This window comes from uncultured Marinobacter sp. (genome assembly GCF_947259545.1).
Taxonomy (GTDB): domain Bacteria; phylum Pseudomonadota; class Gammaproteobacteria; order Pseudomonadales; family Oleiphilaceae; genus Marinobacter.
On sequence record NZ_CAMYMK010000007.1, the window covers coordinates 285,644 to 516,329 of the forward strand.

Annotated in this window: 207 protein-coding genes, 5 tRNA genes and 4 pseudogenes (1 of these 216 only partly in view); 103 read left to right on the plus strand and 113 right to left on the minus strand. The window is 55.8% G+C overall.

Annotated elements, in window-relative coordinates:
* Positions 1–140 precede the first annotated feature (140 nt).
* The 16 genes and pseudogenes from Q0Y21_RS09090 to cobA form a co-directional block, all read left to right on the plus strand.
* A complete protein-coding gene (locus Q0Y21_RS09090; protein ID WP_297794072.1) occupies positions 141–3,290 on the plus strand; it encodes a FimV/HubP family polar landmark protein in 3,150 nt (1,049 codons plus the stop codon).
* A 104-nt stretch (positions 3,291–3,394) separates the two neighbouring features.
* A complete protein-coding gene (truA, locus tag Q0Y21_RS09095; RefSeq protein ID WP_297794074.1) occupies positions 3,395–4,288 on the plus strand; it encodes a tRNA pseudouridine(38-40) synthase TruA in 894 nt (297 codons plus the stop codon).
* A 10-nt stretch (positions 4,289–4,298) separates the two neighbouring features.
* Entirely contained in the window at positions 4,299–4,928 is a 630-nt protein-coding gene (locus Q0Y21_RS09100) for a phosphoribosylanthranilate isomerase (RefSeq protein ID WP_297794077.1), read from the plus strand.
* Positions 4,915–6,129, plus strand: coding sequence for a tryptophan synthase subunit beta (trpB, locus tag Q0Y21_RS09105; protein WP_297794079.1), 1,215 nt, complete (start codon positions 4,915–4,917; stop codon positions 6,127–6,129). Before Q0Y21_RS09100 ends, trpB begins: the two co-directional genes overlap by 14 nt.
* Positions 6,130–6,170: 41 nt before the next feature.
* Positions 6,171–6,983: a tryptophan synthase subunit alpha gene (trpA, locus tag Q0Y21_RS09110; RefSeq protein ID WP_297794082.1), complete on the plus strand. Its 813-nt coding sequence runs from the start codon at positions 6,171–6,173 to the stop codon at positions 6,981–6,983.
* 46 nt (positions 6,984–7,029) lie between these two features.
* Positions 7,030–7,956, plus strand: coding sequence for an acetyl-CoA carboxylase, carboxyltransferase subunit beta (gene accD, locus Q0Y21_RS09115; protein WP_297794085.1), 927 nt, complete (start codon positions 7,030–7,032; stop codon positions 7,954–7,956).
* Positions 7,940–9,241 carry a bifunctional tetrahydrofolate synthase/dihydrofolate synthase gene (gene folC / locus Q0Y21_RS09120; protein WP_297794088.1) on the plus strand — a complete coding sequence of 434 codons (1,302 nt, stop codon included), beginning with the start codon at positions 7,940–7,942 and terminating at the stop codon, positions 9,239–9,241. The genes accD and folC overlap by 17 nt, the downstream gene beginning before the upstream one ends.
* A gap of 137 nt (positions 9,242–9,378) precedes the next feature.
* Positions 9,379–10,041, plus strand: coding sequence for an SPOR domain-containing protein (locus Q0Y21_RS09125; RefSeq protein WP_297794091.1), 663 nt, complete (start codon positions 9,379–9,381; stop codon positions 10,039–10,041).
* Between the two features lie 94 nt (positions 10,042–10,135).
* Entirely contained in the window at positions 10,136–10,705 is a 570-nt protein-coding gene (locus Q0Y21_RS09130) for a CvpA family protein (RefSeq protein WP_297794093.1), read from the plus strand.
* Between the two features lie 35 nt (positions 10,706–10,740).
* A complete protein-coding gene (purF, locus tag Q0Y21_RS09135) occupies positions 10,741–12,264 on the plus strand; it encodes an amidophosphoribosyltransferase (protein ID WP_297794096.1) in 1,524 nt (507 codons plus the stop codon).
* A gap of 30 nt (positions 12,265–12,294) precedes the next feature.
* Positions 12,295–13,518 (plus strand): O-succinylhomoserine sulfhydrylase, encoded by a 1,224-nt coding sequence (locus Q0Y21_RS09140; RefSeq protein ID WP_297794099.1) that lies wholly within the window; start codon positions 12,295–12,297, stop codon positions 13,516–13,518.
* Between the two features lie 25 nt (positions 13,519–13,543).
* Entirely contained in the window at positions 13,544–16,144 is a 2,601-nt protein-coding gene (locus Q0Y21_RS09145; protein WP_297794101.1) for a DNA translocase FtsK, read from the plus strand.
* 64 nt (positions 16,145–16,208) lie between these two features.
* Positions 16,209–16,811: an outer membrane lipoprotein chaperone LolA gene (gene lolA, locus Q0Y21_RS09150; protein ID WP_297795367.1), complete on the plus strand. Its 603-nt coding sequence runs from the start codon at positions 16,209–16,211 to the stop codon at positions 16,809–16,811.
* The gene (locus tag Q0Y21_RS09155) at positions 16,811–18,148 is read left to right on the plus strand and encodes a replication-associated recombination protein A (protein ID WP_297794104.1); all 1,338 of its coding nucleotides are present in this window, start codon (positions 16,811–16,813) and stop codon (positions 18,146–18,148) included. Before lolA ends, Q0Y21_RS09155 begins: the two co-directional genes overlap by 1 nt.
* An 80-nt stretch (positions 18,149–18,228) precedes the next feature.
* Positions 18,229–19,503 carry a serine--tRNA ligase gene (serS, locus tag Q0Y21_RS09160; protein WP_297794107.1) on the plus strand — a complete coding sequence of 425 codons (1,275 nt, stop codon included), beginning with the start codon at positions 18,229–18,231 and terminating at the stop codon, positions 19,501–19,503.
* A pseudogene (cobA, locus tag Q0Y21_RS09165) lies at positions 19,491–20,351 on the plus strand (uroporphyrinogen-III C-methyltransferase); the annotation flags it as partial. The gene serS and the pseudogene cobA, both read left to right, overlap by 13 nt.
* Before the next feature lie 46 nt (positions 20,352–20,397).
* Here cobA and Q0Y21_RS09170 read toward each other — a convergent pair.
* On the minus strand, positions 20,398–21,471 hold the full coding sequence (locus Q0Y21_RS09170) for a 3-deoxy-7-phosphoheptulonate synthase (RefSeq protein ID WP_297794112.1): 1,074 nt from the start codon (positions 21,469–21,471) through the stop codon (positions 20,398–20,400).
* A gap of 175 nt (positions 21,472–21,646) precedes the next feature.
* On the opposite strand from Q0Y21_RS09170, the gene Q0Y21_RS09175 reads away from it, so the two are divergent.
* Positions 21,647–23,470 (plus strand): DUF1631 family protein, encoded by a 1,824-nt coding sequence (locus Q0Y21_RS09175; RefSeq protein WP_297794116.1) that lies wholly within the window; start codon positions 21,647–21,649, stop codon positions 23,468–23,470.
* A 54-nt stretch (positions 23,471–23,524) separates the two neighbouring features.
* Here the strand turns inward: Q0Y21_RS09175 and Q0Y21_RS09180 are convergent, their stop codons facing one another.
* The 7 genes from Q0Y21_RS09180 to gloB all read right to left on the minus strand — a co-directional run bounded on the left by Q0Y21_RS09180 (position 23,525) and on the right by gloB (position 32,732).
* Positions 23,525–24,310 carry an enoyl-ACP reductase gene (locus Q0Y21_RS09180; RefSeq protein WP_297794119.1) on the minus strand — a complete coding sequence of 262 codons (786 nt, stop codon included), beginning with the start codon at positions 24,308–24,310 and terminating at the stop codon, positions 23,525–23,527.
* A 65-nt stretch (positions 24,311–24,375) separates the two neighbouring features.
* Positions 24,376–25,977, minus strand: coding sequence for an ABC transporter ATP-binding protein (locus Q0Y21_RS09185; protein WP_297794122.1), 1,602 nt, complete (start codon positions 25,975–25,977; stop codon positions 24,376–24,378).
* Position 25,978: 1 nt separating this feature from the next.
* Positions 25,979–27,001: an ABC transporter permease gene (locus Q0Y21_RS09190; protein WP_297794125.1), complete on the minus strand. Its 1,023-nt coding sequence runs from the start codon at positions 26,999–27,001 to the stop codon at positions 25,979–25,981.
* 3 nt (positions 27,002–27,004) lie between these two features.
* Complete coding sequence (locus Q0Y21_RS09195) at positions 27,005–28,090, minus strand: microcin C ABC transporter permease YejB (protein ID WP_297794127.1); 1,086 nt, start codon at positions 28,088–28,090, stop codon at positions 27,005–27,007.
* Positions 28,091–28,125: 35 nt separating this feature from the next.
* Entirely contained in the window at positions 28,126–29,958 is a 1,833-nt protein-coding gene (locus Q0Y21_RS09200; protein WP_297794130.1) for an extracellular solute-binding protein, read from the minus strand.
* 78 nt (positions 29,959–30,036) lie between these two features.
* The gene (locus Q0Y21_RS09205; protein ID WP_297794133.1) at positions 30,037–31,782 is read right to left on the minus strand and encodes a LysM peptidoglycan-binding domain-containing protein; all 1,746 of its coding nucleotides are present in this window, start codon (positions 31,780–31,782) and stop codon (positions 30,037–30,039) included.
* 155 nt (positions 31,783–31,937) lie between these two features.
* The gene (gene gloB / locus Q0Y21_RS09210; protein ID WP_297794136.1) at positions 31,938–32,732 is read right to left on the minus strand and encodes a hydroxyacylglutathione hydrolase; all 795 of its coding nucleotides are present in this window, start codon (positions 32,730–32,732) and stop codon (positions 31,938–31,940) included.
* Between the two features lie 96 nt (positions 32,733–32,828).
* Here gloB and Q0Y21_RS09215 point away from each other — a divergent pair, with 96 nt between their 5' ends.
* The 4 genes from Q0Y21_RS09215 (at position 32,829) to Q0Y21_RS09230 (ending at position 36,762) form a co-directional block, all read left to right on the plus strand.
* The gene (locus Q0Y21_RS09215) at positions 32,829–33,641 is read left to right on the plus strand and encodes a class I SAM-dependent methyltransferase (protein WP_297794138.1); all 813 of its coding nucleotides are present in this window, start codon (positions 32,829–32,831) and stop codon (positions 33,639–33,641) included.
* Positions 33,631–34,074 (plus strand): ribonuclease HI, encoded by a 444-nt coding sequence (gene rnhA, locus Q0Y21_RS09220; RefSeq protein ID WP_297794141.1) that lies wholly within the window; start codon positions 33,631–33,633, stop codon positions 34,072–34,074. Before Q0Y21_RS09215 ends, rnhA begins: the two co-directional genes overlap by 11 nt.
* A 17-nt stretch (positions 34,075–34,091) precedes the next feature.
* On the plus strand, positions 34,092–34,805 hold the full coding sequence (gene dnaQ / locus Q0Y21_RS09225) for a DNA polymerase III subunit epsilon (protein WP_297794144.1): 714 nt from the start codon (positions 34,092–34,094) through the stop codon (positions 34,803–34,805).
* 250 nt (positions 34,806–35,055) lie between these two features.
* Positions 35,056–36,762, plus strand: a complete 1,707-nt coding sequence (locus Q0Y21_RS09230; RefSeq protein WP_297794146.1) for a chemotaxis protein — start codon at positions 35,056–35,058, stop codon at positions 36,760–36,762.
* Between the two features lie 63 nt (positions 36,763–36,825).
* On the opposite strand, the gene Q0Y21_RS09235 is transcribed toward Q0Y21_RS09230, so the two are convergent.
* Positions 36,826–37,140, minus strand: coding sequence for an SCP2 sterol-binding domain-containing protein (locus Q0Y21_RS09235; RefSeq protein ID WP_297794148.1), 315 nt, complete (start codon positions 37,138–37,140; stop codon positions 36,826–36,828).
* Positions 37,141–37,371: 231 nt separating this feature from the next.
* On the opposite strand from Q0Y21_RS09235, the gene sohB reads away from it, so the two are divergent.
* Together sohB and Q0Y21_RS09245 are read left to right on the plus strand one after the other, a co-directional pair.
* Entirely contained in the window at positions 37,372–38,433 is a 1,062-nt protein-coding gene (gene sohB / locus Q0Y21_RS09240) for a protease SohB (RefSeq protein ID WP_297794149.1), read from the plus strand.
* A gap of 26 nt (positions 38,434–38,459) precedes the next feature.
* Positions 38,460–39,455, plus strand: a complete 996-nt coding sequence (locus Q0Y21_RS09245) for a YhdH/YhfP family quinone oxidoreductase (protein WP_297794151.1) — start codon at positions 38,460–38,462, stop codon at positions 39,453–39,455.
* A 187-nt stretch (positions 39,456–39,642) separates the two neighbouring features.
* Here the strand turns inward: Q0Y21_RS09245 and Q0Y21_RS09250 are convergent, their stop codons facing one another.
* The 4 genes from Q0Y21_RS09250 to metH form a co-directional block, all read right to left on the minus strand.
* Positions 39,643–40,143: a DUF934 domain-containing protein gene (locus Q0Y21_RS09250; RefSeq protein WP_297794154.1), complete on the minus strand. Its 501-nt coding sequence runs from the start codon at positions 40,141–40,143 to the stop codon at positions 39,643–39,645.
* Complete coding sequence (locus Q0Y21_RS09255; RefSeq protein ID WP_297794157.1) at positions 40,136–41,788, minus strand: nitrite/sulfite reductase; 1,653 nt, start codon at positions 41,786–41,788, stop codon at positions 40,136–40,138. Before Q0Y21_RS09255 ends, Q0Y21_RS09250 begins: the two co-directional genes overlap by 8 nt.
* A gap of 314 nt (positions 41,789–42,102) precedes the next feature.
* Positions 42,103–42,342: a DUF2970 domain-containing protein gene (locus Q0Y21_RS09260; protein ID WP_297794160.1), complete on the minus strand. Its 240-nt coding sequence runs from the start codon at positions 42,340–42,342 to the stop codon at positions 42,103–42,105.
* A gap of 23 nt (positions 42,343–42,365) precedes the next feature.
* Positions 42,366–46,064 carry a methionine synthase gene (gene metH / locus Q0Y21_RS09265; RefSeq protein WP_297794163.1) on the minus strand — a complete coding sequence of 1,233 codons (3,699 nt, stop codon included), beginning with the start codon at positions 46,062–46,064 and terminating at the stop codon, positions 42,366–42,368.
* Positions 46,065–46,285: 221 nt separating this feature from the next.
* Here metH and nfuA point away from each other — a divergent pair, with 221 nt between their 5' ends.
* The 3 genes from nfuA (at position 46,286) to Q0Y21_RS09280 (ending at position 48,690) form a co-directional block, all read left to right on the plus strand.
* Positions 46,286–46,873: a Fe-S biogenesis protein NfuA gene (nfuA, locus tag Q0Y21_RS09270; protein ID WP_297794166.1), complete on the plus strand. Its 588-nt coding sequence runs from the start codon at positions 46,286–46,288 to the stop codon at positions 46,871–46,873.
* Between the two features lie 236 nt (positions 46,874–47,109).
* Complete coding sequence (locus Q0Y21_RS09275) at positions 47,110–48,309, plus strand: hypothetical protein (protein WP_297794168.1); 1,200 nt, start codon at positions 47,110–47,112, stop codon at positions 48,307–48,309.
* Positions 48,310–48,342: 33 nt separating this feature from the next.
* Positions 48,343–48,690 carry a hypothetical protein gene (locus Q0Y21_RS09280; RefSeq protein ID WP_297794170.1) on the plus strand — a complete coding sequence of 116 codons (348 nt, stop codon included), beginning with the start codon at positions 48,343–48,345 and terminating at the stop codon, positions 48,688–48,690.
* Here the strand turns inward: Q0Y21_RS09280 and Q0Y21_RS09285 are convergent.
* The 5 genes from Q0Y21_RS09285 to Q0Y21_RS09305 form a co-directional block, all read right to left on the minus strand.
* Positions 48,687–49,004: a TusE/DsrC/DsvC family sulfur relay protein gene (locus tag Q0Y21_RS09285; RefSeq protein ID WP_297794173.1), complete on the minus strand. Its 318-nt coding sequence runs from the start codon at positions 49,002–49,004 to the stop codon at positions 48,687–48,689. The genes Q0Y21_RS09280 and Q0Y21_RS09285 overlap by 4 nt on opposite strands.
* Positions 49,005–49,007: 3 nt before the next feature.
* Complete coding sequence (tusB, locus tag Q0Y21_RS09290; RefSeq protein ID WP_297794176.1) at positions 49,008–49,280, minus strand: sulfurtransferase complex subunit TusB; 273 nt, start codon at positions 49,278–49,280, stop codon at positions 49,008–49,010.
* Between the two features lie 32 nt (positions 49,281–49,312).
* Positions 49,313–49,663: a DsrE family protein gene (locus tag Q0Y21_RS09295; RefSeq protein WP_297794179.1), complete on the minus strand. Its 351-nt coding sequence runs from the start codon at positions 49,661–49,663 to the stop codon at positions 49,313–49,315.
* 3 nt (positions 49,664–49,666) lie between these two features.
* Positions 49,667–50,080, minus strand: a complete 414-nt coding sequence (gene tusD, locus Q0Y21_RS09300) for a sulfurtransferase complex subunit TusD (protein WP_297794181.1) — start codon at positions 50,078–50,080, stop codon at positions 49,667–49,669.
* A gap of 102 nt (positions 50,081–50,182) precedes the next feature.
* Positions 50,183–50,881 carry a Bax inhibitor-1/YccA family protein gene (locus Q0Y21_RS09305; protein WP_297794184.1) on the minus strand — a complete coding sequence of 233 codons (699 nt, stop codon included), beginning with the start codon at positions 50,879–50,881 and terminating at the stop codon, positions 50,183–50,185.
* 210 nt (positions 50,882–51,091) lie between these two features.
* On the opposite strand from Q0Y21_RS09305, the gene Q0Y21_RS09310 reads away from it, so the two are divergent.
* Positions 51,092–51,182 (plus strand) — tRNA-Ser (locus Q0Y21_RS09310).
* 323 nt (positions 51,183–51,505) lie between these two features.
* Here Q0Y21_RS09310 and Q0Y21_RS09315 read toward each other — a convergent pair.
* From Q0Y21_RS09315 to Q0Y21_RS09345, 7 genes are all read right to left on the minus strand, one after another.
* Positions 51,506–52,459 carry a biotin-dependent carboxyltransferase family protein gene (locus Q0Y21_RS09315; protein WP_297794187.1) on the minus strand — a complete coding sequence of 318 codons (954 nt, stop codon included), beginning with the start codon at positions 52,457–52,459 and terminating at the stop codon, positions 51,506–51,508.
* Entirely contained in the window at positions 52,456–53,148 is a 693-nt protein-coding gene (pxpB, locus tag Q0Y21_RS09320; protein ID WP_297794190.1) for a 5-oxoprolinase subunit PxpB, read from the minus strand. The genes Q0Y21_RS09315 and pxpB overlap by 4 nt, the downstream gene beginning before the upstream one ends.
* Positions 53,145–53,882, minus strand: coding sequence for a 5-oxoprolinase subunit PxpA (locus Q0Y21_RS09325; RefSeq protein WP_297794193.1), 738 nt, complete (start codon positions 53,880–53,882; stop codon positions 53,145–53,147). Before Q0Y21_RS09325 ends, pxpB begins: the two co-directional genes overlap by 4 nt.
* A gap of 13 nt (positions 53,883–53,895) precedes the next feature.
* On the minus strand, positions 53,896–55,005 hold the full coding sequence (gene hemH, locus Q0Y21_RS09330) for a ferrochelatase (RefSeq protein ID WP_297794196.1): 1,110 nt from the start codon (positions 55,003–55,005) through the stop codon (positions 53,896–53,898).
* A 51-nt stretch (positions 55,006–55,056) separates the two neighbouring features.
* On the minus strand, positions 55,057–55,488 hold the full coding sequence (locus Q0Y21_RS09335; protein WP_297794199.1) for a TIGR01244 family sulfur transferase: 432 nt from the start codon (positions 55,486–55,488) through the stop codon (positions 55,057–55,059).
* A gap of 102 nt (positions 55,489–55,590) precedes the next feature.
* Positions 55,591–56,019 carry a DUF6691 family protein gene (locus Q0Y21_RS09340; RefSeq protein ID WP_297794202.1) on the minus strand — a complete coding sequence of 143 codons (429 nt, stop codon included), beginning with the start codon at positions 56,017–56,019 and terminating at the stop codon, positions 55,591–55,593.
* Between the two features lie 4 nt (positions 56,020–56,023).
* Positions 56,024–56,461, minus strand: a complete 438-nt coding sequence (locus Q0Y21_RS09345; protein ID WP_297794205.1) for a YeeE/YedE family protein — start codon at positions 56,459–56,461, stop codon at positions 56,024–56,026.
* Positions 56,462–56,831: 370 nt separating this feature from the next.
* Here Q0Y21_RS09345 and Q0Y21_RS09350 point away from each other — a divergent pair, with 370 nt between their 5' ends.
* Positions 56,832–57,251 (plus strand): phasin family protein, encoded by a 420-nt coding sequence (locus Q0Y21_RS09350; protein ID WP_297794208.1) that lies wholly within the window; start codon positions 56,832–56,834, stop codon positions 57,249–57,251.
* A gap of 16 nt (positions 57,252–57,267) precedes the next feature.
* Here Q0Y21_RS09350 and Q0Y21_RS09355 read toward each other — a convergent pair whose 3' ends face one another.
* From Q0Y21_RS09355 to Q0Y21_RS09400, 10 genes are all read right to left on the minus strand, one after another.
* Positions 57,268–57,897 (minus strand): TetR/AcrR family transcriptional regulator, encoded by a 630-nt coding sequence (locus tag Q0Y21_RS09355; protein WP_297794211.1) that lies wholly within the window; start codon positions 57,895–57,897, stop codon positions 57,268–57,270.
* Positions 57,898–57,917: 20 nt separating this feature from the next.
* Positions 57,918–58,730 carry an exodeoxyribonuclease III gene (gene xthA, locus Q0Y21_RS09360; RefSeq protein WP_297794214.1) on the minus strand — a complete coding sequence of 271 codons (813 nt, stop codon included), beginning with the start codon at positions 58,728–58,730 and terminating at the stop codon, positions 57,918–57,920.
* 98 nt (positions 58,731–58,828) lie between these two features.
* Complete coding sequence (locus Q0Y21_RS09365) at positions 58,829–59,572, minus strand: hypothetical protein (RefSeq protein WP_297794216.1); 744 nt, start codon at positions 59,570–59,572, stop codon at positions 58,829–58,831.
* Positions 59,569–60,090: a DUF2878 domain-containing protein gene (locus Q0Y21_RS09370; protein ID WP_297794219.1), complete on the minus strand. Its 522-nt coding sequence runs from the start codon at positions 60,088–60,090 to the stop codon at positions 59,569–59,571. The genes Q0Y21_RS09365 and Q0Y21_RS09370 overlap by 4 nt, the downstream gene beginning before the upstream one ends.
* A complete protein-coding gene (locus Q0Y21_RS09375; protein ID WP_297794222.1) occupies positions 60,087–61,358 on the minus strand; it encodes a cyclopropane-fatty-acyl-phospholipid synthase family protein in 1,272 nt (423 codons plus the stop codon). Before Q0Y21_RS09375 ends, Q0Y21_RS09370 begins: the two co-directional genes overlap by 4 nt.
* Positions 61,346–62,230 (minus strand): DUF1365 domain-containing protein, encoded by an 885-nt coding sequence (locus tag Q0Y21_RS09380; RefSeq protein ID WP_297795370.1) that lies wholly within the window; start codon positions 62,228–62,230, stop codon positions 61,346–61,348. The genes Q0Y21_RS09375 and Q0Y21_RS09380 overlap by 13 nt, the downstream gene beginning before the upstream one ends.
* Positions 62,231–62,268: 38 nt before the next feature.
* Positions 62,269–63,534, minus strand: coding sequence for an FAD-dependent oxidoreductase (locus Q0Y21_RS09385; protein ID WP_297794225.1), 1,266 nt, complete (start codon positions 63,532–63,534; stop codon positions 62,269–62,271).
* A 14-nt stretch (positions 63,535–63,548) separates the two neighbouring features.
* Positions 63,549–64,328 (minus strand): SDR family NAD(P)-dependent oxidoreductase, encoded by a 780-nt coding sequence (locus Q0Y21_RS09390; protein WP_297794228.1) that lies wholly within the window; start codon positions 64,326–64,328, stop codon positions 63,549–63,551.
* Positions 64,325–64,792, minus strand: a complete 468-nt coding sequence (locus Q0Y21_RS09395) for a nuclear transport factor 2 family protein (RefSeq protein ID WP_297794231.1) — start codon at positions 64,790–64,792, stop codon at positions 64,325–64,327. Before Q0Y21_RS09395 ends, Q0Y21_RS09390 begins: the two co-directional genes overlap by 4 nt.
* Positions 64,789–65,745: an acyl-CoA desaturase gene (locus Q0Y21_RS09400; protein ID WP_366517667.1), complete on the minus strand. Its 957-nt coding sequence runs from the start codon at positions 65,743–65,745 to the stop codon at positions 64,789–64,791. Before Q0Y21_RS09400 ends, Q0Y21_RS09395 begins: the two co-directional genes overlap by 4 nt.
* A gap of 114 nt (positions 65,746–65,859) precedes the next feature.
* On the opposite strand from Q0Y21_RS09400, the gene Q0Y21_RS09405 reads away from it, so the two are divergent.
* Positions 65,860–66,876: an FAD-dependent oxidoreductase gene (locus Q0Y21_RS09405; protein ID WP_297794234.1), complete on the plus strand. Its 1,017-nt coding sequence runs from the start codon at positions 65,860–65,862 to the stop codon at positions 66,874–66,876.
* A gap of 30 nt (positions 66,877–66,906) precedes the next feature.
* On the opposite strand, the gene Q0Y21_RS09410 is transcribed toward Q0Y21_RS09405, so the two are convergent.
* Positions 66,907–68,367: a phosphohydrolase gene (locus Q0Y21_RS09410; protein WP_297794236.1), complete on the minus strand. Its 1,461-nt coding sequence runs from the start codon at positions 68,365–68,367 to the stop codon at positions 66,907–66,909.
* Positions 68,368–68,481: 114 nt separating this feature from the next.
* Here Q0Y21_RS09410 and Q0Y21_RS09415 point away from each other — a divergent pair, with 114 nt between their 5' ends.
* From Q0Y21_RS09415 to Q0Y21_RS09445, 7 genes are all read left to right on the plus strand, one after another.
* On the plus strand, positions 68,482–69,690 hold the full coding sequence (locus Q0Y21_RS09415; protein ID WP_297794238.1) for a fused response regulator/phosphatase: 1,209 nt from the start codon (positions 68,482–68,484) through the stop codon (positions 69,688–69,690).
* A 13-nt stretch (positions 69,691–69,703) separates the two neighbouring features.
* Positions 69,704–70,195 (plus strand): STAS domain-containing protein, encoded by a 492-nt coding sequence (locus tag Q0Y21_RS09420; RefSeq protein WP_297794242.1) that lies wholly within the window; start codon positions 69,704–69,706, stop codon positions 70,193–70,195.
* A gap of 69 nt (positions 70,196–70,264) precedes the next feature.
* Entirely contained in the window at positions 70,265–71,332 is a 1,068-nt protein-coding gene (locus Q0Y21_RS09425) for an NAD(P)H-dependent glycerol-3-phosphate dehydrogenase (protein ID WP_297794244.1), read from the plus strand.
* Between the two features lie 24 nt (positions 71,333–71,356).
* Positions 71,357–71,806 carry a histidine phosphatase family protein gene (locus Q0Y21_RS09430; RefSeq protein ID WP_297794246.1) on the plus strand — a complete coding sequence of 150 codons (450 nt, stop codon included), beginning with the start codon at positions 71,357–71,359 and terminating at the stop codon, positions 71,804–71,806.
* A 40-nt stretch (positions 71,807–71,846) separates the two neighbouring features.
* On the plus strand, positions 71,847–72,743 hold the full coding sequence (locus Q0Y21_RS09435; protein ID WP_297794248.1) for a radical SAM protein: 897 nt from the start codon (positions 71,847–71,849) through the stop codon (positions 72,741–72,743).
* 3 nt (positions 72,744–72,746) lie between these two features.
* Positions 72,747–73,319, plus strand: coding sequence for a DUF1285 domain-containing protein (locus tag Q0Y21_RS09440; RefSeq protein WP_297794251.1), 573 nt, complete (start codon positions 72,747–72,749; stop codon positions 73,317–73,319).
* Positions 73,320–73,521: 202 nt separating this feature from the next.
* Complete coding sequence (locus Q0Y21_RS09445; protein WP_297794253.1) at positions 73,522–73,983, plus strand: peptidylprolyl isomerase; 462 nt, start codon at positions 73,522–73,524, stop codon at positions 73,981–73,983.
* A 101-nt stretch (positions 73,984–74,084) separates the two neighbouring features.
* Here Q0Y21_RS09445 and Q0Y21_RS09450 read toward each other — a convergent pair whose 3' ends face one another.
* A complete protein-coding gene (locus Q0Y21_RS09450; RefSeq protein WP_297794256.1) occupies positions 74,085–75,737 on the minus strand; it encodes an electron transfer flavoprotein-ubiquinone oxidoreductase in 1,653 nt (550 codons plus the stop codon).
* Between the two features lie 544 nt (positions 75,738–76,281).
* On the opposite strand from Q0Y21_RS09450, the gene Q0Y21_RS09455 reads away from it, so the two are divergent.
* Both Q0Y21_RS09455 and Q0Y21_RS09460 read left to right on the plus strand, forming a co-directional pair.
* Positions 76,282–77,031, plus strand: a complete 750-nt coding sequence (locus tag Q0Y21_RS09455; RefSeq protein WP_297794259.1) for an electron transfer flavoprotein subunit beta/FixA family protein — start codon at positions 76,282–76,284, stop codon at positions 77,029–77,031.
* A complete protein-coding gene (locus tag Q0Y21_RS09460; RefSeq protein WP_297794262.1) occupies positions 77,032–77,973 on the plus strand; it encodes an FAD-binding protein in 942 nt (313 codons plus the stop codon).
* Between the two features lie 27 nt (positions 77,974–78,000).
* On the opposite strand, the gene Q0Y21_RS09465 is transcribed toward Q0Y21_RS09460, so the two are convergent.
* Positions 78,001–78,462, minus strand: a complete 462-nt coding sequence (locus tag Q0Y21_RS09465; RefSeq protein ID WP_297794264.1) for a hypothetical protein — start codon at positions 78,460–78,462, stop codon at positions 78,001–78,003.
* A gap of 12 nt (positions 78,463–78,474) precedes the next feature.
* Positions 78,475–78,801, minus strand: a complete 327-nt coding sequence (locus Q0Y21_RS09470; RefSeq protein ID WP_297795375.1) for a hypothetical protein — start codon at positions 78,799–78,801, stop codon at positions 78,475–78,477.
* Positions 78,802–78,911: 110 nt separating this feature from the next.
* Here Q0Y21_RS09470 and Q0Y21_RS09475 point away from each other — a divergent pair, with 110 nt between their 5' ends.
* Both Q0Y21_RS09475 and Q0Y21_RS09480 read left to right on the plus strand, forming a co-directional pair.
* The gene (locus Q0Y21_RS09475) at positions 78,912–79,316 is read left to right on the plus strand and encodes a hypothetical protein (protein ID WP_297794266.1); all 405 of its coding nucleotides are present in this window, start codon (positions 78,912–78,914) and stop codon (positions 79,314–79,316) included.
* Positions 79,317–79,319: 3 nt separating this feature from the next.
* Positions 79,320–80,561 carry a saccharopine dehydrogenase NADP-binding domain-containing protein gene (locus Q0Y21_RS09480; protein WP_297794269.1) on the plus strand — a complete coding sequence of 414 codons (1,242 nt, stop codon included), beginning with the start codon at positions 79,320–79,322 and terminating at the stop codon, positions 80,559–80,561.
* On the opposite strand, the gene cydC is transcribed toward Q0Y21_RS09480, so the two are convergent.
* The 4 genes from cydC to Q0Y21_RS09500 are packed head-to-tail and all read right to left on the minus strand — an operon-like array spanning position 80,558 to position 86,302.
* On the minus strand, positions 80,558–82,174 hold the full coding sequence (cydC, locus tag Q0Y21_RS09485; protein WP_297794271.1) for a thiol reductant ABC exporter subunit CydC: 1,617 nt from the start codon (positions 82,172–82,174) through the stop codon (positions 80,558–80,560). The two genes, Q0Y21_RS09480 and cydC, sit on opposite strands and share 4 nt — an antisense overlap.
* Positions 82,167–83,867 (minus strand): thiol reductant ABC exporter subunit CydD, encoded by a 1,701-nt coding sequence (gene cydD, locus Q0Y21_RS09490; protein WP_297794274.1) that lies wholly within the window; start codon positions 83,865–83,867, stop codon positions 82,167–82,169. The genes cydC and cydD overlap by 8 nt, the downstream gene beginning before the upstream one ends.
* Positions 83,868–84,869 (minus strand): cytochrome d ubiquinol oxidase subunit II, encoded by a 1,002-nt coding sequence (gene cydB / locus Q0Y21_RS09495; RefSeq protein WP_297794277.1) that lies wholly within the window; start codon positions 84,867–84,869, stop codon positions 83,868–83,870.
* A 2-nt stretch (positions 84,870–84,871) separates the two neighbouring features.
* Positions 84,872–86,302, minus strand: coding sequence for a cytochrome ubiquinol oxidase subunit I (locus Q0Y21_RS09500; protein ID WP_297794280.1), 1,431 nt, complete (start codon positions 86,300–86,302; stop codon positions 84,872–84,874).
* 182 nt (positions 86,303–86,484) lie between these two features.
* Between Q0Y21_RS09500 and Q0Y21_RS09505 the strand changes: the two genes are divergently transcribed.
* Together Q0Y21_RS09505 and Q0Y21_RS09510 are read left to right on the plus strand one after the other, a co-directional pair.
* Positions 86,485–87,114, plus strand: a complete 630-nt coding sequence (locus Q0Y21_RS09505; protein ID WP_297795377.1) for a class I SAM-dependent methyltransferase — start codon at positions 86,485–86,487, stop codon at positions 87,112–87,114.
* A gap of 89 nt (positions 87,115–87,203) precedes the next feature.
* Positions 87,204–87,290, plus strand: a tRNA-Leu gene (locus Q0Y21_RS09510).
* Here the strand turns inward: Q0Y21_RS09510 and Q0Y21_RS09515 are convergent.
* The 4 genes from Q0Y21_RS09515 to Q0Y21_RS09530 all read right to left on the minus strand — a co-directional run bounded on the left by Q0Y21_RS09515 (position 87,291) and on the right by Q0Y21_RS09530 (position 91,898).
* On the minus strand, positions 87,291–88,094 hold the full coding sequence (locus Q0Y21_RS09515; protein ID WP_297794283.1) for an enoyl-CoA hydratase-related protein: 804 nt from the start codon (positions 88,092–88,094) through the stop codon (positions 87,291–87,293).
* Positions 88,095–88,151: 57 nt separating this feature from the next.
* Positions 88,152–89,030 carry a DMT family transporter gene (locus Q0Y21_RS09520; RefSeq protein ID WP_297794286.1) on the minus strand — a complete coding sequence of 293 codons (879 nt, stop codon included), beginning with the start codon at positions 89,028–89,030 and terminating at the stop codon, positions 88,152–88,154.
* Between the two features lie 20 nt (positions 89,031–89,050).
* Positions 89,051–89,194: a hypothetical protein gene (locus tag Q0Y21_RS09525; RefSeq protein ID WP_297794289.1), complete on the minus strand. Its 144-nt coding sequence runs from the start codon at positions 89,192–89,194 to the stop codon at positions 89,051–89,053.
* A 106-nt stretch (positions 89,195–89,300) separates the two neighbouring features.
* Positions 89,301–91,898 carry a DUF6351 family protein gene (locus tag Q0Y21_RS09530; RefSeq protein WP_297794292.1) on the minus strand — a complete coding sequence of 866 codons (2,598 nt, stop codon included), beginning with the start codon at positions 91,896–91,898 and terminating at the stop codon, positions 89,301–89,303.
* A gap of 231 nt (positions 91,899–92,129) precedes the next feature.
* On the opposite strand from Q0Y21_RS09530, the gene Q0Y21_RS09535 reads away from it, so the two are divergent.
* Positions 92,130–92,915 carry an enoyl-CoA hydratase gene (locus Q0Y21_RS09535; RefSeq protein ID WP_297794295.1) on the plus strand — a complete coding sequence of 262 codons (786 nt, stop codon included), beginning with the start codon at positions 92,130–92,132 and terminating at the stop codon, positions 92,913–92,915.
* 190 nt (positions 92,916–93,105) lie between these two features.
* Positions 93,106–94,236, plus strand: a complete 1,131-nt coding sequence (locus Q0Y21_RS09540; RefSeq protein ID WP_297794298.1) for a choice-of-anchor P family protein — start codon at positions 93,106–93,108, stop codon at positions 94,234–94,236.
* Between the two features lie 52 nt (positions 94,237–94,288).
* On the opposite strand, the gene Q0Y21_RS09545 is transcribed toward Q0Y21_RS09540, so the two are convergent.
* The 3 genes from Q0Y21_RS09545 to Q0Y21_RS09555 are packed head-to-tail and all read right to left on the minus strand — an operon-like array spanning position 94,289 to position 96,481.
* Complete coding sequence (locus Q0Y21_RS09545) at positions 94,289–94,777, minus strand: DUF192 domain-containing protein (RefSeq protein WP_297794301.1); 489 nt, start codon at positions 94,775–94,777, stop codon at positions 94,289–94,291.
* On the minus strand, positions 94,774–95,535 hold the full coding sequence (locus Q0Y21_RS09550) for an ABC transporter permease (protein WP_297794303.1): 762 nt from the start codon (positions 95,533–95,535) through the stop codon (positions 94,774–94,776). The genes Q0Y21_RS09545 and Q0Y21_RS09550 overlap by 4 nt, the downstream gene beginning before the upstream one ends.
* 25 nt (positions 95,536–95,560) lie before the next feature.
* On the minus strand, positions 95,561–96,481 hold the full coding sequence (locus tag Q0Y21_RS09555) for an ABC transporter ATP-binding protein (protein ID WP_297794306.1): 921 nt from the start codon (positions 96,479–96,481) through the stop codon (positions 95,561–95,563).
* Between the two features lie 287 nt (positions 96,482–96,768).
* On the opposite strand from Q0Y21_RS09555, the gene Q0Y21_RS09560 reads away from it, so the two are divergent.
* Positions 96,769–97,080, plus strand: coding sequence for a hypothetical protein (locus Q0Y21_RS09560; RefSeq protein ID WP_297794310.1), 312 nt, complete (start codon positions 96,769–96,771; stop codon positions 97,078–97,080).
* Between the two features lie 30 nt (positions 97,081–97,110).
* Positions 97,111–97,449, plus strand: a complete 339-nt coding sequence (locus tag Q0Y21_RS09565) for a hypothetical protein (protein WP_366517670.1) — start codon at positions 97,111–97,113, stop codon at positions 97,447–97,449.
* A 13-nt stretch (positions 97,450–97,462) separates the two neighbouring features.
* Here the strand turns inward: Q0Y21_RS09565 and Q0Y21_RS09570 are convergent, their stop codons facing one another.
* The 3 genes from Q0Y21_RS09570 to Q0Y21_RS09580 are packed head-to-tail and all read right to left on the minus strand — an operon-like array spanning position 97,463 to position 100,457.
* On the minus strand, positions 97,463–98,929 hold the full coding sequence (locus Q0Y21_RS09570; protein WP_297794313.1) for an ABC transporter permease: 1,467 nt from the start codon (positions 98,927–98,929) through the stop codon (positions 97,463–97,465).
* A gap of 17 nt (positions 98,930–98,946) precedes the next feature.
* Positions 98,947–99,597 (minus strand): ATP-binding cassette domain-containing protein, encoded by a 651-nt coding sequence (locus Q0Y21_RS09575; protein ID WP_297794315.1) that lies wholly within the window; start codon positions 99,595–99,597, stop codon positions 98,947–98,949.
* Positions 99,597–100,457 carry a putative selenate ABC transporter substrate-binding protein gene (locus Q0Y21_RS09580; protein WP_297794318.1) on the minus strand — a complete coding sequence of 287 codons (861 nt, stop codon included), beginning with the start codon at positions 100,455–100,457 and terminating at the stop codon, positions 99,597–99,599. The genes Q0Y21_RS09575 and Q0Y21_RS09580 overlap by 1 nt, the downstream gene beginning before the upstream one ends.
* A 173-nt stretch (positions 100,458–100,630) precedes the next feature.
* Here Q0Y21_RS09580 and senB point away from each other — a divergent pair, with 173 nt between their 5' ends.
* On the plus strand, positions 100,631–101,608 hold the full coding sequence (senB, locus tag Q0Y21_RS09585; protein ID WP_297794321.1) for a selenoneine biosynthesis selenosugar synthase SenB: 978 nt from the start codon (positions 100,631–100,633) through the stop codon (positions 101,606–101,608).
* Here senB and selD read toward each other — a convergent pair.
* The 4 genes from selD to Q0Y21_RS09605 form a co-directional block, all read right to left on the minus strand.
* Positions 101,598–103,874 (minus strand): selenide, water dikinase SelD, encoded by a 2,277-nt coding sequence (gene selD, locus Q0Y21_RS09590; RefSeq protein ID WP_297794324.1) that lies wholly within the window; start codon positions 103,872–103,874, stop codon positions 101,598–101,600. The genes senB and selD overlap by 11 nt on opposite strands.
* Entirely contained in the window at positions 103,874–104,545 is a 672-nt protein-coding gene (locus tag Q0Y21_RS09595) for a helix-hairpin-helix domain-containing protein (protein WP_297794326.1), read from the minus strand. Before Q0Y21_RS09595 ends, selD begins: the two co-directional genes overlap by 1 nt.
* Before the next feature lie 46 nt (positions 104,546–104,591).
* Positions 104,592–104,990, minus strand: coding sequence for a hypothetical protein (locus Q0Y21_RS09600; RefSeq protein ID WP_297794328.1), 399 nt, complete (start codon positions 104,988–104,990; stop codon positions 104,592–104,594).
* 167 nt (positions 104,991–105,157) lie between these two features.
* On the minus strand, positions 105,158–106,678 hold the full coding sequence (locus tag Q0Y21_RS09605; protein WP_297794331.1) for a bifunctional GNAT family N-acetyltransferase/carbon-nitrogen hydrolase family protein: 1,521 nt from the start codon (positions 106,676–106,678) through the stop codon (positions 105,158–105,160).
* 149 nt (positions 106,679–106,827) lie between these two features.
* Between Q0Y21_RS09605 and Q0Y21_RS09610 the strand changes: the two genes are divergently transcribed.
* On the plus strand, positions 106,828–108,714 hold the full coding sequence (locus Q0Y21_RS09610) for a methyl-accepting chemotaxis protein (RefSeq protein ID WP_297794334.1): 1,887 nt from the start codon (positions 106,828–106,830) through the stop codon (positions 108,712–108,714).
* A 17-nt stretch (positions 108,715–108,731) separates the two neighbouring features.
* On the opposite strand, the gene Q0Y21_RS09615 is transcribed toward Q0Y21_RS09610, so the two are convergent.
* A complete protein-coding gene (locus Q0Y21_RS09615) occupies positions 108,732–109,685 on the minus strand; it encodes a hypothetical protein (protein WP_297794336.1) in 954 nt (317 codons plus the stop codon).
* Between the two features lie 217 nt (positions 109,686–109,902).
* Here Q0Y21_RS09615 and Q0Y21_RS09620 point away from each other — a divergent pair, with 217 nt between their 5' ends.
* Complete coding sequence (locus tag Q0Y21_RS09620; protein WP_297794339.1) at positions 109,903–110,454, plus strand: DUF4442 domain-containing protein; 552 nt, start codon at positions 109,903–109,905, stop codon at positions 110,452–110,454.
* On the opposite strand, the gene recQ is transcribed toward Q0Y21_RS09620, so the two are convergent.
* The gene (gene recQ, locus Q0Y21_RS09625; RefSeq protein WP_297794342.1) at positions 110,441–112,297 is read right to left on the minus strand and encodes a DNA helicase RecQ; all 1,857 of its coding nucleotides are present in this window, start codon (positions 112,295–112,297) and stop codon (positions 110,441–110,443) included. The genes Q0Y21_RS09620 and recQ overlap by 14 nt on opposite strands.
* 180 nt (positions 112,298–112,477) lie before the next feature.
* Between recQ and Q0Y21_RS09630 the strand changes: the two genes are divergently transcribed.
* Complete coding sequence (locus tag Q0Y21_RS09630) at positions 112,478–113,683, plus strand: 1-acyl-sn-glycerol-3-phosphate acyltransferase (protein ID WP_297794344.1); 1,206 nt, start codon at positions 112,478–112,480, stop codon at positions 113,681–113,683.
* Positions 113,684–113,691: 8 nt separating this feature from the next.
* Positions 113,692–114,351, plus strand: a complete 660-nt coding sequence (locus Q0Y21_RS09635) for an alpha/beta fold hydrolase (protein ID WP_297794346.1) — start codon at positions 113,692–113,694, stop codon at positions 114,349–114,351.
* A gap of 16 nt (positions 114,352–114,367) precedes the next feature.
* Here Q0Y21_RS09635 and glgP (Q0Y21_RS09640) read toward each other — a convergent pair whose 3' ends face one another.
* The 3 genes from glgP (Q0Y21_RS09640) to glgB are packed head-to-tail and all read right to left on the minus strand — an operon-like array spanning position 114,368 to position 120,312.
* Positions 114,368–116,932 (minus strand): alpha-glucan family phosphorylase, encoded by a 2,565-nt coding sequence (gene glgP / locus Q0Y21_RS09640; protein ID WP_297794348.1) that lies wholly within the window; start codon positions 116,930–116,932, stop codon positions 114,368–114,370.
* Between the two features lie 30 nt (positions 116,933–116,962).
* Positions 116,963–118,429 carry a glycogen synthase GlgA gene (gene glgA / locus Q0Y21_RS09645; RefSeq protein ID WP_297794351.1) on the minus strand — a complete coding sequence of 489 codons (1,467 nt, stop codon included), beginning with the start codon at positions 118,427–118,429 and terminating at the stop codon, positions 116,963–116,965.
* Positions 118,426–120,312: a 1,4-alpha-glucan branching protein GlgB gene (gene glgB, locus Q0Y21_RS09650; protein WP_297794354.1), complete on the minus strand. Its 1,887-nt coding sequence runs from the start codon at positions 120,310–120,312 to the stop codon at positions 118,426–118,428. Before glgB ends, glgA begins: the two co-directional genes overlap by 4 nt.
* Before the next feature lie 201 nt (positions 120,313–120,513).
* Between glgB and glgC the strand changes: the two genes are divergently transcribed.
* The 5 genes from glgC to glgP (Q0Y21_RS09675) all read left to right on the plus strand — a co-directional run bounded on the left by glgC (position 120,514) and on the right by glgP (Q0Y21_RS09675) (position 128,077).
* Positions 120,514–121,779 carry a glucose-1-phosphate adenylyltransferase gene (gene glgC, locus Q0Y21_RS09655; protein ID WP_297794359.1) on the plus strand — a complete coding sequence of 422 codons (1,266 nt, stop codon included), beginning with the start codon at positions 120,514–120,516 and terminating at the stop codon, positions 121,777–121,779.
* Positions 121,769–123,496, plus strand: coding sequence for a glycoside hydrolase family 57 protein (locus Q0Y21_RS09660; protein ID WP_297794362.1), 1,728 nt, complete (start codon positions 121,769–121,771; stop codon positions 123,494–123,496). Before glgC ends, Q0Y21_RS09660 begins: the two co-directional genes overlap by 11 nt.
* Positions 123,493–124,986 carry a 4-alpha-glucanotransferase gene (malQ, locus tag Q0Y21_RS09665; protein WP_297794365.1) on the plus strand — a complete coding sequence of 498 codons (1,494 nt, stop codon included), beginning with the start codon at positions 123,493–123,495 and terminating at the stop codon, positions 124,984–124,986. The genes Q0Y21_RS09660 and malQ overlap by 4 nt, the downstream gene beginning before the upstream one ends.
* Positions 124,987–125,181: 195 nt before the next feature.
* Positions 125,182–125,484, plus strand: a complete 303-nt coding sequence (locus Q0Y21_RS09670) for a PilZ domain-containing protein (RefSeq protein WP_297794368.1) — start codon at positions 125,182–125,184, stop codon at positions 125,482–125,484.
* Between the two features lie 82 nt (positions 125,485–125,566).
* A complete protein-coding gene (glgP, locus tag Q0Y21_RS09675; RefSeq protein WP_297794370.1) occupies positions 125,567–128,077 on the plus strand; it encodes an alpha-glucan family phosphorylase in 2,511 nt (836 codons plus the stop codon).
* Positions 128,078–128,085: 8 nt separating this feature from the next.
* Here glgP (Q0Y21_RS09675) and Q0Y21_RS09680 read toward each other — a convergent pair whose 3' ends face one another.
* Positions 128,086–129,501: a TrkH family potassium uptake protein gene (locus tag Q0Y21_RS09680; RefSeq protein WP_297795384.1), complete on the minus strand. Its 1,416-nt coding sequence runs from the start codon at positions 129,499–129,501 to the stop codon at positions 128,086–128,088.
* Between the two features lie 252 nt (positions 129,502–129,753).
* On the opposite strand from Q0Y21_RS09680, the gene Q0Y21_RS09685 reads away from it, so the two are divergent.
* From Q0Y21_RS09685 to Q0Y21_RS09695, 3 genes are read left to right on the plus strand one after another with little or no spacing between them, the layout of a single operon-like run.
* On the plus strand, positions 129,754–130,302 hold the full coding sequence (locus Q0Y21_RS09685; RefSeq protein ID WP_297794373.1) for a porin family protein: 549 nt from the start codon (positions 129,754–129,756) through the stop codon (positions 130,300–130,302).
* 59 nt (positions 130,303–130,361) lie between these two features.
* Positions 130,362–130,937: an ACP phosphodiesterase gene (locus Q0Y21_RS09690; protein ID WP_297794374.1), complete on the plus strand. Its 576-nt coding sequence runs from the start codon at positions 130,362–130,364 to the stop codon at positions 130,935–130,937.
* Positions 130,934–131,533 carry a RimK/LysX family protein gene (locus Q0Y21_RS09695; protein ID WP_297794377.1) on the plus strand — a complete coding sequence of 200 codons (600 nt, stop codon included), beginning with the start codon at positions 130,934–130,936 and terminating at the stop codon, positions 131,531–131,533. The genes Q0Y21_RS09690 and Q0Y21_RS09695 overlap by 4 nt, the downstream gene beginning before the upstream one ends.
* Before the next feature lie 51 nt (positions 131,534–131,584).
* Here Q0Y21_RS09695 and ycaC read toward each other — a convergent pair whose 3' ends face one another.
* The gene (ycaC, locus tag Q0Y21_RS09700) at positions 131,585–132,205 is read right to left on the minus strand and encodes an isochorismate family cysteine hydrolase YcaC (RefSeq protein ID WP_297794380.1); all 621 of its coding nucleotides are present in this window, start codon (positions 132,203–132,205) and stop codon (positions 131,585–131,587) included.
* Between the two features lie 91 nt (positions 132,206–132,296).
* Positions 132,297–133,166, minus strand: a complete 870-nt coding sequence (locus Q0Y21_RS09705) for a pirin family protein (protein WP_297794382.1) — start codon at positions 133,164–133,166, stop codon at positions 132,297–132,299.
* Between the two features lie 119 nt (positions 133,167–133,285).
* Here Q0Y21_RS09705 and Q0Y21_RS09710 point away from each other — a divergent pair, with 119 nt between their 5' ends.
* Positions 133,286–134,221 (plus strand): LysR substrate-binding domain-containing protein, encoded by a 936-nt coding sequence (locus Q0Y21_RS09710; RefSeq protein WP_297794385.1) that lies wholly within the window; start codon positions 133,286–133,288, stop codon positions 134,219–134,221.
* Here Q0Y21_RS09710 and Q0Y21_RS09715 read toward each other — a convergent pair.
* Positions 134,218–135,210 carry a patatin-like phospholipase family protein gene (locus Q0Y21_RS09715; protein ID WP_297794387.1) on the minus strand — a complete coding sequence of 331 codons (993 nt, stop codon included), beginning with the start codon at positions 135,208–135,210 and terminating at the stop codon, positions 134,218–134,220. The two genes, Q0Y21_RS09710 and Q0Y21_RS09715, sit on opposite strands and share 4 nt — an antisense overlap.
* A 2-nt stretch (positions 135,211–135,212) precedes the next feature.
* Positions 135,213–136,718: an NAD(P)/FAD-dependent oxidoreductase gene (locus Q0Y21_RS09720; RefSeq protein WP_297794390.1), complete on the minus strand. Its 1,506-nt coding sequence runs from the start codon at positions 136,716–136,718 to the stop codon at positions 135,213–135,215.
* A gap of 119 nt (positions 136,719–136,837) precedes the next feature.
* Here Q0Y21_RS09720 and Q0Y21_RS09725 point away from each other — a divergent pair, with 119 nt between their 5' ends.
* Positions 136,838–137,446: a TetR/AcrR family transcriptional regulator gene (locus Q0Y21_RS09725; protein WP_297794393.1), complete on the plus strand. Its 609-nt coding sequence runs from the start codon at positions 136,838–136,840 to the stop codon at positions 137,444–137,446.
* A gap of 18 nt (positions 137,447–137,464) precedes the next feature.
* Here Q0Y21_RS09725 and Q0Y21_RS18475 read toward each other — a convergent pair.
* A pseudogene (locus Q0Y21_RS18475) lies at positions 137,465–137,770 on the minus strand (carboxylate--amine ligase); the annotation flags it as partial.
* A 250-nt stretch (positions 137,771–138,020) separates the two neighbouring features.
* Here Q0Y21_RS18475 and Q0Y21_RS09735 point away from each other — a divergent pair.
* Positions 138,021–139,991, plus strand: coding sequence for a hypothetical protein (locus Q0Y21_RS09735; protein ID WP_297794399.1), 1,971 nt, complete (start codon positions 138,021–138,023; stop codon positions 139,989–139,991).
* Between the two features lie 193 nt (positions 139,992–140,184).
* Here the strand turns inward: Q0Y21_RS09735 and Q0Y21_RS09740 are convergent.
* Positions 140,185–140,289, minus strand: a pseudogene (locus tag Q0Y21_RS09740) (transposase); the annotation flags it as partial.
* A gap of 293 nt (positions 140,290–140,582) precedes the next feature.
* Between Q0Y21_RS09740 and Q0Y21_RS09745 the strand changes: the two are divergent.
* Together Q0Y21_RS09745 and Q0Y21_RS09750 are read left to right on the plus strand one after the other, a co-directional pair.
* Entirely contained in the window at positions 140,583–141,767 is a 1,185-nt protein-coding gene (locus tag Q0Y21_RS09745; protein WP_297794403.1) for a hypothetical protein, read from the plus strand.
* Positions 141,768–141,786: 19 nt separating this feature from the next.
* Complete coding sequence (locus Q0Y21_RS09750; RefSeq protein WP_297794405.1) at positions 141,787–143,205, plus strand: hypothetical protein; 1,419 nt, start codon at positions 141,787–141,789, stop codon at positions 143,203–143,205.
* 119 nt (positions 143,206–143,324) lie between these two features.
* Here the strand turns inward: Q0Y21_RS09750 and Q0Y21_RS09755 are convergent, their stop codons facing one another.
* Both Q0Y21_RS09755 and Q0Y21_RS09760 read right to left on the minus strand, forming a co-directional pair.
* Positions 143,325–145,040: a protein adenylyltransferase SelO family protein gene (locus Q0Y21_RS09755; RefSeq protein ID WP_297794409.1), complete on the minus strand. Its 1,716-nt coding sequence runs from the start codon at positions 145,038–145,040 to the stop codon at positions 143,325–143,327.
* Positions 145,041–145,164: 124 nt separating this feature from the next.
* The gene (locus Q0Y21_RS09760; protein ID WP_297794412.1) at positions 145,165–147,105 is read right to left on the minus strand and encodes a hypothetical protein; all 1,941 of its coding nucleotides are present in this window, start codon (positions 147,103–147,105) and stop codon (positions 145,165–145,167) included.
* 313 nt (positions 147,106–147,418) lie between these two features.
* Here Q0Y21_RS09760 and Q0Y21_RS09765 point away from each other — a divergent pair, with 313 nt between their 5' ends.
* Both Q0Y21_RS09765 and Q0Y21_RS09770 read left to right on the plus strand, forming a co-directional pair.
* Positions 147,419–147,904 (plus strand): hypothetical protein, encoded by a 486-nt coding sequence (locus Q0Y21_RS09765; protein WP_297794415.1) that lies wholly within the window; start codon positions 147,419–147,421, stop codon positions 147,902–147,904.
* A gap of 62 nt (positions 147,905–147,966) precedes the next feature.
* The gene (locus Q0Y21_RS09770; protein ID WP_297794418.1) at positions 147,967–149,148 is read left to right on the plus strand and encodes a peptidoglycan-binding protein; all 1,182 of its coding nucleotides are present in this window, start codon (positions 147,967–147,969) and stop codon (positions 149,146–149,148) included.
* Positions 149,149–149,309: 161 nt separating this feature from the next.
* Here the strand turns inward: Q0Y21_RS09770 and Q0Y21_RS09775 are convergent, their stop codons facing one another.
* From Q0Y21_RS09775 to Q0Y21_RS09785, 3 genes are all read right to left on the minus strand, one after another.
* The gene (locus Q0Y21_RS09775; protein WP_297794420.1) at positions 149,310–149,720 is read right to left on the minus strand and encodes an ACT domain-containing protein; all 411 of its coding nucleotides are present in this window, start codon (positions 149,718–149,720) and stop codon (positions 149,310–149,312) included.
* Positions 149,721–149,813: 93 nt separating this feature from the next.
* Positions 149,814–158,396, minus strand: coding sequence for a glucoamylase family protein (locus tag Q0Y21_RS09780; RefSeq protein ID WP_297794423.1), 8,583 nt, complete (start codon positions 158,394–158,396; stop codon positions 149,814–149,816).
* A 306-nt stretch (positions 158,397–158,702) separates the two neighbouring features.
* On the minus strand, positions 158,703–160,163 hold the full coding sequence (locus Q0Y21_RS09785) for a malate:quinone oxidoreductase (RefSeq protein WP_297794426.1): 1,461 nt from the start codon (positions 160,161–160,163) through the stop codon (positions 158,703–158,705).
* Between the two features lie 281 nt (positions 160,164–160,444).
* Between Q0Y21_RS09785 and Q0Y21_RS09790 the strand changes: the two genes are divergently transcribed.
* The 3 genes from Q0Y21_RS09790 to Q0Y21_RS09800 are packed head-to-tail and all read left to right on the plus strand — an operon-like array spanning position 160,445 to position 166,431.
* A complete protein-coding gene (locus Q0Y21_RS09790; protein WP_297794429.1) occupies positions 160,445–161,701 on the plus strand; it encodes a transporter substrate-binding protein in 1,257 nt (418 codons plus the stop codon).
* A gap of 1 nt (position 161,702) precedes the next feature.
* Positions 161,703–165,461: a PAS domain S-box protein gene (locus tag Q0Y21_RS09795; RefSeq protein WP_297794431.1), complete on the plus strand. Its 3,759-nt coding sequence runs from the start codon at positions 161,703–161,705 to the stop codon at positions 165,459–165,461.
* Positions 165,439–166,431 carry an HD domain-containing phosphohydrolase gene (locus tag Q0Y21_RS09800; protein ID WP_297794433.1) on the plus strand — a complete coding sequence of 331 codons (993 nt, stop codon included), beginning with the start codon at positions 165,439–165,441 and terminating at the stop codon, positions 166,429–166,431. The genes Q0Y21_RS09795 and Q0Y21_RS09800 overlap by 23 nt, the downstream gene beginning before the upstream one ends.
* Before the next feature lie 69 nt (positions 166,432–166,500).
* Here the strand turns inward: Q0Y21_RS09800 and Q0Y21_RS09805 are convergent, their stop codons facing one another.
* Complete coding sequence (locus Q0Y21_RS09805) at positions 166,501–166,887, minus strand: LysR substrate-binding domain-containing protein (RefSeq protein ID WP_297794438.1); 387 nt, start codon at positions 166,885–166,887, stop codon at positions 166,501–166,503.
* Positions 166,888–166,907: 20 nt separating this feature from the next.
* Here Q0Y21_RS09805 and Q0Y21_RS09810 point away from each other — a divergent pair.
* Together Q0Y21_RS09810 and Q0Y21_RS09815 are read left to right on the plus strand one after the other, a co-directional pair.
* Positions 166,908–167,270, plus strand: a pseudogene (locus tag Q0Y21_RS09810) (SDR family oxidoreductase); the annotation flags it as partial.
* Positions 167,271–167,337: 67 nt separating this feature from the next.
* On the plus strand, positions 167,338–167,589 hold the full coding sequence (locus tag Q0Y21_RS09815; protein WP_297794443.1) for a hypothetical protein: 252 nt from the start codon (positions 167,338–167,340) through the stop codon (positions 167,587–167,589).
* 69 nt (positions 167,590–167,658) lie between these two features.
* Here the strand turns inward: Q0Y21_RS09815 and Q0Y21_RS09820 are convergent, their stop codons facing one another.
* Positions 167,659–167,991 (minus strand): hypothetical protein, encoded by a 333-nt coding sequence (locus Q0Y21_RS09820; protein ID WP_297794445.1) that lies wholly within the window; start codon positions 167,989–167,991, stop codon positions 167,659–167,661.
* A 319-nt stretch (positions 167,992–168,310) separates the two neighbouring features.
* Here Q0Y21_RS09820 and Q0Y21_RS09825 point away from each other — a divergent pair, with 319 nt between their 5' ends.
* Positions 168,311–169,693 carry an L-serine ammonia-lyase gene (locus Q0Y21_RS09825; RefSeq protein ID WP_297794448.1) on the plus strand — a complete coding sequence of 461 codons (1,383 nt, stop codon included), beginning with the start codon at positions 168,311–168,313 and terminating at the stop codon, positions 169,691–169,693.
* 93 nt (positions 169,694–169,786) lie between these two features.
* On the opposite strand, the gene Q0Y21_RS09830 is transcribed toward Q0Y21_RS09825, so the two are convergent.
* Together Q0Y21_RS09830 and Q0Y21_RS09835 are read right to left on the minus strand one after the other, a co-directional pair.
* On the minus strand, positions 169,787–170,851 hold the full coding sequence (locus Q0Y21_RS09830; protein WP_297794451.1) for a class I SAM-dependent methyltransferase: 1,065 nt from the start codon (positions 170,849–170,851) through the stop codon (positions 169,787–169,789).
* A gap of 130 nt (positions 170,852–170,981) precedes the next feature.
* A complete protein-coding gene (locus Q0Y21_RS09835; RefSeq protein ID WP_297794453.1) occupies positions 170,982–172,016 on the minus strand; it encodes an AraC family transcriptional regulator in 1,035 nt (344 codons plus the stop codon).
* A gap of 208 nt (positions 172,017–172,224) precedes the next feature.
* Here Q0Y21_RS09835 and Q0Y21_RS09840 point away from each other — a divergent pair, with 208 nt between their 5' ends.
* Positions 172,225–172,467 carry a hypothetical protein gene (locus tag Q0Y21_RS09840; RefSeq protein WP_297794456.1) on the plus strand — a complete coding sequence of 81 codons (243 nt, stop codon included), beginning with the start codon at positions 172,225–172,227 and terminating at the stop codon, positions 172,465–172,467.
* 182 nt (positions 172,468–172,649) lie between these two features.
* On the opposite strand, the gene Q0Y21_RS09845 is transcribed toward Q0Y21_RS09840, so the two are convergent.
* From Q0Y21_RS09845 to Q0Y21_RS09855, 3 genes are read right to left on the minus strand one after another with little or no spacing between them, the layout of a single operon-like run.
* Entirely contained in the window at positions 172,650–173,657 is a 1,008-nt protein-coding gene (locus Q0Y21_RS09845) for a putative solute-binding protein (RefSeq protein ID WP_297794459.1), read from the minus strand.
* Between the two features lie 27 nt (positions 173,658–173,684).
* Positions 173,685–174,854, minus strand: a complete 1,170-nt coding sequence (locus Q0Y21_RS09850) for an alkane 1-monooxygenase (protein WP_297794462.1) — start codon at positions 174,852–174,854, stop codon at positions 173,685–173,687.
* A gap of 30 nt (positions 174,855–174,884) precedes the next feature.
* The gene (locus Q0Y21_RS09855; RefSeq protein ID WP_297794464.1) at positions 174,885–175,943 is read right to left on the minus strand and encodes a 2Fe-2S iron-sulfur cluster binding domain-containing protein; all 1,059 of its coding nucleotides are present in this window, start codon (positions 175,941–175,943) and stop codon (positions 174,885–174,887) included.
* A gap of 102 nt (positions 175,944–176,045) precedes the next feature.
* Between Q0Y21_RS09855 and Q0Y21_RS09860 the strand changes: the two genes are divergently transcribed.
* The gene (locus tag Q0Y21_RS09860) at positions 176,046–177,053 is read left to right on the plus strand and encodes an AraC family transcriptional regulator (RefSeq protein WP_297794467.1); all 1,008 of its coding nucleotides are present in this window, start codon (positions 176,046–176,048) and stop codon (positions 177,051–177,053) included.
* Between the two features lie 182 nt (positions 177,054–177,235).
* On the plus strand, positions 177,236–178,819 hold the full coding sequence (locus Q0Y21_RS09865; RefSeq protein WP_297794470.1) for an aldehyde dehydrogenase family protein: 1,584 nt from the start codon (positions 177,236–177,238) through the stop codon (positions 178,817–178,819).
* A 60-nt stretch (positions 178,820–178,879) separates the two neighbouring features.
* Here the strand turns inward: Q0Y21_RS09865 and Q0Y21_RS09870 are convergent, their stop codons facing one another.
* Together Q0Y21_RS09870 and Q0Y21_RS09875 are read right to left on the minus strand one after the other, a co-directional pair.
* On the minus strand, positions 178,880–179,806 hold the full coding sequence (locus Q0Y21_RS09870) for an XdhC family protein (protein ID WP_297794473.1): 927 nt from the start codon (positions 179,804–179,806) through the stop codon (positions 178,880–178,882).
* 241 nt (positions 179,807–180,047) lie between these two features.
* The gene (locus tag Q0Y21_RS09875; protein WP_297794475.1) at positions 180,048–180,302 is read right to left on the minus strand and encodes a hypothetical protein; all 255 of its coding nucleotides are present in this window, start codon (positions 180,300–180,302) and stop codon (positions 180,048–180,050) included.
* 163 nt (positions 180,303–180,465) lie between these two features.
* Between Q0Y21_RS09875 and Q0Y21_RS09880 the strand changes: the two genes are divergently transcribed.
* Both Q0Y21_RS09880 and Q0Y21_RS09885 read left to right on the plus strand, forming a co-directional pair.
* Positions 180,466–181,098: an NAD(P)H-dependent oxidoreductase gene (locus tag Q0Y21_RS09880; RefSeq protein WP_297794478.1), complete on the plus strand. Its 633-nt coding sequence runs from the start codon at positions 180,466–180,468 to the stop codon at positions 181,096–181,098.
* Positions 181,099–181,152: 54 nt separating this feature from the next.
* A complete protein-coding gene (locus tag Q0Y21_RS09885; protein ID WP_297794480.1) occupies positions 181,153–182,046 on the plus strand; it encodes a LysR family transcriptional regulator in 894 nt (297 codons plus the stop codon).
* A gap of 321 nt (positions 182,047–182,367) precedes the next feature.
* On the opposite strand, the gene Q0Y21_RS09890 is transcribed toward Q0Y21_RS09885, so the two are convergent.
* Complete coding sequence (locus Q0Y21_RS09890; RefSeq protein ID WP_297794483.1) at positions 182,368–182,622, minus strand: DUF465 domain-containing protein; 255 nt, start codon at positions 182,620–182,622, stop codon at positions 182,368–182,370.
* Positions 182,623–182,715: 93 nt separating this feature from the next.
* Positions 182,716–183,498, minus strand: coding sequence for a hypothetical protein (locus tag Q0Y21_RS09895; RefSeq protein ID WP_297794486.1), 783 nt, complete (start codon positions 183,496–183,498; stop codon positions 182,716–182,718).
* A 187-nt stretch (positions 183,499–183,685) separates the two neighbouring features.
* Here Q0Y21_RS09895 and Q0Y21_RS09900 point away from each other — a divergent pair, with 187 nt between their 5' ends.
* From Q0Y21_RS09900 to Q0Y21_RS09915, 4 genes are all read left to right on the plus strand, one after another.
* Positions 183,686–184,654 carry a beta-ketoacyl-ACP synthase III gene (locus tag Q0Y21_RS09900; protein WP_297794489.1) on the plus strand — a complete coding sequence of 323 codons (969 nt, stop codon included), beginning with the start codon at positions 183,686–183,688 and terminating at the stop codon, positions 184,652–184,654.
* Positions 184,655–184,761: 107 nt separating this feature from the next.
* Entirely contained in the window at positions 184,762–186,249 is a 1,488-nt protein-coding gene (locus tag Q0Y21_RS09905) for an NAD(P)/FAD-dependent oxidoreductase (RefSeq protein WP_297794492.1), read from the plus strand.
* 102 nt (positions 186,250–186,351) lie between these two features.
* On the plus strand, positions 186,352–187,029 hold the full coding sequence (locus tag Q0Y21_RS09910; protein WP_297794495.1) for a FadR/GntR family transcriptional regulator: 678 nt from the start codon (positions 186,352–186,354) through the stop codon (positions 187,027–187,029).
* Entirely contained in the window at positions 187,029–188,033 is a 1,005-nt protein-coding gene (locus tag Q0Y21_RS09915; RefSeq protein ID WP_297794498.1) for a bile acid:sodium symporter family protein, read from the plus strand. Before Q0Y21_RS09910 ends, Q0Y21_RS09915 begins: the two co-directional genes overlap by 1 nt.
* Here Q0Y21_RS09915 and Q0Y21_RS09920 read toward each other — a convergent pair.
* A complete protein-coding gene (locus tag Q0Y21_RS09920) occupies positions 188,004–188,672 on the minus strand; it encodes a J domain-containing protein (RefSeq protein ID WP_297794501.1) in 669 nt (222 codons plus the stop codon). The two genes, Q0Y21_RS09915 and Q0Y21_RS09920, sit on opposite strands and share 30 nt — an antisense overlap.
* A gap of 230 nt (positions 188,673–188,902) precedes the next feature.
* Here Q0Y21_RS09920 and Q0Y21_RS09925 point away from each other — a divergent pair, with 230 nt between their 5' ends.
* The 3 genes from Q0Y21_RS09925 to Q0Y21_RS09935 all read left to right on the plus strand — a co-directional run bounded on the left by Q0Y21_RS09925 (position 188,903) and on the right by Q0Y21_RS09935 (position 193,947).
* Positions 188,903–190,990, plus strand: coding sequence for a TonB-dependent receptor (locus Q0Y21_RS09925; RefSeq protein WP_297794503.1), 2,088 nt, complete (start codon positions 188,903–188,905; stop codon positions 190,988–190,990).
* A gap of 214 nt (positions 190,991–191,204) precedes the next feature.
* Positions 191,205–192,005: an ABC transporter substrate-binding protein gene (locus tag Q0Y21_RS09930; protein ID WP_297794505.1), complete on the plus strand. Its 801-nt coding sequence runs from the start codon at positions 191,205–191,207 to the stop codon at positions 192,003–192,005.
* On the plus strand, positions 191,998–193,947 hold the full coding sequence (locus Q0Y21_RS09935; RefSeq protein WP_297794508.1) for an ATP-binding protein: 1,950 nt from the start codon (positions 191,998–192,000) through the stop codon (positions 193,945–193,947). The genes Q0Y21_RS09930 and Q0Y21_RS09935 overlap by 8 nt, the downstream gene beginning before the upstream one ends.
* A gap of 27 nt (positions 193,948–193,974) precedes the next feature.
* On the opposite strand, the gene gorA is transcribed toward Q0Y21_RS09935, so the two are convergent.
* The 11 genes from gorA to gspE form a co-directional block, all read right to left on the minus strand.
* Positions 193,975–195,336: a glutathione-disulfide reductase gene (gorA, locus tag Q0Y21_RS09940; protein WP_297794511.1), complete on the minus strand. Its 1,362-nt coding sequence runs from the start codon at positions 195,334–195,336 to the stop codon at positions 193,975–193,977.
* Positions 195,337–195,369: 33 nt separating this feature from the next.
* The gene (locus Q0Y21_RS09945; RefSeq protein ID WP_297794514.1) at positions 195,370–196,035 is read right to left on the minus strand and encodes a GNAT family N-acetyltransferase; all 666 of its coding nucleotides are present in this window, start codon (positions 196,033–196,035) and stop codon (positions 195,370–195,372) included.
* Positions 196,036–196,090: 55 nt separating this feature from the next.
* Positions 196,091–196,618 carry a type II secretion system protein M gene (locus tag Q0Y21_RS09950; RefSeq protein WP_297794517.1) on the minus strand — a complete coding sequence of 176 codons (528 nt, stop codon included), beginning with the start codon at positions 196,616–196,618 and terminating at the stop codon, positions 196,091–196,093.
* 4 nt (positions 196,619–196,622) lie between these two features.
* Complete coding sequence (gspL, locus tag Q0Y21_RS09955; protein WP_297794522.1) at positions 196,623–197,927, minus strand: type II secretion system protein GspL; 1,305 nt, start codon at positions 197,925–197,927, stop codon at positions 196,623–196,625.
* A 2-nt stretch (positions 197,928–197,929) separates the two neighbouring features.
* Positions 197,930–198,940, minus strand: a complete 1,011-nt coding sequence (gspK, locus tag Q0Y21_RS09960) for a type II secretion system minor pseudopilin GspK (RefSeq protein ID WP_297794525.1) — start codon at positions 198,938–198,940, stop codon at positions 197,930–197,932.
* On the minus strand, positions 198,937–199,689 hold the full coding sequence (gene gspJ / locus Q0Y21_RS09965; RefSeq protein WP_297794528.1) for a type II secretion system minor pseudopilin GspJ: 753 nt from the start codon (positions 199,687–199,689) through the stop codon (positions 198,937–198,939). The genes gspK and gspJ overlap by 4 nt, the downstream gene beginning before the upstream one ends.
* On the minus strand, positions 199,689–200,063 hold the full coding sequence (gene gspI, locus Q0Y21_RS09970) for a type II secretion system minor pseudopilin GspI (RefSeq protein WP_297795387.1): 375 nt from the start codon (positions 200,061–200,063) through the stop codon (positions 199,689–199,691). Before gspI ends, gspJ begins: the two co-directional genes overlap by 1 nt.
* Entirely contained in the window at positions 200,060–200,590 is a 531-nt protein-coding gene (gspH, locus tag Q0Y21_RS09975; RefSeq protein WP_297794531.1) for a type II secretion system minor pseudopilin GspH, read from the minus strand. Before gspH ends, gspI begins: the two co-directional genes overlap by 4 nt.
* A gap of 6 nt (positions 200,591–200,596) precedes the next feature.
* The gene (gene gspG / locus Q0Y21_RS09980; RefSeq protein WP_297795390.1) at positions 200,597–201,061 is read right to left on the minus strand and encodes a type II secretion system major pseudopilin GspG; all 465 of its coding nucleotides are present in this window, start codon (positions 201,059–201,061) and stop codon (positions 200,597–200,599) included.
* Positions 201,062–201,124: 63 nt separating this feature from the next.
* Positions 201,125–202,339, minus strand: coding sequence for a type II secretion system inner membrane protein GspF (gene gspF, locus Q0Y21_RS09985; RefSeq protein ID WP_297794533.1), 1,215 nt, complete (start codon positions 202,337–202,339; stop codon positions 201,125–201,127).
* Between the two features lie 4 nt (positions 202,340–202,343).
* Complete coding sequence (gspE, locus tag Q0Y21_RS09990; RefSeq protein ID WP_366517679.1) at positions 202,344–203,888, minus strand: type II secretion system ATPase GspE; 1,545 nt, start codon at positions 203,886–203,888, stop codon at positions 202,344–202,346.
* A gap of 154 nt (positions 203,889–204,042) precedes the next feature.
* Here gspE and Q0Y21_RS09995 point away from each other — a divergent pair, with 154 nt between their 5' ends.
* The 5 genes from Q0Y21_RS09995 (at position 204,043) to Q0Y21_RS10015 (ending at position 207,577) form a co-directional block, all read left to right on the plus strand.
* Positions 204,043–204,696: a type II secretion system protein N gene (locus Q0Y21_RS09995; protein ID WP_297794536.1), complete on the plus strand. Its 654-nt coding sequence runs from the start codon at positions 204,043–204,045 to the stop codon at positions 204,694–204,696.
* An 8-nt stretch (positions 204,697–204,704) separates the two neighbouring features.
* Positions 204,705–205,361 (plus strand): transglutaminase-like cysteine peptidase, encoded by a 657-nt coding sequence (locus Q0Y21_RS10000; protein ID WP_297794538.1) that lies wholly within the window; start codon positions 204,705–204,707, stop codon positions 205,359–205,361.
* Positions 205,362–205,429: 68 nt separating this feature from the next.
* Positions 205,430–205,795 (plus strand): MbcA/ParS/Xre antitoxin family protein, encoded by a 366-nt coding sequence (locus Q0Y21_RS10005; protein WP_297794540.1) that lies wholly within the window; start codon positions 205,430–205,432, stop codon positions 205,793–205,795.
* Complete coding sequence (locus Q0Y21_RS10010) at positions 205,792–206,586, plus strand: RES family NAD+ phosphorylase (protein WP_297794543.1); 795 nt, start codon at positions 205,792–205,794, stop codon at positions 206,584–206,586. Before Q0Y21_RS10005 ends, Q0Y21_RS10010 begins: the two co-directional genes overlap by 4 nt.
* Before the next feature lie 136 nt (positions 206,587–206,722).
* A complete protein-coding gene (locus Q0Y21_RS10015; protein ID WP_297794545.1) occupies positions 206,723–207,577 on the plus strand; it encodes a PA4780 family RIO1-like protein kinase in 855 nt (284 codons plus the stop codon).
* A 94-nt stretch (positions 207,578–207,671) separates the two neighbouring features.
* Here Q0Y21_RS10015 and Q0Y21_RS10020 read toward each other — a convergent pair.
* A tRNA-Cys gene (locus tag Q0Y21_RS10020) sits at positions 207,672–207,745 on the minus strand.
* A gap of 93 nt (positions 207,746–207,838) precedes the next feature.
* Positions 207,839–207,914, minus strand: a tRNA-Gly gene (locus Q0Y21_RS10025).
* A 113-nt stretch (positions 207,915–208,027) separates the two neighbouring features.
* On the opposite strand from Q0Y21_RS10025, the gene Q0Y21_RS10030 reads away from it, so the two are divergent.
* The 4 genes from Q0Y21_RS10030 to Q0Y21_RS10045 are packed head-to-tail and all read left to right on the plus strand — an operon-like array spanning position 208,028 to position 211,540.
* Positions 208,028–209,197, plus strand: a complete 1,170-nt coding sequence (locus tag Q0Y21_RS10030; protein ID WP_297794548.1) for an ABC transporter permease — start codon at positions 208,028–208,030, stop codon at positions 209,195–209,197.
* Positions 209,198–209,199: 2 nt separating this feature from the next.
* Positions 209,200–209,991 carry an ATP-binding cassette domain-containing protein gene (locus Q0Y21_RS10035; protein WP_297795393.1) on the plus strand — a complete coding sequence of 264 codons (792 nt, stop codon included), beginning with the start codon at positions 209,200–209,202 and terminating at the stop codon, positions 209,989–209,991.
* A gap of 2 nt (positions 209,992–209,993) precedes the next feature.
* On the plus strand, positions 209,994–210,932 hold the full coding sequence (locus Q0Y21_RS10040; RefSeq protein WP_297794550.1) for an MlaD family protein: 939 nt from the start codon (positions 209,994–209,996) through the stop codon (positions 210,930–210,932).
* Entirely contained in the window at positions 210,929–211,540 is a 612-nt protein-coding gene (locus tag Q0Y21_RS10045; protein WP_297794552.1) for an ABC-type transport auxiliary lipoprotein family protein, read from the plus strand. The genes Q0Y21_RS10040 and Q0Y21_RS10045 overlap by 4 nt, the downstream gene beginning before the upstream one ends.
* On the opposite strand, the gene pgsA is transcribed toward Q0Y21_RS10045, so the two are convergent.
* From pgsA to Q0Y21_RS10070, 5 genes are all read right to left on the minus strand, one after another.
* Positions 211,537–212,091, minus strand: coding sequence for a CDP-diacylglycerol--glycerol-3-phosphate 3-phosphatidyltransferase (pgsA, locus tag Q0Y21_RS10050; RefSeq protein ID WP_297794555.1), 555 nt, complete (start codon positions 212,089–212,091; stop codon positions 211,537–211,539). The two genes, Q0Y21_RS10045 and pgsA, sit on opposite strands and share 4 nt — an antisense overlap.
* A gap of 7 nt (positions 212,092–212,098) precedes the next feature.
* Entirely contained in the window at positions 212,099–213,937 is a 1,839-nt protein-coding gene (uvrC, locus tag Q0Y21_RS10055) for an excinuclease ABC subunit UvrC (protein WP_297794558.1), read from the minus strand.
* Positions 213,921–214,583, minus strand: coding sequence for a UvrY/SirA/GacA family response regulator transcription factor (gene uvrY / locus Q0Y21_RS10060; RefSeq protein ID WP_012137352.1), 663 nt, complete (start codon positions 214,581–214,583; stop codon positions 213,921–213,923). Before uvrY ends, uvrC begins: the two co-directional genes overlap by 17 nt.
* 103 nt (positions 214,584–214,686) lie before the next feature.
* Positions 214,687–214,938, minus strand: a complete 252-nt coding sequence (locus Q0Y21_RS10065) for a hypothetical protein (protein ID WP_297794563.1) — start codon at positions 214,936–214,938, stop codon at positions 214,687–214,689.
* A 56-nt stretch (positions 214,939–214,994) separates the two neighbouring features.
* Entirely contained in the window at positions 214,995–215,402 is a 408-nt protein-coding gene (locus tag Q0Y21_RS10070; RefSeq protein WP_297794566.1) for a DUF1330 domain-containing protein, read from the minus strand.
* Between the two features lie 200 nt (positions 215,403–215,602).
* On the opposite strand from Q0Y21_RS10070, the gene Q0Y21_RS10075 reads away from it, so the two are divergent.
* Both Q0Y21_RS10075 and Q0Y21_RS10080 read left to right on the plus strand, forming a co-directional pair.
* Entirely contained in the window at positions 215,603–216,550 is a 948-nt protein-coding gene (locus tag Q0Y21_RS10075) for an AEC family transporter (RefSeq protein WP_297794569.1), read from the plus strand.
* A 30-nt stretch (positions 216,551–216,580) separates the two neighbouring features.
* Entirely contained in the window at positions 216,581–217,180 is a 600-nt protein-coding gene (locus tag Q0Y21_RS10080; RefSeq protein WP_297794572.1) for a DUF938 domain-containing protein, read from the plus strand.
* Here the strand turns inward: Q0Y21_RS10080 and Q0Y21_RS10085 are convergent, their stop codons facing one another.
* A complete protein-coding gene (locus Q0Y21_RS10085; RefSeq protein WP_297794575.1) occupies positions 217,181–217,942 on the minus strand; it encodes a fructosamine kinase family protein in 762 nt (253 codons plus the stop codon). It abuts the gene before it with no gap.
* Positions 217,943–218,029: 87 nt separating this feature from the next.
* On the opposite strand from Q0Y21_RS10085, the gene Q0Y21_RS10090 reads away from it, so the two are divergent.
* Positions 218,030–218,305, plus strand: a complete 276-nt coding sequence (locus tag Q0Y21_RS10090) for an acylphosphatase (RefSeq protein WP_297795396.1) — start codon at positions 218,030–218,032, stop codon at positions 218,303–218,305.
* A 41-nt stretch (positions 218,306–218,346) separates the two neighbouring features.
* Here Q0Y21_RS10090 and Q0Y21_RS10095 read toward each other — a convergent pair whose 3' ends face one another.
* The 4 genes from Q0Y21_RS10095 to Q0Y21_RS10110 form a co-directional block, all read right to left on the minus strand.
* Positions 218,347–219,381, minus strand: coding sequence for a helix-turn-helix domain-containing protein (locus tag Q0Y21_RS10095; RefSeq protein WP_297794578.1), 1,035 nt, complete (start codon positions 219,379–219,381; stop codon positions 218,347–218,349).
* Between the two features lie 92 nt (positions 219,382–219,473).
* Positions 219,474–220,151 carry a C39 family peptidase gene (locus Q0Y21_RS10100; protein ID WP_297794581.1) on the minus strand — a complete coding sequence of 226 codons (678 nt, stop codon included), beginning with the start codon at positions 220,149–220,151 and terminating at the stop codon, positions 219,474–219,476.
* A 106-nt stretch (positions 220,152–220,257) separates the two neighbouring features.
* Positions 220,258–220,557 (minus strand): hypothetical protein, encoded by a 300-nt coding sequence (locus tag Q0Y21_RS10105; RefSeq protein WP_297794583.1) that lies wholly within the window; start codon positions 220,555–220,557, stop codon positions 220,258–220,260.
* A gap of 366 nt (positions 220,558–220,923) precedes the next feature.
* Positions 220,924–221,014, minus strand: a tRNA-Ser gene (locus tag Q0Y21_RS10110).
* Positions 221,015–221,236: 222 nt separating this feature from the next.
* Between Q0Y21_RS10110 and Q0Y21_RS10115 the strand changes: the two genes are divergently transcribed.
* A complete protein-coding gene (locus tag Q0Y21_RS10115) occupies positions 221,237–221,767 on the plus strand; it encodes an isochorismatase family protein (RefSeq protein ID WP_297794586.1) in 531 nt (176 codons plus the stop codon).
* Here the strand turns inward: Q0Y21_RS10115 and Q0Y21_RS10120 are convergent.
* The 3 genes from Q0Y21_RS10120 to Q0Y21_RS10130 are packed head-to-tail and all read right to left on the minus strand — an operon-like array spanning position 221,760 to position 224,770.
* Positions 221,760–222,965 carry an MFS transporter gene (locus Q0Y21_RS10120; protein WP_297794588.1) on the minus strand — a complete coding sequence of 402 codons (1,206 nt, stop codon included), beginning with the start codon at positions 222,963–222,965 and terminating at the stop codon, positions 221,760–221,762. The two genes, Q0Y21_RS10115 and Q0Y21_RS10120, sit on opposite strands and share 8 nt — an antisense overlap.
* Positions 222,966–222,972: 7 nt before the next feature.
* A complete protein-coding gene (locus Q0Y21_RS10125; RefSeq protein WP_297794591.1) occupies positions 222,973–223,800 on the minus strand; it encodes a protein-glutamate O-methyltransferase CheR in 828 nt (275 codons plus the stop codon).
* Between the two features lie 40 nt (positions 223,801–223,840).
* On the minus strand, positions 223,841–224,770 hold the full coding sequence (locus Q0Y21_RS10130; RefSeq protein WP_297794594.1) for a chemotaxis protein CheV: 930 nt from the start codon (positions 224,768–224,770) through the stop codon (positions 223,841–223,843).
* Between the two features lie 187 nt (positions 224,771–224,957).
* On the opposite strand from Q0Y21_RS10130, the gene flgA reads away from it, so the two are divergent.
* The 3 genes from flgA to Q0Y21_RS10145 all read left to right on the plus strand — a co-directional run bounded on the left by flgA (position 224,958) and on the right by Q0Y21_RS10145 (position 226,651).
* Entirely contained in the window at positions 224,958–225,659 is a 702-nt protein-coding gene (gene flgA, locus Q0Y21_RS10135) for a flagellar basal body P-ring formation chaperone FlgA (RefSeq protein ID WP_297794596.1), read from the plus strand.
* 193 nt (positions 225,660–225,852) lie between these two features.
* Positions 225,853–226,173, plus strand: coding sequence for a flagellar biosynthesis anti-sigma factor FlgM (flgM, locus tag Q0Y21_RS10140; protein ID WP_297794598.1), 321 nt, complete (start codon positions 225,853–225,855; stop codon positions 226,171–226,173).
* 7 nt (positions 226,174–226,180) lie between these two features.
* Positions 226,181–226,651 carry a flagella synthesis protein FlgN gene (locus tag Q0Y21_RS10145; protein WP_297794601.1) on the plus strand — a complete coding sequence of 157 codons (471 nt, stop codon included), beginning with the start codon at positions 226,181–226,183 and terminating at the stop codon, positions 226,649–226,651.
* A 30-nt stretch (positions 226,652–226,681) separates the two neighbouring features.
* On the opposite strand, the gene Q0Y21_RS10150 is transcribed toward Q0Y21_RS10145, so the two are convergent.
* Positions 226,682–227,422, minus strand: a complete 741-nt coding sequence (locus Q0Y21_RS10150) for a pilus assembly protein PilB (protein WP_297794603.1) — start codon at positions 227,420–227,422, stop codon at positions 226,682–226,684.
* A 271-nt stretch (positions 227,423–227,693) separates the two neighbouring features.
* Between Q0Y21_RS10150 and Q0Y21_RS10155 the strand changes: the two genes are divergently transcribed.
* The 3 genes from Q0Y21_RS10155 to Q0Y21_RS10165 all read left to right on the plus strand — a co-directional run.
* Positions 227,694–228,242 (plus strand): peptidylprolyl isomerase, encoded by a 549-nt coding sequence (locus tag Q0Y21_RS10155; RefSeq protein ID WP_297795399.1) that lies wholly within the window; start codon positions 227,694–227,696, stop codon positions 228,240–228,242.
* The gene (gene mnmC, locus Q0Y21_RS10160) at positions 228,242–230,149 is read left to right on the plus strand and encodes a bifunctional tRNA (5-methylaminomethyl-2-thiouridine)(34)-methyltransferase MnmD/FAD-dependent 5-carboxymethylaminomethyl-2-thiouridine(34) oxidoreductase MnmC (protein ID WP_297794606.1); all 1,908 of its coding nucleotides are present in this window, start codon (positions 228,242–228,244) and stop codon (positions 230,147–230,149) included. Before Q0Y21_RS10155 ends, mnmC begins: the two co-directional genes overlap by 1 nt.
* A gap of 65 nt (positions 230,150–230,214) precedes the next feature.
* Positions 230,215–230,686, plus strand: the 5' portion of a protein-coding gene (locus Q0Y21_RS10165) for a CBS domain-containing protein (RefSeq protein ID WP_297794608.1). It continues 164 nt past the right edge of the window; 472 of the gene's 636 nt are visible here — the first part of the coding sequence; the start codon lies at positions 230,215–230,217; its stop codon lies off the right edge, out of view.

Consider the following 230,686-nt stretch of genomic DNA (forward strand, 5'->3'; position numbering starts at 1 on the left):
GCTTTATCAACAATACTTGGCCCACTGAAAATTAATAAAATTACACAACAACTATAGAAAACCAGACGGAAGTCATCCAACCTCGTCCGATTCTGTTTGAGAAAGCAGTAACGAATAACGGAGACTGGTAAGGAAAAAGCATGAAGGTACGCAAGCTTGCGGTTGCCCTGGCTCTGGCGGGAGGGCTCGGTTCCGGTGTCGCTCAGGCCCTGGGGCTGGGTGAAATTGAACTGCAGTCCTATCTCAATGAGCCGCTTGAGGCAGATATTAATCTGCGAAAAAGCCAGGGAATTGATCCTGACGATGTATTCGTCAATATCGCCTCTGAGAACGATTATCAGAGAGTGGGTATTGATCGAAACTACTTCCTTACCAAGCTCCAGTTTGAGATTACGACCAGCAGCGACGGTAGTTTGATCGTCAATGTGTCCTCAAGAGAACCCCTTCGGGAACCGTATCTTAATTTTCTGCTGGAAGTGACCTGGCCAAGCGGTCGCTTGATGCGCGAATACTCAGTGTTGGTGGACCCTCCCGTTTACGCCGAAGAGTCGGGAATCCAGGAGCAGGTCACCGCGCCGTCCACCGGTCAGATATCTGCACCTGAATCCAGTACCAGGACTGCCCCGCGTACCGATGGCCCTGCCGCTCCGCAAACGACTGGCAGCCCCCGCACATTTGGCCCTACCGGTTCGTCCGATACGCTTTGGAAAATCGCGCAGAGCGTCCGCCCGAATGACAGCGTATCCATGCAGCAGGTGATGCTCGCCATTCAGGATCTCAATCCGAATGCGTTTATGGGCGACAACATTAACCGGCTCAAACGCGGTGAGGTGCTCCGGATTCCGGATCTGGAGCAGATTCAGCGTCGCAGTCGGTCTGAGGCTAATCGTCAGGTGGCGGTCCAGAACGACGAGTTCTCCAGCCCGACCAGAACCGTTGACGCTACGGACGCGGCAACGCCCGCGCCAGCGCCAGAAACCGGGGTGGCAGGTTCCGACAGTGCCGGCGGTGATGAGCTCAGGCTGATTACAGCGGATGAAGCCGGTGGTCGCGATAGCGAGGAAGGCGGCTCAGCCGGCGGCGATGGTCAAACGGCGGGCGGCGTTGATGCCGGATCCGCAGTCGCTATGGAGGAGCTGGAAAGCGCCCGTCGAGAGAACGAGGAGCTGAATACCCGGGTCGAAGATCTGCAGGATCAGGTGGAAACCCTGCAGCGATTGCTCGAACTGAAGAACAGTCAGCTTGCTGATATGCAGCAGATGACTGGTGAGGATGACGCTCCAGTCGCGGATCAGGAAGCTGACCAGGAAGCGGGCGAAGGTGCCATGGATGAAGAATCCATGGCAGCGGGTGACCTGACAGCCGGTCAGGACGGCGCGGAACAGCCAGACGGCGACGGTCCGGAAGGGGCAGGTGAGCCCGACGGCGTTGAGCCCGATGCGGAGATGGTTGAGTCCGCTGCTGATGAGGCGGTAGCCGAAGATAGCGAGGCGGGTGCCGATGAGGAGATGGTTGCCGGTGATGAATCTGGCATGGCTGCTCAGGATCCGTCTTCAGCGGTAGAGGACGGTGGGGAGCCGGAGGCTGAAACTCCGCCGTCGGTTGCTCCGTCAGACACAGACACTGCCGGACAACCGGCTGCGCCGGCGCAACAGCCGGCCAAGGGTTTTCCCGCGAACATTATTGATGCGATCACGAATAACACGCTGTACCAGATCGCCCTGGGTGGTGGTCTGATCCTGCTGTTGTTGTTACTGCTGCTCCTCGCTCGCCGAAGTGCCAACCGCGAGAAAGAATTCTATGACGAGTTGAACGGCGAGGAAGGTGAGTCGGATTCCTTTGATCTGAGTCTTGATGACGAAGGTAAGGGCGAGGTTGCCGCAGATGATCCCATGGCGGAGGCGGAAACCTACATCGCCTACGGTCAGGAAGACAAAGCTGTACAGACACTGGAGACAGCGATTTCCCACGAGCCCAGTCGTACTGACCTGAGGCTGATGTTGCTGGGCGTTTATGCTGATGCTCAGAACCGGGACTCTTTTGAGAAGCAGTTCCGGGAGATTGAAGCGCTGGAGGATGACAGTGCAATCAGGGAAGCCGGTGCGCTGCGTGAAAAACTCGAAGATGCGGAGGCTACGCCCAGCATTGATGATCTGGAATCCCAGTTGCGTTCCGATTCCTTCGAGCAGAACGTTGAGTCTCGCAATGATCAGGCCGAATCCAGCCAGCCGGAGCAACCTGCGGATGAGCTAGAGGATTTGGACGTTGATTTCTCTGACCTCGAAATAACCGATTCGTTGGACCAGGATTCCGCAGTCGAAGAGGATAAGGCTGAGGCTGAGGCCGAATCCGACAGTGGTATGGTTGAGTACGACCTGTCTGGCCTGGAAGAATCCACTGATGACTCTGCCTCTGATTTCGAGACCCGTGAGGAGGACGAGGCGTTGGACTTCGATCTTGAGAAGTCTGATGACGATACCGCTGATGACCTGGCTGACGAACTGTCGCTTGAGGACTTCGAAAGTCTTGAGACCGATTTCACCACGGATGACTCTTCAGAGCAGGCAAAGGAGTCGGCGTCGTTTGAGGAATCCTCCGAGGAGAAAGAGCCGGAAGATGAAGGGCTTGGAGATCTTGATGAGTCGTTCCTGGATGAGCTGGACGCAGAGCTGGATAAGGTTGCCGGTGAATCCGAGGACGACGAATCCCTGACCAGCGAAGAGTCCGGACTCGACGATCTGGAGTTGGACGTCTCCGATGAAGACTTGGCGCTGATGGAAGAGTTTGCGGATTCCGAGGACACTGATACGACCGAAACCCCGGAGCCCCCCCCAGAGCTTGATGAGGAGCTTGACCTGGAGGATTCGCTGATGGACAAGGACAGTGAGACGCCGGAGGAGCTGGCATCTGCTGAAGAGAGCCTGGAGGCCGCTGAAGGGCGGGAAGAGGAGTTGCCGGACCTTGGCGATTCCGATGAAACCGCTGAAACTGCTGCCCCGGAGGAATCGCCCGCTGAGAGTGACATGGAGCCACCTGTGGCTTCTGACTCGCTGGATTCCAGTGCCAGAAAATCTGCCGCTGATGACATTAATGAGTCCGATCTTGGCGACGATGATGATTTTGATTTCCTCGCAGGCACTGACGAGGCGGCCACCAAGCTTGACCTTGCCAGAGCCTATATTGAGATGGGGGATATGGACGGCGCTCGTGATATCCTCGAAGAAGTAGCGCTGGAAGGAGATGATGAGCAGAAGGCCGAGGCACAGGATCTCCTTAAAAATCTGTCCTGATTCGTTATAATCAGGTTTATCGAACCCAGAACGCCGACTCTCGGGACAGTGTCCCGGTCACAGTCGGCGTTTTGTTTTGTTATACCGGTTAGTCGGATTATCACTTGTTCCTGAACCCTCAAGCACTTACCACTGAAAACGCCATTGGCAATGGTCGCGTCGTACTGGCTTTTGAATACGACGGGCGCTCCTTCCACGGCTGGCAGTTGCAGAAATCCGGTGTACGATCAGTCGAGGCTGAGTTGGCCAGGGCGGTTTCAAAAGTCGCCGATCACGAGGTCGACCTGGTATGTGCGGGACGGACCGATGCTGGTGTCCATGCCAGCTATCAGATCGCGCATTTCGACACCTCGTCGGTACGCAACCTGCGGTCGTGGGTGATGGGCATCAATACGGCGCTGCCTGACGATATAGCCGTACACTGGGCGGGCAATGGTGTTGGCGATTTTCATGCCCGTTTTTCAGCCACCTATCGCCGCTACCGTTACGTAATCTATAACCATCCGGTCAGGCCAGGCATTCAACGAGGGCAAGTCAGCTGGACGTTCCGCCCGCTGGATGCGGAGAGGATGAATGAGGCGGCGCAGTTTCTGCGGGGTGAGCACGACTTCTCATCGTTTCGGGCGGCAGGATGCCAGTCACGTAGCCCCAACCGCTTTATGGAGCACATCCAGGTAAGCCGAAAAGGCGAGTTTGTCGTAATAGATGTACAGGCCAATGCATTCCTGCATCATATGGTAAGGAATATGGCCGGGGCCTTGATGGCGGTTGGTACCGGGAAGCGACCCGTCGACTGGATTCGTGAGATACTGGGGGCCAGGGACCGCACGGTGGCGGGGGTTACCGCCCCGGCGTTCGGATTGTATCTGGTGGATGTAGGGTACCCCGAGCGATTCGGGATACCGCCAGCGCTTTGTGGTCCAGGGTTTCTCCGTCCCTGGTTTGATCTCGGGGACAACTCGCCACGGCAGCCCACGTGGACACACCGAACTAACTGACTCAAGGCCTATGAGAACCCGAGTAAAAATCTGTGGCATAACCCGACCCGAAGATGTTCGAGCTGCTGCACAGGCAGGCGCGGATGCACTGGGCTTCGTATTCTATGAGCCCAGCCCCCGGTCCGTAAGCCCAGCGTCGGCAAAGGAGCTTGTGTCGCTCCTGCCAGCGTTTTCCGGGGCGGTAGGGCTGTTTGTGAATCCGGAACGGGAGTGGGTTGAGCAGGTTCTGAGCTCTGTTCCTCTTGATCTCCTTCAGTTCCATGGCGATGAATCGCCGGAGTTCTGTGCCAGCTTCGGCAGGCGTTGGATCAAGGCGGTTCGTGTTCGTCAGGCCGGTGATATTGAGGCCGCGTATGAGCGCTATCGTAACGCCAGCGGATTGTTGGTCGACGCCTGGGATCCCCAGCGTTATGGCGGCACTGGTAAAAGCTTCAACTGGTCATTGATTCCGACCAGTCGCCCGCTACCACTGATATTGGCCGGCGGGCTGGCATCTGATAATGTTGCCAGCGCCGTAGAGCAGGTTAGGCCCTGGGCTGTGGATGTCAGTGGGGGCGTGGAGAGCAGCAAGGGCGTGAAAGACAGCGCAAAAATTTCCGACTTTATAAACGAGGTTCACCGTGTCGATGAAACTGACTGAAGAAATGCTAAGCGCACTTCCGGATGCACGGGGTCACTTCGGTGCCTACGGCGGACGGTTTGTGTCGGAAACCCTGATGGATTCCCTGATGACGCTGGAAAAAGAATACCTGCGTCTTAAGAACGACCCTGAATTTCAAAAAACGTTTGATGAGGATCTTGCGAACTACGTGGGCCGCCCCAGCCCCCTGTATTTTGCCGAGCGCCTCACCCGGGAAACCGGCGGTGCCCAGATCTGGCTCAAGCGGGAAGACTTGAACCATACTGGCGCCCACAAGGTTAACAACACTATTGGTCAGGCACTGCTGGCGAGCTTCCTTGGGAAAAAGCGGGTCATTGCCGAAACCGGTGCTGGCCAGCATGGCGTTGCAACGGCCACGGTATGCGCACGGCTGGGGCTGGAGTGTCATGTGTTCATGGGGGCAGAAGACGTCAAGCGTCAGTCCCTGAATGTGTATCGGATGAAACTTTTGGGCGCCGAGGTCCACTCGGTACAAAGCGGCACCAAGACGCTGAAGGATGCCATGAACGATGCCATGCGTGACTGGGTGGCCAACGTTGATGATACTTTCTACATCATCGGTACGGTGGCCGGTCCGCATCCTTATCCGTTACTGGTGCGGGATTTCCAGTCGGTGATTGGTCGGGAAACTCGCCGTCAATCGCTCGAGCAGGCTGGAAAGCTCCCGGATGCGCTGGTCGCATGCGTGGGTGGCGGTTCTAACGCCATTGGCATGTTCTATCCGTTCCTCACGGATGAGAGTGTGCAGATGTACGGCGTAGAGGCTGGTGGTCTGGGTATCGACTCCGGCCAGCATGCGGCACCGCTGTGCGCGGGCCGTCCGGGGGTACTCCATGGTAACCGGACCTACCTGATGGAAGACGAGAACGGCCAGATTGCCAGTACCCACTCCGTGAGTGCAGGCCTTGATTACCCGGGCGTTGGCCCTGAGCACAGCTGGCTGAAAGACATCGGTCGCGCCCAGTATGTATCGGTGACGGATGACGAAGCCCTGGATGGCTTCCGCAAGCTTACCCGGGTTGAAGGCATAATGCCCGCCCTGGAAACCGCACACGCTGTCGCCTATGCCCTGAAGCTGGCGCCAACGATGGACAAAGATCAGGTCATCGTGATTAATATCTCAGGCCGTGGCGATAAGGATATACACACCATCGCCCAATTGGATGGCATTGAAGTCTGATCAACCGGTAAACAATCAGCGTACAAGACACAGGAGCAGGCATGAGTCGAATTGAAGGGGTGCTCAAGTCCCTGAAAGGGCAGGGACGCAAGGCGTTGATCCCTTACATTACGGCGGGCGATCCGCACCCGGACCAAACCGTTGGTCTGATGCATACCCTCGTAGAGGCGGGTGCGGATATTATTGAACTGGGTGTGCCGTTCTCCGATCCCATGGCGGATGGCCCGGTGATTCAGATGGCCTGTGAAAGGGCTCTGAAGCACGGTACTTCCCTGCGCCAGGTGATCGCTATGATCAAGCAGTTCAGGGAAACCGATGACACCACGCCTGTGGTTTTGATGGGCTACCTGAACCCGATGGAAGCCATGGGATACGAAGCCTTTGCGGATGCAGCGGCGGATGCCGGTGTTGACGGTATCCTCACTGTGGATCTTCCTCCCGAGGAGGCAGATGAGGTTGCGCCGTTGTTCACCGCCCGTAATCTGGATGCCATTTTCCTGCTGGCCCCCACCACCACGGATGACCGTATTCGTTCAATCAGTGAGCACTCCTCCGGGTATGTGTACTATGTTTCATTCAAGGGTATTACCGGTGCTGGCAAAATAGACGTGGACGAAGTGGCTTCGAGGGTCGCCCACATTCATGAAATCACCGCACTGCCGGTCGGCGTCGGTTTTGGTATTCGTGATGCGGAAACCGCGGCAGCAGTCGGGCGGGTATCCGATGGTGTAATTGTTGGCAGCGTATTGGTCGATACAATAGCCCGAAACCAGGCAGATTCTGATCAGCTGAAACGGGCTCTGACGGATCTGCTCCACCCGATGCGAGAAGCACTGGACGGCCTGGCTTCCTGATTTTCAGGAAAACAGGCGGGCAGGCATCAAAGGACAGGATGAGAACATGAGTAACTGGCTGGACAAAATCATGCCGAGCAAGATCCGCTCGGAATCCAAGCAGCGTACTGGCGTACCTGAAGGTTTGTGGAAGAAGTGCCCCAAATGCGGTGCCTTCCTGTACAAGCCTGAGCTTGAGAAGAATCTGGATGTCTGCCCCAAATGTAATCATCATCTCAGGGTGAACGCCCGTCGCAGACTGGATATCTTCCTGGATGCCGATGGCCGCGAAGAAATTGCGGCAGATCTGGAGCCCTGGGATCGGCTCAAATTCAAGGACAGCAAGCGCTACAAGGACCGTCTCGCTCACGCTCAGAAGGCGACGGGCGAGAAGGACGCCCTGGTTGCCATGAAGGGTACTACTCTTGGGCTGCCTCTGGTGGCGTGTGCCTTTGAGTTCAATTTCCTCGGCGGCTCCATGGGGCAGGTTGTCGGCGAAAAATTCGTGCAGGCGGCGAATGTCTGCCTGGAGGAACGAATTCCCCTGGTCTGTTTTTCTGCCAGTGGGGGGGCGCGCATGCAGGAAGCGATACTCTCCCTGATGCAAATGTCGAAAACTGCGGCAGTGCTTGAGCGCATGAAGCAGGAAGGTATCCCCTATATTTCGGTCATGACCGATCCCGTATTCGGCGGGGTATCCGCGAGTCTGGCCATGCTGGGTGACCTCAATATCGCCGAGCCCAATGCGCTGATCGGGTTTGCCGGTCCCCGGGTCATTGAGCAAACCGTTCGGGAAAAATTGCCGGAAGGTTTCCAGCGCAGTGAATTTCTGCTGGAGCACGGAGCCATCGACATGATTCTTCATCGCCACCAGATGCGTGAGCGCATCACCCATGTGCTGGCGAAGTTTACAGGGCAGGAAAAGCCGGCGAGCGAAGATCCGATAGAGTTTGAAGTCAGCGAAAGACCGGAAACCGATGCCCCCGAAAACTGATCATGTATCCCGGCACCCGGAAGCTCCGGGTGCCGGAGCCACACTGGACCAGTGGCTTTCCTACCTCGAATCGATTCACCCCGCAGAAATTGATCTTGGCCTTGATCGCGTTCTGATGGTGCTGCGGCGGCTTTTTCCGCGCAAACCGAAGGGGCGGATTATCACCGTGGCCGGCACCAATGGAAAGGGCAGCGCCGTTGCCTGCCTCGAGGCCTTGTTGATGGCAGCGGGGCGGACGACCGGCGCCTATACCTCACCACATCTCCAACGATATAACGAACGGGTGCGGGTGAATGGCAAGGACGTTGCGGATGGGGAACTGATTGCTGCTTTCCGTGAGGTGGAGGCCGCCCGAAGGGGCGTCACGCTGACGTACTTCGAGTTTGGCACTCTTGCCGCTTTCGTGTTGTTGGCCGGAGCCGGTGTTGAGGACTGGATTCTGGAGGTTGGACTCGGCGGGCGTCTGGATGCGGTAAATGTGCTTGACCCTGACCTGGCGATTATAACTTCAGTGGATATCGACCATGTTGCCTTTCTCGGCAATGACCGGGAGATTATCGGCTTCGAAAAAGCGGGCATACTCAGGCCCGGGATTCCGGCCATCTACGCGGATACCGATCCACCACGGTCCGTCCTGCAGCAGGTAGCAGCACAACGTGTACCACTGCAGCGGCTGGATGAAACCTATTATGTGGCTGACTCAGGCGAGGAAGTGACCCTTCGCTTCGAAAGCGACGGTCTGGTTGTGTCACTCCCTACAGTGCCGTTACCAGTAAACAGCGTTGCTGCGGCAGTGGTTGCCTTTCGGGAGCTCGAGCCGGAGCTGTCGCTTGATTCGGTAGCCCAGGTGATTGCACGGGTCCGTGCTCCAGGGCGATTCGAGAAATTGGGCAGCCATCCCGCAGTGTACGCGGATGTCGGTCATAATCCCCACGCCGCCCGTTGGCTCGCGGGCCGCCTTGAGGCCATAAAGGCGTCCACAGGGCGGTTGATTGCAGTATACGGAGCGCTCTCGGACAAAGATGTTGAGGGGGTTGTACAGGCTATGTCGTCAGTGGTTGATCAATGGTATCTGGGTGGTCTGGACTGCCCCCGGGGGCTTGCAGTTGGTGAGCTTGGGGAGCGAGTTGCGTCATCCAATCCCGGATTGGATATCACTAACTGCGATACTGTATCCGATGCCCTGCAGTTGGCGCTGAATAACGCTAATCCTGATGACCTGATCATTGCCTTCGGATCCTTCTTTACCGTAGCGGAGGTTCGTCGATTTTTGTTGGCGGAATAACTGGAAGGTGACAGTTCAGTCTTAAAGTTTGGTCATGCCCGGGGAGAGCCTTTGAGTTATCGGTAGCAGGCAGTTAGTATCTGGCCTGATTGCCAACAACCATCGCCGCCAGTGAGATAAACAGGGGACATCAAGACGTGGACGGACTGAAGCAAAGAATAATCGGAGCATTGGTGCTGATTTCTCTCGCGGTTATTTTTGTGCCAATGCTATTTGATGAACCCCATTCTGAACGTACTTCCAGTTCGATTAACATCCCGGAGGAGCCGCCATTCCCGGAAGTTGATGCGCCCGAGCCGCCCGCTGCGGATGCTCCGGCCTATCGCCTGGAGGAATCCGGCGAGCCTGAGCCAGTGTCTGACTCAGATGCCCAACGCCAGGTACAGCGTGTTGACGAACCGCAAGAGCCCGTTTCCCGATCAGAACCTGAGCCGGAGTCCCCGACAGAAACGTCAGAGCCAGTAGAGCAGCCCGTGGCGCAGGAGCCCGAACCCGAGCGCGAACAGCCGGTTCAGGAAAGTAGCCAGCAGGTAGATTCTGCCGAATACGCCGGTTCACTCGATGGCGCCTGGGTGGTTCAGCTTGGCAGCTTTGGCAGTGCCGATAATGCCCGCAACCTTCGCAACAAGGTTCGCGATCAGGGCTACAACTCCCACCTCCAGAAAATCCAGCGTGGCGATACAACCCTGACCAGGGTTTTCAGTGGGCCGTTTGCTGAGAAAGCCGAGGCTGAGCGGGCCAAGCGGGCGCTGGATCGAGAATTCGGTCTGAACAGCCTGGTGACCAGCGGAGGCAAATAAGGTCTCCGGCCGAACGTATAATGGAAAACCGGCGGTTTGGTACGGGGGCGTTTCCTGTTAGAATTCGCGCTTCAATATCACCACCGGGTTTTCCATGGAAGCGCTGATCTGGATTGACTGGGTCATCATTGCCCTAATTTCCGTATCCACTCTTATCAGCCTCAAGCGGGGCTTTGTTAAAGAAGCTCTCTCGCTTGTCACTTGGGTCGGCGCGTTCATTATCGCGCGGACGTTTCATCCCCAGATGCAATCTTTGCTGGAAAGTACTGTCGAAACCCCACTGGTTCGGCTGGTGGCGGCGTTTGCAATACTGTTTTTTGGCACACTGATCATTGGTGCCATTATTAATAACATGATTGGCCATCTTGTCCGCGCCACCGGACTGTCCGCCACTGACCGTGTGCTGGGTATGGGATTTGGCCTGCTTCGAGGTTTGGTGGTGGTGATTGTGGGGATAGCGTTCACCCGTTATACCCCACTGGCTCAGGACACCTGGTGGAGAACCTCCATCATGATTGATCGGCTGGCCGTCGTGGAAGACTGGTCCAGACGTACTCTTGGGGATGAATTTGCCCGATTCCTGGGGCCGGCAGACGAGGGCGCTGCCAGTCCCAATGAACTTCAGCAGAAAGAAGGCGTGGAACCCGTTTCCGCGTCCCGTTAACATTCAGTTATAACGCTTCGGAGATTACCGTATCCATGTGTGGCATTGTCGGCATAGTCAGTACTTCCAACGTGAATCAGACGCTTTATGATGCGCTGACCGTTTTACAGCACCGGGGCCAGGATGCGGCGGGCATTGTTACGTTTCAGAATGATCGGTTTAACCTTCGCAAGGACAACGGGTTGGTGCGGGATGTGTTCCACACCCGACATATGCGCCGTCTGGTCGGTAATGTCGGAATAGGGCATGTGCGGTACCCGACTGCCGGCAGCTCGAGCTCAGCCGAAGCCCAGCCCTTCTATGTCAACAGTCCGTACGGCATCACCCTGGCTCACAATGGTAACCTTACCAACGCCGACGATCTTAGCAAGGATCTGTTCCGTACTGATCTGCGCCACATCAATACCAACTCGGATTCCGAAGTCCTGCTGAACGTGTTTGCCCACGAACTGCAGAAGCTGGGCAAGCTTGACCCCACCAAGGATGAAATCTTCTCGGCGGTGCGTGCGGTGCACAAGCGTTGTCGTGGTGCCTATGCTGTCATTGCCATGATCACCGGGTACGGGATCGTGGGCTTCCGTGACCCCAATGGCATTCGTCCGGCCTGTTACGGTGTGCGCGAAACCGACGATGGCAAGGAATACATGATCGCCTCCGAGAGTGTGGCGCTGAGTGCTGCCGGGTTCACTCTGGTGAGGGACATTGCACCGGGCGAAGCAGTCTATATTGAGACCGACGGTACCCTGTACACCGAACAGTGTTCAGAGAAGGCACACCTGTACCCCTGTATTTTCGAGCACGTTTATTTTGCCCGTCCGGACTCGATCATCGATAAGGTGTCGGTCTACAAGGCACGGCTGCGGATGGGGGAAACCCTGGCGGAAAAAGTCCTGAGGGAGCGCCCTGAGCACGATATTGACGTCGTGATGCCAATCCCGGACACCAGCCGGACATCTGCCATGCAGATGGCTCATCTGCTTGGGGTCAAATTCCGCGAGGGGTTCATCAAAAACCGTTATATTGGCCGGACGTTCATCATGCCTGGCCAGAAAATGCGCAAAAAGTCGGTTCGCCAGAAGCTCAACCCCATCGATCTGGAGTTCCGGGGCAAGAACGTCATGCTGGTGGATGATTCCATTGTTCGCGGTACAACCTGTAAAGAAATTGTACAGATGGCCAGGGACGCTGGTGCCCGTAACGTGTATTTTGCATCGGCTGCGCCTCCCGTTCGGTATCCGAATGTTTACGGAATCGACATGCCGTCGGCCAGCGAGCTCATAGCCCATGACCGTACCGAGGACGAGATCCGTGATCTGATCGGTGCTGATTGGCTCCTGTACCAGGACCTGGGTGACCTGATTACCTGTGTCAGCGATGTAAACCCTGATATTGAAGGCTGGGAATGTTCCGTGTTCACAGGCGAATATGTCACGGGGGATGTTGACGAAGCCTACCTGAGCAAGCTGGAAGCCATGCGGAACGACGAGAATCGCTTCCAGGCAGCGGGAGCGGACCCGGCCGATAACGGCATCATTGATCTGTACAACGATGAAGATTAACTGCCACCCCGCCAATAGCAGGAGCGAACCATGACATTTTGCCGCGATGAACAGGTCTGGATTCCCGAATCGGATCTCGAAGGCATGTCAGTCGACACACTGGCGGTGCGCGCGGGGCAGATCCGCACTGGTCAGTTGGAGCACAGCGACCCGATCTTTCCGACATCGAGCTTTGTCTATGGCAGTGCGGCCCAGGCTGCCGCTCGGTTTGGCGGGGAAGAGCCGGGGAACATCTATTCCAGGTTCACCAACCCGACAGTGCAGGCGTTTGAGAGGCGTATTGCTGCGATGGAGGGTGGTGAGCGGGCTGTCGCCACGTCGTCCGGCATGGCCGCGATCCTCAGTACCTGCATGGCGCTGCTGCAGTCCGGTGATCATGTGATTTGTTCCCGTGGTGTTTTCGGAACAACCAACGTGCTGCTCCAGAAGTACATGGCCAGGTTCGGTGTCGAGACAACGTTCGTCAATCTAACCGATATGGCGCAATGGGAAGCCGCTGTCCGACCGGAAACCCGGATGTTGTTCATTGAAACGCCATCCAATCCACTGTGCGAGATTGCCGATATGAGGGCACTGGCGAACCTTGCCCAAGACAATGACGCCCTGTTTGTCGTGGATAACTGTTTCTGCACGCCGGTATTACAGCGCCCCTTTGAGCATGGTGCTGATGTCGTCATCCATTCGGCCACCAAGTATCTGGATGGTCAGGGTCGCTGTGTCGGCGGTGTCGTGGTCGGATCAGACAAACTGATGGAAGAGGTATACGGGTTCCTGCGTTCTGCCGGCCCCACCATGAGCCCGTTTAATGCGTGGGTGTTCCTTAAGGGATTGGAAACCTTACCAATCCGTATGCGAGCCCATTGCGACAATGCGTTAGAGTTGGCGCAGTGGTTGGAACAGCAGCCGGCCGTTGCCGAGGTGTTTTATGCAGGGCTGAGCAGCCATCCCCAGCATGAGCTGGCCAGGCAGCAACAGAAAGGCTTCGGTGGCGTCTTGTCGTTCCGCCTTAAAGGGGGCAGGGAAGAGGCCTGGGCCTTTATCGACGGTACACGGATGATTTCCATTACGGCCAACCTGGGAGATGTCAAAACGACCATTACCCACCCGGCCACTACCACCCACGGGCGGTTATCCCCTGAAGACAAGGCTCAGGCCGGGATAACAGAGAACCTGGTCCGATTGTCGGTAGGCATAGAAGCGGTCGAGGACCTGAAGATCGATCTTGAGCGCGGTTTCAGGGCCCTTGAAAAATAACAGCAACGGAAACGTCTGAGTATTCATGGCAGAGTCTGCAAAAGCGCAAAAGTCACGGGAACTGACCGATAAACAGCAGCGATTTCGTCGTCTGGCTGCCCAGGGCAGCCGTGAGGGTGCCGTTATTGCCCTGATTGCCCTGTGTATATACATGGCGATGGCGTTGGTAACGTTTAACCCAATGGATCCGGGCTGGGCAAGCATTGGGCATGAAACCAGTGTGCAGAACTATGCCGGTCGCACGGGGGCCTGGATTGCCAGTCTGCTAATGGACTTCTTTGGTCATGTGGCCTTCCTGTTTCCGTTGATGATTGCCGGCTACGCAGTAATGTTGATCCGCCGTCGTAATGATCCGCTGGATTTGCACTGGCCGTTACTGATGATGCGTTTTGGCGGTTTCCTGCTGATTCTGCTGTCGTCGACCAGCCTGTTGTCACTCTATTCCGTGTTCGGGCTTGGCGTTTCCTCCGGTGGGGTTCTGGGAGCCGCCGTATCCGAAGCGATGGTTCGGTTTTTCAACCTGCCGGCGACAACCCTTCTGCTTATTGCGATATTCCTGTTTGCACTCACGGTAACCACGGGTCTGTCGTGGTTCTGGCTGATGGACCAGGTAGGGCTGAACACCATTCGTTTCGGCACCTGGTTGAAAAACCTGTTCAGCGCGGTTGGTAAGCAGGAAAAAACGCAGAAGCCGCAGAAGCCGGAGCCAGCGGCGAAGAAGCAGCCTGAACCACCGGTGGTAAAGGATCGGATTGGTGGCGATGGCGCGGCGAAGAAAGCCGCTGGAGAGCGCTGGTGGCATAAAATTCCCGGACTTGCTCCCAAGAAAGCGGGACCCGGGGCTGACAACGGCAGGACGGACCGTCGTGAGCCGGCGATTGATGGCTTTGAGTCTCCCCAGGATCCGGAACCTGCCCGGCTTGAGAGCTTCAGTTCACGGGATGATGTGGCGGAGCCGGTGGAGCCACCCTCCGTTAATGGTACCCGGAGAAAAGAAAAGGCCGAGCCCAAGGGAGCGGTCTCCCGGGCGTTGAAAATCTCGCCATTCAAGCGCGACGAGCCTGCCAGGAACGATAAGAACAGCAAGGGGAGTCAACCATCCTTGCTTGAGGACGTGGAGAGCCCGATTCCGCCGATCTCTTTGTTGGACCCGCCTGAGGAACATAAGGAAAAGGGCTACTCGGAAGAATCCCTTGAGCACATGTCCCGGTTGCTGGAGGAGAAACTGGCGGACTTTGGCGTTTCCGTGGAGGTCGTTGAAGTCAATCCGGGGCCGGTGATTACGCGCTTTGAGATCAAACCGGCACCTGGCGTCAAAGTCAGCAAAATTTCCAACCTCGCCAAAGACCTTGCCCGCTCCCTTGCGGTGCTGAGTGTCCGGGTTGTGGAAGTTATTCCGGGCAAATCCGTTGTCGGGATCGAGATTCCCAACGAAGAGCGCGAGATGGTGCGTCTGAGTGAAGTGCTGAGTGCCCGGGTGTTTACGGAGTCCTCCTCAGCTCTCACTTTGGCGTTGGGTAACGACATCGGCGGCAATCCAATGGTCGCCAATCTGGCCAAGATGCCGCACCTGTTGGTGGCGGGTACCACGGGTTCCGGTAAATCCGTCGGCGTGAACGCCATGCTGTTGAGCATGCTGCTGAAAGCCACACCGGATGAAGTCCGCTTTATCATGGTCGACCCGAAAATGCTGGAACTCAGCATTTACGATGGTATTCCGCACCTGTTGGCGCCGGTGGTGACGGATATGAAAGAGGCCGCCAACGCCCTGCGCTGGTGTGTGGCTGAAATGGAACGCCGTTATCGGCTGATGGCCAGCCTCGGAGTCCGCAACCTTGCCGGCTACAATCGCAAGATCCGGGACGCTGCGGCGGCCGGCGAACCGATTCTGGACCCGCTCTGGAAACCGGATGAATACCTGGCCAACGATGAGCAGGACCGGCCTGAACTGGAAACCCTGCCGTTTATTGTGGTGGTAATCGACGAATTCGCCGACATGATGATGATCGTCGGCAAGAAGGTGGAAGAATTGATTGCCCGGATCGCTCAGAAGGCGAGGGCGGCAGGTATTCACCTGATACTGGCAACCCAGCGACCTTCGGTGGATGTCATCACCGGCCTGATCAAGGCCAACATCCCGACCCGTATGTCGTTCCAGGTGTCCTCCAAGATCGATTCGCGGACGGTACTGGACCAGGGCGGCGCGGAGCAGCTACTGGGCCACGGTGACATGCTGTACCTGCCACCCGGGTCGGGCCTCCCGGTTCGGGTTCATGGCGCTTTTGTGGACGACGACGAGGTTCACCGGGTGGTCAGTGCCTGGAAAGCACGAGGCGAACCGGTGTATGTGGACGACGTATTGAACGGTGCCGAGGGGGAGAACCTGCCCGGGGTGCCGACGCTGACCGAAGGCGGCGGCGAGGACGGCGATGCCCTGTATGACGAAGCTGTGGCGTTTGTGACCGAAGGGCGGAGGGTCTCGATCTCTTCCGTTCAGCGTAAATTCAAGATCGGGTACAACCGGGCGGCAAACCTGGTTGATGCCATGGAAGCATCGGGTGTGGTCAGTGCCGCCGGCCATAATGGCGCGCGGGAAGTGCTGGCACCGCCACCACCAAGAGACTAGGAGTTAGCTGACGATGAAACAACTTGCCCGACTGTTCTGGATGTCGTTTGTGGTGGCTGTTCTGATGCCGTCATTCGCGGTGCAGGCTGAAGATGGCAGTAAGCAGGATGCCTCTGAACTGGCACAAATGCTGGAAAGCTACGAGTCCTATCAGGCTCGCTTTATCCAGATAGTGGTCAATGAAGGCGGCAGCCGCGTGCAGGAATCCCGCGGCTTCCTGAAAGCCAAACGTCCGGGCCTTTTCTACTGGGAAACCCGTGAGCCGTATCCCCAGTTTATTGTCAGCGATGGTTCGAGCGTTGAGGTCTATGACCCGGACCTGGAGCAGGTGACCGTTCACAGCCTGGATGAGCGTGTGCAGACAACGCCGGCATTATTGCTCAGCGGGGAAGTGGGCAACCTGAACGAAACCTACAAAGTATCCGGTCGCAGCAAGGGTGAGCATACCCAGGAATTTACCCTTGTGCCCAGAAACGCTGATTCTTTGTTCGTGTCTTTGCGGCTGACCTTCTTCAAGGGAGAACTTCAGGAAATGCGCATGGAGGATTCCCTGTCGCAGATCAGTGTGCTCAGCTTTGACGATATCAAGCTGAATCAGACGATTGAAGATACTGCCTTCACCCTCGATTACCCTGATGAGGTGGACGTTATCCGGGACGGGGCCTGATGCAGGACAGCCTGTTTACCGGACAGCAGGGGTTTCGCCCACTGGCAGCCCGCATGCGACCCGGAAACCTGGATGAATATGTGGGCCAGGCCCACCTGGTGGGGCCCGGCAAACCCCTGAGGCGTGCCGTCGAGCAGGGGCAGCTCCACTCCATGATTCTGTGGGGACCGCCCGGCGTTGGTAAGACGACCTTCGCACAGTTACTGGCAAACCTCGGCGACCTCAGCTTTGAGACGGTTTCCGCGGTGCTGAGCGGGGTGAAGGACATTCGTGCCATCGTCGAACGGGCGAAACACCGTAAGCACAGTGAAGGTAGGGACACCCTGTTGTTCGTGGACGAAGTCCACCGCTTCAACAAAAGCCAACAGGACGCTTTTTTACCCCATATTGAAGACGGTACGTTCATTTTCGTGGGTGCTACCACGGAAAACCCCTCCTTTGAACTGAACAGCGCCCTGCTGTCTAGAACCCGGGTCTACGTCCTCAAGAACCTTGAAGAGAGTGATGTGCTGGTTCTGCTTCGGCGCGCACTGGAAGCAAGTGAGGGGCTTGAGGGCCGGGTGGCGGTGGATGAGTCCGTACTGGCTACGATGGCTGCAGCGTCTGGTGGAGATGCCCGCAGAGCGCTCAATGTGCTGGAAGTCGCCGCTGATTTGGCGGAAGAAGATCCGCAGGGAGTCATGCGGATTACCAGTGATCATCTGGAGCAGGTGCTCCAGACCAGCCTGCGTCGCTTCGACAAGGGCGGCGATGTGTTCTATGACCAGATCTCCGCATTGCACAAGTCCGTGCGGGGATCGGATCCCGATGGATCCCTGTACTGGTTGTGCCGCATGCTGGATGGTGGATGTGACCCGCTGTACGTTGCCCGTCGACTGGTCCGCATTGCCAGCGAAGACATTGGCAACGCCGATCCCCGGGCGCTGCAAACTGCCATGGACGCCTGGGAAGCGCAGGAGCGTCTGGGCAGTCCGGAAGGGGAGCTGGCCCTGGCACAGGCGGTGACCTACCTGGCGCTGTCGCCCAAAAGCAATGCGGTGTACAAGGCGTTTAATCAGTGTATGGCGGATATTCGCAATGATCCGGATTATGAGGTGCCGGTGCATCTCCGCAACGCCCCCACCAAACTGTTGAAAAGCCTCGGTCATGGGGATGAGTACCGCTATGCCCACGATGAACCCGAAGCGTTTGCTGCGGGTGAGTCCTATCTCCCGGAAGCCATTCATCAACGTCGCTACTATGAGCCTGTTAACCGGGGCCTGGAAATCAAGCTTGCCGAAAAGCGCCAGCGACTGGATGACCGCAACACCGAAAGCCCCCGTAAACGCTATCCCTGAGCTGGTAGCCACCAGCGCTTGTGCAGGTATAATGGCCTGTCACTCAACACACATCGCTAATCGGAAAAGTCAGGATAACCATGCTCGACCCCAAACGCGTCCGTACTCAGACTGAAGAGATCGCCCGTCGGCTGACCATCAAGAACGTCGAATTTGATACCGCCACCTTCGAGCAGCTTGAAGAGCGCCGTCGTGCCATTCAGGTACGGACGGAAACGTTGCAGGGCGAGCAGAACAAGCGTTCCAAGTCGATTGGCAAGGCCAAGGCAGCTGGCGAGGATATCAAGCCACTGCTGGACGAGGTCGAAAACCTCAAAAAGCAGAAATCTGAAGCTGAAGATGAGCTTCGTAAGCTTCAGGAAGAACTGAATAGCTTTCTCGCCGGAATCCCTAACCTTCCGGATGAGGACGTGCCGGCGGGCGACAGCGAAGATGACAACGTTGAGGTACGGACCTGGGGCACCCCCAAGTCCTTCGAGTTTGAGCCCAAGGACCATGTGGCGCTGGGAGAACAGCTCAAGGGGCTGGACTTCGAAACGGCATCACGGCTGGCGCATTCCCGCTTTGCGATAATGCGGGGGCCGGTCGCACGTCTGCACCGGGCGCTGACCCAGTTCATGCTGGATCTGCACACCGGTGAGCATGGCTACACCGAAACTTATGTACCCTATCTGGTCAATGCCGAGACGTTGTATGGAACAGGACAGCTCCCGAAATTTGAGGAGGATCTGTTCAAGACCGAGGGTGAGAACCCTCTTTACCTGATTCCCACCGCCGAGGTTCCGGCAACCAATCTGGTATCCGATACGATTCTGGATGCCGGGGAACTGCCGCTCAAGATGGTCTGTCATACCCCTTGTTTCCGTAGTGAAGCGGGCTCCTACGGCCGGGATACCCGAGGCATGATTCGCCAGCACCAGTTCGACAAAGTGGAACTGGTTCAGGTTGTCCGTCCGGGTGACTCGGAAGCGGCCCTGGAGGCTCTGACTGGCCATGCGGAGAAAGTCCTGCAACTGCTTGAGTTGCCCTATCGTGTGGTCGCGCTTTGTGGCGGTGATATGGGCTTCTCCGCAGCCAAGACCTACGATCTGGAAGTATGGCTGCCAGGCCAGGACAAATACCGTGAAATTTCCTCCTGTTCCAATACCCGTGATTTTCAGGCACGGCGCATGCATGCACGTTGGCGTAATCCGGAAACCGGTAAGCCCGAGCCCGTTCATACTCTGAATGGTTCAGGCCTTGCGGTTGGCCGCGCACTGATAGCGGTCATGGAGAACTACCAGCAAGCGGATGGCAGCATCGTGGTTCCGGACGTATTGAAGCCATATATGGGAGGTTTGGAAAAGATTCAATGAACGATCGGGACAATGCACCAGGAAAGGGCGTAAGTGCGGGGCGTGCACCAGTTCGGTACCGGACCAATCCGGTTACCCACAACCCCAACACCTCTAGTGGAGAGGTCGCCCTGGTTGGTGCCGGACCGGGTGATCCGGAGCTTCTGACCCTGAAAGCCTGGCGATTGATCAACTCCGCGGAAGTGGTGCTGTATGATCGCCTGGTGTCACCGGAAATCCTGGCCCTCATTCCCGAGTCTGCTGAGCGGGTTCACGTAGGAAAACAGCGCGCCAACCACACACTGCCACAGGAACAGATCAACGATCGGCTGGTGGAGCTGGCACGAAACGGGCGCCGAGTCGTCCGTCTGAAGGGCGGCGATCCATTTATTTTCGGCCGTGGAGGGGAGGAAATAGAAACCCTCGCTGAAGCAGGCATCCGCTTTCAGGTCGTTCCAGGCATCACTGCTGCCTCTGGTTGCGCCGCGTATGCCGGAATACCCCTGACTCATCGGAATTACGCCCAGTCCGTGCGTTTCGTGACCGGTCACCTGAAAAATGATACCTGTGATCTGCCCTGGAAAGACTTCGTCCAGAATAACCAGACACTGGTTTTCTACATGGGATTGGTGGGGTTGCCCATTATCTGTCGGGAGCTGATTGCCCATGGCATGACCCGTGATATGCCCGTTGCTCTGGTGTCCAAAGGCACCACGCCGGATCAGGAGGTGGTCACAGGGGATCTTTCGACCATTGTGGCTCGGGTGAACGAGCGTCAGATTCAGCCACCGACGCTGGTGATTATCGGGCAGGTGGTCGGGTTACGGGATCGCCTCGACTGGATCGGGGCAGTCTCACCAACCCCATAAAAAAGGGAGCCTGATGGCTCCCTTTTTTTCTGCTTACTGTCTGCTCTCAGCCTTTGCGCTTCGGCAGAACGTCCTTCAGCTTTTCGCGCATATCCCGTATGGCTTTCTCGGTGGTCGGCCAGTCAATACAGGCATCGGTGACGGAGACACCGTATTTCAGATCCGCCAGGTTATCCGGGATGGACTGGTTGCCCCAGTTGATATTGCTTTCCACCATCAGGCCCTGAATAGACTGGTTACCTTCCAGAATCTGGTGGGTAATGTCCTGCATGACCAACGGCTGAATGGCCGGGTCCTTGCTGGAGTTGGCGTGGCTGCAGTCCACCATGATGGAATTGCGCAGCCCGGCCTTATCCAGAGCCTGTTCACACAGGGCGACGCTGACGGAATCGTAATTGGGCTTACCGCCGCCACCGCGGAGAACCACGTGGCCGTAGTTGTTACCCTTGGTGCGAATGATCGCGACCTGACCTTTCTGGTTGATACCCAGGAAACTGTGGGGATGGGAAACCGACTTCATGGCGTTTACCGCGACGTCGAGGCTACCATCCGTGCCGTTCTTGAAGCCGATGGCCATGGAAAGCCCGCTGCTCATCTCGCGGTGAGTCTGGGACTCGGTGGTACGGGCGCCAATGGCCGACCACGAAATGCTGTCCTGAAGGTACTGGGGGGAAATCGGATCCAGTGCTTCCGTGGCCGTTGGCAGGCCAATCTCGGCGATGTCCAGAAGCAACCGACGGCCAATGTGCAGCCCCTGTTCAATGTCGAACGTATCGTTCAGGTGGGGATCATTGATCAGACCTTTCCAACCTACGGTCGTGCGTGGCTTCTCAAAATAGACACGCATAACAATCAGCAGTGTGTCGCTGACTTCGTCGGCAAGTTTCTTGAGCCTGGTGGCGTAATCGCGAGCAGCTTCAACGTCATGGATGGAGCAGGGGCCAACGACTACAAATAACCGGTGGTCCTTGCCGTCCATAATGTCATAGATGGCCTGACGTCCTTTTTCCACGGTTTCGGCGGCGGCGCTGGACAATGGCATTTCCTGCTTCAGCGCTTCAGGGGTAATCAGTTGTTCCTGATTCGCCACGTTAATGTTCTCAAGTTTGTTGCCCGACATTCTGTTGTTTTCCCCGGTTCTTAACGTTGCAGCGACCCTTTGGTGTTTCTGATAACCTGAAGGCCGTGCCAATATGAGCTTAACAAGCCGGTTTCCATTGCGGTAAACCCCGGCGAGTTGGTTATACTGCGTCATTTGGTAGCCCATTTCAACGCTTCTTACGTGCGGATGACGGATGTCTCAGAAACGGCCGAAAACGCCCGCAATACTGCCTCGCGAACTGTTTATGGAGAAGATCCCGGACGTCCTCTCGGGCATCCGCGTTCCGGATCTTCCGTATCCGGTCGGAAAAGTGGCGGACGATGCTGCCAGCGACTGGAGACCACTGCTGTCTTCCTGCTGGTCGGAGCAGCGGGATGAGCGGGTCATGGAGCTCGTTCGCTCTGTCTCCCTGAACTGGTCTGTACGGCAGGTTAATTCCGCCTATGTTGCCGACAGGATTATGGATGTCTTTGCCCAGACCAGCGGCCTGCACCCGGAATTGCTCCGGCGAATTGCCCGACTGCGCTTTTTCTTCGCCTGGCGGATGAGCGAGGAAGGTGCCAAGGGATTCAGCGAAGACATTCTGCTCTGGCTGGATGGTCTCCAGGAATTCCGCGGCTGGAGTGCTTCCGGTGGTCGCTCGGCAAAAGCGTTGCTTGATCAGTTGGAATCTCTGGTCATTGCGGTTTCGGCCTGTTTTGAGACAGGGACCAGGGAGCCCCTGGAGGCTTTCTGCAGGGACTGGCAGAAGGACTCGGAGAAGCGCAGTCAGCAAGTGTCACGGCTGCGTCGGCGGCTTCTGGAAACAGAGCAGGGGGCAGCCAGACAGCGGCGTGCCGACCAAACCGCTCGTGCTCTGGTAGGGCGAGCCCTTGAGGGGCGTCAACTGCCCAGATCCATCATCACCTTTATTCTTGATCACTGGATGCATCTGCTTAAGCAGGTCGTGTGGGCCGGTGAGATGGAGAGTGAAGACTGGCGGCACGGCAGAAAACTCCTGGAATGGTTGGTCTGGATCGGAGATCCGGCGCTGTCCGACAAGGATCGCAATCGTCTGTATCACGTTGGTGAACAAATTGGTGATCGTATTCTGGATGTCTGGATGCGTGTTGTGGGTGAACCGCTATCGGTACAGGCTCTTGAAGGCATCCAGTCAGTGATGATGGCACGCCTGCGGGGTGAAACCCCGGAATTGATCGAGGCATTGCCCGTGGGGGCCGGTTTTTCCTGGGACGCTTCCTGGCTGTCCTTCAAGGTGGCGGATCAACAACTGCTGGAGGACCTTGAGGGACAGTGGTTTGTGGAAGGTGAAGGCGCCGCGGAACAGCGTCGATACTTCTTTGCGTTGCTGCCGGACACGGCAGAAATTCTTTGGACCAACGGTGCCGGGGTGAAACTGGGTCTGCAGCCCTGGGCGGAGTTTGAAGCTGCCAGGGCCCGGGGTGACATTCGGCTGTTGCCTGCTCTGAAGCCTTTTGGTCGGGTCCTGACCGAGGCGGTGAGTGCTCTCTCCAGTGTGCTCGAACGGCAGCAGGTATTGCGCGAGAAGGCTGTTAAGGAAGCCAGGAGTAGGGCGGCAGCGCTGAAAAAAGAGAGGGACGCCGAGGAAGCCAAACGTTTGGCCGAGGAGATCGAGCGACTGGCGGAGATTGACAGGCTCAAGCGCCAGGAGCAGGAAAAACAGCTCGCTGATGAGCGTGCCGAAAAGGAGCGACTGGACCAGGAAAACCGGACAGCAGCGCGACAATTGGTGGATAACATCAAACTGGGTGGCTGGATTGTGCTGGATGAGAAGGATGCCAATGGTGATCCGGTAAGGCTGAAGCTTGCAGTCAGAATCAATGCATCGAACAAGCTGGTGTTTGTTGACCGCCTGGGTCTGAACCGCCGGGAGTATCAGGGTGATGAGCTGGTGGAGGCCATCGTTGCGGGCAGCGGAAGGATACTGGGGAGTTCCGCCGAGTTTGACGAAACCTTGAGTCGCGTTGTGGGGCGGATACGGGTAGGCCGAAATTAGCGGGCTGGCAGGTCAATAGTCCACCGGGTGCCGTAACACCCGGTGGGGGCGAAGTCAGTCTTCCAGTTCGCCCATGCCGGTAATGTTGAAACCGGCGTCAACGTACATGATTTCACCGGTAATGCCGCTGGCCAGGTCGGAGCTCAGGAAGGCCGCGGCATTGCCCACTTCCGCCGTGGTCACGTTGCGGCGCAGGGGCGCACGTTTGGCATTTTCTGCCAGCATGCGGCGGAAGCTCTTGATGCCCGAGGCAGCCAGGGTCTTGATTGGGCCAGCGGATATACCGTTCACCCGGATGCCCTCACGACCCAGGCTGGCAGCCATGTAGCGTACGTTGGCTTCGAGAGAAGCCTTGGCCAGCCCCATAACGTTATAGTTCTGCAGGACCTTCTCGGCACCCAGATAGCTTAACGTTAACAGTGAGCTTTTCTCGTGCATCATGCTACGGGCACCCTTGGCGAGCGCGACAAAGCTGTAGGAACTGATGTCGTGGGCGATCTTGAAACCCTCGCGGGTTGTCACATCCACAAAATTGCCGTCAAGCTCATGAGCCGGGGCATAGCCCACTGCATGAATGATGATATCAATGTTATCCCAGTGCTTGCCCAGCTCCTTGAACACATTTTCAATTTCTTCGTCACTGGCAACGTCACAGGGGAAGGTAAGTTGGCTACCCCATCCGTCAGCAAACTTTTCTACCCGGGACTGAAGCTTTTCATTCTGGTAGGTAAAGGCCAGTTCGGCGCCTTCACGGGCGAACGCTTCCGCGATGCCATAGGCGATAGAATGTTTGCTGGCCACGCCAACGATCAGCGCTTTTTTGCCACTGAGTAATCCCATAGGTTTTCTCCCTGTAATCTCGGTTTGCATGCATTATCCCTGAAGTGAATCGATGGGAGTAACGCTCAATTGGTCGTAGGCTTTTGATAGAACAGTGCGGCACTCAACAGCTCCTGAGTGTAGCCCTGTTGCGGTGAATGGAATATGTCCGTCGCATTTCCGTACTCGACCACCTTGCCGTGCTGGAGCACCAGCAGCTTATGGCTCAGTGCCCGAACCACCGAGAGATCGTGACTGATAAAGATATAGCTTAGCTGATATCGGGCCTGGATATCCCGCAGCAGATTGATAACCTGCTTCTGCACGGTGCGATCGAGGGCCGAGGTGGGTTCATCGAGTATGATGATTTCCGGTTGCAACACCAACGCCCGAGCGATGGCTATACGTTGTCGTTGACCTCCCGAGAACTCATGGGGATATCGATGTCTGGCGTCGGGGTCGAGGCCAACATCCAACAGCGCACGGATGACTTTTCGGTCCTGATCCTCCGGGCTGGCCGGGGCGTGGATCTCGAGGCCTTCACGAATGATTTCAGCCACCGACATGCGCGGACTGAGACTGCCAAAAGGATCCTGGAAAACAATCTGCACACGGCTGCGGTAGGGCCGGAACTGCTTCTGGTCCAGGTGTGCCAGCTCCACACCATCAAGGCGAATACTGCCGGTGGCGCCGGTGAGCTTCAGCAAAGCGTGACCGATGGTGGTTTTACCACTGCCGCTCTCGCCAACGATACCCAGGGTTTCCCCCCGTGCAAGCGTGAAGCTGGTCTCGCAGACCGCATGGAAGTAGCTGACGGTGCGACCGAAAAGGCTCTTCTTGGTGGCAAACCGTACATCCAGGTTATCCACTTGAAGCAGCGGCTGCTCCGATCGATCCAGACTGAGCGGGGAGTCTGGAGGCTCGGCATCAAGAAGGCGTTGGGTATAGGGATGTTCAGGAGCGGTAAACAGCTGTTCAGCAGGTGCCAGTTCCACGAGTTTGCCTCGCTCCATAACGGCGACGCGGTCCGCATAGCGGTGCACAATGGACAGATCGTGGGTGATCAGCAGGATCGCCATACCGAATTCCTGTTGCAGGTTCCGCAACAACTCCAGAACCTGGCGTTGCACCGTGACATCCAGCGCCGTCGTGGGCTCGTCGGCAATCAGCAATTCAGGGTCGTTGGCCAGGGCCATCGCGATCATGACCCGCTGTTTCTGGCCGCCGGACAGCTGATGGGGATAACTGGACAGTCGCGATTCTGGCGAGGGAATGCCCACCATCTCCAGCAGCTCGATGCAGCGTTTTCGTGCCTGCGGGCCACGCAGCCCCTTGTGCAGGGCCAGCGTTTCGCTGACTTGCTTTTCCACCGTATGCAGTGGGTTGAGGGACGTCATGGGCTCCTGGAATATCATGCCAATGCGGTGCCCGCGAATCTGTCGCAGCCGCTTGTCGTCGGCTTTCAGTAGGTCCTCGCCATGAAAGTGAATCTGGCCCGACGGATAGCGGGCATGCCGCTCATCCAGCAGTCGCAGGATGGAAAGTGCCGACACGGATTTTCCGGAGCCACTTTCGCCTACCAGCGCCAGCGTCTCTCCCCGGTTGATGTCGATAGAGAGACCATCGACCACCGGTTCGCTCTGGTCGAAATGGATAGAGAGGTCTGAGATTTCCAGCAGTTTGGTCATATCAGTTCTTTCTCGGATCAAAGGCGTCCCGCACGGCTTCGCCTACGAACACCAGAAGGGTGAGCATCACGGAGAGGGACACGAAGGCGGAGATGCCCAGCCAGGGAGCGTGCAGATTGGCTTTGCCCTGGGCAATCAGTTCGCCGAGCGAGGGTGACCCCGAAGGCAGACCAAAGCCGAGAAAATCCAGCGACGTAAGCCCGGTAATGGCGCCGGTAAGGATAAACGGCAGGAATGTGAGCGTGGCTACCATGGCGTTGGGCAGGATATGGCGGAACATGATCTTGCGATTGCCCAGGCCCAGGGCGCGGGCGGCCCGGACGTACTCGAAGTTGCGTGCCCTCAGAAACTCGGCCCGAACGACATCGACCAGCCCCATCCAGCTGAACAGCAGCATGATCCCCAGCAGCCACCAGAAATTGGGCTGGACGATGCTGGACAGGATGATCAACAGATACAAAACCGGAAGACCCGACCAGATTTCAATGAATCGTTGGCCGAGCAGATCGATCTTGCCACCGTAGAAGCCCTGGATAGCGCCTACAGCGACGCCGACAATGCAACTGGCTATGGTCAGTGTCAGACCAAAGAGTACTGAAATCCGGAAGCCGTAGATGACCCGGGCGGCGACATCCCGCCCCTGGTCATCGGTGCCCAGCCAGTTCTCCGCGCTGGGGGGCGCAGGAGAGGGCACATCCAGGTCATAGTTGATGGTGTCATAGCTGAAGCGGATCGGCGGCCAGAGCATCCAGCCATTGGCCTTGATCTCTTCGGCGATGAAGGAATCCCGGTAATCTGCCTCAGAGGGCAGGAAGCCACCAAAGGTTTCCTCGGGAACGGACTCCACCACGGGAAAATAAAGATCGCCTTCATAGGACACCATCAGCGGGGAGTCGTTTGCGATCAGTTCCGCGACCAGGGACAGTCCGAACAACGCCAGGAATAGCCACAGGGACCAGAATCCACGACGATTGTTGCGGAAGTTTCTTAATCTTCGCTTCTGGATAGGGGAGAGTGACGCCATGATTCAGGCTCCCTCCCGGCTTTCGAAGTCGATGCGCGGGTCCACCAGGACGTAGGTGATGTCGCTGATCAGCTTCAGTACCAGCCCCATCAGTGTAAAGATATAGAGTGTGCCGAAAATCACCGGATAGTCCCGGTTCAGAGCGGCTTCAAAACCGAGCAGGCCGAGACCGTCCAGTGAGAAGATCACCTCAATCAGCAGGGAGCCGGTGAAGAACAGCGACACCAACACTCCCGGCATGCTGGCAATTACAATCAGCATGGCGTTGCGGAATACATGGCCATAGAGTACCCGTTTCTCTTCGAGGCCCTTGGCCCTGGCGGTGACGACGTACTGTTTGCTGATCTCGTCCAGGAAGGAGTTCTTGGTCAGTAACGTTAAAGTTGCAAAGCCGCCAATCACGTTAGCGGTTACAGGCAACGCCAGGTGCCAGAAATAATCCCCGATTTTCTGGTACCAGTTGAGTTCATCAAAGTTGGATGAGGTAAGGCCGCGAAGGGGAAACCAGTCGAAGTAGCTGCCACCGGCAAAGAGCACGATCAGCAGGATGGCGAAGAGGAATCCGGGGATGGCGTAGCCGACGACAATGGCGGAACTGCTCCAGACATCAAATCGTGAACCGTCGGTAACCGCCTTGCGAATCCCCAGCGGGATCGAAATCAGGTAAATGATCAGCGTGGACCAGAGGCCGAGGGATATCGAAACCGGCATCTTGTCGATGATCAGTTCCAGGACTGTCCGTTCCCGGAAAAAGGATTCACCAAAGTTGAAGGTTGCGTAATCCCCAAGCATCTTGAAGAAACGCTCATGGGCCGGCTTGTCAAAGCCGTACATGACCTCGATTTCCTTGAGCAGATCTTCGGGGATGCCTCGCGAGCCGCGGCTGTCTCCGCTGGAAGAGGCCACCTCGCCGCCACTGCCCCCGCCGCTGGCGCGGGCCAGGGCGCCGCCGCCATGGCCCTCCATTTCAGCTATGAGCTGCTCAACAGGGCCGCCGGGAGCGGCCTGTACGATAACGAAGTTGAGCAGCATGATTCCGATCAGGGTCGGAATAATCAGCGCCAGCCGTCTTAGTATGTATGCGCCCATCTAGCGGAGTCCCTTCACCGTTGCGTCGATCACAATCATTGGCCGGGGTTGAACCACCAGTTGTCGATATCAATGCCATTCTTGGGTGTTGTTTCAGGGCGTTCGAGGTAGTTCCAGTAGGCAATGCGGTCGCGGGGCAGATACCACTGGGGAATCACGTAGTGGCCATGCAGTAGTACGCGATCCAGCGCCCGTACCCGGTGAACCAGTTCCTCCCGATCGGGAGCCTGGATGACCTTATCGACCAGTTCGTCCACGACCGGGTCATTTACGCCCATGTAGTTCCTTGAGCCCTGCACATCGACATTCGAGGAGTGCCAGTATTCCCGCTGTTCGTTGCCTGGCGAATCGGACTGCGGCAATACCTGGGTAATGACGTCGTAATCAAACTGACGTACCCGCTGGATGTATTGGTTGGTATCGACCAGACGAACGGACACATCGATGCCCAGTCTCGCAAGGTTGTCTTTCAGGGGAAGTACGATGCGTTCAAAGTTTTTCTGGTGCAGTAACACCTCAAACGACAGTGGCTGGCCGTTGTCGGGGTTCACCATTTTGCCGTCACGAACCTCGTAACCTGCCGCTTTAAGCAGTTGCATTGCCTTGCGTAAATTCTTCCGGAGGCCGTTCTTCCCATCGGTAACCGGGGGCTCGTAGATTTCCTTGAAGACATCCTCGGGAAGTTGGTCACGGTATTGCTTGAGAATCTCGAGTTCCCGACCCTCGGGCAGGCCACTCGAAGCCAGCTCACTGTTTTCGAAGAAACTCTTTGTGCGGGTGTACTGACCGTAGAACAGGTTCTTGTTGGCCCACTCGAAATCAAAGGCGTAGGACAGAGCCTCCCGTACCTTTCGGTCCGAAAATTTGGCTTCGCGGGTGTTCAGAACAAACGCCTGCATGCCGGCCGGGCGCTGATGCTCAATGGCCTCCGTGATAATGGTATTGTTCTCGAATTTTTCACCGGTGTAGGCCGTTGCCCAATTCTTGGCAGATGCTTCTATGCGGAAATCAAAGTTGCCGGCCTTGAACGCTTCCAGGGCAACGGTGTCATCGGAATAGTAGTCGAAGCGAATATTGTCGAAATTAAACCGTCCCTTCCGGGTCCCCAGGTCCTCGGCCCAGTAGTCGTCCACCCGTTCAAACGTAATGGAGCGTCCCGCCTCAAATGGGCCAATTTTGTATGGACCACTGCCCACCGGCGGTTTGAGGCCATTGTCGTCAAACTCACGACCGTCCCAGTAATGGGCCGGCATGATCGGCATTTGCCCCAGAATCAGCGGCAGTTCGCGGTTGTTGGTGTCACCGAAGTCGAACCGGATTCGGTGGTCATCCTCCACGGTTACTTTGCTCACGTCGGCATAGTAATTCCGGTAGAACGGATGGCCCTCAGTCGTAAGGGTGTCAAATGAGAACTTGACGTCTTCAGCGGTAATGGGCTTCCCGTCATGAAAGCGTGCTTCCTCACGGAGATTGAAGATGACATAGCGCCGGTCCTCGGGGGTCTCCAGGGACTCGGCAATCAATCCATAGGCGCTGAAGGGTTCATCAGCTGACGACTCAAGGAGGGTGTCATACAGGTAATTGCTCAGACCCGCCGCAGCAACGCCACGGACGACAAACGGGTTAAAGGAGTCATAGCCATTGGCCACAACAGCCATGCGCAATGTGCCACCTTTGGGAGCGTCGGGATTGACGTAGTCAAAGTGGCTGAAACCCTCGGGATATTTGGGAGCATCGTGCATGGCAATAGCGTGGCGGGAGGCGACCGCGGAATCCGCTGCCAGGGCAGGAAGCGGGGCGGTAATAAATCCCACCAGGGCCAGCGTACAAAACGACGTAAGGGTTGAGGCTGTCCGTTTTATTGTCATAGATCTCGCACGTTTTGGTGAATCGTCCAGGAGCAATGATTGTTCTTATTCCCCGGAATTCCTGCCGTTCGCGAGGACTCAGGGGCTGTTCCTGATATCTACGTAGAGTACCAGACTTTGGCCCGGCTGCAGATAACGGGCAGAGTTAAGGTCATTCCAGCTTGCGATGTCGCGCACATTCACCGAGAAACGGCTGGCAATCGCAGACAGGGAATCGCCCTTGCGCACCCGATAGCCGACTTTGCGGACCATGGCCGGGCCCCGGTTATTGCTTGCGACAGTTTTGGGCTGACTGACCTGTGACCAGATGACAATCTTCTTGCCGGGGATCAGGGGATCGCCCGGCGCCATATTGTTCCAGGCAGCTACCTCGCGAACCGTGACCCGATGTTCGCGGGCAATATCCCAAAAGGTATCGCCACGCCGGATAGTGTAGCTAACCCGGTTGCCGCTGCGATTGCGTGACTGTTTTTTCTCAAGACGCTGGCTCGCACTGAGGGCGTACTCGTCGGAACTTTTGCTCGCCGAGGGAATCATCAGACGTTGCCCGACGCGGATCATGTCACTGTTGAGATTGTTGACCCGGCGAATGACCGAGGTTGTGGTGGCGAATTTTCGCGCAATGGTGCTGAGGTTGTCTCCGGAAACCACCTCGTAGTTACGCCAGGAGACACGATCTTTTGCGGGGATCTTGCTCAGTGCGGTCTTGAAAGTGCTGGCGTTCTCTTTGGGGACCAACAGGCGGTGAGGGCCGTCGGGTGCGGTCGCCCAGCGGTTGAACGAGGGGTTGAGCAGGTAGATTTCCTCGACATCAACTCCTGCGAGCTCCGCAGCCTGGGCCAGGTCCATCTGGGAACCGGTTTCCACCACTTCGAAGTAGGGTTCGTCGTTCAGGGCCGGCAGCTCAATGCCATAATCTTCCGGCTTATCAAAAATTTTGGCCAGCGCGATCAGCTTGGGCACATAGTGTGTGGTTTCCCGGGGAAGCCTGAGGGACCAGTAGTCCGTTGCCTTGTTGGCATTACGATTACGGCGCATGGCCTTGGAAACTGTGCCGCCCCCGCTGTTGTACGCAGCAAGGGCCAGGGTGTAATCGCCGTCAAAGCGTTTGGCCAGTCTGTCCAGGTAAGTCAGGGCCGCATCGGTCGCTTCAATGATGTCCCTGCGGTCGTCGTGCCACCAGCTCTGGGTCAGCCCGAAGTACTTACCGGTGCTGGGAATAAATTGCCAGAGTCCTGAAGCCCGACCGTGGGAATAGGCGAAGGGGTCAAATGCGCTTTCGACAACCGGCAGCAATGCCAGCTCGGTCGGCAACCCACGTTTTTCGGTTTCCGAGATGATGTAGTGGAGATACCGGCTGCCGCGCTTGACGACCCGATCAATGTATTTCGGATGTTTTCGATACCAGTCCAGCTGGGTTTTGACTCTTGGGTCGGTAATGTCATGGTCGAGTTCAAAACCGGCCCGAAGCCGATGCCACAGGTCGACGGTCCTGGCAGCGTCGTTGTCGACCTGATTCGATGGGGAATCAAGCTTTGCCCTGGCTTCCTCCGCCGCTGCTTTCAACCCTGGGGAGATGGCTTCGTCAAGTTCGGTGCGGGAAGCGCCCTCACTGTTCCCGGATTCCATGGCTTCCTTGAGTCCCTGGTCACCGGCAGCGACGGTCATCTCTTCCGAATCCAGGGGGCTACCTTCGGCATCCGCGCCGTCGCTTCCAATATAGCTGGTGGGCTTGATCCAGTCCGGGGTATTGTTTTCAAGGCTGGCACAGCCGCCCATCATGGCGCTGGCGAAGACAACTGCAGATATTCGTCTGACCGACATAGTAATGCTTCCGGCTGGCTGGGTATGCCGGCTTATGTATAAATAACCGGCATATATAAGGTGTTATGGCAATAATTTTGAAAAGATTCTATGGGTGCGCCCCAAGGGGGTCAAGAAACCTCTGGTTACGTCATTGAGAGGAATTGTTAACCGCCTTAAAAGTTGTCCTTGCCATGCCGCACGGCGGCAAATACCTCGTCGTGGCTGTTTGCTGACAGGCCCTTGTCGGCGCAATAATCCCGGGCGGCGGCGATGACAGCGGCGTCATCCCACCTCAGGAAAGGGTTCAGGCGTTTCTCATCTCCGAGAACGGAAGGGACGGTTGCCTTGCCTTCATCCCGTAGCAACCGGCATTTGTCCTCAAACTGTCGGAGGTTATCGTCATCCGGAAGCCAGTGTCTGGCAAACTTGAGATTGGCGAGCGTGTACTCATGGGCACAATAAACTTTCGCGTCATCGGGAAGGTTGCGCAGGGTGTCGAGGGACTGTCGCATCTGGGCCGGTGTACCCTCAAACAGTCGGCCACACCCACATACAAACAGGGTGTCGCCACAAAACAGGACCGGATGACCATCGACTCTTGTTTCAGAAAAATAAGCGATATGGTCCAGTGTATGGCCGGGAACACCGAGAACCTGGAATGTGAGAGTATTCCAGGCTACTTCATCGCCGGGGTGCACGGGATTGGTGATTCCCCCGAACGGGGATTCAGCAGGCCCGGTGATTGTGCACCCGGGCACGTCTGAAGTCAGAGCATTGACGCCGCCAACGTGGTCGGGATGATGGTGGGTGACCAGTATGGTGTCCAGCGTCAGGTTGTTCTGCCTGAGATGCTTCCTGACGGGCTCAGCCTGTCCGGGATCAACGACGAGAGCCTTGCCGGAATCGGTGTCCGCCAGGCACCAGATGTAGTTGTCATTGAACGCAGGAATCGCAGTGATGGTCAGCATAGTGCCCTACATGTGCCAGGTGGATGTCCCTGTTATGATAATGCATTACGCAGACCGTCCCAAGGACGGTCAATGTTCGGCCGGGGGCAGACCGTAATGGCATCGAGCGAATCCGTTGATTTTACTTTGCGACATGACAGCTTTGAGCGCTGGTACCAGACGCCTCTTGGTCGTGCGTTGCTGGCAGACCAGCGTGCTTGTGTTGACCGTCATCTTGGAAATCTGACGGGGGCCAGGCAACTGCAAGTGGGGGTCAGTCATCGCGTACCGCTGGCCAGTAGCACCGACTTTTCCCAGAAGATAGTGACGACACCCAACTGGGGACCGGCTATTCCCGATGGTGTGGCGGTGTGTGATGCTGATGAGTTGCCATTCCCCGGCGATTCCATGGATCTGGTGATTCTTCATCACACCGCAGATTTTTCCCCTCATCCTCATCAGGTGTTACGTGAGGCGTCACGGGTTCTGCGGGGAGAGGGCACTATTCTGTTGATCGGGTTCAACCCCGTTAGCCTCTGGGGCTTGCGCCGGCTGCTGTCGCGGTCAGGGGCGGGGCCGTGGGGCGGCCGTTTCCTGATGAAAAGCCGCATGGAAGACTGGCTCAGGTTGCTGGATTTTTCGGTCGAGTGTTCCCGGTCGTGTTTTTATCGTTTGCCTTTGCAGAAGCCTGTCCCTGTGCAGCGCCGGAATATTTTTGAGCGGGTTTTGGGCAACGGGATCCTGCCGGTGGGCGCCTATTACTGTATCGTCGCCAGGAAGCGGGTGTGTTCACGTATTCCCCGTCGCCCCGTGTGGAACAAGCAAAAAGTCATTACACTTCCGGGTTCCGGGCCCGTTGGTGCGTCCCGGGGGTGCGCTAGTCGCTCCAATATCAAATCAAGACAATCAGGGAGTTGTAATGGCCGGTAAGGTAGTTCTGTATACCGATGGCGCCTGCAAGGGTAATCCGGGGCCGGGAGGATGGGGAGTGGTCCTCCGGTATGGAGATGCCAGAAAAACTCTTCATGGCGGTGAACAACAAACCACCAATAATCGGATGGAATTGATGGCGGCAATCCGGGGGCTGGAGACGCTCAAGCGCCCGTGCGAGGTGGAGCTATACACTGATTCACAGTACGTGCGAAAGGGCATTACAGAATGGATGACCGGGTGGAAGCGTAACGGCTGGAAAACGGCTGCAAAGAAACCGGTTAAGAATGAGGACCTGTGGCGGGAGCTGGACGATCAGGTTGCCCGCCACACGGTGAATTGGCATTGGGTCAAAGGACACTCCGGAATTCCGGATAACGAGTTGGCGGATGAGCTGGCGAACCGGGGTGTAGAGGAATTGGCTAATACGTAGTCTGAGACAGGGCGAGCATGAGACAGATAGTACTGGATACTGAAACCACGGGCATTGACCCCTCGGAAGGCCATCGCATCATCGAGATTGGCTGTGTGGAAGTGGTGGAGCGGCAGCTGACCGGTCGTAACTATCATGTGTACATCAATCCCGAGCGGGAGGTTGAGGCAGAAGCCATTACCGTCCACGGCATTACTAATGAATTTCTGGCAGACAAGCCGGTGTTCTCCGAAATCGCCGATGAGTTCTTTGAGTTCATCAAGGATGCTGAGCTGGTCATTCACAACGCAGCGTTTGATGTCGGGTTCATGGATGCCGAGTTCGCAAGACTCAAGCCCGTGCGAAAAACAGCGGACCACTGCGGAATAGTGGATTCCCTCGCCATTGCACGGAAAAAGCATCCGGGGCAGAAAAACAGCCTTGATGCTCTGTGCAAGCGTTATGGAGTCGACAACAGTAACCGTGAGTTGCACGGGGCGCTGCTCGATGCCGAGATCCTCGCCGATGTCTATCTGCTGCTGACCGGCGGTCAGACCGCACTTTCCCTGGACGCAGGAAGTGATGACAACGGCGGAGTGGACGGTATACGTCGTGTGCCGGCAGAGAGAAAACCGCTGAAAGTCCTTAAGGCATCCGGGGAAGAGCAGGCGGCTCACGAAGAGTTTATGGAGGCGCTTGCCAAGCAGGCGGGAGGTACTGTTTGGGATCGGATGGGCAGTCCTGGGGAATAATGGATTAGCAGTGCTACAGAGTGACCGGGAATGAGAACTGGGTCAGCCTGTACTATTTGTTACATTCCCGGTTTCTTGAGCCGCTTGAGTTTTGTGTTATAAGTAATGATAAGTTCGCCAGTTTTTTGCGAACGTTATAAATAGCCGGGCAGGAAATGGCCGGATCATAATAAGACCTGGAATTCCATCCAAAGGGTCCCATTCCAAGAACAGGACGCGGTAGTTTCCGCGAAGTTAACAGGAAGCGTTTATGGTTCAATCGTCTCTGGCGACGAAGTCACAGTCCTTTGATCTGGTCAAAAGTGAAATTGAACAGACGATAAAGCAGGCCGAGTCCAGCCTTGAACGCTTTCAGGAGAATCGTGAGAGTGGCGAAGATCTACAGAACTGCGTGGATTTTCTGAACCAGCTTCGCGGTATCTTCATTCTCGTCGAGCTACGTGGCGGCATCCTGTTGTGCCAGGAAGCTGTCAGCATGGCGAACGACGTCCCCGTCGGAGCCAACGACGACAAGAACATTCTGCTGACCACTCTGAACAGTGCTTTGTTTATCCTGCGCCGGTACGTTGAGTATTATCATCAGCAACGGGTAGATCACCCCGAGCTTTTGTTGCCGGTCATTAACGATCTGCGAGAGGCTCGTAAGGAGAAGCCCTATCCGGAATCGTGCTTCTTTGAAGTCGACGTCAGACAGCGGCCGGACTTCTGCTCCGGAATGTCGTTCCCGCCGTTTGAGGGCAACGAAGCTGAGTACGAGATTCTGGCTCGCCGGATGAGGTTGACGTTTCAGGTGGCTCTGCTGGGGATGTTGCGGGAGCGGAATGAGGTTGTCAGCAAGAAGCTGATTGGTCGCGCTGCCCGGGGGTTGGCACGAGTATGCCAGGGTACGCCGATGGGGCAGATGTGGTGTATGGCAGCTATCGTCGCGGACACTATGCTGGACCGGGCGATGCCTTTCACCAAGGCGCGAAAGCGTATGTTCATGCGTGTCGAAAAATATGCCCGGGAAGTGGTGTACGTAGGGAAGGTGGCGACCTCCAAGGATGCCCCGGACTCACTGATACGTGACATGATCTATGTTCTCTATCGCAGCGGCTCCGGAAACCCGGAGGTGACCGATATTCTCTCAGCGTATCGGTTGACGCCCGCGGAATTTCCGGACTCCATGCTGGAGGCCCATGCCCGCAGGTTATACGGTCCCGGCGCCGACGTTCTCAAGTCCCTGTCAGAAGCCTTGCAGGACGAACTGAATCAGCTCAAGGACAAGCTGGACATTATTGAGCGCGGCATTGAGCCGGACCTGGCAGAATTCTCATCGATTGCAGATTCCCTTGATCGGCTCGGCAATACCCTGGTTATGCTGGATCTCAACCAGCTGGCCGGAAAATGTCGTGGAGAAGCGAGCCGATTGCGTAGCTGGGAATCCGAGTCCCGGTCGCCGAATGAGGAAGAGCTGTACGCGTTGGCGGATTCCGTTCTGGGTATTGAAGATGCAGTCATGCAGATTGTTACGCGGGGCATTACTTCGGAAACCGATTCTCTGGCCGCGGGTGATCGAAAACGTGATGAATCCCTGTATCTTCAGGAGGCGACTTATGTCGTTGCCGATGAGGCCCGAAGCGCACTGACCCTGGCCAAGCGTGCTATTACTGCCTTCATCGAGTCTGATTATGACAGGTTGCACCTCGCCAACCTTCCGGCAACGCTACACAGTATTTGGGGTGGCCTGCATATGGTGGGGGATCCCGGTGCAGCCAGTGTTCTGGAACGTGTGGCCGCGTCGATTCAGGAGCGACTGCTGGATTCCCGGGAAGCGCCGTCGCGCCAGGTGCTGGAAGCGCTGGCGGATGCGCTGACATCGCTGGAATATTACATCGAGAGCATTGGTAAGCGCGAAGATCGTAACGCGGACCTGCTTCGCCTTGCCGAGTCGTCACTGAATGATGTCGGCTTATAGAAAAGCATAAAAAAACCCTGCTGCGAGGCAGGGTTTTTTTCAGGTCTGTCTGTCCGGGCAGGTTTAGCCCATCTTGAACAGTTCCCCAAGCTTGGTTGCCAGCATCATGTCGCCTTCTGCGCGAAGTTGGCCAGCCATGAATGCCTGCATACCATCAGTTTCACCTGACACAATGCCCTGCAGGGTTTCAGCGTTCATGATCAGGGTTACGGAAGGATCGTCGTGGGCACCTTCGTGTAGTTTGCAGGTGCCATCGTTGATGACCAGGTGGTAGGTTTTGTCATCTTCGATATCGAACTGGAATACCAGATCCAGGCCTTCGGCTGCGTCTGCGTTGAAATTCTGTTCGAGTTTGTCAAATACCTGAGCTACAGACATTATTTTACCCTTATTGATGATTGTCTTGGCTTGGCTTGGCGACGGCTTGACGGCCCTGGCAGTGAGCCTGTTCCGGAAGGCCAGGGTTAGCCGACGCAGCCATTCGACTTTATGGTGCCAACATGACAGTGTCAAGCTCGATCGAACGCTTGTTTTAACTTTCCATGTTGCTTACCTCAATGAGACCTGTAAGTTACAATCAGCGCTTTGAAATCAGGCTGGAGAAGCACTTTGGAATTTCTGACAGAGTTCGGTTTATTCGTCGCCAAGGCCGTAACGCTCGTGGTTGCGGTGATCGTGGTTATTACGGTTGTTATGTCAGCGGCCCAGAAGGATAAAGCTGACGACGGTGAAGGGGAGTTGCGGGTACGCAAACTCAACGAAAAGTACCGCAAGCTGAGGGAGTCACTCCAGGCCCGGTTGCTTTCGGATCATGAACGCAAAGCCTGGTCCAAGAAGCAGAAGAAGGAAGAGAAAGCCCGGGCCAAGGCTGAAAAGGAAAAGATGAAAGCCGGGGAAGAGCAGGCCGGGGACAAGAAGCGGGTATTCGTTCTAGACTTCGATGGCGATATCAAGGCCAGCGAAACCGACCCTCTCCGCAGGGCGGTGACAGCAGTGCTGAGCGTGGCTGACCCGGCCACCGATGAAGTCGTCATACGCCTCGAAAGCGGTGGTGGCCTGGTGCATTCCTACGGACTGGCCGCCGCCCAGCTGGACAGAATCCGCAGCAAGGGTATCCACCTGACCGCCTGTGTGGACAAGGTCGCTGCCAGCGGTGGCTACATGATGGCCTGCGTTGCGGACCGCATCGTCGCATCCCCCTTTGCTGTGCTCGGTTCCATTGGTGTTGTCGCCCAGTTGCCGAATTTCCATCGCTTCCTCAAAAAGAATGAAGTGGATTTCGAAGTGCTTACTGCCGGGGAGCACAAGCGTACATTGACGGTGTTTGGTGAGAACACCGATAAAGGCCGGCAAAAATTCCTTGAAGACCTTGAAGACACACATGTGCTTTTCAAGGAATACGTCAGCGAACGTCGGCCGGGGCTCGATATCTCGGCGGTAGCCAATGGCGATATCTGGTTCGGTCGCCGTGCGCTGGACGTGAACCTGGTCGATGAAATCAAAACATCCGACGAATATCTGATTGATGCCTGTGACAGTGCAGACGTAATCTCAGTGACATACCAGCACAAACGAACCTTGCCGGAAAAGCTTGGCCTGGCAACGAGCACCGCCCTTGAGCACACCGTATGGAAAGTGTTGAGCGCGTTTCGGAACCAGAAAATCCAATAGGCTGATACAGAAAAACGGGGACCAGTATGACAACAACTGAATTCAAAGCCTGGCGCGTACAGGAGCAGGATGGAGAATACGTTGGCAGCGAACAGACCCTGTCAACCGGTGACCTGCCGGCGAATGAAGTGCTGATCAGGGTCAGTCACTCGTCCCTGAACTACAAGGATGCACTGTCCGCTTCCGGCAACAAGGGGGTCACCAGAAATTTCCCCCACACGCCGGGTATCGACGCGGCCGGTAAAGTCATTGAATCCGCCACCGGTGAGCCGAGCGTTGGCAGCCAGGTCATTGTCACCGGTTACGACCTCGGCATGAACACCGATGGTGGATTTGGCGAGTACATTCGCGTGCCGGCGTCCTGGTGTGTCGCTCTGCCGAAAGGTTGGGATAGTCGTACCGCCATGATCTACGGCACTGCCGGCCTGACAGCCGGCCTGTGCGTCCAGAAACTGCTCAAAATGGGCGCCACCCCCGATCAGGGTAAAGTCGCCATATCCGGCGCCAGCGGGGCCGTGGGCAGCGTTGCGGTTGAACTGTTATCAACCCTTGGCTTTGAAGTAGTCGCCATCAGCGGTAAACAGGATCACGCCGATGAGCTGAAGACCCTGGGAGCCTCCGAAGTCATCGGCCGTGACGCCCTGGCCGCCGAGAAAAAGCCCATGCTCAAGCCGGTGTTTGCCAACGCCGTGGACACCGTCGGTGGACAACCCCTGGCAGAGCTTCTGAAACAGATCCAGCCGGGTGGTTCCGTATCCTGCTGCGGGCTGGTTGCCGGCCCGCAACTGGAAACCACAGTACTGCCGTTCATCCTGCGGGGTGTGAATCTACTTGGCGTTGATTCAGTGGAAATCCCGCTGGCGGAAAAAGCCGCTGTCTGGGAAAAATTTGCTGGTGAGTGGGCGTGCCCGAAAACCGAAGCCTCCGCCCGCGATATCGGACGTGGTCAACTGGATGACGCCCTGAAGGCGTTTCTCAGAGGAGAGTCGTCAGGAAAGATCGTGCTAGATCACTCTCTTTAAGAGAGTCGATTCTTTTCTTTAGAAGGGACGGCTGCCTGAAGAATCAGCCAGAACAAAGGGGGAATGGGTAACCAAAACTGTGCGGAGCCATGGATGGCGGAGCCCAAGCCGCACAGGGACGTCTCGAGGCGTGTTTTGGTTACCCATTTCCCCTTTGTTCGTTTGGGGAGTAATTAGTAGTCAGGGATTAAGAAGCCCGACGACGAAACAGCGGCACGTCGGTATCCGTGGCAGCCTGATACCCCTGACTGAAAAAGTTCAGAGCACGGGCAGCCTTGGACGCATCCTTGTCTTCCCGCAACGCATAGCTATCAAAACCGCAACGCTTCATGAACTGCAATTGGTCCAGCAGAACATCCCCGATGGCTCGCAGCTCATGCTGGTAGCCAAAGCGTTCCCGCAACAGACGCGCAATGCTGTAACCCCGGCCATCGGCGAACTTGGGGAAATTCACTGCGATCAGTGGCAGCTCATTAACCAGCCCATCAAGCAGCTCAGGCTCGTCGTGGCTGTCGAACCAGACACCTATATCGCGGCCTTCAAAATGTTCCTTGCCAGCCAGCCACAGATCCGCCGGAATCAACGCCGGCTGGTCTGGAATGTCCAGGGACTCACCATCCGCGGGACGGGGAACAACAACCCAGGAGTCCTGCTTGATGGACCCGTCTTTAGTGATAATCTCAGGCATAGACCCGCTCCTTGAATGGCTCAATTCCGATTCGACGATAGGTTTCCAGGAAGGGCTCTTCCTGCTTCCGGTTGTCGACGTAAACATCAATGATCTTGGCGATGACATCTGGCATATCCTCCTGGGCAAACGAGGGCCCGAGGATCTTGCCGATCGTGGCATCGTGATGTGAGGAACCACCCAGGCTCACCTGATAGAATTCCTGGCCTTTCTTGTCGACACCCAGAACACCGATATTGCCAACGTGGTGGTGGCCGCACGCGTTCATGCACCCGGAGATATTCAGGTCAATGTCGCCCAGGTCGTAAAGGAAATCCTTATCGTCAAAGCGACGCTGAATGGACTCGGCAACCGGAATTGACTTGGCGTTGGCCAGGGCGCAGTAATCACCACCCGGGCAGCAGATAACGTCAGTCAGGGTGTTGAGGTTGGCGGTCGCGAAGCCCATGGGCTCAATGCACTGCCAAAGCTCGAACAGCTGGTCCTGGCGAACGTCGGCCAGCACAACATTCTGTTGGTGCGTGACGCGAACCTCGCCAAAACTGAACTGGTCGGCCACCTCGGCAATCTGCTCCAGCTGCGTGTCAGAGACATCACCGGGAGGCGTGCCGGTTTTCTTCATGGTCAGGGTGACAATGGCATAGCCCGGTTTCTTGTGGCTATCGACGTTGTGGCTGAGCCACTGATCGAACTGACGGTTCTCGAACCGCTGGGTCGCCAGAAGTTCGGTGGCATTTTCCAGGCTGTCGTAGGCAGGCTCGGTAAAGTAGCCCTGAATCCGCTCAATGGCTTCGCGGGTCAGGTGAGTGGGGGAGTCCTTGATATGGGCCCACTCGGCCTCGACCTTCTCGGCAAAGCCTTCCGGCGTCAGTGCCTTGACGAGGATCTTGATCCGCGCCTTGAATTTGTTGTCCCGGCGGCCGTAGCGGTTATATACCCGCAGCACAGCCTCCAGGTAGGTCAGCAGGTCCAGTTCCGGAAGGAAGTCGCGAATGACCGGGCCGACCATCGGCGTGCGGCCAAGGCCGCCACCAACATGAACCCGGAACCCAAGCTCACCCTGATCGTTACGAACCATCTGAAGACCGATGTCGTGAACCTGAATGGCGGCACGGTCGGTTTTCTCGGAGGCGTTGACCGCCACCTTGAACTTGCGGGGCAGGAATGCGAACTCCGGATGGAACGTGGACCACTGCCGGATAATCTCACAGTAGGGTCTGGGGTCAGCGATCTCATCGACCTGGACGCCGGAATACTGATCAGTGGTGGTATTACGGATGCAGTTACCACTGGTCTGGTTGGCGTGCATTTCCACTTCAGCAAGTTCCGCGAGGATGTCCGGAACATCCTCCAGAGCCGGCCAGTTCAATTGAACGTTCTGGCGGGTGGTGAAGTGGGCGTAGCCCTTATCGTAGTCCCGGGTAATCCGTGCCAGACGGCGCAGTTGCTCGGACCGAAGCATGCCATAAGGGACGGCGATCCGCAGCATGGGCGCAAGACGCTGAACGTAAAGACCATTCTGGAGGCGAAGCGGGAGGAACTCGTCTTCGCTCAGTTCGCCAGCGAGCGCGCGCTCGGTCTGGTCACGGAATTGGGCAACCCGTTCGGCTGCGATTTGCCGATCGTGTTCGTCGTATACGTACATAGTAAAACGTCCTGCTAAAACGCGTGGTATCAGGCTTTAAAGCCTTTTGAGGAGGGCAGAATATCACCGTGTATATATTCTTAAAATGATTATTTCCAAATATGTTTATCGATTGAAGTGATAACGAATTGCCAAAAAGACTGGACGAATATCAATTCCGTGCTTAACTTTACCCTACAACAAAAACAGGTTTCAGGAGGTTTCCGGAATGAAAAAAGGTACGCACTCGGATAGCAGTGTTGATGCCGTGGCAGCCGTGCTGCTGGTCGCCCTGGTCGTTACATTTGCGGTGGTGTGGGTAAGCGGGCAGTAGACTACTGCCCGGACAGTACCAGCTTTACGACAATTACCAGAGTCACAACAAAGCCAATAGTGAACAGCAGCCCCGCAACGATATAGGGAAGGGGGCTGTGACTGGAGAAGTCCTCCTGCCGGCGTTTGTCCGACTGGACACCGAAAGCGCCGGCGATAATGCTTTGCATGATCTTGAGTACACCTGGATGCCCTGATGAGGGCTTTTCGTTCCTGTCTTCCTCTTTTCCCTCATTTCCCATCAGACTGATCCCGCTAAAGTGAGTTATTCCGCCGGGTCATAGGCCAGGCTAGGAGCCAGCCAACGCTCGGCTTCCGCCTTGGAGATACCCTTGCGCTCAGCATAGTCTTCAACCTGATCCACGCCAATCTTGCCAACCGCAAAGTACTTGGACTCGGGGTGGGCAAAGTACCAGCCAGATACTGCAGCCGTGGGATACATGGCAAAGTGTTCGGTCAGTTCAATTCCGGTTTTGTCGGTTGCTTCGAGCAGGCGGAACAGTGTGGCCTTCTCGGTGTGATCGGGGCAGGCCGGGTATCCTGGCGCCGGTCGGATGCCACGATAACGCTCGCGGATCAGGTCCTCGTTGGCCAGCTTTTCATCCGTGGCGTAGCCCCAGAACTCCTGCCGGACACGCTCATGCATCCGCTCGGCAAACGCTTCCGCTAACCGGTCGGCCAGCGCTTTGACCATAATGGCGTTATAGTCGTCGTTGCGGTCTTTGTACTCTACGGACAGCTCCTCGGCACCAACCCCCGCAGTAACGGCGAAGCCCCCAACGTAATCAGTCTTGTCCGAACCCTCGGGCGCAACAAAATCAGACAGCGCCATCATCGGTTTGCCAGAGGCTTTGTCATCCTGCTGACGCAGGTGGTGCAGGGTGGTCAGCTCTTCGCTTCGCGACTCATCTTTGAATACGACGATATCGTCACCCCGGCGTTGTGCCGGCCAGAAACCGATCACGCCCCTTGCGGAAACCCGTTTCTCGTCAATCATCTGGCGCAGGATCTTCTGGGCGTCATCAAAGAGCGTGCGGGCCGCCTCGCCCCGCTTGGGGTCATCGAAAATAGCCGGGTATTTTCCGGAGATGTCCCAGGAGATGAAGAACGGGGTCCAGTCTATGTAGTCCACCAGTTCGTTCAGGTCATACTCTTCAAATACCCTGACACCGGTAAACGCTGGTTTTGGCGGCTGGTAATCTGTGAAGTCGATCTCCGGTGCACGGCCCCGGGCCTCTTTCAGGGACACCAGTTTGGTGCGCTCTCCCCGGTTCTTGCGACGTTCGCGGATCTCATCGTATTCCTTATGGGCAGCCTCAACAAACGCTGGTTTGGCGGTGTCGCTGAGCAACTGGGAGGCGACGTTCACGCAGCGGGAGGCGTCCGACACATACAGGGCAATATCATTCTTGTACTGCGGTTCGATCTTGACCGCAGTGTGGGCTTTGGAGGTGGTGGCGCCACCGATCATCAACGGAATATGGAAATCCAGACGCTGCATTTCCCGGGCGACATGGACCATCTCGTCCAGGGATGGAGTGATCAGCCCGCTCAGACCGATAATGTCGACGTTTTCCTTTTTGGCCGTTTCAAGAATCTTGTCGCAGGGCACCATCACGCCCATATCGATTACTTCGTAGTTGTTACACTGGAGGACCACCCCTACGATATTCTTCCCGATATCGTGGACATCTCCTTTGACGGTGGCCATCAGGATTTTGCCCTTGGCCTTCTGGCCTTCGCTTTTTTCAGCCTCGATAAACGGAATCAGGTGAGCAACGGCCTGCTTCATTACGCGGGCGCTCTTGACCACCTGGGGCAGGAACATCTTGCCATCGCCGAACAGGTCGCCGACCACGTTCATGCCATCCATTAATGGGCCTTCGATTACCTCAATGGGATGTTCCGCCTCAAGACGGCAGTCCTCAGTGTCCTCAATGATGTAGCTGGTGATGCCCTTGACCAGCGCGTGTTCAAGGCGTTTCTGCACTGGCCACTCGCGCCAGGCCAGGTCTTCTTCCTGAGTCTTGCCGCCTTTGCCCTTGAAGCGCTCAGCGATCTCCAGAAGGCGGTCGGTGCCGTCATCCCGGCGATTGAGTACGACGTCTTCCACCAGCTCCTTGAGCTCGGGATCGATCTCGTCGTAGATGACCAGCTGACCCGGATTCACGATCCCCATGTTCATTCCGGCCTTGATGGCGTGGTAAAGGAACACAGAGTGGATCGCCTCACGGACCACATCGTTGCCGCGGAACGAGAAGGACACGTTACTGACACCGCCGGAGATGCTGGCATGGGGGAGGTTGTCCCGTATCCAGCGGGTGGCGTTGATAAAGTCCACTGCGTAGTTGTTGTGCTCTTCAATGCCGGTGGCGATAGCAAAAATGTTGGGGTCGAATATAATATCCCCGGGATTGAAGCCGATACCCGTCAGCACATCGTAGGAGCGCTTGCAGATCTCGGTTTTGCGCTCGTAAGTGTCTGCCTGGCCCTGTTCGTCAAAGGCCATAACCACCACGGCTGCACCGTAACGCATGCAGTCCCGGGCGCGTTTGATAAACTCCTCTTCGCCTTCCTTCAAACTGATGGAGTTCACCACCGCCTTACCCTGAATGCAGCGCAGACCGGCTTCGATCACATCCCACTTGGACGAGTCGATCATGATGGGCACGCGGGAGATATCCGGCTCAGAGGCGACCAGGTTCAGGAAGGTCACCATGACCTCCTTCGAATCCAGCATGCCTTCGTCCATGTTGATATCGATAATCTGTGCGCCGTTCTCGACCTGGTCACGGGCAACGCTCAGGGCTTCCTCGTACTGTTCTTCCTTGATCAGCCGCAGGAATCGCTTGGAACCGGTCACGTTGGTACGTTCGCCGACGTTGATAAACAGAGTGTTTTCGTCACCGGTGAACGGTTCGAGGCCTGACAGGCGCAGGGCTTTTGGGCGCTCGGGAATCTTGCGGGGCGGGTACTTGGCGACCGCAGTGGCTATGGCTTCGATATGGTCCGGCCGCGAACCGCAACAGCCACCAATGATGTTGAGGAAGCCATCCCGGGCGAAGCCTTCGATGATCTCCGCCATTTCCTCCGGTGTCTGGTCGTACTCGCCGAATTCATTGGGCAGGCCGGCGTTCGGATGGGCACTGACGTAGGTTTCCGCCTTATTGGACAGCTCTTCCACGTACGGGCGCAGGGCGTCGGCACCAAGGGCGCAGTTCAGACCCACGGAAATGGGCTTGGCGTGAGCGATCGAGTTCCAGAAGGCTTCGGTAGTCTGGCCGGACAGAGTACGGCCAGAGGCATCGGTAATGGTTCCGGAAATCATGATCGGCAGGGTAACGCCGCTGTCTTCGAAATATTGTTGGGTGGCGTAAATGGCCGCCTTGGCGTTCAGGGTGTCGAAAATGGTCTCGATCAGAATTAGATCGGAGCCGCCCTCGACCAGGCCTTCCACCGCTTCGTAATAGTTGTCCACCAAGGTCTGGAAATCGACGTTGCGATACCCGGGGTTGTTTACATCCGGGGAAATGGAGGCCGTGCGTGAGGTGGGGCCCACGGCACCGGCAACAAACCGGGGCTTTGCCGGATTCTTCGCTGTAAACTCGTCCGCGATCTCCCGTGCCAGCTTTGCGGCGGCAACGTTCAACTCTTTCGCGATGGATTCCAGCCCGTAATCGGCCTGTGACAGCTGGGTTGAGTTGAAAGTGTTGGTCTCAATGATATCCGCACCAGCGTCCAGATAATCCGCATGGATATTGCGGAGCAGGGCAGGCTGGGTCAGGTTCAGCAGGTCGTTATTGCCCTGGACCTCCCGGTCGTAATCCGCAAAACGATCACCGCGGAACGCTTCCTCGTCCAGCTTCAGGTTCTGGATCATGGTGCCCATGCCCCCATCAAGGACAACAATACGTTCCTGCAGGGCCTTGTGAAGCTGTTCCAGGCGAGTGGTGCGATCGGTCATAGCGTACTTCCGGAAGTCGTGTTTAACGTCGTATTTGATAGAACGGCGCGGAATCATAGCAAAATTGCGAGATTCCGTCCCGGTACTGATGACGATTGTCAATAATCCCCCGGCAATAGGGGAAATTGACTATCACAGTAATGCCCGACTATTTTACTTGGTCTTTCATGTTCAGGCGAACTCCCTTAAAATGAACGCAAACTTTCAAACGGGTTGAAAACATGGCATTGGTTACTGTGACTGATCCCGCACGGGATTATCTGGCACAACTTATCGAAAAGCAGGACGTGGAAGGCATGGGCGTGCGGATCTTCGTGACCCAGCCCGGCACCAAAAATGCCGAAACCTGTCTGGCCTACTGCCCGCCCAACGAGGTTGTTCCCACGGACGAACAACTAGACCTGGGTAAGTTTACTTTGTTCCTGGACCATAACTCGGTGCCTTTCCTTGAGGAAGCGTACGTGGATTATTCCAAGGACCAGATGGGTGGTCAGCTCACCATCAAGGCACCCAATGCCAAGGTGCCGAAAATTGATGACGACGCCCCGCTGCCGGACCGCGTGAATTATATCCTGGCCTCCGAGATCAACCCCAACCTCGCCGCTCACGGTGGCGATGTCTCTCTGGTGGAAATTGTCGATGAGTCCGTTGCGGTGCTTCGCTTCGGTGGTGGTTGCCAGGGGTGCAGTGCGGTCAGCCTGACGCTCAAGCAGGGCGTGGAAAGTACCCTGAAGGAGCGCGTCCCGGAAATTACGGCCGTCAGGGATGTGACGGATCACACCGTTACCGAAAACGCCTACTACCAGTAAGTCCTGGCCGTCATTTAACGTCCGGCTCCCGATCACCAGATTGTCGGGGCCGGGCATCATTGTTAGCTGCTGCATTACCCTCGCTTTATTGGCTACTCGGCCAATGCCCCTGCCTTTCAGTTACTTCATGATCTGTCACACAATCAAGAACTATGGACAGGTATCATGCCTGTCTGACAAATAGGGCGCAGTCGCGGGTAATCTTGCCTGCGACATTTACATTACCGGGGTTAGATTTGTTCGACGTTGCACTTCTTACTGTGCCACTGATGGCGGCTATCGTTGGCTGGTTTACCAACTGGCTTGCCATACAGATGTCTTTTTATCCTGTCCAGTTTATTGGAATCGGCGGTATTGGCTGGCAGGGTGTCATCCCCCGTAAGTCGGAAAAAATGGCGCATATCTGTATTGATCGCACTCTGCAGCAGTTCGGGGATCTCAACGCCGTTTATCGCAAACTCGAACCCCACCGTATCGTCGAACAAGTGGTTGCCCAGGTGAACCCGCGACTGGATGAGTACATTGATGAGGTCATGTACGAGATCCAGCCGGTCCTATGGGATAACCTGCCCCTGTTCCTGAGACACCGGATCTACGAGTGGGCCAGAGAGCAGCTGCCGTCGCGTATTGAATCCCTGGTTGAGGATTTCGGGGACGACCTGAATGACCTGGTGGATCTCAAGACTCTGTTGAGCCGCGAGCTCGAGCATCATCCTGACCTGATGAACCGGATTTTCCAGCAGGCCGGCTCGGTTGAGTTGCGCTCAGTTATAAATCGGGGCGCCATTATCGGTGGCCTTCTCGGTGCCATGCTCGCCCCGCTCTGGGCGAGGTATCCGGAGCCCTGGCTGTTACCGTTGGGCGGCTTTGCTGTCGGGTTCCTGACGAACTGGCTGGCGATTAACCTTATTTTCAGCCCGCTGAAGCCCCGGCGTTTCCTGTTCTGGAAAATTCAGGGTCTATTTCTGCGTCGACAGTCTGAGATCAGTGATGTCTGGGCCCGTCTGGTTGCGGAAGAGCTGATAACCGTTGAAAAGGTTGCCGATGCGATGATCAACGGTAGCCACGGTGACCGCACGAGGGCCATTATCCAGAAGCACCTGCGGCCGTTACTCGATAACTCGGTGACAATGAAACTGACCGCTCAGGTGGCTGTCGGAATGACGGGCTATACAGAGCTTAAAAAGGCGATGAATCAGAAGGCCGTGCTTGCCACCCGGGATGTCTTTGGCGATCCGGCGTTTAACCGTGAGCGGGCTCCCGTGGTTGCAGAGGTCCTGGCCGGGCAGATGAAGTCCCTCAGGCCATCGGAGTTTCAGGACATTCTGCGCCCGGCCTTTCGCGAGGAAGAAGTTCAGTTGATGGTTGTTGGCGGGTTGTTTGGTGCCCTGGCAGGGCTCATGCAGTTTATTGCCCTCAACAACCTGCTATTGTAATTAGCCATAATCTACTCCCCTGGAGCGTTTCTTATGGAATTTGGACTACAGATACTGGCCCAGGTGGTCATCACCGCCCTGGTTGTCCTGGGTGTACTGGCGGGCTTCTGGCTCAAGGTTGTGCGTCCTTATCTGGATCGCAAAGTCGAAGAGCTTATTGAAGCCTCGAAGGACATTGAACCCCGGGTTACACGTGGAGTGAAGGCCGGTGTGGCGGAGAGCCTGCGTGAGCTGCCCGAAAGCACGGTCAAGGAATCCACCCGCCAGTTTCTGAAGTTTGGCTCAGGGTTGTTTGAGAACGGGTTGAGCAGTTTCCTGGGCAGCGCCGCAGACCTGGAGCGCCACTCCCGGGGGAATGGCGTCGATACGCGGGTCGATTAAAGGCAATTCGTCGGCCGGGGCAAGCCTGCGATACGGCAGGCGCTCTTGGCGGGTGTTCCGGGAAACAGCTGCATAAGATAAATGCTGTTTCCTTTTTCCTCTCCTAAGGCCTCCTTTACCGCTTTGACGAACAGGCGGTTAGAAGGGGGTGACATTTCATGTTCTTTGTAAAAATCCCTCAGGAACATGATGATTTCCCAATGGTTTTCAGAAAGATCCATTGCGTCCTCAGCAGCAATTTCCCGCGCTACGTCCTTTGTCCATGCAGAGGCATCTTCCAGAAACCCCTCGTTGTTACGAATGACCGTTGTCATGATTTACCAGCTGATAACCCGTTGTGCCTGTATGGTGAGAGAAACCATATCATCGAAGGTGATGGGAGCGGAAATATCCTGCCCCGCTTCAATCGCCCTGGCGCGAAGGTCCTCCCGCAGCGCATAGACAGTTTCTGGGAGCGTAACGGTTGAATCGGCGAGGGCAGTGACGGCATTGCCGGTCAACAGGATCGCATCCTGTTCACCCGCCATGCCCAGGCATTCGCGGAACCGTGTGTGGCCTGGAGGCTTGCTGAGAATATGAAGTGTGTGCATCGCAGTTGTATCCTGTAATCCGCCGGTGACTCTTAACCTGAAAACACCACGTTTTGGTACTGGTCCAGCGCCTCGCTTGTGTTTTCGACCCGGGTAACGCCACTGATGAGGTTGTCATCAGTGAGGCCAAATCGCTGGCAAGCTGCGGTGTCCGCCAGAAGTGCTTCAACACCGAAAATGCTGGCCGCCGCGAGGTTCCGCTCTACCGACTTCTGATCAATTCCTGCAGGCTCCTGTCCCTTACTGAGCCAGAGTACGCCAGCGTCAATAAACAGCAGCGAGACCGGCTGATCAAAGGCGGCCAGTGAGAAGGCCATGTCCAGGCTCTCCCGTCCTCCCCAGCTACCGTAAGGGGGCTGATCAATGACAATCAGCGTGTGCATGCTTCAGGCTCCACCGTGGAAATAGATAACGCGGGAAGAGTGCGCTGTGCTCTCCACCCACTCGCCGAGACCAGCGATTTCAAAAGGCGCCGCAAGGTTGCTGGCAGGCAACTGGTAACGTTTCCGCTCGGATTCGTTGACCAGTCCTCGCCTGAGCGCTGAGGCGATACAGGCAATAGCGGGTACGGAATGCTCCTGCAGGAGGTCAGCCCAGGCCCGTGTCCAGTTGGTTTCGTCCGACGGAGGTGAAGTCAGTGCTGAGGCCAGGTGCACACCTTCGCCGTACAGGAACACGCGATCAATGGTGTGTCCGGCCCTGAGGACGGCATGGGCGAATCCAAGTGCGGTTTCCGGCGCCTGGGAGCTGTAGGGAGCGCCGGTAATGACCAGCGTAAACGTGTGTTTGTCAGCAGGCATCTGTAACGGTCAGTTCCGATGGGTCAGGGTGTTAAGTGTACCGAAAGCAAAAGCCCCGGCAAATGCCGGGGCTTTCAGGCCAAATCACTGTGTGATTATTGATCAGTCTTCGCCGCTGAACGCCATCAACAGGTGCAGCAGGCTGACGAAGAGGTTGTAGATGGCAACATACAGCCCGACAGTTGCGATGATGTAGTTACGCTCACCACCGTTGATGATCCGGCTTGTCTCGAACAGGATCATGATGGAGGCGAAGATAGTGAAGCCTGCAGAGACTGCGAGGTGCAGTACCGAGCTTTCCATGATGAAGGCCAGAACCATGGCGCCGATCAGCACAAATGCGCCGGCGGTCAGGAAGCTGGACATGAAGCTGAAGTCCTTCTTCGTGATGAGCGCGGTGGCTGACAGGCCAACAAAAGCGACCGCTGTCAGCGTGAGCGCCTGCGCGACGATCTGTGAGGCGCCTGCAGCCACGATAGAGCCGATAATCGGACCCAATGTGTAACCCATGAAGCCGGTCAGGGCGAACGTGGTCAGAATGCCCCAGGGACTGTTCTTCAGCTTATAAGTTGCGAACAGCAGGCCGATGTAGCCGACAATGGTGATGAGGAATCCCGGGTGAGTGCCGTTCATGTTCAGGAAGGCCGTCAGTGCCGAGAAGGCCAGGGTCATGCCAAGCAACATGTAGGTGTTGCGCAACACGTTCATGGCATCTGCACTGATGCCAGTGGTCGTGCGCTCAGTCTGCGGAGCGGAATAGGCTCCCTGATTATTGCGAACGCCGAATCGTCTGTCTTCCATTGTCATCTCCGTTGGTAAAACGTCTGGTCACTGACACCACTATAATGTCGCTACCGCAACTTTCAATCATTTACGACAGAAAAGCACGTAACAGATTCCATTAAAAGCTGTTAATGTTCAAAATTCCGGTAGACTTCATGCAGGGCGTTGACAGGGCAGGCAATTCCGGTATCATGCTCACCGCTGTCGCAATGACGGCGATGGAAAAACGGTGGGCTGGCAGAGTGGCTGAATGCAGCGGTCTTGAAAACCGCCGAAGGTTAGTAGCCTTCCCGGGGTTCGAATCCCTGGCCCACCGCCATTTTTCCTCTTCTTTTAGTCCCATTCCTGAAGACCTTTCCCCGTAGTTATCCCTATTTAACCGGTCTCACTTGGCCCCCATCATCAATATTGAGCCATCGGGAGAACTCACTATGTCAGATCCACGCAGTGCGTCGAAATCGAACACGAAAACTCTGGAACGAAATGACCGGAAATTCTCTGTTACGACCAATCGGGGTAAGGCAAGCCATAAAGTCAGGTATGTCGAGGCTGGAGGTGCGGCAGTCGATCTGGATGAGTGCACGTTTTGTCAGTCAGTGCCGGAGGTCAGTGACGATGGCGAGCGCGGAACCAGAGGCTGAGTTATCTCCAGCTCAATGAATAGCCGTCGGTGTGCCAGCGGGTTTCACTAAAGAAACGGTGAAAAACCACCCGCTCGTTCTGTATATCCGCAACGTTGGCAAAATAGAATTCCAGCTCCTGTCCGGGCAGTCTCTGGGCCAGTTTCCCGGCATCCAGGGCACCGAGGGTGCCTGGTTTCGGATACCCCCCAATCGTCTGGCAGTCATTCAGCAGAACAATGGGGTTGCCATCACCGGGAACCTGCACCGACCCCACAGCGATACCTTCAGAAATAATTCCCTGCGGTACCTGCTCCAGCGCGGGGCCCTCGAGTCTGAATCCCATACGGTCTGATTGGTTGCTGACACGGTAGGTGCTGGTTGTCAGTCTCAACAGGTCGTCCCGTTGGAACAGTGAGTACTGAGCTGCCGGCACCAGTCGCAGGGTCAGCCGGTCAGAATAGCGGCCACGGAAACGTTCCGGGACCTGGCGCGGCTGATATCTGGCGGTAGCGTGCGCAGGTGAGAGGATGTCTCCTTTTCGGATCGCCTCGATGCCCTCAATTTTTTCCCTTACTACGACGGATCGCGAGCCAAACCAGGTTGCTGTATCAAAGCCTCCGGGGGCTGCGAGATAGGTGATCCGTCCAGAGCGGGTGGGATCGACGGCGAGTCTGTCTCCTTTAGCGAGCTGAACAGTCTGCCAGCCATCCCGGGGGCTGCCATTAACACGTACGCTGGTGGCTGCACCTGCCACCCCAACGACGATGTCAGCTTCGGCCTCAGCTTCAAATCCGCCCAGTAATATTTCGACGCACGCGGTATTGGCGGGGTTGTCCAGCAGCTTGTTGGCCCAGCTAAAGCTGTGGATGTCCAGTGCACCACCGGCTGACAGACCGTGCCTACGATACCCCCGCCGACCGGAATCCTGCACGGTGGAGCGGGCGCCGGGGTTGATAATGCGAAGCCCGCTCACAGCTCACCGCCCAGTTCCAGGAACCGCTCGCGGGATACCGGGTGGAATCGCACCAGATCACCGACGTTGAGCAGAGACAGGTTGGTGGGATCAAAGAGGGTTACAGGGCTTCGGCCAATCAGTTGCCAACCGCCCGGGGAAGCCTTGGGGTAAACCGCGGTTTGCCGATTGGCAATCCCCACGCTCCCGGCAGGGACTCGTGATCGAGGAGTGTCCTTTCGGGGTGCTGCTATAGCCGGGTCTACCTCTCCCATAAATCCGAAACCAGGTGCGAAGCCGATGGCGTAAACCGTGTAGGTTTTGCCGGTGTGATAGCTCACCACCTCATCAACGCTGAGGTTTTTTTCTCTGGCAATCCACTCAAGGTCGGGGCCGCTTTCCGGGCTGTAGTATACCGGGATGTCATGGGTGGTCTGATCGGGCAGGTCGGAGGAGGTGCTATGGGGGTCGGTTTCACGCGGCATACGGACCGACCTTTCCAGGTATGCCTCGACCCGGCGGAAATCGATCTCCACGGGGTCATAGATTACCAGCAGCGTCGTGTAAGAAGGCACAAGATCTACCAGCCATTCATTGTGATCCGCCTCTATCCGGTTACACAGGAGGGCAATACGGCGCGGGAGAGTGTCACTGATGGCGTCGGCAAAGGTAACCAGTACGCTGTCTTCTGATACTGCCGTGATCTTCATTGCGCTGACTGCAGGGCGTCTCGTATGGCACGAACCGCTGCCAGTGCACTGTCGTTGTCACCATGGACGCAAAGGCTGTCTGCGGGCAATTCGAGCCATCGTCCGTTGATGCTGGTAATTCCGCCCTGAGTGGAAAACGACAGTGCCTGGTCGACGATGCGCTGTGGGTCGTGATGAACCGCACCTTGCTGTCTTCGGGGCACCAGCTGCCCTTCGTCATCGTAGGCCCGGTCGGCGAAAGCTTCCATCAGGAGGGGGACACCCACTTGTCCTGCCAGCTCCTGATGCTGACGGTAATGGAGGGTGGCCGGTATCATCAGTGGCAGATCGGAACGGTACGTCCGAACGGCTTCCATCACCGCTTGCAGAATTGTGGCATCCTTCATCATGTCATTGTTCAGCGCGCCATGCGGCTTGACGTAACTCAGGGGCAGTCCCTCGGCTCTGCACAGGCCCTCCAGGGCACCGAGCTGGTAGAGCATCAGGGCCTGGATCTCCTCTGGCGAGTGGGCAATGGAGCGTCGTCCAAAGCCGACCAGGTCATGGTAGGAAGGATGGGCGCCGATCTGTACCTGATAACGTGCTGCCAGGGCCACGGTCTGACGGATCACCATGGGGTCTGCTGCGTGGAAGCCGCAGGCCACGTTTGCCATATCGATGAGGGGCATGACGTGCTCATCCTGCCCCATACGCCATGCGCCGTAACTTTCACCGAGGTCGCAGTTCAGTTTCATCGTTAATGCACCTTCAGAGAGTTCTGTCCGGGTACACAGCTTTCTTCTGTTTTTGTGCCAGGGCGTCCCGCTGCTGGAGTGCTTCAGGGTTATTGTCCGGAACAGTCCACCCCTTAAGGTTATCTTCTACCAAACTGACGAGGGCATCAATGTGCCCGGGAGACGCATTCAGGGCAGGGATGTAGCTGAACCCCCTGCCACCGGATTCCATAAAGTACTCCCGGTTCTCTTCATTGATTTCTTCAATGGTCTCAAGGCAATCCGATGAAAAGCCGGGGCAAAATACATCGATCGATTTAATGCCTTTTCCGGGCAACCCCTTGAGGGTTTCATCAGTGTAAGGCTTCAACCATTCCTCCTTGCCGAACCGCGACTGGAAGGTGGTCAGGTAATCATTTTCTTCAAGGCCCAGGCACTGGGCGAGCAATCGCGAAGTCTTGTGGCATTCACAATGGTATGGGTCACCTTTCTTCAGATATTTCAATGGAATGCCATGGTAGGACAGAATCAGTTTCTCGTTCCGTCCATGCTGCTCCCAAAAGGCCCGGATGTGCGCTGCCATTGCTTCAATGTATGGCGGGTAATCCGGATAGTGGGAGATGAAGCGAAGATCGGGTAGCCAACGCCGGCGAGTAAAATCCTTTGCGATTGCGTCGAAGGTTGAAGCCGAGGTTGATGCCGAGTACTGGGGGTAAAGTGGAAGCACGATCAGTTTGCGGACACCCTGGTCCTGCATTTCATTCAGCACATGCGCGATGGAGGGGTTGCCATAACGCATGGCAAAACCGACGACAATGTTATTGCCGTACTTTTTCGACAATGCCTTCCGAATACCTTCAGCCTGGCTCGCGGTATGCGTCAGTAGGGGGGACCCCTCAGGCTGCCACACACCGGCGTAGGCTTTGGCCGACTTCCGTGGCCGTATTCGGAGGATGATGCCGTGCAGTATCAGCCACCAGATGGGTCGGGGAAGCTCCACCACGCGCGGGTCTGACAGGAATTCACCGAGGTAACGTCGAAGCGCGGAAGGGGTCGGAGCATCCGGCGTACCGAGATTGGTAACCAGTACGCCAAGCTTCTCAGGCTGCCTGTGGTTAAAATTCTCAATTCCTTTGTACTGCATCTGCTACTTCCTGGCTGACGATTGATGGCTTGGAGGTAGTTCTGGTCTGCGTTAACCCTGCCTCGATGCCTGCTGTGCAAGCCTGGGGGCCAGGCCACCAATGTCATAACCGGCGTTGCGTGCCTTGGTGAAAATGACCTCAACAGGGGTGTTGCGAGCCGCGCTCAGAGCCCACAGAACCGTGCAGCGGGTCCCTGAACGACAGAAAGCCAATACGGGGGCTTCGGCCTGCTGGATCATGGGCGCAAACTGATCCACATCCTGGTCGGTGATATTGCCGGATTCCACCGGCAGATACACCCAATTGAGGCCATGCTCGCGGGCGGCGGCCTCGATTTCGGCCATGGGTGGCTGCCCCGGCTCCTCCTGGTCTGGACGGTTGGCAACCAGGGTCCGGAATCCCAGTCTGGCAATCTCTGCAACGTCCTCAACGGCAATCTGGGGCGCCACGGTTATCTGATCATCGATCTTTCTCAGGTCCATAATGCAAACAGGCCTTTGGGGGTGATTGGAAAGCGTGCCGCAATGATGACATAGCAGAACGGATTTATCAGAGCGGCAGGGTATTATTTTACCGGAAAATGTTTACTGGGTGCTGCGGCGACTGCTCTCAACCGTTTCAAAGATGACCATACCCGCAATCATCGATGCGACAAATACAGCAGCTTTGATTTCGCCTGCCCCCAGCGCAACCAGCCCTGGGCCCGGGCAGAAACCCGCAATACCCCAGCCAGCGCCGAACATCAGGCTGCCAACCACCAGGCGAGTATCAACTCGGTCGCTGGCAGGTAATTTCATGTGGTACCCGAGAAAACTGAGCGTTCTTTTCCGGGCAATTGCAAAAGCAAAAACCCCAACAAGGATTGCTCCTCCCATAACAAAGGCCAGGGACGGATCCCAAAGGCCAGCAATGTCGAGAAAACCGAGCACTTTCTCGGGATTTGCCATACCTGAAACCAGGAGGCCCAGACCGAATATGAGCCCTGAGCCAAATGCTGCCAGTGAATACTTCATTTACTCAACCTCCGAATGCGTGTCGAATCAGGTATACGGTCACGAAGCCTGTACCCATGAAACACAGAGTGGCCACCAGTGAGCGCGGAGAGAGGCGAGAAAGGCCGCATACGCCATGACCGCTGGTACATCCCGAACCGTAGCGAGTACCGATGCCGACCATTAGCCCGGCTATAACGATGGCGGGGAAACCTGCCTCGATCTGTATTGGGGGAAGTTCGGCCATCATGATCCAGGCGGCAGGCGCGCCAATCAATCCGATCATGAAGGCCGCGCGCCAGCCAATATCCCCGGATCTGGGCACAAGCAGTCCGCCAAGGATCCCGCTGATGCCGGCGATTCGACCATTGAGAAGAATGAAACTGGCGGCTGCCAGCCCGATCAAGACACCGCCCAACAGGGCGGACCATGGAGTAAAGCTGTCCCACGCGATGTCGATCATTAAGCGCTCCTTATAAATGGGTTGTCGCCCATTATAAATGGTATATGGATAGAGTTAACAGATATAAGCGAATCGCCAGGCGAAAAAAAGCCCGGCACTGGTGGCCGGGCAGAGGCGTGCGAGTAGTATCCATGAAAGACTTCCAGACAAACCGGCATCAGCAGGGACACCGGTATAGGGAAGTATTGACTATAATTTGTACACTTCAAGCGAGAGCGGCTTTACTTTGAAAACATTTTTTCATATTGAATGAGTGCTTATACTGCCGCCGGTCGTTGTGCGGGTTACAGGGGAGTACAATCCACTGAAATTCAACATCGCCTGTAATACAATAGTGCCATTATGCAGTTTTGAGCCCTGAGGTTGTTACATGTCCGATGATGAAAACGAAAACAAGTCCCAGAACGATCCGCAACTGGCGGGCAAGATAAAAGATTCCGCGCGCCAGATCTGGCTGGCCGGTCTGGGGGCCTATACCAAGGCGGAAGAAGACGCTGGCCGGTTCTTCGAAAGGCTCGTCCAGGAGGGAGAGCAACTGGAGGACAAAACCCGCGGGGTGGTTGAGAAACAGATCAAGACGGTCGAAGACCGGGTGGGTGATGTTCGTGAACGTGCCACCGGCACGTGGGATAAGCTGGAACATATGTTCGACCAGCGGGTTTCCGGAGCCCTGCGGCGTTTGGGAATACACCGCCGCGAGGAAATTGATGCTCTGGAGCATCGTATCGAAGCTCTTGAGGCTGAGTTACGTCGCTTGCGTGGCGATATCGGGGACGATTCCGAAGAATAATTGAAATAGAAGAGCGCTAAAGGTAATCCTGGCTCATCAGGCAGACCTGCTCTTTCTCTTCGGACCCGAGGTAGGGCAGTAATAACTGCATCATCTGGTAGACACCCCGGCCGGGGTCGACGGCACTCCGGTCATCCAGATGAGAAAGGCTGTCATAACTACTCCAATAACAAGCAGTTAGTGTCAACTGTTCACAAAGAGATGAAAGTTGGCTCTCGCTGATTTCCATCATTCCCTGACGCTGCAGGCTACTGCATATGGTGGCAAACGCCGCTGTTTTCTTTTTCAGTATCCGCTTGAATCTGTTTTGCAGTTGGTCGTACCGGGACAGGACGTTGACCAGGTCCTGGTACAGAAACCGGTACCGCGCGACCGTTTCGAACAGGAGGTGGAGAAAGAAACTCTGTTGATCAAGACTGATCTCCACGTCCTCCGGTACCGCCAGCAAGTCAATCATCTCGTCTTCGTAACGATCAAACAGCTCTCCGACGATATCGCCCTTGCTTTTGAAGTGGTAGTACAGGTTGCCGGGGCTGATCTCCAGTTCGTCGGAGATCAGCAGGGTAGTGACGTTGGGTTCACCAACGCCATTGAACAGCATAAGGCTGGCGTCGAGTATTCGGTCGCGGGTTTTGATTTTTTTCATGTCGCGGCCTGGTTCCGGAATTAAAGGTCGAAGCGGGCCCAGATCGGGCAGTGGTCCGACGGTCGCTCCATGGCACGGATATCGTAAGTCACACCGGCTTCCCTGGCCATGGGCAAGAGGCTGTCGCTGGCCATGATCAGGTCGATGCGCAGGCCCCGTTTGGGCTCCCGTTCAAATCCACGGCTGCGGTAGTCGAACCAGCTGAACGTATCGGCTTCTTCGGGGTGGAGGTGGCGGAAAACGTCGGTATAGCCGCGGCTCTCCACCTGCCCAAGCCATTCACGCTCTTCCGGAAGAAACGAACATTTGCCGGTGCGCAGCCAGCGCTTGGCGTTATCAGCCCCGATGCCAATGTCTTTGTCGGTCGGTGAAATATTCATATCGCCCATGAGCACAACATGGCCGCCTTCCGCTTTCAAGTCATCCAGGTAACGCATCAGGTCACTGTAGAACTTTTCCTTGGCGGGGAACTTGACCGGATGATCCCGGCTTTCACCCTGGGGGAAATAGCCGTTGATGACAGTGATTTTCTCGCCATTATGGGAGAACTGGCCGGTAATCAGGCGACGTTGTGCGTCCTCGCCATCCCAGGGATACCCTTTGGTTACCTTGTCAGGTTCCTGCCGCGACAGCAACGCAACGCCGTAGTGGGTCTTCTGACCGTGGAAATACACGTGATAGCCAAGTTCCCGTATGGCTTCAACCGGGAACTCTTCATCTCTCACCTTGGTTTCCTGAAGGCCGATCACGTCCGGGTTCAGGGTCTTTATCACTTCTTCCAACTGGTGCAGGCGGGTACGAATACTGTTGACGTTGAAGGAAACGAAGGTCATCGGTGAACACTCTCTGATTCGCTGGTTCTGTGGCACAGGCTCGACGCCGGAGTTTACCACAGCCGAACAGAGATTCCGCCTTGGCCGGGAGGCCACTCTCAGGGAGTCAGTTCACAGTCCGGTTGTCGGGTCACTTCATAGCGGATGTGGACGGTATAATTGCCGTCTTCGGATTCCCGGATATTGCTTAAGCCAATGTAATCGGTGAGGGCACCGGAATCGCTGTAGCCCAGAATTATAGGATCTACGAGAAAGCGCGCAATCATTCCTGAAGGCCTTATACGGACAATGTGGGCGGCCTCGGTTCTGTCGGTTGATGCCGGTTCCATCACGAAGCCGTAATGCTCGCCACGGGTCGGGCCGAGAAAACGGAAGTCGACGGAACGCTCCGCTACCACTGAATCCCAGTTGCGGCGTACGAAGTTATCGAAGCCCGCATCCACCACGACGGAATCATTAAAGCTGACATTGAATGCTTCCGTTTTCCCTGAAGGGGTCTGCCAACGGATGGCGAGCGTATTGTCATCAGCCTGTTTCACGATGAGAGATTCGTTGAAGTCCAGCTGCTGGAAGGCCATTTCCGGGCGAAGGGGTGAGTGCTGGTAGTCCAGTTCCTTGGTGGCGAAGGTCCGATCGGTGTCGGGCTTTCTGTAATCCACAGAATGCGTGTCTGGCTGCCAGGTCCCACCGCTACAGGTCCCGGCTACAACATGATGTTCTTCATACACCAGGGAGCCACTGTCGCTGGCCTTGCCAACGAACTGAAATGCCGACTCAGCAGCGAACGCCCCGGTGGCCAGCAGCCAGGCGGCGGCCACTGTGAGGGATTGGTGAGTGTTCATGACGCGAGCTCCGTGTAAAGTGCGTTGCGAACCAGCAATAGCAGGGGGAACACCACCATCCACCCAAGCGCCAGTGCCACCAGAGACAGATTCATCATCGGCAATTCCACCGCTCCAAGCTGGCTGGCCGACCAGTAAGCAAACGGGCCGGCCATCGGGGCGAGGACCCAGGGCAGCCAGCGTTTTCGGCCAACCCATTGCAGGGAGTGGCACAGCGTTGTCATGAATATGGCCCAGATAGCGACCAGCCAGATGGGCGTGAGCATCACGTCGCCCGTGCTGTCGGCCAGTACACCGGTGTGAAACCAGATGCCATCAAGGACACCGCCAACCACGGTACCGAAGCCGATGAATTGAGCTTCGACCCATCTATGTTGGCTAACGAGAATGAAGTGCACGATCAGAAACAGAACGACAACGCCCGCTGCCAGCAGGCCCGGATAAAGCACGCACACCAGCCACCCGGTCTGGAACAACAGGAAGTTCAGGATGTTGCGAGCTGTTTCGGAGCGAATCATAGGCTCAGTATGTTGTCCCGTTTGTTGCCCGGTTTTGCCAGAACCAGCTGCGACACGCCAATCGCGCGCTCGCTGAAGCCAGCCTCACAGTAGGCAAAATAGAAGTGCCAGAGTCGCCGGAATGCCTGGTCGTACCCCATATCATCAAGGGATGCACTGTTGGCCATGAACCTTTCACACCAGTCGTGCAGTGTACGGGCATAGTGAAACCCAATATCCTCCGCATGCGTCAGCACCAGATTGCTGCCTTTGCGAACCGACTCCAGGATTGCGCCGAAAGACGGAATGAAGCTGCCCGGGAAGATGTAGCGCTGGATAAAATCAACATTTCGTAGGGCCCGCTGATAACGCTGTTCCGGCATGTTGATGGCCTGAATCAATGCCAGGCCGTCTGGCTTGAGGAGGTCACTGATCTGGCTAAGGTAGCTGTCGAGGAACTGCGGTCCCACCGCCTCGATCATTTCAATGGACACAAGCTTGTCGAACTGGCCCGCCAGATCCCGGTAATCATCGAACAACAGCGTAATGCGATCGGTCAGGCCTTCCTCGGCAACTCGTTGCTTCGCCAGTGCCAGTTGTTCTTCCGATATGGTGGTCGTGGTCACGTGACAGCCGTAATGCCTGGCAGCATGAATGGCAAATCCGCCCCAGCCAGTGCCAATCTCAATGACCTTGTCACCGGGTTTCAGATCCAGTTTGCGGCAGATGGTATCCAGTTTGTATACAGCGGCTTCGTCGAGGGTGCTTTCCCGGCTTGGATAGATGGCCGAGGAATACATCATGGTTGGATCCAGGAACGTTTCAAACAGGTCGTTACCGAGATCGTAATGGGCACTGATGTTCTTGCGCGAACCCGTTTTGGTATTCCGGTTCAGCCAGTGCAGACTCTTCAGTGCCGGCTTGGTGATCCAGCTGAAGCGGTCTTCGAACTCATTCATCCGATCGACGTTACGGGTAAAGAATCGCAGCAGCGCGACCAGATCCGGCGATTCCCAGTCTCCGGCAACCCAGGACTCGGCGGCCCCAACGCTCCCGCCGGTGAGAAGATCGCGCCAGGTGCTGTGGTGGTGAATAATCAGCTCTGCGGGGGCATGGTTGGTGTTGCCGTCGCCGAAGACGAGGTCGTCAGAATCGCGTTCTCGTACCGTCAGGATGCCGTCTTTCAGCAACGCTAATTGCTGGCAAACCAGTCGCTTGGCGAGGCGGCTGGTAACCGGAACGGACGTACTGCCGACGCCGGTTTCCAGTGAGGTATTCAGGTTCTCCATGAGCTCACCCTTCCACTTGTCTTGTCAGTGTTGTTTATTTCTGTCACATCCAGCCCGCTGTCACTGTTGCCCAGCCGGAACGCGGTATCGGATTCCCGCAACTTGTCCGGGTGGGTGTAAAAAGGCGCTCCCTTGAGCTTGAGTTTCAGGGCATGCCAATAAATACCCGCAGCGACTTTCAATGCTTCCAGAGGGAATTGCCGCAGGCTCTTGTGTAGTTGTTTACGTGTAAACGGGGTACGTTGGACTACCAGAGTGGCATCAAACTGTTTGCGACCTTCCTCGAGCACGTTCATGTGTATCCTCAACTCGGGCCCACGGAAGCTGAAGGTCCACTGGTAGTGCTGGTCCATGCCATTGAATGGTGACACATGAAAGCGCTTGCTGAATCCAAACCGTTCTGAGCGCCAACCCGCCTGGCTTACGTCACTGCCAACGGTTTCCAGGCAATACACATGGCGTTCGTGCCACGGTGTGTTGGTGATCTGGGCAAGAATAACCTTCGGGACCGCGCCGGTTTCAGGCTGGTCGCCCCAGGCGTAACAGAAGTAGAAGCTAACGGGGTTGAATACGTATCCCAGGTAGCGGGGGTGGGTAATCAACTCCACGGGGCCGTCTGGTCGCCATCCGGTCGCGGCCTCAACCTGATTCCTCACGGCACCTGAAAGATCCCCGGCCTCAGGATCAAAGTAATCTTTACGATACAGCGACAACCAATTGAAACGCTCCAGGGAGAACAGCTTACTGACCCGGGTAACACGCTCCCATTCGTCCAGGTTGAGAGCCAGCATCCCGGTGTTATAACAAAACTCATGACCGACCGGGCTTTTACGGCGATGGCGAATGCTGCCTTCAAGCCACTGACTGGACAGCGGGTGAACCGTGGGGTTGGCAGCGTGAGTAGCCATACCTAGAGCTCCACCCCAAAGGCCTCAGTGACGCGAAGGGCGCTGCGGACGCCGTCTTCGTGGAATCCATTGAACCAGTAGGCCCCACAAAAATGACTGCGGTTGCGGTTGCCGATCTCTTCATAGCGGTTCTGAGCAGCCACCGCGTCGAGCGTAAACACCGGATGGGCGTATTCAAAACGTTTGATGATGCGGTCTTCGGCAATATCCCCGCTGCGATTCAAGGTGACGCAGAAGGTTTCCGGTGCATCGTGGAAGTTCTGCAGGATGTTCATGTTATAGGTGACTGAAACCGGTTCAGTCCTGTGCTCTGGCATGTAATAGTTCCAGGCAGCCCAGGCTCGCCGGTTTGATGGCAGTACCGAACTGTCGGTATGCAACACCACGTCGTTTCGCTGGTAGGCGATAGCCCCGAGGATGCTGCGTTCTTCATCTGTCGGGTCGGACAGCATGGCCAGAGCCTGGTCACTGTGACAGGCGAAGATCACCTGATCGAATTCGTGTTCTTCGCCGCCGGTTGTCAGTAGAACCTTATCTGGAAGACGAGTAACGGAGGTAACCGGGCTGTTCAGGTGTGTCCGTTCCCCGAGTCTGTCCATCATTTTTTTCACGTACTGCGCAGAACCTCCCGAAATGACACGCCAGGTCGGACGGTCATCAACTGACAACATTCCGTGATTGTTGAAAAACTGCAGGAAGAAGCGAATCGGGAAACTTTCCAGCACGACTTCCGGAGCAGACCAGATGGCAGCGCCCATGGGTACGATGTAATGATTGCGGAAATAGCGGGAGTAACGGTTACGATTCAGGTACTCGCCAAGCGTTTCTTCATCGGTAATGTCACCGGATTCCAGATCTACACGGGTTTCCTTGTTGAACCGGAGAATTTCACGGACCATTTTCAGGAATGGCAGATTCAGCAGGTTTCTGCGCTGGGCAAACAGGGTGTTGAGGCTGGTTCCGTTGTACTGAAGGCCATTTGCGTGGCAGTCCACGCTGAAACTCATGTCACTGACCTCCGAAGCCACACCAAGCCGATCCATTAATTTGATGAAGTTAGGGTAGGTCCAGTCGTTGAAAACGATAAAGCCCGTGTTCACCGGCCAATCACGTCCTCCTGCCTGAACGTATTCGGTATTGGTATGACCACCTGCATAGTCACCGCTCTCAAAAAGCTGAACATCGTGGTGTTCAGACAAAAGCCAGGCAGCAGTGAGGCCGGAAACTCCGGCACCAATGACAGCAATGCGCTGACGAGGTTCGTTCATCTGGGTAGTTCCTGTTAATTGTCACTTTGCCGGGCCATGGCTGCCGACATTCGATCAATGATTGAGCGGGGCAGAGCGCCGAGCAGGCGCAGTGTCCAGGTAAAACGTTTGGGAAACGCAATCTCATGCTTGCCCGCGGCCAACCCCTTCGTGATTCGTCTGGCGGCCTCTTCGGCGGTGACCAGAAACGGCATCGGGAAATCGTTGCGGTCCGTCAGCGGTGTCTTTACGAAACCCGGTGATACCACCACCACGTCTATGCCTTCGGCAGCCAGATCGGCTCTGAGGGAGTGCGCGAAATAGCTCAGCGCAGCCTTGGAGGCGCCATAACCCTCGGCGCGCCCGAACGGGAACCACCAGGCCGAGGAACTTACAATAACCAGTGTCGCCGGCTGGCCCTTTGCACGGGTCCGGCGAAGAGCGGGCAGGGCAATATCCAGACACCGTGCGGTACCAATGACGTTGGTCCGCAGGTTGTTGGCGATGACATCGCTGTTGTAATCCCGTACGTCCAGGTACTCACAGGTGCCCGAGTTAAGGATTACCATGTTCAGGTCGCCATGACTCTCGAGTTGAGGCGCTATAGTCTCGATCTGCTGGCGATCCGTGGTGTCCGCCGGAGCCACAATAACGCGATCCCGTGACACGGACTGGATGGCCTCCAGGGGTTCACTACGGCGCCCGGTCAGAACGAGCCGATGCCCCTGCTTGAGAAGTGCCCGGGACACGGCCTCACCAATGCCGGATCCGGCACCGGTGATCCAGATATTGGAGGGGGCCTCGAGTCTTCTCATGCCGCGTGCTTCCTGATCGAGCGAATAACCCGGCCGACTAGGGGAAGGTGTTCATACAATAACTGCCCGGCGTCGAAGTAGTCCCGATGATGAGTCACCTTACCGTTATAAATGACCAGGTTGCTGATGCCATCGACGTGGATTTCCCGACCCCGACGAATGCGTTTGTGTCGCAGCCGCATGACCCAGGGTATTGCCACTTTTCCGCCTGCGATGACAGGCTCTCCAAAGTCGAATCGGCAAGACACAACATTGGCGTAAGCACCTGCAAAGTATCGGGTTAGTTGGTCCAGTCCCGATACTGAAGAAAGCGGATCCTGAAACTTTACCGTTTCGCTGTACACTGACGCGAGTTGGTCCAGGTTCCCGGCGTCGAGGGAATTGAATAGCTCACGGAAGTGCTCAAGTGTGGCCTGAACGGAGGAATTCCTTGTGCCAACTTCAATAGCTGGGGCGGTGCTCACGATTGCTTCCTCTTTTGCTCATCAAGTTTTCGGGTTTCTTCCTGAATGTGCTGTGGAATCCGGTTCAGATCCCAGACGATGCCGAGTCTTGAGAGAATCCAGAGCCCATACCAGGTCATATCAATCTCATACCAGCGAAAACCCTGGCGGACCGACTGGGGCCACCGATGATGATTGTTGTGCCAGCCCTCACCGAGAGTGATCAGGGCGAGCCAGAAATTGTTACGACTGTCGTCGGGAGTGTCGAACCGACGCTTACCCCAGACATGCGAGAGCGAGTTGATGGAAACGGTGGCGTGGAACAACGCGACTGTTGAAATAAAGAAGCCCCACACCAGGAGCTGGAAGCCGTTGGTACCGAGGCCGGGAGCCCAGGCAGCAAGGGCTTCCCCAAGGCCATAGATCAAAACGGCCGCTGCCGCTGGTACCAGTGAATCGAATCGATTGACGAACCGTAATTCCGGGTATTTCAACCAGTCCTTCACTCGCCTCTCATCCATGGAGAATCCTGCGTCACAAGTGAACCACCCGGCGTGAGACCACCAGAACCCGCCATGATGAGGCGAGTGCAAGTCTTCTTCCTTGTCGGAATGCTGGTGGTGGTGCCGGTGATGTGCTGCCCACCAGAGTGGACCGCGCTGGGCAGCACTGGCCCCCAGAATGGCAAAGACCAGTTGCGCGGGACGGCTGGTCTTGAAGGTTTTATGGGCAAAGTAACGGTGATAAAAGCCGGTGATGGCGAACATCCGAAGGACAAAAAAGCCGAATGCGAATGCCACAGCAAATCCGCTGACTCCGCTGAAAAAGGCAAGCAGGCAAGCGAGGTGCAAGGCGATAAATGGGATGACCCGCACGACGTTGAATGATCTTGATGTGGAGTCGATGTGATCCGAACCAGCGGAAGAATCGAACCACCTCAGAATGTTTGTTAGCCAGTATTGCGCTCGGGTCATACCCAGACTGCCCTTGTTTCGTGTTTAGTTGTTACTGTTGATAGTTCAAAAATCTGTAAGCTCAAATGCTTGTTTTGAAATACGTTCAAACACCCGTTTCTGGATGCACCACCGATGACGAATAATCTAAATGGTCAGCAAGTTGATATACGCCGAGTAGCGGTAGTTGGTTCAGGTTTGGCCGGCTTGTCTGCTGCAATATTGCTGAAACAGCAAAGCTACAGCGTAGCCGTGTTCGAAAAAAGCCGCGGTCCCGGTGGTCGTTTGGCCGCCAAACGGGTCGCTGGCGGCTCTGTGGACATAGGCGCACAGTACTTCACGATCCGCAACCCGGAGTTCAGGGCTTTCCTTGAAAAGAATGCCGGAAATGAATGTTTTGGCCCATGGAACGGGCGCCTTGGCTTTCAGCAACCGGATGGGGGTTGGCAACCCTTCCCCGAAGAGGCCCGGCACGTTGGCATCCCAAGGATGACGGCGATCAGTCGCGCACTGGCCTCGAATATCGATCTCCAGGCGGAAGTGCGCATTGATACAATGGCCCGGAAAGACAACGAATGGTTCCTGACCGATACATCCTCGCAATGCCATGGGCCATTCGACCAGGTAATAGTCACTGCACCTCCCGCACAGGCTCGCGACCTGTTGGCCAATAGTCAGCTGGCGGATCTGGCTGCCACCCTGGATGCGCCTGTATCCGCCATTCAGCCATGCTGGGCGTTGGCGGTTCATTTTGAGACGGCTGCAGAAATGAAATTCGAAGGAATGCGTCCGCACAGCGGCGTACTGTCGTGGATCGCCAATAATTCCAGCAAGCCAGGCCGGCAGGCCCCTGGGCAGTGGTGGGTTCTCCATGCGACATCGCAATGGTCTGCGGAACAGGTGGAAACACCTGCGGATGAAGTGACTGACGCTATGCTAGACGCCTTCCGGGAGGTCACCGGTTGTACCGCGAAACCTGACGAAACCGTTGCCCACCGCTGGCTGTACGCACGATCCGAAGGAGGCACTCACCCTGATTGCCTCTGGTTTCCTGCGGAGGGCATTGGCCTGGCAGGTGACTGGCTCTCCGGTGGGCGAGTGGAGGGCGCCTTCGATAGTGCCCGCGCACTGGTGACAACCATGACCCGGTAACCGGAGATCGCTTGCGCTGTGTCGTTACCTTTATTTCGTCACATCCGGCTGCAGATAAAAGTGGGTAATGGTGTCGTCGCTGAATTTGCTGAAGAACGCGCTGACTTCCGTGATTTTTCGTAAGGAGCGCTTGCGGTTTATGGGCGCACGGACCAGTACCTTGATGCCGTTGAAGTTATCCTGAATGTTGGAGAATCGGGCACGCATTGAGCAGGTGACAACCCGTTCAGGATCAAGATTGAGTTCTTTCGCCAGCCAATGACTGTGATCCTCGATATCCTGGGCCGTCAGGTCTTCCCGGGTATCGAGGTGGTTAAGCTTGATCCTGTCGACGATGCACCGGGAGAAGCTGCCGGGCTGCTTGCGGGCCACTTTTCGGAATGCTTCCCAGAAAAAGTTGTCCGTCAATTCGGCAAAATACCGCATGTTGCTCAGGCAGGTATCGACCCACTCAAAGCTCTCCGGGTCTTCCAATACTTCGTTGATTGCCTCCCGCAGCAGCCAGTCGAATCCGAGAGCCGTCTTGTGTGCGTAAACCTTGCGGTACATCTGATGGCGACTGTAGACGAAATCCTCCAGCGCACCGAGCCCCTTCTGGGTGATGGCCAGCCCGAGCCACGGCTCTGAAACGTCCCAGCCGAACCGCAGGTTGCTCAGCAGGTGGTCCAGATTAAATCCACCAATCGTCACTGAGGAATGGAAGCCATCCCTGAGCATGTAGTCGGCCCGGTCGGCGTCGATCTCTCCGGACACAATGGAAGAGAGCAGATCCATCACCAGGCGGGGAATGTCAGCGTGACTGAGGGCACCTGAGTGGGCCTCGTCGCCGGCGATAAACGCCCAGAATGTGCGCGCGTGGTTGCAGAAGGCCTCACTGGGCTGCACATCGGTGGTTTCCATAATGCCGATAACGTCCCTGGCATTCAGTCCGGCAGCCTGGATGTCTATGTCGGCCAATACTTCATGGGCAACCCTGACCGAATAGTGTTCGTGTTCCAGCTCCTCCGGTTGACCACTGTGGTAGGCAGAGTAATCCACGCCTTCCCAGAGGTCTTCGAAGCGGTCCGTGCGGGACATCAAGTCGCGGATTCTGCGGGCCTGAGTGAACTGGTGAGAGAAACTTGAGTGCCCGCTGTCGTGGAGCAGGCAGCCCAGGCGGATGGTCTTTGCCAGGTAATCGATGGCATCCAGCTGACTCAGACTGAGATCGGTTTTTTCGCTAAGTTGCTTTTCCCGGAGGTAAGCGTCGATCATGGAACGGAACATGCGGGTGCCGACATGCATGACACCGATACTGTGCAGGAACCGTGAATGAGTCGCCCCGGGGAAAACAAGACTGAGAATGTCGTTCTGGCAAATATTGCGCAGACGTTGGAACAAGGGGTGATCAATGACCCGGATTTCATGGCGATAGAGCGGAATACCGCCATGAACCGGGTCCATGATCAACTTGTCGTAAGCTCCGAGCAGATCGTTTACGGCGCGCCTCATTACCTGATTTCTCCCAAAATCATTAAACTTGCCTTGTTATATCACAGGGTCGTGCCAGAATAGGCGTTAAGTACCCGATTTATCCTTTACCAATGGTAGTTTAGGGCAGTAGCCATGACGTCGCGCACCGAGCGCATACTGATCATTGATGCCGATAAAAAGGCACGCAACGAACTGGGCCGGCACCTTGAAGCCCGGGGCTTCTACGTGAACGGGTGCCAGGACCTCAGCGCAGCGGTCAAGATGTTTGCGCAATCGATACCGGACGTTATTTTTGCGGACCTGCCACCAGACGCGATCCATGAGCTGGCCTCCCGGCTTGAAGACCTGGAAACGTTTACCCCTATTGTGGCTTGTTACAACACGGATGCATCGATTGCAGTGGTGGATGCCCTCCGGGCCGGCGCAGCCGATATTTTCCTGAAGCACGCGCCTAATGATAAGGGCGCACTGGACGATGTCATTGGCAAGCTGTTTGACCGGGTCAGGATCAATCGGCTGAACCAACTGTATCGTCAGGAACTGGAAGAAGCGAACCGGGACCTTCGTAACGGTATTGCTGAATTACGAGCCGACCAGCGCGCAGGGCGCAAGGTGCAGTTGCGCATGCTGCCGGACAATGACCAGCAACTGGCTAAACTCAGCGTTACGCACCTGATCAAGCCATCACTGTATCTGAGCGGCGATTTTCTGGACTACTTCCGGATCTCCGAAGACAAGGTGCTGGTTTACATTGCCGACGTTTCAGGTCATGGCGCCAGCTCAGCGTTCGTCACGGTATTGCTGAAAAACCTCACCAATCGGCTCCAGCGTAACCTCCGTCGCGGCTCCAGTGATGACATCCTGTATCCGGAACGGTTTCTCGAAAGGATCAATTCGGAGTTATTGGATACCGGGCTCGGCAAACACGTAACAGTATTTGTTGGCATAATCTCGGTAAATGAGCGTAAATTGAATTATGCGGTGGGCGCTCATTTCCCAATGCCGATCCTGTCTTTTGAAGGCGGCGAGACAGCTTTCCTGGAGGGCAGTGGGTTGCCGGTAGGACTGTTCGAATCGCCGGAATGGGAAGTATACGAAGTGCCCCTTGAGAAACCTTTCCGACTTATTCTGTTTTCGGATGGCATTCTTGAGGTCATCCCGGCCAAAAGCCTGGATGAAAAGGAGAAGACACTACTTGAACTCGTGTCGGGAGGCCGTCACACTATCGCATCTCTGAACCAGGCTCTGAATCTTGATGCGATTACAGAGTTGCCGGACGATATCGCAATCGTTTCGGTTACCGATATGATATCCGGTTCAGAAAACACGTCGTCGAATTAGTGGCAGTGTAAATATGGCTGGTTACAAGATCCTGCAAGCCGAAAATCAGGGTATTTACCTCCTGAAGTTTATTGGGGAAATCCGGCTGAACCTGTGTTCGACGCTGGATAATCTGGTTGAGTCCATCACCCAGGATCCCGAGTTCAAGACAGTGGTGATTGATCTCACCGAATGCGAGATCATCGATAGCACCACTCTGGGACTGCTGGCAAAGATCGCCATGGCGGCTCAGAAACGAAGCCATTTCCTGCCAACACTGGTTTCTACCAACCCTGACATTACCCGAATCATCACTTCCATGGGTTTCGACAAGATTTTCATCATTGTTCGTGAACCCGCATCCCGGATTGAAGAGCTTGAGGAAATTCCCGTACTGCGTGCCAGTGAACAACAGGTTCGCGACAAGGTACTGGACGCCCATCGCGTCCTGATGGGGCTGAACAGTCGCAACAGGGAAGAGTTCAAGAATCTGGTTCGCGCCCTGGAATGTGAAGAGCTCGGCTGATCACGGCCACGTCTCCTGTGAGCATGGCGGCCGCGACCTCATCTGATCCAATAAAAGAACGGACGAACTATGCCTGATCAAAAAGACCCGCAAACAACAGGGGCGTCCTCCACTGGCCGTGATGTCGCCGTATTGGGTGGTGGCAGCTTTGGTACCGCCATGAGCAAGGTGTTGGCGGACAACGGCCACACCGTGCATTTCTGGATGCGAGACAAAACCCAGGTTGAAGAGATTCGCAATACCGGCATTAACAGCCGTTACATGCCGGGAATCAAGCTGGAAGGCGATGTACAGCCAACCACCGACCTACCAGACGCCGTCCGCAAGGCCGAGGTTGTCTTCCTGGCCATACCGAGCAAGGCATTCAGGGCTGTTATAAGGGAGCACAGCAAGGATTTTGCAGACGATCAGATCGTCATCAGTCTCACCAAGGGTATTGAGGAAGTCGGCTTCAAGTTAATGAGTGAGATTCTCCAGGAAGAGATTCCGCGTTGCCGAATCGGTGTCCTGAGCGGGCCCAACCTGGCAGGCGAGATCGTTAACAAGGATCTGACCGCAACCGTTATTGCTGCAAAGGATCCGGAGGTGCGTCGTGCCGTGCAGGATCTGCTGGGGTGCGAATATTTTCGTGTCTACGCCAACGTGGACGTTTATGGCGTGGAACTCGCTGGTGCCCTCAAGAACATCTATGCGATCGTTTCCGGCCTCGCAGCAGCCCTCGATCTCGGTGAGAATGCCAAGTCCATGTTGATTACCCGCGGGCTGGCGGAAATGAGTCGGTTTGCGGTCAGCCTGGGTGCCAACCCGATGACCTTTATGGGGCTGGCTGGTGTCGGCGACCTGGTAGTGACCTGCACCTCCTCGAAGAGCCGGAATTACCGTGTCGGTTACGCGGTCGGTAAAGGCAAGAAGCTGGACGACGCGGTGGCGGAGCTGGGACAGGTCGCCGAGGGTATTTATACCCTCAAGCTGGTGAAGGAAAAATCGGAAGCGATTGGCATCTACATGCCCCTGGTTCGGGGGTTGTACGAGATTCTGTATGAAGGCGCTTCGATCAGCGCGGTCATCAACAGCTTGATGATGTCAGTCCAGAACTCCGATGTGGAGTTCATTCTGCCCCGGACTATTAGCCAATAGCCCCATGACAGCCGGAGGTGGCCCGTGCATCTGATCGTTATGCGTCATGGTGAAGCCGGGTGGCACACCATCGACCAGGAACGCGAGCTGACTGAGGCAGGACGTGCCTCGGTTGCCTCCGTTGCGGCGGACATTGCCGAATCCCCGTGGCGTCCGGAAATTATCTGGTGCAGCCCTCTGGTCCGGGCCAGACAGACGGCGGCTATCATGTCCGAAATCCTCAACTGCCAGGTGATTGAAAAGGACTTTATAACGCCGGACGACGACCCGGGCCGCTGCCTGGATGAATTGCTGGAAGTGACAACATCGCCGCTGATGCTGGTCTCCCATATGCCGTTTGTTGGTGCGCTGTCCACCTTGCTGGTGGATGGCCACCGCCGTGGCATTCCGTTTATGACCTCTCAGGCGGTCCTTCTGGAAATGCCGGTAGTGGGGCCAGGGTGCGCAGATATCAGGGCCCAGTTCCTGCCCTGATGCAGACCAGTCAAAGCCAAAAAGAGTGCTCAGTTTCTATATGTACAGCTTTCCTATTGATTACGTAGAACCCGTGTTCCGTCCGCCCAGCGAGGCGAAATCCCTCATCCTGCCGGTCACCAACGGCTGTTCCTGGAATAAATGCACATTCTGCGAGATGTACACCCAGCCCCAGAAGAAATTCCGGGCGAGGAAGCCTGAGGAAGTTCGGGCAGATATCGAGAAGGCCGCAAGAAGCCTGGGTGGAGTGCGCCGCGTGTTCCTGGCAGATGGGGACGCCATGGTCTTACCCACCCGCCGTTTGCTGGAGATCCTGGCGGATCTGAAAGCTGCGTTTCCGGATCTCCAGCGCGTATCCAGCTACTGTCTGCCCAGGAATCTCGCGAAAAAGAGCGTCGATGAGCTGATTCAACTGCGAGAGGCGGGCCTGAAGATTTTGTATGTGGGCATGGAGTCCGGAGATGACGAGATTCTGCGCCGGGTGAACAAGGGAGAAACCGGTGAGTCTACCCGTTCTGCGCTCCTGAAGATCCGTGAGGCGGGGCTGACCAGCTCCGTCATGGTCCTGAACGGACTTGGCGGGGAGGTTCTGTCAGAACAGCATGCCATCAATACCGCGAAACTGTGCAATGACACCCAGCCGGATTACCTGTCCACGCTGGTCGTGAGTTTCCCGCAAGGCGAAGAGCGTTTCCGGGCGGGTTTTGGCGATGATTTCGTGCCCCTGGATCAGGACGGTCTGTTCCACGAGATCCGACTTTTCCTGGAGCATCTTGAGCTGGACAGAACCATATTCCGAAGTGATCATGCTTCCAACTACCTGGTGTTGAAAGGCACCCTGGGACGTGACAAGCAGCGGCTTCTGGAAGAAGTTAACCTGGCAATAACCAGCCCCGGCGCGGCGGCATTGCGCCCGGAGTGGATGAGAGGGCTTTAAAACATGGCGCATAATCCGGAAAGCATCGCAAAACAGGTTGAACAGTCAGGCGAATCCGGAAAGGGCCTGCCTCCTCTGGATAAGTGGCACCCGGAGCTGTCCGGGGACATTGATATCCGGATCACGCGCGATGGCCAGTGGATTTACAAAGGTGAACCCCTTGCAAGAGAGGCCATTGTTCGACTGTTCTCAACCATTCTTCGCAGAGAAGACAATGGCAACTATTACCTGGTAACCCCGGTTGAGAAGTGGCGCGTCCAGGTCGAAGATGCACCATTGCTGGCTCATTCGCTGGAAGTGAAGGGGCAGGGGGCTGACCAGATGCTGTACCTGACCACCAATGTGGGTGAAACGCTGGCGGTTGGACCCGAGCACCCCCTGATCGTCGGGCGCTACCCTGACAGTGACGAGCCGCGCCCGGTGATTGTAGTGCGGCACGGCCTGGAAGCGAGGCTGGTCACTGCCGCTTATTACGACCTGGCGGAGCACGTCAGCGAGAGTAAGGCGGATGACGGCTCGTTGGTTCTGGGCGTCTGGAGTGACGGAAATTTTTATGAAATCGGGCAGGGGAGTTGAAAAGACTCACATTGCCCCAAATAACTGACGGTAGAAAACGCAGTCCGACACTTGTTAAACTGTATTTTCGATCTTGTTACCGAGCCTGGCTCTCTAACGAGGCCCGGTGGTCGTTAGTCCCTCTGTGCAGTCTGGCTGTTCATGAATACTTGCGATTACCCAAATTCAATTAAACAGTCATTGCGACACGCAAGGAGATCACATGGCCCAACCTCGTGTTGTCACCATCCATTACACACTCACTAATGACCAGGGCGAGCAGCTAGACTCTTCCCGTGTAGAAGGTCGTGAGCCTCTGTCTTATGTGGAAGGTGCACAGAACATTATCGGCGGACTGGAAAGTGCGCTGAACGAAAAGAACGCCGGTGACCAGGCAAAAGTTACTGTCGAGCCCGGTGAAGGCTACGGTGAAGTTAACGAAGAACTGATCCAGCCGGTTCCCCGTTCTGCATTTGAAGGCGTTGATACTATCGAGCCGGGCATGCAGTTCCAGGCGCAAACTCCGGGCGGCCCTCAGGTTGTTCGTGTAGTTGAAGTTGGCGACGAGACCGTCACCATCGATGCCAACCACCCGCTGGCAGGTCAGACTCTGCACTTCGATGTCGAAGTGGTAGAGACTCGCGATGCGACTGACGAAGAGCAAGAGCACGGCCACGTGCACTAAGCTTTCCGAAGCGCTATCGAAAAACGGCTCCTTGTGAGCCGTTTTTTTATGCCCAAAAAAAACGGCCCGCGAAGGGCCGTTTTCAATTTCGGAAGCCGAACTTACATGTTCGGATAGTTGGGGCCACCGCCCCCTTCCGGAGTCACCCAGTTGATGTTCTGGGCAGGATCCTTGATATCACAGGTCTTGCAGTGAACACAGTTCTGGGCGTTGATCTGGAACTTCTTGCCGCTGCCGTCTTCGGCTTCAACCACCTCGTATACGCCGGCCGGGCAGTAACGCTGCGCGGGCTCGTCGTACTTCGGCAGGTTGTCGCGGATCGGAAGCTCTGAATCGGTCAGTTTCAGGTGAACCGGCTGATCTTCCTCATGGTTGGTGTTGGAAATGAACACCGAGGAGAGGCGGTCGAAGGTCAGGGTGTTATCCGGCTTCGGATAATCGATCTTATTGGCCTCGGAGGCCGGCTTCAGTGTCGCGTAGTCCGGAACCGTGTCATGGAAGGTGATCGGCAGGCTGCGACGCAGGATGTTCTGCTCGAAGAAGGCGATACCACCGCCAACGACGTTGCCGAACTTGTGCATGACCGGGCCAAAGTTACGCTCGTCATACAGCTCTTTGTAGAGCCAGCTGTCCTTGAAGCGATCGGCAAAACTGGTAATTTCCTCACCGGACTTGCCTTCCTTCAGCGCTTCAAACACCGCTTCAGCGCCCAGCAGGCCAGACTTCATGGCCGTGTGGGAGCCCTTGATCTTGGAGCTGTTCAGGGTACCGGCATCACAGCCCAGCAGCAGGCCGCCCGGGAAGCTCATCTTCGGCAACGCATTGAAACCTCCCTTGGAGATGGCACGGGCGCCGTACGAAACGCGCTTGCCGCCTTCCAGGTACTTCTTGATCTCAGGGTGCAGCTTCAGGCGCTGGAATTCCTCAAACGGGCTCAGGTGCGGGTTGCTATAGGACAGATCGGTGATCAGGCCAACATACACCTGGCCATTTTCCAGGTGATAAAGGAAGGAGCCGCCCGTGGAACCGCTTTCGTTCAGCGGCCAGCCAGTGGTGTGAACAACCAGACCTGGCTCATGCTTGGCGGGATCAATGTCCCACAGCTCTTTAATGCCGATACCGTAGTGCTGGGGGTCCTTGCCTTCGTCCAGCTTGAAGTCATTGATCAGGCGCTTGCCCAGGTGACCACGGCAGCCTTCAGTGAACAGAGTGTACTTGGCACGCAGTTCCATGCCCGGCATGTAGCCGTCTTTCTCGCTGCCGTCACGGGCAACGCCCATGTCGCCGGTGATGATGCCTTTCACCTGGCCGTCTTCAACAATGGTCTCGGAAGCGGCAAAACCCGGATAGACTTCCACGCCCAGAGCTTCGGCCTGCTCAGCCAGCCAGCGACACAGGTTGCCCAGGCTGATGATGTAGTTGCCATGGTTGTGCATGTTCTTCGGCACAAAGGCGTTGGGGATCTTGGTGGCCTTTTCCTGGTTCTTCAGCAGGAAAATGTCATCCCGGGTGACCGGGGTGTTCAGCGGCGCGCCTTTCTCTTTCCAGTCCGGAAAGAGCTCGTTCAGCGCGGTCGGCTCGAATACAGTACCGGCCAGGATATGAGCGCCGATTTCGGAGCCCTTCTCAACAACACAGACCGTCAGTTCTTCGCCAGCTTCCTGCGCCAGTTGCATGACCCGGCAAGCTGCCGAAAGGCCAGCGGGCCCACCGCCGACGATAAGAACATCAAATTCCATCGATTCGCGTTCCACGTTGGTCTCCTCATTACTTCTATAATGGATATTATGTGCCCGCAGGCGGATAATTCAGGGGCGTTATCATACCGGTAAAAGTCCGTATAGACGACTCCCCAAAGTCGAATAGCCCGACTTGATAACTCTTTTGACAACCCCAAGGGTATCGCATATCGAAAATCAAACAAACGTTTGTTTGAAATTGAGCCCGACCTTTGGCATTGTTAACAAAGATACTAAACGGGTGTTCTGAGTCATTTTTTAGTATCGTCTCACAGCTTTACTGAGTCAATCCAGAGTCAATTGGCTGTGAAAACGGGACTGGCGTGTCGAACGGGGCTATTGACCCCGTGCACCTTTGCCTGCAGTATAAGTCCGCCGTGACAGCAGGCCCCGCGTGAGGCAGCTGTTTGTAACGTTCGGTCTGAAGCCCCATAATCCCGGCCTCACATCGAAACGACAGGAATCGAGAAACACTCTGTTATCCACTGACGTGGAGTCGTATTGCGGGAGTGTTTCTGATTGCGAGTCATTAAACCCATCGTAGAAGAACGAGGAATCTATGAAGGTTCTGGTCGCTGTAAAACGAGTTATCGACTACAACGTAAAGGTGCGCGTCAAGCCGGACAACACCGGCGTTGATCTCGCCAACGTCAAGATGGCAATGAACCCGTTCTGCGAAATCGCTGTTGAAGAAGCGGTTCGTCTGAAAGAGAAGGGCGTTGCCAGTGAAATCGTGGTGGTATCCATCGGCCCGAAGGCCGCCCAGGAGCAAATCCGTACTGCTCTGGCTCTGGGTGCCGACCGTGGTATCCACATCGAAACAGACGAAGAGGTTCAGTCTCTCGAAGCGGCCAAGCTGCTCAAGTCTGTGGTTGAGAAGGAAGAGCCGAAGCTGGTCATCCTTGGCAAACAGTCCATCGACTCCGACAACAACCAGACAGGCCAGATGCTGGCCGCACTGACCGGTATGGGTCAGGGCACGTTCGCGTCTGAAGTGGTTGTTGAGGGCGAGAAGGTCAACGTCACTCGTGAAATCGACGGCGGCCTGGTCACTGTAGCGCTGAACCTGCCGGCTGTGGTCACCACTGACCTGCGTTTGAATGAGCCGCGCTATGCTTCCCTGCCGAACATCATGAAGGCCAAGAAGAAGCCGCTCGAGTCTATGAGCCCGGCCGATCTGGGTGTCGACATCGCCAATCGTCTGTCCACCCTGAAGGTGGAAGCTCCGGCCTCTCGTCAGGCGGGTGTGAAGGTAGCTGACGTTGCTGAGCTGGTCGATAAACTGAAGAACGAAGCGAAGGTGATCTAAATGAGCATCCTTGTAATTGCTGAACACGACAACAGCAGCCTGAAGCAGGCGACCCTCAACGTAGTCGCTACTGCCAAGGCCATTGGCGGTGACATCGACGTACTGGTGGCCGGCGAGAACTGTGGCGCTGTAGCTGAAGCCGCAGCCAAGGCCGAAGGCGTAAACAAGGTTCTGGTCGCTGACAACGCAGCGTATGGCCACTTCCTCGCGGAAAACCTGGGTGAGCTGGTTGCTGAAGTAGGTAAGGGCTACAGCCATATCCTGGCCGCTGCCGGCACCACCGGTAAGGACTTCATGCCGCGCGTTGCTGCGCTGCTGGACGTGGCTCAGGTTTCTGACATCATGCGTGTCGAGTCAGAAGACACGTTTGTTCGTCCGATCTACGCCGGTAACGCCATTGCCACTGTGAAGGCAAACGATGCCATCAAGGTGATCACCGTACGTCCGACCGCATTTGATCCGGTCGCTGCAGAAGGTGGTTCCGCCTCCGTTGAGCAGCTGGACGTGGTGAAAGACGCCGGCCTGTCCAGCTTCGTCAACGAAGAGCTGGCCAAGTCCGATCGTCCGGACCTTGGTAGCGCCGGTATCGTGGTTTCCGGTGGCCGTGGCATGCAAAACGGTGACAACTTCAAGATGCTGGAGCAGGTTGCTGATTTGCTGGGCGCCGCCGTCGGTGCATCCCGCGCCGCTGTTGACGCCGGCTTCGTACCGAACGACATGCAGGTCGGTCAGACCGGTAAGATCGTTGCCCCGCAGCTGTACATCGCTGTTGGTATTTCCGGTGCTATTCAGCACCTGGCGGGCATGTCCGACTCCAAGGTGATCGTTGCGATCAACAAGGACGAGGAAGCTCCGATCTTCCAGGTTGCCGATTACGGCCTGGTCGCGGACCTGTTCGAAGCGGTTCCGCAGCTTGAGGAAGAGTTGAAGAAGGTTCTGTAACTTTCTGAGCTCTTAGAAAAAAGGCACCTACGGGTGCCTTTTTTTATGCTTCCTTGAAATGATCCGCTTTTCCGCTTGCCCGATGATCAGCGTATCCGCCAGTATATGTAGCGCCCGATTGGTGGTTCGGACACCATGATAGATCTGCTGGCTGGTCTGATCGTGGGTTTCCCGGGCCTTGCGGGCTGTCTGACGGAACTGGTCATCCCGGGAAAAATGATCAATCAGGCCAAACGTGGTCGAGGAAATGGCCTTGTGGACCTTTTCCACGGCAGTTGCGCCGCCGGTCACGGTTTCTTCCAGCAACTTCGCACGGTTACGCACCTCCAGCAGGTCCATCCGGCTTTTCTGGATAGCACTGTGTGCCGCAATGCGATGGGAATTGATCACTCGCAGACGGCGACGGCTGTCCAGCAGCTGCCAGTATGTATAGGACAGTCCGGCTGCGCTTGCTGTCAAAAGGGTAGCAGAGGCAATCAAAGTAGACATGGGTTACCTCAATCAGCGATATTCAATGTGCATTTGCACGTCAATTTCACGTTCATCCAGTTCCCGTTCCAACTCCTTCATCACTTCCTGATACACCATTTTCCGTACCATGACAGGCAGGTGGTCGGCCAGAACACGGGCGGAGCGGGATTCCCGCTTGGCAACGGAAATCGGATCCACAACCCGTAGCGTAAGAATCAGCTCGGGGTCTTGATCCGGTTCTGTGATGTCGTCACTTTCCATCATCTGGGAAATGACTTTACGCTGCTCGCAGACTTGCCAGAATAGAAAGGCACTGAAGATGGCAAGCAACAGGCTCAGAATCAGTAACAGTGTCACCAAGGTAGACCTCCGGGACGTGTGTGATTTTCATTGTGTTTCCTGCAGTGTGCCGGATACATTGTGACAAACGATTGGCCGTGCCGACGGTCCTTTTCAGGAGAATTTACATGGTTTGGTTTAAGGCATTTGTAAGCGGCTTTCTCGCAACCCTGGTTTTCCACCAGGGTCTGTTTGCTTTGTTTTATCTGGGTGGCATGGTGCCAATGGCGCCCTTCAACATGACGCCGGTACCGCCTTTGGGTGTGCCAGCGGTGGTATCCCTGGCATTTTTCGGGGGACTCTGGGGTATTGTCCTTTGGGCCCTTTTGGGGCGTATGGCCGGGGTGAAATTCTGGCTGGGTCATGTCATTGTGGGGGCGATCGGCCCTACTGCGGTTGCCATGCTGGTCGTATTTCCCATCAAAGACCTCGACGTTTCTGCCCAGACCTGGGTTGGCGGGCTGCTTTTGAATGGCTTCTGGGGCCTGGGTGTGGCGATCTTTATGCATTTCCTTCAACGTAAAAAAGGATGACCAATGACGAAATCAACGGACACAACCTATGACCTGGTGGTCTTCGGGGCAACCAGCTTTGTAGGTCAGATACTCACTCGGTATTTGTTTGAGACCTATGGAGTGGGTAAGTCGGTATCCTGGGCCATTGCCGGCCGCTCTGAGAGCAAACTGGGCAAACTCAAGGAAGAACTGGGGGCTGACGCCCGGGAATTGCCCACCATCATTGCAGACGCTGCGAATGAGGCGGATCTGGGGGCCATGTGTGACCAGGCGCGGGTTATCATCTCCACCGTCGGCCCATACGCGTTATATGGAGAACCTCTGGTGCAGGCATGTGCCCGCACGGGTACAGATTACTGCGACCTGACCGGCGAGGTGCAATGGATTCGCAAGATGGTAGAACGCTATGAGGACGAGGCCAAATCCTCCGGTGCACGCATCGTTCATTGCTGCGGGTTTGACTCGATTCCATCGGACATGGGCGTGTGGTTCCTGCAACAGCAGGCAGAGCAGACCTTTGGTGCTCCCTGTCGCGACGTAAGGATGCGGGTAAAGGCTGCGAAGGGGGAATTCTCCGGCGGCACGGTGGCATCCATGATCAATGTTGCTCGGGAAGCGGCTTCCGATCCGAAACTGAGGAAAGAACTGGCAAATCCCTTTTCCATCTGTCCGCCGGATCACCGATCCCAGGCTCGTCAGCCCAGCCTTAAAACAGCGGAATACGATAAGGATTTTGGTGTGTGGCTGGCGCCGTTTGTCATGGGGGCCATCAACACTCGGGTGGTGCATCGCTCCAACGCATTGCAGCAAGCCCGTTACGGTAAGGAATTCACGTACGATGAAGCCATGATGACCGGGCGCGGCATGAAAGGGCGCCTGACGGCGTACGGCATTACCGGTGGGCTGGGGGCGTTCTTCACGGCATCGGCTCTTAAGCCCACACGCTGGTTGGTAGAGAAGTTTGTTCCGGCACCGGGTGAAGGGCCAAGCCCCGAAGCCCAGGAAAATGGCTACTTTGACCTGCGCTTTATTGGCAAAACCGAAGACGGACGTACCCTGATTACCAAAGTCACCGGTGACCGCGATCCAGGCTACGGTTCCACCGGCAAAATGCTGGGCGAGGCGGGTATGTGCCTGGCCTTCGATCTCGACGCAGAGCAGCCGGGCGGTTTCTGGACCCCGGCCTCGTTGCTGGATGGCAAGCTGATGGACCGGTTAACAGGCAAGGCTGGACTGGCCTTTGAACTGGTTGAAACCCGTTAACCCGTAAGGTGAATCACGCGGTCGGTGTCCGGCAGGGCATCCGGCCCGTGAGCCAGGCTGATCACGGTCTTCCCCTCCATAAGCGAGTTCATTCGTTTCGCAATCCGTGTCCGGGTTTTAGCATCCAGCCCGGTAAACGGTTCATCCAGAATTACCACCGGTGCAGGGTTCAACAGCACCCGCGCCAATGCGACACGCCGTGCCTCCCCACCGGATAACCGGCTGCCCGAACTTCCCAGCCAGGTATCAAGCCGGTCAGGCTCCGAGGAGAAACGCTCTGCCAGTTCCACCACCTCCAAAATGCGCCAAAGTTCGGTCTCGCTGGCGTTCGGCGAACCTATCAGCAGGTTCGCTCTCAGGGTATCCTCGAACAGTACGGTTTTCTGGGTGAGATAGACCCGATCCTTCCTGGCCAGCTTGCCTTGGGCCGGTGGCAGAAGACCGGCGAACACATCCGCCAGGGAAGACTTTCCACTACCGGAATGACCAACAATACCGACCCGCTCGCCACTCTTGACCTCAAGGTTGAAGTGCGTAAATAACGGTGCGTAGCCCGCATGTTTTACGGCCAGGTTTGTTGCGAGTAGATCGGTGTTTGATGGCAAGTCCAGGGGAACGGTACTTGCTGTTGATTGTTCTTCCCGGCAATCCCGGTTCAGGCGATTAGCTGAGGCCTGCGTTGCCCCCAACTTGCCAAACGCATCGGGCAGCATGGCATAGATTTCCGCGAGGCCGAGCAGGGCAATGGGCAACAGGACCAGCACTGGCCCGGACACCACCCCGGCACGAAACAGAGCGAAACCCGCCCACAGGGCCAGCACCGCCGAGAGATTAATCATTAGATGAGCGCCGGCCAGGTGCCAGCCTGCCCGCGTGTCCGCCTGCGCCTGTTCAGACGTCACCTGGTGCGCTTGACGCATCAGCCACGCTGCATGTTTGCCGGTTCTACCGGCCGCCGTCAGTTCGGCAAAGCCCTCAATATGCTCGATAACCGCGTTTCGCAATGATTCCTGGCGTTCGCTCTGTCTGGCGGCGAGATGCCTTGTTCTCAGATAGGTACCAATCGTGGCGCTCAGAAATGCGACCAGCAATACAAGCCCCACCAGCGTCGCTGTCCGCATATCAAACAGAACCGCCGTCAGAATCACAACGAGCACAGTGACGAGCGCCGCCAGCGCTGTCGGAGCGATGAGCCGCAGGTATAGGGTATCGAGCGCGTCGACATCGCTGGTAAGCCTGGAGAGCCATTGGGCCCCGGTAAGTTCCTGCCTGTGGCTGCGGCCCGCCGAGGCCAGACTCTGAAACAGTGCCACCCGGATATCGGTAAGCAATCGCAGAACCGTATCGTGATTGTATACCCGCTCCAGATACCGGAAGACCGTCCGTGAAACTGCAAAGAAACGGATCGCCCCACCGGGCACATAAAGATTAATGGACGCGGCAACGCCAGCGGCCAACAGCATCCCGACCAGCGCGGTTTCGGTGATAAACCATCCCGAAACCGCCAGTAACCCAACGCCGGAGAGCAGGGTAGCCAGGATCAGAACGCCCCCCACCACCAGTCTTCCGGGACGCTTGAAAATAAGCTTCAGCCAGGGTTTGAGGTCACCCAATGCGCACCTCCCCACCGGAGACCAGTAGTACCCGATTGGCCAGTGCAAACAGCGCGTGATGATGGGTCGAGAAAATCAGTGTCTTACCGGCTAAGGCCAGCTTGTGCAGGGCCTCCAGCACAAACACCTCGCTATCACTGTCCAGACCAGCTGTGGGCTCATCCAGTAAGATCAGGTCGTAATCCGCCAGAAAGATACGCGCCAGGCTCAAACGCCGGGCCTGTCCGCCGGATAGCCCCTGGCCGTCTTCGGACACGGGACTGCAGATTCCCTCCAGCCTGCTGTCCAGCAGCGGGCCAAGGCCGACATTGCGTAGGGCCGTGTCTATGGCAATGTCTGAGGCATCCGGTGTGGTCAGGCGCAGGTTGTCCGCCCAGGTTCCCTGAACCAGGAAACCTTTTTGCCCCAGCCAGCCGAAATGGAAACTCCCCGGTGGCTCGCCGAATAACTGAATGCTGCCGCCGTCCGGTGACATGAAACCTGCCAGCAGATGCAGAAGGGTCGATTTCCCGCCGCCAGAAGGGCCGGCGAGGGCAATCACTTCGCCTTTGGCAACCACCAACGAAACGTCCCTGAGAACATCCTGGTTCGCCCTGAACGCCACGGAGACTGAGTCCAGTTCAATAACGTCACGCGCGCTGCCGGAATCGGCGATTTCGGGAAGCTGACGATGGCTATCCACCGGCGTGGTCAGTCGTTCCAGAATTTCTGCGCCGGCACCCAGGGCGGCGGCCCGATCATGGTAGTGCTGGGAGAGCGTTCGCAACGGCTGGAAGAACTCCGGTGCCAGCAAAAGAATCAGCAGGCCGGAATACAGGGTCAGTTCCTCTGACGGGCCGTAAGTAATGTAACCCAGCAAACCAAAACCGATATAAATGGCAATCACGGCAATTGCCACGGACGCAAAAAACTCCAGTACCGCCGAGGAGAGAAAGGCCACCCGCAGGGTCTTCATGGTGATACACCGGTAATGATCCGAGCGTTTACGGATAAGCTCGGTGGCGCCGGTCGTCTGGCCAAATAGCTGCAGGGTTGTCAGTCCCCGGACCTTGTCCAGAAATTGCCCGGAGAGGCGGCTGATGGTCTCGAAATGCTGTTGGTTCAGCTTTTCCGCACCCATACCCACCAGGGCCATGAAAAGCGGTATCAGCGGCGCTGACAGCAACAGAAACACCCCGGCCAACCAGTCCAGCCAGAACACCAGAACCAGAATCAGCAACGGTACCACTACCGACAGCATCATCTGCGGGAGAAAGCGGGCAAAGTAACCATGCAGGGCCTCGACATGGTCAATCCATTCCCGGGCCAGGGTACCGGCTGAGGATTGCCCCAGAGCAACCGGCCCGGTCGCCTGCCAGTGCTTGTGAATCTGACGGCGGGCATCACGCCGGACCTGTTCACTGCAACGGGCGGCAAGCCGGGTCTGGAAACCCTGAGCCATGGCGCGGGTAATGATCGCCAGGATAAGCCATAGGAAAAGCGGGGTGAGGTCTGCAACCGGTACTTCGCCGATGACGCCCAGATGGATAATCCGGGCGAGAAAGACCATCTGCAGAATTGTGGCTATGCCGGCAACTATGCCCGCAGCAACCGTACTGCGAATCCACAGACGGTTGCCACGGGCCAGTTGAGACAGCCATTGCCTGACGGCCTGCTGGCTGGTGGGTGAGTTTATGTCACCCGTCTCAGCCACTTAGTGATAGCCCTCGCCGGCGCGAACCTTGCCCCGGAACACCCAGTAAGTCCAGGCGGTATAGACCAGCACAATGGGAATCACGAACAGCAGCCCCAGTAGCAGGAACAATTGGGACTCATAGGCGGAAGCCGCGTCCCAGAGGGTGTACTCCGGCGGCACCACATAGGGCCAGCGGCTGACGATCAGACCCAGGTACGTAAAGATAAACAACCCCATGGTTGCCACGAACGGCATACCTTCGAACCGGTTGCGAACCGAACGGAAAATCTGGAAGGCGCAGAGCAGTGTCAGCACCGGCAGGACCCAGATAACGGACAGGTTGGAGAACCAGCGCTCCCGCACCAGATCATCTACAAACGGCGTCCAGACGCTGATAATGCCAAACACCACCAGTACCGCAGCAAGCAGGGGTAGGGTGACCTTGTAAGCCCACTCCTGAAGTCGGCCCTCGGTCTTCATGATCAGCCAGGTGGAACCGAGCAGGGAGTACCCGGCCAGCATACCCAGGCCTGTAAGCACGGTGAACGGCGTGAGCCAGTCCAGTGCACCCCCGACGTAGACTCCATCCGCCGTTTCAAAGCCCTGAATATAGGCGCCAACCACCGCGCCCTGGGCAAACGCTGCGACGGTCGAGCCGCCCGCAAAGGCCCAGTTCCACAGATAGCGGGAAGTGCGGGCCTTGAACCGGAACTCGAAGGCCACGCCACGGAAGATCAGGCCGGCCAGCAGCAGGAACACGCCGATATAGAGCGCGGGCAGGAAGATGGAATACACCATCGGAAACGCCGCCAACAGGCCGGCGCCACCCAGAACCAACCAGGTTTCGTTGCCGTCCCACACCGGGGCCACGGAATTCATCATGGTGTCACGGTCCCCCTCACTCGGAGCAAAGGGGAAGAGTATGCCAACGCCGAGATCGAACCCGTCCATCAACACATACATGATGATGCCGAAGCCAATAATGAATGCCCATATCAGGGGCAGATCAAACAGTTCCATAATCAGTGACCTCCCTGATTGGCTGGTTTGTTTGGCGTGTCATCGCCGTATTCAAACGGCACGTGAGTGGCCGACAATGGCCGTGCCGGTCGTTCTGCTTCGTGCTCGTCTTCGTCGTGCCGATCTTCCAGTCCCACATACAGCACCCGCATCAGGTAATAGACGCCCGCCGAGAACACCAGGCCGTACACCACGATATAGCCAATGAGTGTAAACAGCGCCATGCCTCCGGTCAGTGATGGTGTAACAGACTGGGCCTGGGTCATCATGCCCTGTACCAGCCAGGGCGCACGCCCGACCTCGGTTACAAACCAGCCGGTGAGCACAGCAAAGAACGGCGCAATACTCATAAAACGCAGACCTTGCAGGTACCAGCCGGTACGCCAGTAGCGGCCACCGGACCGAAGCACCAGCCCGGTCACGGCAAACAGAATCATCAGCATGCCGAGGCCCACCATGATCCGGAATGACCAGAACACAATGGCAACCGGAGGCTGCTCCTCAACCGCCACCTCATTCAGGCCCGGCACCTCGCCGTCCCACTCATGGGTCAGAATGAAGCTGGCCAGACTGGGAATCGCAATCTCGAACCGGTTGGTCTGGTTTTCCTGATCGGGAATCGCAAACAACAACAGCGGCACATTCCGGGACGTTTCCCAGTTGCCCTCCATCGCAGCGACCTTCATGGGCTGATGTTCCAGGGTGTTCAGGCCATGGAAATCACCGACCACCGCCTGAGCCGGAGCAATAATCAGCAATAGCCACAGGCACATGGACAGTGCCTTGCGGTTAGCCTCGACCTCGCGACCTTTGAGCAGGTACCAGGCACTCACGCCTGCCACCACAAACCCGCCGGTGAGGAAGGATGCCAGTGCCATATGGAGGAACCGGTAAGGGAAGGACGGGTTGAATATCGCCTCACTCCATGAAGTTACATAGAACACGCCATCGCGGAGCTCCGTACCGGCCGGGGTCTGCATCCAGCTGTTGGCGGACAGAATCCAGAACGACGAAATAAACGTTCCGGTGGCGACCATGATAGCGGCGAACAGGTGAACCCCCGCAGGCACCTTATCACGGCCGAACAACAGCACCCCGAGGAATGCCGCTTCCAGGAAGAAGGCGGTGACCACCTCATAACTCAGAATCGGCCCGAGATAGTTGGCCGATGCCTGGGCGAAGTTGCTCCAGTTGGTCCCGAACTGGAATGACATCACAATACCGGACACCACACCCATACCGAAGACAACAGCGAAGACCTTGGTCCAGAAGGCCGAGAGCTTTTCCCAGATTGGATTGCGGGTTTTGAAGGCAAGGCTTTCCAGTACAGCTATGAAGGAGGCAAGCCCGATGGTGAACACCGGGAAAATGGCGTGAAAAGACACCACGAACGCGAACTGGATTCGCGATAGGATAAGAGGATCTAGTTCCATGGGAACCCTCCGGTAAAGAGCACATCACAACAAACGAGCTAGCGAACCCGTTCAGCCGCTGCCTTATTTCATTGTGTTATATTGTTATTACCGGCAGATAATCATTATGTTACTAAATATAACGACAACCGCGATAGGGCAGATTGTCGCATCCTTGACATGAAACAAGTATGGGGAAGCATATGAGCTTTTACGAGAACCGCATACTGCCACACATCATAGACCGCGCCTGTTCAATGGGCCAGGTCATGAAGTTGCGCAGTCAGGTAGTGCCCCGCGCCAAAGGCCGGGTACTGGAAGTCGGCATGGGATCTGCTATCAACCTGGAATTCTACAACCCGGACAATGTCAGCCTGGTCTACGGCCTGGAACCCTCAGAGGGGATGAGACGCAAAGCTCTGCCAAATCTTGCGCGTTCCCCCGTTCAGGTTGAATGGCTGGATCTTCCCGGGGAGAAAATTCCTCTGGACGACCACTCCGTGGACACCGTATTGCTGACATTCACCTTGTGTACCATCCCTGACTGGCAGGCTGCGCTGCAGCAGATGTGGCGGGTGCTCAAACCTGGTGGTGAACTGCTGTTCCTGGAGCATGGCGAATCCCCACACGACAGCACACGCAAATGGCAACACCGGATTACCCCCGGATGGAAAAAGCTTGCAGGCGGCTGCCATCTGAACCGCCACATCGCCGACCTGATCCGACACGCAGGTTTCGAAATACTGGAACTGGAAAACCTCTACATTCCCAAAGCACCCAAAATAGCGGGTTACATCTACAAGGGTAGAGCGGTCAAACCGACAGAGGCCTGATTAGCAACAAAAGAGGGCGAGGGCAGATTCCGGATTGCGTTAACTTACGCGGCCTTATACAATTCTGCCCCTCAAAACCTCCCTCCGATGCCCGGATGGTGAAATTGGTAGACACAAGAGACTTAAAATCTCTCGACCGTTAGGTCGTGCCGGTTCGATTCCGGCTCCGGGCACCATCATTTCTTCGCCATAGCCTCCAACATCCGATTAACCGCTTCCAAATGCTCCGGCTCGTTGTGGCACATGCCCTGAAAATTGGCGCACACATCCAGAAAGTCCTTCAGCTCCATCCGTGGTGCCATTTTCATCAGACGCTTGGTCAGGCGCGTTGCCTTCGGCGGTTGGCTGGCCATGCGGTCGGCCATGGTTTTGGCGGCGCCCTGTAGTTGATCGGCGGGTACGACGTCCAGAACGATGCCCAGGTCTTTGGCTTCCTTAGCATCGATGATCCGTCCGGTGAGTGTCAGCTCGAAGGCCTTCTGGTAGCCGATCAGACGTTGCATAAACCAGGCGCCGCCGTCGCCGGGGATGATTCCGAGGTTGAGGAAGGTTTCACCAAACTTAGCCTTTTCCGAGGCAATGCGAATATCGGCCATGTTGGCCAGGTCAAAGCCTGCGCCGATAGCGGGGCCGTTAACGGCCGCGATGATCGGCACTTCGACCGCCTGAAGGGCCAGAGGAATTCTTTGTATGCCTTTGCGGTAACGATCCGCACATTCCGCGACATCGCCTGCGAAATCGCCACTGCGGTTGGCCATGTCGCGAATATTCCCGCCGGCACTGAACGCGGAGCCGGTGCCGGTGATAACCAATACCGATACGTCCTCGCACTGGTTAACCCACTCTGCGGTGGTCACGATGTCCTCGATCAGGTTGGTTCCTGTCAGGGCGTTACGCAGGTCGTGGCGGTTCAGGGTGAGGAAGGCTACCCGGTTCTCCAGGGTCAGTAATGCGTCGCTGAGTTGCGGTAAGGTCGTCATTGTTCTGGTTCCTTGTTATCAATCAGTCGGTATCTTCCCGCGACAGCTCCCGTTTAATCAACCGGCGGTGGCTTGCCGATACCTACGGACTTCGATCCAGCCATGAACGGCGAGTGTGGCGAATACAATCACACCGCCGATCAGGCTGAGTTTGGGTGGCACTTCGCCGAGGAACAGCCAGACGAGGAAGGAGCCCAGCACGGTTTCCAGCAGTAGCATGAGGCTGACTTCCGCCGCCGGAATGTAGCGTGGGCCGATCTGGATCAGAATGCAGGCCATCGGCAGAAACACCAGACAGAGCAGGGCGATAAAGAAACTGTCCCGGGGTGAAAGCATTTGTGCGCCGCCGGCCAGGGCGGCAACGCCAGCTAACCCCAGTGCCCCGAACATTAGCATCACGCTCATATCAGCGTCTGGTTTGGAGCGGGCCATATTGAGGTTGGAAGCAAGGGCGGTGGCGGCCACGGCTGCCATCATCAGGCCGAGCGGGTCGCCCTTACCCCATTCACCAATGGCCATGAACGTGGCACCAGTTACGCACACCAGGATGACAATCCAGGTCCTGAGAGGCAGGGTTTCTTTCCACACCAGCCACGCGATCACCGCGGCGATCACCGGTGCGGTGTTGAGGATCACCAGGACATTGCCAGCGGCGGTGTTTTTCATCCCCACCACAAATCCCAGTGTACTTACGGCGAAGGCGCTGGCGCAGAACAGGCCCTTGCGGCCGCATTTGCGGACCTCGGATACCAGTCGAGACCGATATCTGAGCCAACTAATAACGAAAAAGCTAAAGGCCAGGAGCAGTCCTCGCCAGAACACGAAAACGATCGGTTCGACGGAGGTGATCTTTACAAGGAGTGCGTCCGGAGTAATAAACAGCACACCCAGGGCGGCAATCGTCAGCCCTTTTATACGGGTTGGATCCACGCTCACGCTGCGTAATCCGGAATGCGCTACTGGCTTTCCTGATCCGGCAATGGCTCGATGGTGTTGATGTCTCCGGTCGGTACGGCAGGGTCGTCCCTCATGACCACAAAGATCCCGCCCAGGATAATGGCTATGCCAACAATGATTTTGAAGATCATGGATGTCTGCATGATGGCCCGCTCCCTACTAGTGGTTTCCTTACTCTAATCGTGCGGGCAGAGGATGATAATAGCAACTCAACGCAGGGGCAGCTTGCACTGCCCCTGCGGGTTGTAATTACAGGTCGGCTCTTGGGTTCAGGTCCACCCCAAACGCCGGGGAAGCCCAGCCTGCGACCGTTTCATTGCTGGCAGGTATCGGTTCTCCGCCTGTGGTTACGGTCTCTTCATCGCCATACTGCAACCACGTCATCGTGGGCACTTCGCCGACCGGTGGTTTGCTGTAATCACAGACACCATTCGGGAATATTTCTGCCACTTGTTGTGCGAACTCTTCAGAGTTACTCACGCCTGTGAGCGGGTTTTCCGGATAATCCGCAGGGTCAACGGGTTTCAGCTGGCACTTGTTGTTCAGCGTGGTGATGGAATCACCTGCCACCGTACGCGGCGTACCAAAACGGGTCTGGACCACCAGTTTCTGGACTTCCACCACTTCGTCGGTGATGGGCTGGAGTGGGTCGGTGATGGTCTCGGGGAGCCCCAGGTCACCCAGGTTCAGACCGCAGACTTGTCCAGTGGCAACGTCCAGTATCTGGCCCAGTTCTGCAGGAAGGGTCGGGATCTGTTCCGAGTCCAGCCCGGAGACCTGCGGCTCGGGATACAGCAGGTTACCCGTGTAGGGTGCCTTCGGACCCTCTTCCGAGAACGGCGCCGACAGCGACAGGCAACGATCCCTGGCGGTAACCGGCTTGTTGGCGAGGACCTTGGCCGGGACCGGCGTGGCCTCATTATCTGCTTCAATAGCAGCCAGCCACTGATCCATAACCAGCAGTGCTTCGGTGCTGAAAATGGTGTCACCGGCCAACGGGAATGCGCCGTACCAGATGACCTGGTTCTCGGCATGGCCCTGGGTTTCCTGTAGACGCGCCCGCACCTGCCAGGAGTGGAAGGCATCGTGGGCAATGCCGGGGTCCGGGCCACGCAGGTCTATGATGGGGACGTTGGCGAGGTTTTCCGCGGTATTGACCGCGCCGGTGCGATAGGCGTTTTCCAATGCTTGCGGATCCGCGATCGTGCGTTCGGCCTGGTAGTTGATATCGACGTCAAGACCACCGATGTCGCGGTTGACGGCCAGGAACTGGTCCCCGGTGATAACACCGTTCTGCAGGGCTTTGAGGCCGTATTGGACACCGCTGTTGTCCAGCGGGATTCCGGCGAAACCCCGTGACAGCAGCTGCTCATTGGGAGACCACGCCTCCGGCTGGCGGGTGCCGAACTGGCTGACCATGTAGTCAATCAGGCCGCAGCGCAGGCCGTCGGGACGGGTTTCCGGATCATACACTTCGGCTTGCCCCGCCAGACCCGGGCAGTTCTCCTGATCCGGTTCGGCCGAGGGGAAAAACGCCAGGTCGGACACGATCGGGTTTACCGGAAGGTGGCCGTACAACGCTGGCCACTGAATCGCCAACACGGGTGAGGTAAGGAGGCTTTCAACGAACGCAAGAAGGTCAGCCGGGTCTTCAGAGACCTGGTTACCCAGGTATTCGTTCAACAGATTGTAATCGGCGAACTGGGTGGCCGTGGTCCATACATCCGGGTAGGAACACTGCACGATCAGTCCCTGGTAGATACCCGGATAAGCGTTGGCAATGTGCTGCTGGGCAATCGCACCACCGGAGCAACCAGTACCAATGGTGTAACGCACAGGGCCATACTGCTCAACAATATGCTCCTTGGTCATCACCAGAGATTCAGCCGCAGTCACCAGATTGACGTTATGGCCAAGGTTGGCCTGGGCGGTGGACAGGGTTACAAACCCGCGGGCCAGGGCGACGGAGATACTGTCACCCAGAAGGGTTTCACCACCGTCGGGCGCAGTGCCCGAGATATCGCCATTCGGTGGATTTCCCATGCCATAGCTGACACCAACATTGCCACCGTGATGTATCAGGACCTTACCGTTCCATTGCTCCTGGGGCGACAGTGCTGTCCATTCCTGATCCGGTTGGAACAGGGACATGATCTGGTACCGGTCACGGTTCATCACGCCCTTTTCAACTCGGACAATGAACGGCACGGTGACACCTTCGTCAGTCGTAACCTGGGCAATATCCTCTTCTGGCGGTGGGTTCTCCGGATCGTATGACAGGAAGGCATCCGGTAATCCCGGAGATTCCGGGTCGAAGTTCTCGGCAAACAGGTCAAACTTCGATTCCGGCACGTACTTGAATTCGAAATCCGCTGGCTGGTTGCACTTGTCGTCTACTGGATTGGCGTTGGTGCAGTTCCAGGGTTGGACCTGTGGGCCGGAGAATACCGGGCCGCCTTTGGGATGGTTGATGATGGTTTTGCGTAGCACGCCGCCTTTACCGAGGATGACCTTCAGTTCATTCTCGCCGAGCTCCAGGCCGGAGATCAGCCCAAGAAGCGTACCGTTCTCCATGATGGTCAGGGCATTACTGATGTCTTTACCGTTGAGCAGGACTTTTGCGCCCTTGAGATTCGCTGCTGCCACTTCTACCAGGGCATCACCACCGTTGATCAGGTCAGGGCGGTTTGACAGCACGCGGATTGCGCCCTGGCCAGTCACTTCTTGCTGTTCCGAATCCACCACACTGGGAGTGTCATTGGGTTTGTCTTCGGAGCCGCCACTTCCGCCGCACCCGGCGAGTGCTATTGCGGCTGCCAGGGGCAGAGCTTGCTTGATTAGTCTCATGAATACCTCATTTTGTTATTTTTTTGTGATGTTTTGTCACGCTTTGCCGTCATAAAACCATAATTTTCATCATCTGGGCGTTGGCCACATGGACATTGGGGACTGTCACTTTTGTGAATTAGGTCACATTGAGCTGTGGCGATTGTCTCAGGCGGAGCCCGACGAAAGTCGGCTCGACTTGTGGGTGGCGCCCCGGAATACTGTGAGAAACGCCTGAGGAGTGAAGTCACCATGACTGCGGAAGATATGATTACAGTTGCCACTGATGATGGCATTACAACGCTCACACTCAATCAGCCGGAGAATCGCAACAGCCTCTCCATGTCTATGCTGCGGGCCCTGTCTGATCGCCTTGAAGCCCTGGCGGACGACCCGGAGACCCGGGTGGTGGTGCTTGCCGCCAGTGGCCGGGTGTTCTGTGCAGGCCACGATCTCAAAGAGGTCCGGGAGCAATTTGGTCAGCAGGAACAGCAGAAAGCGCTGTTTGATCAGTGCAGCAAGGTGATGCAACAGATCGTGAATCTGCCAAAACCGGTGATTGCCCGTGTAGCCGGTGTTGCTACAGCCGCTGGCTGCCAGCTCGTGGCCAGTTGTGATCTGGCGGTTGCGGCGGATACGGCGCGTTTCGCCACTCCGGGCGTCAACATAGGGTTATTCTGTTCCACGCCGATGGTGGCCCTGTCTCGTAATGTGCACCGCAAGCACGCTATGGAAATGTTGCTGACTGGCGAGATGATCGGCGCGCTCCGGGCGGAACAGATCGGGCTGGTGAACAAGGTGGTCGATGAGCAGGTACTGGATGAGACGGTTTACAACATGGCACGGGTCATTGCCGGCAAATCGAGCCACACCCTGAAGGTCGGGAAGGAAGCGTTTTACCGACAATTGGAGCTCGGTCTTGCAGATGCCTATGACTATACCTCACAGGTCATGACCGATAACCTGGCCGCAGGCGATGCACGGGAAGGTATCTGCGCATTTCTGGATAAGCGCAAGCCTGAATGGAAGGACAGCTGAAAAGCGACTCATCTTGCCAAGTATCTGTTCCTGCGGGTGATATATAGTTTTTATGTACATCTGTACTACTTTGGCTCTTCCATAGAGGAAATCCGTCTTTTCCACACTCCTTTTTAGCACCAATACTCATAATGTGGTTTGGGAAACCAGGATAGTAGCCACGCTATAAAAGTTAACAAGGAGAGTGGAAATGAGCCCAGGTACTACAACACTTAAAACAGGGGGCATAGCGATCATAGTGGCCGTTGCAATGTGTCTTGCTTCGGCAACGGCCTTGGCTAACCCCAAAACCAAAGATGGTAATAAAGGCGGATCTGAACCGTCCTATATTGGCAGCGCTACCGCGCTGGATGTGTCTGTAAATCTCTTGCTCGTCAACGAAAGAATCGTGCTCTCGGATACAGGCCAGCTTGATAGCAGTGGCGGGAGCAAGGATGAGTCCCTGATCAACGTTGATGAGGGAGTGGTTAAGGCGAGCGTTCTGCACGCCACCACCGTTGGCTCTGGCAATCGCACCGATTCCATGGCCGTTACCGCAGAACTCGGACTGGACCTGACTTCTCTGGGCGTCGATCTGAATATCAACGCGACGGTCCTTCAGGCAGTTGCTTCGGCGGAGTGTACGAACGGTTCGCCGGTTCTGTCGGGGTATTCCGACATTATTGGGTTAACGATCAATGGTATGCCCATTGAGGCGAGCGGCGACCCAAACCAGACCCTGGATATTGGCGGGCTGATCAAAGTGACGATCAATGAGCAGGTGGAGACAGACAAGAGCATTACCGTGACGGCATTGCGCGTGGAAGTTCTTGGCGTTCTGGGTACACCGGTGGCTGAAGTCGCCATCTCCCGGGCCGAGGCAGGTCTGATCTGTGGTAGTGGGCCGAATGGTGAATGCCCGCCCGCAGCGGATTTTGTCACCGGCGGCGGCTTCTTCTCCGATGAGTATGGCCAGCGGGTGAACTTCGGCATGAACGGTGGCGTGTTCCCCAACGGCGACTTGAAAGGCCGTTTCAACCTGGTTGCGCCGGGCCATCATATACGGGGCAGTTCAGTCGTCGACTATCGTATTATCGACGATACGACCCGCGAGTTGGATTACGTCGCCGATGACAACGGCACGACTTTCTGCACCGTAACCGTTGCCGATAATGGCGAACCGGGACGATCCGATACGTTTGGCATCAGTTGTGACTCTGGCTACTCGGCCAGTGGAACACTGAGCCAGGGCGGAAATATCCAGCTTCACAAACCGAAGTCATGCAAGACAGACGATGACAGCAAGGGTGGTAACGGCAACAAAGGAGGTAAGAAGAAATAACCACCTTTCTTTGGCCGGCCCGGGCCTGAAGTCCGGGCTGGCTTTCGGATTCTCAATGTTTACAGATCGACTCGCTGGTTGAAACCCGATCTCCCACCGAAATACCGTTATTTCTGAAAAAGAACTGGTTCATTTCCAGGGCGCCAGAAAAACTGACGCCAGCTCGATACACCGGGCAGCCCGATTCCAGCGTGGACTTACAGGGGAACATCTGTTTGATCGCCTTAATGGTGCCCTGGTCATCCAGGTAGGCGATATCCAGGGGGATCAGTGTCCGGTGCATCCAGAATCCGCGCTCAGGCTCCCTGGGCTCCTCATAGATGAACAGCATGCCGGTATTGGGCGCCAGCGATGTTCGTCCCATCAGGCCCTTTCGACGTTCGGATTCGGTGATCGCCATTTCCACCCTGATTGGGGTGATCCCGTGGCTTGAAATCAGGCATGCCTCACGGATCGGCAATGAATCCTCCGCTTTGGTTTGCCCGACGACAAGCGCCGGTATGAACAGGGTCGTGATCAGAGCCAGAGCGGTCCTGCTCATGAACGCAGTCGATAGCCCGTTTTAAAGATCCACCAGACGGTCATCATGCAGGCGGTCAGGAACACCAGGATCATGCCGGCACTGATGCCAACGTGGATATCGGATACGCCATAGAAAGCCCAGCGGAAACCACTGATCAGATAAACCACGGGGTTGAACAGGCTGATGGTCTGCCAGATGTCCGGCAACATGTCGATGGAATAGAAGGTACCACCCAGAAACACCAGCGGCGTTACGATCATCATCGGGATAATCTGAAGTTTCTCGAAACCGTCGGCCCAGATGCCAATAATAAAGCCGAACAAACTGAAGGTGATGGAGGTGAGCACCAGGAAGAAAAACATCCAGAACGGGTGCAGTACGCTGTAATCCACAAACAGTTTGGCGGTGGCCAGTATGATAAGTCCGAGGATGACCGACTTCGTGGCTGCGGCCCCCACATAGCCGAGAACGACTTCCACATAGGATACGGGAGCGGAAAGCACTTCATAGATGGTGCCCGAGAACTTCGGCATATAGATCCCGAAGGAGGCGTTGGAGATGCTTTGCATCAGCAGCGAGAGCATCACCAGGCCCGGGATAATGTAGGCGCCATAACTGATGTTATCGATGGCGCCCATGCGGCTACCAATGGCAGACCCGAAGACCACAAAATACAGCGATGTCGAAATGACAGGTGACGCCACGCTTTGCATCAGCGTGCGCCGCATACGGGCCATCTCAAAATTATAAATTGCACGGATACCATATAAGTTCATGGGTTGCTCCAGTATGTCGGCGGCACTATTCGTGAACCAGGCCGACGAAAATCTCTTCCAGCGAACTTTCCCGGGTCTTCAGGTCCCGGTAATCGATGCCGATATCCCCCAGCGTACGGAGCAAACGGGCTACTCCGGCCTGTTCCTGTTGGGAGTCGAAAGTGTAGATCAGTTCGTAACCGTCATCGGACAGCTCGATCGGTTCCAGCACCAGTTCACCAGGCACTTTCTCCAGCGGTGAATGAAGTTGCAGGCGCAGTTCTTTTTTGCCGAGTTTGCTCATCAGCTGGTCCTTTTCCTCGACCAGGATAATCTCACCCTGACGGATAACGCCGATCCGGTCTGCCATCTCCTCGGCTTCTTCGATGTAGTGGGTGGTCAGGATAATGGTGACACCGTCTTCCCGAAGGTGGCGCACCATCTCCCACATATCCCGGCGCAGCTCTACATCCACCCCGGCTGTGGGTTCGTCCAGAAACAGGATCCTGGGTTCATGGGACAGGGCTTTGGCGATCATAACCCGACGTTTCATGCCACCGGAGAGAGACATGATGCGGTTATCCCGTTTATCCCAGAGCGAAAGATCCTTCAGGACTTTCTTGATGTGCGACGGTTTTGGCGGCTTACCGAACAGACCCCGGCTGAATGACACCGCGTCCCAGACCGTCTCAAAAGAGTCGGTATTCAGCTCCTGGGGGACCAGGCCGATGCTTTCACGGGCCTTGCGATAATCCCGCACGATGTCGTGGCCGGCGGCTTTTACTTCGCCGCTGGACAGGTTAACGATGCCGCAAATGATGCTGATCAACGTAGTCTTACCGGCACCGTTGGGACCCAGCAGGGCGAAAATCTCACCGGGGGTGATGTCCAGGTTGATATCCTTCAGGGCCTGAAATCCATCGGCGTATACTTTGTTCAGGTGCTTAACGGAAATGTCCGGCTGCACTGGCGTATCCTGTAGGTGGTGAATCAAAGCGCCGTATTTTCTCACGACGGGCAGTGGTTTAGAAACCTTTGCGTTCCTGTTGTGAATGACCATAATGCCACTTTTGCCTGGGGGAAATGGAATTGATACGAGCGGCGGCGGTTATTGTATTAATCATAGGGATGGTGGCAGTGGCCGTTTTTGGGCCTGGGTGGTTGATGTCCGATGGCGCGGAAAAATCGTCGGAAACACCGGTATGTGATCTTAATGCGGGCCCTTGCCAATGGAAGATGAATGGCAAGCCATGGGTGGCGGAGCTAGAACGGGGCAAATCAGGAGAGCAGGGGCAGGAATACCTGCTGCGGATTCACACCAGTTACGACCCCGACCGGTTCCTGGCGGTATTGAAAGGCGAGTCCATGTACCTGGGCGAGTACCCGGTGCCCCTCAGTCGTACTGAAACAGATGCGGGAATCCATGTATGGCAGGCGACATTCGTTGCTCCTTTCTGTACTACTGATCCCGACATGCTTTGGCGCATAGACTTCCAGCAGAGCAATAATGATCTCGATGAACTCCCAGTCAAACTGGTTTTTCAGGGTGTGGGGCGTGGCGCCTGAGACCATGACAGTCCGACAGGATTGTGTAGAATGGCCAGGATAACAACGATTGCCAGGGACGATGCGATGGATTACAGCGACAGTGTTCAGAAAGTCCTTCTCCGTAAGATCATCAAGGCCGAACAGGACCTTCTCCAGCTCAAGCTGGATTATTGCCGGTTTATTTTCGGGCTGACCCACCGGACACGGGTGCAGGTTGAGGGAAAATCGTACCTGGTGCGTTCGGTGGACGTTGAAGCCATGACCCGCCAGAGTGACGGAAGCTTCAGTAAGCCTGTAATTGCCGGCGTGGCTGCAGAGGCCAACGGTTCGGGGCAACCCATCGACCTTGGCACCGATTGGGAGTTGGAACGATCCACCTCCGCATAAGCAGACAAGGGCTTCAGCAGGTCGGCATGGTCTGCAGCGCCAGTTTGCGACGGATGTAACGACCCAGAATGTCGATACCAATATTCAGCAGTGCCGTGATCAGGATAAGTACCATGGCACGATCGAAGCGGATTTGCTGGATAGCACTGTCCACGTAGAACCCCAGGGTGTAGATACCCAATATCCCCAGAATGGCAGTTTCCCGCATAATGATTTCCCAGCGATAGAACAGGAAAGCGAGGAAGGACCGGTAGACCCTTGGCACCAGCTCCCAACTGTATCGGCGATAACCGGTAGGGGCATCCGGGCGCAGATGTATGGCGTTGGTCTGACGCCCAATCAGATGGCCGATAATACCGCCATTGTGAAGGGCAAGGGCAACCACCGCCGGTAACATGGACGGCCCCCAGAGCTGGAGCAGGATGTACGCAAGGATGTACTCAGGTGTAGAGCGTGCAATGACCAGGAACACGTGACCGGATGTGCGCCTGATTGGCCCGCCAAAGTGATTTGAAATCAGTGGAAACGCCAGCAAGGTCAATATCCCGGTAGCGACCAGGGCGATCTGCGTCAGTATCAGGGTGTTCCATATTCCGGGCATAGCTTCGGTGAGCATCAGGTCACTGAACCAGGGCCCCAGCCCGGCAAGACCCTCACCATCCCGAAGTGGCGCCGGAATAATGTCCTGGGTAAAAAAACGTTCCACGTTGCCCCAGATTATGGGCATACCATCCCCGAGGAAAAACGGCGCGCCCAGGATATACACTGGCAGCAGTTTCGGTTTTACCCAAAGAGGAATGGTGGCGATCAACACATAAAACAGGATCAGCATTGCGCCGGCCTGGGAGTACAATCCCTGGGAGAACGAGGTTTCCAGATAGAAACCCAGGGTTGGCAGGCCGACAAACCCTAGGATTGCGCTGGAGCGAAGGCCGCATTCCAGACGGTATGCGGTATACGTTCGAAGTTGTACCCAGCAATCCGGTATCCGGGTGTACAGGAAGGTGGAAATAATACCGGTACTCGGGGGCAAGAGACGAGCCGGCCCCGGGTCTGCCTCGTCCAGAATCTCCGAATAGACTTTGGCAAAGATGCCTGAGTAGGGAATGGCGATTGCCAGTACACCTGTCAGCGGGTGGAAGCCAAAAAACTGCAGGAAGATCAGGGCCCAGAACAGTTCGTGAATGGCGCGGATGAAGGCGCAGAATATCCGCACCGGGTAAAACCGATAGATCAGGGACAGAAGGAAGCCGCAGGCACTGCCCAGTGCCACACCCACAAAAGCGAAAGCCACCGTTCTCAGTAGCGCGGTCGCCAGGCCTTCAGTACTGAAGAAATCCGGTGTTGCCACCCCCAGGAAAAAGCGCCCGAGATCCCGCCAGGGATTGGCCGTGGTGATGGCGATGTCCGCAAAGAACAGCGCGGCGATGGCAATCACCAGGAAAAGCAGGCTGACTCTCAGGGTGGGGGAGAAATGCATAAAGTTGCAGTCGCCCTTTAGTAAAGCGGCATGATATCAGCCGCGGATAGCCGGTTGCTGGCTTCATCCAGGGCAATCTGACCATCCTGGATACCGATAATTCGCGTGGCATAGGCCAACGCCATCTCCACATCATGAAGCGCGATGACGCTGGTCGCAAATCGCTGGCTGAGTGCCTTCATAACTTGATGGGCCAACGGACCATCAAGAGCCGAAATCGGTTCGTCTGCCAGTAACAAATCAGCATTACGGTAGATCGCGCGGGCGACGGCCACGCGCTGCCGTTGACCGCCAGAGAGGGAGGCGGTCGGCGTCCAGAATTTGTCGGCCATGCCCAGTTCCCGTAACAGGTCTTTGACAGCTTCTCTGTCCTTGCGGAAGGGGCGAACCAGGGTAACAGTGTTGTACCACGCAGGATGCGCATCGAGTTGACCCATAAACACGTTATGGAACACGGGTAGGGCATTCACCAACCCCAGGTCTTGTGGTACCAGAGAGGCGTGACCGTCAACGCGCTCATGGATCAACTTGATCAGCGTTGACTTGCCGGCTCCGCTCTTGCCGACCAGTGCCACATGTTCGCCTTCTTTTACATCCAGGCTGAGCGGGCCGATGACCCGCTCTCCGCCATAGGACGCTGTCAGTCCAGACAGTTCAAATCCTGACATTAATCCAGAATTCCAATCTGTTCGGCAACTGAGCGAATAGGCTCGTAGTTTTCATTAGCTGTCGGGATGAACCCTGAACGGGGGAAGCTTTCCAGCAGTTCCGGATCATCCATGTCCAACAGGGCTTGGCGGACCTTGTCGGTGAAGCCTTCACCATAACGGTCGTCTACATCACCACGGATGGTCCACTGGTAATCGGGATAAGCGGGAGTCTTCCAGATGACGCTAACCTCGTCAGTATTCACGTTACCGTTTTCCAGTTCTTTTTCCCAAACGGCATAGTTGAGGGCGCCCACCTCGTAGGTGCCGGCTTCCACCAGACGCAGGGTCCGTGTGTGGTTGCCACTGAAACCGACCCTGGAAAATACGTCTTCAGGAGCCTCAGAAAATGTCTGGCGAATATAGTGCTCCGGCATTACACGGCCAGAAGTGGAACCCTTGGAACCGAACGTGAAGGTTTTGCCCCGTATACCTTCCGGCAGCGTATCGGATTCCTCAAGGCCGGTACTTTGGTGCGCGATAAAGTAGGTGTAAAAGTCAACATCCTCAACGCCTTGAGCCAGAGCCTCGGAACCGGGAACAAGAGATCGGGCCTGAACACCTGACAATCCGCCAAACCAGGCAAGCTGTACCTGATTGTTACGGAAGGCGGAAACAGCCGCTGCATAAGATTTCACAGGAATGTATCGTACCTCTACACCCAGTTTTTCCTGCAGGTAATCGGCGATCCCCTTAAAGCGCTCCATCAGTTTGGTTTCATCTTCATCGGGAATCGCTGTGAAGACAAAAGTCTGGGCGGAAACGGCAAGAGAAGTGAAAGCAAGCAGGCTGCCAAGCAATATTTTCCGTATATAGCTCATGGCCATTGGATTCCTTGTTTAATGATGGGTTTTTCAGTGCGTTAGAACACGGACGTTCAGGATACCCTGATTTACCTCCGGCATGAACATCTATACGATTGACCTGCGCAAACAGGTCAGCGCTCATGGATCAGAAACACCAACAAGAATCAGTCGATGCGGAACGCTTGATAATGCACATCCAGATTCTGACGCCCGCACCACCGGGGTCACGGGCCGGCAACCGGGCCACGGCGGAACGTTGGGCGACCTTGTTGCGTAACGCCGGGCACACAGTGTCTGTCGTCACCGGATTATCGTCAGAAGACTGCGATGTCTTCATTGCCCTTCACGCGTGGCGCAGCCATGAGGCCATCCGGGAGTTCCACCAGGTTAAGCCGTCGGTTCCTGTGATTACCGTACTGACGGGGACGGACATATACCATCATCAACTGGAATACCCACAAGATACTCATCGCTCGATGGCGTTGGCGGATGCCCTGATCGGGCTTCACCATCTGGTCGCCCAGGATATTCCCGAAGTTTACCGGTCAAAATTGATCACGGTGTTGCAATCCGCCGGGACAATCACTCCATCACGAACCGACCCGGGCTATTTCGACGTCTGCGTGATTGGCCATTTACGAGATGAAAAAGACTCGCTGCGCGCGGCGCTTGCTTGCCACTACCTGCCGGAGAGTTCCCGGGTACGCGTATTCAATGCCGGTAAACCCCATACCGAACATTGGCAACGTCAGGCAGAAGCCGAGCAGGCCAGAAATCCCCGCTTTCAATGGCTCGGCGAACTGGACAAACCGGCCACCGATGCGCTCATGGCCCGCTCGAAGGTGATGGTCATCAGTTCTGTGATGGAAGGTGGTGCCAACGTGGTGTCGGAAGCCTGCCGCGCGGGTCTTCCCATTATTGCCTCGGATATCCCCGGAAATCGGGGACTGCTGGGAAGCGACTATCCCGGCTATTTTCGGGTGATGGATGAACAACACCTTGCTCAGGTGCTATACCGTGCGGAAAGCTCGCCACATTATCTGTCGCAACTTCAGCAGTGGGTATCAAAGCTGGCCGGTGAGTTTGTTCCGGAAGCGGAACAGAAGGCCTTGCTGAAGGCGATAGAGGTGGCCATCGCCAACAGCAAGAAGAGACTCAGCCCCTAAGGCTGATCGGCTCAATGGGTCCGCTTTCGTCCTGCGGTTTGACCCTGCCGATAATGGCCGTGTGGGGATAGCCGATGGCTTTGAGCTCGCGCACACAGTCATCCGCAACGTCCGACGGAACGCTGGCCAGCAATCCTCCGGCGGTTTGGGGATCAAAGATCAGAGGATAGCGGGGATGATTCACCCATCTTTCCTGATCCTGAATACCCCGGCGAAGCCGGATATTGGCGGGCTGAAGCGAGCTCAAAATGCCGGCCGCAGCCGTTTCCTCGGCGCCAGGCAGGATCGGAATGGCAGACAGGTCCAGCTCGGCATCCACGCCCGAGGGCCTGGTCATTTCCACCAGGTGTCCCAGCAGGCCAAATCCGGTCACGTCCGTGCAGGCTTTGGAGCCGTACTTCCGCAAGCACTGGGCTGCGTTCTTGTTGGACTGGATCATTGAGGCAAGCGCCGAATCAATCCAGCGGCCTTTCGCTGCGAGCTTTGCATGGGCTGCAAACAGGGTGCCGGTGCCAATGGGCTTGGTGAGGATCAGCACATCGCCAGCCTTGAGCCCACCCTTGCTCATGACTTCTTCCGGATCAATCAGGCCATTGACGGCAAACCCCAGGGCCAGTTCCCGGCCCTCACCGGTATGACCACCCACCAGGGCACAGCCGGCATCGTTCAACACCTCAACAGCGCCTGACATCATCTGGTACACCACATCCTCCACCTTGGACTCGATGCCATAGGGCACAGTCGCAACAGCGGTGGCGCTTTGGGCTTCGGCGCCCATGGCGAACACATCACCGAGGCTATGGTTGGCCGCGACCTGGCCAAAGATGTAGGGATCATCGATGAACGCTCGGAAGAAGTCGACGGTATGAACCACGGCTTTTCCTGGCGGAACTCGGAGCACAGCGGCGTCATCCGGCGCGTGCAGACCGATGATAATGTCATCCCGCTCGATAGGTTTCAGTTCACCGAGCGCCCGCGACAGGACCGTGCTGCCGACCTTGGCGCCACACCCCCCGCATCGCATGGCAACTGCGGAAATCGCCTGAGATGCTTCCTCGGCGCTCTGTGCAGCGGCAGTATCCGGTAATTTTCCGGTGTCTTCCATCGGGGGAAGGTCGCTGAACTTGTCCATGAAGCGGCGATCAATCCAGTCTTTCCACCGCCACACCCATGAACCCGAAAAGGAAACATCACCTCGGGAGGCAACGGCGTACTGATCACCTGTACTGATCAGTGCCAGCCACTTCTTCTGAGGCTGAAAGTTCTTCGCCGACTTACCCGTCGCCACACGTTTGAGATTGTCGGCCAGGGGAGGCCCCTGTCTGACGGCAAAGACACCAGCCTTCTCCCGGGGATGATTGACTACATTGGCTATATCACCGGCGGCGAAGATTGTGTCATCGCTTTCCGTCTGCAGGGTATCCCTGACCCGGATAAATCCACCCTCGTCGAGCGCAAGGCCGGTTTCCTTCAGCCAGGCAGGACCTCCCGCACGGGTGACCCAGAGCACTTCGTCGACGTCGAACGATTCACCGTTCTCGGTTTGTAGCCTTCCCGCGTCCACCTGAGAGACAGGGGAGGAGAGATGCACCTTAACACCCCGACTGCTAAGCGTTTCAGCAAACACCGCACGCACCTTGGCGTTATGGGTGGGCAGGATCTCAGCGGCGGCATCAAACAGGTGGAAGTGCAACTGGTCCGGATCGAGGCCCCGCTGTTCCAGCTCGTTCCGCAAGCGGAACTGCATGGCAAGAGTCAGTTCAACACCACCAGCGCCGGCACCCACCACAGCCACAGTCATGGGCCCCCGGTGGTTCTCAAGCCTTGACAGCAAGCCCAACCAGCGGCTGTTGAAACCGTTGATGGGTTTCACGGGCACGGCATATTCCGCCGCCCCGGAGACTTCTTCAACGCGCGGGGACGAACCAATGTTGATGGACAGGAGGTCGTAGGGCACATCCGGTCGGGTTTTACAGATGACCCGCTTACGGTCCCGGTCCAGGCCCACAGCTTCATCGCGATAGAACCGCGCGCCGGCGTACTCAGCGAGTCGGCTCAGATCGATGTGTACATCGTCGTAGGAATAATGCCCAGCCACGTACCCCGGAAGCATTCCGGAGTAGGGGGTATGGGTATCACGGCAAATCAGCGTCAACCGGACACCCGGTACCGGATTCATGGCGAATCGCTTAAGAACCCCAACGTGGCTGTGCCCGCCGCCAATCAGGACAATATCCCGTAATACAGGCTGCTCAGGCGTTCGCATCAGAGAACTTTCTTGGCTTCGTCAGACAGCGTCGCGAACCCTTTCATTTTTGAGAAGGCTTGCAGCTTTTCCTTGTCAGCGTCGGAGGGAGAGGCGATCTGCTCAATGGAGTTAATGCCCGCTTCCTGCATTTTCTTGGCCGTGGCCGGGCCGATACCTTTAACGCGGGTCAGATCGTTCTTGTTCGCAGGCTTTGCTGCCTTTTTGGCCGGTGCTTTTTTGGCAGCGGTCTTGGGCTTAGCGGCGGTCTTGGCTTTAGCCGTTGTTTTAGCCGGGGCCTTTTTAGCGGTACTCTTGGCCGCCGGTTTAGTGCTGGCCGCCTTGGACTTGGCCTTGTCGACCTTGGCAGAAGCAGTGTCTGCCGTTTTCTTTACTTCATCTTTCAGTTCTTTGCTGGCAATGCCCAGACGTTCCAGGATGCTGTTCTGCAACTCATGAAATTCATTCAGGCGACGCTCAAATTCCTCATTGAAGCGCTTCATTTCCCGATCGCGCAGCTCATCAACCTCCTTCAACAGCTTACGAACCGGGTCTTGAATCTGGTTCTGAAGGCTGTCGAATTGTTTGAGTGCGTCGTTGATCAGGCTTTCGATCTGGGAAGAGGTTTTGTTGAATTCCTTGTTCACTTTTTTAACGATTTTATCCACGCTTGGCTTGGCTTTTTTGGCCATGAAGACTATCTCCTTGCGGTTTGAACGAGGTGAGGGTGGTGCTTGATCAGGCCGTTTGCTGTAATCCAGAACCTGGCCCGGAGGAACGTCGTGATTTCAGCGACTGCTTCTTGATGACCACATCCCGGATGCGCCGCAGTTTGTCGGCCGCTGGAGAAGCATCTGAATCGCCTATTTCAATGAAATCAATTGAATAAAAGAAATTGCTACAGTGTTTTCTGCGCTCTGTGACAAGACCGGATATGCCTTCCGCCTGAATGTTTTCAAAAGGCATATCCATAATCAGGTCCAGCGTGACCGTGTCGCCCGGATTGAAAACCTTGTCCGTTTTCATGACACAGCCAAAGTTGTCCAGTTCGAACAGTGCCGCTTCAACCATTTCCTTGCGAAACAGGCCGCGTTTGATGCGAAAGCGTGCGATAAGATCCGGTAGTGCTTCGTTCATGAAAAATTGTCTCAGGTTTTCAGGGGCCAGAGTGCCATCTGACCCACATACCGTTGGTGATTGATTAAACAATAGTCACACATAGAAGATTTGGCAACGGCGTCAGCGCTATACGATAGCCCTCTCAGGCAGTTCATCAACTGTATGCCGAGTCTATCCAGGCCAAATCAGCGGGTTTTAATCTCATACATGTCGATTCGGCGGTCTTTGAGGTTGGTCACGGATCCCTCATTACGCACCAGTTTGAGTTTTTCCAGGTCCATGTCTGAAAACATGATCATCTCCGTGTTGGGTGTGGTTTCAGCCATCACCGCATCATGGGGAAACGCAAAGTCGGATGGTGAGAATACCGATGACTGGGCGTACTGGACGTCCAGGTTCTCCACCTTCGGCAGGTTGCCCACACTGCCGGTAATCACGACGTAACATTCGTTTTCGATGGCACGCGCCTGGGCACAGTGACGAACCCTCAAATAGCCATTTTTAGTGTCGGTCCAGAAGGGCACGCAGATGATATCGACATCCTGATCGGCTGCAATACGCCCGAGCTCCGGGAACTCGATGTCATAGCAGATCATGATGGCGACACGGCCGGCATCGGTATCGAATACCTGGAACTGGTTGCCGCCCTCAATCACCCAGTCCCGGCGCTCGTGCGGGGTGATGTGAATCTTTCTCTGCTCGTCAACCCGACCGTCGCGATGGCACAGGTACGACACGTTATAAACCCGGTCGTTCTCCAGCAACGGCATTGAACCGGTGACGATGTTGATGTTGTAACTCACCGCCATTTCGGACATCTCATTACGGAACTGTTCCGTGAACCCCGCCAGGAAACGAATGGCGCGGGTCTGATCCATCTGGTCCGTCAGCCCCATCAAGGGTGCATTGAAAAACTCGGGGAACAGGGCAATGTCACTCTTGTAGTCGGACAGCGCATCAACGAAGTACTCCACCTGCTTGAGGACTTCTTCCACCGAGGTGAACTCGCGCATCTGCCATTGAACAGCACCGAGGCGAACCTGGGTCTTTTTCACATCCAGCACGGGCGAGGGCGGGGTATAGAGAATGTTCCGCCATTCCAGCAATGTCGCGTATCCGAGGGACTTCTCGTCTTCCGGCAGATATTTGTGCATCAGCCGGGTGACCTGGAAATCATTGGAGAGCTGGAACGTGAGAATCGGATCGTAGATTTCTTTCCGATCCACTCGCTGAATGTACTCCGCCGGAGAGTACTGGTCAGAGTACTTGTGATAACCGGGAATCCGGCCTCCGGCAAGAATAGCGCGCAGGTTCATGGAGCGACACAGCTCCTTGCGGGCTTCATACAGCCGGCGGCCCAGTCGATAGCCGCGGTATTCCGGATGAATAAATACATCCAGCCCGTAAAGAGAATCCCCCTTGGGGTTATGCCAGATCTTTTCGTTGCGGAGAATCAGGTCGTCATAGGTATGAGGATTGCTGAAGCGCTCGTATTTCACGCACACGGTCAGCGCAACGGCAATCAACTCCCCGGAGTCTTCGATGCATATCTGGCCATCGGGGAACTGTTCAACCAGCGCCTTGATGGTGTCCTTGGGCCAGGCTCCGCCTATATCATCATAGATGCGGTCCATCAGCTGCTGAAGCTGTTCGTAATCGTCCAGGGTAAGGTTGCGGAGATTGAGATGCAGCTCTTCGTGGGCCATACAGAGAGGCTCCCGTATCAAGTGATGGAGTGGATCGACTCAGGTTTGGATCACTATACATTAAGCAATAGCGGGCATTTTACCAGAAGGCATTAAAGACTTCGCATTCGCCGCCGTAAGATAGAGTAACTTTTACCGGAGGCCTCCCTGTGCAACTGACGTTTGGTCAAAAACTGCTTACCGCTTTTGGTGTTCTGCTCATTCTGGTCATGGTGGCGTTTACGCTGTCTGGAAACCTGCGATTACAGCACACCACGGACACCTATGTTGATGCCCTCATAGACGAAGCCGTCGCGCAGAGTACGTCAGCGATAGCCGATTGGCTCAACACCCGGCTGGCAATGACCGAAGCAACGGCAGAATCCATGACGCAAATGCGCACCGACCGGCAGGCGAGGGTGCTGCTGCAATCCGCCACCTCCGGTGGGGGGTTCAAGGACGTTTACGTTGGGCGTGATGACGGTTACATGCTGATGAAAACCGAGAAGGACAATGCCGGCTTACCCTCTGATTATGATCCCAGAACCCGCCCCTGGTACCAGATTGCCATGGACCTCGGTCGTGGTTCGTTTACTGAGCCATATCGCGACGCCAGCACCGGAGACACGATCATCTCCACGCTCGCACCAGTCAAGGCTGGCCGCTACGCCGGCGTGGTGGGGGGCGACATTACACTCAAGGCGATTGAGGATTCCCTGTCCGACGTCACTTTGGCGGGCAATGGCTACGCATCCCTGATCAGCTCTGATGGCACAGTGCTGTTCCATCCCGATGAAGCGCTGATTGGCAAGGGAGTTAATGAACTGATTGGCCAACCCCTGAAACTCGATGGTACCGATCACGATTACCAGGTAGACGGTGAGAACTGGAGTGCCAGTTTTCATGCTATCAGTGGCGCCCGTGGTGTGGATTGGTATCTCGGCACATTTGTAAACCAGGACTTGATCCACGAGCCGGTCGCGGCTGCCCGGGTGACAGGTATCATCATCGCACTGGCCGGTTTGGCAATTTCACTGATTGTCCTGCATTTTGGCATTCGCGTGCTAATGGCCCCGGTCCGCCGACTGAACGGTGCGATGGAGGATATTGCCAGCGGTGATGCCGACCTGACACAGAGGCTGGACGACAGCGCCAAGGATGAATTTGGCAAGCTGGCCCGGAGCTTTAACAGGTTTGTGGCGAACATCCAGGGTGTGGTTCGTGATGTGCAGAAGGGCACCTCAGAACTCAAGGACAGTGTAACGTCTCTTCGCCAGACCGCGAGCACCAGCCGCACCAGCGTTGAAAGTCAGCAGGCAGAAGTGGACATGGTCGCCACAGCGATTAATGAAATGTCCGCGGCTGCCGGCGAGATTGCTCAGAATGCCCAGCAAACTGCCGATGCGGCCAACACGGCTGACAAGGATAGCCGTGGGTCGCTGGAAACGGTTGAGGCCTCCCGCGATGCGGTGCAGAAGCTGGCCCGGGAAATCACCTCCGCTGCGGAGGTGATCGATACCCTGGGTAAAGATGTTGGCAGTATCACCTCTGTGCTGGAGGTTATCCAGGGTATTGCCGAACAAACCAACCTGCTTGCTCTCAATGCCGCCATTGAGGCAGCGCGGGCCGGCGAAGCGGGGCGTGGCTTTGCCGTAGTCGCGGACGAGGTTCGTAACCTCGCCAGCCGAACCCAGGACAGCACTGAAGAGATCAACAACATGATTGAGCGCCTGCAGAAGGGCGCGAACAAGGCCGTTGAGGTCATGAAGGCATCGACCGCCGTCTCCAACGTCAGCATGGAGAAAGCCCAGGATGCCATGGAAGCACTGAACCGCATTGCCGAGGCGATCACCTCAATCAGTCAGATGACGACGCAAATTGCCACCGCATCCGAAGAGCAGACTTCGGTAACGGAAGAGCTGAACTCCTCCATTACGCGGATTGCGGATCAAGGTCAGGAAGCGGCCTCCGCTGCCAGTGAAAATGACGTCTACAGTAGTCAGATTGAGTCGATCGGCAATACGTTAAACCGGAACGTATCGCGGTTTCGGGTCTAGGTGCTCCTTTTCTGACACTACTGGCTCAGGAGCTGAAGCCTGCGCTGCAGGTTGTCCAGGGTCTGGCGCCCCACTGTGCGCGATTCTTCGCTCAGGAAAGGATTCCTGAGTACGATAACAGTGCGACTATCCAGCGCCAGGGTTTCAATCGCTTTTCCGTAGTAAGTCGCGAGAAACTGCGCAAAGCTACCGTCCCGGATGGCACGCTCCATTCCCAGTTGAACGCGGTGCGCCGTCAGATAATCGTAGGGAGAGGTGAAGAAATAGGATGGCATGGGATAGGCCAGCATTATTGACGGCTCAATCACCAGATCCGGGTCATTCTCAATGGCCAGATCGTACATGACTTCGCTCACGCCCCGGGCAAAACAGTCAAACCGATCATTGCGAAGCATTCGAAACAGAATCTCATAGCGGGTGTGGGTGACCACCGGAATATCATTCACCTTCAGGATATCAGTGTCGGGCCAATGAAGGCCCTGCCCGATACGGATGCCCCGGTCCCTCAGATCCTCAACCGAACGAACTCCTTCAAAGAGCGGCAGGGCCTGGGGAAGTACCACGCAGACCCGGAATCCGAGCAGGCCACCGTCAATTGGAATGGGAATGGCCAACATTTGTGACTCCCGCTCGCTGCTGCTCGCGACGTTGGCAATATCAATCAGCGTGGTGCGGCCATGGGCCAGTTCCCGAAGCACCCGCCCCTGACCCATTTCCTCACTGCGGATGATCCGGAAGTCCCCATACTCGGGCGTTTTCTTCAGGGCGAGCTCGAGCAATGCCCGGATGGCGGGACTATCGTAGTTCCGGTACCAGAGTATGTATTCCTTTAACGGAGGGGGCTGATAAGCAGCATTCCTGACCTCTGCGAGACATTGAGCTGTGCCTGCCAGGAAGCTCAAAAGTATCCCGAACAGGAACCGCAATGGGTAGGGGCTCCGTGCCGGAGGAAGGTGGGAGCTACATGCCATACAGTCTTTCTCCGTGCTTCCATGTTTCGGGAAAGTAAGTTCGCGTCCAGTTTAGATCATAAACTGAAGAAAGAGCTGTACCTAATTCTAAAAAACTGTAAAAGAATCGGGGGAAGGAATGCCCCCGCCTACATTGATTCAAGGATGCTTTTCACCTAATTTAAACCCATTGCACTCCAATAACACTAATAAAAACACCTAATCGGGGCATAGCATTATGGCGCTAATTGATAGCCTTATCAGCGCGACCGGCCAGTGGGTTTCCAGCAGTGATCCCAAGGCATCCTTCTCCAAACCCGGGGCCTGGTTGAAGAAAGCCAGCGGGTATGCCGTCGTCAACCGGATCATCGGAATGTCTATCCCGTTTGCACCGCGGAATGGGTTCAGTGTGGAGGAAATCCGCCCGGGATTCGTCAAGGCCCGGATTCGTTTGAAAGGTAACAAAAATCATTTCGGTAGCTTATACGCGGGCGCTTATTTTCTGGTGGCAGAAATCCCGGGGGGCGTGCTTACACTCTTCGACCTTGGGCCGGCCTATGTCCCTATCCTGAAAGAAATGACCCTGCAGTTCCTGCAGCCGGCCAACACTGACGTGACTGTGACTTTCGAACTGGATGCAGCCACCGTTGAGAGCGTCAAGGCGGAAGCCGATCAAACCGGCCGTGCGGCTTTCTCGCTGCAGGGCTTCCTTTACGATGACGACGGTAACCATGTCGCTACCTCCATCGCCCAGTACCGGGTTCGAAAGAAAGGATTCAGTTCCGGTTAAGATCGGCCAGTGCCTGAAGGATTATCTCACCGTACTTTTCAAGTTTTGCCGCGCCGACACCGTTCACTTCCGCCAGTTCGGATAAGGTAGTGGGGCGCCTTTCCAGCATGTCGAACAAGGTCGTGTCGTGGAATATCACGTAAGGTGGAACACCCTGTTGTTCTGCCAGAGACTTGCGGCAGGCTCTTAATGCTTCCCATCCGGCCTGGTCGGTGATCTGCTCACTGATTTTTGCCCGGGCACCGCCAGAAGCGTTACGTCCCGAGGATTTGACCGGTGCAGGATCCTTGCGCAACTGAATCGGCTCTTTGCCTTTAAGGAGTGGGCGGCACTGCTCCGTGAGCTGAAGCGAGCCATACCCCTCCGGGTCAGCTCGAAGGTAGCCGTTTGCGACCAGCTGCCGAAACACGGATTTCCATTCGTTGACCGAGAGTTCCGTACCGATGCCATAGGTCGAGACCTTGTCATGGCCAAACTGGAGAATACGTTCGTTTTCGGAGCCTCTGAGCACATCAATAAGATAAGTGACACCATAGCGCTGGCCCGTCCTGAAGACGCAGGACAAAGCCTTCTGAACGGCGACGGTGCCGTCCCAGGTGTCCGGCGGATTAAGGCAGGTATCGCAGTTGCCGCAAGCCTCTTCAAGGACATCGCCAAAGTACCGCAGCAGAACCTGCCGACGACAACTGGTGACTTCGCAAAGCCCGAGCATGGCGTCCAGTTTCTGCCGCTCGACCCGCTTGAAATGGTCATTCCCCATGGACGCTTCCAGCATTTGCCGGAGCTTGATGACATCCTGCAGGCCGTAGACCATCCAGGCGGTCGAGGGCTTGCCATCACGTCCGGCGCGACCGGTTTCCTGGTAATAGGCTTCCAGGCTCTTGGGGAGATCCAGGTGGGCAACAAACCGCACGTCAGGCTTGTCGATGCCCATGCCAAACGCGATGGTGGCCACCACAATGACGCCGTCTTCCCGTAGAAACCGTTCCTGGTTTCGAGCCCGTTCCGTGGCATTCAGGCCGGCATGATAGGGCAGAGCGGTATAGCCTTTGTCCGCCAACATACGCGCGGTGGCATCCACCTTATTGCGGGACAGGCAATAAACAATACCGCAATCGCCGTCATGTTCTGCTTTAATAAAATCCAGTAACTGTTTATTAGCATTAACTTTTGGAGAAATACGATACTGAATATTCGGGCGATCGAAACCGCTGACGAAGTGTCGGGCACTGGTCAGTGATAACCGCTCGGCGATTTCCTTGCGGGTCCGCTCATCCGCGGTCGCTGTCAGAGCGATTCGGGGCACACCGGGGAATTGCTCCGCCAGCAGACTCAGCTCCAGGTAATCGGAACGGAAATCATGGCCCCACTGGGATACACAGTGGGCTTCGTCGATGGCGAACAGCGAAATTGACGCGTTGTGCAGCAGGTCAATCGTTCGCGGCTGTATAAGTCGTTCCGGCGCGCAATAGAGCAGGTCCAGTTCGCCAGTCATCAGGGCGTTTTCGGTATCCCTGGCCTGGGCAAAATCCATGGTGGAATTCAGGAACGCCGCCCGCACCCCCAACTCATTCAGTGCGGCTACCTGATCCTGCATCAATGCGATCAACGGGGAAATCACCACCGCCGTACCCGGACGCACCAGTGCCGGAACCTGATAGCACAGGGATTTACCGCCACCGGTTGGCATCAATACAAGGGCATCACCACCATTGACCACTTCGTGGATAATGTCTCCCTGAAGCGGCCGGAAGGTTTCATACCCGAAAACCTCATGCAGGACCTGTTCAGGGTCTTTCCGGGAGAGGGTTGGGCGTTCTGTGCTCAGTTGTTCAAAGTCCATGGATGCCGCTGCCGGGGTACAGGAATGGTCGGTGTCAGGTTATTCGAGGGTCGAAATCATACCAGATTAGCGGGCACAGTAGAGGCAAAACCCCCGGATAAACGCTACAATACCGCGATTTTTAACGTCATCACCACAGAACTTCGGACCTTGACTGACACTGAAAACAACAGGAACTCCATGCAGGAATTTGATGCCATCCGTCCCTATGCGGACGAAGAAACCGGTTCTGCCATCAAGCGTCTGGTGAGTGATCCGGAATTTCTGGACATGATCGCCCGTTTCAAATCTCCCACGCTGGCACGCTGGGCTCCGGGCGTGCTGCGCCTATGGGTTAAACGCTGGCTCGTCAGGAACTTTGGCCATTTGAACCGAGTTGATGACCTGCAAGCCACGGTTTCCGAGTATGTCGGGGATTTGGTTGAGCACACAACCACCCGCGTGACTCAGAGTGGTCTGGAGCATCTCGATAAACATACAGCACACCTTTTTATTTCCAACCATCGGGACATCGTGTTTGACCCTATGGTGGTAAACCACCTGCTGTTCGCTAACGGCTTCAACACCACACGCATCGCGATTGGGGACAACCTGCTCGCCAATCGGGTATTTGCCGAGATGATGCGCCTGAACAAGAGTTTTGTCGTTCGCCGGAATATTACCAGCCCGCGGGAAATGCGGGACGCCTATATCACGCTCTCGAGCTTTATCAATCACAGCATTGATACCAATCACAGTATCTGGATTGCCCAGCGGGAAGGTCGGGCGAAGGACGGCCTGGATTTCACCGACCCGGCCATTATCAAGATGTTCTATATGAGCAAGAAAAAGAGTGGGCTGGGTTTCGCTGAAGCGATGAATCGCCTGCATATCGTGCCGGTGTCCATTGCTTATGAATACGACCCCTGCGACGCAGACAAGGCACGCGAGCTCGAAACCCGGGCCCGGACCGGAAGCTATACCAAGGCGTCGGGCGAAGATACCGAGCAGATCATGAAAGGGCTGACGGGCTTCAAGGGCCATGTGCATGTGCATTTTGGCGCCCCGATTGCGGACTCCCCGGATAACGCCAGGGATCTCGCAGCGAAAATCGACCGTGAAATGCATGCGAACTACCACTTGCATGCCTCCAATCTGGTGGCTTACCGACAAAGGGGAATTCATCCGGACGCCCACGCCGTGCCAGAAACGGTGAGCGATTCGGTGGTAACGGCGGAAACCTGGTCACCGGCTGAACTTGAAGCTGCCGAAGCGGAAATGGAACGAAGGCTGGACAGCTGCGACGCGGCGATTCGCCCCTACCTGCTGGACATGTACGCAAACCCGGTTGTGACAGCGTTGCAGGCAAACGATCCCGACGAAAACACACTTGGCACCCACGATTGAGGTAATTTGTGCAGGAACTTGAGTATATCGAACTTGAAACCAACCCCAACCCGACGGCTGCGGTGATCTGGCTACACGGACTGGGAGCCAGCGGTCACGATTTTGAGCCGATAGTCCCAGAGCTCGGACTGCCCGCGGATGCGGCGGTGCGATTTGTGTTTCCCCACGCACCGGTCATGCCCGTTACCGTAAACGGCGGCATGAGCATGCCCGCCTGGTACGACATAAAAGCCATGGACATCGACCGGGTGGTCGACACAGAGCAGCTTAAAGCGTCTGCCGACGCGGTTGCCCAATTGATAGAGCGTGAGATCGGGCGTGGAATTTCCTCCGAGAACATCATCATTGCCGGCTTTTCCCAGGGTGGGGCGGTGGCGTATGAGCTCGGCCTGAGTTACCCGAAACGTCTTGCCGGTATCCTGGCGCTTTCTACCTATTTTGCAACGGCCGATACCGTTGAGCTATCCAGTGCGAACCGGACCATTCCCATCAATGTCTATCATGGCACCTTTGATCCAATGGTCCCGGAAGCACTGGGCCAGCGGAGTATCGAGCAACTTGATGCCAAGGGATACCAGCCCCGATACGAAACCTACCCGATGGAGCACAGCGTTTGCCTGGAAGAAGTTCAGAGCATTGGTCGCTTCATTCGCCGGCACGTGCTTTAAGCTCGGATAGAGCCACTCAAAGCCAGATCATGGCACCCATCTCCAGGGGATGGGTCAGTCCCTCATGGAAGGGGTACATCCGGATCTTCAGAGACTGAAGTCCCGGATAGGGCGGCAGTATGCTTGCCGAAAAGAGCGTGCCGCCGCCTGCCTCTTCATCGGATCCCGGTACATACTCCAGCAGAATGCGATCAGAACCGGTGCATTCGTGGGTGCCAGTGCATTCCGGTGTCACCAGACATTCCACGCGCACATCTTCCGGCTTCAAGCCATTGAGTTGCGCCCTCACTGTGAGATTTATCTCCTCATCATGCAAACACTCTCCGACCATGTGCTGAAGGGCCTGTAAACTCACGCCCTCCCAATCACGGCGAATTCTTTCTTTCCATTCCGCCAGCTCCGTTGCCAGTTGATTGTTGTTGGCAGCGAGCTTTTTGCCCTGAGTGCAGGCAGGTTGGTAATAGCGTTCGACATAGTCCATAACCATGCGCTGACTGTTGAATCGGGGAGTAATGGATTTCATGGAGGCTTTCGAGCGTTGCACCCAGCCCTTGGAATAGCCCTGGGAGGCTCGGTTGTAATATAACGGGATGACCTCAAACTCCAGCAGATCAAGCAGATCCCGTGCCTCCTCCCGGTTCCGGAACTCCGCATCAAGGTCGGAACTGCGTGGGTTAATAGTCCAACCGTTTTTGCCGTTGTAGCCTTCCCCCCACCAGCCATCCAGAACGCTCAGATTCAGGGCGCCATTCAGGGCTGCTTTTTCGCCAGAGGTTCCACTGGCTTCTTTGGGATATTCTGGCGTATTCAGCCAGACATCCACACCACTGAGCAGCCGGCGCGCCATTGCCTGATCGTAGTCTTCCAGCAGGATGATGTGCCCCATCAAGGCCGGCTGCATTGCCAGGTCGTGGATAACCCGAATCATTTGTTGGCCTGGCTTGTCTTTCGGGTGGGCTTTGCCTGCAAAAACCAGTACAACCGGACGTTCGGTGTCTGTCAGGAGCCGCTCCAGGCGGTCCAGGTCAGAAAAAATCAGTGTCGCTCGCTTATAAGTGGCGAAACGGCGTGCAAATCCGATGACCATGGTGTCTTTTTCCGGTGACACCAGGTGCCGTGTCATACGTGCGGTCGCCGAGTGGCCGGTACCGTTACGGCGGTGTTGGCGCCTTAGGCATCTCACGATGTATTCGCCCATCTGCTGCTTCAGGGCTTTGTGAACACTCCAGTAATGGTAGTCGGGAATCTTGTCGACAAACTCCCAGAAATCGGGGTTTCGAAGCTCGCTCTTCCATGTGGGGGCCTGAATATCGAACAGGCTGGACCATTCGGGTGCCAGGAAGGTAGGAACGTGAACACCGTTGGTGATGTAGCCGATCGGATTATCTTCAGGGGGCACCTGGGGCCAGATTTCACCCTCCATTTTTGAAGCAACGTTCCCATGAATCCGGCTGACACCATTATGGAAGCGCGAACCGCGCAATCCGAGGCTGGTCATATTGAAGGAATCGCCAGAGTTCTTTGAGCCAAGCCTGAACACGGTGTCAAAATCCAGGCCGGCCTCTGCAAGGTATTCCCCCAAACTGTGCTGGACCAGCTCTCGGGAAAAAATGTCATGGCCCGCCGGCACCGGCGTGTGAGTGGTGAACAGAGTGGATCCGGCGTTCAGCTCGAGAGCAGCATCAAACCGGAGGCCCGAGGCCATTGCCTTACAGCAGCGCTCAAGGATCAGAAAAGCCGCATGGCCTTCGTTGATATGCCAGACGGTGGGCGAGAGTCCAAGCGCCTCCAGCACCCGGACACCACCAATTCCCAACAGCATTTCCTGGCTGATTCGGGTGGTCTCATCTCCGCCGTAAAGCTGTAGTGTGAGCTCCCGGTCTTCCGGACTGTTCTCCTCAACATGGGTGTCCAGAAGATAAAGTCGAATGTGCCCCACGCGGGCTTCCCAGACTTTGGCGTATACCTGACGGCCAGGGAAGGGCACAGACACCAGCAACGGAACCTCTCCGCTTTCTACCATCGAAATCGGGAGTTCATCACTGAAATGGGATTCATAGCGGGCTACTTGCTGACCCTGGGCATTGATTGTCTGGATAAAATAGCCCTGCTGATAAAGCAGACCCACCGCAACAAACGGTAAACCCAGATCACTGGCCGCTTTACAGTGATCACCAGCGAGAATCCCCAGACCACCCGAGTAAATCGGAAAGCTTTCGTGAAAACCGAATTCGGCACAAAAATAAGCGACCAGCGCGGTTTCCGGATCGAGTTGAGTGGTTACCTCCGGCCCCGGCTCAGTTTCCAGATAGGCATCGTAGGTACTCAGAATTCGGCGGTATTCTGAGAGAAATGCCCGATCTTCGGCAGCCTCTTCGAGCCGATCCTGTGCCACGCGCCGAAGAAACAGTTTCGGATTATGGGCCACTTTCTGCCATAGACGCAGATCAATGCGCGCAAACAGGCTGCGAACGCCGTGGTCCCAGCTATAAAACAAATCGTTCGCCAATTCCTCCAGACGCCCGAGGGCTTCCGGAATACAGGGCCGGGCTTCCAGCTTGAATTCAGTTGGATTGTGCATGTTCATTGCCTCCTACGAAGGCTTTTCCTGTCAGTTCTGAATAATGCTCTGTCGGTCGGACAGAATCTGACGGTAAATAGCGATATATTCCTCGGCGCGAACCTGCCAGGAATAATCTCCGGTCATACCTTTACGCTGAAGCTGCTGCCGGTATTTCGGCCGGCCAAGGCAATCGAGTGCCCGTTCAATCGCCGCCTGCAGCGCCAGCGGCTCCGGCCTATCGAAAGCAAAGCCGTTAGCCTGTTTAACCGGGACATTCTGTGAATCGAATACCGAATCCCTTAGCCCCCCAACGCGGTGCACAATCGGGAGAGTTCCGTACCGCAGGCTGTACATCTGATTCAGACCACAGGGCTCATAACGGGAGGGCATAACAAAAAGATCAGCACCGGCGGTAATGCGATGGGCGAGGGCTTCGTCGTACCCCAGAGTGACCGATAGGCTGCGGGGGTACTGTTTTGCAAGTTCCAGTGCCGCTTGCTCATACTCCTGAAGCCCGGAGCCCAGAATCACACACTGACAGCCTTTATCGAGAAAATCTGGCAGCACACTGAGCAGTAGATCTATGCCTTTTTGCTCGACAAACCGACCAATAAAACCGAGCAATGGAGCCTCGCTGTTCGCCTCCAGTTTGACCTGGTGCTGAAGATCCATGCGGCATTGTCGCTTGTCGACAAGGTGATCGACGTCATAGTGATGATCAAGGTACGGATCGGATTCCGGGTTCCACTGATGGGTATCGATACCGTTGAGAATTCCGGTCAGGACGTGTTCACGATGGCGTAGCAGGCCGTCAAGGCCGCAGCCAAGTTGCGGGCTCAGGATTTCATCCGCGTAACCGGGACTGACCGTCGTCAGATGGTCACTGAATACCAACCCGCCTTTAATAAACGACAGTTGGCCATGAAATTCCAACTTGTCAAAGCGCCACAGGGAATCCGGTAATCCCAGAGCCCGGAACGTTTCGTGGGAGAAGAGGCCCTGATAGGAAAGATTATGGATGGTGAATACCGTCGCCGGACGTTTATGGCCGCTATTCATCAACACGGGCACCAGCCCGGTTTGCCAGTCATTGCAGTGAACCACATCCGGAATCCAGTTCAGTCCCGCCTGACCAAGCCCCATCATTGCCGCCACCCGGGCGAACAGGTAATACCGATGGGCGTTATCCCACCAGTCGCTACCTTCCTCGTTCTGATAGGGGTTGCCGGGACGGTCAAAGAGAGGCGCGCAATCCACAAGCCACAACATCACCGGTGAGCCGGGTAGTTGTGTCTGCCAGAGCGTTACCGGGTGGACACCGATTCTCAGCTGCGCCTTTCGCACGGAACCGTTGGATTTTGCGGCGGCCATTGCAGCCGGATAACCGGGCAGCAGAATGTGCACATCCTGATCCTGCTGACACAGGGCCTCGGGTAAGCTGGCAGAAACATCCGCAAGCCCGCCCGTCTTGATAACGGGATATACTTCGCTGGTAACGAACAACACCCGGATCATGGCTTGCGCTCCAGCACGATGGCCCCCAACGGTGGTAGTGTCAGGCTGACCGAATGAGGTCTGTCCATCCATGGCTGCTCATCGGCTGTCACAGGCAGGGGATTGCCCAGATTACTTCCGCCGTAATAGGTGGAGTCCGAATTCAATCGCTCCTGCCACTGCCCACCACAAGGTACTCCGATGCGATAGTTAAAGCGGGGCACCGGAGTAAAGTTGATGATAACGACAATAAACCGGTCTTCGGCCTTTCTCAGATAGCTGATCACCGACTGGGGCGAATCGTGGCAGTCGATCCACTCAAAACCATCCGGGCGATAATTGGCCCGGTGGAGGGCAGCCTGCTCCTTTAACAGGTGGTTCAGGTCCCTGACCAGATGCTGCAGCCCACGATGCGCGTCCTGTTCCAGGAGGCTCCAGTCGAGTTCGCGCTTTTCACTCCACTCCCGGCGCTGGCCGAATTCCCCACCCATGAACAGCAGTTTGGCACCGGGGTAGGTGTAGAGGTAAGTGAACAGAAGCCGCAGATTGGCCCGCTGCTGCCAGTCATCGCCAGGCATTTTATTCAGCAGGCTGCCTTTCTCATGTACCACCTCATCATGTGACAGTGGCAACAGAAAGCGCTCGTTGAAAGCGTAGATCAACCCGAAGGTCAGTTTGTCGTGATGAAACTGCCGGTAAACAGGATCCTGGCTAAGGTAATCCAGCGTATCGTGCATCCACCCCATGTTCCATTTAAGGCAGAAATCCAAACCTCCGACCGATGCCGGCCGGGTCACTTGCGGCCAGGATGTGGACTCCTCAGCAATGATCAGTGCGCCGGGATAACGCTCACGGCATACCTGGTTCAGTTCCCGTAAAAATTCGATGGCTTCCAGGTTTTCATGGCCACCGTGGATGTTCGGAAGCCAGTTGCCCTCAGTTCGCGAGTAGTTCAGGTACAGCATGGATGCGACCGCATCCACCCGCAGCCCATCTATGTGAAAGGTGTCCAGCCAGAACAGTGCACTGCCAATGAGGAAATTGCGCACCTCGTGTCGGCCGTAATTATAAATCAGCGTGCCCCAATCCTGATGTTCACCCTGGCGGGGGTCCTCGTGTTCATACAGAGCCGAACCGTCAAAGCGCGCCAGGGCATGTTCGTCGCGCGGGAAATGGCCAGGTACCCAGTCCAGTATTACCCCGATGTTATTGCGATGACAGCAATCCACGAAGTATCGGAAGTCATCGGGACTGCCAAACCGGCTGGTCGGCGCATAGTAGCCCGTAGTCTGATAGCCCCAGGATTCATCCAGTGGATGCTCGGTCACCGGTAGCAGCTCAATGTGGGTAAACCCCAGATCCCGGACATAGGGCACCAGTTGCTCTGCCAGCTCCCGATAATTCAACCAGCGACCGGAACCATGCAGGCGCCAGGAACCGACATGAACCTCATACACCGATAAAGGCTGCTCTTGCCAGTTCAAGCGGCTGCGATTGAACATCCAATCCCCATCGCCCCAACTGAAATGACTGCGTCGGGTGACAACAGCCGCCGTCGCCGGGCGGGGCTCGAACGCCTGGCCGTAGGGATCGGTTTTCACCAGCACGGCACCACTGGCGGAAGTGATAGAGAACTTATAGAGCCCACCCTCTGGTACATCCGGAACAAACAGTTCCCAGACTCCGCTTTGCCCGTGCCTATCCATTATATTGGCGCTGGGGTCCCAACTGTTAAAGTCGCCAACCACACTGACGGCAGTCGCGGCGGGCGCCCAGACGGCAAAGCGAACGCCTTCTGTGCCTTTCTTTCGGCACAGGTGAGCACCCATCACATTGTATATGTGCCAGTGCTTCCCCTGACCGAAGAGGTGCAAATCAAACTCACTGAGGCTTGGGTTCTCCATAATCCAACCTGTTCGCTCCTGAAACAGAACCACTCCATTGGACGCCAATCAGGCTGACCAAATAATGACCTATGACAAGTTTGCGTCATCTTCTTGGTGCTAGAATTCTATAGTTAATAGGTTCGTCAAAATATAGTCGCTCCTCCACTATAGGATAGTAGGAAGAGCCAGAAGACCTGCAAGGTTTTCAGGGAAGCTGCTATGCAAACTACGAAACGCTTCGTCAGCCGACTTACACGACAGACACTTGCGCTCGTGTTGGCCGGGGGTAGGGGGACACGCCTCTACGATCTCACCAAATGGCGCGCAAAACCGGCAGTGCCCTTCGGAGGCAAGTTCCGAATCATCGATTTTCCTTTATCCAACTGTATCAATTCGGGAATTGGTCAGGTGGGCGTCATCACCCAGTACAAATCCCATTCTCTGATGCGCCATATCCAGCGAGGCTGGGGATTCCTGAGAGGGGAGTTGGGCGAATTTGTAGAGCTACTGCCGGCGCAACAACGAATCGAAACCTCATGGTACGAGGGCACGGCAGATGCGGTGTTGCAGAATCTCGATATCATTCGCAGCCACGATCCCGAGTATGTGCTGATACTGGCGGGCGACCACGTTTACAAGATGGACTACGGCACCATGCTGGCTTACCACGTTGAGAATGATGCGGATGTCACAGTGGGGTGTATTGAAGTTCCGATTGAGGAAGCGAGCGCTTTTGGGGTGATGTCGGTTAACGACGAATTCCGTATTACCGAATTCATCGAGAAGCCGGAACACCCAAAGCCTCTGCCCAAACAGCCGGGTAGGGCGCTGGCATCCATGGGAATTTATGTGTTCAGTACGCGGGTTCTATTTGATGAATTGCTGCGGGACCATGAGCTCGTATCGGATTCCTCTCACGATTTCGGCAAGGATATCATTCCCTCGATTATTTCCCGGTTACGGGTCGTGGCGTTTCCGTTCCGCAATCCTATCCGCAATTGTCCGGCTTACTGGCGGGATGTAGGGACTATCGATTCTCTCTGGCAGGCGAATCTTGAACTGATTGGCGTCAGCCCGGAGCTGAATCTGTATGACCCTGATTGGCCGATCTGGACTTACCAGGAACAGCAGCCGCCGGCGAAGTTTGTATTTGACGACGATGACCGCCGTGGTATGGCCGTAGACACCATGCTTGCAGGAGGCTGCATTGTGTCGGGTGCACTGGTCCGACACTCATTGCTGTTCTCCCAGGTGAAGGTGCATTCCTACAGCACGGTTTCTGATACCGTGATATTTCCAGATGTGGATGTCGGTCGCCACTGCGAAATTCACCGGGCAATTATCGATCGGGGTTGTCGCATCCCGGCTGGCACCAAAATCGGCGTAGATCTCGAGAAAGACCGCGAGCGATTCTACGTCTCTCCAAAAGGCGTTGTGCTCGTCACTCCCGAGATGCTCGGGCAGGATTATCCCCATGGCCTCTGACAATCGCACTCCGGTTGTTTTCTGCTGGCACATGCACCAACCCGGGTACCGCGATCTTAGAACCGGTACCTTCCTGTTTCCCTGGGTGTATCTGCACGCTCTGAAAGATTACAGCGATATGGCCGCGCACCTCGAGGCCCACCCCCATGCAAAAGCCGTGGTGAACTTTGCCCCGATCCTGCTGGAACAGATCGAAATCTACCTGGTGGATATGGAGCGCTGGCGACATGGCGCCGGGGAAATCGGCGATCCTTTGTTGGCTGCGTTGGTAGCCTCACGGTTGCCTGACCCCGGAACGCCGGGGTTTCTCGACATAATGGAGAAATGCCTGCGCGCCAACGATGAACGTATCATTCAACGTTTTCCCGCTTACGCTCGGCTGGCGCAACTTGCGGAATTCTATCGCTCAAAACCGCAAATACAGCGCTATATCGCACCGGCATTTCTATCGGACTTGCTTGTCTGGTATCACCTCGGCTGGATGGGAGAAGCCATTCGCCGCACTAATAGCTGCATCCAGGCGTTGCAGGAGAAAGCCACCGGGTTCAGCCCTGACGACCGTGTCGCACTGTTCGATGTCATTTTTGAAACACTGGCGGGCATCGGGCCCAGATACCGCCATCTTGCTCAGACAGGACAGGTGGAGCTGTCTGTCAGCCCTTTCACCCATGCCATGGTGCCACTACTGATTGATCTCGGCAGTGCACGGGAGGCAATGCCGGAGATACCATTGCCGCAACACGCCAGTTATCCCGGCGGAGACGCCCGGGCACAATGGCAACTCGAAAAGGCCAGGGAGGTCTTCCATCGCTTTTTCAGCACCGATCCCACGGGCTGCTGGGCATCAGAGGGCGGCCTCAGCCAGCAAACACTCCACTATCTGCAGCAGTCGGGTTATCAATGGACCGCCAGTGGAGATTCGGTGCTACACAACAGCCTGTCGCGAGCGCAGGCTGACGGGCAGGAAACGTTGGACAACTCGGTTCACCAGCCTTACCGGTTTGGCGATACCAGCGTCACCGTTTTCTTCCGCGATGACGGGTTGTCAGACCTGATTGGCTTTACTTATGCAGACTGGCACGCGGAGGACGCGGTCGGTGACCTTGTCCATCACATGGAGAATATTGCTTCCCACGCTGATGCCTTCGGTAATCGAGTTATTTCGGTCATTCTGGATGGTGAGAATGCCTGGGAATACTACCCGGAGAATGCCTTTTACTTTCTGGACGAACTTTATCAGGTGCTTGAAAACCACCCCCGCCTGGCATTGACTACCTATCGGGATTTAATGGAGAAGGGTGCCGCTATTCCGCAAGAGTTACCAACAATAGTGGCCGGCAGCTGGATTTACGGCACTTTTTCTACCTGGATCGGGGACCCCGACAAGAATCGCGCCTGGGACTTGCTCTGCGAAGCCAAGCACCATTTTGACCGTGCCATGGATAATGGTTCTCTGACCGCCGAGCAGAAATTGGCAGCGATGGATCAACTGGCGATCTGCGAGGGCTCGGACTGGTTCTGGTGGTTTGGAGATTATAATCCCGCACAGGTAGTGAGCGATTTTGAGCACCTGTATCGGCGGCACCTGGTTAATCTGTACGACATGATTGGCTATCCAGCCCCTCCGTCTGTGTTCCAGAAGCTCAGTCAGGGCAGCGGCGCTCCTGTTCGTGGGGGGGCAATGCGGCCAGGCCACGATTCTGATGGTGCGGTATGAGCGTGCACCATAAGTTGTCAGAAGCGTTGGCGCACCGGCGCGCCGGCGTATTGCTTCACCCAACCTGCCTGCCGTCACAGCACGGCCTGCTCGGCAACAGTGCTCGCCGCTTTGTCGACTTTATGACAGAAGCTGGCTTGTCTGTGTGGCAAACCCTGCCGCTGGGCCCTACTCACGCTGATCTTTCTCCCTATCAATCCTTATCCGCACACGCCGGTAATCAGGACTTTATTGGTCTGGAGGACCTGGTTCATGCGGGTCTGATCAGCGAAACCGAACTGGACGGCGCCGAAAGCAGAATTCAGCGGCAATCGGTTATTGCCACGGCCTGTGAGCGTTTTTTTAATCACACAGAAGGGCGGTTCCATGGGCTCACACTGGCCGAATTCGAGGCTTTTCGTACCGCAAATGACGATTGGCTTGAGGACTACTGTCTGTTCTGTGCCATTCGCAAGGTTTATCCTGAAGGAAGCTGGCTGTCGTGGCCTCCGGAACTTAGAAACAGGGACCCTGTTGCTCTTGAGCATTTTGCGGCGACCCATGCCGAAACGCTACGCAGGCTGCAGTTTGAGCAATTCCTATTTGATTTCCAATGGAGTCGCTTACGAGAGTACGCCCACGAGCGCGGCATTCTGATGTTTGGGGATATTCCCATCTTTGTCGCCCACGACAGTGCTGATGTGTGGGCCGCGCCCCATCTGTTCAAACTCAAAGTCTCGGGTGAGCCGGAGTTCGTGGCTGGCGTGCCGCCGGACTATTTTTCTCCCGAGGGGCAACACTGGGGCAATCCGCTCTACGATTGGCCGGCCATGGCGCAGGATGGGTATCAGTGGTGGATGTCCAGGCTTGAAACCCAGCGACATTTTTTCGATCTGATTCGCATCGATCACTTCCGGGGGCTGCAAGCGTACTGGGAAATACCCGCTGCACATCCGACTCCGAAGAATGGCTATTGGGCGGCGGGCCCGGGAGCCGATTTTCTTGACGCCTGCTTCCAGCAATTTCCTGATCTTCCGCTGGTGGCAGAGAATCTGGGCATGATCAGCGATGATGTCGAAACTCTCCGACACCACTTCCGCTTACCGGGCATGACCGTCATACAGTTCGGTTTTGATGGCAGTGCTGCCAATCCCCATTTAGTGCACAACCACCACCGAGGTGATCTTGTCTATTCCGGCACCCACGACAATGACACTACGCTGGGCTGGTATCTGAGTCTTGATGAACACACAAGGGAATACGTGGACAACTATCTGGGTCATTCAAGTGAGCCCATGCCCTGGCCGGCTATTCGAACGGCGTTTCAGTCGGTCTGCCAACTTGCGGTGATACCCATGCAGGATCTGCTGGGTCTGGATAGCAGGGGGAGGTTCAACACACCAGGAACCATCACTGGCAACTGGGCCTGGAAGCTGGACTGGGGCTCTTGCCCTGCGAGCCTCGCCGGGCATATCCACCACCTGGTCAGACTTTACGGACGACTCCCCTGACTTTGATAGGGCGCAGCCACTCGGGCGGTCAATTTTTGATCTGAATCAAGAGCGGATTTTGAAAAATGACGCTATGATTTGAACATTATTCGTTCAACCAGGCTGGATGTTCAGCCGATAGTGGGAGGCCCTATGGAACACAGGCTCAGCAAACGTATTTTGGGGAAACTCGGGCTGCTGGTTTACAGGCGAGGTATGCCAGTTGCGACAGGGCAGATCCGGGATGCCAGTATACGTGGCCTTTTTATCGCCACCGACTACACCGACGTACAGGTGAATCAGACACTCGAGCTGGAGTTCCGATTCCCGGACAAAAAAGAGAACGCTTTTCGCCGCATCAAGGCGCAAGTGGTAAGAAAATCCGATGACGGCCTGGGTGTGGATTTTGAAGGCATGGACAATGACGGCTTCACCATATCAGCATTGTTATCCTGGCTTCAGAAAAACAATTACATTGTCACTTACTTTCCCCCCATTCGTCAGAACTACCCTTATTGAACGTATCAAATTCATCCAGCAGGAATTCGCATCATGGAACGATACCGCACGCTGACGTCGCGAATCGAAGGATAGTCAGGCCATGCCGGAACCTGCGGGAACGTATCTGCATTGGAAATTACCCGGGGAACTGACCGGGCTCGCCGATCTCGCGCTGGATCTCCGATGGACGTGGCATCATGGGAGTGATGTACTGTGGCGAACCATTGACCAGGAATGCTGGGACGCCACGCATAACGCCTGGCTGGTGCTCAACAGTGTGCCAGGCAAACAGCTGCAGACCCTTGCCTCAGACCCTGATTTCATCGCCCTTTTAAAGGCGCAACTTGCCGCCTACAGGGAGTTTCACCAATCTGCTACCTGGCTTGGCGAATCCCATCGGGAAGCACTGAAGGGCCAGGTCGCCTACTTTTGCATGGAATACGGATTAGCCGCCTGCTTGCCGCTATACTCGGGCGGGCTTGGTGTCCTGGCCGGCGATTCTCTGAAAGCTGCAAGTGACCTTGGTGTTCCGGTAATTGCAGTGGGTTTGCTGTACCAGCAGGGCTATTTCCGCCAGGAAATAAATACAGAGGGGGATCAGGTCGAGTTTTATCCCTACAACGACCCCACTATGCTGCCTCTGGTGCCCCTCAGAGATGAGCAGGAGGAGTGGGTGAGGGTGGCTGTCGATCTCCCTGGTCGCTCAGTCCGTCTGCGTGTCTGGATCGCCCGGATCGGACGCTGCCGCCTCTTGTTACTCGACAGCAACGATCCCCGCAACGAACCCAAGGACCGCGGTATCACCAGCGAACTTTATAGTGGCGACGGGGAAAAACGGCTGCAACAGGAAATGATGCTCGGGCTGGGAGGGTGGCGCTTACTTCAGCGAATGGGAGTTCAGCCATCGGTGGTGCACATCAACGAAGGCCATTGCGCCTTTGCACTGCTGGAGCAAATCCGCGTTCTGTGCAAATCTACCGGGATGGGTTTCGAAGCCGCCCGACTGGCCACGCGCGCTCGCAATCTGTTCACCACTCACACCTCGGTTGCTTCCGGTTTCGATCTATTTCCTGTGAAGCTTATCAGCCAGTATTTCTCAGACTATCTGAATGACCTCGGGCTGGACCTGAATGGTTTTTTACAGTTGGGCCAGGCTGACGGTCGCGCCTCTGATAACTTCAATATGAGTTACCTGGCCATTCGCCTGAGCGGTCGCGTGAATGCCGTTAGCCGCATCCATCAGGAAGTATCACGCCATATCTTCAGTGACCTTTTTCCGCAATGGCCCCTGCAGGACATCCCGGTAGAGTTTGTGACGAATGGTATACACACCCCCAGCTGGGACTCTCCTGAAGCTGATGCTATCTGGACCGAAGCCTGCGGAAAAGGCCGATGGTGTGGCGCTCTGGAGAAGATCTGCATTCCTTCGGTGACCATCAGCGATGAACGCTTGTGGCAAATGCGAAGCAAACAGCGTCACCGTCTGATTCGCTTTCTCCGGGAACGGCTCCATACCCAGCATTGTGAACATGAAAACGGGAGAGATGCAGAAGCCTCTTGCGGGCTGCTTCTTGATAGTGAGGCGCTGACGCTCGGGTTCGCCCGCCGTTTTACCGATTACAAACGCCCGGACCTGCTACTGAAAGATGAATCCCGCCTGCTCAGGTTGCTCAATGACCGGGATCGACCACTGCAAGTCGTAATGGCAGGTAAGGCGCATCCGAACGACCTTCATGGCAAGGCTCTCATCCGGCGCTGGAAACAGTTCATCAGACGCTCCGACATGCACGGCCGGGTCGTATTCATCGATGATTACGATCTGGACGTGGCAACCCAGCTGATCCAGGGCGTGGATGTCTGGCTCAATACCCCGAGGCATCCGTGGGAAGCCTGTGGAACCAGCGGCATGAAGGTGCTGGTTAATGGCGGCCTGAACCTGTCTCAGTTCGATGGTTGGTGGGCAGAAGCCTGGAGGCCCGAAGTCGGCTGGGCGATACGACGGGACGCATCCCTGTCCCGGCTGAGCAATTCGTCGGAATACGATGAGGAAGACGCAACAGAGCTTTTCACGTTATTGGAGCAAGAGGTCATACCAGGTTTTTACGACTTTGATTCAAGTGGCCTGCCCAGAAAGTGGTTAGCGATGATCCGTAACAGCATGGAAACACTCACCCCCTTATATTCTGCCAACCGGATGGTTCGGGAATACACCGAACAATTCTATATACCAATGGAACAAAGGCATCGGGAACGGTCCGCACAACAAACCCAATCCCTGGCACTTCAACTGCATCAGCTGCAGAAACACTGGCCACTGCTCAGGTTTGGTCTAATGGATTGTGTCGAACACGGGAACGACCTTGAAGTCTCCGTTCAGGTTTATCTGGACGAGCTTGACCCCGGGTTGTTGAAACTGGAACTGGTGGCGGACGAATCTGACTATGGTGGTCGTGTCGTTGAGGAGATGTTTGGGGAACCGGCCATGAGTGGAAACTATTTATATCACTGCCGTGTGCCAAACAGACCCCTGGAGCACTATACGCCGCGGCTGGTGATAGGCGACCGCCGGCTGAACCTGCCTCTGGAAGATCCCCGAATTCTCTGGCGGTGATTGGTCAATCAGCTTCGCCAGAAAGCAGGGGACAGCACAATCACCACACTCAGGATTTCCAGGCGTCCCATCAACATACCCACCGAAAGCACCCACTTGGCGGCTTCAGGTAAGCTTGAGAAGTTGCCTGCAGGTCCAATGGTGTCACCCAGGGCGGGCCCCACATTGGTCAGAACCGTCAGGGCGCCTGAAAGACTGGTAATGAAGTCCAGCTGTAAGGCGGCCAGGATGATGGTGATAATGAGCAGACATAGCAGGAATATGAAGGTATAGGCGATCATGGACGCGATGATCTCGTCACTTACCGCCCGGCCATTGTAGTTCCGGGTGAACACTGCTCTCGGGTGAAGCAGCCGCATTAGCTGCTCACGCAGTACGATCAGTGACAGCTGGAACCGGAAAATCTTCATGCCTCCGGAAGTCGAACCGGAGCACCCTCCAACAAACATCAGAAAGAAGAACAGCACGAATGCCAGCGGCCCCCAGGCGGAATAGTCCTCGGAGGCGTAGCCGGTGGTCGTGACCACCGAGGTCACGTTGAACAGGGTGGCGACGTAGCCGTGTGCGAGATCGAAATCCGTTGGAGACACATACCAGCGGTACAATGTCAGTAAAGCAGGAACGATCAGCAAAATAGAAAGGAAAAGCCTGACCTGTTGGTCCCGGAACAGGACCCCGTGCTGCCCGTGCATCTCACGAACAAACAGAAAGAACGGAATACTGCCGATGATCATGAACAGAGTGGCTTGCAGCAGGATCAGGTCTGAATCGAATTTGCCCATCGACGCATCGGAGGTGGAGAATCCTCCTGTGGCGATACTGGTCAGCCCATGATTGAAAGCGTCAAACAGGGTCATACCAGATAACCAATAGGTCGTAACCGCTATCAGTGAAAACGCCACGTAGACAAACAAAAGGCCCCGACTGAGTGTTTTCATTCTGGGCAGCGCCTTATCGGTCCATTCGGACGATTCCGTCGCAAACAGCCTCATGCCACCCACACGAAGGAATGGAAGGACGGCGACGAACATACCAATAATCCCGATTCCCCCGATCCATTGGAGAATGGAGCGCCACAGCAGAAGATCCTGATCCATGGTGTCCAGGCCGGTCAGCACGGTTGCGCCCGTGGTTGTAATACCTGACGTCCCCTCAAAGATCGCGTCAGCGATGGTGATGTCCAGGTCACTCAGGTAGAAAGGCAATGACGAGAGGACGGCGATGATAAACCAGCTGGATACCGTAAGCACAAACATGAATCGGGGTTTCAGGTCACGGGCCTGGCGATAGGTGGTCACAATCCCGAGAAGACCGAGGCCAAATACAATAGCGGCGGACTCCGCAAACGCCATCGCATTAGGCGCTTCAGAACCTGATAGAAGTAAGACTGGTAACGTCATGAAAATACTCAAGAGTACGAACATGACGCTGACAATAAAGATTACGGGGTTAAGGTTTCTCAAAGGAAGCTCAAGTCGACTGAACAGAGAGACGGCGTCAGAATACATGCGGCCTGACGCATTCGCAAGGTAACAAGGGCCTGCGGCAACGCCGTTACCGGGGAATTAATTCACTGTAAATATCGGGTAAATCCGGATCTTTACTATGGATAAATTCGTTGGTGTAGTGCAATTTCGTAAAAACAACGATGAAATCCAGCAAGGAGCATAAAAGATATGAAAACCTCACGTGCATTGGTATTTGGACTGACCGCACTCGCAGGCAGTATGGCTGCGGCCCCCGCATTGGCGAATGACATGTACAAGTCAGGCGTCGGTGGTCTGTACGCCGGCCTGAACTACACCTTCTTCAATATCGAGGAAGGCTCCGACGATGTGGATGTTGGCACTTTATCTGCCAAAGTGGGCGCACTGGCGACGCCTTACTTCGGCGTGGAGGCTCGGGCAGGTTTTGGCGTTGACGACGACAGACTTGATGGCGTCGATTTCTCCCTCGATAACTTTTTTGGTGGTTACGCCACACTGAATCTTGCTAACGAGTCGCCTGCCACGCCTTATGTTATTTTGGGCTTTACCCGGGTGGAACTGGAAGCTGAAGGTCCACTCGGAACCGCCAGCGAGGATGATTCCGACTTTTCCTATGGTATCGGCGTCAACGTGGAAATGGCGCCCCAGTTGTCCGGTAACCTTGAGTATATGCGTTATTATGATCAGGACAACGTTACTGTCGATGGCCTCGGCCTGGGCGTGACCTTTAATTTCTGATCGGGTAAGCCTCCCGGGATGGCTGGTTTACCCGCCATCGATTGTTATCGGGAGGCTGTTTGAATCATCTGGCCCATGTTTTCCTCGCACCGGACTCACCTGAGGCCCGCATTGGCAGCGTGATGGGGGATTTCGCCAGAGGACTGCAAGTCCGGGAACTCCCACCAACGGTCCGCGTTGGCATCCACCATCATCGCGCTGTGGATAGCTTCACAGACAGCCACCCCGACGTACTTGCCAGCAAACGACTGTTCTCTCGACAACGGCGCCGTTTTGCAGGCGTTGCGCTTGATATCCTCTATGATCACTACCTGTTAAGACATTGGCAAGGATTCAGCAATGTTGATTCTGATACGTTCATCGCCACTGCTTACCAGGAGTTCCGGGACTACGAATACTTGATGCCCGATAAAATGAAAAGGGTGACCCGGAATATGGTAGAGAATGACTGGTTCGGTACTTATGCTGACCTCGATAGCGTGGGTTTTGCACTGAACCGCGTTGCTCAGCGTATCCGTTTCCAGCATCAGTTTTTCGATATCATCGACGAGATAAAAGAGCACGACCGGGAGCTGGAACGCCGGTTCCTGACATTTTTCCCAGACCTGATTAAATTCGCCGGAGAAGTTTCATGAAGTTTGCTGTAGGACTCACCTTCGCAGCCCTTATTGCTTCAATCAGCCCCGTCCTGGCAGAGGACAATCAGAATCAGCAGCGCCCACCGGAATCCCTGGGCTTTGTGGAGTGGATTGTACTTCAGGACACCGGCTTGCGCCTGAAGGCTCGGCTGGATACCGGGGCAAGAACTTCCTCCCTGCACGCGGTTAATATCGAACCCTTTGAGAAGGGAGATGAGAAGTGGGTGAGCTTTCAGGTCCCCCTTGCTGATCACCGCGATCAGGAAAAGGGCGAAGAGGGAACCGAGGTTGAAGACGTCATCCTGGAATTTGAGCGCCCGGTGGACCGGACTGTCAGGATCAAACGAAAGGGGGCACCTTCCCAAAGGCGGTATGTGGTGCGTATGGAGTTCTGTATTGCTGGGTCTACCCATGAAACCGAGTTTTCCCTCGCCGACCGTGGGCGCTTCTCCTATCCAGCTTTGTTGGGCCGACGCTTCCTGAGTGACGACAACATTCTAGTGACGTCATCAGAGAGTTTCATGGCTGAAAATGACTGCGAACATAACAACCTGGACGAACTGGCGCAGAGCGGGCAAAACCTGGCGAAATAGCGAGCTAGCAACCACACCCACAAGGATTGTGAGTGTGGTGCCCGCTAAAGCTTACCCTTTCTGGGCGGCAAAGCTCTGCATCAGGTTTGCGTAGTGCGGCAGATGCTTGGCGAGGATGCCGCCAAAGCCTTCGATATCGTTGCGCCAGTCACGGTGCAACTCGCAGCCAACGCTGAACCAGTTCATCATTTGTGCACCGGCCTGTTCCATGCGGCTCCACGAAGCGTCGCGGGTGGTCTGGTTGAAGGTGCCTGAAGCATCGGTGACAACAAAGACCTCATAGCCTTCTTCCAGCGCAGACAGAGTCGGGAAAGCCACGCATACGTCGGTAACCACACCGGCAATCAACAGCTGCTTCTTGCCAGTGGCTTTCACGGCTTTGAGGAAGTCCTCGTTGTCCCAGCAGTTAATCTGGCCGGGACGGGGAAAGTAGGGCGCATCCGGGAACATTTCCTTGAGTTCCGGCACCATCGGACCGTTAGGGCCATCCTCAAAGCTGGTGGTCAGAATGGTCGGTATATTGAAGAACTTGGCGATGTCCGCCAGCGCCAGCACGTTGTTCTTGAAATCGTCCGGAGAGAAGTCCCGTACGAGAGAGAGCAGCCCTGACTGATGGTCCACCATCAGCAGAGCAACATCGTCCTTATCCAATCGGTTGTATTTAAAAGCCATTTTCCTTCTCCTTCGTTTCAGGTGGATTTTATTGACCGGCCCCGGATCGAGCGAGAGGCCGGTTTCAACCGCTGGCCATCACCTGTCCTGGCTAGCGGTGAAGCATGCCGAACTTTCCGTTCTGAAAGTCCGCGATTGCCTGATGGATTTCAGCCTCTGAATTCATGACAAAGGGGCCGTGTCCAACAACTGGCTCGTTAATCGGTTCACCGGTGAGCACCAGCAACCGGGCATCGTTGTTTGATTCAAACTGCAGTTCCTGGCCCTGACGCTCGAAGCAGGCAACTTCCGCTTCTCGCAGCACTTCCGATCCATTTGACTGCACCGTGCCCTTCAGCACCACGATAATGGCGGTGTGTCCTTCCGGGACTGTTAGAACGACATCGGCTCCCGGTTCCAGCTTCAGGTCCCAGACGTTCATGGGTGTATGGGTCTTCGCTGGGCCCGTGTGGCCCTGGTATTCACCGGCGATTACCCGCAGACTCCCAACGTAATCGCCCAGCGAGATGCCTGGAATGTCTTTATTCAGCAAGGTTTGATAGGCAGCGGGCACGTCTTTTGCCCGGGCAGGGAGGTTGACCCAGAGTTGGACCATCTCCAGGACACCGCCGCGCTCAGTGAATTCACCGGAATGAAACTCCTCGTGAACGATACCGGCGCCAGCGGTCATCCACTGCACGTCACCTTCACCTATTAAACCGCCGCTGCCGGTAGAGTCCCGGTGCTCCAGTTCGCCCTGCAGAACCAGGGTGACGGTCTCAAAACCACGGTGGGGGTGCTGGCCGACTCCGCGCCGATGGGAGCCAGGCTGAAACTGTGCGGGCCCGGCATAGTCCAGGAGCAGGAAAGGGCTGATATTGTTGGCGCCCATGCGATCGTAGGACAACAGCGAACGAACGGGAAAACCATCACCCACCCAGTGACCATTGGGCGTGCTATAGGTGGTCATTATCTGTTTCATGCGTTCCCCCTTATCTGAATACTAGATCGGCGTTGAATAGGCTCAAGATAGGGGAACGGAGTTGGCCTGAGTAGGTAGCAAAAATTATAATCTGTGTTCTATATATAGGACTCTGAACTATGCAGGACTTGAACGACCTCTATTATTTCGTGCAGGTAGTGGAAAATGGGGGCTTTGCACCGGCCGGGCGGGCGCTGGGAGTACCCAAATCCAAACTGAGCCGACGTATTGCGCTGCTCGAAGAACGCCTCGATACACGGCTGATTAACCGCTCAACACGCCGATTCAGCGTGACGGAGCTGGGCAAGGAGTATTATCGCCACTGTGTCGCCATGCTGGTTGAGGCCGATGCCGCGCAGGAACTGATTGATCGCTCTCACTCGGAACCCCGCGGATGTATCCGGATGTCCTGCCCACCAGGGTTGATCTATTTTCTGGTGGTGCCGCTGGTCGTGAAGTTCATGGAGATCTACCCGGAGGTCAAGATAGAACTGGTGGCCACCAGCCGCCGGGTTGATGTCATTAAAGAGGGCATCGATCTCGCGCTCCGGGTCCGGTATCCGCCCATTGAAGACAGTGGGCTGACCATGAAAGTCCTTTCCAGGAGCCCCCAATGCCTGATGGCCTCGAAGGCTCTGGTGGAGCGTTTCCCGGAAATCGGATCGCCTGAAGACCTGACTCGATTGCCCAGCATCGACTTCGAGCAAACCGATGGCCAGCACATCTGGTGCCTGGATGGCCCGGAAGGCGTATCGGTTCAGGTTCACCACAAGCCACGCCTGGTGACGGACGACGTATTTACGCTCAGACAGGCTGCAATCGCCGGTCTGGGCGTGGTCAAGATGCCGTTGATTGTCGGTGGGCGTGACCTGATCGAAGGGCGACTGATCAATGTACTACCAGGCTGGCAGCCACGCGGTGGTATTTTCCACGCCGTCTTCCCGTCACGCCGTGGTTTGCTCCCGGCAATTCGTGCATTTCTTGATTACCTGTCAGAGCAGGTGGATGAGGTGGACTTTCCAGAGCCTGAGCAGAATATTACGCGGATGTCTTAAATCTGGGTATCGTTGTTATCGATGGCGATGCCCGCTTCGTGTAATGCCTGCCGAACGGCCACCGGGGCCTCCTTGGTTGCTGACTGGAAAACCCGATGGCGTCGCCCGGGATCCATCATGTTGTAGCCAATAGCCTGCAAAACGTCGGTTGAGGGCTCCAGTCTGATGACCTGTTTTCCCGCGGATTGCAACAACGCTACTTCCCGGTCCACAATCCGCGTCATGTAACGACGCGCCACGCGTTCAATGCGCGCAAACAGTGACGGATTGGCCTCAATGGTGCGCGATGACATGGGCGCTACCACAATCACAACGTCGAGATCGCTGTCCGCCAGCAAATCCGCGGAGACGGGAGAGGTAATTCCGCCATCCAGATAAGTTCTGCCGCCTATCTCAACAGGTGGACACCAGGCAGGCACACCGTAGGAAGCGCATACAGCATCGACCAGTGATGCATCTGGGGCGTCTGGACGACCGAAGCCCACACGCTCGCCACTGTCATTATCGACGGCCATGATCCAGCAGTTATCGTGCGGCGACCACTGGCCCTCCGGTACATGCGTATTAATCAGTTGCCGGAACGGTGTCATGTCGAACTGCCCCTGCGGCAGCACCCCACAGATGGCCGTTAATGGAGGCACTTCACCTCGCAATCCCTTTCTCAACAACGGTAACCCGGAAAACTGCAGCTTTGGCAATGGCGGATACCAGGGTCCCCAGGATGTATCGTGATTCCAGTCGCAACCGGAAGACTGGGATTTACTGCCCAGCGAGCCTTCCATCTCATCAATCGATACGCCTGTCGACAGCAGGGCAGCCAGCACTGCGCCTACAGAGGTTCCAACAAGGACATCCGCCGAACGAGCGTCCCAGGCGAGTTGTCGCTGCAATTCTGCCAGCACCGGGACCGACCAAGCTGCACCTGCGACCGCACCGCAACCCAGTGCCAGGCCGACTTTCTTATTGCTCAAACTAACATTGGAATTCACGATCAGTTTCCCCTTTGCTGGAAAGTGTAGGCATGCTTATCCCAGCGACTCAGCAGTGATCGCATTTTCATGGTGTGCCAGGGGAAGCCCACGGAGTTCTTGCCATTGGCGTCCAGGTAATAACTGGAACATCCACCGGTATTCCAGACCGTTGTTTGAAGCTCTTTCTGAACGACGGCGTTATACCGGCGCTGCACCTCCGGCCGAACATCGAAGCGGGCAATGTTTTTGCGGCGCATGTTCTTCAAGGTATCCATGATGTACTGGATCTGGGATTCGATAACGATGTACGCCGAGTTGTGACCGATACCCAGGTTCGGACCAAGCATCAGGAAGAAGTTGGGAAACCCGCTGACAGTGGTGCCTTTGTAGGCTTCGGGGCTACCTTGCCATTTCTCCGCCAGGGTCTGGCCATCGGCGCCCGTTACCTGTTTAGCAATCGGTACATCGGTCACGTGAAAACCAGTGGCCAGGATAATGACATCAACCTCGCGCTCACTACCGTCGCTACCCACTACCACGTTGCCACGAATTTCCTGGACGCCGGTGGCCAGCACTTCAACATTCTCTTTTGCCAGCGCAGGGTAGTAGTCATTCGACATCAACACCCGCTTACAGCCCATGGTGTAATCCGGGGTGAGCTTTTGGCGAAGATTTTCATCCTTGATGTAATAGCCAATATGGGCTTTCGCTATCCTCTGCGCCTGCTTGAGTATGGCCGGATAACGGAAACCAACCCCCATCAGTTCAAACGCGCTGTACAAGGTCTGACGCACGCCATTCAGCGCAAATGGCCATTGATACATCCGTTTCTCGAGCTTCGCCGTGGTGCGGTTAGGCTTTGGCAAAACCCATTGCGGCGTACGCTGGTAAACGATCAGTTCTTTGGTTAAGGGCTGGATTTCCGGGACAAACTGGATCGCTGACGCACCAGTTCCAATGACCGCGACCCGTTTCCCGGTCAGGTCAGCTTCATGATTCCAACGGGAAGAATGGAACCATTCCCCGGTATATTCCTGGAGCCCAGACAGCTCCGGAATGATGGGTTCGTGCAAGTAACCCACACAGGAAATCAATTTATTTGCGTAGCAGACTCCCTGTGCCGTTTTAACCTCCCACTGACAACGCTCCTCCAGCCAACGAGAATGTTCAACTGGCGCCTTGAAGCGGATATAAGGTACCACTCCGTAGTGTTCTGCAGTGCGACGCACATAGGACAAAATTTCTGTCTGACCAGCAAAGGTGCGGCTCCAGGAAGGGTTCTGAGCAAAAGAGAACGAATAGAGTGCTGACGGCACATCGCATTCACAGCCAGGGTAGGTATTGTCGCGCCAGGTGCCGCCAAGGCCCGATGCTTTTTCCAGAACGACAAAGTCGCGGTTTCCGGACTCAAGCAATTTTATGGCTGCTCCTATGCCGCTGATTCCGGCTCCGATGATCAACACATCATAAGTTCCAGGCACTGTACCTCGTGAATGTGGCGGGACTACTGCTTCAATGGCAGTCATTGCGATTATCCTATGCTAAAGGTGTTCAAATTTCCGCATACGGTTTCGTATGTGGACTAATCTGAACGCATACGGTATCGTATGTCAATGGCTTATCGAGTAACGAACAAGGCATGCGCATGACATCCTCAAAATCTGCACCGTCTCGTGAAGCTGCCAAAAAGGCGAGCAAGGAAGCCCTGGTAAAATCCGCCATGGCGTTATTTCCCGTCAAGGGGTTGGACGTCAGTCTGGACGACATCTGCGCTCACGCCGGTTATACCCGGGGAGCCTTCTATGTGCATTTCAGGAACCGTGACGAGCTGACCTTTGAGGTCATGGGGCGGGTGGGGGAAGAGTGGCTGGATTCCATCTTTGAGGATGCCAGGGAGAAGGAGGGCGATCTGATAGGGCTAATGCAACGGTTCCTTGGCGAGCTGATGCGCGGGACCTATCCCATTTCCCGCAACGGGATCAGGCCTTACCAATTGCTTGACGCTTGCGCCAGATCGCCCGCAATTCACGACCGTTATATAGAATTCGTGCGCGATAGCATTCGTCGCCTGGCCGTGTACGTCACCAACAGTCAGATGAAAAAGCAGATCAGGCCGGACCTGGATTCCGAGCAACTGGCTTCGATAATGATTACGGTCGTTATTGGGACACACACGCTGTACGACCTGGATTATCCCATCGATTTAGCGCGTACTTCTGCCACGCTGTTGCAGTTGTTGGCAGTTAACAACTAAACCATTAGAAGGTGTCCCATCGACGCCTTCCGCCTTCAGCTTTTCGGCAATCTCCAGGGACCGGTCGTTCAGACGGATAAAGTCCCATGGGATAAAAGGTATCTTGTTTGCAGTACAGAAATCCGCAGCCCAATCCGGAGCAACAACTATATAGCGGCGGTCAAACTGTTGCGCAGCCTTGATCGCATTGACGCTCCAACCAAGCAGGGCGATGTAACCTTTGCTTGGGTCCTTGGGAGTCTCGGTTCCTTTAACCGAGTCCATATCGGGGTCAAGCCAGGCTGCTACCTCTTTGGGTAACTCTTTCTCCGATGCCATAGACATTTGATCTTCTCCTTGCTGGTTTACCCGGACAAACTGCGCCGACATTGGAGCGCACCAGACAAACTGAGCGTTGAGGAAATGTCGTTTAAAAAGGATCAAGACATCCCAACCATCAACCTCAATATAGTCACTCCGGTTACCAATGGAATCGAAAGCCCCGGTAGGTATCGTTTGCTTCTGAATTGTCTTAAGAGCATCTTTGGGTTTGGGCGATTCCAAATGGCACATTAAAACAGGCAAGGACGATATTGTGACTATTCCCGGTTCTGATCCAGATACCAACGCCTCTGTTGCGACGTTTGACGGGGCCCTGCAAGAGCTTGCGTTTGCTCGCCTGAGCGACCCTGCAGCGCCAAACACAAAGGTACTGGAAGCGGCACTTCACGTTATGGAAGCTCCCGACGGGCTGGACGCGTTGTACGCCCGAGTACCAGCTATCGAAGCCAAGGGCGTATTTACCCACAGTGACTGGGACCGGCCTGCCATTCTTCGGCCTGCACTGGCCGTGCGAACGTTACGCCAGGGAGCTCCGGCCTACACGGTCATCGAGGCCCTCAGTGAGCTTCGCCTGCTTGCCGTGGCCATGGGGGATTATCTCCACCCAGGGATTTCAGCGGAGCAGGCCAGACACTTCCTGACCCAGGTGACAGCACTGAACCTGGACCTGCTATCAGGCCAGATGAGCGAAGCGGATAGGGAGCGGCCACAGGGGCTAGGGCACATAGCCACTTCACTTTATCAGTACCTGCTCAACAGGCTGGGCTACGAGAGTATTCTCGACAGCCTGGTGGACGAAGTGCACCGTTTGCTGGCCCAGCGCCCGATACAAACGGACAGCATCAAGCAGATGGTCAGCCAGATTGCCAAATGCCTGTTTGATCCGGACATCGAAACCTCGGGCATGGACAAAGCGGCGGGCCTTGTCAGCGCTTTGTTCGGTCCAACTACCGGCTGCCGTGATGACCCCGGCTTTGCCGTTTACGGCAAGCGCCTGGCCGCCATGGACGAAGTCGCACTAGCCGAAGAGGCGCAAGGATTTGCCATCAGGATGCACGAAACGGGCATGGTTTCACCTTATCACCCCATGCTGATACGGCACCTGCGTGGACACCGGGATGATCTGATACCTCTGGCTCTGGGCCTGAGTATTACCGGCAACGATGTGCTCCAATGCTACCGTCAGATTGTGCTCGAACTGATTGACCAGGTTGTTCATCCGGAAACCAGTCAGGCCGTTTATGGCCTGGCCATGTTCCTGGAGCGTGGCTCTCTTTTCACGCCGCCAGTGGCTTCAGCCCTGTGGCGGCAACTGGAACTGAAATTGAGCCAAGCCGCATCGGATAAACTGAGCGCGGTTTTCGGCAATGCGCACCCTCCGCGGGTGTTTTTGCTGGCCGGTGTACTGAGCCTTCTGGGACAGCCGCTGGGTGTTGGCCAGGGTAATAACCCGACTTGCCAGTCGGTCATCGGCCTTTCCATGTGGTCCTTCAACGATGTTGATTATCTGTTACAGCTGGTCGCTTGGGGTGCTCGTGATGACGATGTCATCATGCGTTTTGAGGGCCAACACATCAGATCGCAGCACCTGGAGGCAGGCCTTGCAAAAGAACCTCCAATCGATGTGGATCCGGTTTCATTGATTCTGGCGCCTCATCTTGACCGCATTTATCGCGAGATGGGGCGATTGTGCGGAGTACGCGAGGATGACCTGCACCGCTGGATCAACCCTGAGATGTATGGCTGGTGGGTAGGGCATGGTTTTCTCAGTGTCATTAGCCGGACAACAGGAAAGATCCATGATTATGACAATTTCATCCGCCATTTTTATCCCAGTTATCACCCTTATTACAACGGCAACATACCTGTCATCCATCCTCAACCTGCGGGTATCGCTGTCACTGACAGTGGAGGGCGCCTCGTTGGACGCCACGCCATAACCATCATCCGGGCCAATCTTGATCGTGTTGGCGAGATGCGCATCTACTTCTTCAATCCCAACAATGACAGCGGCCAGGATTGGGGCCAGGGTATCAACTGCTCAACAGAGAGTAATGGTGAGCGCCATGGCGAAGCATCGCTGCCGTTCGCTGAGTTTGCTTCACGTTTGTGTGTCTTTCATTACGATCCGAGGGAACTGGGGGACATTTCGGTGGTTCCTGAAACAGACGTTGACCGTGCCATAGAGCTTGGTCGCACCAGTTGGACCGCGAGTTATGAGTAAGTGGGTTGGCTCTAAAGGAGGGAGATTCCGAACTCAGCTGCACGCATCATATATCGTATTTAACATAATATACATTATGCGCAGTTGTGGAAGAATCACGGCGCTGTCCGATGCCTTGATGTGGACGACCACAGAAAGTGCTAAAGAATAGCCACAGGAAGTACTAAATTCGTCGCCCACCTTTCTATATCCATGAGACTCCCAGTCGTTGCGAAACTTCGGCGACGGTATAGCCTCGCTCCAGCACTTGTCGGACTGCTTCATCTTTGAATTCCGGGGGGTAACGTTGGCTGCTCATGACAATTCCTCCTATGCTCTAATCATAGGCCAGGTCAAAACCATCCGTGGAAACAGCGTAGAACCCCTTCGCACCCGGTCGTTCCTGGTCTGCACCAAGCAACCAATTCTCTCGGGCACGAGGCTCTCAGCCCAAACCCAGGCCCAAATTTTCGGTGTGCAGATCCCTTCTTTTTTCGTGGCCGTAAAATAACGAAAATACTTGTTTTGTTTTCAGGACCGAGGTGCTATAGCTCGTCAAGAGCCTCCCTGGGGTTGTCCTGGGGACGGTCGCGCCCTTGGGAGGGTGTTATCATGAAAAGCACAGTTTTCTTTACCGCTGTTGCTGTAGGGATAGGCATCGCGGCTGGCCCGGCCACCGCAGAGATCCTGGCCATCATGAACTACGAGAGTAAGCCGGAAGGTCAACTCAAAAGTCTCAAGTTGTCGGGTGATGTGCCGCGAAGAGAGGGTCTGGCCATCATCGACGTCGATCCGGAGAGCCCGGACTTCGGGCGTATCATTTCGGATATCCCGATCGACCCCGCGACGGTCGCGCACCACATCTTCTACGACCGGACAATGAGCAAGGCATATATCACCGGCTTGCAGGAGCCACCGCTTCAGGTGCTCGATCTTACGAAGAATCCCTACCGTCTCTCCACGATCGAGACGCCGCCCTGCAAGGTGGCAGAGGACCTCATCCTGGATGAAGCGAACGAGCGCTGGTACCTGACCTGCATGGGGTCCGGCAAAGTGATCGTCGGTGACGTCGCGACCGACGAGGTGGTGGGTGAAATCGTTCTGCCGGGCACCTACCCGCATGGCCTGGCCGTCAATAGCGCGATCGACCGCATACTGGTGACCTCAACCATCACGCCAGATCTGACCAGCCCTGATGAGTTCGTCTCGGTGGTACGTGCCTCCGATCTCCAGTCGCTTGGCAAGATTAAGATGTCGGATGCCGAGTCACCTTCCAAGGTCGCGCCCGTCGAGGTGTTCTTCGTGCCCGGCGCAGAGCCGGCGACAGCGATCGTGACCAATATGTTCGGACATACGCTCGAGGCGCTGGTCTGGGATGCGGACGCGCAGGAGTTTGATCGCGAGACGATCTTCGACTTCGCCAAGCAGGGTGCCAGCGTGCCGTTGGAGATCTACTTCAACAGCGACCAAAACCCTGATCGCATGTATGTCACGACGGCGATGAAACCGGGTCATCTGCATATTTTCGATATCTCGGAAGGCCCGACGAAGCCTAAGCTCCTGAAGCAGGTTGCCACAGCGGACGGCGCTCACCACGTCGGATTCACGCCCGATTTTAAGTACGGGTTCGTCCAAAACTCGTTCATCAACTTGCCGGACATGAGCGACGGCTCAGTTTCGGTGGTGGATCTCGAAAGCGGCGAGGTGATCGCTTCAATGGATACTCTAAAGAATGCCGGGTTCAATCCGAACTCGCTCACCCTCCTGCCGGAGTGGAACCACTTGGCAGGCCACTAGGAGACGCACGGGGTGCAGGATGCACTGGCGCGCTACGATCGTAGTGCTGTTGGTTCTGGTAGGGGCGCGGGCTCAGGCTCATGCCTTTGGCGCGCGCTACGACCTGCCGCTGCCGCTCGAGCTGTATCTTGCCGCAGCGGGGATGGCGGTCGCGGCTTCGTTTGCGGGAGCGCTGATCTTCCTCCGCGCTAGGCACTTGCGCACGGTGCATCTGGATATCACGATTCCCGCCAAAGCCGGACGGGTGCTTTCAACCATACTGGGCATTGTCGGCGTACTCGGCTTGGCAATACTGCTCGGTGCCGCATTCTCTGGGCCACAGGAGGCTGTGCGCAATCTCGCCACGGTCTGGGTCTGGGTGATCTGGTGGGTAGGTTTTCTGCTTTTTTCGGCCCTGGTGGTCTGCCTCTGGCCGCAGATCGACCCGTTCCGGCGGCTTTCGGCGCTCCTGGCATCGGCGGCCGGACGGCCTTGGACGGGCACTGGGGATACTCTGCCGTCGGCTGCCGGCTTGCTTGCGCCGGCTGGGCTGCTGGCAATCGCCTGGATTGAGCTGGTTTCGGACTGGTCGGAAGATCCGGGCGCGGTGGGCGTGCTGGTGATCACCTACCTCGTGGTGGCGCTCCTCGGCGGGCTTGCCTGGGGGCAAGAGTGGTTTCGTGTAGCAGATCCTCTTAGCCGCATTTTCGCGATGCTCGGTCGGGTTGCGCCTCTCTCGGTGGCCCGCCGCACAGTCCTGCGCGTGCGTCCGCCGGGCGACGGTTTGCTGGAGAGGTCTGAGCCGATTCGCGGCGAGGTGGCGCTCGTCACCGGTCTCATCGGGATAGTGCTCTTCGATGGCCTGTCCGAGACGCCCGCCTGGGTCGCAGTGCTGGACTTCGTAAGCGAGTCGCAATCCCTGCGCCCGGCGCTGCTCTGGCTGCGCGATCAGGGCGCGGACCTAATCAAAGTGGTCCGAACCGTCGGCCTCTTTGCTACTATTGCGAGCTTCTACGGGGTCTACTGGCTTCTGATCGTGTTGATGCGGGTGCTAACCGACGGCGGGCTCACGATCGGTCAGCTCCAGCGGGGCTTCGTCGGCACGCTTCTGCCCATTGCAGTCGCCTACCATCTGTCGCACTACATCTCATACCTACTGATCGCCGGACAGCTGTTCTTCCCCGCTGCGTCCGACCCGTTTGGCTTGGGATGGGACCTCTTCGGTACGCGGAACTGGTCCATCGAAATCAGCATCATTGGGGCCGAGCAAATCTGGTGGATCGCCTTCACGGCGTTAATCATAGGGCACGCACTCTCGGTTCTAATTGCCCACCGGCGCGCACTCCAACTCTTCAGAGACGCACGGCGCGCTGCGATATCGCAGGTCCCGATGACAATTGCTATGGTCGGGCTGACGGTGCTCAGCCTGTGGGTTCTGTCGCAGCCGATAACCGAATAATCGACTGCCACAGTTTCGGCCTGACCTGCCCCCGGTATTTTGTGTGGAAAATAAAACGAGCGCCCTATTCTAGAATTTCCTCTAAGTTTGTTTAGCACTTTGTGTGGTCATCCAGCCCATCACGACGAGCAACTATAATGCGACGCCCCACCAACCTCAAAGAGCTCCGGCGGCTTCAGCCTGTAGTATTTCCTCTCTACGTCCTCCGACTGCTCGGCGTATGGCTGCGTTATCACGTTCTGCAGTTCTCGTAGCAAAGCGTAGTTACCCTCTGCCGCTTTCTGATAAGCAGGCACAACGAACCACTCCCGCAAACTGTACTTTGGACTGACCAGCTTCATCTGACTCGAAAGCTCCTCAGGAGCGCGAGATTGAGTGAGCGATTGCCATTTTGTGAGCCACGCTGACCAGCGCTTGTCTATCTCTTCGGGGTCTGCAGCGTAAGTCGGGCCCCTGTAGAAGCTCTTCTTGAGGGGCTCAATGTCATTCGGCAACGACGAGAGTTCCCGGAAGAATATGGTGTAATCAACAGGCGTTTGCATCATCAGCGTTGCGAGCTCGCGGAACAAAACCGTGTCAAAAGTGTCCAATCCAAGCTTGGCCGCCCACATCTTCTCCAGTTGCTCTTGCATCACCTTCGGAAAATCATTCTGAATCTCCGCAAGCTGTCGCAGACAGTCTGGATGCCCTGCCAGCAACGGCTGAACCGCCGAACAAAACGAGTGGAAGTTACGTTCGGCCGCTGCCGGTTGGTTGAGAAACGCAAAGTGATGCCCGCCACCCGTCCATGGTTGGAACTGTGGATCAAACACATCGCAGAATCCAAAGGGGCCATAATCGAGCGTGAAGCCGCCCGCCGCACAGTTGTCGCTGTTGAAATTACCCTGGCAGTAGCCAACACGGATCCAGTTCGCCACGAGCGACGTCAGTCGGCTGCGGAACTCACGTGCAAGTAACACCACTTTTTCGGTGGTGGCCAGTGATTGGTCGATAACGTCACCGTACTCACGATCGATCAGGTGCAAGACGATCTTCTCGAGTTCCTCCATCGCCTGCGGGTGTTCCTGCTTGCGGGCACGACGACTAAAGAGCTCGAGCTGCCCTACCCGAATGAACGACGGCGCAACCCGCGTAGAGATGGCAACAGGCTCGGATATTAGAATATCGGGTTCTATTGAGCGAGAGCCCTCCGAATACCATGGACGTCTGACTTTCTCGGTTTTCGACACGTACAGACTCAGAGACCTTGATGTGGGCACACCGAGCGCATGCATGTGCTCCTGGGCCAGGAACTCCCGAACACTGGACCGCAAAACAGCACGGCCGTCCGCGCCGCGGCAGTAGGGTGTTCGCCCTGCCCCTTTCAACTGCATTTCCCAGCGTTGTCCGTTGATGACGGCCTCAAGCACGGAAATCGCACGACCGTCGCCGTAGCCATTGCCGGTCTGGAACGGGCACTGCTGGTAGAATTCGGTGCCGTAGATAGAGAGTGCGTAGCCACACGCCCACCCGACGTTGCGCAGAGGCTCCGGAACCCGGGATAAGTCGCCGGAGAACATGCGGAGAAAGTCACTGGACTGGGCCATGCTGTCGTCGAAACCCAGTTCGTGAAACAGATTCTTCCCATGCGCGACGTATTCTGGGTTTTCGATTGGCGTGGGTTTGACCGGAACATAGTGGCCCGAGAAGACTTGTCTTGGCGCGTAGTCAGCTCCGTTTGCTTTCCCCTCAGGATCGCAGTTGAGCGTGTCCATGAATGAATAGTCTGCCAAAGGTGCGAGATCGTCGAGGGTCGCGACCGTTGTGGGCGTTTCCCGGTGACGTCGCTCTATCATTGGGACTCCTCATACGTTGGTTTGATTATGGGCAGCAGTGTGAGTGCGCATGCCGTAACTCAGTCCACTTTACGCTTCCTATGACAGCACTGAAACCGGCTACACCAGTTAGGCTTGTTTAAAGTCAGTGAACGTGTATCCAATGATCTTGCGCATCAATAAAACGGCCCTGCCCCAAACCGCCATTCGGGGCAATAATAGATAGTACTTCTTCCATCAGGGCATCACTGCCAGAGAACTTCACATAATAATCACATATCCAACCAGGCTGGCCTTCTTGCGCAGCAGCGCAGTCGAGGTTTTCGAAATGGGTCATCTTGAAGGACAAATTGCATCGACCTTGGGAAGCTACACATAGGCTCATGCACTGCGTGGCTAGAATTGGGTTATTCCCGAACTCTCTGGCGCGGCATTTACGACCCAACTCTTTATAACCAGCGTTCATTTGATCAATTGTCGTTGCCAAGGCAACGCACACATCGCGATCCGAAGGCTCGTCGGTGGCTTTTTCGTGTCCTCTGAAACGTTCACAGTAAGTGCTGTTTAATGCCGCTTTCTGTTGTTTGCTCAAAAGTTGCTGCCGACGTTGGTCAATGCTGCTCCAAACGGTTCCAAGGGTCGATTCGCTTCGGTCACGTGGCAAGCCAATATAAGTAGCCACTAGCTGATCCAGTCTTCCAACGTTATCTACTTCTTGAACGTTTTGAATCAGCTGGGATTCTGTGCTCTTCAGGAGAAACCTGCGTTGCAAACGAAATTTTTGCTTGGCTTGAGAAATGCTAGCTCCATCCAGGCCCCTATATTTACTTTGAAAAGCCCGAAACCACTCGGTTGATTGAGCCAACCCTTCCAGATCCGGCGAAATGCCGGATAGTGCCTCGAGATCACTGGAAACTTCGGAACCAAGCAGTTGCTCCTGTCGCCGGGCGATGATGTTTCTATGTTGGACCAACTGGTCATGAGTTACCGAATCAAAAAGTAATTTATTCTCTTCCAGTAGTTTGCGGAGGCGTGATATTGCCGCAAAATCTGTAGCCTCCGCGACAGCACGAGTTATACGGCCATTGAGTACTTCCGGAGCAAGGCGGACTAGTGCGTTATTCAGGCTTTGCTCAAACTCATCTCGCTCACTGGGCCATAGATCCGCAAGTTGTTCATCTGAAGCCGCACGTATTTCTTCCCATGAAGCATAACCAGCTTCATTTGCGGGCAACTGTTTCAGATCTGACGAGTGATCGTGCAACCACTGCCGTTGCTGAGAAGTAATGTGGGCTCTCAGAACGACTTCTGAATGGGAAAACTCACCACGTTCCATTATAAACGGGCGGGTGACGATGTGGTCGTACCCCTCGAAATAACCGCTCAGATCCCGGCGCTTTAAGCAAGGATCCAAAATATCGTAGTAAATCCGTTTGCGTTCGTCCTTACTGTACTCTGCGAACGACTTTCCCCAGACCGGTTTGAAGTCGGCATCGGAAAATAGCGGTCCTGCTTTTGAAAAAATCTGGTTGAGTGGCGTATGTTTCAAGTCCAGGTCAGGGTATTCCGCTTTAAGTCGTGAGGCCCATTTGGCAATTGCTATGCACCGATGCGCTTCATTCTCGGCGTCTGCCAACGCATTCGGCGCCTCTTTCCAAAGCTGCTTTGAGCGCTGGCTCTGTGCCAGCAATCCCTCAGTACGCTCAAGATCCTTCGTAACCTGGAAATTGCCACATTGATTGAAGGAGATCGTACCTGTGATCTGATTGCCCTCATGCTGACCGCTGAGGCCGACAGCAGTAAAGCCGATGGGACGTTTTTGCCATTCCCCTGGTTCCAGGACCAACGTACCTGCATCTTCATCGATCTGACCCGATAAAGTATAGGCTCCGCTGGGTGTATCTCCGCTACTCAGGTAGAACATGAATAGGCCTTGAAGCTGGGCATCTTGATGATCCAAAACGAGATCCAGGCGAATCGGTGTATTGCTGCACCGGTAGTACCCCGACCATACGCCTGTTAGAGATTCACTGGCGTATATGTCGAAGGTGCAAAGCATCAACCAGATAACCACCAAACGTTTCATCACAACCCCCATTCAGCTTCAGGGCATTGCCAATGGCGGTGGAGCATGCTCATTGACGAATTAATTGTAAAACGTGAAAACATGCATCGATAAGAAAAATTATAGACAGCCAGTGTGCATCAACAACTTTTGATAGAGGGAAATGAAGCTCTCAAAATTTCCGATTCATCAGCCTATGTCGTTAAAATTGCCACACCTTCTATCTATACTTTTTTAAGCTGAAATCCGTCTAGCAATTCGTTGAGCAATCGTCCATCAAGGCACATAATTTTGTGGAGAAAAATTGGAAAAATACTGTTGAGGAGGGCATGCGATGCCTTATGACGACAGTGAGCAGCAAAAGCTGAACGATTACCTGACAGGTCAAGCGTTTGGGGTTGGCTATAACACTCATAGCAGCCTGGGCGCTCAGCACTATAAATCTAATTTCTCTCCCGCGCCATCAACCGTCACTGACCGAAACACCGATAAATCAGCCATAAAGCTGACCAGAGCGGAACGCAAAGCGCTCAGGAAAGAACAGTCGCAAATGCAGGCAATTACAAACGACCAAAGTTTTTCCGGGCTACTTTTTCTCGGGAGCCTGGCGGGGATTGCCTACCTTGATTACCTATATCTACCTGAGATGCCCTGGTGGGCACATGTCCTTATCGTACTGCCCATCCCCTTGCTTCTGGTAACAATCCTTAAACGGTACCCCAAATTTGTACGGGGACTTAGATATACGATCATGGGCTGCATAGGCCTTGCAGTTGCTGCCATAGTGGCTTTTCGCCTGGATTTACTGCCGATTGGATAGGAAATTCACATTAGCGATTTTCGGATTAAAAGAGATAGAAGCTATTCAATGGAGGAATGGCCATGATGAATTCATTGATCAGGTGTGTTTCTACCGCCTTCGTTATCGCTTTGCTGTCACTCGGCATGACTTCTGCGAATGCCGGCCTTTTCGATGACCTTGCGGAATCCGCAGATCAGTTGCGGCAAACAGCTGAGGACCTATCACAGCTTGGCAAGAACCGAGATACAGAACCAGATCCAAAGCCGAACCCAGAATACAAAGCGGAGGAATCGGGCAAAATCAAACCACCCTCCGTTAACCCAGAAAATGGCTCCTTGCCTGCAAACGATTATAACAATAGCCCCAGTCATGTATTAACCGCCCAGAGGATGCTCAATCAGCTTGGATACAATGTAGGGCGTGCCGATGGTGTCTATGGCCGAAACACTGAAAGCGGGATCCGCGCTTTTCAGGCGGATAAAGGGTTACCTGTTCATGGAAATGTCACAGCTAGGTTGTTAGGCGAGCTGAGCCAAGAAAGCCAGCAAGCATCAAGCAGACTCTCGTCAACATCCCAGGCGACACAACGCGTAAAGAGTGCGGAAGAAGGAACTCGAACCAATCCACAAAACGAACGAGCTAGAATTAGTACCAAGGGTTTCCCGCCAGAACTCGTGTTTGACCGCCCTACTTCAGGAAAATCATGCATTGAACTTCATTCGAATTGCCGTGGTACAACTCTTGAAAAACAAAAGAAAGGAGAGATTAACATAAACCAAGCTGTAAATTGGGACAACATCTGTACTCAGCAATTGCAAGAATGCTTCGCATTCGAAAATAGCAACGAAACTTCCGAATCACCCACTTTAATATCGCGACACATAATGGAGATGATTGATCAATGTCGGTATGGATCCTCTACTTCTAGAAGATTTGACTGTGACTGTATAGAGCAAGAATACAAGAATATACATTCCGGTAAGCCGAATAACCAAGAATACAACGACTATAATGCAGCATTGGCACAGTGTGTTGATCCCAGGAAAACCTACAATTATGCCTATGAGAGTTGCATAAGTTCCGCCGACCTTATTCTTAAACAGCAGACAGGTAACAAGTCATCTAAAAAGGACTTCTGTGAATGCACGGCAGTAGAATACCGAGCCGGCCTGCTTGCCGCAGCCAATGTACCGTCGGCAAACGTTGGGGACAGTCAGTTCAACCGTAGGCTACTGACTTCATCATTTGATAAATGCTTGTAGCCTAGATATATGTATCTGTGGACAAAGGGCGTATTAGTGACCCCAAACTTAGCAAGTTAGCGGCAGGTCAGGGTTGGCCAATTACGCGGCACAGAAACTTAGCGCAAACTTGTGTCGGGTCGGTTCTGCGCCTGTTCCCCAACAAGGATAGACGACCACCGTTAGCCGTTAGGTTTGCTGGCCAGCTCCTTCAGTGCCGCCATCGCCTCATCGGTTCGATCGCTGGGTACGAACATGTGGTCGTGATAAAACCCTGCGATGACATTGGTGGTAATGCCCCGCTCGGCCAGCAGGCTCGTTACCACGGATGTTAGACCCAGAGCCTCAAGACTGGAGTGGCCCTCAAGGGTTATGCGACGGAAAATTCTGTAGTAGTCCAGGCCTTCGGCTTTGGCCTCCTCAAGAGGAATAACCAGAGTAAGGCCTTCCAGTTCGGCAATGCTGACGATGGGCTTCAGGTGTTCCAATTCGCCGTATTTTGCCTTTGGCACTGTGCAGTAGACATAGGTCGTCGAGTCCAGTTTCGGCGAGAGCTGCTTGATCAAATCCTGGAGAAACTGTGTTCGGTTCATGTCTGACTATCCCTTGGTCGAAGGTCGTGAGTATAAGGATACAGTAGATCAAAGTGATCCTTCATGCTCACTGTCTTTCGCGGCCCGACGAGCCTAGACCGATGTGGTGTGGTGTATCGGGCCCAGTTCAACCTCCACAAAATGCTCCTGGCGGTCGTCGACCAATGGAATGAGCGTGTCGGGACACTCATTCCCATCCACAGTCACGCGGCTTCCCTGCCCTGATGATTCACCCAGGTTCCTGACAGTGATGTGATAGACAGTGTCGCGAAAACGGTAGTGAATCTTGTAGCTTTCCCAGTCGGTGGGGACACAGGGCGAAATGCGCAGGTGGTCTACTTCCAGCTGCAGTCCGAGCAGGGTTTCCACTGTCAGCCGGTACATCCAGCCCGCGGCCCCTGTATACCAGGTCCAGCCGCCGCGTCCGATATGTGGTGCCACGCCATAGATGTCCGCGCACATAACGTAGGGCTCGACTTTATAGCGCTCGATGGAGTCAGGCGTGCTGCCATGGTTAACAGGGTTGAGCATGCCGTAAAACTCCCAGGCACGTTCGGTATCACCGAGCATGGCAAAGGCCATCGTGGTCCATATTGCGGCATGGGTGTATTGGCCGCCGTTCTCTCGCACGCCGGGGATATAACCCTTGATGTAGCCGGGTTCCAGATCTGATGTATCAAAAGGTGGGTCGAGCAACTGGATAATCTGCTTTTCGCGCCGAACCAGGCGCTGATCCACCGACTTCATGGCCTCACGGGCCCGCAGCGGGTTACCGGCTTTCGAGATGACTGACCAGCTTTGGCTGATCGAATCAATCTGGCATTCGTCGTTTCTGCTTGAGCCCAACGGTGTGCCATCGTCGAACCAGGCGCGGCAGTACCACTCGCCATCCCATGCCTGTGCCTCGATATTACTTTGCAGTTTTGCCGCCTGGGCGCGGCACAAATCAGCAAATGCCTGATCATTGCGTTCGCGAGCCAGATTACCGAACAGGTTGAGATTTTCGACCAGGAACCAGGCCAGCCATACACTCTCTCCACGACCGTCCTTGCCAACCAGATTCATGCCGTCATTCCAGTCGCCGCAGCCCATCAACGGCAAATGGTGAGCGCCAAACTTCAGGCCGTATTTCAGAGCGCGCACGCAGTGCTCATACAGGCTGGCGGCTTCCGGCGAACGTTGCGGCTGATCGTAGTAGGCCTCTTCTCCCGCACTCAGTTCACGCCCTTCCAGAAAATGAATGGGCTCGTCGAGCACGCCGGTGTCCCCGGTCGCCCGCACATAGCGGCATGTGGCATACGGCAGCCATAGATAATCATCGGAAAATGTCGTGCGTACGCCCTGCCCATTGGGTGGATGCCACCAATGCTGGACGTCTCCCTTAAGGAACTGGCGACCGGCATGGCGGATCAACTGCTCACGGGCGAGCCATGGCGTTGCATGGATCAGCGCCATAGTATCCTGAAGCTGGTCTCGGAAGCCGTAGGCGCCGCCTGACTGGTAGTAGCCGCTGCGCGCCCACAGCCTGCATGACAGGGTCTGGTAAACCAGCCAGCCGTTGGCCAGCACGTTCAGAGCCACATCCGGCGTGTCGACGTTGACCGCGCCAAGGGTACGGTTCCAGTATTCCCATACCGCTTCCAGCGCCTGCCGCGCGCCCCCCTGCCCGCCAAATTGCTGGATGAGTTGCCGAGCCTCATCAGCGTTGCCGGCTGCCCCGAAGATGAACACAACCTCCCGTTCCTCGCCGGCGTCGAGTTCGACCCGGGTCTGGAGGGCGGCGCACGGATCAAGGCCGGCCCCGATCGTGCCTGACAGGCGGTTTCGGCGCATCGCTGCAGGATTGGCAAGCGCGCCGTTACGACCAATAAACTCGGTGCGGTTTCCGCTCATTGAACGATCGCGCTCGCTGGTATGAGCAAACACCACCCGATTGCCACATTCGCGACCGTAAGCATTGCGGGCGAGCAGTGCCCCCGTGTGAAGATCGGTTTCGGTGACGATGTGCATCATATTGGCGTGCCGCCACTCGCCGAGCACCAGCTCCCAGTACCCCGTGAGCGACAGGCTGCGGGCTCTCGGTGAGTGGTTGTGCAGTTTGACCACCAGAAACTTGACCGGCGCGTCCATGGCGACATAGGTGAATAGTTTCGACTCGATATCGGCTTCAAGGTGCTCGAATACGCTGTAACCAAAACCGTGCCGGCATACGTAGCCGGAGCGGCCACCGGCGGGCAACGGCGTCGGTGACCAGAACGCACCGGTTTGTTCGTCGCGGATATAGAGTGCTTCACCGCAGCTGTCCGAGAGTGGATCGTTGTGCCAGGGCGTGAGGCGAAATTCGTGGGCGTTTTCTACCCAGGTATAGGCACTGCCGCTTTCGCTGACGGCGGTGCCGATGTAGGGGCTGGCAATTACGTTCGCCCATGGCATCGGCGTAGTCTGACCCGGTTCAAGGGTGACAACGTATTCGTGGCCGTCGGGCGTGAAGCCACCCAGGCCATTACAGAAAATACGCTGGCGCGGCTCAAGGGGGTAAACCTGTTGAGCGACCGGCTTCAGCGATGGTGCCAACAAGTCTGATGCACGTTCCGGCGACACGCGGCGTTCCACCTGCTCAATCAGGGTCTCGGCGGTGTCGCTGAAGACGATTCGGGAAACGGTCTGCAGCAGAACACGCTCATCCTCGGACAGCTCTTCTGTGCGCCGAACGAAGATCCCTCCCGGCTTATCAATCACTTGTGCTTCGGGCCCTGCGTTAACGATGCCCATGATCAAATCCTGCAGCACTGCCCTGTAACCTGAGAAGCCCTCGTTGACGATCACCAGGTCAGCAGCCAGGCCCTTCATACGCCAATAGGCATGCGCCTGTACTACCTGTTTGACCAGATCGATGCGATTAACGTCCCCGATGAGGAGCAATACGATTGGCAGATCACCTGAGATGGCAAATCGCCACAATCCGGACTGCCCCAGCTGATTACGGGCGATAATGCCAGGAGAAGCGCGCCTCAGACCATTTCCGTATATGACAGAGTTGGCCAGGCGGCCAAAGATCTGGGCATCGGCTTCGGTTGCGTTTAGGTGGCGCAGCACTTCCTGACTCTGGAACCAGGCCATCTCGAATGCGCGTTCGACAAAGTGGCGGTCGCAGTATTTCTCGATCAAGGCCAGTGCTGCCTCGCGCGTGTCGGCTACACCGGTAATAATCTGCACGCTCGCCGACTCATCGGCCGGCAAGGTCAGCGTGCTGCGGATCGCCACGCAGGGGTCAAGCACGGCGCCCTGCGTGTTGGACAAGGACGAGGGGCGCTCTCCATTATCCAGCACCACCGGGTTGGCCGCCGTGCGACCACGCCCAATGAACCGGGCCCGGTCGGTCTCATAGGACGCCTTGTTTGCCACCGAACCCGGTGCAGCCAACAGGTGAAACATCCAGGGTACCTGCTCACCCGGGGTGCGGGGGCGTCGGGTACACAGGATGGCCTGTTGCCCGGGCAGGATTTCAGTTTGCACAAACAGATTGCTGAACGAACGATGGGCAAGATCGGCGCTCAACGGAGCCAGCACGACTTCCGCGAAGCTCGTTACTTCAATGTTGCGGGCGCGTGGCGACTGGTTGGTTAGAGTAACACGACGGATTTCGACGTCGTCTTCCGGCGAGACGCTGATCTCGGTGTGCGCCTCGATTGATTGGTCGCCGCGCCGGTACTCTGCACGTCCCTGTACAAAAATCGCTTCGTAGTAATCGGCCGGGCGCAGGGTCGGCTGGTACGCAGTGGACCAGTATTCTCCGTTATCACGGTCGCGCAGGTAAATGAAGGTTCCCCAGCTGTCACAAGTAGCGTCCTCGCGCCAACGGGTGATGGCAAGATCAAGCCACCGACTGGTGCTTCCGCCCGCATGGGTCGCCATAACGTGATAGCGACCGTTCGACAACAGATGAACTTCGGGGATTCGGGTATCGGGGTCCGTGAACACCCGCATGATGTCGCCGGTGTCGGCACTGGGTGGCCGTGCGGCAGCACTCACCTCAGCCGCGTGGGGGTGTAAAGTGTCGCCCCTTTTCGGCACTCGTTCCTGCAACAGCAATTCCGTCGCCCTGGAAAGGGGGTCAGACATAAAGCGGCGCTGCATCGGCTGGTCCATCAGGACATGGGCAAAAGCCAGCAGGCTCATGCCCTGGTGGTGTGCCATGAAACTCTGCACGATGGCGTGCGGTTTGCCCCGCGGCACACGGGTCGGGGTGAAATCGATGGCCTCGTAAAAGCCATAGCCACCGAGGAACCCCTGCTCAGCCAGCGCCTGCAGATTGCGGCAGGCTTCCCGCGGCAACACCGTCAGCGCCAGCGCACTGGCGTAGGGTGCGATCACCAGGTCATCTCCCAACCCACGCTTGAATCCCAGCCCGGGAACACCGAATGCCCGGTATTGGTACACCTGATCAAAGTCAGTGGCATTGTAGCAGGATTCGGAAATCCCCCAGGGCACAGCCCGTTGGCGACCATACTCAATCTGCCGTGACACAGCTGCCTTGCAGGTCTGTTCCAGCAGAGTATTCGGGTAGCTCGGCATAATCAGCTGCGGCATCAGGTACTCGAACATCGAGCCACTCCACGAAATCAGACTGACATCGCCACCATGACTGGTCAGCGAGCGCCCTAGCGCAAACCAGTGCTTCTGGGGCACCTGCCCCTGTGCAATCAACAGAAAACTGGCCAGGCGTGCTTCTGATGCCAGGAGGTCATAGCAGGCAGGATCGCGACGCCGTTCGCTGACGTCGTAGCCGATGGTCAAAAGACCACTACTGGCATCGTAGAGAAAGCTGAAATCCATCTCTGCCAGTTCCCGGCAACGATCCACCAGATCATCGATGAGATCGAGCTGTGACTGCGCACCGGTACCATCGGAGCCGGCCAGCTCCATCCGGGAGGGGATCGCAGTGCCCTGCCACGACTCCGGCACCAGAAATCCCACTTCATCACGAAGCGCACCGAATTGCTCGTCGAATGCCTTCGTCCAGTAGACCAGTTCGCCATCCATATCTGCATCCGCCGGGAGCATCGCAAAGAGTTCGCCACCAGTGCTAGCAATCTGGTCCAGAACGTTAACAACAGCAGCCAGCGTCTGAGGCGGGCCTGCCAGCGTGAGGGCCCGCAGGGTGTCCTGCAATACCCGGACGTTCTCTGCCAGCTCTGTGGCTGGTGAGGCGGACAGATGTTCGGATAACACCTCCACAGTGTCCTGCAATCCTTGCAGCGCGTTCGAAGCCAGAATCGGCTGGTTTTTCAGCTCGGCCAGTCCCTCCTGCAGAGTGAGCAGACTTCCGGCCAGGTTGCCGCTGTCCACTGACGAGACGTATTTCGGATGAAGGGGATGCAGCGTTCGGGTGTCATACCAGTTGAATAAGTGGCCGCGGTAACGTTCAAGTTTTTCCATTGCGGTAAGGGTGTTGCCAATACGGTGCAGGCACTCCCCTACCGTGAGATAACCGAAATCGACCGCTGCCAGATCCGCCAGCAACGACATGCCAATGTTGGTAGGCGAGGTGCGCGAAGCAATGGCAGGCGCAGGATAAGCCTGGAAATTATCGGGCGGCAGCCAATTGTCTTCCGGTCCGACGAAATCGGCGAAGTAGCGCCAGGTGCGGCGGGCCGCTGCTCGAAGGAAGGCTTGTTGCTGCAGGCTGAGGTGGGGCCTGGGAGTTACCAGCGGTCGGCTGATCCACCAGCCGATGACCGGTGACACCAGCCACAATAGAAGAATGGGGCCCGTGGCTAACCACGTCGCCAATGTGCTCCCGGACAGGACCAGCGCGACGCCCAACCCAACCGAAAGGACCGGTGCGATCCACATTTCCCGGAAAAAATCAGCGAGTGACCGGCTTGCGTTGCGCCGTGCATAGCCCGGCAACTGCCACAGCAACAAACCGCGCCTTGTGAACGGAAGCCTCGCACCTGACCGCCAGATCGCTCCCAGGCAGATCCGGGTGTCATAGGGCAGAAAAGCCAGAGCCAGAACTGCCAGCGCGATCGGTCGGCCCGCCGATTGTCCGGCCAGGTTCAGATGGACCATCCAATCTAGATCTGCAGGCTTGCGAACCAGCTCGATCAGGGTGGAAAGCAGTGCAGGCAGGAACACCACCGCTAATACAAACAGGGTCCATGACCACATGGGCCCTGGGCCAAAGAACCACCCTACCACCAGCAGCATCAGTAGCGCTGGCGCCACGAGACTGCGTCTCAGGTTGTCAAAAATCTTCCACAGCGACAAAGCCGACAGCGGGTTCGCCTGCCGGCTGGACTTGGCGCCGTTCTCTCCGGGCGGCCCTGGCACCCGCGGCATGAGCCAGCCAGCAAGCTGCCAATCCCCTCGTATCCAGCGGTGACGACGGCTGGACTCGATGGCGACACTGGCCGGTTGCTCTTCGATAAGGTCGACGTCGGTCACCAGGGCCGAACGCGCGTAGCCGCTTTCCAGCAAGTCGTGACTGAGTATGAGATTATCCGGGAAACGACCATCGACGGCCTGACGAAAGGCATCAACGTCGTAAATGCCCTTGCCGATGAACGAGCCCTCCCCGAACACATCCTGGTAAACGTCTGACACCTCGCGGGTATAGGGGTCAAGACCCGAGTTACCAGAGAACAGCCTGGTAAAGCGTGACTGGCCAGCACTGATCAGGCTGATTGATGCCCGCGGTTGCAGAATCGCGTAACCTTCAACAATTCGCCCCTTCGCGGCATCGTATACTGGCCGGTTGAGTGGATGCGCCAGATTGCCGACCAGGGCGCGTGCTGCATCTCGCGGAAGCTGCGTGTCGGTATCGAGGGTGATCACGTATTGGATGGAATCCAGTATGGACTGATCGCCAACGATGTCCGAGAACGCGTTGTGCGCCTCGCCCCGAAGCCGGGCGTTGAACTGCTCGAGTTTACCGCGCTTTCGTTCATATCCCATCCACACCCGCTCGACCGGGTTCCAAAGCCTTGGCCGGTGAAAGAGGTAAAAGATACAGGGGCGATCGTCGCGGTATGTTTCGTTGAGAGCTTCAATCCCTTCCCGTATCCGGGCGAGCAAGGCGTCGTCTTCCGGCAGCGTTTCTTCGGGAGCATCGGCAAAATCCGTCAGCAAGGCAAAGAACACATTTGCATCGCGATTACCGAGATAGCGTATCTCCAGGGCTTCGAGCAGTTTGTCGATTTCCCGCTGACTGCTCAGCAGTGTGGGCACCACCGCTATGGTCCGGTGAACCGTGGGAATACCCTGAGAGAAATCCAGTCGTGGCAATACACGCGGCGGCATGAACAGCGTGACTATGAGGTTTACCAGCGAGATCGTCAGTGCAGAGGCGCCAATCACGCCGGTGATCCCAATAAACCAGTAGCGCCAGTCAGACGGTGCAAATCCATCAAACGTAGAAAGAACACCGGCTATCATGAGCAGCGTCAGAGATACAATAGCGCCGAGATACAGAGGGAGCCGGATCTGGCGGCACCTCCGGTTCAGGCGGGTTTTCCAGGACAGGCGGCAGCCTACCGCACGCTCCAGACGCGAGCGTCCCTGATCAATCAGGTAGTAACCGACATGTGCGCTACGTTCGTCCGAGCTTCCTTGTGCGGCAGCCGCCTGGGCGAGAACGATGGCTTCGCGAGCCACCGCCAATTCGCCACATGCACTACCCCGCGCAAGGTCTTCAATGACATGCCGGTAGCGATCGCGGGTCGCGAAATCCTGGCGGGAGTGCATTCCGGACGGATCTTCGCGCAAGATCTTCTCAACGCCACTGAGCGACTCGACGTAATGCTTCCAGTCCATAGCACTGATGAAACGCAAACTGCCGATGCTGTTGGCGATGGATATCTGGTTGGCCGCGTCCGTTCGCCCTGCTGCCTCAGACAACTTCGTCGCGGTGACTCCCTGTTCCAGCAGTTTCTGCTCGACCCAGGTCTGTACGAAGGCCATGACCGCCCCCTGTGCCTGAAGCCGGTCGTAAAACTCTTCTACAAACGGAGCCGTCAGCGGTACATCGGCGTGGGCAAATTCGGACAACAAATGGATCAACTGCTTCGGATCGCTCTCTGCCGCGGAAAGCATACGGTCCGCCCACGCGATGGCCACATCGCGTTCCTCGCGCCGCTGGGCAATGCGCACACCAACGCGGCGCAGATTCTCCAGCAGCGCCAGCTGCAACATGATCGGGAAGGCCCACAGTTCACCCAGTTTCAAGGGTTCCGCGGTCTGGTAGGCGGCGACGAATTGGGTCACATTGTCGCTGTCGACCCGGCCGTCCATGTGCGAGATCAACTCCAGCGCCAGGTCGTAAATACGGGGGAAACCGGCTGAGGGGCCTTCGGCCAGACGCGGTAGCTGGCGGCTGTAACCGCGCGGAAGATGTCGGCGTGCCAGACCGATCTGCTGCTCAATGAGGTAGAAGTTGTCGAGCAGCCAGGCTTCAGTAGGCGGGATCCGTTGTCCCGGCGTGGCAACCGCCGTAACAACGTCGTAGGCCGCCATCAGAACCCGCGCGTTGTCTTTCAACCGCGGTAGCAGCTTGTCCGCACCCGGACGCGAGTCGATTCGATGACGGTCCGCCAGAATGACCGCATGACGCTTCAGCTGCTCGATGCTGAACAGTTCCGCCCGCAACAATGCGGTATCCCGGTCATGGCGCAACTCATTCCGTGTATGTGCCGAGAACCTGAATGTTTTAATGACTATTGCTCCTTGCTGACCCTTTAGATGGTCGGGGCAGCTCTGGCTGAATCACCAGTGAAAACAATTGTCATTAAGTTGAACGGAGTTGTCTGTGCGATAACGAACGCTCAGTAAGCAGTTTTCCAGGTTCCTCGATTTCGATCATGGTGGCTTTAAAAGCTCAAGCAAGTTATCCCCACGACTTCGTATACCAACGCCAGATCCACGCCCGCTTCATCGATCAGCGCATGGGCGAATGCCTGATGCGTTATGGATTCGACCTCATTAGGCCTCGGGTTGGATTATCCCCAACCGTTTATTGACTGCATCGCGAATCTCCCGGTAACGGGCAGGATCATTGATCAACGTCTCCAGATCATGCTCGGGAAACATCTCATTCAGCTTTTTTCTGGCTTCATCTTTGGTAAGAATAGTCGGCAGCAATTGCTCCAGACAGCGCAACATGACTTCCGGCGACACCGATGCCCCGGGCGATGCCCCCAGTAAAGTCCCAAAGGATTCCTCCGGGGACACGACAATTTCTGTGCCCATCTGCAAATCCCCGTCTTTGATAATCTGCACTCGCTGGCCGGCTTGAACCGGTTTCCAGTCGAACTTTTTGCTCAAGCCAGGAGCAAAGCTCTCAAGTTCCTCGAACATGCTCTTCTTGCCCTTGAAAGTCTCCGAAACCAGGTACTTAACCAAGGGGAAATGCTCCAGGGCGACACTCAGCAAGCTCGGAATATCGTGCAGACGAATTGAACCAAGGTAATCGAGAAAGCCCCGACCTTTCTCTAGGAGAGGTTTGAATGATGCAAAAGGTCCAAATAACAGGTAGTACTGACCGTCCACCAGCCGCAAATCCAGGTGCGGCACGGACATGGGTGGCGCGCCAACTTTCGCTTTGCCATAGGTTTTGGCACTGTAATGCCTGGCCTGTTCTTCGCTGATCGGAGCCTGCAAAAACCGCCCGCCAACCGGAAACCCGGTGTACCGGCTACGGAAGGGTAAGTGGCTTCTTTTCAGGATCGGGAATGCCCCCCCACCTGCGCCTACAAACAACACATCCGCCTTATACTGAACTGCGGATCCCCTGCTTGCAGTTTCAACAAGCCAACTTCCGGCAGGGCTGCGATGTACGCGCTTAACATGAGTGCCGTACTCAATTTTAACGCCGAGATCATTCACGGCATGCGCAGCCATTTGTTCTGTAAGAGCCCCAAAATTAACATCGGTGCCTGTTTCAATGGCGGTAGCTGCCATCTTTTCATGACGAGGCCGTTCCTCCATGGTGTAAGGAATCCAGCTTTTTATTTCATCGAAGTCTTCCGAGTAACGCATGTGCTCGAAAAAGTGATGAGCCGACATTTCCTTGAATCGCAATTTCAGTTCTTCGATTGAAGGTTCGGAAACAATGGTGCAGTGCTTTGTTTGATGAATGAACGTTTGAGGGTCTTTGATCGCGCCCTTTTCAACCAGATAAGCCCAAAACTGTTTGGCCACATTGAATTGAGCATGGATCTTCTCGGCTTTTTCTACCGAAATGACCTCTTCATCCACCGGGGTATAGTTAAGCTCACAGTTCGCTTCATGCCCTGTACCGGCGTTGTTAAATGCCCATGAGTTTCCAGCCCCGGCACCGTCCAGTCTCTCCAGGATGGTGATATCCAGGTTCGGTGCCAGCTCCTTTGCCAGAGTGGCAAAAGTGGTTCCCATAATCCCCGCGCCGATGATAATTACGTTCATAAAGTCTACCCGCCAGCCTCAAATTGTTGATTATAGTCAATCGATTCGCCGAGCTTGAAGGTAACATGCCTGGCGCAAATACCGGAAACCTACCACGGAGCCTGGCCCTTCCTGCGGCCAACTAGTGAGGAAAACCGTCTTCGGGCCCACCAAATTGACTCGAATCAATCTTGCAGGGATTAGTCCACTGCCGGCACAGGAACTGACATATACTCATCTAACGAACATTAACGAAATCATAGCTGCTGGAGCGTAATTTCTGTTACTGAGGTGTGCAATGTATGGGCGCACGAAAAAGCAGTCGGAGATCTCTCCGTTTTGCCCTCTCCTGCCTTCTGATCATCGGGATCTATGTTGCCATAGGATTTGGCCTTCGCGAGCCGCTTGAGCCAATCCGCATTGGCGCCCTGCACTCGCTGACGGGTACCATGGCCTCGAGCGAAATTCAGGAGGTAGAAACACTTCGCGCCCTCGTCGCGGCGACTAATCGTCAAGGTGGTCTTCTTGGCCGTCCCCTTGAGCTGATCATAGCGGACGGAGCGTCCGATCCTTCCATTTTCGCCAGGCACGCAGAATCTCTTATCAAGGAACAAGCAGTATCGGTGATATTTGGTTGCTGGCTGTCTTCTGCACGTAAAGCGGTTAAGCCCGTTATCGAGCGCTACGATTCCTTACTGATGTACCCTGCCCAACATGAAGGGCTGGAACGATCCGAGCACATCATCTATGCCGGCGCCACGCCGAACCAACAACTATTCCCATCATTAATCTGGGCGCAACAAACTTTCGGCAACAAGCTCTTCCTGGTCGGGTCGGACTACGTCTACCCGAAGAGTTTGAACCTCATAACGCGTATTCTCGCGCCCAAGATTGGCCTGGAAGTGATTAACGAACGCTATCTGGATCTCGTTGATCACGATGCGGCCAAGGCCCTGGCCGAGGAGATCGTTCTTTCCGGTGCGGACTTTGTCCTGAACAGTATTAACGGAGACGGCAATGAAGCGTTTTTCCGAGCCATGGACCAAATCTACGGTACAAAACCGAATAAGCCCCTTCCTGCAGTTATTTCTTTAAGCCTTGACGAGAATGCGGCCAGATCACTCCCCAACCTTCAAGGTCATAGCTATCTGTCATGGAGCTATATCTATAACCCCGAACACTGGATACAACCAAATGACCCTGTCATTGCGGACGCCTTGAGCCACGAGCTATCAGGGTACCCAATCAGTGCAACCATGGCCGCGACCATTATTAGCTATACGCTGTGGCGAACGGCGGTCGAGCACATCGGTACCCCCCAACCCAGGGCGGTCAACGCCAGCATCAGAAATCGCGGCATTCGGCTACTCGGCGGCCATATTTTTGCGGATCCGGAAACCGGGCACCTATATCAATTCAGCCAGATCGCAGCCCATCAGAACCGGATCCCTTTACCGATCGTGTGGGAATCCGATTCTGTCATTCCGCCAGAACCCTATCCGCTCGGCTTCTCCGTGACGGAATGGGAACGCATGCTTCATAAAGCGAAGGCGGAATGACATGTGGAATAGCCTGACACTCCGCAGCAAGCTACTAATAACGTTTGTAGCTGTAGCACTGGTACCGGCGTTGTTGATTGGCTTGTACGGCCTGGAGGCAGAAAGGGAGCGAATGAAGGCTGAAACTCTCAGTCAGCTGTCGACAACCATGGATCACCGAGCCTCTCAATTGATGTCGTTTATCAGGGAGAAAAAACGTCATTTAGCGACGTTAGCTCAAGATCCCGAAATCCAGAGCCTTTTTGTGGAATTACAGGAAGCCTCGGAGAACGCTTCCGACAGTGCCCTGTACCGGAATCTGGTTGATTCAAAAATAGAGGAAATAACGATCCATCTAAGGTCATTAGACTACTACGACCTGTTTTTCATAAAAGGAAATGGAGACATTTTCGTTACGTTGAAACAGGAGAGCGATTTTCGCGATAACCTGTTAACCGGAACCCTGACAGAGTCAGCGCTATCAAAGGTTTTCCGGGTTTCCCAATCATCCATTTCAACCGTCTCTTCGAATATTGAGTTCTACCCCCCTTCAGAGCGCTGGGCGATGTTTCTGGCCTCGCCAATGATTGCGCAAGATCGGATACTTGGTGTGATCGCACTTCAGCTCAATATTGATAAAGCCGTGTCTACGCTACTGCTCGACGCATCCTACGGTAAGGCCGAAGTCAGCACGATTGTATACGGGAATTCAGGTAGTCAGTTACTCGGGCTGAACGCTTCGAATATCAACCAGCCGGCTCTTTTACCCGAAAGTGATAGTGACATTAAAGAGCGTTTGATTCGCCACCTCTCAGAACAGGACCTCCTTACGGTACAAAACGGAAACTACAGTACGTTCAACTTTGAGGAAAAAACGTACCTGGTTTTCTATCGGGAAATCCCCCTCCTCGGCGCTGGTCTGGCGGTCGGCTTTGATCAAAGTACGGCGTATCATGCTATCGGTCAGAAACTCATTGTCTGGCTGTATTTCCTGGCTGGCATAGTAGCGCTGGCTATTTTTGTCAGCCTCTATTTCGCACACAACCTGACCCGACCGATACGTACTCTGACAAAAGCCAGCGCAGAATTCGCAGCGGGCAATCTTGAGCATCAGATCAAGGTTTCCGGCCGCGATGAACTTGCACAGTTGGGCGATTCCTTTAACCAAATGGCCGATGATTTGAGAGCCGACAGGGTTCAGTTGGAAGACGAACGGGAGCAACTTCAGAAAATTCTGGACAGTAGTCCAATTGGCCTGGGCATATCGGCGAACGGAAAGCTTCTCTTCGCCAATCCCAGGCTGCAGGAAATGCTTGGCGCACGCGTTGGTATGGACATTGATGCTCTTTACGTTCAACCCAACAATCGCACTTCTTTAAGCAAGGAACGTGAGACCAAACAGAGCCTGATGGACCATGAGGCACAGTTCCTCGCCAAGGACGGCACCGTCCGGGATGCTCTTGCCAACTATGTCACTATGACCTTTGGCGGTGCAGAGAGCATTCTGGCCTGGGTTGTAGATATTACGGATCAAAAACGGATCGAACGGGACATTCAGGCCAAAGAGGAAAGGCTCCGCAGCATCATCAATAGTGCAATCGATGGTATTGTGGTGATCAATGAACACGGTATCGTCCAGGAATTCAGCCCGGCAGCAGAATCAATTTTTGGCTACAAAGCCAGCGAGGTCATCGGGCAGAATATCTCCCTGTTAACGCCCTCCCCCCACAGAGAGAAACACGACGCCTATATCCAGAAGTATCTGGAGACCCGTGAATCCGCGATTGTTGGCTCGGGTCGTGAAGTTGTCGCTGTGCACAAAGATGGCAGCCAGTTTCCTCTGTACCTTGCAGTGTCCGAGACCCCTATCCGCGATCAGCTGTTCTTTACCGCCATTGTTCGGGATATTACCCGGGAAAAACAGGTTGAGGAGGAGTTGCACTCAGCCAAACAACGGGCGGAGGCCGCAAGCCAGGCGAAGTCGGCATTCATCGCCAATATGAGCCATGAAATTCGAACCCCCATGAACGCCATTATGGGGTTTGCTGAACTGCTGATGAATACGACGGGCCTGCCGTCGGAAGCCCGAAATCAATCGGAAATCATCTGGACCGCGAGCAACTCCTTGCTGTCGATCATCGACGACATTCTCGATTTCTCGAAACTCGAAGCCGGTCAGATGTCCATCGAGACAACCACCTTTCACCTGCCGAGCCTTCTTCACGATACGATCTCCATGATGAGCAGAAGAGCCGCTGAAAAGGGGTTGGACATTCGTCTGGACATTGCCTCGGATGCGGAGGAGAACGTGTTGGGCGATCCGACCAGAATAAGGCAGATCATCCTTAACCTGCTCAGTAATGCCGTAAAGTTTACCGATTCCGGTGGTGTGACGGTCTATCTCTATGCGAAAGACCATTTAACGTGCATTACCGTAAAAGATACCGGTATCGGTATGAATGAAGATCAGATTCAACAGGTTTTTGATCCATTCAGTCAGGCCGACGCTTCCATAACCCGCCGATTCGGTGGTACCGGGCTGGGACTTTCCATATGCAAGCAGCTGGCAGAGAGAATGTCGGGGCAAATCTTCGCAGAGAGTGAGTTAGGTCATGGAACTTGCTTTACTCTCGAGCTTCCTCTGGAATCAGCGCCAGCCGGCACAGCGAACGAGTATCAGGCTGCTTTCATGCAACCACTCGAACCCGTATCGCACAGACGCTTCAATATCCTGTTGGCCGAAGACATTGAAACCAACGCTCAGCTAGTGACCACACGATTATCGTCCGAGGGCCATCGAATTACGTGGGTCCGGGATGGTAAGGAGGCGTTGGAGGCCTACAAGAGCGGAAAGTTCCACCTCATCCTGATGGACATGATGATGCCGGTCATGGATGGACTGGAGGCGACTCGGAGAATACGGGCCATCGAGGGTGAAAGCGAACACATCCCAATCATTGCCCTGACCGCAAGCGTGACTGAAGAAGACCGCGCAAACTGCCTGGCCGCGGGCATGGATGCAGTAGAACGCAAACCAATTAACGCCCTTAAGCTCTTGAGGCGCATGGAGTTCCTTGTGCCGCAAGGCCAGGGAACAACATTGCAGAGCGACCGGCATTCCCCGGAAAGTTCCGACATAGATTTCGGCCCGCTGGCTGCTTTAGCCGATGTATCGTCAGCACTGACTATGTGGGGAAACGAAAAGGAGTATGCCAGTGGGCTTTGTCTGTTTGCGAGCCAGCTGTCCAAATACGATGCTGAGTTGCAGAGACTGGCCTCACTGAAAACTCTTTCCAAAGATGACAAAAAAGCACTGAAAGACGTTGCGCACCTACTGAAAGGATCTGCCGCAAATCTGGGGCTAATGCCCCTTAGCCGCGCGTCTGAAGCCCTTGAATCAACCGTGGAAGCCGCACCGACAACGGTTCCCGCTGCAGCGATTCGTGCTGTCCGTGATGCAGTTGTCGCGATAAAGTCAACATTGAGTAAGTGGCCACCCTGTCTTGCCCCGGATGAGTACCCAGAGGTCCTTAACGTCAACCGGGAACTGGCGACCCTCCGGGTAAGGGAATTGATTACATCCCTGAACTATCTTAATCCTGACCGGTCAGAATCAATCCTGCAGGACCTGTCTGAATGCTGGCACTTGCAAGACGTACTACCAATACGGAAGGCGCTGGGTCAGTTTGATTTTGTATTAGCTAGTCGCCTTGCTTCCAGGCTTCTTGTCTCCATTGGTGAAAGTGAGGATTCGCGGGATGAAGAAGATTCTGATTGTTGATGATGAACCCAATAACCTGGAGGTTCTTCGCCAGATTCTCAGGCAGGATTATGACCTGCTGTTTGCCCTCAACGGTGAGCTCGCCAAAGACGCGGCCATAAAGCATCGACCCGATCTGATACTACTCGATGTTTCCATGCCACAGATCAGCGGGTTTGAGGTTTGCCGCTGGCTCAAGCAACAGCCCGCCACCCATCGTATTCCCGTGATCTTCATCACAGCGTTAACCAAGGTCGAGGAAGAGCTTAAAGGCTTCAACTTGGGCGCCGTTGATTACATCCACAAACCGTTCTCTGCCCCTATTGTGAAGCGCCGCGTACAAACCCACCTGCTCCTTGTGCATCAGGACGAATTGAAACGAAGCTATAAAGAAACGGTGTTCATGCTGGGACGCGCGGGACATTACAATGATACGGATACAGGCGTGCATATTTGGCGAATGGCTGAATACTCCCGCCATATTGCCCTCACGTTGGGCTGGAACAAGGAGCAGGCTGAGTTGCTTGAAATGGCCGCGCCACTCCATGACACAGGAAAAATCGGCATTCCCGACAGCATTCTGAAAGCCCCCAGAAAGCTCGATCCCCAGGAGTGGGAGATTATGAAAACTCACACTACTGTTGGTTATGACATTCTCAGTGAAGCTAACTGTGAACTCATGACAATGGCAGCCGAAATCGCTCTGTATCATCACGAAAAGTGGGATGGTACCGGCTACCCTGAGGGCCTGGCCGGAGAAGACATCCCTCAATCAGCCCAGATAGTTGCGGTGGCCGATGTTTTTGACGCCTTGTCCGTGAGTCGTCCCTATAAAACTGCCTGGCCCGTAGACGACTGCATAGAGTTTATAAAGAGCCAGTCAAACAAGCACTTTAATCCATCGGTTGTCGAGGCCTTCTTATCATGCCTGCCTGAAATATTGGCGACCCTTGACTACTACGCGTCAGAAGAAATAGAAACAACTCAATAAGCGCGCAGAAGCCCTGTATTGAGAAAGCCAGCGCTCCAAATACCTCACAGGTATATCACCGGAACCAGCCTAATGTTCGTTCAACACACCGTGAGCTGACAGCAACTCCGTTACCCATTTCTGGAACACCCGAACCCTCAACGGCACGTTTCGGCGGCTCGGATACAATAAGGAAATTGGCACCGAAGGCGCTTCGTAGCCGTTCAACACCTGGACGAGGGTTCCTTCTTCAAGGGCATCCGCGACGTCAAACCTCGGGACCTGGATAATGCCCATGCGAGCCATTGCGCTGGCGATATAAGCTTCCGCATTATCCACAGTGATCCTGCTTTGCATTTTTACCGTCCATTCCCTCTCTTCATCGAGATATTCCCATTCCGCAGCAAATGCAGGCAGATTCGGCGAGTAGTTTACGAGTACGTGATCCTCCGCCAGATCACCTGCTGACTTCGGCATTCCGTGCTTCGACAAATACGCATGGCAAGATCTGCACCATCGTCACTTCCCTACTCGGTGCGTACACACCCTTTTACTCCGCCTATGCCGGACTGAAAGCCCCGGTGGAGCATTTTACCCGCGCGGCTTCCAAGGAGTTCGGTGAACGCGGCATTTCGGTCACAGCCATTGGCCCCGGCCCGATGGATACACCGTTCTTCTACCCCGCGGAAAGTGATGAGGCCGTGGCTTTCCACAAAACGGCGGCCGCCCTTTCACCCTTTTCCAGATCCGGGCTGACGGAAATCGAGGATATCGTCCCGTATGTCCGCTTTATGGTGTCTGAAGGTTGGTGGATGACTGGTCAAACGATTCTCGTTAATGGCGGCTACACTACCAAGTAAGCCTGAAATCGACAGGAGGCGATGTTACCGCCTCCTCAATCGTTTGTGACAACGGAGAACTCACTAAATGCACACCTTTCTTGTCATTCTCGGTGGTTTCGTATTACTGGCACTCACCATAGCTGGTGCCAGGACTGCGGGCCGCACGTTCAGCGCCGCGCTGCCGCTCTACCTGGTAGTCTGGTTTGTGTTATCAGCGCTCAATATGGGGGTCGGCATTTATCACGCCGGCTACTCCTTTATGGATGAGCTCCCCATCTTCATCCTCGTATTCGGCCTGCCAGCAGCCACCGCGGCTATCCTGGCGAGGAAGTTCTAAGGAAATTGGTTCAGCTGAGAAATTGCCACGTCACCACCTTTCCTTCATTGGACACCTGAGTCCTGAAGCTCAAGAAGTTAGCTGCTCCACAAACTCCGAGGCCTCCTGGCGTGTAAAGAAACGCCCCAATCGAACGAACCCTGAAATGACAGTGGCTTTAAGCTCTACAACATTGCCCGTCAGGTCCCTGTTGGTTGTCCATTCGTCAGGCAAGCCATCTACCAGATGAAATGGTGCAGGACGACCGTCGCGATATCGGGATATTACTACCTGGCCGGTATAAGAGTCTTTAAAGGCTGGAACAAAACGGACATGGGCGTTGTTTTCGCTCAAACCGCCGGTTCCGGCATATTGCCGATTCTCTTTTACCAAAAATGATGGACGTTGTTGGATTAACATCATGCCACCCTCTGGAACGTAACGATTCGGTTCTAAACTCCTTACCTATACAGATATACGGTTCCTTCACGATTTTAATTTACCCGGATTGTGTTTTTTTTGATCTATTCAAAACGAACGGATCTGACCATCTTTTCGCACTAGTACCAAGGGAGTACTTTGCGGGCCTCCGAGAGAACATCCCTGTCGCAAATCTTCGATCCCATGTCGGGCCCGAGCATATCGACAATCTCCGATAGGCCTACTATTGAGTTAGCCCCCATTTAATAACTGATGCCTGGTTCGTCAGGTTCTTTTAGCGACCAGCAGCGGAGAGTTCATCATGGCCATCAGTCTGTTTGATATGTTGAAAATCGGCATTGGGCCATCCAGCTCCCACACCGTGGGTCCGATGCAGGCCGCCTGTCGGTTCGTCGGTGGACTGAAAGAATCCGGGCGGCTGAGCGGCGTCGCCCGTGTCGACATTCAGCTGTATGGTTCGCTGGGTGCGACCGGTAAAGGTCACGGTACGGGCCCGGCGGTATTGCTCGGGCTTGAAGGCCATCGGCCGGATACCGTTGATCCCGATATCCTGCGACCCAGAACGGACGAAATAAACGCGAAGGGCGAGCTTTGCCTGCAGGGAGAACATCCCATTGCCTTCAATGAAAAGACCGACCTGACCTACCACCGTAAGGAATCCCTGCCCTACCACCCGAACGGTATGATGTTCACGGCCTTCGATGCTGACGGCGCGGTGGTACGCCAACGTACCTACTACTCCGTAGGCGGCGGTTTCGTGGTTAATGATGAGGCCGCCGGCGCGGACCGGATTGTGGAAGATAAGACGTCCCTGCCGTACCCGTTCAAGAGTGGCGCCGACTTGCTTAGTCAGTGCAAGGTCCACGGGTTGAGCATCGCCGAGCTGATGATGGCCAACGAGCAGGTCTGGCGAAGCAAGGCCCAGATCCGGACGGGGATCCTTCAGATCTGGCAAGTAATGCAGGAGTGCGTACAAAACGGTATCACGAACCAAGGCATCCTGCCGGGCGGACTCAAGGTTAAACGACGGGCGGCGGATCTCTACGCATCCCTGATGGAAATGAACCGCCAGGACCTGATCTCGCCCTCACTGAGCGCCATGGATTGGGTCAATCTCTATGCGCTGGCGGTGAATGAAGAAAACGCCGCCGGTGGTCGCATGGTGACTGCTCCCACCAACGGCGCCGCCGGCATCATTCCGGCTGTCCTGCACTATTACTGGAACTGGTGCCCCAATGCCAACGAAGACGGCGTCATCAACTTCCTTCTCACAGCAGCGGCCATCGGCATCCTGTTCAAGGAAAATGCCTCGATTTCCGGTGCCGAAGTGGGCTGCCAGGGCGAAGTCGGCTCCGCCTGCGCGATGGCGGCGGCAGGGCTGGCCGCCGTGACCGGAGGCACACCGGAACAGGTTGAGAACGCCGCGGAGATCGGTATGGAGCATCACCTCGGGCTGACCTGTGATCCGATCGGCGGGTTGGTGCAAGTGCCCTGCATCGAACGCAACGCCGTAGCGGCAGTCGATGCGATAAACGCCGCCATCATGGCGCTACGCGGCGATGGCTCGCACTTTGTCTCTCTGGACAAGGTGATACGCACCATGCGGGAAACCGGGCGGGATATGCTCGATAAGTACAAAGAGACGTCACGAGGGGGCCTGGCAGTCAACGTGATCGAGTGCTAACCACGAAGGAATTTGACGAGCTGCCACCACAGCCCGTCAGAATCAGCGCCAGCCCAATAGACATTATCAGGCCAGCGGACTTACTCCAGGAACTCAGGGACGCACCTCCAGAACAATATTGAACGGAGTTTCCGCTGCCCTTCGTACCTTGCTGAAACCACCCTCCTTGATAACGGCTGTGAGTTTGCGCTCTCCCGCCTGGGCCCCGAGCGCAAAGCCGGTCCTCTGTGCCAGTGCCGTAGGTACACAGATACTCGTTGAGGCAGCGTAGAACAGCCGTCCTACCGGGTTAAAGTTGTCGCTCAGTTCATCGGCTGCCATGGGCTCCACCACCATCCAGGTGCCATCCGGCTTAAGCTGATTCCGCACGTGGCACGCAGTTCCGATCGGATCCCCCATATCATGCAATGCGTCAAAGCAGGTCACGAGATCAAAATCACCGCCGTCGAAATCCGTGGCCGTGGCCTGCTCAAACCGGACTCGATCCGGGGCCAGACCATGTTCATCACGATGCGCATTCGCGGAATCGATAGACCCACCGTGAAAGTCGTAGCCAATAAACGTGGAGTTCGGGAACGCCGCCGCCATCAATAATGTGGAATGGCCGTGACCGCAGCCGAGGTCCGCAACGCGCGCGCCACGCTCCAGTTTTTCGACCATTCCATCCAGCGCAGGAAGCCAATGCTGCACAAGATTATGGACATAGCCCGGGCGGAAGAACTTGGCGACTGCACAGAACATACAATGGGCCTGATCGCCCCACGCTACGCCCTCACCGGTGCGAAACCCTTCGCTTACTTTGGGCTCATTCTCAAATGTGGTATACGCATTCTCAAATCCGCCGATCATGTAAACCGGGCTGTCCTCATCAGCGAACACCATCGCTTGCTCCGGGGGTAACCAGAACCGCTTGGTTGTCCTGTCATACGCGAGATAGTTCGAAGCTGCATGGTGCGCCAGCCATTCCCGAAGGTAGCGTTCGGAATAGCCGGTCCGCTCGGCAAGTTCCAACGAGGTTGCAGGCCCCCTGCTCTTTAGTTCGCGATACAGACCCAGCCGATCGCCAATCTTGACCAAAGCAGCGCTGTAGGCACCACCCAGATCGCCAAGTACCTGCCCCACAAAGGCATTCAGTTTATCTTCATCAAATGTTTGCATTGCTTCCATCATGTTTCTTCCATATCAGGTAGAGATGTGAGGTTGTCCCTGTGGACATAGTCATGATGGGAGCATCGGCATTGTGGATGAATGATCATTCGTCCAGCGTTGATGACTGAAATACCTGAGTTCAGTAAAGGGCCGGCGGAACCGAACGCTCACGACGCCAGGCAGCGGGAGATAAGCCTACAGCGCGCTTGAATGAACGGCTAAACGCTTCTTCGGATTCATATCCCACCTCGCCGGCAATAGTTGCTATCTTCGCTTTGGATTCGACCAGCAAGTTGGAAGCGACCTGCATCCGCCAGCTTCTGAGGTATTGCATGGGCGGTTGTCCGACCAGTTCCGCAAATCTGTCCTGTAACGCAGATCGGGAGAGGCCCGCATGATCTGAAAGCTTCTCCAGCGTCCAGGCGTCAGCCGGGGATTGGTGCATCAGCCCCAGCACCCGACCAACATGACGATCACGCAGTCCCGCCAACCAGCCGGTCTGGCTTTCCGGCATTTTGCTGAGGTAAAAACGGATCAGGTCCACAAACATCATTTCGCTCATACGCTCAAGGATCGCTTCACCACCTGGTCTTTTTGAGCGCGACTCGGCTTCAACCAGTCTGGCAAGCTGCCCGGCCCAGTTACCGTCAGTCAGTTCGTTGGCACGAGCGTGCATCACTCGTGGTAATGCGGTCAGCAACGGGTTGAATGGCCCCTTGTCGCATCCCAGAAAACCACAGAGCAACACAGCGCCAGAGGCACTATCCGGCCCTTGTTGTGCCGCTGTTGCAGGCCGAGCCCGAAAGTCATCCTCCTGGCAAAGCATGAACGGCAATCCCGAACACTGTTTCAGCGTAGCAACCAGATATTCGAGATCCGGTTCCGCTCGCAGTCCCGGGATACTGGACATCACATGAGGGTCGCCGTGAGGAAAGAGGATCACATCCCCTTCATTCATTTCAAACGGTGCCTCGCCCGTTATACCTGCCCAACAAGATCCGTTTAACACCACGTGATATTCCATCATGTGTTCGGAAGCTGGCATCACGGCATGGGCAATCAGATGAGCGGCCGGCGCCTCAGTCACCCAGGCGCCGACGCATTCGACGTGAAAGAATAATGCTCCGCGCAAACGGACACAGCGCAGCAGGCCGGAGAGCGTATCTTCATTCATGACGGCTGCACCGGTAGATGAGAAATAGTCCGGGTTGTTGAAGCATCCCGGATACCGTTCTACTCAACTTTATTAAAGACGGAAAATCGCCGAATAACCAGAGAACAACATGATTGAACTACCGGAATACTTGATTGCACGTCTGTAATTGGCCAATTACACAGGGTCTGTATATGCTGATTTAAGGCGTGCGAAAGGAGGAAACACTATGCGTTATCTAGCTGCACTACTATTTGGGCTGTTCCTTGCCGGCACTGTGGCAGCTTCGCAGTGCCCCGCTCTAGTCGCCCAGGTAGATTCAAAACTGGAATCCGCCGAACTCGACGGTGCCACAGAAAGTAACATCGAAGCGCTCCGTGATCAGGGGCAAACCCTGCACGAGCAGGGCAAGCACGGCGAGTCAGTCAGGGTCCTGAAGGAGGCCCTTTCGATGTTCCCGGATAAATCCTGAGCCCGAAATATAGTGGCAAATGATCCGCTCACCCAGATGGTCGGGTGAGCGGAACTCAATGATTGTCAGCCACACCCCGCCGGCAGCAGCTTGGCTTTCACATTCTGCCCAAAGCAAACCCATGGAACCGGGATCATTGAGGTGCTTCCGTGCAGTAGACTACGGAAGTATAGGCTAATTGACTATTCCCGGTCAGGTGCAGTGCATTCAGACGCTGTCGGATTACTGCTGCAGCGAATCCTTGCCATCAACGCCAGCGTTTTGGGGTCATAGACCGTTGGCGCTCCGTTGGTACCGTCCCGCATCTGGATTCGGTTCTGGCGGAACATTTCCTGATACCCCTCAATATCTTTCTCAGAGATCGAAATCCAGCTCTCTTCGGGAATGGCTGATTCCTGTCCCCCTATTAGCTCCATGGTCTGCGGAAACATGGACCAGGCAACACTTCTGGCTTTTTGGGCGGTTTCATCGTCAACCATCTCATCATGGACAATAAGCTGAACCGTTAACTGAGCCAGCGCGTAATCAACGATACCGCCGTTTGGCTCGAGTCCCTTGTAGAGCTCCAGCGCTTCATACGCAAAGGCCGGCGCATAGGCGGTGTCGACGGAGCCATTGTTAAACTTTCCCGCGAAATTGGTGATATCGGAGGGAACCACGGTGGCCTTAACGTAGTTCACCATGTGGATGGCGTCTTTCTGATAATCCAGCGTGGCCATCCGTTTGCCGGCCAGCGCGGCGGCGGAATTGATACTGCGATCGTCGACGAACAGATACCCTGCCCCAATCGGAAAAATACCAAGCACTTCAAAGCCACCGGATTTCATGAGAGGCGCTGCTTTCGGTTGCGCCAGCGTGGCCAGCATGGTTTTCAGGTCATCGTAGGTTGGCAGAGCGCCAACGGCACTGATGGACCCGGTGAAACGGTTGAAAGGCCTGGTTCGCAGATCCGTGGCTGCGACGGCATCGCATTGCCCTGCGTTAAAATCACCAACTGCGACACCTTCATCGGTGTATGGCTTCAGTTTGAGATCCAGTCCGATGGACTTTGCTTCCAGTGAGAAGTCCTTCATCAGGTTATACACATCACCATTGGCGCCGATGACATCGAATACACAGACAGAAAGCGTGTTTGCTGAGGCGAAAGGAACAACACACGATAAAGTCAGGGCACTGATAAATTTACGCATTTTTCTTTCCTTTTGTTGTTTATGGACTTATTGGTTTGCATGTTTCATAAGCGCAGGAATGCGACTCCTGGCATTGGCCTGCGATGCCAGGACGCGCTCTTCCGAAGAGGCATATTTCTCATCCCACTCAAGGACTTTTGGTGTCATGAGCTTGTGCCAGAGCGGCGGAATCATTGCGACCACAATGGTGGTGAGGTAACCGCTGATCATCATCGGTGAGTCCGGGAACGGTTTCAGATCCTGGTACGGCACCTCGCCCTGGGCGTGATGGTGGGAATGGCGTGTCAGATTAAACATGGTCCAGGAGCTGATGCGTTTGTTGGTATTCCAGGAATGCCGCGGTTGCACCGGCGTTTCCGGATGACGGACCATGCCGTAATGCTCCATGTAGTTAACAATCTCAAGCAAGGCCTTGCCCCACAGAGCGCAGGCTATGAAATACACCATGGCGCCAACGCCTCCCATGGCGAAGGCAGCAGCCACGAGCATTGCGCTCATCAGGTGTCCCCGGATCACCGCATTCCGCCAGGACAAGGCCGAGTGACCTTTACGCCTGAGGCGCCGTTGCTCGATATTCCAGGCGCTGGCATTGCCTTTCAGGGTGGATACCACAACGTGGTAATAAACGTTGCGCCCACGGGGGGCCGTCGCCGGATCCTCGGTGGTCGACACGTAGCGGTGGTGCCCGTAGACATGTTCAATCGAAAACACCGTGTCGAAACTGAATGCCAGCAACCAGCGTCCAATCAGCATGGATACCGGGTCCCAGGTTCTGTGCGTCAGTTCGTGGCCGGTAATGGTGCCGATGATTCCGATCATCAGTCCTGTCAGCACCACACCTGAGAGGTGGTGTATGAAGGGAGTGGCATCGCGAGCCAGGACCGCATCGTATCCCGTCAGTTCGGTAACCAGGGCACCAAACCCGGCGACATCCGTTGAACTGACGCTCCAGACGGAGGCGAAAACGACCAGACACAACAACGGCAGTGCCATCCATAATTGCACCGTCAGTACAGTGGGGCGCCTGAATTCTGGTGTCGTTGTGTCATCACCGCAAAGTGCGTCACCGACAATGTAGATCACCAGGACCGCCAACAGCCCCAGACTGATCCAATGGCCGCCAGCCACCAGAGACACCAAAGCCAGGAGCCCGATTCCGTGGAAGAGAAAGAACTTCAAGTAATGTAATAAGATCATCTTTTACCCTCTTGTTTTTAATATTATTGATTATATGGCCAAGGCTGAGGCGTCAGCGTCCAGTGCATCCCGCGTGGTCGTAAATCTGTCTGCATAAATGTTTGTCCGGCTGACGCCCCCTTCAATTAACCTGGCTTCGGCGGCATCGATCATTCCTGGCGGACCGCACAGATAGGCCTCCGATCCCTGCAATGACAGCCCGGGGATGACGTCGGTCACCCGTCCACGGGCGCCCGTCCAATCCGAATTCTCGGCTTCCTGGGATAAAACAGGGATGAAGGTGAAGGCTGCTGACCATTTGAGCGCGAGATCCCGAATGTCATCCAACCGGTAAAGATCCTGCTGAGACCTGGCGCCGAACAACAAAGTTACCGGCCGGTGGCTCTGCCCTTCCACAGCGTCTTTCAGCAGCGCCAGGATCGGCGCGAGACCGCTGCCACCGGCGATCAGAATCAATGGGGCATCTGATGGGCGTAACCAGAATTTCCCTGCCGGGCCGTCCACCATAACGGTGTGACCCAGCAAGTCCTTTTCATTCACTGCTGTTGAGAATTGGCCACCGGGCACTTTGCGAACGAAGAAGGAAAGCGTCGCATCTGTCCGACAGGGGGTGGCAAAGGAGTAGCTCCTGGCCCGCCCCGGTAGGGAATCCAGGGTCAGGTCCGCGTACTGGCCGGCTTTGTAGTTCAGCGCCTGGTCGAGTTGTAATTTCAGGTGGGTAATATCGTGGGTTAACCGCTCCTGCAGCACCACCCGTCCCGGAACCGTCCTACGCTGTTTCTGCGCCGTCACGTCCACTTCAATGGTGACGTCACTCGTCGGGACACTCTGGCACGCCAGAATGTAACCCTGATCCAGTTCATCGTCATTGAGGATATAACCAATGTCCGTCAACTCTTTCACGGTCCCTTCGACCAGACGGCATTTGCAGGATGCACAGCCCCCGACGCGGCAACTGTGGGGAAAATCGATGTTCTCCCTCAGTGCCGCGTGCAGGATCGTTTCCTTGTGAACTACCCGGACGGCTTCCCCGTTGATCTCTGCCCAATGTTCTTTCGGTACACGCTTGCGGAATAAAGAAAACATCATCGGCCCCCTTTTTTTGTTCGCACGGATACATGCTAATGTTCCTCACCGAACATCGCGGGGTCATTTATTGACATCCATGGGTGATAAATTGACAATCATCAAATGCCCAAATCCAGAATCACCCTGCCCAATCACTACATCCTCCAGATCATCGACATTGTCGCGACTCTTGGCGTGCCGACAGAGGGCTGGCTGCGGCATCTGAAAATTGACCCGAATGAGTCCGAGGAATCCCTGATCACCATGCCCTGGGCAACATTCCGGCAACTGCTGCTGGACGCCGGCCGATTCTGCAATGACAAGGCGCTGGGACTGCTGATCGGAGAACGGCTGCTGATCAATACCCACGGCATCCTTGGCTACGCAGCATTAAGCAGTGGCACTACCCGGCAAGTGATTGAATTACTGGAGCGATATCTGGTTCTCAGGACCGATATGGTGACGATGGAGTCCGCCCAGCAGGGTGACCGGTTATGGGTGAGCTTCTACGAGAACAGACCGCTGGAGGACGTTCGCCGACCGGTTACCGAAGCCATTGTTCTGGCCATTCGGAACATTCTGGACTTCACGACCATGGGGACCTGCGACATCCGGGAGGTCACCTTTCCTTTTGATGGCGATGCAAAGCTGGCGGAAGCGATGTTTCGCTGCCCGGTTGCCTACAATCAGGACTCAGCCGGCTTTTCCCTGCCCCTGGCAACCATTGACCAACCCCTGAAACTTGCAAATACCGTCAGTTTTCAGGAAGGGCTGAAAGTCTGCCAGCAGGAACTGGAGAAGCTGTCTTCTGAACAAACCTGGGGGGTCCGAGTTCGCAGGATCATGTTGCAAAGTACCCATGGATTCCCGTCGCTGGAAATGACGGCGAGGCGGTTCCATGTCACACCGAGAACCCTCCATCGCCGACTGATTGAAGAAGGCACATCGTACAGGGACATTCTTGAGGATGTTCGCCACCAGCTCGCAACGCGATACCTGGAAACCGGTCAGATGACCGTTCAGGAAATCTCGTACGCGTTGGGCTACTCGGATATTGCCAATTTCCGGAAGGCCTTCAAGCGCTGGGAATCGGTGCCACCGTCCATGTATAAAGCGCCGCTAGCGCCGTAGACGCGCACCTTTGTCATTTTTTAACCCCAAACTGTCATTTAATAACCCAACGCCATCGTCATGGAGTCGATACCATATGGTAGGACCAGTTTGGTCTGCCATTTTTCAAGACCACGAGTCACCACAAGTCCAACAATTGGCGTGCGCCAGAGGCTTTATCCCCCCAAAGGAGGATTCCAGAAATGGAAATGGTTAAACAAGACATTCCCACACTTGAATTATCGGCCACTAATCCGGCCAACGGCCAGACGTTGGGCTCCCTGCCCTACACGCCAGCTCACCAGATTCCTGAAATGTTCAGTCAGGCAAGGAAGGCTCAGGCCATATGGGCGGAGAAGTCGTTTGCACAGCGCCGCCAGCACATGAAGAAAATGCGGAACTATATCCGTGACAATGCCGACGAGCTGGCCCGCATCGTCAGCGACAGTAACGGCAAAACACGTATGGACGCGCTGGCAACAGAGGTATTGCCCTGTCTGATGGCGTGTGACTGGTACGGCAAGCACGCCGAAGGGGTGCTGAAGCCAGAATACCGGGGCCCCTCCAGCCTGCTCTGGATCGGCAAGCGGTCGGAGATTCGTAACGAACCGCTGGGCGTAGTCGGCATCGTCAGCCCCTGGAACTACCCATTATCCATTCCGTTCGGCGAAGTCGTTATGGGGCTGATGGCCGGTAATGCCATTATCCTGAAAGTGGCTGCCGCAACACCGCTGGTTGGCAAAGCCATCGAGGATATCGTGGCCGCCGCCGAATTGCCGGATGGCCTGTTCCACCATATCGTCGGCTCAGGTGGACAGGTGTCCAGCGCGATGTTTGACAACGGAATCAACAAGCTGTTTTTCACCGGTTCGGTGCCTACGGGTAAACAGATCATGGCCCAGGCCGCTGCTACGCTGACCCCGGTGTCGCTGGAGCTGGGCGGGAAGGACCCGATGATTGTTCTGGACGATGCCGACCTGGAGCGGGCCGCCAATGGCGCCGCCTGGGCGGGCTATCAGAATGCCGGTCAATCCTGCGGTGGCGTTGAACGGGTCTATCTTCATGAGTCGGTGTATCACCAGTTTGTGGAGCTGATGGCAGAGAAAACAAAGGCGTTACGCCACGGTGTTCCCGATGACAAGTGTTCCGTGGACATTGGTTCGATGACCACAGCCAAACAACGCCAGTTCGTTGAAGGGCAGCTGGCCGACGCAGTCAGGGATGGTGCAAAAATTGTGGCCCAGTCACAGGCTATCAGTGATCAGGAAGGCGAATTCCATCCTGCTACCCTGGTGACGGATGTGCATCACGACACGGCCCTGATGCGTGAGGAAACCTTTGGGCCCGTGATTCCCGTCATGTCCTTCAAGACCGAGGACGAAGCGGTGGCTCTGGCCAATGACTGCACAATGGCTCTGACCGCTTCCATCTGGACACGCAATACAGCTCGGGGCAAGAAACTGGCGGATCGCATCAAAGGTGGCGTGGTCGCTATTAACGATCACCTCTACACCCACGGTATGTCCGATCTGCCCTGGGGCGGTCCCGGTGAGTCCGGGATTGGTCGCACCCACGGCCCGGAGGGGCTTCTGGAGATGACCCATCCCAAAGTAGTCAACTGGGACTGGCTGAAAGCCAAACGCAATCTGTGGTGGTACCCGCAGGATGAGGCCAGCAACAACGCCATTCATAGCGCGCTACATCTGGTGGCCCCCCGTTCGCCAGTCGACTTTGTACGGGCAAGCCTGCGTGTCATGCCGGCGATGATCCGAAAGATGTACTTCTGACGATTACCCACCTCGGTGAGTAATGGAACGGATCATGGTTTCCTCCTGATCCGTCCCTCGCTACACCGTTTGTATCTGGGGACTTTCCTCGCCCAGTATCTCAGCCAATACCGAGATCGCCAGACGTTGCGGATCCTTCATGGGGCCAACCAGTCCTATGGGGCCGTGAATGCGATTCAACTCAGTGGCGCTGTAGCCCAGATCCTGCAACGCTACCAATCGGGCTTCATGGGTGCGATGACTGCCCATGGCGCCGATGTAGAAAGCCCTGCTTGCCAATGCCTTACCCAGTAAAGGGATTTCATAGTCGTGATCGTGAAACATCGCGACAAACGCGGTTCTGTTATCCAGCGATGCTCCGTCAAATGCTGTGGGGCTGATAATTTGAGCGTCAATCCCCTGAGCGGCCAACCGCGCCACCTCCTCTGATTCTGGCAGATACACCTTCACGCCAAAGCCTGAGCTTTGTGCCAGGTGGGCAAGGGCCACGGGTTCGGCGCCCCGACCGCAAATTGCCAGTTGCAGGCGCGGCTGATATTGAATCCGTGGGTAAGATTCGGCGAGTTCCAGGTTTCCAGGCAGAAGATCCCGCAGATCAAGGTCAAAACGTTTCCGGCTGTGAAGGCAGGTGATGGCCCTATCCAGCCAGGTTGGCGAAGGATCGGGAATAATCAGGAGAACGACCGCACCGCCGCAAGGCAGCTGGATATCCAGATAATCACTCCCGGCACCATAACGAATACGTCTCACCTGATTCGCTGCCATGGTTTCCTGTGCTTGGGACACAACATCGGACTCCAGACAGCCATTCGACAGGGATCCAACGTACTCTCCGTTGTCCCTCACCGCCATGAGGGTCCCGGGAGATCGCGAAGCCGGCCCTTCCACTGAGACCAGGACCACCAGTGCACAGGGGGAACCAGCGTTCCGCGCAGTGGCGAGGTACTCAAGCACTGAGAGCGGATCACTTGTAATCTGGCCGAACATGGGCAAAGCAAACCTCCGGGCCCGCGGGGTAGGAACGAGATGTAGCTGACACCGGCCTATTCTGCCATTCGATTCCCCTTAATTCACGATGTAATGTCCCGGCTTTTTACCGGTCTGTTCGCAAACACGACCCCGACCATTAGCAATGCCACGCCACCCCATACGGCCCAGCCAAAGGATTCGTTAAAAAACAGAATCCCGAACAGCAAACCTGCCGGTGTGATCACAAACCCGAGCTGGCTCAGGAAGGTGGGTGAAGAGCGTTTCTGTAAATGACCGCAAGTATCAGGATCGCGCCGCCCAGAAGCATGCCCGGAGCCAACTGTTCCGGAGAGGCTCCCCTTGGCCAGTGTGTCGTGCGGTAGATATTGCCAATTGCCAGTGATAGCGGGATAAGCAGGCCCAACATCAGCGCAATCAACGCCCCTACTCCCAGGAGCAGGACCAGAGATACGGCGTCCGGTTGAAAATTCTCGATGGCAGCTTCGGATCTCATACGGCGTTCTCCTCATCAGAAGATCGCCATGATCCATGAACCGATACGGTCGATCAGCCCCCATTTCGTGAAAACTCATTTCGCGATTCCGGGGTCGATCCGCATCGCCCGTTTGGGCGATCGTTACCGGGAGCATTCACCCCAAGAACGTAAGGAGAACATCATGGACTTTCTAGAAGCTTTGCATTGGCGCTACGCCACGAAACGAATGAGTGGTCAACGCATTCCTGAAGCGCCGCTCAATCGCATCCTGGAGGCAACTCACCTGGCACCCTCTTCCTATGGCCTGCAGCCTTATGTGGTGAAGGTGGTATCCGACCGATCGCTACTCGCCCAAATCCGTGAGGAGGCGGCTCCGCAACCCCAAGTCACGGAGTGCTCACACCTGTTGGTGTTCGCGACCATGACCAACCTGAATGATCCGTTGGTCGATCAGTTCATCCAACTGACTGCCGAACAACGGGGTATTGGCGTCGACAATCTGCAGGAGTACGGAGACGCCATCAAGGGAACCATCAATGGATTCGAGTCTGAGGAAATCAAACGGGCCTGGGCTGCCCGACAGGCCTACATTGCCCTGGGTTTCGCACTGAGCGCAGCAGCCATAGAAGGAGTGGATGCCTCACCAATGGAAGGTTTCGAGCCACCCGCCCTGGACAACCTTCTGGGACTTGGGGAACAGGGTTTGAATAGCGTGGTTATTGCTGCACTCGGATACCGGGATACCGAAAAGGATACATACGCCGCGCTTCCCAAGGTTCGTCGTCCCCGCCCGCAACTCATACAAGCAGTCTGATCCTACCCCTGTATAATGGCGGCCATCGTCCAATCAACAGCATGGAGTCTGGGCATGGACCGCCTCAAGGGTTTGGAATACTTCAAACGAATCTATGAACTGGGATCCTTCACAGCGGCAGCTGAGGAATTCCAGTGTTCAAATGCAGTGATCTCCAAGTACGTCAAGTTCCTGGAGTCCTGGACCGGCGCCAAACTGATTCTCCGCAACACCCGTACGATCAGTTTCACCGACGAGGGGCACCGATTCTACGAGTATTGCCGGGCCATTACCGAGCAGACCGAGCACCTGTTGGATTCTGTCGTGAATACCGGGGACATCGCCGGCCAACTGGTGATTGCCAGCCCGGTTTCCCTGACCATGAAGGTACTGGCGCCGCTTATTTTCCAGTTCCAGAGGGAGCATCCTCAGATTAGCATTCGGATGCAGATGAGCGATCAGATCACGGATCCGGTGGCGGCGGGGGTAGATCTGGCGATTCGTGGCATTGAGGCCCCGGAAGCTTCCTCGCTGATTGCCGTTCGCCTCGGCACCCTCGAGCGAATTCTGGTGGCCTCCCCCGACTATCTTGACCGTGCCGGCACCCCAGAAACGGTCGGAGCGCTTGATCAGCATCAATGTCTGATCTACAGCTTGAGTTCGGATGCCAACCGCTGGGAATTCTCATCGTCGAAGGATGACACCGCCGAGCCGCTATCGGTCGCAGTTTCCGGTCCGGTCACTGCGGATAATTCGCTGATCCTGGCTGACGCCGCAAAGGCTGGTATTGGCATTGGACTGGTACCCAGGGCTTATGTCCAACAGGAACTGATGCAGGGAGAACTTCAGGAATTGCACCTGGACGCCCGTCCAAATCCCCGGTCAATCTATGCTGTTTATTCAGACCGCCAGTATCTCCCGAAACGGGCACGGCTCTTTACCGAGTTTCTAAAGACCGCCTTCAGCTAGCCTGCCGTATCCTGGAAGCTCAGAACTTCCAGAAAGGCGTTCTCAGGCGCTGTTCAACAACTTCTGGCGGATAACCTGCGTCCATGAGCAGGCGAGGCTCTGTGGTATGAATGAGGTGGAGGAAGTTACGTTTCATTCTCCACCCTTTGTACAGTGATGCAGCTTTTTTCATAGTAACCATCCATTTATAGGTAACGACAAAGGGCAAGCCATGACCGGCTTTTATTAGTTACCTATTTTATGAAAAAAGCCTTTCCACACCCATACTTGGAAACCACTACGCCGCCCGTCTCCTGAGCCGGAAGAACTAACTATTTATACTTATCCCTGGCCGTTGGATTTCTGCAATAGTGTCTGGTAGATGTCATCTTTGAGTTGCAGACGCTGTTGCTTCATCCGATGCAGCTTGTCGTCACCTATCGGTGCATCCCTAAGCTCCAGCCCTTCTATTTCCTGATCCAGCGCCGTATACCTTTTGAAGTGTTCCTGGAACTTCGGATCATTCCTGTTCAACTCGTCGATCAGATCTCCAAACTGGGGAAATTCGTTGTGAAGCTCGTGGCTCGTAATGCCCATTACCTCGTCTCCTTTTTCTCGCAGCGTGTTTAGTCAGAATGCCATTCTTACTCCGGATTTGGGAATAGGCTCGGAAGCCTCAATTCCTTCACCCTAAAGTTCCGATTCCAGGCGCTCCAGACCCAGTGAGGCCTTGAAACTCTGGTATTCATCCCGGTACACAATAGCCCCCAGCGCCATCACTGCCTTGGTTGTCATGCGGTCAAAGCTCTCCCGTATCAGCACGGGAATATTTGGCTTCAACCTCACGCTGGCAGTTTCAATCAGCACTGCGCCCATCACCAGCAGGGCATCAATCCTCCGGTTATTCCTGTCACCATCCATAATATGGCGCGCCAGTACCCGGGCATCCTCCAGTATGACCCTCTCCTCCTGGTTCAGGCTTGCACCATCGAACATCATGAAGCTCTGATAGCGCCGAGCCCGCTTAAGCATGAAGGATTCCCGAACGGCAGGGTCTGGTTCGTCTTCTGACGGTCTGGTGTTAAGAATGCCGTGGAGCCGGAAGTCGATCTCTCCTGCCGCCCGTTTCTGTTCAAATACGTGCCTGAGATCTGCCCGGGCCACCTCCGACGTACTCTCCATGGCCTCTGCGATGACCGCATCAAACGTGGTTTTCTCAACCATATCCAGGACCCGGCGAATGGTATGGATGGCTTTCATGACATCCGGCCACAAGCGGGGATCCGCTTCTTCCGGCTCTTCCGGCAGACGATTCCCGATTGACCGGGCGCTAAAGAACGCCTTCTCAACGTCACCAATAGCAACACCAGATTCGTTGGCCACCCATCTGACGCCATAATCATTGAGGTCTTCAATCAGGCTGGAGGTGAGGATTAGCAGGTAATACTTCATGCCGAGTGGAAGGTCTGTCATCAACACTCCTTCACATCAAGGGTTCCTCTCTACAGGTATAGCCTATTATGGCCCGAGTACCAGCTTAGTGCATTACAGCCAGCGTGCTGGCCTTTGACAAACCGCTAATAGCTCGGGCCCATCAAGAGGGTATAGGATGATTAAAAGAACCTGAGCATTGATCTGTTTACCCCGAGGAAGATTGCACATGACGTACGCGCGAATTGTCGGCACGGGCTCATATCTGCCCCAAAATGTCATGACCAACGAAGATATGGAAAAAATAGTCGACACCAGCGATCAATGGATCCGCGAGCGTACCGGAATTGAGCAGCGACATATTGCCGTCGAAGGGGAAACCACCGTTGACCTCGCGGAAAAAGCCTCACGACTCGCCATCGAGGCAGCCGGGCTTACTCCGGATGAGATCGACCTGATCATCTTTGCCACCTCGACGCCCGACAAGATATTCCCCAGCTCCGCATGCATCCTCCAGGCCCGGCTTGATATTCATGGCTGCCCTGCGTTCGATATTCAGGCGGTGTGTAGCGGGTTTGTCTATGCCCTTTCCGTGGCTGACAAGTTCATCAAGACCGGCAGCAGCAAAAAGGCCCTGGTGGTGGGCGCAGAGCTGTTCTCCCGCATTCTGGACTGGGAAGATCGTGGCACATGCGTGCTCTTTGGCGATGGTGCGGGTGCCGTGGTACTGGAAGCCAGCGAGGAAACCGGCATTCTGTCTACTCATATCCATGCCGATGGCCAGTATGAAGATCTGCTGCATGTGCCCTATGGCATCGGCGACGGCTTTGACCAGGTACGGGCCGGTAAAGGCCATGTGCACATGAAAGGCAACGAGGTCTTCAAAATCGCCGTCAACACCCTGGGCAAGATTGTCGATGAAACCCTGGAAGCAAACCAGATGCAGAAGTCGGATATCGACTGGCTGGTTCCGCACCAGGCGAACCTGCGCATCATCGCCGCGACAGCCAGGAAACTGAACATGTCCATGGACCAGGTCGTAGTCACCGTCAACAAGCACGGTAATACGTCCGCCGCCTCCATTCCCCTCGCCCTGGACGTCGCCGTTCGTGATGGTCGCATCAAGAAGAACGAAGTCGTTTTACTGGAAGCCTTCGGTGGCGGTTTCACCTGGGGATCGGCCCTGCTCCGTTATTGATCGTTCTGACTACCCGGTTTGCACACATTAGCCATCCCTGAAGCCCTGCTGGCTCTATATACTCGTTATTATTAGATGTAGCGCCAATAACAAACAGGGTCCAGGTGATGACGAACAAGGCAAGTGCAAAGAAGCCATCGGTGATAATTATCGGAACCGGCTTTGGTGGTCTCTGTATGGCCATCCAGTTAAAGCAGGCTGGTTACGACAACTTCACCATGCTGGAGAAAGCCGGAAACGTCGGCGGAACCTGGCGGGACAACACCTACCCCGGTGCTGCCTGTGACGTGCAGTCACACTTTTATTCCTATTCCTTTGAACCGAAACACGACTGGTCCCGCAAGTTCGGACTCCAGAAGGAGTTGCTGGGCTATATGGAAAACTGCGTGGACAAGTACGGTCTGGCGGCTCATATCCAGTTTCACCAGGAAGTCACCAGCGCCAGATTTGATGAGGCCAGCAACACATGGACCGTGACTACTCAGGATGGGCAGCAGCGCATCGCTGATGTGGTGGTGTCCGCCACAGGACAGCTGAACCAGCCCGCCTACCCGAAAATACAGGGCATGGACCGTTTTAAGGGGAAGCTGTTTCACTCCGCGCGCTGGGATCATGACTACGATCTGACCGACAAGCGGGTTGCCGTCATCGGCACCGGGGCAAGCGCCATCCAGTTTGTACCGGAAATCATAAAACAGGTGAGCTCACTCAGCCTGTTCCAGCGCTCCGCTGCCTGGGTATTGCCCAAGGCCGACCGGCCGTTCAAGGCCTGGGAACAGGCACTGTTCAAGTCCGTGCCGGCATGGGATCGCATTTATCGCTACATGATCTACTGGAAAAACGAGAGCCGCGCGCTGGCTTTCACCCGCTTCAGCGGCCTGCTGGAACTGTTTGCCCGCCAGGCCAGAAAAGAAGCCCGAAAGCATGTGACCGATCCGGACAAGCTCAAGCGCATCATTCCCGATTACAAGATCGGCTGTAAGCGCATTCTGATTTCCAATGACTGGTATCCAGCCATCAACCAGTCCCATCTGGATCTGGTGACCACATCGATAGACCATATTGACGAGTCGGGTGTGGTGACTTCCGATGGCAAGCACCATGACGTCGATGCGATTATTCTGGGCACCGGCTTTGCGGCGTCAGAATTTCTGGCACCAATGACCATCACCGGTCGTGACAACACCACCCTCAACGAAGCCTGGGCGAAGGGTGTCGAAGCCTACAAAGGCATTTCAGTCACCGGGTTCCCTAACCTTTTCGTGCTGTACGGCCCCAACACAAACCTGGCCCATAACTCGATTGTGTACATGCTGGAGTCTCAGGTCCGCTACGTTATGAGTTGTCTCGATACCCTGGAGAAATACCCGGGATCAGCCATGGATGTATTGCCCGAACGCCAGAAAGCGTTTTCAGACTCCGTCCAGACCGGGCTTGAAGACAGTGTCTGGAACGCCGGCTGCACCTCCTGGTATCTGGATAAAAACGGCCGCAACACCATCAACTGGCCAGGCTTCACCTTCAGCTACCGGCTGGCCACACGCCGTGTGGATACCACGGATTATCAGCTTCTGTACCCCGCCGAAGCGCACTGAACAGCCTACGATTACCCCGACAACTCCCGCCCCGACCGGCGGGAGTTGACGTTTTCCTATATTCATAGGATGATTGGGTCATCTTTTGATTGGATCATAGACATGCCCCTTGTACCCATAAAGAAAGGCTCCCTGGTCGAAACCGCCATTGAAAGTCTGCGCTGCGCCATTGAGCAAGGCCAATGGCCCATGGGCTCTCGACTTCCCGTGGAAGCAGACCTGTCTGAAGCGCTGGGCGTCAGCCGCAATACGGTGCGGGAGGCCGTGCGCGTGCTGGTGCACGTCGGCATGCTTGAAACGCGCCAGGGGGACGGTACTTACGTGCGGTCAACAAAGGACGCCGGGGAAACCCTGCGCCGAATCGGCCGGGCACAGCTGGGGGATCAGCTGGAAGTGAGAATCATGCTGGAAACCGAGGCGTCCCGACTTGCCGCCCATCGACGTACGGAGTCTGATCTGGTGGCGATGACCAGAGCGCTGGATGCCCGTGCAAAGGCCGGTGACAACGTAGTGGATCGCATCCGCCACGATGAGACGTTCCACCATGCTCTGGTAGCCGCATCCCATAATCCCGCGTTGACCGAGCTGTACGATTACTTCGCCCATGCAGTGTCTCGTACTATTGAAGGCACGGAAACCGAACCTGACCTGCCCGAGCCCTCCCAGGAAGATCATGAGTTACTGTTGGCAGCTATCCGCCGTCAGGACGAGGAAAAGGCGGAAACCCTGGCAAAAGCGCTGCTTAAGCCCAGTCTGGACACCCTGCGGGAACGTCGTTGATGAAACTGAGGGTCGATACATTCACCCTGCTGTTGTTGGGCGCCATTGTTCTGGCCTCCTTTCTACCCGTTAAAGGCGGGGCAGCAGACCTGCTGGCAACCGTTGGTACGCTGGCTGTGGCGCTACTGTTTTTCTTTCATGGGGCAGCACTGTCCCGAGAGCAGATCGTCGCCGGGGCAACCCACTGGCGACTGCACATACTGATCACTTCCCTCACCTTCGTGTTCTTCCCCCTGGCCGTGCTTCCGATCAACAGCATGAGTGATTTTGCCCCCCAGTGGATGCCGGAAGACCTGGGCCTGGGCTTCCTGTACCTGGGAGTCCTGCCGTCGGCGGTGTCCTCTTCCATTGCATATACCGCCATGGCGAAAGGAAATGTGCCAGCGGCCATATGCAGCGCCGCAGCCTCCAATGTCTTTGGCATGATGTTGACGCCATTCCTGTTGTTACTGCTGGTCAGTACATCCGGGGGGAGCAACTTTTCGGTGGCCGAAGCCCTCAAGGACATTGTGTTGCAGCTGTTATTGCCGTTTGCAGCCGGGCACTCCCTGAGACCACTGCTGGGGGGATTTCTGGCCCGTAACGAAGGTTTGATGTCGCGGTATGATCAGTGCGTTATCTGGCTCATCGTATACTCCGCATTCTCCCACTCAGTGGAGAGCGGCCTGTGGCAGAACCTGCCGGTTCTTGCGATCGTGCTGACCGTCGTGTTGTGCTTTGCCCTGCTCGGCTTCTTTATGATGATGGCGCGCTTCCTGGTAAGGCGTTTCGGTTTCAGCCTGGAGGATGAAGCAGCGGTGGTTTTCTGCGGGTCCAAGAAGAGCCTGGCGTCAGGATTACCCATGGCCAAAGTGTTGTTCTCCGGCCACCCGGGCTTTGGCATGATCGTGCTGCCGATTATGTGCTACAACCAGATTCAGGTGATTGTCGGGGCCATTCTGGCCCAGAAGTACCGCGAAAAGATCGAGGCAGCCTCAGCCGCCGCCTCCCATGCCCCCGAATAGAGTCGCCAGAACGGCAAGCCCGACGATCCAGCCAATAACCGCAGGCCAGAAGTTAACCATTTGGGGCGGCTGCTCCTCTGCCGCTTCCTGTTCCTGCGCATCACGCACAGCTTCCTCTTCTTCCCGGTTTTTCCTGGCCATCTCGGTCAGACTGTTCCAGCCGAACCACTCGCCCAGGAATCTGGCAACCGGAGGCGGGAAGCTGTCATTCTCAGCCATTGGCCGCACCTGCTGTTCCAGGGATCTGCCTATCTCACGCCTTAACCTGGGATTATCCGCCGGAGGCTCGCTCAGGATCGCTTTCCAGATTTGTGGATCATTGCTGCGCCGAGAGTCGTTCAACAGTGCGTTCACCTGAATCACGACTTCGCGAACGACTTGCTGCTCGTTGGCATCCAGCGGCTGCTCATCGGAAACGGCCACAATCGGCTCAATATCCCCGGCAGCGACCGAAGCGGTATCTTCAGGCTGTGGCTGCTCACCCTGTGGTGCGGGCTCCCGGCCCATCGCTTCCCGGTATGCCTGCTTCAGGCGCTCGGCTTCTTCGCCGCTGGCAAACTTGCTCTGCTTCTCATAGGCGGCTTCAATCTGCCGAGTATCGCGGGTCGGCTCAATACCGAGGATTTCCCAACATGTCATAGACGCATAACGCTCATATCAGAGATTCATTACAATTTTGAGAGACAAATGCAGTGCGGTCACCTACGATACACAAAAGGCATTCATGCAAAACACCGTCCATCCCTTACTCAGCCGATTATAAAACGACTGCCATGCCTGTTACGAACTCTGTTACCAAAACTTCACCCGGCCTGCATAAATCCGTCGCTCCGCTATCCTGTCTGGCCATGGTTTTGTCAGGCTCCCTGTTGGCCCCTACCCCGATCCTCGCGGACGACCAGCAGCCTGAGATGGATTTCACCGGACTGTCCTCCATGGAGCCTCCCTTGCCGGAGGTTCTGACGACGACCCGGCTCCGCCAGCCAAAATCCCGGGTTCCCGGCACTACCACGATTATCGAAGGCGACCTGATCAGGACTCTTGGCGTAATGAATCTCGTTGAGGTGTTCCGACTGGTACCCGGCATGACGGTTGCCGAAGTGGGCAGCAACAACCCGGTGACGAGCTACCACGGCACCGTGCATTACGAGCAGCGACGGCTTCAGGTTCTGGTGGACGGCCGCACCTCATACCGTGCCAGCCTCTCAGATACCGACTGGCATACCATGCCCGTGCCCCTGGAGCTCATAGAACGAATCGAAGTCAGTCGCGGTCCCAACGCGGCAGCTGATGGCATCAACGCTTTTCTGGGTACCATCAACATTATTACCCGCTCGCCTGAAGACACGGCGGGTGTTCAGCTCGGTGCCGTCTCCGGATCCCGCGGTCACCTGAGGACCTTTGGTTCCGTCGGCGATGCCAGCGATATCTACAGCTGGCGACTGGCCTATGAGAAACGCAAATCCGACGGTTTTGACCGGCAGTTCGATAACGACCAGTTTTTCCCTTTTCATGACGGGTTCGACATCAATACCTTCGGTTATGACGGCATTGTCCGCACCTCCGACAGCACGAATTTTGAGCTCCGGGGCGGAGTTGTAGACGGTATCAATGAGGAAGACCTGAGAAAGAACGGTAAGCTGGGCGCCACGGATCACCCGGATATCATCGTTGATGATTACTATCTGCAAACCCGACTGAACGTGAGCACGTCCGAGAACCATTTCTTTCATTTTCAGGTCAGTTACCAGAATTACCAGCGTCGCCAACGTTGGCCTGTGTGCATTGCAGGACCAGTGATTGACGATCTGATCGCCGGCAACTCTCCCGAGTTCGATTTCGAGCCAGGCGATTGCATGCCGGAAGACAGCCCGGCGCCTTTCATTGCCGATCTCAATGAAGATATCGAAGAATCCCGACTCGAGTTCGAGATTCAGGACACCCTGTACTTTAACCCTGATCTCAAACTGGTTTCAGGATTGGGGTACCGTAAAGACACCTATCGTTCCGAGACATTCTTCAATGGCCGGGGCAACAATTACCAGTCCAGGGTGTTTGCCAACGTGGAATACACGCCGCTGGACTGGGTCACCTTCAATGCCGGCGGAAACTGGGAAAGCACCACCACCACCCATGACAACCATTTATCGCCACGGGTTGCGGCCAACTTCCATCTCACCAACACTCAGGCCCTGAGGTTCGTGTATTCGGAGGCTGTGCGCACCCCGGATGCCTTCGAGCAAACACCGGACTGGGGATATCGAGCTGAAAACATACGCCCACCCTACGAGTTTCTGGAGGGTACAAGGTTCGAGGTCGCAGATCTGGTGGATCCGGAAACCTCAACTTTTGGGGAAGAGCTTGAAGAAGAGCGTATAATTTCTCGGGAAATAAGCTATTTTGGTCAGTTTTATGTAAACCAGGCTCTGCTGTCCCTGGAGATTCGCTATTTCAACGACCACCTGAAAGACATGATCAGCGGCGTTATCAATGAGGAGGATTTTTTCATCGCCAACAATGTCGGCCTGGACCAGGAAGGGTTCGAGGTAGAGTCATCGATCGATTATGCCGGCACCAAACTCCGAGCTACCTATGCCTACCTTGATCAGGATGGACGCTACACCGGTGACCCCAACAAGCTTGACGCCGGGGATCAGGAGTACGTGGTTGCACTTCTTGGACGGTTGTCCGTTCGACACTCCGGAAGTTTTGCCTGGATACAACAGTTACCGTTCAACTTGACATCGGCTGCCACGTTCTACTGGGCGGACGAATTTCGGAGAGCCCAGTTCGAACGTGCGGATTTCAGAATTGCGCGTAGAATATTCGCCTCAAACTACAGTTACGAACTGGCTTTTACCATGCAACACTATCTCAACAGAGTTCCGGACCTGAGTCCGGATAATATAATTCGGAATCACAACCAATTTTTTGTCGAAGCTGGTGTCCGCTTCTGATCCAGCCAATGGAATGCACTGAACCCAGGACGGTATGAGACCAACAATTCAGTCAATCAACGCCTCGTTTACAGGCAGGATGCCTGTATACGTCGCTCTTTGCCTGCTCCTTTTCTGCGCGCTGGTGCTATCGAGACCCGCGCTAAGCCAAACGCCTCCTGCGACAGTCGTTTACATTGCTGGCACCGATAACAATGTCGCGTTGACACAACACATGACTGGCCTTTTGCGAGACGAACTCGGCGACGGGTTCAGTTTACGGCCGTTCAAACCCGGTCAAACCTCCCAGGACGACAACAGCCTGATCATTACCCTGGGGCCTGATGCTTTTACGCTTGTCCGCCAGGAAAGCCGTAACGTTCCCGTTCTTGCCCTGCTCGTGGATGAACCTTTCATCAAAGGGTATACCAATGGCCATGAGGAACAGCAGCTCAGTGCCATTTTCTATGCTCCACCAATGATTCGTCAGGCGGTGGCCGGCAAGGTGATTCTTCCACACGCAACACGGGTTTCCATGCTTGCCACACCCGACAGCGCGGTATTATATGAACATCTGAAAGAGCAACTGCCTGCCTTTGGCATGGATAGCCAGATATTTGTTGTCAGCAGTAACGACGACCTGATTCCCACACTGATTCGGGCGCTGGAGTATGGGGACTTTCTCCTCGCTGCGCCCGATAGCAGCATCTATAACCCGCGGACTATCAAACATATCCTGTTGACGACCTACCGACGAAACCGAATTGTCATCGGCCCGAGTCAGGCTTATGTCAAGGCGGGCGCGCTGGCTTCCACCTACACACCCTTTACGATTATTGCCGCGCTGGCCGCAGACGTCATCAATGAATATCAGGTTTCAAACCAGTTCCCGCCTCCCTTTTATCCGGAGGAATTCAGGCTGGCGGTCAATGAACAGGTTGCCCGGTCACTGAACATCCCGCTTCCTTCCAGGCAAGAGCTTGTCGATGCCATCAAAGCCCGGCTCTCATCATCCACGGAGGATGATCATGACTGAGCCAACAAACAAGCCCGCTCCTCTTGTCAGAAAGCTGATGCTCCTCGGAGCAGCGCCCGCCATTGTCATGTTCATTGTACTGATGGCTTTCTTTACCACTGCCCGATTGGATGACGCCCGAAAGGATCTGGCGAACAGCAGTCAGATGCTCGCCAATAGCCTTGCTCCGGCAGTGGAATATGCCGTTTTGTCAGGCAATACCGTCGCCTTGCAACAGATTCTTAGCCAATCACTGCAACAGAGCCAGGCACAATGGATACGCGTATCCGACGTGACGGGAGACGAAGTGGGATTCGTGACCAGTGGCGAAGACGAATCCGCGGACGTCAATGAGACCTTTGACATTTTTGAGGCCGAGATCCTGCAACAGCCACTGGATCTGGGCGGTAGCCGCCAAACCGAATGGTTCGAACCGGATTACACCTTCGGCAACGGTGCCCTGAGAGTGGGAACCGTTCAGGTGGGCGTCAGCAAGGAGCTGCTTGCCGCCCGACGTAACGATATTCTCTGGACGTCCCTGGCGGTTGGCATCGCCTTGCTGCTGTTTACCATGCTGATTGTAAAACAGACCTTGTCCGGCATATTGGCTCCAATACGCAGCTTGTCCGATCGCGTTACAAAGCTCATCAATCGGGACTACAGCCAGGTCTCTGTGAGCAAAAACCATAACACCCTGGAAATCCAGGAACTTGAAAAAAATCTGAATGCCCTGGCCGCCCACCTCACTAGCCTGGAAGAGTCCAGAACCCAAACACTGGCGGCTTCCGAGAGCGCCCGCGCCAAAGCCGAATCCGCCAACCAGGCCAAGTCTGAGTTTCTGGCCACCATGAGTCACGAACTGCGAACCCCACTGAATGGCGTGCTCGGCATGATTGACCTGGTTTCCGAAGAAGCTCTCTCATCGCGCCAGAGGGACTATTTGCTGACAGCCAGGCAGTCGACAGAAGATCTGTTGATGGTGATCGGGGATATTCTCGATTATTCAAAGGTTGATAGTGGTCACCTGAAGCTGGAGAACAGTGAGTTCGACCTTCGCCAACTCCTGGCAAACTGCACCGCCAGCTACCGATTACTGGCAGACCAGCAAGGGCTTGAACTGACCATGGCGTTCCAGGGTAACTGGCCGGAGAAACCCTATGTGATCGGAGATGCGCCCCGACTCCGACAAATCCTCGCGGGACTGACTGACAATGCCATCAAGTTTACCAACTCCGGTTACGTCAAAATCCAGGCCGATTGGATAGCGAACGAAGAGAACTGCATGGTACTGAGTTGCTCGGTCAAGGATTCCGGAGCCGGCATTCCGGTCGATCGTCTGAACGATATTTTCAACTCCTTCGAGCAACTCGACAGTAGTGATAGCCGCGATTACGGCGGTACCGGCATAGGGCTGTCACTGGTGCAGAGGCTGGTTGAACTCATGGGAGGGCATATTCATGTGGAAACGGATCCTGGCAAAGGATCGTCGTTCAGGTTTGAGTTGCCATTCGAGCTAAGCAATGTGGCGCCGCTAACACGTCCCACTAGCCGTGACATAAAAACACCCGCCAGTGAGGGGGCCATCTCGAAGGCGTTGGTGGTTGAAGACAACCCCGTCAACCAGAGAGTCGCCACCGCCCTTCTTGAGCGCCTGGGATTCGAAACTGATGCCGCCAGTAACGGCAAGGAGGCACTGGAGTTGGTCCAGACTAACCATCAAGGTTATGACGTCATTCTGATGGATTGCCAGATGCCCATCATGGATGGTTATGAGACCACTCGGTGTATACGGGAATGGGAACACAGCAACGGCCAGTGCGATACACCGATCATCGCACTGACTGCGGATGCCCTGCCCGGCACAGAAGCCAACTGCCATCGCGCGGGCATGAACGATTACCTGGCCAAACCCATTCGCAAGGAAAGCCTGAGAGCGACGCTCAACCGCTGGATAAACATCTGACCAGCGGCAGGCAAGCATCGGATCGGCTCAGGCAACCGGCTCCCGCATGGTGACAAACTCTTCTGCGGATGTCGGATGAATCCCCAGGGTACTGTCGAACTGGGCCTTGGTGGCACCCGCCTTCATGGCAACCGCAAGTCCCTGGGTGATCTCACCAGCGTCCGGCCCAACCATATGGGCGCCGAGGACCTTGTCACTCTCTTTGTCGACCACCAGTTTCATCAGGCAACGTTCCTGCCGGCCACTCAGGGTGTGCTTCATCGGCCGGAATTCTGAGCGATAAACGCTGACATTGTGGCCGGCCTCTCTGGCCTCGGCTTCCGTTAGCCCGACCGTTCCAATATTGGGCTGGCAGAAGACAGCCGTCGGGATACAGTGATAGTCCATCTCGCCCTGACCATCGCCAAACAGGCGGCGTGAGAGGACCATGGCCTGTGCAAGAGCAACCGGAGTCAGCTGCGGCGTACCGATTACATCACCCAAGGCAGTGATTGACGGCACGGAAGTCTGGAAATGATCATCCACCACCACATGGCCTTTCTCACTCAGCTGGACGCCCAAGGCTTCCAGGCCTAGCCCCTCAACGAGTGCACGGCGGCCGGTAGCCGCCATCACCAGGCCAGTCGTCAGGTGAGTGCCGTCATTCAGTGTGACGTCATAATGGGTGCCATCACTCTCAACCGCTTCAATGGTGGTTCCGAACCTTAGATCCACACCTTTTCTGCGCATTTCGGTAGCGGTGAATTCGCGGACATCTTCGTCAAACCCCCGCAGGAACAGGTCTCCCCGGTACAACAGGGTGGTTTCAACACCAAGCCCGGCCAGGATGCCGGCAAACTCCACGGCAATATATCCACCGCCCCAGACCACCGCGTGCCGCGGCAACTGGGGCAGATAGAACATTTCGTTGGAGGTGAGAATGCTTTCTTTACCCGGAATATCCGGAATCACCGGCCAACTCCCTGTCGCCACGGTGATATGCCCAGTGGTGTAGCGCTTTTCACCCACAACCACGGTATTGGCATCGGCGAGCGTCGCCGTGCCCTCTATGATGGTCACACCGGCATTTTCCAGGAGGCGGCCATAGATACCGTTCAACCTTTCTATCTCGGTGTTTTTGTTGGCGACGAGCGTGGGCCAGTCAAAACGGACCTGATCAAGCGGAACGTTCCAGCCATAACCAGCTGCGTCTTCAAGATCCTCACCAACATGGGAGCCGTAAACAAACAGCTTCTTGGGAACGCACCCGACATTGACACAGGTGCCACCAAGGTATCGGGACTCAACAATCGCGACCCGGGCGCCCCTCTGAGCGGACATTCTCGCCAGCCGTACACCTCCCGAACCAGCGCCAATTACTATCAGATCGAAATCGTGGTTGTCAGACACAGCGTCTCCTGAACGAATGGTAAATCAATGAAGTCAACCGGGAGATGCCTGTGCTTCCGCAGGGCGTACTTCCCGGAACAATACATGGTCCTCGAAGTCTCCCAGGCGGATTTTTCCGAGACTGCGGAATCCTTCGGACTCGTAAAACGGTAGATAGCGGCTGTTACCGGTATCCAGCACCAGACCACTGCCACGGGGGTTGTCCGCGCATAGGCGCTCAACCGTCGACAACAGCAGACGGCCAAAGCCACGATGCTGGTACTGGGGGTTCACCCCCATCAGCGGTAATTGGTGGGCCAGAGGCTGAGGCAACATTTCCGCTATTTTCCGGTGGTAATCAAGATAGCGGCGCGTACAGGCGAAACCCGCCGTCAGCACCATGCGTATACGCCAGCTGAGCTGCTCCGTCAGGTTCAGGCGCAATTCGGGCTCCCCAATAAATGCCACGGCGACCAGTGTATCATCCAGCATGACACCAATAGCTTCCTGATCCAGCTCCAGATAAAGATCAATCAGCTCACGAATGGTGGCCCGAACTCTTTGTTCATACCCGGGTCGCCGATGATCAAACAGATACTGGAACGTTGGCTCTCGAAGGTAGGCATGAAAAAGTATGGACCTCGCCTCATTACGTGCACTTTCGTCGAGACGGACAATTACCGGCTCCGGATTGCTTTTATTGTCTTTGCCGTCACTCATCAGGTTTCTCCTGTTTACCCACCGTTCACATTCAAACCCTGCCCGGCTCAAGTGCTCAGATTGTAAGGGTTAGCCGTACTGACACTATGCCCGGATCATTCTTTCCGTCCATCGCAGCCTGATCGATCACCACGCCATGATCGCTATTCAGTCTTTCCAGCCATGCTGCGACGTCTGCGAACGGGACGTCTTCAAGCCAGACACGAATAGCACTGCTTCCACTGGGTTCAAATCGTTGCAGGGACAATCCGGCTTCGCCGGCGCTACGGGTGACCAGCGCCATCAGTGCACGCCCGTCTTGCGGTGCATTGGACGCAGGGCGGCCAGCCCCTTCACTGTCGGCGAGCCGCTCAATATCAGACTGGTTTGCGCGCATCCAGGCCAGGAGCTCTTCGGCGTTCTCCCGCGAATCTACGGCCTGGTCGTGAAACCCGGTAATGGGCTGCCAAATCAGGAAGTACAAGAGCCCAAGAAACACTGCAACCACCAGGACAGCCAGTGCCTGCTGGTCCCTGCGCGGAAGCTGGTCATATTGGGCTATCAGTTTGCCTACGGAAGGCTGATCTTTCAGTTTCGTCAGCATCGTCTCAGCCTCCCGATACGGTCAGACGCCCGCGGGCGCCACTGGATTCATTAACAACGGAACCGATCTGGGCTTCCAGACCCTGCTGCGCCAAACCATTACGCAAGGCACTCATGCGGTTATAGGTGTCCGCCCGGATATCCACGACCAGCTCTCCCCGAGAGCGACTGTAATTTATAGAATTAAACGTCAAGGACTGGTTTTGCGGTACCTTGCTGTATTGATCTCCGGTGTACTTCATCAACGTAATGAAATCTGCAGCCGGTCCACCGGATCCAATGGAGCGCAGCTGCCCCTCCACGACCCGTCGAACATTGCCCGCGTGGGTACGGCGGTCATCAGGAAACGCTTCGCGATAGATCGCCATGGCTTGCTCGCGGGTGACATCGGCCTTCTGCTGATGATAAAAGCCCATTCCCAGTTCAACGCCCATCTGAATGACAAACCACACACTGGCAACCGCGATCAGAGGCTTCCACGCCCGCAAGGGACTGGCCTGACCACTGTTGACGCCATAACTGCCCTGACACAGGTTAATCGGGTGCGACAGGTGGTGGTGATGAGCATGTGCCAACAATTCCAGTGGCATGAGTTCAATGGCTTCGAGCTTCACCACGAGCCGGCCGGCGGAACGAAGCTCACTGATCGCGGATTGTTGTTGATCCAGTTCCTGCTCGGTACCAAAAATCGTCACCGGCACTTCCGCAACGACGTCTTCGGACGGCGGAGTAGCCAGTGTGTGTGCAAACATACCGAGATTCCGCGACTGAATACTGAGCCACTCTCCGCGATCACTGATCAGCATAGAGTTTTCGCCGTCCAGGCAAATGGACCAGCCACCGTCCGTTTCTGGCAACAGGGCAGCATCGGGGTAGATAGCATCCAGCCGGGCATGCTCCCAGTCACTGAAGAGGTCTACCCAATCCGACATCCGGTTCCGATCGATAGCGGCTACCCTGAAACCGTTGTCCGTTCTGCTTCCCAGCGCCAGGTGCACGGTGTCAATATCCTGGGCAATTTGCTCCTCTACCGCATACGGCAAAGCCTGAAGAATGAACCGGCTTTGCTTCGCAGGAATATCTGCGAGGCAGAACAACGCCTCGTCCCCGGGCACCAGGCCAATCAACAGAACATTGTCCAGGGCGTTCTGGCCAAGGGTTTGCTCAATCAGGTCCCGGGAGTCCCCTCGCCCATGGGCTTGAGTGTCGCCACTGGCATCATGGAGAACCCAGTTAAAAAGCTGCGCATCCGGTGTTTGCCCGGGGTCGGCAAAGGGTGGCAGAGGCCTGACATAAAGGCGGTAAGACATGTCTATCCTTCTGAAGCAGTAAAGGGCTCTTTGGTAATCCGGTTCTTTTGCCCGGTATCGCGGTGAACCGTATACAGCTCACCTTCCGGACTCCGGAATACCGTGCTGACCAGATTCGCAACCCGGTCATCATAGGTAATCCGAGAAACGACCTCAAAAAAACGGGTTTGCACCCCCAATCCGGAGGACTTCAGCCCAAGGCCTGAAAACTCTGGCAGGGCCAGAAAATCCTGAATATTTTCAAACCGCTCTTCTTGCCTTTTCTCAAGAATAGACTCTGCCTGGGCCTGCGTCAGCTCTTCGTGTAAGGAACGCAGAACCGGCATGGTCGCGGTGTTCACATTGATCCCGACTCCATTTACCGGCAGTGCTGCCACGTGCGGCTTCAGCCTACGGTAAACCTCTTCGGTCATACCCTCAATAAGTCTTAGCTCGGTCACACTGACAAAAGGCTGGTTGGCCGCCCTGAAACCGGGATCCGCCATCAGGTACTGTCCATCCTCCGCACCATAGGCACTCACCGTCTGATCATTCGGATCAATCCAGTCTATCAGGGCGTCAACCGAGATTTCGGAGATATCCAATGCGACCAGCAGGCGTGCAACCTGGTCCCGGACAAGCGGATTCACCTGACCGTTGGCCGACACCAGATCGTTCAGGTTAATCCGCCCCCCCAGATCATCAATCTGGATCTCGACCACGCCATTATCATCCAGCGGCAAAACAGCCGAATTCGCAGCCCAGAACTCATCCAGGCTGTCTACCATCAGGTTGTCTTCCTTATCCTGCTCAAAGTCCCGGTACAGGATCTGTCGTGCAAACGCCTCCGCACCAAGGGCAATGCTTTGTCCCTGCTGCTGAGCCAGATAGTGCCCTGCCCGAAAAATCCTCACGCTCTGCTGTTGCGTCATACCCGTGGCAAGCATCACCACCAGAGCCATGGCCAGCAAGACCATAATCAGAGCAACACCGCGCTGACGACGGAATCGAATGGTAACCCGGCTCACGGTCATTGCGGATCTCCCAGGGCAGATGGACCACTCGGGCCCTGCTGGGGCTGGCTTTCTTCCTCTTCTTCGTTATCGGTATCCGTTTCCGAGCGGGCTTCGTTGCTGGTATTAACCATTCCCTGGGCCTCACTGCCATCAAATTCGGGCAGCGCGAATGTGCGGGTCAGCTCGCCGAATCGTTCGTGTTCCAGGGTAACTTCGATGCCCAGCGGCAGGGGCAGCTCCGGCCTTGTTCCCGGAGTCAGGGTTGCCATGGCTTCCGCTGTGGGCCAGCCGTCAGTCCAGGCCCGCTGCTGGTCAAGAAAGCGGATCTCAAACGATGTCACGTCTGACAGCAGCAACACATCCTGACTGTTTTCTTCCTGGCCCTGATCCAGAGTAACCCAGCGCCTGCGACGCAGTTCCTCACCGGTGTACTCCCAGCCGGCTCTCTGCAGAGAACTTCGTCGGGTTCCCAGAGGGTTTCTCCACCCCTGTCGCGTCAGAACCAGGGCAAAACTGTCTTCCCGGCTGGTCAGCGCTGGTTTGTAATCTCCGTACATATCCCGCACCGGGCGGTTAACAACCTGTATCAGGTCCCGTTCCAGCAACAACATAGTGCGTTGTATCTGGTCAAACTCATCAGCAACCTCGTTCACCCGGTCCCGGGACAACACCACACCACTGAGAACCTGCCACACACCCAGCCCGATGACTGCGGTTATTGTCACCGCAATCAGCACCTCCATCAGAGTAAAGCCCCGTTGCGACATCAGTGCTCTCCAATGAAGGCGGAAAGCGTATGAACCGGAACCGGGTCGCTGCCATCATCCCTGAAACGCGCGACCGTCACTTCAATACGTCGCATGGTAGGGTCCTCCGTACCGAGAACAGCGGTGGTTACCTGCCAGCGAAAGGGGCCGTAATCCAGGTCATCGGAATTCTCGGATATCCCGGGTACCTCCTCCTGAAGGCGGAGTTCATTGATCCGATTGTCGGCAATCCACCCAGCCATCGTTTTATCGCGGATACGCTCATAACTGGCGATGTACTGACTCCCGACTTCGGCGGCGGCTGTAGCGATCAGCCCGAACACCAGGAGCGCCACCAGCACTTCGATCAGGGTAAAGCCGCGCTGATTGCTCACCATTCGTCCTCATCGCTGCCCGGACGGCGCCACTCCAGGGGAGACACGCCATCAGAGGCTAGTACGTGCATATAGGAACTGTCACTGCCGATGGTGAATTCCACTTCAAACGGTGTCGTTTCCCCGCTGGAGAAAAACACGATATCCGGTCGCAGCTTGTCTTCTTCGGAAGCAAGTCTTGGCGTATCACTTTCGATGAACTCGGTCATCACCAACCACTCAGGGAAACTGCGTTGTTGGAACATCCGTTCCCCAGACTCCCCCCACTCATTCGCCTGCTCGTCAAACAGTACGAACCGATAACCGTCCTCTTCAAGCGCCAGCCCCAATTCCTTGTTGTTCAGTACGGCTTGCTCGGAGGCGGTTTGCATCAACAGAAACATCTCGCGGACATGGTTTTCCAGTTCCCGCTGCTGAGATCCGCCACCCAGGTTCATTACCGCCAGGGCAGCCAGCAAGCCGACAACGATCAGCACCACTAATATTTCGATCAGCGTAAAACCCGAGACCGTTGCCCGCTTCTGCATAGTCCGTTAATCCCGGGTCTTCCAGACGCTGATATCAGCTGCATCGCCTTCACCACCTTCCTGGCCGTCGGAGCCAAAGGAATAAAGATCGTAGGGCCCTTCTGTGCCCGGGCTGACGTACTGGTACTCAGTGCCCCAGGGGTCTTCCGGTACATTTTTCAGGTAACCATCCGGGTTCCAGTTCTTGGGTTCCGGGCTACCGCTGGGCTTGCTGACCAGCGCCTCCAGTCCCTGCTGGGTCGATGGGTAATGGCTGTTATCAAGGCGATAAAGATCCAGCGCGTTGGCAATGTTGCTCAACTGGGTTTCAGCTACGGTCACTTTGGCCTGGTCGCTACGCCCCATGATATTCGGAGCAACGATCGCCACCAGCAGACCGAGAATGACCATCACCACCATAATCTCGATCAGTGTGAAACCGCCCTGCTTGCGGTGATTGTTGCGTAGATTCCGGGTAGCGTCTGGCTTCATAGTTGTGCTCGTCATTTGTATAGACTCTCTTTCCATTGTCCAAAGGGGGTAAAGCTTTTGAGGTCAGCCGACCAGATTGCTCATGTTGAGAATCGGCAGCATGATGGCCAATACGATGATGAGGACCACCACACCCATCAATAACAGCATCATCGGTTCGAAAAGACCGACAATGGCTGCAATTTTTGACTGCAGGGTGTTTTCCTGCATTTTCGCGGTTCGCTCCAGCATACTGTCCAGTTCACCACTCGCCTCACCACTGGCAATCATATGGAGCATCATCGGCGGGAAATATCCCGTCTGGTCGAGGGAACGATGAAGGGATCCACCCTCACTGACTTTTCGGGCAGCGTCCCGCAGTTCCCGACGCAGATAGTCGTTGGACAGCACCTCGCCCGCAATACGCATGGCGTCCACCAGGGGCACGCCGCTGGTGGTCAAGATACTGAGTGTGCTGGCGTACCGGGCGGTGTTGACCCCTCGCACCATGCCGGAAAACAGAGGCATATTCAGTAACCAGCGGTGAAACTCCAGTCGGAACGAGGGCTTGCGCAGGGCCATCCGGAACCCGATGATGCCAACGATTAGCAGTATGAGAAGGTAGACACCAAAGTCGCCGAGAAATTCCGATACCGCCAGCATGGCAACGGTGAGTCCGGGCAGATCCTGCCCCTGTTTGACAAACACTTCGATAATGTCCGGCACCACATAAGTGAGCAGGAACACCACAATAGCAATAGCCACCACACTCAGAATGATGGGATAGATCGCGGCAAGCTGAATCTTCTGGCGGGCCTCCTGCCTGGCTTCTGTGTAGTCCGCCAGCCGATTGAGAACCAGGTCGAGGTGCCCCGCATGTTCACCGGCGGCAACAGTCGATCGATACAATCGGGGAAACGCCCGGGGGAACTCGCCGAGACTGTCCGCAAAACTGTAGCCTTCCATGACTTTGGCACGAATGGCAATCAGCATGCTGCGGATACGCGGCTTTGTGGACTGCTGAGCGGCCGCAGACAGGGCCTGCTCGACCGGGATGCCGGACTGGATCAGCGTAGACAGCTGTCTGGTAACCAGTGCCAGGTCCGCTGCCGCCAGACTGCCCCGACTGCTTAGCGGGTTGCTCCCGTGGGCCTGCTTTTCAGTCGATGCAGCCACTTCCAGAGGGGTCAGTCCACGCTCCCTGAGCTGCTGCCTGACCGCACGGGGGGCATCCGCCTCCACCACACCCTGCTTTTGCTTGCCCCGCGCATCAAGGGCCTTGTATTCGAATGCCGGCATGAGGTTATTGGCTCCGGTGGGTCACGCGAAGAACCTCTTCAACGGTGGTGACACCGTCCAGAATCTTCTGTACACCGTCAGCGTGGATACTGGGGCCGGACAACCGGGCCTCATGCTCCAGATCCAGCTCCCCTGCCCGCTTGTGGATGAGCGCACTGATTTCATCAGTGATCTCCACCACCTCATAAATACCGATTCGACCGCGATAGCCCAGCTGATTGCAGTGTTCACAACCTTTCGCCCGGTATATGGTTGGTGGGTTATCTGCATCCTGCTGCAGGAATTCACAGTGCTCTTCGGTTGGCGTATAAGGCTCACAACAATCCTTGCACAGTACCCGCACCAGGCGCTGTGCCACGATACCCACCAGACTTGACGAGATCAGGAACGGCTCGATGCCCATGTCCATCAAACGGGTTATGGCACCGACCGCCGTATTGGTGTGCAGGGTCGACAGGACCAGGTGGCCCGTCAGACTTGCCTGCACAGCAATTTCAGCGGTTTCAAGGTCGCGGATCTCACCGATCATGACTACGTCGGGGTCCTGGCGCAGGATCGCGCGCAACCCACGGGCAAAGGTCATATCCACCTTGGTGTTGACCTGAGTCTGCCCAATTCCCGGCAGGTTGTATTCAATAGGATCCTCAACCGTAAGGATGTTACGGCTGCGGTCGTTGATCTCCTGAAGTGACGCGTACAGGGTGGTGGATTTACCGGAACCGGTAGGCCCCGTCACCAGAAGAATCCCGTAAGGGCGGTAAATCAGCTTGCGAAGAACCTTGAGGTCCCGCCCCGCCATACCGAGCGATTCCAGGCGGATATTCCCCGCCTGCTTATCCAGCAAACGAAGCACCACGCGCTCGCCGCTGGACGAAGGCATTGTGGATACCCGGATGTCCACTTCCCGACCGGCCACCCGCAAGGCAATACGGCCATCCTGAGGCACACGCTTCTCTGCAATATCCAGCTTGGCCATAACCTTGATACGGGAGACCAGCAGCGGCGCCAGCGCTCGCTTGGGCTGGACGACCTCCCGCAACACGCCATCAACACGGAACCGGACAACCAGGCGCTTCTCGTAGGTTTCAATGTGTACGTCAGAGGCGTTGGTCTTGACCGCCTCAGTAAGAATGGCATTGATAAGACGGATGATCGGGGCGTCGTCTTCCTGCTCCAGAAGATCTTCCGTCTCAGGCACGGAGTCCGCCAGCGAGGCCAGATCCATGTCATCGCCAATGCCTTCCACCATCTGCATCGCTTCGGCGGAGTCGTTCTGGTAGGCCGCATTCAGGGCTGCATCAAAGCGCTCCGGGTCGATCGTGGAGAACCGGGCCCGGCCCCCACTGACGCGATTGGCTTCGGCCAGGGCCGAATGGCTGGCCCCAGGGCGGACCAGAATAACCGGCTCACCGTCTTCCTCGCGGGTCAGTATCACGCCATTACGTTTGGCGAAGGCGAAAGGAAGACGGCCCAGCGGAGCATCCTGCGGCTGAAGTTCGTGTTCTGTTTCCAAGGTCGTCCCCGTTTTGTTGCCAGGTGCGGATGAAATATCCGTAAACCCTTTTTATTCAATTAATTCAGAAAGGCTACCATAGGATTTGGAACCGCTGAATAACTCTATACACTATACTGCCATTTAACCGTTGCAGTCTGATAACCTGTGATCTTTTTACAGGGTCGTAAACTCATTGTCGGGATATCCAATGTCTTTTAACAACACCCGGTTACCCATGCTCCTGGCCCTCGCCACCGTTGTGGCCATGATCGCCCTGACATCATGGCAGGCCTACCGGTTCTGGCAGCAGGAATCGCAACGGGGCAGCCAGCAAATGCGTGCAGCCGCTGACATGAAAGAAATCTCGGATGAGCAGAAAGTACCAGAAGTGACACTGGCCTCTATTGACCTGTTTGGCAAGGCCGGAGAATCCGCGGCCGACCAGCAGATCGACACTGAGAATCTTCCCGAAACCAACCTGAGACTATTCCTGCGCGGCGTACTCGCCGCAAGCGGCGATTTTCCCGGCAGCGCCCTGATTGAAGACGACAAAAACCAGACTGAAGCCTATCTGGTCGGAGATGAACTTCCCGGCAACGCCAAACTGCGTTCGGTACATGCCAACCGGGTTATCATCCAGCGCAATGGAAAACTTGAGAACCTGTATTTCCCGGAATCCGAAGACCGCACCGGGCTGGAGTTTGCCGCCGGCAGTTCCGCCACTCCCGAATCAGGGGGAGGTCAACCCGACAGTTCTCCAGCCAGCGCACCCCCCTCCCCGGCTGCCGACGATCAGCGCCGAGAAGAAATTCGCCGCCGGCTTGAACAACTCCGCGAACGCCTGCGGAACAACAACAGCTGAGGCTGACCATGGAAACGGCAGCCCGGACGTTTCGCCGCCGCAGCCTGCTGTTCCCCGTGTTGCTTCTGGTAACCGCTGTAGCAGCCTTTGATCTCAGCGACCGCCTGCTGAATTATGTAATGGAGGAGTTTGGCCAGGAGGCTCACAGCCGCCTCGAGAACTGGCAAAATCTTAATCGTATAGCCCAGAATGCGCCAAGGAAACGGCAACTGGCCCTGGTGAACTCATTCTTCAACCGTGCCCGCTTCGTTTCCGACATGGAACATTGGGGCGAGGAAGATTATTGGGCGACGCCGGTGGAACTACTGACCACCAACGGCGGTGACTGTGAAGACTTCTCCATCGCCAAGTACCTGACGCTGAAATCCATGGGTGTTCCTGACGAAGAGCTCCGAATTGTCTACGTCAAGGCACTGGAATTGAACCAGGCGCACATGGTCCTGGCCTGGTACCCGACGCCGGACGCGGACCCGCTCATCCTCGATAACCTGATCAACCAGATCAAGCCCGCATCACAACGAAACGACCTGGAGCCAGTCTACAGCTTTAATGGCGAAGGTCTGTGGCTGAATCAATCCGGCGGAAGACAAAAGCGGGTAGGAGAAGCTGGCAAGCTGGCGCATTGGCAGGACATGAACAAACGGCTGACTGAAGCTTTGCGCTAACACGCGCTGTGTTATTTTCGACTATTTCCGCTATAATGTGAATATTAGACATTAATGGCGGAGGGCCTATGACCACCGTTTCCGGCATCAAACCACACACCACCGACCGCGCACTGTTGGGCAAAGCCGTCGTCAATGCTGGCAAGGCGATGGGCCTTACCCAGGCAGACGTGGCTGAAATCGTGGGCCGTAACCGCTCCGGCCTGATCCGGGACGGAATCGATCCTTCCAGCAAGGCTGGCGAACTTGCCCTGCTCCTCATCCGCCTGTACCGCAGCGTATATGCGCTAGTGGGAGGCGATGAGGACGCCATGCAGCATTGGCTCAACACCGAAAACCGGTATTTTTCAGATGTTCCAAGGGAGCTGGTACGCAGTGCCGAGGGGCTGGTGCGGGTGCTGTATTACCTTGACGCCATGCGGGGCAAGATTTGAGTCTCCGCAATCGCATTGAATCCAGCATCACAGTGGTTCAGGGCACCACTTACCGGGTTGTTGAATCCCAGGAAGAAATAGCCACGACAGAACTGGTGGACAACATCCAGGAACAGATGAGGCTCGAGGAACTACTGGAGCAAAGCAAGCCGCCACGCCCCGAAGGCACCGAGGGCCTTCACTACTTGCTGGCAACGCCCTTTCGCTACCCGCCCCTGAAATACGGTTCCCGCTTCGGCCGACCATTCGAAAAAAGCCTGTTTTACGGCGCCATGACCGTAAATACCGCCCTGGCGGAAGCTGCATTTTACCGCTTTGTATTTATCAACGATATGGTCGTACCCTACCCCAGGCCCCTGAAAACCCTCCACACCCTGTTCGCCACCCGTCTGCGTACCAGCTGGGGCATTCGCCTGCAGGATCCCGAGTGGGCAGATCTCCACGAGGCACTGACCAACCCCGCCAGCTACGATACCTGCCAGAGCCTCGGTACGACCATGAGAGAAACCGGCATTGAGGGTTTCCAGTTTCTGTCGGCCAGGGCCCGCCAGGCCCACCTATACCAACTGCCATACTCACCCACAAATGGCATGGAAGGCGTTAACGCAGCGCTTTTTTCGCCACGAGCCCTGAAAGACAGGAAACCCAGGGGTCGCTACCGCCTGATTATGATGGCGGATCCGACCACCGTGACCATGAGCCTGACCAACGAAGAGGGCCTGAAAACAGCCTCCGCATTCAGCCGGGACACCTTTCTGGTTGATGGCAGGTTGCCGTGCCCGGCGAGCTAAGAACCTGCCCCACTCTCGCATTGCACACAGTATTGGCGAGCCAAATGTGGTATATATGCTTTGGCCTGTCATTTCCCTTGCACAGCCCACGCCAGACGTTGCTCCAGACCCACTTACGGCTAACCAGAAAGGTTTTATGAAAGTACCGAAGAGATTACAGCCCCTTGTCGATGACGGCATGGTGGACGAAGTGATGTACCAGCTTATGAGTGGCAAGGAAGCGCAGGTTTATGTAGTGCGCTGCGGTGACGATCTGCGCTGCGCCAAAGTGTTCAAAGAGGCCCAGAAACGTAGCTTCAAGCAAGCCGTGGAATACCAGGAAGGCCGCAAAGTTCGGAACAGCCGACGCGCCAGAGCCATGAGCAAGAAAACACGCTATGGCCAGAAAGAGCAGGAAGATGCCTGGCTCAACGCTGAGGTCGACGCCTTGTACCGACTGGAATCAGCCGGCGTGCGGGTGCCCCAGCCTTTGGGATTTGTGGATGGCGTGCTGTTGATGGAAATGATTGCCGATGAGGACGGCAAAGCCGCACCACGGCTCGATGACGTCACGCTTACTCCGGACCTCGCCCGACTTTACCACGACCGCATCATGACCGAGATCGTCCGCATGCTTGCCGCTGGCCTTATCCATGGCGACCTGTCCGAGTTCAATGTGCTTGTGGATGCCCAGGGTCCGGTGATCATTGACCTGCCCCAGGCCGTCAACGCATCAGGCAATAATAATGCCCAGCGTATGCTACTGCGGGATGTCGACAACATGCGCCGCCACTTCGGCAAGTACGCACCAGACCTGCTGGCAACGGATTACGGCCAGGAGATCTGGGCGCTCTATGAGAGCGGCGAACTAAGCGCTGATAGCAAGCTCACCGGCTGTTTCGAGCACGATACTCACAGCGCGGATGTCGATGACCTGTTGGCGGTGATCGATGCCGCGAGACTGGAAGAGATGGAGCGGCAGGAAAGAACGTTAATGGAAGACGATGATTGAACTGCGCGACAAGAATCACGGGGCCACAGACATCCGCAACAGGAAATAAGCTCTATTACAAGCTAGTGTAATATCAAATCAGAACAGGAAAAATTGGAGGCGCGGGTCGGAATCGAACCGGCGTACACGGAGTTGCAGTCCGCTGCATAACCACTCTGCCACCGCGCCGGGGAAAAGTCCGAAGTATTTTAAGGACTTTCATGCTCTCAGGTGGGCTGTGAGAGACTGTGTTGACTTTTAAACCAGTTAAACTGGAAAAATTGGAGCGGGAAACGAGATTCGAACTCGCGACCCCAACCTTGGCAAGGTTGTGCTCTACCAACTGAGCTATTCCCGCTTGGTCAACGAGGGCGTATTCTACGGATTCGACCGTTTGCGTCAACCACTTTTTTCAACTTTTTGTTTTACCAGTGTTTTATGGATAATATTTGAGCAGCCCCAAGGAGCGCCATGACGTCAAAATCTCCGTCCAGTTCCGCCAGAACAACCGCTACACCCGGCAATCCGGGTGGCATTCTGGCGAACGGCAGTCAATTGACGGTCCAGGGGGATTGGGTACTCGAACACTATTCCGAATTACAGGCAATCGTTGGCCGCGCCCTGGGAAGCCACTCCCCCAACGCCATGCAGGGTGATCTATCCAGCCTTGGCCGTGTCGATACCGCTGGCGCCGCCTTACTGGCTGAGCTGCTTGGGGCGCAGACACTCACAGATCTGGCGGATAACACCCCCCAACTCACGGACGAAAGGCGCGCCCTGCTCCGCGCCGTGGCGACGGCCATGGGCAATCGGGGCGAGCCCACACCTCCCTCCTACAGCGCGGTGAAACAGTTCCTTGCTATGATCGGGCAACAGGTTGAAGCACTGTATGACCTGCTCCGGCTCCTTCTGGCCTTTATTGGTGAAACACTGACCGCACTGGCCTACAACCTTCCGCGGCCCCATCGCTGGCGGATGACCGCCTTTGTGGCGTCGGTTCAGGATACCGGCCTCAACGCGTTACCCATCGTGGCCTTACTGACCTTCCTGGTCGGTGCCGTCGTGGCGTTTCTCGGCGCCACCGTGCTGGAATCGTTCGGAGCCACCATATATACCGTGAATCTAGTCGCCTTTTCATTTCTGCGGGAATTTGGGGTTCTGCTGGCAGCGATTCTGCTGGCGGGCCGCACAGCAAGCTCTTTCACTGCCCACATCGGCGCCATGAAAGTGAACGAAGAGCTGGATGCCATCCGCACCCTTGGCCTCAGTCCGGTCGAGTTGCTGGTGCTTCCGAGGGTTCTGGCGATGATGGTCAGCCTCCCCATACTGACCTTCGTCGGAATGATATCCGGAATGATTGGCGGTGCGGCTGTGTGTGCCCTGGTACTGGACATTTCCCCTACCCAGTTCCTGGCCATTGTTGAGCAGGATATCGCCGTCAAACACTTCCTGGTGGGTCTCAGCAAGGCTCCGGTCTTTGCCTTCCTGATTGCCGTCATCGGATGCCTCGAAGGTTTCAAGGTCAGCGGCAGCGCGCAATCTGTCGGCGAACACACCACGTCCAGCGTGGTGCAATCGATCTTCATGGTCATTCTGCTGGATTCAATCGCTGCGCTATTCTTCATGGAGATGGGCTGGTGAGCATGACAGACGAAGACATTCCGGTGAACGTCCGGGGGTTGGGAAACCGGTTCGGCCCCAATATCGTGCACGACGGACTGGACCTCGATATCCGGCGAGGCGAGATTCTCGGTGTCGTTGGCGGGTCAGGCACCGGTAAATCAGTACTGCTGCGCAGCATCGTTGGTTTGCACCATCCCTCATCGGGTGACATTCAGGTATTTGGCGAAAATCTGTGGGCATTATCAGACAGAGAGCGTTCCCGCATAGAACAACGTTTCGGGATTCTGTTCCAGGGGGGCGCCCTGTTTACGTCCCTGAACCTTCGGGAGAACATTGCCGTGCCCCTGATTGAGCACGCAGGCCTGACACGTCCGATGGCGGAACACCTGGCGCAAATGAAGCTGGCGCTGACAGGGTTGCCTCCCGAGGCCGGGCTTCAGTACCCGGCGGAGCTGTCCGGCGGCATGGTCAAACGCGCCGCCCTCGCTCGGGCACTGGCCCTGGACCCGGAAATACTGTTCCTGGATGAGCCCACAGCCGGTCTGGACCCCATCGGTGCGGCCGCCTTTGACCGGTTGATCAAAACCTTGCGGGATGCCCTGGGGCTCACAGTGTTCATGGTGACCCACGATCTGGACACCCTGTACAGCACCTGTGACCGGGTTGCAGTTCTGTCACAGAAAAAGGTACTGGTAGCGGATAGTCTGGAGATCGTCGAAGCAACCGACGATGAGTGGATCAGGGAGTACTTTCACGGCCCGCGGGGCCGTGCAGCTGCACATTCAGCAACAGGCGGGATGCAGGAGCAGTAAATATGGAACCCAGAGCCCACCATATTATTATCGGACTGTTTACGGTGGCGATCGCCGCCGCAGCACTGGTATTTACGCTCTGGCTGGGTAAGACAGCAACCGATCGGGAGTGGGCCTGGTATGAAATCGGATTTGATCACCCCGTCAGCGGCCTCTCCAAAGGTAATCCGGTGCAGTACAGTGGCGTGGAGGTTGGTGAAGTCATGGAGCTGACCCTGGATCCCGACAACCCGAGTCACGTCAGGGTTCTGATCCGTGTTGATGAAAGCGTCAAAATCCGCGAAAACACCCGGGTGGGCCTCGTGCTTGCCAATATTACCGGCAGTATGAGCGTGCGCTTCCGGGGCGGCACGAGTGACAGCCCCGTCATTGAAGGCAGCCGCAAAGACCCGCCATTGATCATGGCCGAGCCTTCGGTATTTACCTCACTACTGGATAATGGCGAAGCGCTTCTGAGCAAGGCGGAGCGCCTGCTGACAAATGCCAACGCGCTGTTTTCCCCGGAAAACAGCGAAAACCTGACCATCATCCTGCGTAACACCCGGATAGCGACCGATGGGCTCCTGGCTAGAAGGGGGGAGCTTGAAGAACTGATGGAGCGCATGAATGACGCCAGCGTAAGCGCTGCGGAGGCCGCAGAGCGGGTATCCGCGTTTGCGGATAATGCCGACAACCTGCTACAGAACGAGGGCCAGCAGACGCTGGCGGCACTTCAAGGCGCCATAGCTTCCATCCAGACCACGGCGACGAGAATTGACCAACTGACCGCCAACAATGAAGGCTCGCTGGATGAGGGTCTCCAGGGACTGGGTGAACTGTCCCCCGCCCTGCGCGAACTGCGGAGCACGCTCAGGAACCTCAATCATTTTACCCGGCGCCTTGAGGACGATCCCACCAGCACAATCTGGGACCGGGAAACTATTCAGGAGGTGCCACAATGACAGCCCGCCTGGTCGTCACCATGGCCGCGATTGCAATGATTGGCATGACAGCAGGATGCACCGTCTTCCCTGATCACGAACCACACCGGGTGATGGACATTCCGACACCGAAAGTGTCAGGAGAGGACGGTTACTCAAGCCTGAATGAAACCCTGCGTATCGACACACCCCAAGCCACGGAGCCCTTCGACAGCTCGCGGATCCTGAACAAACCCACTCCCGACGAGTACCGGATTTACGGCGGCGTCCGTTGGCGTGATACTGCTCCGGTGCTACTGCGGGAAATGCTGATCGCCACACTACGCCAGGATGGGCGCTTCCAGGGCGTGGTCAACGAAACCAGCCCCATCGGCAGTGACCTGACCCTCATCAGTGATCTCTATGGTTTCCACAGCGAATCCGGGGAGAACGGTGTCCAGGTGAATGTCTCCCTGTATGCCCAGCTCATGGACAACCGCTCCCGGGCAACTCTGTGCACCGAGAATTTTCGGATAAAGACCGACGCCACCGGTGGAAATATCGACCAGGTAGTGGCGGCATTTGGCCAAGGCAGTGCGGAGTTGAGCCAGCAACTGCTTGGCTGGCTCAGTGAATGCCTGAAAAACTAGGACTCTTGCTTGGGAAACAGGTCCGCCCAGGCAGCCTGGAGGTAAAGTATCATGGACCAGAACGTCAGTACGGCGGCGACGTATAGCAGGCCGACACCCACCCATGACCACAGAACGCCCGGTGGGAAAGCCAGCAGCGTAATAATCGACACCATCTGGGCCGTGGTTTTGATCTTGCCGATGTAGGAAACAGCCACACTGGCACGACTGCCGATCTCGGCCATCCATTCTCGCAAAGCGGATATGACGATTTCCCGGCCAATAATCACAGTGGCGGGAATGGTCAGGACAACGCTGGCATGTTCTTCAATCAATACCGTCAGGGCGACTGCCACCATCAGTTTGTCCGCAACCGGGTCCAGAAACGCTCCAAAGGGTGTGCTTTGGTCAAGCTTTCTCGCGAGATAGCCATCCAGCCAGTCGGTGGCACCGGCAAGGGCAAAAATGGCCGCACTGACCAGATAGCTCCATTGCACCGGCAAGTAAAATATCACCACAAAAACCGGGATCATCACAATGCGGGATAGCGTCAATAGGTTCGGTAAATTCATGCTGTCCTTACTCGTCGTGCAATGCTGCGTATATGGTTTCCGCCAGTGACTTGCTGATGCCCTGGACCTTGGCCATCTCATCAACGCTGGCTTTACGAAGTTCCTGTATGCCACCGAAGTAGCGAATGAGATCTCGGCGGCGCTTTGGCCCCACTCCCTCAATACCTTCGAGAGTGGATTGACGGCGTTTTTTGTCCCGCCGCGCACGGTGCCCGGTGATTGCGAAGCGATGGGACTCGTCCCGAATGTGCTGAATCAGGTGCAAAGCGGGTGAGTCCGCCGGTATCCGAAACACATCCCCCGTCATGGCATCGATCAATTGCTCCATACCTGCCCGACGGGTCACGCCCTTGGCGACACCGATCAGCGGTATATCGGAAATACCCTGCTCTTCAAAGACTTCCCGGGCAATGTTCAACTGACCCTTACCACCGTCGATAAACACCAGGTCCGGACGCTTACCCTCTCCGGAGACCATCCGTTTATAACGGCGCGTCAGCACCTGGCGCATGGCGGCATAATCATCGCCTGCGGTAACGCCCTCAATGTTATACAGCCGGTAATCACTTTTAAGCGGACCATTTTCATCGAAAACCACGCAAGATGCGACCGTGTTTTCACCATGACTGTGGCTAATGTCGAAACATTCCATCCGCGACGGCGTCTCCGCCAGCTCCAACAAGTCCCGCAACGCCAGTAATCGGCGATACACGGTTTCCTTGCTGGCCAGGTGGCTCAACAGGGTCTGACGCGCATTGGTCATGGCCAGTTCCAGCCATTTACGACGTTCGCCACGAACGTTGCGGCGGATTCGGGTATCCCGGCCGGCCGACTCGCTTAATGCCTGCGCCAGCAACGATTCACCCTCGACCTCTACCGGCACCAGGATATCCTGGGGAATTTCCCGGCGAGTACTGCCACCGAAATAGTACTGGCCCAGGAATGCGCTCAGCAGCTCACCTTCCGACTGTTCAATCGAGTAACGGGGAAAGTAGTCCTTGGTGCCCAGTACCCGGCCACCGCGGACGACAATCACCACGATGCAGACAATACCGGCGTCCTGGGCAATCGCAACCACGTCGGCATCACCGCCCTCTCCGTCTACGGACTGCTGCTCCTGCACGTGGCGGAGGTGGTTAATCTGGTCGCGATAGGCGGCGGCTTTCTCGAATTCCAGGTTTCGTGAGGCCGTTTCCATTGCTTCCATCAGGTCGTGAATGATGGCGGGGTTTTTCCCTTCCAGAAACATCGTGGCGTGACGGACATCCTCCCGATAGTCTTCGGGCGATATATATTCCACACACGGCGCCGTACAGCGATTGATCTGATACTGTAGACAGGGTCGTGTTCTGTTTCTGAAATAACTTTCACTACAGGATCTTATACGGAAAACCTTTTGCAATATATTAAGACTTTCCTTGACTGCACCCGAGCTGGGAAAGGGGCCAAACCAGGTGCCGCCCCCCTTTTTTGTACGCCCCCGGCGAAACGTCAGCGACGGGTAATCCTCGTGGGATGACAGGTAGATATACGGGTAGGACTTATCGTCCCGAAGAAGGATATTGTAAGGCGGTCTCAGGGACTTGATGAGGTTCTGTTCCAGCAGCAGGGCTTCGGTTTCACTGCCGGTAATAGTGACCTCTATGGATGCGATCCTGGCCACCAGAGCTTCAGTCTTTGGTGCCAGACCAGACTTGCGGAAGTAGCTGCCGACACGCTTCCTCAGATTGCGGGCCTTACCCACATACAGCACCGAACCCTCTTCGTCGTACATTCGGTAGACGCCAGGCCGTTCGGTGAGCTGCTTCAGGAAGCTTTTTGAGTCGAATTCAGACCTTGTCGGCATCGAGCAATCCGAGCCGCACCGCCATCAAAGCGAGCTCAACGTCACTGGAGATTTCCAGCTTCTCGAATATCCGGTAACGGTAACTGTTGACGGTTTTTGGACTGAGACAGAGCTTGTCGGAGATGTCCTGAACTTTCTGACAATCCACCACCATCATAGCGATCTGCATTTCCCGCTCTGAAAGGCGATCAAACAGGGAGAGATCACCGTCTTCACCGTTAACATCGCCCCCCATCTGCTTGAGCGCCATTTTCTGGGCAATCTCGGGACTGATGTAGCGCTGACCGGAATGTGCCATACGAATGGCTCGTACCATTTCCTTGATATCAGCGCCCTTGGTGATATAGGCCGATGCACCACTCTGCATCACACGAGTGGGATAGGGATCGTCGGCGCAGGCTGTCACCACGATGACCCGAATGCTGTCATCAATCCGCAGGATCCGGCGTGTCGCTTCCAGACCGCCAATACCGGGCATACGGATATCCATCAGAACAATGTCCGGTGTTTGCTTACGCACGAACTCAATGGCGTCCTCACCGGCCGAGGCCTGGCCGATGACGTCTATGTCGGGGTTATCTGCCAGCATCCGGGTAATCCCGGAACGCACCAGCTCATGGTCATCAACAACCAATACCCTGATCAAAACTCACCTCGCACACGGCTTCTGGTAAAAACAGCGGGATTGTACCGTTTAAAAGAATTCCGGGGTAGGTGTTCCCGCGGATTCATCAAACATGAACAACCACTCAAGACGGTACTCCGAGACCGGCGGTGTTTTCCACCGGATCAAACCACACCACCAGATCACCCTGTTTAACGGCGGCTTTCACTCTCCCCCGTTCGTCCAACGGGTTCTCAGTATCATTCAGGCCGTGATAACGGGTGCAGTATTCATCTACAAGCCCGTCTATCTGATCATCGGACAGCAGTTCCGTATCAACCACGAATTTTTCCTGCCTGGGGTCGGCCTGGGATTGCTGACTGGCATCGTCGATCATGATTCCTCCGTTTCTGGGACTTATCATCATAAGGCCTGGGGAGGTATCAGTGAAGGCTAGCTGGGCTGCCCTTCCAGGTTAGCGACCAGTCGTGAGTCTTTAAGCGCAGCCGTGCGATGCTTTACAACGCCCTTGTACTCAGGACTTTCGATCATTGTCAGAAAAGCATCAATCGAGGGATACCGAACCAGCAATACCTGGTCCCAGGATTCATCCGGAGGTGCAATCAGCGACCCGACACCACGACCGGACCAGATCACCTCGGCGCCAACCGCACGAACGCAATCCGCAGCCTCCTGCATATACAACGAATACGCCTCCCTGCCTGAGCGATCTGCAGAATCGTCCTCGTAGTCGGCACGCTCTCGAAAACGCAACAGGTTCAACATGACGACCGGTTGATCCTTTGGGGTGTTCGCCAGCACTTTCTGAAGTTGTTCCGGAGTCGGGTTAACGGTTTCCATGAGTATCCTTGGTTCGTCAGGCTCTGAACATTCGTTATATTTTGGCAATTATCGGGTAACTATAGCCCAGCATGCCCCCTCACGACCAAACCCTTTCAATTACATTTCTTTCAGCCGGAATGGCCCGGCAAGTCTCACCATGGGATCCTGTCCGGATAATCTGTATGCTTTCTACCATTTTCTCTCCTGAGAACAGAAACATGACGCTCCTGGACATCTTCCGCCAAACTCTGGAAACCACCCTGCCTGTATTCGCCATGGTGTTTATCGGACTGGGGCTGAGACGGGTTGGATGGATCAATGACGAGTTCGTCAATACGGCTTCGGCCCTCGTCTTCAAGGCCACCCTGCCGACCCTGGTGTTTCTGAGCATCATTCGGGCGGATCTGGAAACAGCCCTGAACCTTCACCTGTTGGGGTTCTTTCTGGCGGCCACCCTGGCAAGCTTTATGCTGGCCTGGGGCTGGGCTGCATGGCGGGTGCCGCACGAAGACCGCGGGGTCTACGTCCAAGGTGCGTTCAGGGGTAATTGCGGCATTGTGGGGCTTGCCCTGGCAGCCAATCTGTATGGCGACTATGGGCTGTCCGCCGGCGGCATTCTGCTGGGTCTGGTGATTATTTCCTACAACGCGCTTTCGGTGACAGTGCTGCTGGCATACCAACCCGGGAAATCGGCCAGCTGGCGCGGCATCCTCAAGGACATTGCCCGCAACCCGCTAATTATCTCGGTTGTCCTGGCCATCCCCTTTGCCTGGTGGCAGGTTTCCTTCCCGACCTGGATCATGACCAGCGGCGACTACTTTGCCTCCCTGACACTTCCCCTGGCCCTGCTATGCATAGGGGCGACCGTCTCCCTCAGCGCCATTCGCAGCGACAGCCGTGTCGCCATCAGTTCCAGCCTGATGAAGATGGTCACCCTTCCCGCGCTGTGTACCGGTGCCGCCTGGCTGTCAGGCTTTCGGGGAGCCGAGCTCGGATTGATGTTCCTTTTCTTTGCCAGCCCCACGGCAGCCGCCAGTTTTGTTATGGTCAAGGCACTCGGCGGGAATGATCGACTGGCCGCCAACATCATTGCGCTAACCACGTTGATGGCCAGTGTCACGGTAACCTTCGGAGTGTTCCTGTTACGGAGCCAGGGGCTGATCTAGCGGCCATACCACACAAAACAGAGGCGACTCATGCACCAGGAAAAGCCCTACTCACAGGCGTGCGAGAACAACAAAGCATTCATTCTTGAGAAACTGAGCCTGGTCTTCCAAACGTCGGGCACGATTCTCGAAGTGGGCACGGGAACCGGTCAGCATGCGGTTCACTTTGCCAGGCATTTACCGCACCTGACCTGGCAACCCAGTGACCACCCTGACAATTACCGGCTTTGCCTACCCTGGCTTGAAGACGCGAGGCTGACCAACATCCTGCCCCCCGCTCCGCTGGACGTTAGTGACACTGAATGGCCAATACCGGATATACAAGGCGCCTTTTCCGCAAATACCGCACATATCATGGCCTGGAAGGAAGTCGAGGCCATGTTTTCGGGACTGGCCGAGAGACTGGGGACGGGTGAAGCATTCTGCCTTTACGGCCCTTTCAACTACAACGGTACCTGGACCAGCGAGAGCAACCGCCAGTTCGATCAGCACCTGAGGGCCCGCAATGCCCACATGGGTATTCGCCATATCGAGGACATGGAAGCAATGGCTGCCCACCGCGGCCTGACGCTGGAAAGCGATTTCGACATGCCGGCCAATAACCGGTTCCTGGTCTGGCGCAAGCGCTGATCAGCAGATAGCCGACACAACCTCAAAGCCCCGACGGCAGCCTTCCAGATAACTCCCTCCGAAAAGGTTGTAATGATTCAGATAGTGGTAGAGGTTGTAGATGTCCCTTTTCAACGGGTAATCAGCGCTGCGGGGCCAGACGGAATCGTAAGCTTTGTAGAATGCAGCGCCGAACCCACCAAACATTTCCGTCATCGCCACATCCGCTTCACGGTCCCCAAAATACACCGCCGGGTCAATTAACCACGGGGTCCGCCCATCAAACAGGGCATTGCCACCCCACAAATCACCGTGCAACAGGCTCGGGTGTTCACAGCGAGCATTCAGCCAGGATTCCAGGGCCGTTGCGCTGCTATCCAGAACAGACTCGAACTCCTGGCGCAGAGTTTCGTTCCGAATCAGCTGCACCTGGTAACCAAGCCGCTGCTTCACAAAGAAATGCCCCCACTGCTCTGAGCGACCATTGATCTGTGGCGACAAGCCGATGTAGTTGTTGCAATCCAACCCATAGAACGGCTGCGGCACCCGGTGCAGGCTGGCAAGCCCTTCCCCAAGCATTGCCAGCGTAGCGTCGCCCGCAGACCCTGCCTGGATCGCCTCCATTTCCATCACTGTATCGTCGACGTGAAAAACCTCCGGTACACGAATCCCTGGCGACGGGTCCACAGCCTTCAACCCGGAACGCAGTAACTCCAGCCCTTCCGCCTCACGGATCAGGGCATCCGGATATTTGGAGTGATTGCATTTGCGATAAACAGTCATTCCCTGTCACTTCCAGTCTTGAGATTTACCAATAAGGACTTGTACATTGATCAGGAGCGTACCACGCCATTAGACACAGGAAAGACCATCATGCACAAACGCTGGACAATGTTGGTTTCAGGTAAGGTACAGGGGGTGTGCTACCGCGCCTCGACCGAGGACGTAGCCCACCAGCTGCGACTCACCGGATACGCAAGAAATCTTCCTGACGGTCGTGTTGAGGTCGTCGCGGAAGGAGCGCACGAGGACCTTCAGGCGCTCAGGGACTGGTGCGAAGAGGGCCCGCCAGCGGCGGTCGTCGACACCATAAATGCAACGGAAGGGCCAGCAACCGGCGAGTTTACCAACTTTGGCATTCGGTAACCGCTGGCTGAACGGCACTACTCGGAATACTATTTCATACGTCACTCACTCATAAGGCCATCAACACCGAAGGTCAGCGGGATATTCAACCCCATTGAGAAGGCTGAGCCGACGCCGCTCAGACCGACGGCCACGGTCGGTTGCAGGTAAATGCCGCGTGCGACCTGGGCAGTCAACCCGAGTTGCAGAGTGGAAAAATCGTTTTCTCGCAGAGTCGTATTGGTAAATACTGTCTTGCTTTGGTAAGAGGTTTCCACCCGAGTGTTCAACGACAGTCTGTCGTTCAGTGCGAACGCATAACCAAAGCTCAGAGCTGTCGTGTGTTCCGGTTCCAGAAGGGTAATATCGTCGAAATCGCGGCTGTCTGTGTATTTATAAGACACCGCACCGAACAATACGGCAGGGTCCAGGCTTTTTAAAAAGGTAACACTACCGCCGAGCGCCGGGGATGTTTTGTTGGTGCGGACCTGCCCTTCCAATCCCAGAACCACTTGAGGCCTGCCGATGTATTCATCCAGCGCCACGTGGCGTAAACCAATGTCAACGTCGCCCCGTGTACTCCGCGATGTATCGCCGACCTGGGATCCAAAAAGATACACTTCACTTTCCTGGTTGAGGCCAGCAGCTCTGGCGTAGATTTCGGTATCATCGCTGAGGCTGTATCTCGCCACTCCCTGCAGTGTGGCTGTGCGATTCTCGACAGTCGCCAGCCTTGAAGGCGCTGGACCAAGTATGACCTGGTTGTCCTGACGGGTGTAAAACAAACCAATGTCGAAGGCAAAGTTGTTTTTCGCCAGCAGTACGCCCTGTTCGCGTAAGAACGTTTCCGTGGCCGTTTGGCCCATTGGTTCAGCGCCGATGGAGCCAGTCTGCTGTTTCTTGTCAGCGCCTGTCGGCACTGCAGGCGCAGCGCGCCTTTCCAGCCAGGCCATAAGAGCTTCGCGGCTGAACCGCCACGAGTTCGAATTACCTCCGGTGGACACACGCCGCCCAGGTATAGTCCCGGCCCTAACCATGAGTTCTACCGTCTGTTTGTCGGTGCGCAACAGTTCAGCCGTTTCCTGCAGCGTTAGCACATCGGGCACAGGTTCTTCCGCGTGGCTGAAGGGAATAAACAGGAACCCGACTAGCAGCGGAACTACTCCTTTGAAAAAGGCAAGGGATAAGTTCATCGTGTCAACATCCTGGCGGGGGTAGACAGTGCGGCCGCGGGTAACAGTGAACGGACATCCATCAGAGCCGGGGCGTAGCCTTCTCCGGGCTGAAGGCGCATACCGCCAGCATCGACCGTCGTTGTCGTGGCGTACAGCGGCTCCACCGCGAAAATGATTCCATCGCCACCGTCACCTTCCCACCAGTCTAAAAAGCGATACAGAGGAACGGTGATATTACCCCGGGACGGATCCGCGAGCACGGCGCGCTCACCCACCACGCCTCGCAGGACGGCAAAGTGCTTGTAGCCGTACGGTTCTATGAACACGATCACCGGCCCCTTCAATTTCGACAGTTGCGGCGATTTCATTCGGAACCCCTGAGCCTGGTAACCTCGGGAGCGAGCAACCTGTTGTAGATCAAGCAATGTAAAGCCGCTACTCCGTCGCTGGGCCAATTCCTCTGCCGAAGTAATGCGAGATAAGGTCTCAAGGATGTCACGCTCCGAGACCGGGTCGTGCCACTGAAAGGTCATTACAGTGGCGAGAGCGGCGGCGCCACACGAAAAATCCAGGCTCTGCCGCACTACCCCGGAATCGCGCAATTCAGCGAACGACGAGAGTTCTGTAATCCCCCGGGCTGGGCCTTCACGCTCCTGTGGCAAGCGTTCGGCGTCCACGCTTGACGCCCACAAAACCACTGCTCCGGCGACCACAAGATGTGTTAGAAAAGGACGCATCAGCAAAAAGGATAGCCCAAAGCCCTCGCGAGCTATGGGCTACCCCACCGTCATCTTTTTCTTAGGAGCCAGGAACTTGTGCCTTGCCCAGTGCTCGGTCCGGGCTGAGGCCTAAATTCCATGCTGGCTTATCCGCGATGTTCCCGTTGGTGTTGTCGAATACAAGTGCACCCAGTGGGAAATTGGTGTGGGCCATGCCCTCAACTTCAGACATCTGTTCGACGCTCAGGGGAGTGACTTTTGCGTCGCCAACAGTGGCAAGCTGATTCTCGGTGGCCAGCTGATTCTCGGTTCCGAAAGCAGCCCCACTAAACGCAAGCGAAGAACTAAATGCCAGAAAGATAGCAAGTTTTGTATTCATTGCGAGTCTCCGTACTGTTGAAGTGAACCTCCGATCACTTCCACAACGAGCGAATACGCATCGCAAAGTGGATACTTCAGATCGCAGATCTGACAGCCAATTTCCGGCTGTTGAGGAAATACGGACGAATGGAGGGGTTGGTTTCATTAAAACCAAATTTTTTTTCAGGTACCGGCAGGAGTATATTTCTGGACATTTGGACAGAGAGGGATTATTCGGGCCTTCGGCCCTCACCCCTTCGGGGCCGTCGTCGCTTTGCTCCGACGTTCCTCAGCCTGCGCTGCAGGCTTCGGTCGAACCCGCAAGGGTTCTTCTTACCCTGCCAATCGGCCAATAAAAAACCCCAGCGATGCTGGGGTTTTGTATTGGCGGAGAGGGAGGGATTCGAACCCTCGAAACGCTATTAACGTTTACACACTTTCCAGGCGTGCGCCTTCAGCCACTCGGCCACCTCTCCAATAAACTGTTCCAAATCAGTGATGTCGTCACTCATTTGAGGGCGCAAACTCTAATGAATTTTCAGGCGTTTGGCAACTCTCTTTCGAAAAATCATGGAAAAAATTAAACTGCAGGGCGACATCGGTTAACGATTGAGCGCTTTCCGGGCTATCGTTACTTTAAAAACCGTAGCGAGAAAACGAACAGCCCCACACCTCAGCCTCGTATAAGGAGAACAACAATGCTGATGAAAGCCGACCAGTCCATTCTGATACTCGTCGATCTGCAGGAGAAGTTGATGCCGTCGATTACCCATGGTGGAGACGTCATCAGCCAATGTCTGACGCTGGCCACCATCGCCGGTTTGCTGGAGGTTCCTGTCATGGGGACAGAGCAGCTACCGGAAAAACTGGGGCATAGTGTCCCGGACGTTCGTGAACTGTGTGACCAGGTCGTTGAGAAATATCACTTCGACGCCTGTCCTGACGGTCTCATTGATGAATTACCCGAAGGACGCCAGCAGATCGTCATAGGTGGCTGTGAGACCCATGTCTGCATGATGCAGACTGCCCTGAGTCTGGTGGATGCAGGCTACAAGGTCTGGGTCGTTGCAGACGCCACGGGTTCCCGCAATGAGCTGGATCGGGATATAGCCCTGGATCGACTGCACCAGAGCGGCGCCCGGATCGTAACGGTCGAGATGGTGGCCTTTGAATGGCTACGTCATTGCAAACACCCGCGCTTCCGTGACATCCAGAGGCTGATCAAATAGGCCGGTCAGTTGTTGATTCGGGGGTGCCCGGTGCCCTGGATCGGAAAAGCCAGACTCCCATCAGCACCGCGTGCAGTATCAAGAAGGGAATCGCAACCAGCAGCAACCCCGCCCATCCGACAGCCGTCAGGACCATCCCCGCAGTCAGGGCAGCGGTCGCCTGGGAGCTGAAGACCATCAGATCGTTCAGACCCTGGACACGAAAACGCTCTTCATCCCGGTAACCTCTGGGTAACAAGGTGGTACCGCCAACAAACAGGAAGTTCCAACCAATCCCCAACATGATCAACGCGAACAGATAATGGTGGAAAGTAATGCCACTGAATGCCAGAAGAATGCACGCCAGGTAGGCAAGCAATCCACCAGCCATCATCAGGGGAATCCCCACCCTGCTTGTCAGCCAGCCGCTGATCAATGATGGCAGGTACATGGCAACAATATGAATCTGGATCACCCGCTTGGCATCGTCCAGTTCATGGCCAGCCATCTCGGTCATACTGAGCGGGGTCGCCGTCATGATAAAGCTCATCACCGCGTAACCGATAGCAGCTCCGCTGATTGCGGTCCATACCACCGGCGCGCGCAGGATCTCCCGTAACGGACGGCCTCCGCCGACTGGGGTTTCACTGGTCAGTTCACCTTTCGCCCGATAACCCAGAGCCAAGACAACCATGGCCAGAAGCTGAACAACACCCAGGCTCAGCCAGCCCTCAAGAAAGGGATACGCCCCCTGCCCGGCACTCCCGACGAGCGCAATCTCAGGCCCCAGCCAGGCAGCAATCAAACCGCCCAGCAAGACCCGGGCGGCTGCCGAGCCGGCTAACGCTGGCTTGACGGACTCCATCGCCGCAAAACGGTACTGATGAACGACGGCTAACCCCGCTCCCCCGATCACGGCAGCGAGACACAACAGTGGAAAGCTGGATAACCAGGAGGAGGCGCCACCCGTCAGGCCAGACAGCACCCCCATCAGTGCGCCCAGAAGCATGACCGGCTTGCGGCCAATACGCTCCATCAGCCAGGTAGCGGGTTTGATGGCAAGCACGGTACCGACCACCACAAGCCCAACCGGCAAGGTGGCCAGCTCGGGAGACGGCGCCAGAATCCGGCCATGGATACTGCCGATAAAGACAATGAAAGGTGCCGTACACATGGCCAGTGCCTGGGCGGCGACCAGTATCCAGACGTTTATAGGCATGGGCGGGTTATTTCTTCCTGTAAATAATGCCCGGGTGGCACTGCACCATTTCGTACAGGTGGGGCAATCCATTGAGTGATTCTGACGCGCCCAGAATAAGGTAACCGCCCGGATTCAGGGTGGCGTGGATGCGAGTCAGGATGTCCTTTTTGAGCTCCGCGGAGAAATAGATCAACACATTACGGCACATGACGATGTCGAACTTGCCGAACATGTAGCGCTCCAGCAGGTTAAGCTCCTTGAACTCGACCATGCTTTTGATCTGCGGCCGTATCTGCCAACCGCCGTTCAGGGAGGGCGTGAAAAACTGTTTCTGGCGCTCCGGCGACAGGCCACGCCCAATGGCAATCATTTCGTATTCGCCCCTGCGGGCCACTTCCAACACGCTCTTCGAGATATCGGTCGCGGTCAACTTCACGTCCCGCAGTTTTCCAGGCCGCTGGCGCCGGAACTCTTCAATGATCATCGCAACCGAATAGGGTTCCTGCCCGGTGGAACAGGCGGAAGACCAGATCCGCAAAGGCTGCATCGAATTCCGCTCGGCGAACTCCGGTAGCAGTTTCTCCTGAAGAATCCGAAACGGGTGATTGTCGCGAAACCACAGCGTCTCGTTGGTCGTCATCGCATCAATGACCACTTCCTTGAGATTGCTGTGGCCGGCACGATTAAGACGGTTCAGAAGCTCACCGAGGGTGGTAAGCTGGTGTTCCTCGAGAATGCGACGCAGACGGCTCTTCACCAGATACTGCTTGTTGTCACCGAGCAGAATGCCACACGCATCCTGCAGGAACGTCTTAAAAGCCTCGTATTCCTGTGGCGTAATATCCGCTTTCATTGAATCCCTGCGTCAGGTGAATCCGGACTGATCGCCGGCACTAGGCCCGATCAATGATCTCCATAACCTTTTCAGCCAGTTCGTCTGCACTGAACTTGGCCATGAACTCGTCAGCACCCACCTTCTGCACCATCGCGGTGTTGAACACGCCGCTTAGTGAGGTGTGGAGCATGATAAATATATCCCGTAACGCCGGATCGTTCTTGCACCGGGTGACCAGAGTGTAGCCATCCATTTCAGGCATTTCGACATCGGAGATCACAAGAGACAGATGATCACTGGCTTTTGAACCATCCTCAGTAATTTTCTTGAGGTAATCCAGAGCCTGCTTGCCATCGTCCCGGGTGATGACTTCCATGCCGATCGCCGTCAGGCATCGCTCCATCTGTCGCCTCGCCACACTGGAATCATCTACCACAAGCACAGGCAGGTGCGCCTGAACACGTGCGGCGCTTCGAGACACCAACTCTTCGTTGACATCTTCCCTGAGCGGAGAAACTTCTGCAAGAATCTTTTCTACGTCGATGATTTCCACCAACTTGTCTTCAATTCTGGTTACCGCAGTCAGGTAAACTTCGCTCCCGGCGCCTCTCGGGGGCGGCAGAATATCTTCCCAGTTCATGTTCACGATCTGGTCCACGCCCGTCACCATGAATCCCTGGGTTTTGCGATTGTACTCCGTGATGATGACAAAACTGTTGGCCAACTCTTCCTTTGGTATACCCGGAAGGCCAATAGCCATAGCCAGATCAATGACTGGAATGGTTTCACCCCGGATGTGAGCCACACCCCGAACTACGTTGCGGCTCCGGGGAATCGAAGACAATTTCGGGCACTGCAGGACCTCCTTGACCTTGAACACATTGATACCGTACATCTGTCTGCCCCGAAGACGGAACAACAGGAGTTCCAGGCGATTCTGCCCTACCAGCTGCGTGCGCTGATTTACACTGTCGAGTACCCCTGCCATGACTTTATCTCCCGGGACTGCCGCCACTATGCCGGCATGCATTTTGCTGATTAACTGTTGAGAGCTATTGAAACCGGCACTTCGCCAGTATTTTGACTCATTGTTTGGGTTTAACGGCTGATTCCCCGTTTCCTGAAGTATTCAGGGTTTTGCCAGATTAAAGACAGCATAGGACAAACCGCTGCGTATGCGCACCACCATTTTTGTCGTCACACTGTTAATGTCTGTCGCCGGCCCGGCTCAGGCGGAAAACACCACGGCCGAGCAGATCCAGCATGCTGCGGCCTCGTTTCTGGAGGCGTTCGCCAAAAAACAGGCGGAAAACGGCTTCGACGTCACACACAAAACCGGCCGCCTGGACAGTCGCCTGTCCCTGGCAACCTGTGAACACCCACTGGCCGTCAGCTTCAGCAGCGACCCCTGGCATACCACCCAACCGACGCTCGAGGTTGCGTGCCGGGGTGAGCGTCCCTGGCGGATGTTCCTGAGCGCCTCCGTATCCATTCGCGGCGAAGGACTCGTGGCTGCCCGCCCACTGGCTCGGGGCGAACGCGTCATGGCGAGCATGATTGAAGCGGAATCAGTGGTGGTTAACGCAACCCGTAAAGGCGTAATCACTGATGCCGATCAACTGGTGGGAATGGAGATGCGTCGCGGTGTTAATACCGGCACGCTGATGACACCTGACCTACTCTCTGCGCCAGCTGCGGTCACCAGGGGAGACCATGTTATTATTACCGCCCGCAAGGGGAGCTTTTCCGTCAATTCACGAGGCAAAGCCATGGCCGATGCAGGTGTAGGGGATCAGGTCCTGGTTGAAAACCTGTCCTCGTCGCGGACGATTAAAGCGCTGGTAACGGCCCCCGGACAGGTGGAGATCCCGATGTAAGTCATCGGAATATGGCCAGCGGCGCCTTTTTTCCGCAGGCGGCAGTTGTTTGCCACTCTCACTACCAAAAATGACAAACGTGTAATTTTTTGTAGCTAAAATTTCCTAAAGCTTTCGATTCAACCGCCGATATCCAAGTATAAAATTCGCGAACGCTGTCTCCGGACAGTCTTAAAGGTAAGCAGGTACCGATATGTCAGTTGACTTTAATGGAATTGGTCCCGGCCAGGTCAACACCCAGAGAACCACGGCCGACAAGTCTGGCTCCACGCAAAACACCCAGGCGCCAGAGCAGGCAAAAAGCCAGGCTCAGGGTGCGCGGGGGGAAAACGTTAACCTCAGCAGCCAGGCCAAGAACCTGAAACAGCTGGAACAGAAGCTGGGCGATTATCCGGAGATGGATGACGGCCGCATTGAACAGATCCGTGCGGCTCTGGCCGATGGTTCATACAAGATTGATGCAGAAAAACTGGCCCAGAAAATGCTTGAGATGGATGAAAGCATTTTCGGGTGAGTAGATCATGGCCGCAATCGATGAACTGAAAGACCTTCTTTCCCAGGATATCCGCCAGCTGGAGTCACTGGCGGATATCCTGGAACAGGAAAAATCCTGCCTCTCCTCTTCGGATGTGCAGGCACTGCAATCAATAATGACCGAGAAAAATACGATTCTCGATCAGGTTCGTGCACGCGCCAAACAGAAGATCCACGTATTGGTTGCCATGGGCTACCGCCCCGAGGGTGGTGCACCTTCCCGCTTCATTCGAAGTGCGGGCTTATCCGATCTGGCTGAACTGTGGTCGCAAGCCAATGAGCGGTTGGCGGTCTGCCAGGAAATTAACCGTAACAACGGTCGCGTCATCAGTCATATGCAGAAACGCCTGTCACGCCTGACGGACATCTTCCGCGGCGCCAGCGGCCAGCAAAAGCTTTATGGCGCCCATGGCGAACAGACCGGCAATTCCCAAAGAACCATCCTGGCCAGCGCCTGATCCGCTAACAGGCGCCCGGGTTTTCTTTTGTCATCTTGTGTATACCGTCATCCGTGAATCCGGATCAAAGCGGATATCACTGATGCTGACGTTGCCAAGAGGAGGCGTGTGTCCACCGCTGACACGGATATTGTCCATGCGAATCTCTTCGATTCGTTCGGGGAATGCCAACGTCAGTCTGCCATCGTCATCCACGCGGTGACGAACGCCATCATCGCGGTAATGCACCCCGGTTATTGTCAGATCGGAATCCAGGAAGTTCAGTACCGGTACAAAGATATGGGCCGTCAGCTTGATGCCTTCCAGCACATCGGGCTCCGCGTCGGCATCTCCTTGCTTCGGAACCATAGCACCAACCGCAGCAATACGGTCCACGAGTGTCTGATCCCCCTGCCCCGAAACCCTGGCCAGATCAGCATCGCTCAGCGGTGAAATGCCCTTGCCCTGTTGCATTAGTTCCGCTGACTCCGGAAGGGTATCCTGGGCAGCGCTTGCCGATGGACCGGCTGCAAAACTTACCAGGGGCTGCAGCGGCAAAGTCACCACGGTAAACAATGCGGCTGCATTGCGGTAACGAGACTGCTGCTTCAGAACCCTGAAAAGCTCACGCTCGGTGATCCATCCGGCCTGAATCAGCGCCTCCCCGAGACGCTGACCGGTTTCCCGCTGTAAGCGCAACCCCTCTTCCAGCTGTTGGGAAGACAAATACCCCCGATTAACGAGCAGTCGACCCAGCCTCGATTTTTCTTCAAATCCCTGACGGATATCCACTTGCGCCCTCCATTCCATGAATGCTGCGGCCGTACAACTCAGCGCGCCACGCCTTTGTTAAACAATCTTATGACAGGTTAGACGATCACTGTTCAATATGCATGAGGAATAGCCGTTACCTGCGGAATTTCTGTTAATATCCCGACAAACCCGTGTCTTCCGCTGCACCATTGCCAGCGTTATCGAAGGAGTTAACAAGGTGACCTCATCACGTACTGCCCACCATCTTTTACTGGTTTTGCTTTCCGCCCTACTGATCAGCTCGCCCGCTATGGCCGGCAGCGACACTTCAGAGCAAACACTGCCCCAGGTGCGCATGGAAACCAGCGAAGGTGTCATTGAGATCAGGCTGCGGCCGGACGTTGCCCCGGAAACCGTGGAGAACTTTCTCGATTATGTGGAAAGTGGTTTCTATCAGGGCACGGTCTTCCATCGGGTTATTCCCGGGTTCATGATTCAGGGCGGTGGTTTTGACGGTAACCTGAACCGCAAGGACACCAGCAGCCCGGTTCAGAACGAAGCCAGCCCCACGCTCAAAAACCTTCGGGGCACCATTGCCATGGCACGGACCGGCCAGCCCCACTCGGCCACCTCCCAGTTCTTTATCAATGTGGTCGACAACCCCTATCTGAACGCGTCCGACAACCCCCAAAAATGGGGCTATGCGGTGTTTGGCAAAGTGACCGAAGGCATGGGCGTGGTGGATGCCATTGCCCGCAAGAAAACCGGCTACTCCGGCGGCATGGGCGATGTTCCAGTTGACCCCATTACCATTCGGAACATCACCGTCATCAATAACGGCGACGCATCCGGGAAGTAATGACCGAAGTGACGGCGCCGGCCATAGAGCCGGCTGACATTCTCTGGCAAGACGGAGTGCCGGAATCAAGACTGTTCGGTGATGTCTACTTCAACCGTGACAACGGTCTGGAAGAAACCAGGTATGTGTTTATCAGGCCCAATCGGTTATCCGAGCGCTTCGCCAGGCTGCCGGACAATTCGGCGTTTGTGATTGCGGAGTCCGGCTTTGGCACCGGTCTGAATTTCCTTGCTGCCTGGCAGTCCTGGCGGAACAGCCCCGCCAGCCACCGCACCACCCTGCATTTTGTCTCCGCCGAACGCTACCCTCTGAGCAAAGATGACCTGGCGCGTGCACTGACACTCTGGCCGGAGCTGCAAGAACTCGGTGATGAACTGATCCAACACTATCCGCCGCTGGTAAGAGGCGTTCACCGTGTGCTGCTCGACGGTGGGCGGGTCCGGCTAACCCTGTATTTTGGTGACGTACTCGACGCGTGGCGGGAGCTGGAGTTCGCTGCCGATGCCTGGTTCCTGGACGGCTTCGCCCCTTCCCTGAACCCGGGCATGTGGCTGGATGATGCTATTCACCAGATCCGTCGCCATAGCAAACCCGGAACCACCCTGTCCACCTTCACTGCCGTCGGTCGCATTCGTCGAGCCCTGGCAGATACGGGCTTTACGATGACCAAGGTGGCCGGGTTTGGGCGCAAGCGGGACATGCTCGCCGGCATGATCCCGGAATCCGCCTCTGGAACCCCGGAAGCGGGTAGCGAAAAGCCCGGCTCAGTGGCCATTATCGGTGCAGGCATCGCCGGTAGCTTGCTGGCTCACAACCTTGCGAAGCGTGGCGTGCAAGTCACACTGGTAGACGGGGCCAGGGATGCAGGTACCGCGGCGTCCGGCAACCTGCAAGGCGCGCTTTACGTGAAACTTGGGGTGGAGTTCAATGCCCAGACACAGCTGGCGCTGTCTTCACTCCTGTTCAGCCAGCGTTTCTACGAACCCTTCCGGAATAGTGGCTGGCATCCCACCGGTCTGCTGCAAATGGCCTGGGGCCCTCAGGAACGACAACGCCAGGAACGTTTTCTGGGCCGTAACCAATACCCTCCAGAGATTCTGGCGCCCGTGGATACGGACGAAGCCCGCAGACTGACCGGTACGCCTGTTGAAACCGGCGGCCTCTGGTACACCCATAGCGGTTGGCTTGAGCCGGCCGCGCTCTGCAAGACCCTGGCAAACCATCCCAATATCCAGCGCTGCTTCGGCATGGAGGTTCAGGAACTGGTGACACGGGACGGTCAGTGGATCATCAAAGGCGCCGGGGGTGACATCCAGGTCGACAGGGTCGTTCTCTGCTCAGGGCACAGGACACCGGAGCTTGTGCCACCTGAAGGCATGGGCGGTGCTTTCCGTTTCAAGGCAATAAGGGGCCAGGTCAGCCATCTGCCGGAAGAACGTATCCATGCTCCGAAGGCGGTGATTTGTGGCCCCCGCTACCTCAACCCCGCCCACAATGGACTCTGCGTGACAGGCGCCACCTTTGATCTCCATGATCTGTCGCCCAGGGAAAGCCGCACCAGCCACCGTGAAAACCTGACCGAACTGACCACCATGCTTCCCGGACTCTGGAAAAAAGAGCCACCAACCGACTCAGAAACGGAAATGCTTGAGGGCCGTGTCGGATTTCGCTGTACTACCCATGATTACCAACCCGTGGCCGGGAGTCTGAACAACCTCGAAAGTAATAAGCTCGACGGACTCTTCCTGTTCACCGGTCTGGGCAGTAAAGGACTGACTTACGCCCCGTTGCTGGCCGAGTTTCTTGCGGATAAGCTTACCGGTCAGCCAGTGTGTCTGCCTCATTCGCTGGCAAAGCGGGTGGACCCGCATCGATGCTACAAAAGGGAAGATGCTAAAGCTTCATGACGAGCTTAAGATTTCTCAACGAAGGCCGATAACTGTTTAAAGGGCGTTATACCCCGGAGATATTCATGGCCATTTTTGTCAGTGAACCCGGCAGACCTGTCGGAACCCGCCTACCGGAAATATTCCGGGGGCGGCGCGTGGGCAACGTCACCGAAATGACCGAATCCCATGCCATCAACACCGGGCACAGTGAAGTCACAGACGCGGAATTCCAGCAGGCCAGTTACGCTTCCGGCCTTCACCGGGCCATGGAAGAGTATGGCTCCGCCGCATACGACGAACCCAGGGAGCAGCGCAGTTATCTCCCGGTCTCAACTATCTGTACGCCGGCACTCTATTCACTGCCGGCAACCGCCACCCTCTCCGAAGCCCTGACAATGATGGATGATCATGGGGTTCACCATCTGGTCATCACCTCTCAGGAGAACGTTGCCGGGCTCATCGACCTGCGCTGGCTGCTGGCCTGGCTGCACGAGAACAATGCCAATGCGATGAGTCACAGCATGATTCACATCGAACTGCCGGCCTTTCTGACGG

Excerpts from the sequence above, each read along its gene's own strand:
- Q0Y21_RS09090 (WP_297794072.1), top strand. The coding sequence starts at position 141 with ATGAAGGTACGCAAGCTTGCGGTTGCCCTGGCTCTGGCGGGAGGGCTC.
- Q0Y21_RS09100 (WP_297794077.1), top strand. The coding sequence starts at position 4,299 with ATGAGAACCCGAGTAAAAATCTGTGGCATAACCCGACCCGAAGATGTT.
- trpB (WP_297794079.1), top strand. The coding sequence starts at position 4,915 with ATGAAACTGACTGAAGAAATGCTAAGCGCACTTCCGGATGCACGGGGT.
- trpA (WP_297794082.1), top strand. The coding sequence starts at position 6,171 with ATGAGTCGAATTGAAGGGGTGCTCAAGTCCCTGAAAGGGCAGGGACGC.
- accD (WP_297794085.1), top strand. The coding sequence starts at position 7,030 with ATGAGTAACTGGCTGGACAAAATCATGCCGAGCAAGATCCGCTCGGAA.
- folC (WP_297794088.1), top strand. The coding sequence starts at position 7,940 with ATGCCCCCGAAAACTGATCATGTATCCCGGCACCCGGAAGCTCCGGGT.
- Q0Y21_RS09130 (WP_297794093.1), top strand. The coding sequence starts at position 10,136 with ATGGAAGCGCTGATCTGGATTGACTGGGTCATCATTGCCCTAATTTCC.
- purF (WP_297794096.1), top strand. The coding sequence starts at position 10,741 with ATGTGTGGCATTGTCGGCATAGTCAGTACTTCCAACGTGAATCAGACG.
- Q0Y21_RS09140 (WP_297794099.1), top strand. The coding sequence starts at position 12,295 with ATGACATTTTGCCGCGATGAACAGGTCTGGATTCCCGAATCGGATCTC.
- Q0Y21_RS09145 (WP_297794101.1), top strand. The coding sequence starts at position 13,544 with ATGGCAGAGTCTGCAAAAGCGCAAAAGTCACGGGAACTGACCGATAAA.
- lolA (WP_297795367.1), top strand. The coding sequence starts at position 16,209 with ATGCCGTCATTCGCGGTGCAGGCTGAAGATGGCAGTAAGCAGGATGCC.
- Q0Y21_RS09155 (WP_297794104.1), top strand. The coding sequence starts at position 16,811 with ATGCAGGACAGCCTGTTTACCGGACAGCAGGGGTTTCGCCCACTGGCA.
- serS (WP_297794107.1), top strand. The coding sequence starts at position 18,229 with ATGCTCGACCCCAAACGCGTCCGTACTCAGACTGAAGAGATCGCCCGT.
- Q0Y21_RS09170 (WP_297794112.1), bottom strand. The coding sequence starts at position 21,471 with ATGTCGGGCAACAAACTTGAGAACATTAACGTGGCGAATCAGGAACAA.
- Q0Y21_RS09175 (WP_297794116.1), top strand. The coding sequence starts at position 21,647 with ATGTCTCAGAAACGGCCGAAAACGCCCGCAATACTGCCTCGCGAACTG.
- Q0Y21_RS09180 (WP_297794119.1), bottom strand. The coding sequence starts at position 24,310 with ATGGGATTACTCAGTGGCAAAAAAGCGCTGATCGTTGGCGTGGCCAGC.
- Q0Y21_RS09185 (WP_297794122.1), bottom strand. The coding sequence starts at position 25,977 with ATGACCAAACTGCTGGAAATCTCAGACCTCTCTATCCATTTCGACCAG.
- Q0Y21_RS09190 (WP_297794125.1), bottom strand. The coding sequence starts at position 27,001 with ATGGCGTCACTCTCCCCTATCCAGAAGCGAAGATTAAGAAACTTCCGC.
- Q0Y21_RS09195 (WP_297794127.1), bottom strand. The coding sequence starts at position 28,090 with ATGGGCGCATACATACTAAGACGGCTGGCGCTGATTATTCCGACCCTG.
- Q0Y21_RS09200 (WP_297794130.1), bottom strand. The coding sequence starts at position 29,958 with ATGACAATAAAACGGACAGCCTCAACCCTTACGTCGTTTTGTACGCTG.
- Q0Y21_RS09205 (WP_297794133.1), bottom strand. The coding sequence starts at position 31,782 with ATGTCGGTCAGACGAATATCTGCAGTTGTCTTCGCCAGCGCCATGATG.
- gloB (WP_297794136.1), bottom strand. The coding sequence starts at position 32,732 with ATGCTGACCATCACTGCGATTCCTGCGTTCAATGACAACTACATCTGG.
- Q0Y21_RS09215 (WP_297794138.1), top strand. The coding sequence starts at position 32,829 with ATGGCATCGAGCGAATCCGTTGATTTTACTTTGCGACATGACAGCTTT.
- rnhA (WP_297794141.1), top strand. The coding sequence starts at position 33,631 with ATGGCCGGTAAGGTAGTTCTGTATACCGATGGCGCCTGCAAGGGTAAT.
- dnaQ (WP_297794144.1), top strand. The coding sequence starts at position 34,092 with ATGAGACAGATAGTACTGGATACTGAAACCACGGGCATTGACCCCTCG.
- Q0Y21_RS09230 (WP_297794146.1), top strand. The coding sequence starts at position 35,056 with ATGGTTCAATCGTCTCTGGCGACGAAGTCACAGTCCTTTGATCTGGTC.
- Q0Y21_RS09235 (WP_297794148.1), bottom strand. The coding sequence starts at position 37,140 with ATGTCTGTAGCTCAGGTATTTGACAAACTCGAACAGAATTTCAACGCA.
- Q0Y21_RS09245 (WP_297794151.1), top strand. The coding sequence starts at position 38,460 with ATGACAACAACTGAATTCAAAGCCTGGCGCGTACAGGAGCAGGATGGA.
- Q0Y21_RS09250 (WP_297794154.1), bottom strand. The coding sequence starts at position 40,143 with ATGCCTGAGATTATCACTAAAGACGGGTCCATCAAGCAGGACTCCTGG.
- Q0Y21_RS09255 (WP_297794157.1), bottom strand. The coding sequence starts at position 41,788 with ATGTACGTATACGACGAACACGATCGGCAAATCGCAGCCGAACGGGTT.
- Q0Y21_RS09260 (WP_297794160.1), bottom strand. The coding sequence starts at position 42,342 with ATGGGAAATGAGGGAAAAGAGGAAGACAGGAACGAAAAGCCCTCATCA.
- metH (WP_297794163.1), bottom strand. The coding sequence starts at position 46,064 with ATGACCGATCGCACCACTCGCCTGGAACAGCTTCACAAGGCCCTGCAG.
- nfuA (WP_297794166.1), top strand. The coding sequence starts at position 46,286 with ATGGCATTGGTTACTGTGACTGATCCCGCACGGGATTATCTGGCACAA.
- Q0Y21_RS09280 (WP_297794170.1), top strand. The coding sequence starts at position 48,343 with ATGGAATTTGGACTACAGATACTGGCCCAGGTGGTCATCACCGCCCTG.
- Q0Y21_RS09285 (WP_297794173.1), bottom strand. The coding sequence starts at position 49,004 with ATGACAACGGTCATTCGTAACAACGAGGGGTTTCTGGAAGATGCCTCT.
- tusB (WP_297794176.1), bottom strand. The coding sequence starts at position 49,280 with ATGCACACACTTCATATTCTCAGCAAGCCTCCAGGCCACACACGGTTC.
- Q0Y21_RS09295 (WP_297794179.1), bottom strand. The coding sequence starts at position 49,663 with ATGCACACGCTGATTGTCATTGATCAGCCCCCTTACGGTAGCTGGGGA.
- tusD (WP_297794181.1), bottom strand. The coding sequence starts at position 50,080 with ATGCCTGCTGACAAACACACGTTTACGCTGGTCATTACCGGCGCTCCC.
- Q0Y21_RS09305 (WP_297794184.1), bottom strand. The coding sequence starts at position 50,881 with ATGGAAGACAGACGATTCGGCGTTCGCAATAATCAGGGAGCCTATTCC.
- pxpB (WP_297794190.1), bottom strand. The coding sequence starts at position 53,148 with ATGAAGATCACGGCAGTATCAGAAGACAGCGTACTGGTTACCTTTGCC.
- Q0Y21_RS09325 (WP_297794193.1), bottom strand. The coding sequence starts at position 53,882 with ATGAAACTGAACTGCGACCTCGGTGAAAGTTACGGCGCATGGCGTATG.
- hemH (WP_297794196.1), bottom strand. The coding sequence starts at position 55,005 with ATGCAGTACAAAGGAATTGAGAATTTTAACCACAGGCAGCCTGAGAAG.
- Q0Y21_RS09335 (WP_297794199.1), bottom strand. The coding sequence starts at position 55,488 with ATGGACCTGAGAAAGATCGATGATCAGATAACCGTGGCGCCCCAGATT.
- Q0Y21_RS09340 (WP_297794202.1), bottom strand. The coding sequence starts at position 56,019 with ATGAAGTATTCACTGGCAGCATTTGGCTCAGGGCTCATATTCGGTCTG.
- Q0Y21_RS09345 (WP_297794205.1), bottom strand. The coding sequence starts at position 56,461 with ATGATCGACATCGCGTGGGACAGCTTTACTCCATGGTCCGCCCTGTTG.
- Q0Y21_RS09350 (WP_297794208.1), top strand. The coding sequence starts at position 56,832 with ATGTCCGATGATGAAAACGAAAACAAGTCCCAGAACGATCCGCAACTG.
- Q0Y21_RS09355 (WP_297794211.1), bottom strand. The coding sequence starts at position 57,897 with ATGAAAAAAATCAAAACCCGCGACCGAATACTCGACGCCAGCCTTATG.
- xthA (WP_297794214.1), bottom strand. The coding sequence starts at position 58,730 with ATGACCTTCGTTTCCTTCAACGTCAACAGTATTCGTACCCGCCTGCAC.
- Q0Y21_RS09365 (WP_297794216.1), bottom strand. The coding sequence starts at position 59,572 with ATGAACACTCACCAATCCCTCACAGTGGCCGCCGCCTGGCTGCTGGCC.
- Q0Y21_RS09370 (WP_297794219.1), bottom strand. The coding sequence starts at position 60,090 with ATGATTCGCTCCGAAACAGCTCGCAACATCCTGAACTTCCTGTTGTTC.
- Q0Y21_RS09375 (WP_297794222.1), bottom strand. The coding sequence starts at position 61,358 with ATGGAGAACCTGAATACCTCACTGGAAACCGGCGTCGGCAGTACGTCC.
- Q0Y21_RS09385 (WP_297794225.1), bottom strand. The coding sequence starts at position 63,534 with ATGAACGAACCTCGTCAGCGCATTGCTGTCATTGGTGCCGGAGTTTCC.
- Q0Y21_RS09390 (WP_297794228.1), bottom strand. The coding sequence starts at position 64,328 with ATGAGAAGACTCGAGGCCCCCTCCAATATCTGGATCACCGGTGCCGGA.
- Q0Y21_RS09400 (WP_366517667.1), bottom strand. The coding sequence starts at position 65,745 with ATGACCCGAGCGCAATACTGGCTAACAAACATTCTGAGGTGGTTCGAT.
- Q0Y21_RS09405 (WP_297794234.1), top strand. The coding sequence starts at position 65,860 with ATGACGAATAATCTAAATGGTCAGCAAGTTGATATACGCCGAGTAGCG.
- Q0Y21_RS09410 (WP_297794236.1), bottom strand. The coding sequence starts at position 68,367 with ATGAGGCGCGCCGTAAACGATCTGCTCGGAGCTTACGACAAGTTGATC.
- Q0Y21_RS09415 (WP_297794238.1), top strand. The coding sequence starts at position 68,482 with ATGACGTCGCGCACCGAGCGCATACTGATCATTGATGCCGATAAAAAG.
- Q0Y21_RS09420 (WP_297794242.1), top strand. The coding sequence starts at position 69,704 with ATGGCTGGTTACAAGATCCTGCAAGCCGAAAATCAGGGTATTTACCTC.
- Q0Y21_RS09425 (WP_297794244.1), top strand. The coding sequence starts at position 70,265 with ATGCCTGATCAAAAAGACCCGCAAACAACAGGGGCGTCCTCCACTGGC.
- Q0Y21_RS09435 (WP_297794248.1), top strand. The coding sequence starts at position 71,847 with ATGTACAGCTTTCCTATTGATTACGTAGAACCCGTGTTCCGTCCGCCC.
- Q0Y21_RS09440 (WP_297794251.1), top strand. The coding sequence starts at position 72,747 with ATGGCGCATAATCCGGAAAGCATCGCAAAACAGGTTGAACAGTCAGGC.
- Q0Y21_RS09445 (WP_297794253.1), top strand. The coding sequence starts at position 73,522 with ATGGCCCAACCTCGTGTTGTCACCATCCATTACACACTCACTAATGAC.
- Q0Y21_RS09455 (WP_297794259.1), top strand. The coding sequence starts at position 76,282 with ATGAAGGTTCTGGTCGCTGTAAAACGAGTTATCGACTACAACGTAAAG.
- Q0Y21_RS09460 (WP_297794262.1), top strand. The coding sequence starts at position 77,032 with ATGAGCATCCTTGTAATTGCTGAACACGACAACAGCAGCCTGAAGCAG.
- Q0Y21_RS09465 (WP_297794264.1), bottom strand. The coding sequence starts at position 78,462 with ATGTCTACTTTGATTGCCTCTGCTACCCTTTTGACAGCAAGCGCAGCC.
- Q0Y21_RS09475 (WP_297794266.1), top strand. The coding sequence starts at position 78,912 with ATGGTTTGGTTTAAGGCATTTGTAAGCGGCTTTCTCGCAACCCTGGTT.
- Q0Y21_RS09480 (WP_297794269.1), top strand. The coding sequence starts at position 79,320 with ATGACGAAATCAACGGACACAACCTATGACCTGGTGGTCTTCGGGGCA.
- cydB (WP_297794277.1), bottom strand. The coding sequence starts at position 84,869 with ATGGAACTGTTTGATCTGCCCCTGATATGGGCATTCATTATTGGCTTC.
- Q0Y21_RS09500 (WP_297794280.1), bottom strand. The coding sequence starts at position 86,302 with ATGGAACTAGATCCTCTTATCCTATCGCGAATCCAGTTCGCGTTCGTG.
- Q0Y21_RS09505 (WP_297795377.1), top strand. The coding sequence starts at position 86,485 with ATGAGCTTTTACGAGAACCGCATACTGCCACACATCATAGACCGCGCC.
- Q0Y21_RS09515 (WP_297794283.1), bottom strand. The coding sequence starts at position 88,094 with ATGACGACCTTACCGCAACTCAGCGACGCATTACTGACCCTGGAGAAC.
- Q0Y21_RS09525 (WP_297794289.1), bottom strand. The coding sequence starts at position 89,194 with ATGCAGACATCCATGATCTTCAAAATCATTGTTGGCATAGCCATTATC.
- Q0Y21_RS09530 (WP_297794292.1), bottom strand. The coding sequence starts at position 91,898 with ATGAGACTAATCAAGCAAGCTCTGCCCCTGGCAGCCGCAATAGCACTC.
- Q0Y21_RS09535 (WP_297794295.1), top strand. The coding sequence starts at position 92,130 with ATGACTGCGGAAGATATGATTACAGTTGCCACTGATGATGGCATTACA.
- Q0Y21_RS09540 (WP_297794298.1), top strand. The coding sequence starts at position 93,106 with ATGAGCCCAGGTACTACAACACTTAAAACAGGGGGCATAGCGATCATA.
- Q0Y21_RS09545 (WP_297794301.1), bottom strand. The coding sequence starts at position 94,777 with ATGAGCAGGACCGCTCTGGCTCTGATCACGACCCTGTTCATACCGGCG.
- Q0Y21_RS09550 (WP_297794303.1), bottom strand. The coding sequence starts at position 95,535 with ATGAACTTATATGGTATCCGTGCAATTTATAATTTTGAGATGGCCCGT.
- Q0Y21_RS09565 (WP_366517670.1), top strand. The coding sequence starts at position 97,111 with ATGGCCAGGATAACAACGATTGCCAGGGACGATGCGATGGATTACAGC.
- Q0Y21_RS09570 (WP_297794313.1), bottom strand. The coding sequence starts at position 98,929 with ATGCATTTCTCCCCCACCCTGAGAGTCAGCCTGCTTTTCCTGGTGATT.
- Q0Y21_RS09575 (WP_297794315.1), bottom strand. The coding sequence starts at position 99,597 with ATGTCAGGATTTGAACTGTCTGGACTGACAGCGTCCTATGGCGGAGAG.
- Q0Y21_RS09580 (WP_297794318.1), bottom strand. The coding sequence starts at position 100,457 with ATGAGCTATATACGGAAAATATTGCTTGGCAGCCTGCTTGCTTTCACT.
- senB (WP_297794321.1), top strand. The coding sequence starts at position 100,631 with ATGCACATCCAGATTCTGACGCCCGCACCACCGGGGTCACGGGCCGGC.
- selD (WP_297794324.1), bottom strand. The coding sequence starts at position 103,874 with ATGCGAACGCCTGAGCAGCCTGTATTACGGGATATTGTCCTGATTGGC.
- Q0Y21_RS09595 (WP_297794326.1), bottom strand. The coding sequence starts at position 104,545 with ATGGCCAAAAAAGCCAAGCCAAGCGTGGATAAAATCGTTAAAAAAGTG.
- Q0Y21_RS09600 (WP_297794328.1), bottom strand. The coding sequence starts at position 104,990 with ATGAACGAAGCACTACCGGATCTTATCGCACGCTTTCGCATCAAACGC.
- Q0Y21_RS09605 (WP_297794331.1), bottom strand. The coding sequence starts at position 106,678 with ATGGCCCACGAAGAGCTGCATCTCAATCTCCGCAACCTTACCCTGGAC.
- Q0Y21_RS09615 (WP_297794336.1), bottom strand. The coding sequence starts at position 109,685 with ATGGCATGTAGCTCCCACCTTCCTCCGGCACGGAGCCCCTACCCATTG.
- Q0Y21_RS09620 (WP_297794339.1), top strand. The coding sequence starts at position 109,903 with ATGGCGCTAATTGATAGCCTTATCAGCGCGACCGGCCAGTGGGTTTCC.
- recQ (WP_297794342.1), bottom strand. The coding sequence starts at position 112,297 with ATGGACTTTGAACAACTGAGCACAGAACGCCCAACCCTCTCCCGGAAA.
- Q0Y21_RS09630 (WP_297794344.1), top strand. The coding sequence starts at position 112,478 with ATGCAGGAATTTGATGCCATCCGTCCCTATGCGGACGAAGAAACCGGT.
- glgP (WP_297794348.1), bottom strand. The coding sequence starts at position 116,932 with ATGCACAATCCAACTGAATTCAAGCTGGAAGCCCGGCCCTGTATTCCG.
- glgA (WP_297794351.1), bottom strand. The coding sequence starts at position 118,429 with ATGATCCGGGTGTTGTTCGTTACCAGCGAAGTATATCCCGTTATCAAG.
- glgB (WP_297794354.1), bottom strand. The coding sequence starts at position 120,312 with ATGGAGAACCCAAGCCTCAGTGAGTTTGATTTGCACCTCTTCGGTCAG.
- glgC (WP_297794359.1), top strand. The coding sequence starts at position 120,514 with ATGCAAACTACGAAACGCTTCGTCAGCCGACTTACACGACAGACACTT.
- Q0Y21_RS09660 (WP_297794362.1), top strand. The coding sequence starts at position 121,769 with ATGGCCTCTGACAATCGCACTCCGGTTGTTTTCTGCTGGCACATGCAC.
- malQ (WP_297794365.1), top strand. The coding sequence starts at position 123,493 with ATGAGCGTGCACCATAAGTTGTCAGAAGCGTTGGCGCACCGGCGCGCC.
- Q0Y21_RS09670 (WP_297794368.1), top strand. The coding sequence starts at position 125,182 with ATGCCAGTTGCGACAGGGCAGATCCGGGATGCCAGTATACGTGGCCTT.
- glgP (WP_297794370.1), top strand. The coding sequence starts at position 125,567 with ATGCCGGAACCTGCGGGAACGTATCTGCATTGGAAATTACCCGGGGAA.
- Q0Y21_RS09680 (WP_297795384.1), bottom strand. The coding sequence starts at position 129,501 with ATGTTCGTACTCTTGAGTATTTTCATGACGTTACCAGTCTTACTTCTA.
- Q0Y21_RS09685 (WP_297794373.1), top strand. The coding sequence starts at position 129,754 with ATGAAAACCTCACGTGCATTGGTATTTGGACTGACCGCACTCGCAGGC.
- Q0Y21_RS09695 (WP_297794377.1), top strand. The coding sequence starts at position 130,934 with ATGAAGTTTGCTGTAGGACTCACCTTCGCAGCCCTTATTGCTTCAATC.
- ycaC (WP_297794380.1), bottom strand. The coding sequence starts at position 132,205 with ATGGCTTTTAAATACAACCGATTGGATAAGGACGATGTTGCTCTGCTG.
- Q0Y21_RS09705 (WP_297794382.1), bottom strand. The coding sequence starts at position 133,166 with ATGAAACAGATAATGACCACCTATAGCACGCCCAATGGTCACTGGGTG.
- Q0Y21_RS09710 (WP_297794385.1), top strand. The coding sequence starts at position 133,286 with ATGCAGGACTTGAACGACCTCTATTATTTCGTGCAGGTAGTGGAAAAT.
- Q0Y21_RS09720 (WP_297794390.1), bottom strand. The coding sequence starts at position 136,718 with ATGACTGCCATTGAAGCAGTAGTCCCGCCACATTCACGAGGTACAGTG.
- Q0Y21_RS09725 (WP_297794393.1), top strand. The coding sequence starts at position 136,838 with ATGACATCCTCAAAATCTGCACCGTCTCGTGAAGCTGCCAAAAAGGCG.
- Q0Y21_RS09745 (WP_297794403.1), top strand. The coding sequence starts at position 140,583 with ATGAAAAGCACAGTTTTCTTTACCGCTGTTGCTGTAGGGATAGGCATC.
- Q0Y21_RS09750 (WP_297794405.1), top strand. The coding sequence starts at position 141,787 with ATGCACTGGCGCGCTACGATCGTAGTGCTGTTGGTTCTGGTAGGGGCG.
- Q0Y21_RS09755 (WP_297794409.1), bottom strand. The coding sequence starts at position 145,040 with ATGATAGAGCGACGTCACCGGGAAACGCCCACAACGGTCGCGACCCTC.
- Q0Y21_RS09760 (WP_297794412.1), bottom strand. The coding sequence starts at position 147,105 with ATGAAACGTTTGGTGGTTATCTGGTTGATGCTTTGCACCTTCGACATA.
- Q0Y21_RS09765 (WP_297794415.1), top strand. The coding sequence starts at position 147,419 with ATGCCTTATGACGACAGTGAGCAGCAAAAGCTGAACGATTACCTGACA.
- Q0Y21_RS09770 (WP_297794418.1), top strand. The coding sequence starts at position 147,967 with ATGATGAATTCATTGATCAGGTGTGTTTCTACCGCCTTCGTTATCGCT.
- Q0Y21_RS09775 (WP_297794420.1), bottom strand. The coding sequence starts at position 149,720 with ATGAACCGAACACAGTTTCTCCAGGATTTGATCAAGCAGCTCTCGCCG.
- Q0Y21_RS09785 (WP_297794426.1), bottom strand. The coding sequence starts at position 160,163 with ATGAACGTAATTATCATCGGCGCGGGGATTATGGGAACCACTTTTGCC.
- Q0Y21_RS09790 (WP_297794429.1), top strand. The coding sequence starts at position 160,445 with ATGGGCGCACGAAAAAGCAGTCGGAGATCTCTCCGTTTTGCCCTCTCC.
- Q0Y21_RS09795 (WP_297794431.1), top strand. The coding sequence starts at position 161,703 with ATGTGGAATAGCCTGACACTCCGCAGCAAGCTACTAATAACGTTTGTA.
- Q0Y21_RS09800 (WP_297794433.1), top strand. The coding sequence starts at position 165,439 with ATGAAGAAGATTCTGATTGTTGATGATGAACCCAATAACCTGGAGGTT.
- Q0Y21_RS09805 (WP_297794438.1), bottom strand. The coding sequence starts at position 166,887 with ATGCCGAAGTCAGCAGGTGATCTGGCGGAGGATCACGTACTCGTAAAC.
- Q0Y21_RS09815 (WP_297794443.1), top strand. The coding sequence starts at position 167,338 with ATGCACACCTTTCTTGTCATTCTCGGTGGTTTCGTATTACTGGCACTC.
- Q0Y21_RS09820 (WP_297794445.1), bottom strand. The coding sequence starts at position 167,991 with ATGATGTTAATCCAACAACGTCCATCATTTTTGGTAAAAGAGAATCGG.
- Q0Y21_RS09825 (WP_297794448.1), top strand. The coding sequence starts at position 168,311 with ATGGCCATCAGTCTGTTTGATATGTTGAAAATCGGCATTGGGCCATCC.
- Q0Y21_RS09830 (WP_297794451.1), bottom strand. The coding sequence starts at position 170,851 with ATGCAAACATTTGATGAAGATAAACTGAATGCCTTTGTGGGGCAGGTA.
- Q0Y21_RS09835 (WP_297794453.1), bottom strand. The coding sequence starts at position 172,016 with ATGAATGAAGATACGCTCTCCGGCCTGCTGCGCTGTGTCCGTTTGCGC.
- Q0Y21_RS09840 (WP_297794456.1), top strand. The coding sequence starts at position 172,225 with ATGCGTTATCTAGCTGCACTACTATTTGGGCTGTTCCTTGCCGGCACT.
- Q0Y21_RS09845 (WP_297794459.1), bottom strand. The coding sequence starts at position 173,657 with ATGCGTAAATTTATCAGTGCCCTGACTTTATCGTGTGTTGTTCCTTTC.
- Q0Y21_RS09850 (WP_297794462.1), bottom strand. The coding sequence starts at position 174,854 with ATGATCTTATTACATTACTTGAAGTTCTTTCTCTTCCACGGAATCGGG.
- Q0Y21_RS09855 (WP_297794464.1), bottom strand. The coding sequence starts at position 175,943 with ATGATGTTTTCTTTATTCCGCAAGCGTGTACCGAAAGAACATTGGGCA.
- Q0Y21_RS09860 (WP_297794467.1), top strand. The coding sequence starts at position 176,046 with ATGCCCAAATCCAGAATCACCCTGCCCAATCACTACATCCTCCAGATC.
- Q0Y21_RS09865 (WP_297794470.1), top strand. The coding sequence starts at position 177,236 with ATGGAAATGGTTAAACAAGACATTCCCACACTTGAATTATCGGCCACT.
- Q0Y21_RS09870 (WP_297794473.1), bottom strand. The coding sequence starts at position 179,806 with ATGTTCGGCCAGATTACAAGTGATCCGCTCTCAGTGCTTGAGTACCTC.
- Q0Y21_RS09875 (WP_297794475.1), bottom strand. The coding sequence starts at position 180,302 with ATGAGATCCGAAGCTGCCATCGAGAATTTTCAACCGGACGCCGTATCT.
- Q0Y21_RS09880 (WP_297794478.1), top strand. The coding sequence starts at position 180,466 with ATGGACTTTCTAGAAGCTTTGCATTGGCGCTACGCCACGAAACGAATG.
- Q0Y21_RS09885 (WP_297794480.1), top strand. The coding sequence starts at position 181,153 with ATGGACCGCCTCAAGGGTTTGGAATACTTCAAACGAATCTATGAACTG.
- Q0Y21_RS09890 (WP_297794483.1), bottom strand. The coding sequence starts at position 182,622 with ATGGGCATTACGAGCCACGAGCTTCACAACGAATTTCCCCAGTTTGGA.
- Q0Y21_RS09895 (WP_297794486.1), bottom strand. The coding sequence starts at position 183,498 with ATGACAGACCTTCCACTCGGCATGAAGTATTACCTGCTAATCCTCACC.
- Q0Y21_RS09900 (WP_297794489.1), top strand. The coding sequence starts at position 183,686 with ATGACGTACGCGCGAATTGTCGGCACGGGCTCATATCTGCCCCAAAAT.
- Q0Y21_RS09905 (WP_297794492.1), top strand. The coding sequence starts at position 184,762 with ATGACGAACAAGGCAAGTGCAAAGAAGCCATCGGTGATAATTATCGGA.
- Q0Y21_RS09910 (WP_297794495.1), top strand. The coding sequence starts at position 186,352 with ATGCCCCTTGTACCCATAAAGAAAGGCTCCCTGGTCGAAACCGCCATT.
- Q0Y21_RS09915 (WP_297794498.1), top strand. The coding sequence starts at position 187,029 with ATGAAACTGAGGGTCGATACATTCACCCTGCTGTTGTTGGGCGCCATT.
- Q0Y21_RS09920 (WP_297794501.1), bottom strand. The coding sequence starts at position 188,672 with ATGACATGTTGGGAAATCCTCGGTATTGAGCCGACCCGCGATACTCGG.
- Q0Y21_RS09930 (WP_297794505.1), top strand. The coding sequence starts at position 191,205 with ATGACTGGCCTTTTGCGAGACGAACTCGGCGACGGGTTCAGTTTACGG.
- Q0Y21_RS09935 (WP_297794508.1), top strand. The coding sequence starts at position 191,998 with ATGACTGAGCCAACAAACAAGCCCGCTCCTCTTGTCAGAAAGCTGATG.
- Q0Y21_RS09945 (WP_297794514.1), bottom strand. The coding sequence starts at position 196,035 with ATGAGTGACGGCAAAGACAATAAAAGCAATCCGGAGCCGGTAATTGTC.
- Q0Y21_RS09950 (WP_297794517.1), bottom strand. The coding sequence starts at position 196,618 with ATGCTGACGAAACTGAAAGATCAGCCTTCCGTAGGCAAACTGATAGCC.
- gspL (WP_297794522.1), bottom strand. The coding sequence starts at position 197,927 with ATGTCTTACCGCCTTTATGTCAGGCCTCTGCCACCCTTTGCCGACCCC.
- gspK (WP_297794525.1), bottom strand. The coding sequence starts at position 198,940 with ATGACCGTGAGCCGGGTTACCATTCGATTCCGTCGTCAGCGCGGTGTT.
- gspJ (WP_297794528.1), bottom strand. The coding sequence starts at position 199,689 with ATGTCGCAACGGGGCTTTACTCTGATGGAGGTGCTGATTGCGGTGACA.
- gspH (WP_297794531.1), bottom strand. The coding sequence starts at position 200,590 with ATGCAGAAGCGGGCAACGGTCTCGGGTTTTACGCTGATCGAAATATTA.
- gspG (WP_297795390.1), bottom strand. The coding sequence starts at position 201,061 with ATGAAGCCAGACGCTACCCGGAATCTACGCAACAATCACCGCAAGCAG.
- gspF (WP_297794533.1), bottom strand. The coding sequence starts at position 202,339 with ATGCCGGCATTCGAATACAAGGCCCTTGATGCGCGGGGCAAGCAAAAG.
- Q0Y21_RS09995 (WP_297794536.1), top strand. The coding sequence starts at position 204,043 with ATGTCTTTTAACAACACCCGGTTACCCATGCTCCTGGCCCTCGCCACC.
- Q0Y21_RS10000 (WP_297794538.1), top strand. The coding sequence starts at position 204,705 with ATGGAAACGGCAGCCCGGACGTTTCGCCGCCGCAGCCTGCTGTTCCCC.
- Q0Y21_RS10005 (WP_297794540.1), top strand. The coding sequence starts at position 205,430 with ATGACCACCGTTTCCGGCATCAAACCACACACCACCGACCGCGCACTG.
- Q0Y21_RS10015 (WP_297794545.1), top strand. The coding sequence starts at position 206,723 with ATGAAAGTACCGAAGAGATTACAGCCCCTTGTCGATGACGGCATGGTG.
- Q0Y21_RS10030 (WP_297794548.1), top strand. The coding sequence starts at position 208,028 with ATGACGTCAAAATCTCCGTCCAGTTCCGCCAGAACAACCGCTACACCC.
- Q0Y21_RS10035 (WP_297795393.1), top strand. The coding sequence starts at position 209,200 with ATGACAGACGAAGACATTCCGGTGAACGTCCGGGGGTTGGGAAACCGG.
- Q0Y21_RS10040 (WP_297794550.1), top strand. The coding sequence starts at position 209,994 with ATGGAACCCAGAGCCCACCATATTATTATCGGACTGTTTACGGTGGCG.
- Q0Y21_RS10045 (WP_297794552.1), top strand. The coding sequence starts at position 210,929 with ATGACAGCCCGCCTGGTCGTCACCATGGCCGCGATTGCAATGATTGGC.
- pgsA (WP_297794555.1), bottom strand. The coding sequence starts at position 212,091 with ATGAATTTACCGAACCTATTGACGCTATCCCGCATTGTGATGATCCCG.
- uvrC (WP_297794558.1), bottom strand. The coding sequence starts at position 213,937 with ATGCCGACAAGGTCTGAATTCGACTCAAAAAGCTTCCTGAAGCAGCTC.
- Q0Y21_RS10065 (WP_297794563.1), bottom strand. The coding sequence starts at position 214,938 with ATGATCGACGATGCCAGTCAGCAATCCCAGGCCGACCCCAGGCAGGAA.
- Q0Y21_RS10070 (WP_297794566.1), bottom strand. The coding sequence starts at position 215,402 with ATGGAAACCGTTAACCCGACTCCGGAACAACTTCAGAAAGTGCTGGCG.
- Q0Y21_RS10075 (WP_297794569.1), top strand. The coding sequence starts at position 215,603 with ATGACGCTCCTGGACATCTTCCGCCAAACTCTGGAAACCACCCTGCCT.
- Q0Y21_RS10080 (WP_297794572.1), top strand. The coding sequence starts at position 216,581 with ATGCACCAGGAAAAGCCCTACTCACAGGCGTGCGAGAACAACAAAGCA.
- Q0Y21_RS10085 (WP_297794575.1), bottom strand. The coding sequence starts at position 217,942 with ATGACTGTTTATCGCAAATGCAATCACTCCAAATATCCGGATGCCCTG.
- Q0Y21_RS10105 (WP_297794583.1), bottom strand. The coding sequence starts at position 220,557 with ATGAATACAAAACTTGCTATCTTTCTGGCATTTAGTTCTTCGCTTGCG.
- Q0Y21_RS10115 (WP_297794586.1), top strand. The coding sequence starts at position 221,237 with ATGCTGATGAAAGCCGACCAGTCCATTCTGATACTCGTCGATCTGCAG.
- Q0Y21_RS10120 (WP_297794588.1), bottom strand. The coding sequence starts at position 222,965 with ATGCCTATAAACGTCTGGATACTGGTCGCCGCCCAGGCACTGGCCATG.
- Q0Y21_RS10125 (WP_297794591.1), bottom strand. The coding sequence starts at position 223,800 with ATGAAAGCGGATATTACGCCACAGGAATACGAGGCTTTTAAGACGTTC.
- Q0Y21_RS10130 (WP_297794594.1), bottom strand. The coding sequence starts at position 224,770 with ATGGCAGGGGTACTCGACAGTGTAAATCAGCGCACGCAGCTGGTAGGG.
- flgA (WP_297794596.1), top strand. The coding sequence starts at position 224,958 with ATGCGCACCACCATTTTTGTCGTCACACTGTTAATGTCTGTCGCCGGC.
- flgM (WP_297794598.1), top strand. The coding sequence starts at position 225,853 with ATGTCAGTTGACTTTAATGGAATTGGTCCCGGCCAGGTCAACACCCAG.
- Q0Y21_RS10145 (WP_297794601.1), top strand. The coding sequence starts at position 226,181 with ATGGCCGCAATCGATGAACTGAAAGACCTTCTTTCCCAGGATATCCGC.
- Q0Y21_RS10155 (WP_297795399.1), top strand. The coding sequence starts at position 227,694 with ATGGCCGGCAGCGACACTTCAGAGCAAACACTGCCCCAGGTGCGCATG.
- mnmC (WP_297794606.1), top strand. The coding sequence starts at position 228,242 with ATGACCGAAGTGACGGCGCCGGCCATAGAGCCGGCTGACATTCTCTGG.